The following is a 230,686-nucleotide window of genomic DNA, read 5'->3' as shown; positions in this document are numbered from 1 at the left end:
GAAGCCTCATAATCTTACAGATGATAGATTTGGCTGTTTTCTTGATAATTTTCATGAAGCTGGTCCAAGAAAAATTTTTTCTGAAATAAGTATGACTGCTTTCGCTACGTATGGATTGAGTATAAAGAATATTAATTACGATACTACCTCAAAGGTAATGTGGGGCCAGTATGAAACAGAAGAAGGTAAAATAGATGAAATATCAATTGATTATGGATATAGTAAAGATAAAAGAAATGATAAGAAACAAATAAAAATTGGAATTGGAACAGCTAACGGTATAGTTGTAGACGCAAAAGTTCTTTCGGGTAATACAGATGATAAAACTTATAATAATGACGCTATAGATGATGTTGATGAAATTTTAAAAAAATCCAAAACTAGTAAAGATTCATTCTACTATGTTGCAGATAGTGCATTTTTTACAGAAGAAAATATTAATAAAGCAAATGGTAGAGATATAAAATTTATAACAAGAGCTCCTGAAACAACAAATATGTCTAAAATCTATATTGGTAAATTTTTTAGTGAAAGACAGTTAACAAAAGATGTTATTTTTGAAAATGCCCAAGGTAAAAAAGTTAAATATCAAGTATTAGATTATAAATCAGAATATAAGGGGATTCCAGTTAAACTGGCAGTCTGTTATTCCTTCACTCTTGAAGAAACCAAAAGGAAAACTATTTCTAGGCATGCAGAAAAAGAATATGCCGAATTAGAGAAAAAAATCAAAGTATTTTCCAAGCGTAGCTTCGCGTGCGAAGCAGATTCACAAAAAGAAATAGAAGAGTTTTTAAAGACTAAAGGGAAAAAATTAAAATACCATTCTGTTAATTTGAATATTGAAATGAATGAAAAACGTAAGCGTAAAAAAGCTGATAATAAGGATTCACAAAAGGAATATGAATATACTATTAATTTAGAAATTAACCGTGAAGATTCAAAAATTGAAGCAGCAATTGAAAGAGAGTGTACTTTCATCTTAGCAAGTAATGATTCTGATATTTCATGTGAAGAAATGCTGAAAGAATACAAAACTCAAAGCAGCGTAGAGAAAAAGTTTCAGCAGCTAAAAGCACCAGAGTTTATAGATGACCTTTTTGTAAAAACTCCCAAAAGAGTTGAAGCCTTAACATACATGATACTTATTGGTTTAATGATTTTATCAGTAATGGAACATGTAGTCAGACGTGAGATGAAGAAAGATAATACGATTATACTTGGACCTGGAAAAATAAAAATGTCCAAGCCGAGTTTAAAAGCTATAATGGGTATCTTTGAGTATGTGCCTATACAAGTAATTAAAGTTAATAACAATTGTATAAGAAAGTTTCAAAAACCACTAAAAGATAATCAACGGCAGATATTGAATTATTTAGGTTTGGATGAAAGTATTTTTGTTGGACATGCTATTTAACAAGTATATATTTCAAAAAATTTAATAATGATTCCATTAGGGATAGTTTAGAAATTTACTATGGAATAATTCACATATAGATATATATTATTCCAAACTTTAAATAAAGAAAAGATATTTCACTGAAATGCATAGCATTCAGCGAAATATGAGTTATAATACATACAAATATATTAATCATATTTTATAATGATGTATCGGCAAGTCAGATTAATATTGTGTTCAATGGAACAGCATTTATCTTCTTGCCTGACACAAAAATTCACTATATATTTTGTTAGCTCAAATTTTGAGAGTTTTCGTACTCATTTCTAAGCTGTTCCATAGGTGCCTCTTCAGCTGAATACCAACCCTTGTCTACAGCTATATCAGATAATTCAAAATGCTCAGCTACAGCTTTATCTAATTGCCCTCTTAACATTTCTCTTAATTCTGGATTTACTGCTTCAGTAGCAGCAGCAGCTAAAGAAGTCACAGCAAATTTAGAATCCTTAAGCATGTCTTGAGCAATATCTCTAGCTGCTAGAGTTGAATCATCAGTTCCTAGTAACTTATCTAAAAAAGACATATTAACTACCTCCTATTTTTATTGCATATTTAATTTATTTTCAATAAAATCTTGCATTGAATTTATATTTTCTTTTTTACTATCTAGGCATTTTTCCATGAAAGATTTTAATTCATCATCATCTACCATAGCCATGCTGGCTTGTATTTTCTTAGCACCTATAATATTAGTATCCATTAATTCTCTTAGTTCAATCATTTCGTGTGGAGCTAATCCGCTATTATTATTATTATTATTATTATTATTATTATTATTATTATTATTTGACATAATTTCACCTCCAAGCTAAATTAAAATCTTGAATATAATTAAGTAATATTATTGAGTTATTGAACCTATAGATGATAATTCTTTTTGAAGTTGTTGTTGAGGATCTTGATTAGCATTATACCAACCTTTATTTACTGCTATGTCTGATAATCTATAGTGGGAATTAACACAAGCAGTTAATTGACCTTTAAGTGTATCTCGTAGCTCTGAATTTGTTGTTTCTGTTAATACTTTTGCTAAAGTTGTTATTGTTGCTTTTGAACTTGTTATTAAGTCAAGAGCAATGTCTTTTTCTGATAATGAGTTATTCTTATTTTGATCCATTTAAATTTCTCTCCTTTCTATATGTAATAAACTTGCTTATGATAATACAGATTGTATATTTTTTAGAGCAGTTTTTTTAGCGGCTAAGGAATCCTTCATAAAGTTTTTTAGTTCATTATCATCTACCATATTCATGCTAGCGTTAATTTTCTTTATTCCTAGCATTTCTTGGCTTATGAGTTCTCTAACTTCTATAGCTTCATGTGGCGCTAATTGAGCTTTCATATAATCACCTCCTGACTATAATAGTATTGCACCACTAAATTCATTAATGTGTGGAAAATAAATGTATTAATATTTATATTTTTTATAGGCATCATATGTTTGTACATAATAAATTATTATCTTGTAAATAATAAAAAATGAAAATTACTTGAAGATAAGTAATTCCAATATTTAAACAAAGGAGAGATGCAATTATGAAAAACAAACCAGATAACAGAAAAGATAATGTAGATAGAATTCAATATAACATTGATAGAACTATTTTGAATTGCGAACTTGCAGATGAAATGATAGAAAAAACTGATGATCCTAAAATGCAACAAACATTAAAAGAGAAGAATGATAGAAGAGAAGAAGCACTTCGAGGCATGAGAGAAGAAATTAGAGATGAAGCATTGGATAAAGAAAGAGGATATAAGTAGAAAAAATAAGTATAATTTTAATAGCATTTAACAAAAAAATAAAGTATAAAGTATATTATTAATATATAGTATACTTTATTCCAATATATTAAGTTACTAAGTGTAAATAAAAATCACTTGTGAATTACTAATTAGTCACAAGTGATTTTTTATTTAAAAACTTATTAAATATCCTAATTATACGAAAAAAGTATTTGTTAATTAATATAGTTTCAGGTTATAATAGTAAAGTGATGAAAAGGTTTAAATTATATAGTAATTATTTCTTGTAATAATCCAATATACAGTATATAATATTATCGCCAATATAATTGTATTTTCTACAAAATTTTCATTAATGGCAGTAGCAATTAATATTTTGAATTACTATAAAATTTAATTTTACAGGTCATGTGGGAATATTGAAAATAAAATCTTAAGGGAGGAAAAAGTGTGAACTATAAATTGTTAATAATAAACCCAGGTTCTACGTCAACAAAAATATCTGTATTTGAGGATGAAAAGGAAGTATTTGGAGAAACTATAAGACATTCTTCAGAAGAGATAGGAAAATTTAAACACATCTCTGATCAACAAAACTTTAGAACAGAAGTTATATTGAAGATATTGAAAGATAATAAAATAGATATAAAAGAATTGGATGCAGTAGTAGGTAGGGGAGGACTTTTAAAGCCAATCCTAAGTGGGACATATAAGGTAAATGATAATATGTTAAGAGATTTAAAGGAAAGTGTTAAAGGAGAGCATGCATCTAATTTAGGAGCTATAATAGCAAATGAAATTTCAAAAACAATTGGTAAATCTGCATTCATAGTAGATCCAGTGGTAGTAGATGAAATGGAAGAAATAGCTAGATTATCGGGTGTTCCAGAACTTCCTAGAAAGAGTATTTTTCATGCACTAAATCAAAAGGCAGTAGCTAAAAGATACGCTAGAGAGAACTCTAAAAATTATGAAGATGTAAATGTTATCGTAGCACATATGGGTGGTGGTGTTTCTGTAGGAGCTCATAAAAAAGGAAAAATAGTAGATGTTAATAATGCTCTTGACGGTGAAGGGGCCTTCTCTCCAGAAAGAAGTGGAGGAGTTCCATCAGGTGATTTAGCTAGAATGTGTTTTAGCGGAAAATATACATTGGAAGAAATTTTAAAGAAAATAACAGGAAAAGGTGGCTTTGTAGCTTATCTCGACACAAATGATGCTAGGGTTGTAGAAAGTGCTGCACTAGATGGAGATCCAAAGGCTAAGATTGTACACGATGCTATGGGATATCAAGTTTCAAAGGAGATAGGTGCGGCAGCAACAGTACTTAATGGTAATGTTGACGCTATAATTTTAACTGGGGGAATGGCATATGGAAAGCCAATGGTTAATTTAATAAGAGAACGAGTAGGGTTTATAGCACCTATAGTGATCTATCCTGGTGAAGATGAAATGCTTGCTTTAGCACAAGGCGTAATTAGAGTATTTAACGGAGAAGAAGAAGTTAAAGAATATAAATAGATTATTAAGTAAATTTAATAAGATAATGATAGAGGTGAGGGTTCTTTAAAACGGAATCTTCACCTTATTTTTTATAATATTAAAATTTGAAAGCATAAATGCTATAATGTTATATCGAATAAGAAAATACTCGGTAATATTATAATAGATTAATCATGATGAATATTTAAATATAAATAATTAGATTGTAATTAATAACATTTTATTTTTTAGTTAACTTATGCTATGTTCATACGATAAGTATAATAGAGTAATTGATCGGGAAAGTACGAATGAAATTAGTAGGGGAGAAGATAATATGCCGGGAATTTGGAATATAAATAATGGATATAATATAAATACAAAGAAAATTTCTAGCAAGTTAACTTTTGAAGTAGGGGAACGCTTTACAGGAAGAGTAGTTGCAAAGGGAGATGGAAAAGATATTACAGTCAAGTTATCAGATGGATGGCAGTTTATCGCTGAGCTTGAAGGAAATATTAATTTGGATGATCTTAAGTTAGTTAAGTTCCAAGTAAACGGATTTGAAAATGGAAAGTTAAAATTAAAACTAGTTGAGGATTCTGTAGATGAAAAATCAACTGGCGATGAAAGCTTTCAGGAAATAATTGATAAGGAAGGTCTTTCAAAGGAAGATATTGATATTTTAAAACAGATGGTTAAACGTAATCTTCCTCTAACTAGAGATAATATTAATTTGATTAAAGGATTAATTCAATTTAATGGAAAGATAAGTTCCAATCCAAAGGAAATAGATGCATTTATTCAAACGTATCTTCAAAGTAAGAATATATCTGGTAATAGTGAGGAAGGTCAAGCAGTTAAAGAGATGCTTACCAAGTTCTTGAATGAATTTAAGAATATGACACAAGACGATATACTTACATTTATAGAAAACAACTTGGATTTTTCAGAAGAAAGTATAGATAGTTTTAATAAGTTGTTTAAAGGAAATTCATCAATAGAGCAAATATTAAAGAAAATGAATGAGTCATTAAATTTTATAGAATCACCAAATAATAACTTTGAGACTGTAGTTAAAAATAAAACTATAGACAAAGAACTTGATCTAATGAAGAATAATACAGATACAACTAAAGCAATAGCATCGAAGTTGTATAATGAGAATGATCCTTCGAATAGGAAAATAAATGTTCTAGACGTATTGAAAACATTAGCAGGAAGTGAAGATAGTGAACTAAATATAGCTCAAAAGCTTGCTGATAATGAAAAGAATAATTTAAATACTCAAAAAGTAAATCTTCCATCCTCATTAATTGAGAAATTAAATAATAAAGAAATAGTTGATCTAATAAAGGAAGCAATTGGTAATGGAATGACAACTGATAATGAGCCCAAGACACAAGCACAAAGTCTTATAGAATCATCAAATAAAAATAAATTAGAAATATTATTGAGTAATATTGAAGGTAGAGAAGTCAAACTTACTGATAGTGAATATAAAGAATTCAATAAATTATTGAATAATAGAATTGAAGGAAAAGATCACTATGAGGAAACAGGATCTAATGATAAAGGTGGAAATATACAGCCTAAGGAATTATCGACATCATCTAAGGAAAACTTTGCTGATCTAAAAAATGAGGATTTACTATTAAGAAGTAATTTAGATAGCAAAGAAGCTATAAAAGCAGATATGAAATTTAAAATAGATGGAGTAAGAGATATAGTTAAGAACTTAATAGCGCATGTGGATTTAAAGGATGCTGGATATGAAAAAATAATGGATTTAATAAAAAATAATATAAATGATATTAAGGTATTCAATTCTATAAGCAATGAGTATTATTATTTAAATATTCCTATAAATGCAAATAGTCAAGAATATCCATGTAAGCTTATAATAAAAGATAATAGAAAAGATGGCAAAAAAATAGATAAAACTAATGCTAAAATGGTTGTTAGTGTTAAAACAGCTAATTTGGGAGAGGTTGATGGATATTTGACATTAAGAGATAATAGAATTGATGTGAATTTAAAATGTGAAAGCCATTTTACATCTATTTTAAACAATAATAAATCTAAGTTAGTAGATGGATTATCAACACTTGGGCTATTTGTTAATATAAGTGTATCTATGAAGGAAAAGCCTGTAGACTTAGTAAGTTGTAGAAATTTCTTTAACGATTTAACTATTTCTGCTATCGATATTAAGGTATAATAATTAGTGTATTCATTTAAAATATGCAGTTAATGTGCAATAAAGGAGCCTTAATTATAATTACTTTTAGATTCAGAAGGAATTTTAGCTTTAATTGTACATTTTAGAACTATTGAAAATATCGGTTAGGAGTGTACAGGAATATGAATCAGAGGAAGAAGGCCGCAGCATTAAAATATGAATTTAATAGCGATACACCAGTAGTTACAGCAGCTGGAATGGGGCATATTGCAGATAAAATAATAGAAAAAGCGACACAAAATGAAGTACCAATAGTATACAATAAAGAACTAACTGATTTATTGTGTAATGTAGATGTTGGAGATGAAATTCCTACGGAATTATATGAAGCAGTAGCTCATGTAATTGCTTTTCTTACTGATTTAGATAAGAAGAGACTATAGACAGAAGAAACACGGAAGGTGAGAAAAATGGCACTTTATACTATTTCAGATTTACACTTAGGTTTTAATGTTGAAAAGCCAATGGACATTTTTGGAGACAAGTGGAAAGCGCATTCTGATAAAATAAAAGAAAATTGGCTTAAAAAGATAACTGAAAAAGATATGGTGCTTATAGCTGGAGATATATCCTGGTCTTTGAAAGAGACGGATAGTAAATATGATTTGGATTGGATAAACGAATTACCAGGTAAAAAGATTATAAGCAAAGGAAACCATGATTATTGGTGGGGAAGCATATCGAAATTAAATAAGATGTATGAAAATACCAAGTTTCTCCAAAATAATTTTTATACTTATGAAGATTATGCTATATGTGGGACTAGAGGATGGATGTGCCCAGGCGGAGATAAATATACTAGCAAGGATGAAAAAATATATACCAGAGAACAGATAAGGTTGAAACTTTCGTTAGATGCTGCGAAAAATAGTGGATTTGAAAAGATAATTGTTATGCTTCATTATCCTCCTACAAATGATAAATTTGAGGAATCTGAATTTACACGAATGATTAAAGAATACAAAGTAGAAAAAGTTATATATGGACATTTGCATGGTCCAGTACTACTTGGAAAAGTATTAAATGGATATTTAGATGGAGTAGAATATATACTAACATCAGCAGATTACTTGAATTTTGATCCCAAAAAGATATTATGAGGCAGATAAATATAGAATAAAATTTATTCAACAAATATAAATAGAAGATTTGTTTGAGCCTAAAATTAATCTGAATAATATTAATAATAAGCAATTAGGTAATTGTATTTACATATTATTATAGATATAACTGTGATAAATACGTTATATCTCTTTACATAATTATAATAAGATTTGGAGTGACGTTTTATGATTTATTCCTTAGAAAATGAAAAAATTAAAATTACTGCTAGTGAGAATGGCGCTGAGCTACACTCTATAACAGGCAAGAAGGAAGGCACTGAATATCTTTGGAATGGCAATCCGGAATATTGGAAATACCACGCACCGCATTTATTTCCTATAATAGGAAAGTTAAAGGATTCTAAGTATAGAGTTGCTGGAAAGGAATATGAATTACCATCTCATGGGTTAGCAAGAATTTCTCAATTTACATTGCTAAGTCAAAGCAATGAATCTATTACTTTTGAGTTAAAGTTCTCGGATAAAAGTCTTGAAGTATATCCATATAAGTTTTCTTTGCAAGTTACTTATACTATTAAAGAAAATAGTGTAAAGGTAAGTTATAAAGTTATCAACTTGGATGATAAAAAAATCTATTTTTCAATTGGAGCTCATCCAGCATTTATGTGTCCAATTGAAAAAACAGAGATATTAGAGGATTATTATATTAAGTTTAATGAGATAGAGAATAGTTCAATTATGTGTTTTGATAAGAATACATATTTTACCCATGAAAAAAAAGATTATCTAACTAATAGTGATATTATTGAACTTAAAAAAGATATATTTAAAGATGACGCATTAGTATTTGATGATTTAAAATCAAATAAAATTACAATAAAATCAAAGAATCATAATAAGTCTTTAAGTGTGGAGTTTGATGGATTTCCTTACATGGGAATATGGGCTCCAGTTGATGGCGCTCCATTTGTATGTATAGAACCTTGGTTTGGTCATGCTGATTATGGAGATTTTAATGGAGAATTTAAGGATAAAGAAGGAATAATGTCATTAGAAGAAGGAAAAGAATTTAACTGTAGCTACATCATTTCTATTGAAGAATAAAATTATAGTATAATTGAAATAACAAAAGCTATCTAATTGAAAATATTAGATAGCTTTTGTTATTTATTAATAAATAGATTTTAAAATCTATGATAAATGTTCTATTGAATTACTCATCTTTTTAATAGCATCTTCTTGGTTATTAAGATCTGTAATAATTTCTTTTGATAAAGATTCATGTTCTTTGAAAAGAACGCTTATGTTATCAATAGAATTAATAACAGTATCTTTTGCTTCAGAAGCAGTAGTCAAATTCTCTATGCAAGTGCTAATTTCTTCAGTGGCATCTTCTATAGAAGTTTTAATATCAGAAAAACTAGTTTTAGCTTCTTGTAGTGAGTTATGTTGAGTTGTTAATGCTGAATTACCAGAATTCATTGCATTAGAAGCTTTTAATATGTCCACTTTAATTTCTTCAAGTATACTAGTTATACTTTGAACAGCAAGTTTTGAGTTCTCTGCAAGCTTTCTAACTTCACCTGCGACAACAGAAAATCCTTTACCAGCTTCACCAGCTCTTGCTGCCTCTATAGCCGCGTTTAATGATAGAAGATTAGTTTGGCTTGCGATTTGGCTTATGGAATCAGTTATACTATTTACAGACTCTAGTTTTGATACTAAAGCATTTACTGTTGAAGTTGATATTGTGAAAGCGTCTTCAAGCTCATTTAGAGATGTATCTAAATTTCCTATTGTATTTAATCCTGTATCAGCCAATTTATCAGTATCTAACACTTTAATGTGAACATTAGTAATGTTAATTGCTAAGTCTTCCATATTAGCACGAAAACCTGATAAAATATTCTTTACATTGCTTATTTCTCTATTTTGAGCTTCAGCAGAAGATACTAATTCTGATGCAGTAGATGAAGCGTTCTTTATAGAATTATCAATTAAAGAAGCTTTTTCTCTTAAATCATTGATGTTGGTTAAATTTTTTTGACTAGCGTTAGTATTGTTTTCCCCACTGTTAGAAACATTTGATACAATAGTTTCTGTCATAGTAGTATTTTTATTACTGTTTTTGTTAAAAAATCCCATGTTATATTCCCCCTTGAAATGATAAATAAAAATATATTTTTATGTGTTGGCAGTTTTAATTAAATCTTTTCCAACGCGAGCCATCTCTTTAATTTTATAAGAAGAATTTGTATTAACAATAGTTTTAGAGTACCATTGTAATGCATCTTGATTATTTCCTAATCTTCGGTTTAATTCTCCCAAAAGATACATTAAAGAATCTCTTTGTAAGCCATATATAGGAAAAATCTCAGTCATATAAGCAGTATTGAATCCTTCGAGAGCTTGTTTTAAAAATAAAGTTTCTTGAATACTATTATCCAATAATCTATACATCCAAGCAATTTTTAGAGAAATCATCCCTTTTGTACTGTTTGGTAAATCAATAAGCATGGCATTTAATAAGGCCAATTTATAGCGCTCAATTGCTAATTTTTCATCTAAGATATGTGGATATTCTCTCGGTTTCCATTTTGGTGTTACGTTGCTTAAAACAAGTTCTTTTTTATGCAATTTTAGTTTTTCGAAATCTGATCTCATTGCAGCGTAGCCGCACGAATTACATATTAATACATCATAAAAATACGGATTTACTACAGAGTATCTTATAAAGAAATCTGAATCCTTAGAAATAACTCGTGGTGACTTAGATTTAACTGTTTTAGCTTTAAAATGTGAATTACAAACAGGACAGATTATCTGTTTGTCAAAAAGATGATTTAATATACTCGTATCACTCATTTTCAGTCACCCCATCAAAAATACAATCTAGAATAAAATTCTATATTATACATTGATTATAACATATTAAACGCATTCATATGAATATTTTTTAAATAGTTTATTTATTATTAATTACACTTAATTTAAAGTTTTTGATATAATAGATAAGGATGAAATTGAGAAATGATAGTAATGTATTAAAGGGTGATATAATGGCAATGAATGATTGGAAGGTTTTCTTAATGCCTTATGAGCAAGCAGTAGATGAACTGAAAGTTAAGTTAAAATCAATTAGAAAAGAATATAGAAAAAAAAATGAATATTCACCTATAGAGTTTGTAACAGGAAGAGTAAAAGAAGTATCAAGTATGTTAGAAAAAGCTAACAAATTTGAAATACCAATAGATAGGATTAGATATGAACTTGAGGATATTGCAGGTATAAGAATAATGTGTCAGTTTGTTGATGATATAGACACAGTTGTGCAGATATTAAGAGAACGTAAAGATATGCAAATACTTTATGAGAAGGATTATGTAAGGAATGTCAAAGAAAGTGGTTATAGAAGTTATCATATGATAATAAAATATCCTGTAAATATGGCAGAAGGATTATTTGAAATTTTAGCTGAATTTCAAATAAGGACATTAGCAATGAATTTCTGGGCAACTATAGAACATTCTCTTAATTACAAATATAAGCAACATATACCAGAGCAATTAAAGGAAAAACTTAAAAGATCTGCGGATGCAGCATTTAGATTAGATGAAGAAATGTTAGAAATCAAAGATGAAATTAAAGATGCGCAAAAGTTGTTTGAGGTTAAATCGCATTTAATTTCAAATATAATGAATTTACTATTAACTTTAATTTCACTAGGTAAGGAAACAGAGGCAGCCAGATTCCAAAAAACTTTAAATAAGTTAATAGAAGATGGCGAAGTTTGGGAGCTAAATAGTTTATTGTTTTCTGTTAAAAGAGAAATTGAAAAATATACAGATTAAGAATTTTTGTATATTTAGTTCATAAGGAAAATTATGTTTTATTGTTCAAATAACTTAAAATATAGCTGTAGATTTTCAATATTTAAAAGAAATATCTGCAGCTATATTTTTTTATAGAATATTAAATATTTATTAAGTACCATCGAAGTAGACTGTGTTTATTAATCAAGCATAGTGAATATGTCGGCAATATCAAGTATAATGTTTTATATAGAAATAACATAATATGAAATTAATATATATAATAAGGAGATAAAAATGGATAGAGATCAACTATTATTGAGATTGAAAAACAATCCTGAATATATTCAGGAACTAGACAAAGTTGATGAGGAATTAGAATTATTTATTGTTAAGAATAATGGTAACAATATTAGATATATCAAGAATCCTAGCAGAGATGTACAAAAACAAGCTGTTGCAAATACTCCATTGTCAGTAAAATATATTAAAGACGTTAATGAAGAAATCGCTATAATGTGTGTTAAAAGTTTGTGGAACTCTTTAGAGTTAATAAATAATCCTACTGAAAAGGTGATAAAGGAAGCTATTAAGACTAAAGGATGGGCTATACAATTTGTAGAGAATCCTAGCGAGGAACTTCAATTATTAGCTGTTAGTAGGGACTATGATGCAATTAAATATATAGAGAATCCTTCTGAAGAAATTCAGCTTAAAGCTATAGAAAACTACTATGTAGCAATTAGATTTATAAAAAATCCAAGCCTTAGGGCGAAAATAAAAGCTATAGAACTAAATGGGGAAGCTATAAATTATATTTCTAACTATGATTTAGATGAAATAAAAAAATTTATATATGAAAATATAAATGTAGTTAAGTATATTTATGAAAGCATAGATGTAGAACTAGTAGTTGAGGTGCTTCAAGAAAAAATTAGACAAGATAATATTAGTAAGAAATACATTGAAGATTTTCTAGAGTTAGAGGTTTTGGAGATGGATAAAATTAATTTTGTTAGAGAATATGGAAGCACCAACGCTAAAAAGTTTCTAGTAGATTATAAATTATCTATATAAGAGTGGAGGCGAAAAGATTGAATTATTCAGAGTGTTTAAACACAGTAGATTTAATAGTTGCATCAAATGATGTACCTTTAATTATAGGAGAAAGTGGAGTTGGAAAGACTTCATTAGTTAAGCGCATAGCAAAAGAAAATGGGCATTACCTTGTTACAATAGATGCTAACTTACTAAAAGAAGGGGAAATAGGAGGACTTCCTGTAGTTGAAAATAGAACGACTATATATGCAACACATAGTAAGCTTATTGAAATCAAAAAAGCATTAGATGAAGACACAAACAGAAATGTCATTTTATTTATAGATGAATTGAATAGATGCGATCATGCTGTAGCACAAGAACTTATGAATCTTATATTAAATAGAGAGATTAATGGATATATATTAGATGAAAGAGTTAAAGTAATAGCTGCAATGAATCCTTCTAATAAAAATGATGGATTTAATAGTAGTCAATATGATGTTGTTGATATGGATCCAGCTCAAGAAGATAGATTTGTTTGGGTAAGGCTTGATTCTGACATTAAAGAATGGATTAAGTGGGGAATGAGTAAGGATGGAAATATTGACGAACATATAATAGAATTTTTGTCTACATTTCCAGAATATCTACATACTCCTGATTCAGAAGAAACAATAAAAGCTACTCCAAGAAGCTGGGAGAGAGTATCAAAAGCATATAAAATATTTGTGAAGAATAAGGGGAAATACTCTTTAGATACTTTACTGAATGTTGTAAAAGGAAATGTTGGAATTAGTATTGCAAATGATTTTGGAAATTTTTTAATCAATCTAAAAACACCTTTAGTAAAGGTTGAAGATATATTCAGCAATGATATTTTAAATTTTGAGCTAAAGGAAAAAATAGAAAAGGAAAATCATTCTAGATTATATATATTGTCAAAAAATTCGTTAAGATATTTAGAGAATAGTTCTATAGAAAGAAATTTAAGGCTATTTTCAGAACTTCTAAACTTATATCCAAGAGATTTGAGGCTTGGTATCATGAAGGAAATAAAAAGAGATTATACGGAAAATGGATTATATGAAAAGCTGCTGGCTACTGAAGAGTTTTTAGATGCATTTTTTAATATATTTAAGTGAGAATCCAAATCTATGATTTGGTTTATCGAACTTACTCAGCGAACGAATGTGAGTCGAGTTTCCTTTAAAAAGTAAAGTTACACCTAAAAATTGCTATTACAAATTAAGTTTATTGCAAGTAATCAATAAAAGAGGGGGAGGAGAGTATGGATTTTGAAGAAAAAAGACAGCAACTTTTAAAAGAGGCCTATCAATTGCGTGAAGATGATAAATTTAGTGACAATTATAAAAAAAATTTCTTTGAGTTAATAGAGGATATTATATTATATTTGCTGCAAACTCAAGATGTTTTTTTTGGACAATTCATGCTTAGAGTTCAACGGAAAATAAATACTACATTAACTGCGCCAGTAGCAACTATTCCAAAGCGTGATAGATTTGAGATGCATTTCAATCCATTTTTGTTTTTGGATTGTAATAGAAAAGAAATGGCAGCATTATTTAAACATGAAATATATCATATAATGAATTCTCATTTTGAAAGAGAAAGAAAATTGAAGGCTAGATTTAGTAAAGAGGCAGTAAATGTTGCTTTAGATATTTCAATTAATCAGTATATAAAAGATTTACCACCCTTTAGCAAAAGACTTGATGCAGTTAATATGGAATATAATTTGTCACTTGATGAAAATAGAAGTGTTGAGGAATATGCAGAAGAAATTCATAAATCAATTAAGTCTAGGATAAAGCAAGATAAAGTTGATAAAGATGATGATTCGAAATATGAAGTAGATATGTCAAAAGTCCATGATCTGTGGGAGGGTGCTCAAATAAGTGATGAAGATATTAGTAATTTGACTAAGAAAACGGCTCTAAGCGCTTATAATGAAAATACTCCAAAAGGATTAGAAAATATAATTCTAGCGTATAAAGAAAAAGCGGAAATACCTTGGCAAGTAGTACTTAAGAATATTCTTCCAAGTGTGAAATCAGGATATAAGAGGACAATAACAAGAAGGAATAGAAGGCAGCCGGAAAGATTAGATTTAAGAGGAAGACTACCTAAAAGTCAAACTGAATTAATTGTAGCAATAGATATAAGTGCCAGCATGAAGGATGGTGATATGCATAAGATACTAGTGGAGATACTGTCAATAACTTCAAATATTAAAAATAAAATCACAATTATAGAATGTGATAGTGAAATTAGAAAAGTATATGACTTAAGAAATGAGAATGACATAAGAAAGAGAAGTAAGGATAATGGATCTACGAAATTTACACCTGTATTTAAGTATATAAATGAAAATAATTTAAGAAGTGCTGTATTAATATATTTTACAGATGGTGTTGGAGAAAGAGAGCTTAAGGTAAAGCCAATTAATAAAAAAACTATATGGGTTATATCCGGAAATGAAGAATTATCATTAAAAAATCCCTATGGAGAGATTAAAAGAATAAATACTGAAAAGAAAGAAAGCTCAGGTGGAAATATCGGATTAAAAATGGTAAATGAAGCAATACATGATTGGGCTAGATAGGTAAATTATTAGCTAATTTTAAATAGGCAAACATAAGGGAATATGTTAAAATAAATTACAGTATAGAGGAGTGATATTCTTGACCAAAGGAACAAAAAATACAGATTATGTAAGGCTTTTATCTATACTTCTTGTAGTAAGTATAATATTTAATATATATGTATCATTTAAATTGAGCAATTATAAATACAAGCTAGGTCAGGAATCCTATACTAAGATAGAGGATTTTAAACAAAGAAATGAAAGTAATATGGACATATTGTCTAAAGGAATTGAAGAAAATAGTTTAAAAAATGAAGATTTATTAAAACTTTATAAGAATTATGATGAAATGTCTAATGACATAATAGAATTATGGCAACAGTATAGAGCGTATAATCAAAATGCAATACCGTTTTTTTCTAAGGTGATTAAAACAGATAAGATAATGGAAAATAATATAAATGAAAAAATAAAGGAGTATATGTTATCTACTTTAAGTAGAGAGATGAAGAAAGAATCAAGTAAAGTACAGTTAGAAAGTGAAGATTTACAATCTTTTAAATACATGTATGAAATTTCTTCAAAAACATATGACTATTTTAATGAATTTAATGAAGAAAATTTAAAGGGAGTCACAGGTGAAGATAAGGAAAGTAAAGTTATAAAAAATCATTATTGGATAGATCTTTTAGAAGGTATATATAAAATAAGTGATGATTATGGGGATGTACAGTGGAAAATAGAGTCGGTTGATAGTACAAATAAGTAAATTGATTAACAGTAGGACAAGAATTAAGCTTTTTGCAAGGTTAATCTTAGATGATGTAAGAACTTATAACAACAAAAAAATGTAGAATAAATATTCTACATTTATTCTACATTTTTTTGTATGATTTTAGTGGCATCCTGAGCAAGAACCACCGCATCCGCCTTCAGGCGCTATAACGGGCTTTAAGCTTAAACCATTACCTTCATTTTCATCAGAAGAAAGTATTATAAATCCACCAAATTGTTCTATTAGGGATTTTTCGTATATAAATGAAATATCATTCATTTTCTCAACTTCGTCAGCATCAGTAGCTTCTGAAACAGATATGTTAAAAACTGGGCCGCTACATGCATAACCAGCAAAATTTATTCTAATGTTGAAATCAGTTATTTTATTTTCTTCTAAAAAAGCTTTAAATTCATTATAAGCTTCTTCACTTATATTAACATTTTTCATATATAAACACCTACTTTGTGAAATATTAATGATATTAAATCATTAAAGTAAGTATAGCATATATATATTAAAATAAAAAGTTAATATTAATAGTTATATTATGGCTAAGAATGTGCTATTATATTATGGTTTATTGAATATATAATGTTAATAAATAAATTATACAATATTATACATAAATTGGAAAATGTGCTATAATAAATAGGACTATTAAAGATTTTGCATTAAATATTGTAAGAAGGGGAATTAACTATGAAACCATATAATAAAAGTTTTGTGTTCCAAGAGATAAAGCGATATAGTGACTTAATTAATCAAGGAACTTGTGGCGACTATAAAATAGTTAAAGATACCATAATAAAGCAAGAATTACAAGGTTATATGTATGAAAATGAAGAAGAATATGATATAGATATAATTCAATTATATAAAAATGGCAATGATTTAATGAAACTAACACCAGAGACAGTTGAAAGTTCATATGGAGCAATTTCTTTTGCTCACGGAAAAGTTGGTGTAATTGGACTTGGTATTGGATATGTAGTTCAAGAAATTGCAAAAAAAAATAGTGTAGAAGAAGTAATTGTATATGAAATTAGTGAAGAAATAATAAAATTATATAATAATAATTTTCCTAAAAATGAAAAAATACGAATAATAAAAGGGGATGCCTTTAAAGCAAAAAAGAATAAATTTGATTTCTTCTATGTAGACATATATAAATGTGAGTTAAGTTCCAAAATAGTTGAGGATTATAAAACTCTAAATGAGCTTCACGAAATTGAAGAATATGCATTTAGAGGATTAGAACATTTTTTATTAAGTTGTAAATATGAGGATATAGTGTGGATTTATATACCTGAAAATTGGATTTCAATGAGTAAGAAAGCATATGAAGCCCTTGATGCTTCAGGATATTTAAATAGCTATAAGCCTTTAGAAGAAGAGAATGTTAAAAAAATATTGTTTGAGTTTAAAGAAATATTAAATGCATAAATTCGCTTATATATTGTGATATTATTGGTTAGGCATTTAGAATTTATTAGCTTTAATACATTAAAACAATACATTATGAACTATTTATTAAAGTATATAGCTTGGAGGAAAACTAATGATATTATCAGGAAAAGAAATATTAAGAAATATTGGTAGTAATATAATAATTGAACCTTTTGATGAGAAAAAGATAAATCCTAATAGTTACAATTTGTCTTTACATAATGAATTATTAGTTTATGAAAATGATATTTTAGATATGAAAACTCCAAATCCAACAAAGGTTATAAAAATTCCAGAGGATGGATTATTACTAGAACCAGGCAAATTATATTTAGGAAGGACAAATGAATTTACCAGTACTAGTAAATACGTCCCTATGCTTGAAGGGCGCTCTTCAACAGGTAGGTTAGGATTATTCATTCACGTTACAGCTGGATTCGGAGATATTGGATTTTCAGGCTATTGGACGTTAGAAATCTTTTGCGTTCAACCAATAAAAGTTTATCCTAACGTAGAAATATGCCAAATATATTATCATGATATCCATGGAGAATATGATTTATATAGCAGTGGGAAATATCAGAATAATAAAGGAATACAGCCAAGTTTAATGTATAAAGATTTTGAAAAATAGTTGTATTTATAAGCAATACGTTCTAAAAATTTTAATCTATCAAAATCTGCATTAAGTCATCAGGTAATGCAAGGTAAGTACTCTTACAACGAATGAATTATATGGCTCAAAATTTATACATTATTATTTTAAAACTAAGTTGGTAAATATGCTCAGCTTACTAAGTCTTATTTACAATAATAAAATTAATATTTAGTAAGTTGAAGCAACAAATACGATATGTAAACATTATTTGCAAATTCATGTAATTTACCATATACTGATATTTCAATTTTATTTCCGAAATTGCGTTTAGAAATATCACGTATACGTTGGTTAATATGAAAAAAGGTTCGGATGTTTTCTTAGATACTCCAGAAGAAAATATCCGAATCTTTTTTCTATGAGGATAATTAAAATAAAAAATTTCACATATATCTATTCAAAAGATTCTAATAGGGATGTATCATTATAATATAGATAAAGCTCTTTTAACAAATCATTTTTAAATATAAATTAATATATAAAGGAGAATGAAGAAAATGAAATTAGTGATATTGGAGCCATTAGGTGTAAATAAGGATAAGTTATTGGGAATGGCAAAGGAAAGCTTAGGAAATGAAGTAGACATAATATATTATGATACAAGAGCAGAAGATACCGAAACATTAATAGAAAGAAGTAAAGATGCTGATGCTGTAGTACTATCTAATCTTCCATATAAAAAAGAGGTAATAGAAAACTGTCCAAATTTGAAAATGATTTGTGTTGCGTTTACAGGAGTAGACCATGTTGCAATGGATTACTGTAAGGAAAGAGACATTTTAGTATGCAATTGTGCTGGATACTCAACTGCTGCAGTTGCAGACTTAGTATTTGGTATGGTTATTTCTCTATATAGAAATATTATACCATGTGATAAGGTGACTAGAGAGGGTGGAACAAAGAATGGGCTTGTGGGATTTGAACTCGCAGGAAAGAAGTTTGGAGTAGTAGGGGCAGGAGCTATAGGTATGAGAACTGCTGCAATTGCTAAAGCATTTGGATGTGATGTATACGCTTATAGCAGGACTAAAAAAGATGTTGAAGGAATCAAATTTGTAGATTTAGATACATTAATGGCTACTTGTGATATAGTATCGCTTCATGTTCCACTAAATGAAAGTACTAAAGGATTAATAAATGATCAAAAACTATCATTAATGAAAGAAAGTGCAATCTTAATAAATACAGCACGAGGTCCTGTTTTAGATAGTTCAGCACTTGCAGAAGCTTTAAATAATGGCAAAATTGCTGGTGCGGGAGTAGATGTATTTGAAATCGAGCCACCAATTCCTACAGATCATGTATTGTTTGGAGCAAAGAATTTAATAGTTACTCCTCATGTTGCATTTGCAACGGCTGAAGCTTTCGAAAAGAGAGCGGTTATTGTTTTTGATAATATTGAAAAATGGTTAAAAGGTACTCCGCAAAATGTAATAAAATAAGATGGCTTATAGTTAAAAATTTATAATTAGTAAATTAAGAAGAAAAGCTATAGTGATTTGTTCCATAGTATAAATAGAAATCCCTTTTGAGGGATTTCTATTTTTTTATAAAATTTTTATAATTGCTTTAAAGGATTTTTAAAATTAGATTTTATAATGAATTCATAACAAGCAAGGAAATAAATCTTTGAAAATATTGGGAGGCGTTATAAATGAATAAAATTAAAGTATTATATGATGTATTTAAAACTATGAAGGAAAAAGAAGTGTTTAAAGGAAGCGTAAAATTGGAAGCAACCAAAGGAGATGTGAAAGTATTATCATTTTCAAATGAATTTGAAACTAATACTAAAAGTGGGGAAACAAAAGCTAATATAAATGTTGATTTAGATGCTGAAGGCAGAAAAGTAAAACATGAAAGTAATTCAGAATTCAATATAAAGAATTGCCCGCATCATGGATTTCATAGAGGAATGCATAATCATGGGATGAATATGCACGGAATGCATGGTCACGGTGGAATAAAAGGAGGACTTTCAAAAGTTACTTTTATATTAAATTTATTAAATAATGTGCAAGTAGAGGAAAAAGATGAAAAGGCTATTATTTCTTTAGAATTGAAAGAGGTATTTAAAGAAATCAAGGACATGCATAAAGAATGCCATAAAGGAATGGATGAAGAAAAGATAATGGAGCATATAAGACAAATGAAGGAAAGTGATGATAGAGGTTTTCATAAGCATCATAAATTTATAAAAGAATTATTATGTTCTGAAAACAGCGATGCTATATTAAAAATATATGCAAATAAAGATAATGAAGTTGAGAAAGTAGAAATTTCTTCTAAAGGCGAAAATGCTGTAAATGGATCACTAGATTTAGTTTGGTAAATTAATTAAGTTAGGAGATAGTAGTAAATGCCCAAATATCTTATTTGTACTAACACCAGAAAGTATAATGAATTAGTTGAAGCTCTAAATAATAGAGGAATTCAATTTGAGACAACGCATTGTGATAATAAATGCTTTAAATGTCGCACTAGAGTGATGATTAAAGAAGATGATAAATATATATATGCAACTGATGTGAAAAATCTATTAAGAAAAATGAGTATTTCTTAATGTAAAGAGGGGTTGAAATTCAGAAATCTCTAAATTATTGATGTAAAATTCAATTATTTAGAGATTTTCATTTATAAATAAATAAGGAACTTTGTTCTAAATCAAAATTTAAGTATCTCATAGAATTGATTTTATTAGAATTATTAATAGGCGGTTTTAATTTAATTTATTAAAAGTTAATTTGTAATGTTATAATCATTACAATGGTAGAAATTTATTTTAAGGTGGTGGAAAGCATTAGAAGATTTAGAGGAAGAGTTCATCCTTATTTTCATAATAGAATTGATGAAGAACATCGGGAATTTTTTGAAAAACTCAAAGAGTTAAATGAAATGCGTTATGGGTTAGTTTATGAGTATCAAAAAATACATCATAAACAATTTAATGAATTTAATAGGATACATAGATATCTAAGATGGATGCGTCCAACGGGAATTTTAATAAGCATATTACTTGTTTTTTCTATATTTAAATTTGTAGATGTAAAAGCAATTACTATATTTTTTGCAATAATTTTTATTATTCATCAAAGCTCTCATATATATATCACTATGAGAATGGAAAAAAGAATTATGAAACCTATAGAGAAGTTAAAAGATGGTGTTGAACAGATAGCTAGGGGTAATTATGACGTAAAAATTGATAACGACGTATATAATGAAATAGGAATTTTGATATATGATTTTAATAAGATGGCTGAAACCTTAAAAAAATCTGAAGAGATGAAACTTGAATATGAAGAAAATAGAAAAGCATTGATAGCTAATATTTCCCATGATTTAAAAACTCCAATTACTTCAATTAATGGATATATTGAAGCCTTAGTAGATGGTGTTGTTACTTCACCAGATAAAGTGAACAATTATCTAAATATAATTCATAATAATACTACTTATATAAATAACCTTATTGATGATTTGTTTTTATTTTCAAAATTAGATATGCAAAAGTTAGATTTTAATTTTGAGATAGTCAAATTTAAGGCATTTATGAGTGACCTTATGGAAGAGTTTGATTTTGTTCTTAAAGAAAAGGATATTGAATTTAAATTTGAAGATAGGTTGTCGGAAGAATTAGAAATTAACATAGATGGAAAAAGAATATATCAAGTTATTAGGAATGTTATAGGGAATGCTATAAAATATGGAAGGCAAAAAGATTCAATAATTAAAGTAGAATTAAGTAATAATAATGAATGGATTAAAATAGAAATTAAAGATAATGGTCCTGGGATTCCAGAAGATAAACTTTCAAATATATTTAATAGATTTTACCGTATAGATACAGAACGTACAAAAGACTTTATGAGTACAGGTTTAGGACTTGCAATTGCAAAGGAAATGGTAGAAGCTCATGGAGGAAAAATTTATGCATCAAGTATAATGGGGAAAGGAAGTACATTTACTATAGAGCTACCAATAAAGTGAAACTTTTCAGGTGGAGAGAACTATAGTTGAATTTATACCAACAAGGGGCACAATGCTCAGTAGTGTGCAGCTGTTATCTCGTGATTAAATAAAAGGAGTGATACGGATCATAGATATCTGACGTTGTGTCATTTAAAGGCATAAATAATAAAGAGGAGGAAGCATATGAAACAAATATTAATTATAGAAGATGATATAAATATCGCTGAACTAGAAAAAGAATATCTTCAATTAAATGGTTATAAAGTGGAAATAATTCAGGATGGTATTCAAGGATTAAAAAAAGCTCTTATTGGTACATATGATCTTATAATAGTTGATTTAATGCTGCCAGGTAAAGATGGGTATGAAATAGTAAGAGAAGTTAGAGAAAAATATGAAATACCTATAATAATAGTATCAGCAAGAAGTGAAGATATTGATAAAATAAAGGGCTTAGGATTTGGTGCAGATGATTATTTAACCAAACCTTTTAGTCCGGCAGAATTAGTAGCCAGAATAAAGTCTCATATGCTTAGATATGAGAGGTTATCAGGAAATAGACCCCAATTCAATATTATTAGCCATAAAGCATTGGAGATAAGAACAGATTCACATAAAGTTTTTGTAAATGGAAAAGAGGTTATTCTTACTACAAAAGAGTATGAGCTTATGGTATTTTTAGCTTCTAATCCAAATATAGTTTTCACTAAAGATCAATTATTCGATAGAATATGGGGAGAGGATTATTATGGAGATACAGCAACTGTAGCAGTTCATATACAAAAGTTAAGAAAGAAGATTGAAAAAGATCCAGGAAATCCAGAGTATATTGAAACCCTTTGGGGAACAGGATATAGATTTAATTCATAAACTCCATATTGATTTATTTGGATTTCAATCACATGATTTGGAGTTAGAGCTAACGAGGAAAGTTTTTGATTATTATAATTGAAGTATAATTATAATTTTAATTTAGAATTATATAAGAGCGGTAACACATATATTACAATAGGTAGAAATAATTTAATAAATAATTTGAAAATGTTAAAAGGGATTGGGCTATTGTATGATTATAAAACCAGAAAATAATAAATTGAGTAGAAAAGATAGAGTGTATGGAAGGTTAAAACAGCTTACAGCTGAGACTGCTTTTGATAATGACTTAATAGAGAAAATAGGATTTGAAGCAAGTTATATAGCTGAAGAACTAAAAATATCAAGAAATAATGTTAGTAAAGAATTAAACTGTCTTGTAAATGAAGGGAAGGCAGTTAAGATATTGGGCAAGCCTGTATTATATTTAGATAAAGATTATCTAGAATCTACTTATAAAATAAAGATAAACGAACCAATAATAAAAGAATATAATTTCTTTAGAAAAATTATAAATAAAGAGCTAAATTTAGAGTCACAAAGTAAGAATATCATGGAAGTTTGTAATACTAATGAAATTAATAATAATTTAGGAAATACAAAAAATAAGACTAAGGATATATTTGAAAATATAATAGGAAATAAGGATTCCTTAAAATCACAAATTAAACAGGCAAAAGCAGCAATATTATATCCAACTAGTGGATTACATACATTATTAATTGGGCCTACTGGAGTTGGAAAAACTACTTTTGCAGAAATGATGTATAGATATGCTATAAATGTAGGGACACTCGAAACTAACGCACCATATGTTATTTTCAATTGTGCAGATTATGCAGAAAATTCTCAATTATTATTATCACATCTGTTTGGACATGCAAAGGGTGCATTTACAGGAGCAGATAAAGAAAAAAAAGGGTTAATAGATGAAGCTAATAACGGAATTCTCTTTTTAGATGAAGTTCATCGTTTACCACCAGAAGGGCAAGAAATGTTATTTTCATTAATAGATAGGGGCAGCTATCGTAGATTAGGAGAATCTGAAAATACAAGAAGAGCTAATATATTGTTTATAGCAGCTACTACTGAAGATCCTAAATCTACTATACTAAGTACTTTCTTAAGAAGAATTCCAGTAACTATTAAACTACCAAGTTTAGATGAACGTTCCTTAAAAGAGAGAATGAAACTTATTTATGAATTTTTTAAAAACGAGTGTCTTAAAATTAAGTCTCAATTAAAAGTATCGAAAGAAGTTTTAAAAGTGCTGCTGCTTTACAAATGCCCAGGTAATATAGGCCAACTGAAAAATGATATCCAGCTTATTTGTGCCAATGCATTTGTTGAATATATAACACAAGATCAAAAATACGTACACGTTAAGTTATCACAGCTTTCACAGCGTTTTAAAGAAGGATTATTTACAATAGAGGATAAAAGGCAAGAACTTTTTAAATATTTTGATTTAAATGACTTTGAGTCCATAACATTTAATAGTTCCAATGAGGAATTTGATGATAGCTTAAATGGCTTAATGCTTTATGATAAATATGATACTGAAGAAGATTTCTATGATGTTATGTTAGAAAGAGCACAAAAGTTTTATGAAGATGGCTTGTCTGTAAACCAAATTAGGGAGAATATAAATAATCAAATTCGAGATCGTTTTAATAACTCACCACTATCAGAAAAGTCTCAAAATTTAACTATAAATAAAGAAGTCTTATCAAAAATTGTAACGCCTGAAATCGTTAATATTATAGAAGAATCATTTTTTGAAAATGAAGATTATTTTGCTAATAGTACAGATACAAAGTTAATTTATAGCCTGGCGTTGCATATTGAAACCCTTATAGAACGTTTAAAGTCAGGAAATGTAACAATTTATCCAAACTTAGAAAGTTCTTATAAGGAGCATATAAATGAATACAATATAGCTGAAAGAATAAAATTGAAAATTGAAAAACAGTTTTCAATTAAAGTACCTAACGATGAAGTAGCATTTATAACTATGTTTTTATATTCAGTAAATACAAAAAGAGCGTGTGGAAATATTCAAGTTTTAGTTATTGCTCACGGGAATGGGACTGCGACTAATATGGTAGAAGTTGCAAAGGCACTTTTAGGCTGCAACTGTATTCATGCATTGGATATGCCGTTGGAAGAAAAGGTGGAGATAGCCCTAAGCAAGGCTATAGATATGGTTAAAGAAATCGATTGTGAAGGAGGAGTTCTTTTATTAGTAGACATGGGATCACTAACCACATTTTCAGATATAATTGCAGAAAAAACTGGTATAAAAACACAAATGCTGAAAATGGTTAGCACTCCAATGGTTATTGAGGCTGCTAGAAAGGCAATGATGCCTGATATAACTATGGATATATTAGTTGAAAGTGTAAAAAACGTAAGCTCATTAATTGGAGACGGTATAAAAATAAGTAATCCACCAATGGAAGTTGAATCAGAAAATATAAATTGTAGAGATTATGCTGTGAGCATGCTAGAAGAAATATTAACTTTTTTAAGTGCTAAAAAAGCGTCTAAAACGTTAGATGAAGTTTTGAAAAATATAGCGTCTATTTATAACAAAGACATTGATGATGCCATGTATATTAAGTTTTTATTTCATTGTTCATGTATGATTGAAAGAGTTATAAGAAATGAGACATTGCCGTATAAAAAATTTCATCAAATTAAAGCTGCAAAAGAGCAACTTTTTGAGGTTGTAAAAAATAATTTTATTATAGTTGAAGAAGTATTTGGAATACACATTCCTAATGGTGAACTAGCATATATAGTTGAAATGGTGGATATTAATTTTGATTTAAACAATATTAAAATTGAAGAAGATGTTTAACAGTAAGTTAAAGTTACTGTAATTTATCCGATAGCTAGCATCCGTAACACTCCTGGACGAGGTGCCCCTTGAGCTTAATAAAAATATAATAGTAATACTAAAAAGTCTAAATGTGTATTTGCATTTAGACTTTTTTAAATACACATTAAATACACATTAAATACACATTAAATACACATTGAATACACATGCTGATTTTTAAATATTAAATTATCAAATAAATAAATTTTTTTATGATGAGAAATATTGTATTAACTAAAAAATGTGCAAGAGCATAGTGTCCAGAATGGTTCAAATACTATGCTATATATAGTGAGACGCTTTAAGTTAATTATTGGCACGATAGTTGCTTGTATATAAGGTATAAAGAAAAACAAGAGGAGGTGAATCTTATGATAGGAATTTTACTCGTCACTCACGGAAAATTTTCAGAAGAAATATTAAAAAGTGCTGAGCTTATTGTAGGAAAACAAGATAAGATATTAACTTTAGGACTTGAACATGGAGATAGTATTGAAGTATTAGGAGACAAGGTTAGAGAATCTATTAAATTGTTAGACAACGGGGAAGGTGTTTTAGTACTGGCAGATCTGTTAGGTGGAAGTCCTTATAATGTTGTTGCTTTAAATTCAAATAAAATAAGTAATATTAAATTTAAATGTATAACAGGTGTTAATTTACCTATGTTACTTGAAGCAATTACTATGAGAGAATCTTATGAGTTAGATGAATTGACGGCGCATTGCATGGAAGCAGGGGTTATGGGAGTAAAAGAATTATTTAATGAATTAAATACATTATTAAAATAAATGGAAAAAGGGAGAGATTATATATGTTAAATATTGTTCTTACAAGAATTGATGATAGGCTAATACATGGTCAAGTTGCAACTGCATGGTCCAAAATTACAAAGGCAACTAAAATTATAGTAGTAGATGATGCAGTAGCACAAGATTCATTTATGCAAATGGTTCTAAAATCTGCAGCACCTAGTTCACTTAAAGTGGAGATATATGGAGTAGATGATGCAGTTAAAATTTTAAATAAAGATGACGATGGTGAGAGAATATTGATTTTAGTTAAAGCTCCTATGACTGTCCTTGGTCTTGTAAAAGCAGGAATTGGAATTAAGGAGTTAAATCTTGGAGGAATGGGAGCACGACAAGGAAGAAAACAACTATATAAAAATATTTCAGTTTCTGATGAAGAAAGAGAATCGTTTAGGGAACTTATGAGATGTGGTGTAAAGGTTTTTATGCAAATTGTCCCTGATGCAAAACAAATAACATTAGATAAATTATTATAGAAGTGATTAGTAATTAAATTATAATTTAGGAGGAATTTATATGCATGTTACGATTCTACAAGCGGTATTAATAGGGTTATTTTACTATATTTCATGGAGTCCATGGTTTACTTATGTTGGATTTTTTACATTTAATAGGCCTTTAGTAGCAGGACTAATAACAGGAATAATATTAGGACAACCTCTGGAGGGAGCATTAATAGGTGCAGGTATAAATGTTATATATCTAGGATTTATATCAGCGGGTGGAGCTCAAATGGGTGATCCATCATTTGCAGGATATGTAGGTACTGCATTGGCTATAACTTCCGGCTTAGATGTATCAACTGCTATGGCAATTGCAGTTCCACTTGGAACTATAGCTACAGTATTATGGATAGGAAAAATGACAATTAACTCATTTTTTGTTCATTGGGCTGATAGAGAGGTAGAAAAGGGGAATATAGATTCACTCAGTCTCATAAATACAATACCGCCGCAAATAGTATTATTTTTACTTAGCTTCATTCCAGCTGCATTAGTAGTATATTTCGGTCCCGATGCAGTGTCTGGAATGTTAAGTGTTATGAATGATAGTGTATTGCATGTATTTAATGTAATAGGAGCAATGTTACCAGCATTAGGTATTGCAATGAACTTAAAACTAATAGGAAACTCATTTACAATGCCGTTTTTTGTACTAGGGATTATAATGTCAGTATATTTTAAACTTGATATAGTTATCATTTCTATAATAGGACTAGTAATTGCATTAACAGTAACTGCAATAAAAGGCAATAATTCATCACCTAATAATGCATAGAAGAAAATTTACAAGGGGGGAATATACATGTCAAATATAAAGATTATACCTGAAAATAAATCAATTGATGATAATAAAACTAAAGTTTTAGATAAAAGAGATGTAATAAAGTCATGGATTAGATGGTTTTTTTTCGCACAATCAAATTATAATTACGAAAGATTACAAGCTACGGCTTTTGCACATTCCATGTTACCTGTAATAAAAAAATTGTATAAGAGTAATGAAGATAAAAAGGCAGCAGTACAAAGGCATTTAGCTTTTTTTAATACAGAACCTATTTGTGGATCAGTTATACATGGTATTACTATAGCCATGGAAGAGGAGAAGGCTGGTGGTAATCCAATTAATGATGAAGGTTTTAATGCGATAAAAACAGGATTAATGGGGCCCCTTGCAGGTGTTGGTGATACATTGACACAGGGAATTATTACACCTATTTTGCTTGCAATATGTATAGGAATTACAAATACTAAGAATATTTTTGGTCCAATTATATTTTTAATAGCACAATATGCAATAATGACTAGTATTTCATTAAGTTTATGGATGAGCGGATACAATCTTGGTAAGAAAGCAGTAGAACAAATATTACAAGGTGGGAAAATTAATAAAGTAATTGAGACTGCATCAGTACTTGGAACTCTCGTAATGGGAGGACTAGTTGGAAGATTTATTACTTTACAAACTAATTTGAGTTTTAATATGGGAGAAGTTAAATTTAGTTTGCAAACAGATTTATTAGATAAATTAATGCCGGGGTTAATACCATTTGCATTAACGTTGATTGTATTAAAAATGGTAAGAAGAGGGACATCTCCAATTAAATTAATGGTTGTGCTTATACTTGCAGGAGCAATTTTAGGAGCCTTAGGTATATTTTAATTAATAAAAATAAATATGTATGCTGCAATTTTGTACTTCTTTAGAAGTATATTTAGTTACTTATGAATCAAGAGTTTCAGACATATACAAAGTATTGCAACATACTCATTGTTAATTAAGCAAAAATATTAATTAGGAAGTGATATGCATGGAGTTAAATATAAACAATGTTAGTGATTTAAAAATAGATGATTTTCTAAAAAGTGGATTAAAATGCACATGTGGCAGAGCACATAATATAGGTTTAGAACGTGTATTAATAGAAAAAAATGCAATTAAAAAAGTGCCTGATATATTGAGAGATTTAGGATTTAAAAATGCATTAGTTGTAGCGGATAAAAATACTTATAAAGCAGCTGGAAATCTAGTTGAAGCTGCATTGAAAGAAGGAAAATTTGAGTATAAAAAATTTATATTTGAACCAGAGGATGATCTTGTTCCGGATGAAAGTGCTGTAGGTAAACTATTTATGCAGTTTGATAAAGATATAGATGTTATTTTAACAATAGGCTCAGGTACATTAAATGATTTAGGCAAATTTGTTAGTCGTAAACTAGAAATTTCATCAGTTATTGTGGCTACTGCACCATCTATGGATGGATTTGCATCAAATGGTTCTGCATTAATAGTTGAAAATCTTAAAACTACTTATCAAGTTGATGTGCCTAAAGCAATTATTGGAGATGTTAATATATTGAAAGATGCACCTATGGAAATGATTCTAGCTGGATTTGGAGATATTGTTGGAAAGTATTCTGCATTAAATGATTGGAAACTTAGCAAGATTATAAATAAAGAATATTATTGCGATGTAACAGTTAAAATGGTAGAGGATTCTATACAAAAATGTATGGATAATTCAGAGAAAATGATAAATAGGGATGAAACGGCAATAAAAAATCTAATGGAAGCATTAGTTCTAACTGGAATTGCTATGAGCTTTGTTGGCAATTCAAGACCAGCTTCAGGTTCTGAACATCATTTAGCTCATTATCTAGAAATGATGTTTTTATTTGAAGGTAAAAAAGCTGTGCTTCATGGAACAAAGGTGGGAATATCTACAATCATAACTACGAAATTACGTGAAATATTATCTGAATATGAAATTAATTTTGATCAAGCTATTAATAAAGCTAAGCTATTTGATCAAGACCAATGGGAAAAAAATATTAAACAATTTTATGGAAAAGCAGCACCTGAAATTATCAAAACAGCTGCAAAAGAAAAAAGGAATTCTATAGAAAGTAGATTAGAAAGAATTAGCAGCATTAGAGAAAACATTAATGAAATAAAAGATGTTATTAAAGATATCCCGACAGCAGGGGAAATAAAAGCTATTCTTAAAAAAGTTGGTGCAGCAGCTGAACCAGAGGATGTTGGAATTGAGATTAAAACGATGTTAGATGCAACAGTAATGGCTAAAGAGGTTAGGCCGAGATATACAATTTTAAGTTTTTTAGGTGATTTGGATTTACTAGATGAATTTTCATATAAGATTAAAAATTATTTAGCTGAGAGGGCATAGCATGTTAAATAAATATTTAGATATAAAAGAGGATGAGAGAACATTATTAAAAAAGATAAAATGTTTTATTCTTGATTTAGATGGAACAGTATACCTAGGTAACACATTATTAGACGGATCTATAGAATTCCTAAGAATATTAGATGAAAATAATATAAAGTTTAAATTCTTTACAAACAATTCTTCAAAAAATGCTGAATTTTATATAAATAAAATAACTAATATGGGCTATGACGTAAAGGATGACATGATGATGATATCTAATGAAGTAATAATTGATTATATAAAAAGAGAATTTCAAAATAAAAGAGTATTTGTTTTAGGTAACGAATATTTAAAAAAAGATTTTGTAAATTCCAATATTAATATAGTAGGAGAAAATGCAGAGGTGGTAGTAGCAGGATTTGATACTTCATTAGCTTATAAAAATGTTTCAAAAGCATGTGACTTTATTAGAAATGGAGCTACTTTTTTGGCGGTAAATCCAGATTTCAATTGTCCTATAGAAAATGGTTTTATGCCAGATTGTGGATCTATATGTTCAATGATTACTGCATCTACAGGAGTGAAACCTACATTTTTTGGTAAGCCGTCTTCTTATACTTTGAATTATATACTTAAGAATATGAAACTTAAAGAAGAAGAAGTTGCCTTTGTAGGAGATAGGTTATATACAGATATTGCTATAGGAAAAGGCAATAAGGCAGTTACAATTCTAGTCTTGACAGGGGAAACTCAAATGAAAAATCTAAAGGAATCTGAAATACAGCCGACTTTAATATTTAATTCACTTAAGGATATTGGAGGAATATTTAATAGTATAAATTTTGATAGTTAAGCAAGGGGATAAGTAGGAATAAGGAAAAGTCATAAATAAAAAAGTGGCCAAGTGGCCACTTTTTTATTTTACAACTATATTAACAAGTCTTCCTTTAATTACAATAACTTTAACTATAGTTTTACCTTCAGTATTTTCTTTAATAGTCTCATTTTCTAATGAAGCAGATTTTATACCTTCTTCATCTAAATTAGAAGCTACCATGATTTTAGTCTTTATTTTACCATTTATTTGGATTGCAATTTCGACTTCATCTTTAACTAAAGCAGCAGGATTAAATTCTGGCCATTTTTCATTAAAGATTGTTGAATTATTTCCAAGTAAGCTCCATTGCTCTTCAGCAAAGTGAGGAGCAAATGGTGCAAGTAGTTTTATGAAATCAACTATAGTTTCTTTTAAGAAGTTTGCGTTTTTAATATTTTCTTGAGTGTACTTATTAAGAGCATTTGTAAGCTCCATAAGTCTTGCTATTGCAGTGTTAAATTGCATTTTATCTCCGTCTTCAGTAACACCTTTAATAGTATTATGTTTCCAGAAGTTTAATTCTTTTTCAGCTGAATCAATAGAATCTTTAGTGCTCTCATTTGAATTTATTATATTTCTGCAATTTTCAAGGATTCTTTCAATTCTATCCACGAATTTGCCAACAGATTTTATTCCATCGTCGCTCCAAGCTCCACCTTCAGTATAACCAAATCCAAACATTAAATACATTCTAAATACGTCAGCGCCATATTCTTTAATATAATCATCAGGAGAAATAGTATTTCCTTTTGATTTACTCATTTTAAGTCCATCTGGTCCTAATATCAATCCTTGGTGAGTTAAGCTTAAGAATGGTTCATCAAAGTTTAAATATCCCATATCTCTTAGAGCTTTTGTTATGAATCTAGCATATAATAAATGCATGCAAGCATGTTCTGGTCCACCAACATATTTGTCTACAGGAAGCATTTTGTTGACTTTTTCAGAATCAAAAGGTGCATCATCGTTTTTATTGTCTACATATCTTAAATAGTAAAAAGATGAACATACAAAAGTATCTAAAGTATCAGCTTCTCTCTTTGCAGGCTTCCCACAATGAGGACAAGTTGTATTTACAAAATCCTCACATTTACCTAATGGTGATTTACCATCTGGCGTAAATTCAACATTGTAAGGAAGTTTCACTGGAAGATCCTTTTCAGGTACTGGAACTATTCCACAATCATCACAGTATATAACAGGAATTGGAGCACCCCAATATCTTTGTCTTGAAACTAGCCAGTCTCTTAATCTGAAGTTTTTCTTCATTGCTCCTAATTCATCTTTTTCTAATTCTTCAACGATTTTCTTTTTAGCCTCATCAGTTGTTAATCCATCGAATTTTCCTGAATTAACAAGTACTCCATATTCGCAATATGGAAGGTCTGGATTAGTATTTTCTTTATCAGTTATAACTCTTTCGATTGGTAAATTGAATTTTGTTGCAAAAGCAAAATCTCTTTCATCATGAGCAGGAACTGCCATAACACATCCTGTACCATAAGTAGCCAATACATAATCAGAAATCCAAATAGGAACTATTTTTCCGTTAATAGGGTTAATGGCATAAGATCCTGTGAATGCTCCTGTCTTTTCTTTTGAAACTGATTGTCTTTCAATTTCAGATTGCTTTGCAGCAGCTTCCTTATATTCTTCAACAGCAGCCTTATACTCTGGAAGAGTTAACTCATCAACTAGTTTGTTTTCAGGAGCTAAAACTACATAAGTAACACCGTTTAAAGTATCAACTCTTGTAGTAAATACATCGAATTTCAAATCTGAATCCTTGACTTTGAAAGTAACCTCTGCACCATAAGATCTTCCAATCCAGTGCTTTTGCATAGACTTTGTTTTTTCAGGCCAATCTAAACCATCTAATTTATCAAGTAATTCATCGCCGTACTCAGTTATTTTAAAGAACCATTGAGTAAGATCTTTCTTTGTAACTTCAGTACTACATCTTTCACAAACACCATCAACAACTTGTTCATTAGCTAATACTGTATTGCATGATGGACACCAATTTACAGGTGCTTTTTTTCTGTAAGCTAGACCTTTCTCGTAAAGTTTCAAGAATAGCCATTGAGTCCATTTATAATAATCAGGAAGACAAGTAACAACTTCGTTTTCCCAGTTAAACATAGCACCCATAGATTTCAATTGTTTTTCCATTGTCTCAATATTTTTTAAAGTAGAATCTTGAGGATGAATTCCTGTTTTTATAGCATAATTTTCAGCAGGTAATCCAAAGGCATCAAATCCCATTGGTTGGAATACATTATATCCTTGCATTCTCTTAAGTCTTGCCCATGAATCTGTTGGACCATAGTTAAACCAGTGACCAGCATGCAATTGAGCACCTGATGGATAAGAAAACATTTCTAATGTATAGAGTTTTTTATCTAAATTTTCAGGATTAAATTTATAAACCTCATTCTCCTCCCAAAATTTTTGCCACTTTTCATCAATTTTTGTTCCGTAATTTGCCATGATATAGCCTCCTATAATTTTAATGTAAAATGCACAATATAATGCATATAAAAGAAAAACACTTATAATAATTGAAAAATATGTTATTAAAACAAAGTTTTAATTAAAATATTAAAATTATACATTAATAATGGATAAATTAAAAAAGCTCTCATCTCTAAAACAAAGAGACGAAAGCATAATTTCCGTGGTACCACTCTTAATTAGAAGAGATAAAAAACAAATTTATCCTTCTCACTTATTATTTTAACGGGTTTACCGTACTTGCTTTTAACAAGTAAGCTCCTAGGCAAGTTCATAATAATATAACGCTATTTTACACCAAACAACAGCTCTCTTTAAGATATAATTATTACTAGTACTCCTATTCATCGCACAATATAAAATTTTAATAATATTATATATTAAGAAATCAAAAAAAGTCAAGAAGTTGACTTATATATATGTGTTTAATAGTAAAAACTTATTACTACTTATTGTTTATGCAATATTTGAAATAATATTAGTAGTAGTTTTCTTATTAAAAATGAAATTAATTTTTAGTTATGAGTAATATTACATCTAAAAAAGCAAATAATATTTTTTTTAGAATAAGTTATTATGATACAATATTAGAATAGGGAAGAGTTTAATATAGGGATGTGAATCAATGAACATACTTTTAGGCTTAACAGTTATAACTTTAGTTTTGAATATACTTTTTTCTTTATCATTAGTGTTTATAGAAAGAAAAGATCCAACAACAACATGGGCATGGATCTTAATATTAATGATTTTACCTGGCCTTGGATTTGTGATTTACATCATGTTTGGTCAAAATCTAAGCAGACAAAAGATTTTTAAGGAAAAAATAAAATTTGATGAAAAGAAGAGAAAAAACTTAAAAGATACATATAAATCCAATAAACACAGTCATGATGGAGGAGAAAAATTTGCTGATTTAAGGAGGCTAAATTTTAATAATTCTGGCGTAAAATACACTACTAATAATAAAATTGATGTATATGTAAATGGAAAAGAAAAATTTAGTCAGTTAATTGAAGACATAAAAAATGCTAAAAAGTTTATTCATGTTGAATATTATATATTTAGAGGAGACACTATTGGAAAACAGATACTTGATGAACTAACTAAGAAAGTTAAAAGCGGATTAGAAGTTAGATTATTATTAGATAGTATGGGATCACGCAAGTTGAGTAAAAAAGTTCTTAGGGAATACTTGAATGCAGGTGGGAAGTTTTCACTGTTTTTTCCAGGAATTTTACCACATATAAATACTCGTATAAATTATAGAAATCACAGAAAAATAGTTGTTATTGATGGTCAGTACGGCTATGTTGGAGGGTTTAATGTTGGAAAAGAATATATAAATGAAGATCCTGAAGTTGGCTTTTGGAGAGATACTCATGTAAGAATAGAGGGAGAGGCAGTTAATGCATTAAATGAAAGATTTTTATTGGATTGGTGTCATGCATCTGGTGAAAAAATAATTGATTATAATAAATATGCAAAAGAATTCAAGAAAGACTTAGGAGATGTGGGAATACAGATTGTAACTAGTGGCCCGGATCACAAGGAAGAATATATTAGAAATGCTTATTTAAAATTAATTAATAATGCTAAGAATAATTTGTATTTGGAAACTCCGTATCTAGTTCTTGATTCACCAATATTGGAATCATTAAAAATATCTGCATTATCAGGGGTAGATGTACGGATTATAATACCGGGAAAACCAGATCATTTCTTCATGCAATGGGCAGCAAGTTCTTATGTGGGAGAATTATTAGAAGCAGGTGTTAAAATATATAGTTATCAAAATGGTTTTATTCATGCAAAAACAATAGTAGCTGATGGGTTAGTAATGAGCATAGGAACAGCTAATTTAGACATTAGAAGCTTTAAGCTTAACTTTGAAGTTAATGCATTTATTTATGACGATAGAATTGCAAAGGATGGAGAAAAGCAGTTTATGAAGGACATGGAGTGCTCAGAAGAGATAACTAGGGAAATATACGATAGTAGGAGTTTGTCTCTCAAAATTAAAGAGTCCTTAATTAGATTGGTATCTCCTATATTATAGAATAGGAAATTTAAAATTATGATAAAACCACTCTTTTACTTAAAGAAATAGAAGAGTGGTTTTATATGCCTAAGTATTTTACTTAATATCTATTAAATAAACGAGTGTTAAAAATACTTTTTATGGAACTTAAATAATTATTTTTACAAAATTGCTAATGTTATGGAAACTTTTTCTTAACTGAGTATAATTTAATATATAAATTTAATAATAGAAGTGAATAGGAGAAATATTTAATTCATTAGGATTGGAGCATTATATGAAAAGCAAAGAAAAGTTTTATTATTCCTTGACTACTTATATAAATTATGGAGTAACGAGTATAGTGACTACTTTTTATGTACCATATTTGAATCAAGTAGTTGGATTATCATTAAGTCAAGTTGGAACTGTAGTATCTATAGGAGCATTATTTGCAATTCTTTCACAGCAATTTTTAGTAAGTAAATTTTCGATGAGAAAAAACAAAAAAAGATTTATTATCATACATTTATGCGCACTTATTGGAATGATAGTATTTTTAATGTCTGTTAACAAGACTATTATATATTTTTATGCAGTTCTTTATGGAATTATAGTACAAACAATTGGAAATGTATATGAAGTATATGTTGAAGAAATAGCAGTTAGAAAAAATGTAGAGTATTCAGAAATAAGAAAATGGGGATCCATAGGATTTGGGTGCGTAGTTTTATTAAGTGGAACTATAATTTTAAAATATGGATTTAAAACTATGCATATAATAGGAATCATAATGTCATGTATAGTTATATTATTAATAGCTATGAAGTTTAAGAATATTGAAGCAGATGGAAATCCCAATAGAGGGAAATTAATTGCTGTATTTAAAAATAAAAATTCAGTAATTCTCGGAGTAATTAATATTCTAATCATAGGAACTTACACCGCAATAGAATTTGCATATTCAACATATTTAATTGAAATAACGGGAAATGCTGATTTGGCTAATTCTATATATAGCAAATCTATATTTTCAAGAGTATGTGTTGAATTTATATCATTCATGCTTGTAGGAAAGTACCTAAAGGATAAAAAACCTAAGAAATATTTAATAATAGCATTTCTTATAGGAGCTACTAGAATACTTTTATTTTCAACAGGTTCTATGCCTTTAGTTGTCTTAGGGGATCAATTACATGGCCTAATGTATGGTTGTTATTTAACATTTTTATTTAAATATATAAGAGAAGTAGTTGATGACGAACTAGTTGCTGGTACATATTCATTTGTTAGCGTGCTGGGATCAGCAGGAGCTAACTTTGTATACCCACATATGTTTAGTACAATCCAAAGAAATTTTGGATATACTGCAATGTATCTGGTTGGTTTCTCAATTATGGTAATTTCTTTGCTAGTTTCTATTAAGATTCTTCCTAAGAGCAAACAATCAATTAAGCAATTATAGTTAGCGTTTAACTAAAAAAGCACCTAGTATTTAGGTGTTTTTTTATAAGAATTTAACCAATTAATATATTTATATAGGAGTTTTATAACTAGATTTTTAGAATAAATACTATAAAGCTGAAATGATAAAGTGAAAAAAATATATATTAATTATTGATTTAATATTAATAGAAATACAATATATTTAATTATTTGATTGCAAAATGCAATATTTGTTTGAAAAGCGTTAATTTGTATTGACAATTAGATATAGTTTGTTATAATGATAAAAAGATTAAATTTAAATGTAAATATTGTAATTAATATTCGTGAAAATAATTATTAAATTTAGAAATGGAGAAAATCATGGAAAAGGATATTGTAAAATCAGTTATGCAAAAATTTTATAGCTTTTTTTATTTTACATTCTGGGGCTTTTATTTTAGCGCTGGCTATTTATTTTGCAAAAAACTGAAAAATACCTTTTTAATGAGTTTTTTATATTTTATATAAGTTTGTAATATATATCAGTATTGATATTTTATGGAACTCATTATACATGAGTTCCATTTTTTTTTCGCAATAATCAAATACATGCAAGGGGGCAATATACAATGGTAGTAATATTAAAGCAAAAAGCAAAGCAGGAAGAAATAGAAAGATTGACAAAACAACTAGAAGCAAAGGGAGTTTCAGTGAGCCTAGTTGTTGGATCAGATGTTAGTATCTTGGGATTAGTTGGGGATACAAGTGCAATAGATCCTTCGGTTGTTGCAGCTAATGGAATAGTTGAAAGAGTTATGAAAGTTCAAGAACCTTTCAAAAAAGCAAATAGAATGTTTCATCCAGAAGATACAATAGTAGATATTAATGGAGTTAAAATTGGTGGAAAGAAAATAGCAATGATTGCAGGTCCATGTTCTGTTGAAAGCGAAGAACAAATCATTGAAATAGCAAAAGAAGTTAAGGAAATTGGGGCAAATTTCTTAAGAGGCGGAGCATTTAAGCCAAGAACTTCACCATATGCGTTCCAGGGAATGAAATATGAAGGGTTAGAACTTTTAAAGAAAGCAAGAGCAAATACAGGATTGCCAATAGTTACAGAGCTTATGTCTCCTTATGATATAGAAACGTTTGTTGAAAATGTAGATGTAATTCAAGTTGGCGCTAGAAATATGCAAAACTTTGATTTACTAAAGGAACTTGGCAAAACTAACAAGCCGATATTATTAAAAAGAGGTTTATCAGCAACTATAGAGGAATGGTTAATGTCAGCTGAATATATTATGGCTGGTGGTAATGAAAATGTAATTCTGTGCGAAAGAGGAATAAGAACATTTGAAAACTACACAAGAAATACTTTAGACTTAAGTGCAGTACCTGCTGTTAAAAAATTAAGTCACTTACCTATAGTAATTGATCCAAGTCACTCTGCAGGAAAGTACTGGATGGTTGAACCTCTAGCAAAAGCAGCGGTTGCAGTTGGAGCAGATGGACTTATTATTGAAGTTCATAATGATCCAGAAAATGCATTATGTGATGGTCCACAATCAATAAAGCCAAGTAAGTTTGCAAAACTCATGGAAGAGTTAAAAGTTATTGCAGCGGCTGTTGGAAGAGAAATATAAATTTATTAAATTAGAGAACAGTTGGTATTAACAATTACTCATTACAAGTATCTAAAAAATAGAAAAGAGTCATAACGTAATCTTAGTCATGATGCTAACTGTTTAATTACAAGAGGAGTGTTTATAAATGGAAGATTTAGTTGTTGAACTTGGTGAAAGAAGTTATCCAATCATAATTAAAAAAGGATTAATTGATGAAGTGAATCTGGAAATCCAAAAAGTTTCTAAAGGTAAAAAGATATTTATACTAACTGATAAAAATGTAGGTTCTCATTATGGAGATAGGATAAAATCATGTTTAATTAACTCAGGATATGATGTTAAGCTAATGGAACTAGAACCAGGTGAGGAAACTAAAGCGTTTAGTACCCTTCCTTTGATATATAATGAACTATTAGATTTTAAAATTACAAGAAGTGACTTGATTATAACTTTAGGCGGAGGAGTAATTGGAGATCTTGGAGGATTTGCTGCATCAACTTTCTTAAGAGGTGTAGATTTTGTTCAAATACCAACTTCACTTCTTGCTCAAGTTGATAGTAGCGTAGGTGGAAAGGTTGCTGTAGATTTAGAAAGAGGTAAAAATTTAGTGGGAAGTTTTTATCATCCTAAATTAGTTTTAATAGATCCAAATGTACTTGAAACTTTAAGTGAAAGATTTTTTAGAGACGGAATGGCAGAGGTTATTAAATATGGATGTATAAAAGATAAGGAATTCTTTTACTTTTTGAAAAGCTTAAAAAATAAAGAAGAGGTTATGAACAATATAGAAAAAATTATCCACAAATGTTGCTTTATAAAAAAATGCGTTGTGGAAAATGACGAAAAAGATACTGGAGAGAGAATGTTGCTAAACTTTGGACATACACTAGGTCATGCCATAGAGACATATTATAACTTTAAGAAGTTTACACATGGGGAAGCAGTAGCTATAGGAATGTATGAAATAAGTAAGATTGCAGAAAATAAAGGGTTAACTGATCAAGGTGTTAGTGAAAAGATAAGAGAGATACTAGTGCAATACAATCTTCCTTATAAAGTTGAAATAGATGATAGCTCGGAAGTTTTAGATACAATAGCATTAGATAAGAAAAATATTGATAATGTATTAAAAGTAGTATTATTAAGAAATATTGGAGAATCATATTTAGAAAAAACAAATGTAGAATTTTTTAGTTAATGATGTATATGAAAAAATAGGCTAGCAAGCAGATATGTTATTTTTGAGTATGTCTTAAGCAATGAATAAAAAAGCGAGGTAAAATCATGGGGAACTTAAAAATTTATCCTGGAAAATTAAGTGGGGAAGTTAAGATACCACCATCTAAAAGTATGGCACATAGAGCAGTAATTTGCGCAGCTCTTGGAGATGGTGTTAGTAAGGTTACAAATATAGATTATTCGGATGACATTATTGCTACAATTGAAGCAATGAGAGCATTAGGGGCTAAAATAACCAAAAAAGAAGATTATCTTGAGGTTTATGGAGTTAACAGCCCGGAAAATATTGAAGCTAATTCAGTTAAGGAACAAAGAACTATAGATTGCAACGAGTCAGGATCAACTCTTAGATTTTTAGTACCTATAGCAGCTTTATTTGATGGAGTTAATAGATTTGTTGGAAGAGGTAATTTAGGAAAGAGACCATTAGACACTTATTACAAAATTTTTAATGAACAAGGAATTAAATATTCTTATAAAGATGGTATTCTTGATTTAAAGACTGAAGGAAAATTAAAAGCTGGAGAGTTTAAAATGGAGGGGAATATTAGCTCACAGTTTATAACAGGATTATTATTTACGCTTCCTCTTTTAGATGGAGACTCTAAGATTGTAATTACAACAGAAATGGAATCCAAAGGATATATTGATTTAACTTTAAGAGCCATTAAAGACTTTGGTGTAGAAATTATAAATAATAATTATGAAGAATTTATTATAAAGGGAAATCAAATTTATAAGAGTATAGATTATAGAGTTGAAGGTGACTACTCACAAGCAGCATTCTTCTTCTGTGCTGATGCACTTTCAAGTAATGTTGTGCTTAATGACTTGAAACTAGATTCTCTTCAAGGGGATAAAGAAGTAATTGACATATTACAAAGAATGGGATTGAAATTAAATAATAAAGATAATGGTTTAATTGGAAGCACAAGTCTTGGACTTAAGTCTACTATAATTGATGGTTCTCAGTGTCCAGATATAATCCCAGTAGTATCATTGGTTGCTGCATTAAGTGAAGGAACAACAGAAATTATAAATGCAGGAAGACTTAGAATTAAGGAATGTGATAGATTAGCAGCTGTAACTTCAGAACTTAATAAATTAGGTGCTAAAATTATTGAAAAAGAAGAAGGATTGATAATTGAAGGTGTAAAGGAGCTTAAAGGAAACGTGGAAGTTTGGAGTCATAAAGATCATAGAATAGCAATGACTATGGCTATAGCATCAACTATGTGTAAAGAACCTATTATACTTAAAGATTATGAATGTGTTTCAAAGTCATACCCTCAATTCTGGGATGATTTTAAGAATTTAGGAGGTGTGTTCGATGAGTGGAATGTGGGGGAATAAATTAAAGGTTTCTATATTTGGTGAATCTCACGGAGTTGGGATTGGAATTACAATTGATGGGCTTCCTTCAGGCGTTGAGATTAATCTTGAAGAGATTATGAAAGAAATGGCAAGACGTGCGCCAGGAAAAAGTAATTTATCTACAGCTAGAAAAGAAGCAGATGCACCAGAAATTTTGAGTGGGTTCTTTGAAGGAAAAACTACAGGTACCCCTCTTTGCGCAGTAATTAGAAATTCAGATATGCGTTCTAAGGATTATGGAAAACTTAAAGATTTGATGAGACCAGGTCATGCGGACTATCCAGGTTTCATTAGGTATAATGGATTTAACGACTACAGAGGCGGTGGATCTTTCTCGGGAAGAATTACTGCACCATTAGTATTTGCTGGGGCTGTATGTAAGCAGGTATTAGAAAGTAAAGGAATTAATATAGGAGCCCATGTTAAGAGTATTGGAGATATCCACGATAAGAGTTTTTATGATGTGGAATTAAGCAGAGAACTCTTGGGGGAATTAAAAACAAAGGAATTGCCTTTATTAATCCAAGAAAAAGAAGAAGAAATGAGAGATACAATTCTGAAAGCAAAAAAAGAACAAGATTCTGTAGGTGGAACTATTGAATGTACTGTTCTTGGAATAAATCCGGGAATCGGTAATCCGTTTTTTGATTCAGTTGAATCAACTTTAGCTCATTTAATGTTTTCTGTCCCAGCAGTTAAGGGAATAGAATTTGGAAAAGGCTTTGAAATGAGCAAATTAAGAGGATCTGATTGTAATGATGAATACTATTATGACGGTGATAAAGTAAAAACTTATACTAATAATAATGGTGGAATTACAGGTGGAATAACAAATGGAATGCCAATATTATTTAAGGTTGGAATAAAGCCAACACCATCAATATCAAAAATTCAAAGAACGATAGATATTGCAGAAAAAAAGGAAGCTGAGCTTGTTATTGAAGGTCGTCATGATTCTTGTATCGTGCAAAGAGCTGTTCCAGTAATAGAAGCTGTAACCGCAATTGGAATACTCGATTTAGTGCTTTAGTAATAAAAATTTATAATTCTAAGTTAATGAATATATAGTTTTTTTATCGCAAATAGTGTATTAAGAAGGCAAAGTGTTAATTTGAATGAGTTAAGGTGCATTAAGAAATTAAATATTTTTTAATTGTTCCTAAGTAAGGAGAAATGAAATGGCGGCTATAGATGATTATAGAAATAAGATTGATGAAATAGATAAAGAGATAACAAGACTTTTTGAAGAAAGAATGGATATAGTAATAAAGGTAGGAGAATATAAAAAACAGAATAATTTACCTGTTTTCAATAAAGCTAGAGAAGATGAAGTTATTGAGAAGAATATAGGATACCTTAATAATAAAGATTATGCCGAAGGATTGAAACAATTTTTCATTAATATTATGAATATTTCTAAGGATCTAGAAGATAAAGAAGTAAAGGAAGATATAAGAGCTACGACTATAGATAAGTTTAAAGAAAAAAATGCGAAAAGTGACGTTAAAGTTGGCTTTTATGGTGTTGCAGGATCATTTTCAGAAGAAGCAATGATTAAGCATTTTGGCAAGAAAGATGATGCTAAGGCGTATGATGAGTTTGAGGACGTATTTGTAGCAGTAAAAAATGGAGAAATTGACTATGGGGTTTTACCAATTGAAAATTCTTCAACTGGTGCTATTTCACAGGTTTATGATCTCTTATATAAGTACGGATTCTATATAGTTGGAGAAGAGTGTATTAAAATAGATCAAAATTTAATTGGGATTAAAGGAACAAAATTAGATAATGTTAAAGAAGTATATTCACATCCACAGGGGTTTGAGCAAAGTACTGATTTTTTAAAAGAATATAGTAATTGGAAGAAGATACCTTTCCATAGTACTGCGGATAGTGTTAAACTTGTTAGTGATTTACAAGATATGTCAAAGGTTGCTATTGCAAGTAAAAGGGCAGCTGATATATACAATTTAAGCATAATAAAAGAAAATATAAATAATAGAAGAGAAAATTCTACAAGATTCATAGTTATATCAAAAGAGTTAGAATTAAATAACAGTTGTGATAAAGTAAGTGTTGTATTTTCTCTTGAGCATAAAGCAGGTACTCTATATAAATTATTAAGACACTTTGCAGAAAATAATATAAATATGATGAAGATCGAATCAAGACCTATGGAAAAGGGAGCGTGGAAATATTTCTTATATGTAGATTTTGAGGGGAATCTTGAAAATGAACAAGTTAAAAAGGCATTGAATTTAATTGAACAAAGCAGTGCGTATTTTAAACTCATTGGTGGATACAGGAAATACTACTAAAAATGAAGAGTTATAACTATTAACCTATAACTAAAAAAAAAGGGGGCATTAATTTGGAATTTTACGGATTAATAGGAGAAAAGTTATCTCATAGTCTTTCGCCTAAAATTCATAATACACTTTTTAAAGATTTAAAAATAGAAGGGGCATATAAGCTTTTTGAAGTTGAAAAAGAGAATTTAGGTAAACTTATAGAATCAATAAAGCTTCTTAAAATAAAAGGAGTTAATGTAACTATTCCTTATAAGCAAGATGTAATGGAATATTTAGATTTTATATCGGATGAAGCTAAAAAAATAGGGGCAGTAAATACTATTTATTTAAAAGATAATAAGTTATATGGGTATAATACAGATTATTATGGGTTTGGAACTATATTAAATAATAATAAGATTTTTATAAGAGATAGTATTGCTATGGTTCTAGGAAATGGTGGGGCGGCTAAGGCTGTTATTACTTATCTTTTAGATCATGGCATTAAAAAGATTTACTTAGTTTCAAGAAAAATCAAAGAAAATTCTGCAGATAAAGATGAAAGAATAGAATTTAAAACTTATGAAGAAATATCAGAGATAAAAGGTGATATTTTAATTAATACGACTCCGCTTGGCATGTACCCTAAAGTTGATGATACTCCTGTTAATGAGGAGATAATAAATAACTTTAATTCATTAGTAGATATAATTTATAACCCTAAGGAGACAAAATTCCTAAAAATAGGAAAAAGTTTAAATAAAAAAGTATGTGGTGGTATTGAAATGTTAGTAGGGCAAGCTATAAAGGCGGAAGAAATATGGCAGGGATGCCAATTAGATAATGAACTAACTCAAGGTTTATATTCAATATTTGAAAATGAATTTAAGTAGGTGGCACATATGAAAAATAAAGTAGTATTCATTGGAATGCCTGGATGCGGAAAGAGTACAATTGGCAGATTGGTAAGCGAAGAATTAAAAATTAACTTTATTGATATGGATAATTATATTGAAAATATGACATCTAAAACGATACCTGAACTTTTTGAACAAGGAGAAAATTATTTTAGAGATTTTGAATCTTTAGCTTGTAGAGAATTAGCTAAAGAGGGAAAGGTTATAATTTCTTCAGGTGGTGGAGTAATAAAAAGAACAGAGAATATAGACGTATTAAAAGAAGAATCATTTATTATTTTTATTGATAGGTCATTGGAAGAGCTTTTAGGAGATGTAGATATATCAAAAAGACCTTTACTTAAAGAAGGTAGAGAAAGAATAATTAAGTTGTATGAAGAGCGCTATGAATTATATAGATTATGTGCAGATAAAATAATTAGAAATGATAGAGAAATTGGAGATATAGTTAATGAAATAAAAGAAGTTATTCTAGATAACTTAGAAATGAATTAAGTATAAGATTCAATAATAAACTTATTTTTAAAATTCTAGTAAGCCAAGTGCTAAACTAGAAGAAAATGTAGAAACTCAATTGCAATATACATATATATGTTAAGTTGAAAATCTTACATTGTAATCTTATAGAGTTAATATAATTTACTATCATAACTCATGTGAAGAAGGCTCGCTAACTAAATAATTTATTGTAATATACGCTATAGTTTAGAAAAATATAAATGCTGAAGGGAGGGATATTAATGAAGATAATGGTAATAAATGGACCAAATTTAAATATGGTTGGAGTTAGAGAAAAAGGAATTTATGGCACTAAATCTTTTGAAGATATATGTGAATATATTAAAGAAGAAGGCAAAAAAAGAGGACATGAAATAACCTTATTTCAGAGTAATTGTGAAGGTGAAATAATTGATGAACTTCAAAAAGCATACTTTGAAAATTATGATGGGATAATAATAAATCCAGGAGCTTATACTCATTATAGTTATGCAATTCATGATGCAATAAAAGGAGTAAATATTGATACAGTAGAAGTGCATTTATCCAATGTGCATGCGAGAGAAGATTTTAGAAAGAAATCTGTAACAGCACCTGCATGTATAGGACAGATGTGTGGATTTGGAGAAGATGGATATATATTAGCTATTAAGGCGCTAGAATTGAAAAAGGTGTCTAAATAGTTTATATTATATATAGGAAGCTCGTCTTGCTCTATTCGCTGATGAGAAAGTTCTCAACTAATTTTTAAGTTGAGCTACCTATTTGTAGTACAGAAGTATAGTAGAAAAAAGAAAAGTAAAAATTAAAAAGTAGTACAGGAGGAAATTAGAATGATAATTATTATGAACCCAAAAGCAAGTGAAGAAGATGTAAGGAAGGTAAAGGCGGTAATTGAATCAAAAGGATTAGAAGCCCATCTTTCTAAAGGAGACACATATTTTATAGTAGGAGCTGTTGGTGATACTTCAATATTAGATCCTAAAAAATTACAAGTATTAAAAGGTGTAGATAGGGTTATGAAAGTTCAAGAACCTTTTAAGAAAGCAAACAGGATATTTAAGCCTGAAGATACAGTAGTTAATATTGAGGGATCAATAGTTGGTGGTGGAAGACTTGGGATAATGGCTGGACCATGTTCTGTAGAAAGTGAAGAACAAATTGTTGAAATCGCAAAAAGAGTAAAAGCGGCAGGAGCTAACTTTTTAAGAGGTGGGGCGTTTAAACCAAGAACTTCACCTTATAGCTTTCAAGGTTTAGAGCTTGAAGGATTAAAACTTTTAAAAACAGCAAAACAGGAAACAGGACTTCCTATAGTAACAGAACTTATGTCTACTGATTACTTAGATACTTTTGTTGAAGAAGTGGATATGATTCAAATTGGTGCTAGAAATATGCAAAATTTCGATCTATTAAAGCAAATAGGTAAAACAAATAAACCAATACTATTAAAGAGAGGTTTATCTGCAACTATAGAAGAATGGCTTATGTCAGCAGAATATATTATGGCAGGTGGAAATGAAAATGTAATTCTTTGTGAAAGAGGAGTAAGAACATTCGAAACTATTACAAGAAATACATTAGATTTGCAAGCAGTTCCAGTAATTAAGAAATTATCACATTTACCTATAATTGTTGATCCAAGTCATGCAGGTGGATATGCTTACTTGGTAGAACCAATGGCAAAAGCAGCAATTATAGCTGGGGCTGATGGACTTATGATAGAAGTTCATAACGATCCTGAAAATGCACTAAGTGATGGACAACAATCACTTACTCCAGATCAATTTGATGTGCTAATGAATAAAGTTAAAGCTGTAGCAAAAATTGAAGATAAGCAAATCTAATTCTATATAAGGGAGCTATAGATATGAAAATAGTAGTTGTAGGTCTTGGAGTAATTGGGGGATCATTTACTATGGCTTTAAAAGAAGCTGGGTATAATGATGTTTATGGAATAGATATTAATGAAGAATCTTTAGAAAAAGCTAAAAAACTTGGATTAATAAGAGAAGGATTCAAAAACGGAGAAGAAGTAATTAAGAGTGCAGATTTTATAATTATTTCATTATATCCTAGGTTAGTTAAGCAATTTATTATAGATAATAAAAACAATTTTAAAGATGGTGCAGTAATAACAGATGCTACTGGGATAAAAAAAATGTTTATAGAAGATATTGTAAATATATTACCGAAAAATATAGATTTTGTTTTTGGCCATCCAATGGCAGGACGAGAGAAAAAAGGAATAGATTTTGCAAGTAGCCAAGTTTTTAAAGGTGCAAATTATATTTTAACACCGGTTTCTAGAAATAAAGAAGAAAATTTAAACATGGTAGAAGATTTGGTTTATAAAATTGGATTTAAAAGAGTTAAAAGAATAACTCCAGAATATCATGATGAAATGATTGGCTACACAAGTCAGCTTCCGCACTCATTAGCTGTAGCACTTGTAAATAGTGATGTTGAAGGAAGAGAAACAGGAAGTTTCATTGGAGATAGTTATAGAGACTTAACAAGAATTGCTAATATAAATGAAGATCTTTGGAGCGAACTTTTCCTTGGAAATAAAGAGAATTTATTAAAAAGCATTGAAAATTTTGAAGTGGAATTAGATAAAATAAAAGATGCAATACAAAATGATGATAAAGAAGCACTAAAAGAAATATTTATTAAATCTACTAAAAGACGAGAAAGACTTTAATTAAATAGGTAATAATAAGGATCTCAGAGTGATTGAAAAATCATTCTGAGATATTTTTATAATAAGTATCTTTAAAATATTCTATAAAGTCACTTGGTAAGCAATTTGTATATTTTTTAAATACATTAATAAAATATCTGTAGTCTTTAAATCCCACATCAGTAGCAATAGTATATATTTTTCCTTTACCTGTCTTCATAATATTTATAGCCTGATTTACTCTATATCTATTTAAATAATCGTTAAATGTATATGAGGTTTCTTTCTTAAATTGATTATTAAGATAAGTAGAACTAACACCTAATATATCTACCAGGTTCTGGATAGTGATTTTTTTGGGGTATTCTTTGTGGATATAATTGAGCATCTGTGTCACATATTTAGAAGAATATGAAATATCCTTTAAAAGTTTATTCTGAAGTGTAATTAATTCTTTTGAATTATAAATTTTATTCTGCACAATTGCATGTTCTCTTAATAAAGTAACCTGTTCTTTTGCTTTTTCCAATGCGTTATATAGCTGATCATTATCTAAAGGTTTTAATAGATATTCAGTTACACCTAGATGTATTGCTTCTTTAGCTAATGAAAATTCATCATATCCAGATATAATAATTGCACTATATTTATATTCTTTTATACTATTTTGTAGCATAGTAATTCCATTCATAATGGGCATATTTACATCAACTAAGATTATATCTGGCTTTAAAGATTGAATTTTTTCTAATCCTTCTTTGCCGTTTGAAGCTTCATCAATAACAACAACACCTGATTTTTCCCAATCAAAAGTGTAGCGTACTCCTTTTCTAATCATTTCTTCATCTTCTACAATTAAAAGTTTAAACATCTGAATTCCCCTTTTCGTAAGGTATTGTCAATTTTATACTTGTCCCAATTCCAACGGTACTTTTTATTTTAAATGATTGATTATCACCATATAGTAATACCAGACGCCTATATGCATTGTATAACCCTATATGATTTGAAGTATTATTAGGATTATTTAATACAGACATAATATTATTAAGCTGTTCCTGGGTAATTCCGGATCCATTATCAGTTAACTCTAAGATAAGTTTTTTATTTAAAATATCTCCTGTTATGTTAATTACTATATATTCCTTATCTTTGTATCCGTATTTAATAGAATTTTCAACAAAAGTTTGTAATAACAATTTAGGTATAAGTGCTGTTTTAGCTTTAGCAGAAATGTTTATATTATATTCTAATTTTTCTTTAAACCTGAATTTATTTAATTCTAAATAGTCTTTTATATAGCATAAATCATTAGCTAGGATAACCTTTTGACTGCTTGAATCTATACTATATCTCAATAATCTAGAAAGTCCCATAATGATATTCTCTGATTCTTTGGGATCAATAAATATGGAATATCTTAAAGTTGATAGGATATTAAATATAAAATGAGGATTAAATTGAGACTGCAGCAGATTAACTTCGCTTGCATAATTAAGAGAAAGCAATTCCTCGTTTTTTTTCATTAAATCATGAAGAGTATCTAACATAATATTAAATTCATTAGCTAATATTTCAAATTCATCTCTTGAATTTATATTAACATATGAATTCATATTCCCATGTTTTAACTCGTTTACAGAATATATAAGCTTATCAATTGATTCAGTATTGCTTGCTGACATTTTATTTGCTAGATAATTTATTAAAATTAAGAGCACTATGCTTACTAATATTATAAAAGAAAAATATATAATAAATATATCGTTTTTAATTGTAAATCCATTTAGAGTATATATATATATTGGAGCATCATAAATTTTATCTTTCACTATGTAATATTTATTACCTGATATGTTTACATAGTTTTCATTGTCCTCAATGTATTGAGGAATAAATTTATTCATTAAGCCTTTTAGAGAAGTATTATTTGTTGATATAATTCTATTATGTCGATCTGTAATAACTGCTAATTGGTTATTATTTTCAAATAATAATTTAGAAAAATCTTCTTCATAAAGTTGGTATACCAAATAACCTATTACCTTTTCATTACTTTTTACTGCTTTAGCAAAAGTATAAGTAGTGTTTTTATTATATTGGTAAGCTAGTATATTAATTTCACTCAATACATCATTAGGATTTCTGTTTAACTTAGGAATAATATTATTTATAATAGAACGACTTATATTAGCATCACAATCGGTAGTAGAAAGTACAAATACATCATTTGTATCAATAATACTTAAAATGCCTTTAACTTTTTGATTATTATTAAATTTATAATAATCATCATATATCAAATTAGTATTTGAATGCGTATTTATATAATTAATTACGTTTTCAGAAGATGCCATCATATTAATTTGTTCATAATAGTTTTTATAAACTTCGCTTATCTTCTGGCTAATATTATCTCCAGCTTGTTTTGTATTAATTATTATATTTATTTTGGTTATTGCCACTATAAATATAGTGAAGAGTAAAAAAAGTATGAGTATAGGAATAAATGTATATTTTAAAAAAAGAAGTTTTATTGTTTTTCTAAAAGACTTAATGCATTTAACCACACTAAATTCCCCCCCATAAGTAGTATATATAATAATTTTATCATAAATAATTACTATAATGTAACTCATCTAAAATAGTTTGGTATTTTACACTATATTTATATATTTTGACATTTATTTTTTTGTAAATACGTTTACAATTATGAATATAGAAAAGAAAAATAGGGGGAATTCAAAATGAAAAAAATTATTGCTATCGTAACTGCAGCGATGTTAGGAGTAACAAGTTTAGTTGGCTGTGGAGACGCAGGTTCTACTGATTCTAAAAAAGTTGATGGATCAAATAAACTTGTAGTCTATTCTCCAAATACTGAAGATATTATAAACACAATTATACCAATGTTTGAAGATGAAACAGGAATTGATGTTGAGATGGTAAGTGCAGGCACAGGCGAATTATTTAAGCGTGTACAGTCAGAAAAAAATAATCCATATGCAGACGTTATATTTGGTGGATCAAGAGCACAATTTGCAGAAAATGAAGATTTATTTGAAAAGTATGTATCAAAAAATGATGGAGACATGATGGAGGGTCATAGAAATACAACTGGATATATGACATCTTATGTAGCAGATGGCAGTGTTATTCTTGTAAATAAGAATCTTATTGGTGATATTAAAATTGAAGGTTATAAAGATTTATTAAATCCAAAATTAAAAGGAAAGATAGCAGCAGCTGATCCAACTAGTTCCAGTTCAGCGTTTGCTCATTTAACTGATATGTTACGTGCTATAGGCGGAGACTATACTTCTGATGCTGGATGGGATTATGTAAAGAGTCTTGTTCAAAATTTAGATGGTAAAATAGCCAGTGGATCTGGTGCAGTTCATAAAAGTGTAGCAGATGGTGAGTACACAGTTGGCTTAACATATGAAGATCCTGCTGCAAGTTATGTAAAGAGTGGTGCAGATGTAGAAATAGTTTATCCTAAGGAAGGTACTGTTTTCTTAGATGCAACTAGTGGAATTGTTAAAAATGCTCCTGATATGGAAAATGCTAAGAAGTTTATTGATTTTATAACTTCACAAAAAGCTCAAGATGCATTTGGAAGTCAATTAACTAACAGACCACTTAGAAAAGATGCAAAATTAGGGGATTACATGACACCAATGTCAAAAATAAATATAATTCAAGAGGATTGTGATTATGTTGCTTCTCATAAGAGTGAGATTGTACAAAAATATACAGAAGTAGCTACAAGTGCAAAATAGATAAAATATAACATTGAGAAGGTGAAATAAATGAGCATAGCTATAGATTGTGAAAATATTGTAAAGAAATATGGGAAAAATGTAATAATTCCGGGGCTGAATCTAAATATAAAAAATGGGGAATTTTTTACCCTGCTTGGGCCTTCAGGTTGTGGGAAAACTACTTTATTAAGAATGATTATAGGTTTTAATAGCATAGAAGGTGGGGAAATTCAGTTTAATGGTAAGGTGGTAAATGGTATTCATCCATCTAAAAGAAATATTGGAATGGTATTTCAGAATTATGCGATATTTCCTCACTTGACAGTAAGGCAAAATATAGAATTTGGACTTAAAAATCGTAAAGTTCCCAAAGATGAAATAGATAAAAAAGTAGAAGAAATTATGAAGATTGTTAAGATAGATGAGTATAAGGACAGATTACCAGAAAACTTATCTGGAGGGCAGCAGCAACGTGTAGCTTTAGCTCGTGCAATTGTAATTCACCCAGATGTGTTATTAATGGATGAACCTTTATGCAATTTAGATGCAAAGCTGCGTGTTGAAATGCGTAATGCGATTAAGGAAATTCAAAATCAAATTGGAATAACAACTGTTTACGTTACTCATGATCAGGAAGAAGCTATGGCTATATCTGATAGAATCGCAATAATGAAAGCTGGAGTGATTCAGCATGTCGGAACTCCACAGGAAATATATCAAAGACCGGCTAATACATTTGTGGCATCTTTTATAGGAGGAACCAATATATTGGATCGTCGATTAGTTTTAATAAATGGTAAATGTTTTATTTATTTTACTGAAGATTATTATGAAGAAATGAATTTGAATTTAGATAAAGAAAAAGAAACTAAAAGTAAAGATATAAAAGTTAAAGTTTCTGTACGTCCAGAAGAATTTATAATATCAAAAGATATGCATGGAATAGGAGCAACTGTAATCTCAAGTATGTTTTTAGGATTAAATACACACTATTTTGTTAAACTAGAAACAGGAGAAAAAGTAGAAATTATTCAAGAGTCAACCATAGAAAAAATTATTAAGCCTGGAACAAAAATTGGTTTAACGGTAAAAAAGAAGAAGATTAATGTATTTAATGAGGATGGGAATATCAATTATACAAATATTAGTGTAGGTGATTCAAATGAATAGTAAGAACAGAAAATTTGATATATGGACTTTAATTACAACAATTGTATTTTTGATGTATATATTAGTATTAGTATTTCCTTTATTTTCGCTATTAATAAAAAGTTTTGCAAATGGACAAGCTGGTGGATTTTCTCTGGGGTATTTTACTAAATTTTTTGGAAAAGAATATTATTATGGATCATTATTTAATAGTTTGAAGGTGACAGTAAGTGTTACATTATTATGTGCTTTAATAGCAACACCATTAGCATATATTATGGCAACAGTAAAAATTAAAGGAAGAACGTTTATTCAAATTTTAATACTTATTTCCTCAATGCAGGCACCGTTTATAGGAGCATATTCATGGATATTATTATTAGGAAGAAATGGAGCAGTAACTAATATACTAAAAAAATCATTAGGCATAAAAGTACCAGAGATTTATGGATTTACTGGAATATTATTAGTACTAACGCTTCAACTTGTACCTTTAATTTATATGTATGTATCAGGTGCATTAAAGAGTGTAGACAATTCGCTATTAGAAGCTGCAGAAAGTATGGGATGTACAGGAATAAAAAAAATGTTTAAAGTAATTGTACCTCTTATATTACCTACATTGCTAGCTGGAGCATTACTTGTGTTTATGAGAGCTTTAGCTGATTTTGGTACTCCAATGCTTATCGGAGAAGGGTATCAGACAGTACCAGTACTAATATACAATGAGTTTGTTGGTGAAGTTGGCGGCGATGATGGATTTGCAGCAGCTATAAGTGTTGTAGTAATTATATTTGCAACAGCAATATTCTTGCTTCAAAAATATATATCAAATAAGAAATCATTTACTATGAGTGCACTTCATCCTATGGAAGCAAAAAAAGTTAGTGGAATAAAAAATATATTAGCTCATGCATATATATACATTTTCACATTTATTGCTTTACTCCCTCAATTATGCGTAATATATACATCATTTTTAAATACATCAGGAATGATGTTCACAAAAGGGTATTCACTTAACAGCTATAGAGCAGTTTTCTCAAAAATTGGAGGATCAATAAAGAACACATTTTTATTTGCTGCAATTGCTATAGTAATAGTTGTTATCTTGGCGATATTAATTGCATATGTAACAGTAAGAAGACGTAATTCAATGACTAACTTTTTGGATGTGCTTACAATGTTTCCTTATATAGTACCAGGATCAATATTAGGTATAGCGCTGCTAATAAGCTTTAATAAAAAACCAATATTATTAAGTGGAACAGCAGTAATTTTAATAATAGCTTTTACAATCAGGAGATTACCGTATACAATAAGATCTAGTGCAGCTATTATGCATCAGATAAGTATTAGCACAGAAGAAGCTGCTATAAGCCTTGGAGCATCAAACTTAAAAACTTTTGCGAAAATAACATTGCCAATCATGTTGCCAGGGGTCATATCAGGTGCAATATTAAGCTGGATTACAATTATAAGTGAACTTAGTACATCAATTATTTTGTATACTGCAAAAACAAAAACTATGACAATTGCAATATATACAGAAGTACTTCGAGGTAATTATGGTGCAGCAGCTTGCTTAGCAACAATATTGACATTGGTTACAATTATATCGTTGCTAATATTCTTTAAGGTGTCAGGTAAAAAAGAAATCACTTTGTAGTGAATTGAAAATAAATGCTCATAATTTTTTTATAAATAATATATAATAAATAAATTACAAAGAACTTACTTAGTTTACCAACTAAGTAAGTTCTTTGTGAATATTATTTACTATAATTTATAAAAGAATTTTATTATGCTATTAGTTCAATTACACTACTCTACAGTAATTTAGTTTATTTCGCCTTTTGGACTTTGAAGTTTATAACATAAAAACTTCTCAGTGATAAATAGAAAGATATAGAATATTGGGATGTCTATTTGTATATTAAGATGCAAAATTAAAGTTTGCATTAATTGTTAATTGTAATATATTGCATTTAAAATGATATTATTTTATTATAATAAAAGACATAACATATATTGAAAAGTAACATATACTATTGTATAATTAAATTAAACAATGAGAATACTTTAAAATGTTTAAAATTAGAATTGGTAATTTTAGTATTTTGAGTAAAAGGAGATGTTAAATATGTCTCATTTAATAGGAATAGATATTGGGGGGACAAATTTAAGGGCAGCGGTTATTTCCAAGGATGGAGAAATAATAGAGATATTTAAAATTGAAAACGAAGTACAAAGGGGTCCAGCTTATAATTTGGATAAATTAATTAAACAAATAGAAGTTAAATGGAATCGTTATGAACTCGAAAAAGTTGGAGTAGGAGTACCAGGGCCATTAGATTTAAAAGAAGGAAAGCTGTTAAATCCAGTTAATTTAAAGGGATGGGAAAATTTTAAAATAAAAGAATATCTAAGTAAAAGGTTGAATTTACCAGTAAGCGTTAATAATGATGCAAATGTAGCAGGTCTTGCAGAAAGTCTGGTTGGAAGTGCAAAAGATTGTGATTCGGTATTTTATATAACCGTTTCTACAGGTGTAGGTGGTGCATTAATTCTTAATAAGAAAATTATAAATGGAGCGCATAGTCAGACAGGCGAAATTTATAACATGATAATAAATGAAGATAAATACCGTCAAGTGGGTTTAAATAATGGCAGCTTAGAAGGTCAATGCAGCGGAGTGAATATAGCTAGAATAGCATCACAAATATATGGACAAGAATTAACTACAAAAGAAGTATTTAATTTATATGAAAAAAAAGATGAGAAGGCTGTCCAGGTAATAGAAAAATGGATTAACAATATTTCAATTGGTATAGCTAATGTGATAGCTGTAGTAGATCCAGAAACTGTAGTTATTGGTGGAGCAGTATTAATATATAATACTTACTTGCTACCTAAAATTATTGAGTGCACTAAGACTAAGGTTTCAGATCCATCTATTGTTGATATAAGAATAGCGCAAATTGGTGATAATGCAGGTCTTATTGGTGCAGCAATGTTATAGAAGAAAATATTATTTCATTTTATAAATATTTAACGTATGAAGGAAATAACATAATTTAAATAAAGAAATCTAGGAGGCATAAGATGAGTATACAATTCAAGTTCCCAGAAAATTTTTGGTGGGGATCAGCAACATCAGGTCCACAAAGTGAAGGACGATTTAATAAAAAGCATGATAGTGTATTTGATCATTGGTTTGATATAGAACCAGAAGCATTTTTTAATGGAGTAGGTCCTAATGTAGCATCAAACTTTTATAACAGCTATAAAGAAGATTTAAAATTGATTAAAGAAATAGGTTTAAATAGTATTAGAACATCAATTCAATGGACAAGATTGATAAAAGATTTTGAAACTGGAGAAGTAGATGAAGATGGTTTAAAATTCTATAATGCTGTAATAGACGAATGTATTGCAAATGATATCCTTCCAGTTATGAATCTACACCATTTTGATTTACCAGTTGAATTATATGATAAATATGGCGGATGGGAATCAAAACATGTAGTAGATTTATTTGCATTGTTTGCAAAGAAGTGCTTTGAGTTATTTGGAGATAGAGTTAAACATTGGGCAACATTTAATGAACCTATGGTTGTAGTTGAAGGTGAATATTTATATCAATTCCATTATCCAAAGATAGTTGATGGGAAAAAAGCAGTGCAAGTTTTATATAATCTAAATTTGGCATCAGCAAAGGCTATAAAAGAGTTTAAAGAATCAAATTGTAGTAAGAATGGTGGGAAGATTGGTATTATTCTTAATTTAACGCCTTCATATCCAAGATCACAAAATGAAGAAGATGTAAAAGCTGCTAAATTTGCAGAAGATTTCTTTAACAATTCATTTTTGGATCCAGCTATAAAAGGTGAGTTTACAACGGATTTAGTTGAAGTTTTAACCAAAGATAATGTAATATGGGAATCAACAGAAGAAGAATTAGAAATAATAAAGAACAACACAATTGACTTCTTAGGTGTTAACTATTACCAACCAAGAAGAGCAAAAGCTAAGGAAGAAAAATTCGACGAGTCAAAAGGTTGGATGCCTAATAAGTATTTTGACGATTATGAAATGCCTGGAAGAAGAATGAATCCATATAGAGGATGGGAGATATACCCACAATGTATGTATGATATAGCAATTAATATAAGAGATAATTATAACAACATTCCATGGTATATATCTGAAAATGGTATGGGAGTTGAAGGGGAAGAAAAATATATAAATGCAGATGGAGTTATAGAAGATGATTATAGAATAGAGTTCTATGAGGAACATTTATCATATCTTTATAAAGGGATAAGTGAAGGATCTAATTGTTTTGGTTATCATACATGGACTCCGATAGACTGTTGGTCATGGGCTAATGCATATAAAAATAGATATGGATTTATTTCTGTAGACTTAGATACTCAAAAAAAGACAATTAAAAAATCAGGAAGATGGATTAAAGAAGTTGCAAAAAATAACGGATTTTAGATAGAAAATTATATTTAACAATCAAATGGCTGTCTCAAAACAATAATCTTGAGACGGCTATTTGAATTATACTATAACTAGATTTTAAATATAGAGGTGATTTTTCAATGAGAAAATTTATGGTTTTTGATATAGGTGGGAGCTCAGTAAAATGGTCTGTAATTAACGAAAATGGAGAATTTATTGAAAATGGGAAGTTTAATGTTCCAAGTGATAAAGAAGAATTTTTTTCTAAGTTATCAAGAACAACCAATGAAATGAAGGAAAAATTTGATGTTAAAGGAATTGCAATAAGTGCTCCAGGAGCAGTTGATAGTGAAAGTGGATTAATAGGAGGAACAAGTGCTATTCCGTATATACATGGGCCTAACTTTAAAGAGATTTTAAATGAAAAGACAAATTTAAACGTTGAACTTGAAAACGATGCTAATTGCGCAGCCCTTGGGGAATGTTGGCTTGGAGCTGGGAAGGACAATAAAGATTTAGCATTTGTTGTATGTGGATCAGGTATAGGTGGAGCAATAGTTAAGGATAAGAAGATTCACGGTGGCGTTCATAAGCATGGAGGAGAATTTGGCTACTGTTCAATAATCTGTGAATTAGAGGGAGAACTTAAATTTGCTAGCTGGAGCAAGGTTGGATCTACCACAGCATTAGTAAGAAAAGTTGAGAAATTAAAGGGATTGGATGAAGGAAGCCTTGATGGTGTTAAAGTTTTTGACTTGTGTAATAATGGAGATAAGATAGCAATTAATGAAGTTAATAAATATTATTTTATCATGGCAGCAGGAATATATAACATTCAATATACTTATGATCCAGAAGTTATTATTTTAGGTGGAGCAATAAGTGAAAGAACAGAATATGTTGAGGAAATAAATAAGAGAATGGACATACTTATGAGCAGTTATTTGGAAGGGAAAATAAAACCAGTTTTAAAAACATGCGTATTTGGAAATGATGCTAATAAACTAGGTGCATTATGTAATTATCTTCAGAGAGAAAAAATTCTATAAATTACAGTATTAAATTATTTATAATGACTGAGCTATTTCAAAGGAAAGTGATTCTTAGGTGCACCATTTAAAAATTGGTGATTAATCACTTTATTATTAATTTTGAAATAACTCAGTCTTCTCTTTGCTTATAATAATAGATTATCCTAAATGTTCATTGGATTGGTTATATATCTGCTTATATAGTTTTATGCCATGGTTTTTTAAAAATGGAAATACAGCTAAAAACTATAATAGTTATTCTGAGTATACTTCCTTACCCAAAACTAATACCTTTTTTATATTTATATCATCATCAAAGAATATCAAATCTGCATCATAGCCTTCCTTAATTTGGCCTTTTCGATCCTCAACTTTACAATGTTTAGCACCATTATAAGATGCCATTTTTATTACTTCATAAAGTGGTAGATTAGAGTTTTTGTATACATTTTTTACTGCTTTATCAAGGGTAAGAACAGAACCAGCTAAAGCACCATTTTTTAAGCGTGCCTCACCATCATTAACAATAACATCTTGACCTCCTAAGGAGTAATTACCATTAGGCATGCAGCAAGCCATCATAGCATCAGAGATTAATAAAACATTATCAGTACCTTTTTGTTTGTAAGCAATTCTTAAAGCTGGGTATGAAATATGAATTCCATCTGAAATAGTTTCAGTTGTTATATCACTGTCAAATACAGCTCCTACTACTCCTGGATTTCTGTGAGTTAAAGGAGTCATAGCATTAAAAAGATGAGTTGCATGGCAAGCACCACATTCAATAGCTTCCATAGCCTCTTCATACGTAGCGCTGCTATGACCTAATGAGCATACTATTCCAATTGAGGATAAATACTTAATAAGTTCTTTAGCACCTTCAACTTCTGGGGCTAATGTTATAGATATAATAATATCCTCGTAATCCTTAACTATATCATTGTAAGCTGAAATAGATGGCATCAAAATATAGTTGGGATTTTGAGCACCAATTGCTTTCGGACTTACAAACGGACCTTCTAAATGCACTCCAAGAATGTGAGCACCGTCTGAACCTTTTTCTTTTATACTTTTAATTGCGTCTAAAGATTTTCTTATATCGTCCACAGCAACAGTCATAGTTGTAGGAGTAAAAGAAGTTGTTCCGTGTTTAATTATAGTATTAGAAATGGTATTGATTGATTCACTGGTACCGTCCATTGTATCTGAGCCTCCTGCGCCGTGTATATGAACATCAATAAAACCAGGTGAAACATATAGACCATTCGCATCTAAAATGCTATTTGTATCTATATTGGAAGGATTTATCTCTTTAATTTTCCCATCTTCAACTAGAATTGAGCCTTGTTCTATCTTGTCTAGGTAAATTATATTACAATTTCTTATTAACATATTTCTTCTCCTTTTAAGTCAAATTTCATATATTATAGTAAGTGGACATTATCAGTTTATATATTCAGTATATAGCATGTATAAAGAATTTTTCAAGTGTATGTTGACAGAATTAAAAGAATAAATTATAATTCTTGTAGTGGTAATTACCACTTGAAAAGTATTAATTATTTAAGGAATTATAGAATTGAAAGTACTTAAAAGAAGCGTTTATAGGAAATTTAAAATTATTTGATTTATATTTTCTTTTGTGTACAAGAATAGTATAATTGTTGGGAAAACTACTAGAACTAAAAGAGGTGCACTTATGAGTACGATAAATAAAAATTCTAATATTCCTTTGTATGTTCAACTAATGAATATTCTCATTGAAAAAATAGAAAGCAGCATGGAAGAAAATGAAAAATTGGACTCCGAAAGAGAAATATGCAAAAAATATGCTGTTAGCAGAACTACAGTAAGAGAAGCATTAGATGAGTTGGAAAAAAATAATTATATTTATAAAGTTCAAGGAAAAGGAAATTTCATTTCGCCAAGAGTTGTAGAACAAGATTTAATAAAGGTATCATCTTTTACTGAGGAAATGAAAAAACGTGGAAAAAATCCGACTTCTAAATTATTAAATTTTGAAATAATGGAAGCCAACAGCAAAGTGTCTAAAAAATTAAATATAGAAAAGAACGAGCTTGTATATAAAATCTCGAGAATAAGGATTGCGGATAACATTCCCATGATATATGAAATGACTTATTTGCCGTATGAAAGATTTAAGCAGCTTACTAAGGATATGATAGAAAAAAATCCATTATATGAGATATTAAGAAATACTTTTAATATTAACATTACATCTGCTGAAGAAGTAATAGAAAGTGTTTTGATAAATAAATTAGAAAGTGTTTATTTAGAAATACCTCAAGGGCAGGCAGGATTAAAGTTTGAAAGAATAGCATATGAGCAAAATGAGATCGTTGAATATACCATAACAATAGCTAGAGGAGATAAATATAGATACAGGGTTTGTTTAAAAAATTAACATCAAAGGAGCGTAATAATAATGAAGTTACTAGTAGTTAAAGATTATGAAGAAATGAGTGAAGTTGCAGCTAAAATATTTAAGGAGGTAATTTCTGAGAAAACAAATGCTGTCCTAGGACTAGCTACAGGAAGTACTCCTGAAGGTTTATATAAAAAGCTTATAGAAATGAACAGAAATAAAGAAATAGATTTTTCTAATATAAAAACAGTAAACTTAGATGAATATGTTGGACTTGGAGGAGAAGATCCTCAAAGCTACAGATATTTTATGAATGAAAAGTTATTTAATCATGTTAATATAAATAAAGCAAATACATTTGTTCCAAATGGCTTAGCAGAAAATCTTGATGAAGAAGCTAAGAATTATGATAAAAAAGTGGATGAATTAGGTGGCATTGATATACAAATCCTTGGAATAGGTGCTAATGGCCATATTGCATTCAATGAACCAGATGATTTTTTAATAGCAGAAACTCATGTAACAGGTTTAACTAAAACTACAATAGAGGCAAATTCTAGATTTTTCAAATCTATAGATGAAGTACCTACAAAGGCGTTATCTATGGGTCTTGGTCAAATAATGAAAGCTAGAAAAATAGTATTGTTAGTAAAAGGTCAAGATAAAGCAGAAGCAATAAAAGGATTATTTAAAGGAAATATTACAACTCATAATCCAGCAACTATGTTACACATGCATAAAGATGTAACAGTAATAATAGATGAAGAAATGGCAAATGCAATTAAGTAATTGTAAAATAGGTGAAATTAAGATTTTAAACTATATTAAAATAACGGTGAGTTTTTTAATATAGTTTTTATTATTTTGAAGGAAATCAAGAATGATTTCTTTTTTTGTACAATTTATATCATATTTTAATATGAATTGTGTGTTAGAGTTATGATGTTCAGGGATTTTTTTACTAGATGTGCTTAACACAACTAGTAAAGTCATTATAAACAGTAGATTTTAATTGAATAAAGATACTAATAATTTATATATGTAAATATTATTTTATTGAACATATATAATTGCCTTATAATTTGTATAATTAAACTTAATTTAAGTGTTTAATAATGTATAGAAATGATATAATTAATATATAAATGATATGATAAACATGTATATAAGTTATACTGTAAGGAGAAAGGTGAATATAATGGCAAAATATGAGGAAATTGCTGAAGACATAAGAAATAGAATATTGAATGGTGAATATAATCCTAATGAACAGTTGCCTTTAGAAAAAGAAATGTGTGAATATTATGGGGTTAGTAGAATAACAATAAAAAAAGCTGTTGATGAGCTAGTAATTCAAGGGTTAGTAATAAAGCGGAGAGGTTCTGGAACATTTGTAAAAGCTCTTGATGAAGAGGGGGTTCAGGAATTAAGTCTAGCAAAACAATTTGAAGGATTTTCAGAAGCTCATAAGGATAGAAAAGTAACATCTAAAATTGTAAAATTCGAAGTAATTCACCCAACGGAAGAAATTGCAACTAAGCTAAAGATTACTACTGATGATTTTGTTTATTATGTAATAAGAACTAGATACGCGGATGATAGTCCATATGTAATTGAGTATACATATATGCCAATAGGCCTTATACCTGGCATAAAAAACGATATTTTAACGAGTTCAGTTTATGGTTACATTGAAAAAAATCTTAAACTTAAAATAAAAAGTGCTCATAGGATTATTCGAGCTATTTTACCAAATGAGTTGGAACAGGAATATCTAGAAATAGAAAATAACTTTCCAATATTGGAAGTGGAGCAGGTGGGGTTTTTAGACAATGGCCAGCCTTTTGAATTTTCAACAGCACACCATAGAAGTGATAGGATTGAATTTAGGACTGTAAGTATTAAATAAGATATAATTACTTTTATTACAATTATAACTATGGAGTTAAAATAGAATTTCAAAAATTAAATAGAAAAAAATAAGCTTAATTAAACGTGAATTACACTTTTAATTAAGCTTATTTTTTTCAACACTTTGCTCAAACACTTCAATTAATTTTTTTGTAACTGTTGATTTTATTTACTAATGTATATATAAATGACTAATTTGGTATGTTTTTGAATACAAACTGTTTTTTGGCACGATTATTGCTAATAATAATTACATAGAATGGAGGTGAATCTTAATGATACAAATTATTTTAGCTAGTCATGGTGATCTGGCAAAGGGAATGAAAGATACTTTGGGTATGATAATTGGAGATGTATCTATGGTTGAAGCTTTTTCATCTTATAGAAACGAAGAAGTAAACGTTAGGGAAATAGTAGAAAAAATAGTAAGAGAAAAATACATTGAAGCAGATATATTTATTTTCACAGATATTCTTGGTGGAAGCGTTAATACAGAAATGATGTCTTTAATAAAAGAATATCCTAAAATACATGTTATTTCAGGAATGAATTTACCTATAATTATTTCAGTTGCTACTCAAGCAAATGAAATTTCTGAAAGTCTATTGCAGCAGATTATTGAAGAAAGTCAGCAGGGAATAGTTGACTGCAATAAATTGCTTAATGAATGTAAAAATATAAAGGAGGAAGATTTATGATTAAATTGGTAAGAATCGATCACCGTTTATTACATGGACAAGTAGTTTTTTCATGGACAAAAAGTTTAGGGATTTCAAGAATTATTGTTGTAGATGATGAAACTGCAAATGATGAAATGAAAAAAGTTTCGCTAAACTTATCAAAACCAGTTGGAGTAACTTTAAATATATTTTCGGTAAACGACATATTAGCGAGAATGTCTAAAGTTGAACAATTAAAAGATAATATTATGATTGTTTTTAGAGGTACTAAAGAAGCATTAGAGTTCTGTAAAAGCTGCTCTAGTATTAAAGAAATTAATTATGGGGGAATTGCAAATAAAGAAAATTCAAAGCAATATAGTAATGCTATTTTCCTAAATCCAGAAGAATTAGAAGATACCAAAAAGCTGAAAGCAATGGGGATCAACCTATATATGCAACAAGTTCCTACTTCAAAGAGGGAAGATTTAACTTCTAAAATATAAAAAGGAGGATCAAGAATGTTAATTAAGTCAATATTATTAGGTTTCATTGGTGTTATTTGTATTTTAGACTCTAGACTTTTAGGCAGAATGAATTTAGAAAGGCCGTTAATAGTTAGTACGCTTGTAGGGCTCGTTTTAGGCGATATTCAAAAAGGATTAATGGTTGGAGCTGCTCTTGAATTAATTTCTTTAGGATTAGTAAACATAGGAGCGGCAGCACCACCAGATATGAATATGGCATCCATTATTGCTACATCGTTTGCTATTTTATCAAATGCGGATTCAGAGGCAGCACTAACTATTGCGATTCCAATTGCGGTGCTTGGACAAATGCTTGGAGTTTTAATGAGAACTATTCTTGCAAACTTAACTCATAAAGCTGACTCGTTAATTGAAAATGGGGAATATAAAAAAGCCTGTAATATTCATATTGTTTGGGGAACATTTTTGTATTCACTAATGTATTTTGTACCAATATTTTTAGCAATTTATTTTGGAACAGATTTAGTAAAAAATATTGTAGAAGTTATTCCGTCATGGATTACAAACGGTCTAAATTTATCAAGTAAAATTCTAACAGCTTATGGATTTGCTTTATTGCTTAGCACTATGCTGTCAACAAAAATGCTTCCATTTTTATTAGGAGGATTTTTTATTACAGCATATTCTAATTTAAGTGTGACTGGTGTTGCTATTTCGGCTTGTATTGTAGCATTTGTTTTGGCTGAATTTAAATTTAAAAATGAGAAGATAGTTGATGAATTAGATATTTTAGATTGATGGGAGGTATAAAAATGCAAAATATACAAAAACAAAATGATCCAAATAAATGGAAGTATATGAAATTTCTATGGCGTTCTTGGGCAATTCAAGCTTCATGGAACTATGAAAGACAAATGAATATGGGCTTTTTATATGGAATTGCTCCTATTTTAGACAACATATATAAAGATCCTAAGGATGATGAATTAAAAAAAGAAGCTTATAAACGCCATATGAATTTTTATAATTGTACACCTCAAACAAATGCTTTTGTTTTAGGATTAAGTGCTTCAATGGAAGAACAATACTATGAAGACAAAGAAAATTTTAATCCTGAATCGATTAATGCTATGAAAACTTCATTAATGGGACCATTATCTGGAGTAGGAGACTCTTTCTTTCAAGGAACTGTACGTATATTGGCTTTTGGATTAGGTATTAATTTAGCGCAACAAGGTAGTATTTTAGGACCAATATTAGCAATAATTATTTCATTTATTCCATCATTTCTTGTTACGTATTATGGTGGGAAAATTGGTTATTCAATGGGAAATAAATATTTAACAAAGCTCTATAATGAAGGGCTCATGGATAAAGTAATGTACATTTGTTCTATTGTTGGACTTATGGTTATTGGATCTATGATGGCCAGTATGATTGGAATTACAACTCCAGTGCAGTTTGGTGAAAAATTTGTTTTACAAGATGTATTAAATGGGATAATACCACAGAGTATACCACTTGGCGTAACATTCTTTATGTATTGGTTATTAAGAAAGAAAGTATCAACAGGATGGATGCTTGCGATTTGTATTCTAGGTGGAATATTATTGAGTATTTTAGGTATTTTTAAATAAATTGAAAACATTCCTTAAAAGGATGTAAATATATATAAAATAAAAATATAGGAGGGATTTATTATGAATCCAAAACAAATTATAAAAGAAATAAAAGAAAAACAAGAAGAAATTAGAAGTGTTATATTTGTAGGATGTGGAGCTTCAAAAGCAGAATTATATCCAGCAAAATATTTTTTAGAAAATAATTCGAAAAATCTACGTGTTAGTCACTATACTGCTAACGAATTCAATTATGGTACAATAGCTTCATTAGATAAAACTGCAATTGTTATATCCGCTTCACTTGGCGGTAGTACTCCTGAAACAGTACAAGCTAATGCTAAGGCTAAAGAATATGGTGCACATGTAATCTCATTAACTCGTGCAGAGAATTCGGCTCTTACAAAAGATGCTGATTATGTTATCTGTCATAGATTTGCTGAAAGCTATGGTGCAAAATTAGAAAAGATGGGTTATGCGCTTGAACTTGCAGTGGAAATATTAGAGCAATATGAAGGATATAAAGATTATGAAGATGCACAGGTTGCTTTCAGCAAGATATATGATTTAGCAGATTCAGCGGCAAAATCAGCGATAGCAGATGCAAAGAGATTTGCTGAAGCTTATAAAAATGATTCAATGATTTACTTAATGAGTAGTGGTGCAACAGCTGAAGTTGCTTATTCAACATCAATTTGTTTAATGATGGAAATGCAATGGATTAATTCAGGAAGTTTCCATTCGGGAGAGTTTTTCCATGGACCATTTGAAATAGTAGATAAAGATGTACCATTTATTTTGTTAATGAATGAGGGAAGCACTCGTCCAATCGATGCCCGTGCATTAACATTCTTAAAGCGTTTTGAAGCGAAAACAACAGTTGTTGATGCTTTGGATTATGGATTATCTTCAGTTATCCCAAAAACAGTTATTGATTATTTTAATCCAATGTTAATTACAGCAGTATTCCGTGTATATGCTGAAGAACTTTCTTATGCACGTCAGCATCCACTAACTAAAAGAAGATATATGTGGAAATTAGAATATTAAAATAAAGTTTACGTTAAACGTATGTTATCAGGTTCTACTTATAATCCTAAATACAAAAAAATGACTCGGGTAAGGAAATCGAATATTTTTCGATTTCTTTGCTTTAGGCAAATTTAAAAATAATAAATATATTTTATTCCATTTTTAGCTATCCTGTGTAGGGAATCATCTTAAGAGGCCTACTACTATAGGGAGTAGTACATTTTTATTAAAAGTATGCATAATATTTTGGAATTATTATTTTTTCATATGCCTTATTCTAAATGTATGTTATAAAATAATAAGGTTAACTTTTATTAACTAAGGGGGCATTCAGAATGGCAATAGATATATCTAATTATTTAAAAGAGGCTACCAAGGAATTTTCTAAAGATAATATAAAAGAATTTTCAGCCAATTCAATTGCTGAAAAAGTAGAGCTTAGTAGGAGTACAGTAAGTAGTTATCTTAACAAAGAAGCAAAACAAGGCAGGATTATAAAAATTAAAGAATATCCAGTAATCTTTTTATATAAAGAAACTTTCTCGAAATTATATTTTACCCCAGCACAGGATGAATATAATACTTTAGATGAATTATGGAAAGAAAATTCAAACGTTAAAAAAACAGATATATGGAGTAGTGTAATTGGGGCAAAAGGAAGCTTAAAAGAACAGATTGAACAAATAAAGACAGCAGTGCTTTATCCTGAAAATGGTCTTCCTATAATGCTTTTAGGTTCAAGTGGTTCGGGAAAAACATATCTGGCAAAATGTATTTATGATTATTGCTTGGAAGAAAAATTAATAAATCCCAAGTCTTCATTTATTTCTTTAAATTGTGCTCAATATTATCATAATCCAGAATTGTTATCAAGTTTATTATTTGGTTATACAAAAGGGGCATTTACAGGAGCAGATAAAGATAAAAAGGGACTTCTTGAAAGTGCTGATGGTGGGGTTTTATTTCTTGATGAAGTGCATAGACTAACAGAAGAAGGTCAAGAAAAGCTTTTTACATTTATGGATTCAAATGAGTATTCTCCTATTGGTGATAATAGCATAAAAAAGGAAGCAAAGGTACGGTTAATTTTTGCAACTACAGAATCTATCCAATCTACTTTCTTACCTACTTTTATTAGAAGACTTCCCGTTATTGTTAATATTCCAAGTTTTGCAGAAAGACCTCAACAAGAAAAAATTCACCTAATAGATAGTTTCTTTTTAAAAGAAAGTGAAATCTTGAAACGCACTATTAAGGTTACAAAGCAGGTAATTTCCTTTTTGCTTTTTAGTAATTATGAAGGAAATGTAGGGAAAATTAAAAATATTGTAAAATACAGTTGTGGAAGCAGCTATGCTAAGAGGAAAGATCAAGAGATTATTAAAGTTCGCATTGGAGATTTACCGATTGGAAATGAAAATCAATTAAAGGAGAGTTTATATCATCAAATATCAAGTAGATATCAGGATAGGATTTATGATTATCTGCACCCAGAACTATTGAATATTAATAGTGATGAACAGAAAAACATTAAAAAAACATATTTTGAATTTGTTGAAGGATTTAAACAGGTTGAGTCCGGAGAAATTATGTTTGATCATTATACTAAAGAGATGGTCAAAAATGTGAATTTATTACTTGATGAATTAACATTTAATACAGAAGTTACTAACAATCAATCTTTTTTTTCTGTATTAACGTTTAATATAAAATCTACTTTTAAATATATGGAAGAAAATTATGGCTTTGAACAGGATGGAAATAAAATTCTTTCAATAGCATATTTGCTTTATTTTAAGGAAGAACAAGAAATTTTAATTAATCACCCTGATTGGAATAGTATCCGCCCCAAAATTATAAACTTTATTGAAAGTTATATGAAGAATATTTTATGGCTTTCCAGGCGTATGCTTACACATTTGAGTGAACGCTTAGACTTTCAGGTTCTTGACGAAGATTTAATTTTTATTTCATTCTATCTAAAAAGCATGAATATACAGAGCTTGAAAAATGAAATTAAAAGTATTGTCTTAGCTCATGGCTACTCTACAGCAAGTAGTATGGCGAATGTAGCTAATAGGATGTTAAGGAAAAACTTTTTCCAAGCTATTGATATGCCTATTGATACTACAATTGATCATATAGAAGAGAAAATATTGGATTTTATTGATAATAACAGTACCGAAAATGGGCTTATTTTGCTAGTTGATATGGGATCACTTTTTGATCTTAGAAATCGTTTGGAAAAGAAGATTAAAGGTCCGTTATTATTAATCGATTTTGTCTCAACACCATTGGTATTAGAAATTGGAAGTATGCTTTTACAAGATAAAAATATTATCGAAATTAATGAACAGATTTTAAAGAATGTACAAATTAATAAACAATTAGTTTATCCAGTTGAAAAAAAGAAAAAAGCTATTTTAACCTGCTGTTATACAGGTATGGGAAGTGCGATTCAAATCCAAGATATATTACAAAAGAGCCTAAAGCATGAGGATCCTTCTTTTGTAATTATGTCATATGATTATCATAAGCTGTATCAAAATAAACAAAAGGAATTGCCGTTTCAAATGTATGATGTACTAGCTATCGTAGGAACTGTAGATCCAAAAGTTGAAGGAATTCCATATATAGGACTGGATCATTTGATTGGTGGGGAAGATATTGATTCATTCATTAATATATTGAGGTGCAATTATAATATAGATGAAGAGCAGTTGAAAAAAGATTTAGTATTTAATTTTTCTATAAAGAAAATAATTGAGAAGCTGACAATTTTAGATGTAAATAAAGTACTTAATTTTGTACAAGATGCAGTTGATAAAATGGAAGAAAAACTAGGGCTTAAGATGTCTAATAATAAAAGGTTCTTACTTTATCTTCATGCATCCTGTATGGTAGAGAGAATTTTAAGAAAAGAAGATGTTGACATGCAGGAAGACATTAAGGAATTTGTACAAAGAGAAAAAAGAAAGATAGATATTATAAGGTATGCATTCAGTGAAATTGAAAAGGAATATACAATAAAGATATCAGATTTAGAAATTAGATTAATTTTTGATATTGTATTGAGCGATTGATTTGGGAGGAAAGAAATTGAAACAAGCAGTAATTTTTGATATGGATGGAGTTTTAGTGAATACTGAAAGTTTTTATTTTAAAAGAAGGATGAAATTCTTTGATGAATTAAAAATAGAACCAGATACAAGAAGAATTGAAGATTTCATTGGATCAACAAACGGGATGATATGGGGAATGTTAGTGCCTGATGATGATGAAAAACGTAATATTTTAAAAGAAGAATATTCAAAGTATTGTAAGAAACATGAAGTTTGCTTTCAAGAAATATTGAATCCTTCAGTTAAAGAAGTGATTAGGGAATTAAAAGATAGAAGTATAAAAATAGCTATTGCATCATCTTCAGAAAGAAAAGAAATTTTAAGGATGGTAGAAGAATGCGGAATTGCAAGTTGTATTGATTTTGTAATTAGTGGTGAAGAGTGCACGCAAAGTAAACCAGATCCAGAGATCTACATTAGAGCTATAGAAGCATTAGAAGTATTGGAAACAGAAGTTCTAGTAGTAGAAGATTCAGCATTAGGAATTAGAGCAGCAAAAGCAGCAGGGCTAACAGTTGTAGCTTTAGAGCCAAAAGATTACTACATAGATCAGTCAGAAGCCGATTATAAAGTAAATGATTTGATTGAAATAATTTCTAAAATTTAAATAGAAAGATTTTCGCAGATTACCATTACAAATTATATAAGTGATAATTATTTTGAAATGGAGTATTACTATAAATGCTTTTGTGGAAAGATGGGAAAGATATATAGTGCTTTAATGAAAAGAGGGCATTTAAACAGCATTTATATGAATTGAAGATATATCTGAAATAAGTAATAAAGGTTTTGTAAATGTATAATGAGAATAGTTATGAAAGAGATAGCAGAGTAAAAACTGATATCTCTTTTGTTTATAAATGTTAAGATTACAAATTATCTTACCTCGTTTATTAATCCTTTTCTATAGGCTTTAAGCAATAATTTCAAATCTTTAATTTGATTTTTAAGCGCCTTTCCTATGTCTGTATCACCAACTTTTTTTCTGTCTAGTTTTTCTACTATTTGTGTTGAAGATAATATATCCGTTTCTTTACTAAATGCATCTTCAATTGATTTGAAAGGTTGGTGAGATATTAGCTGAAGTCCATAGGAATTATAAGTTAATGTGTATCCTGCGAGACCAGTTTGACTTCTGTAGGCTTTAGCAAAACCACCATCTATAACTATCAATTTTCCATTACACTTTATTGGGTTTTCACCAAATTTGTTTTTGACTGGAACATGTCCATTTATTATTCGTGATTCAGCTGGATCTAGCCCAAATTCTTCAAAAATCATATTACACATTTCTTCAGAATCTCTAAAATTGTAGTAGGGATTTTTCTTTTCTTTATGTGTACTTTTATCTTTGATAAAGTATCTTTCAAAAGTCGTCATATCTTCTTTTCCAAAAAGAGAAGAGCAGGCTCCCGTCCATAAATACCACATTATATCGATGCCATATAATTTTTCAGCACTGCCTCTAGTACTAAAATAACCTTCTCTAGCTAAAGAATCAAATTTATCTAGAAGTCTTTTTCCTTTATACTCTTCACCGTGAATAGTCATACTTTTAAAAGTTTTATCTTTATTTAAAGGAATGCAGCCGTGAAATAAAATATTAGAATTATAAGTTAAATATATTCTTCCTTTATTAAATAAAAATAAAACGTGCTTTTGCAATTTATCGCTATTTATAAATGAACTTTGAAGTTTATAAACTAATTTTTTTTCATCACTCGTAAGTTCAAAAGGATTATTAATATTGATTGTAGGAAAACTTTTGTCGCAAAGCTCATAAGTTATATTGTTTAAAGTTATGGTGCCATCGCTATAATTTATCTTATCTAAAAGCAATCTATGATCCATCTTAAATTCAGGTCTTCTTTTTATAATTTCATATTCAAGTTTAAATTGAATAATTGTTATGGCTTTATGCATTTTTGAAATAAGCTCAATTTCAGAAGCTCCATATAATGTTTCGTCGGTGTTTTTAGGAACGAAAGCTGTACAATTATCATTTTTATAATGCTTAAGTGCAAAAGTTGCAAGAGGTAATAAATTTATACCGTAAATGTCTTCGATAACGTCTAGATTAGAATATCTAGCTGCTATTCTTAAAACATTTGCTATACATGTAGTATTACCTGAGGCCGCACCCATCCACAATATATCATGGTTTCCCCATTGTATATCAACAGAATGATAATCTATAAGGGTATCGAGGATTATATCTGGTCTAGGACCTCTATCAAATATATCTCCGATTATGTGTAATCTATCTATTACTAGTCGTTGTATTAATTTAGATAGAGCTACTATGAACTCTTGGGCTCGTTCAATTTCGATAATAGTATTTATTATCCCATCATAATAACCCTGTTTATCATTATTATCAGATTCTTCATGTAATAATTCTTCTATAATGTAGCTAAAATCTGGAGGTAGCGCTTTTCTTACTTTAGATCTTGTATATTTAGAAGATACATGTCTGCATAATTGAATCAATCTATACAGGTTAATTTTATACCAATCATTTATATCTTTTTCTTCTCTTAGAACAATCTCTAATTTTTGTTCAGGATAGTATACAAGTGTGGCTAAACTTCTTTTTTCACAGTCCATTAAAGAATTTTCAAATACCTCTTGAATTTTTCTCTTTATAGCTCCTGAACCATTTTTTAATACATGAACAAAAGGCTCATATTCACCATGAAGGTCAGCTAAAAAATGTTCTGTACCTTTAGGTAAATTTAAAATGGCTTCTAAATTAATTATTTCAGTTGATGCAGCTGCAATAGTAGGATATTGCTTAGCAAGCAGACTTAAATATTTTATGTCATCATATTTTTCCATGACATCCTCCTTTTATAAGAAAAAAAGTTTAGTTTAAAAGTAAACTAAACAAATTTCATTTTAAAAGTATACCTATCTCTATGTATATTTTACATTATATAAACTTATAATTCTATAGTAAATTTACAGTTAATGGAATAAAAACTTAATTATATTCCTTTAGAGACATTATTAAGCAATCCTCTTTCAGATAATATATCGTATATTGTTTGAGAGGTTGTATCTTCTAATGTATATCCAAGTAACTTCACTACTGTTTCCAATTTTTCTTCTGATGTAGTTTCAATTTCTAAATATGGGAAGGGACAAAAACTCTTGTCATTAATATCAATTTCAATTAAGCAATCAAGTAATTTATAGCTTTCTCTATATTTTTTATTAGATTCTTTCAGAACTAATCCAAGAGATTTAAATATACCTTCTCCCATAGTTTTGTTATCAATTATAACTTCATTTTCTTCCATGACTTTAAATCTGCCCTGGGATAGCATTTTTTTGGTAGTCATAAAATATACGATTTTATTATTAATCATATCATTTATAGTTCTTATTCTAGCATATCCTTTCTTACCTAAAAGACGTCCATCTTCAAAATCATATATATCATTTACTTGATCTTCCATTTTAACTTTTTCAGCACCATTTGATAATAAAATTTTCCTTATATTTTCAACATCAATATCAACGATCCTAGTTTCTAACTCTTGCATAGAATAGCCTCCTTAGTTAAAGTTAATAAATAATACTTAAAAAAGAGTAGATATTTATTTTTATATAATAATATAATATAGCAATTTTAAAAGTTGTGCTAGTAAAATTGATTTATATGGCATATTTATAGTAGAGACAGAATTATCTAAGCAATTATAATAATATGAGGAATTTGGTTGCAAGAAATAAAAATATTATTATATAATGAATTCAAAACTGGTAGTATCCAGTTATATTTTCATAAAGATTTATGTAGAAGAATTCAAAGGAAAATTTCAAATGTATCGTAGAAAGCGAAAAATATAGGACAATATATATAGGGGCATTTATATAATAGGTTAAAAGTTATAAGTATAAATTCTATGTTTTTAATGTGGACTACTTATGGGTGGGGGATAATATTAAATGAAAGGGTTACCTAGAAAGGAAGAAGTAATAAAGAGTCTAATTGAGCTTGAAAAGAGCAAAGGAAGAGGAATAACAGCAGATGAACTGGGATTTTATATAGGAATAGACCGAACAAATATAAGTAGGTATTTAAACCAATTATATAAGGAAAAAAGGATAAATAAAAAAGAAGGACGACCAGTTATATATAGTAGTATCAAAAGTTACAAGAATGAAATGAATTCAATTAAAAATAAATCGGACACAATCATGAAAAATAGAGATAGCCTTGAAATGCTCATAGGTTCAAATCAGTCACTTAAATTACCTGTACAGCAAGCGAAAGCTGCAATATTATATCCTCCTAGAGGCTTACATACTCTTATTTTGGGTGAAACTGGTGTAGGAAAATCGCTATTTGCAGAAGCAATGTACAATTTTGCTAAAGACTCTAAAATAATAGCTACTGAAGCTCCTTTCATTAGATTTAATTGTGCCGATTACTCAGATAATCCTCAGTTGGTTGTGGCACAAATATTTGGAGTAAGAAGAGGTGCATTTACAGGAGCAGATACTGATAGAGAAGGTTTGTTAAAAAAAGCTGATGGAGGAATATTCTTTTTGGATGAAGTGCACAGGTTATCACCGCAGGGGCAAGAAATGTTATTTACTTTTATAGATAAGGGATATTTTAGGCAGCTTGGAGATACTGAGAAAAAGGTGAAATCTGAAGTGCAGATTATAGCAGCTACTACGGAGAATCCACAGTCATATCTTCTGAAAACATTTACTAGAAGAATTCCAATGGTGATAGTATTACCGACATTAAGAGAAAGAAAATTAGAGGAAAGATATCTTCTTTTAAACGAGTTCATAACAGAAGAATCTATAAGAATCGGAAAGAGCATATATATTAGTAAAAATGCGATTATTTCATTTTTACTATATGATTGCCCTAATAATATAGGGCAATTAAAAAGTGATATACAATTAGCTTGTGCTAAAGCATTTTTAAATTATAAGATTAAGAAAAATAATTATATTTTGGTAGATAAAAGTGATCTGCAACCTAGAATTCAAAAAGGAATAATGAGAATTAGAGAATGTAGAAAAGAAATAGATAATTTATCTCAAGATATGGCTGATATTTTAAGATTTTCAAGTGAAGATAGTATACTAAAAAATATTGAATTTCATGAAAATCAAATAGAAGGCTCGGAAAATAAAAGTTTTTATTCGATAATAGAAAATAAGATGGAAAACTTAAAGGTGCGAGGAATTAATGAGACAGAAATAAATGATATTCTAAATATTGATTTGGAAAAATATTTTAGAAGATATATTAGTAATATCACAACAAATGTTAAAAAAAATGAGATCGCCAAAATTGTAAACATTAAAGTAGCTACAGTTGCAGAAAAAATGTTGAGTATAGCATCTGAAAAGTTAAATAGAGATTTTGATCAGAAAGTTTATTTTGGGTTAGCACTTCATTTACAGGGAAGCATCGAAAGGATTAATTCAGGAAAAAAGATATATCATCCTAAGCTTAATATTATAAGGGTAGAAAATAGAGAAGAATTTGCTGTGGCCATGGATATTATAAAAATTGCGGAAAAAGAATTTCATATAGACATCCCATTAGATGAAATAGGCTATATAACTATGTTTTTGGCTGCATGTAATGATGAAAATAGTGAACAATTAGAGAAGAAGGTGCGAGTTCTAGTAATGATGCATGGAACAAGTACAGCTAGCAGCATGGCTGAGGTGGCAAATTCTTTAATAGGAGAAGAATATGTGCAAGCTCTAGATATGCCACTAACTATGAAGGCTGAGGATATGCTAGAGAAAGCTAAGAAAAAAGTTAAAGAAATATATAATGAAAAAGGGATGTTGTTACTTGTTGATATGGGATCATTGGTTAATTTTGGAGATATAATTAGTAATGAATTAGAAATAAAAATTAAAACCATAGATATGGTTACAACATTAACCGTTATAGAGGCAGGAAGCAAAGCTTTTAATGGGAGAAGCTTGGATTCAATATATAATTTATGTAGAGATATTGGAAAGCCCTCTATGCAAGTTTCTAAGGAAGACTATAAATACAATAAAGAACTAGTTATAATAACTACATGCTTTACAGGTGAAGGAGCAGCAGAAAGAATAAAAATAAGAATAAGTAATAATTTGAAGAATATAGAAAAAGTAAAAATTATACCACTTAATATTTCTGATAGGGAAGAGTTTATTAAAAAAGTAAATAGGCTAAAAGAGAAGTTTGTAGTATTAGCAGTTGTAGGAACTATAAACATAGTTATTAAAGATGTTCCATTTATACCAGCACAAGATGTTTTCTTGAATGAGGGAATAAATTATTTAGAAAATCTAGTGGACATTGAATATGACTTTTTAAAAGTTAGAAAAGCATTAAGTAGTGAATTAAATGAATTAAACTCAATGAAGATATTTTTGCATATTAGAAATGTAATAAGAAAAATAGAAGAAAATTTAAAGGTGAGAATTCAGCATGATGCACAGATAGGAATTTTAATTCATATCACTTTTCTTATAGATAAATTAAAACATGGTGGTCAAGAATTAAAATTTGAAGGTTTAGAAAATTATCGTCATATGTATAATAGTGAATTTTCATTAATTAAGGAAATTTTAAAAGACTTGGAGCGTGTATATAATATAAATATAGGAGATAATGAGATAGCTTATATAGTGAGAATTGTTAAGGAAAATATAATTACTGTGTAATAGCCAAAGCAGTGTGTAAGTTGAATTACACACTATTTTTTTTTAGTTGCACACTTTGATTCATGAATTGTGTGGTAATGAGATGATTTATATTTATTTGTGTATAAATATAATATTGGTATAAAACTTGCTTTATATAATAGTGTAATAGAGGAGTGCTAGTAAATAAAAGTATCTAAGGAGAGGTTAGGAATGAAAAATATATTATTAGTTTGTTCAGCCGGAATGTCCACAAGTTTATTAGTTTCAAAAATGGAAAAGGCAGCTGAAGAAAAAGGGATTAAATGTAATATAAAAGCTGTAGGAGAGGCAGATGTTAAAGAATATGTAGGTAAGACAGATGTTTTATTACTAGGTCCACAGGTTAGATTTTTATTATCAAAATTTAGGGCCAGCTTATCGGATAAGAATATACCTGTAGAAATAATTAATACAGTTGATTATGGAACAATGAATGGAGAAAAAGTTTTAGAAAGAGCTCTAGATCTTATAGAAAATAAATAATTGAAAAGGAGAGAAACATTGTGGAAGAAACAATAATGAATCTTATAGTGCATAGCGGAGAAGTTAGAAGTTATTCAATGGAAGCTATTCAATGCGCTAAAAGTGGGAATATAGATGGAGCAAAAAAATTAATTGAACAAGCAGAAGCAGAATTATTAAAAGCACATAATATTCAAACATATTTAATACAAAAGGAAGCACGAGGAGAAAAAACAGAAGTTTCTTTACTTATGATTCATGCTCAGGATCACTTTATGACTAGTATGACATTAAAGTCTATGGCAGTTGAAATTATAGAAATACATGAAAAATTTAATAACAATATATGTTAGTCTAATTATTTATTTACTTAAAGTTAAGGAAAAGGTAGTGATAATATGAAATACATCATAGGTGTCGATGGCGGAGGAACAAAAACGGAAGCAGTAGCTTATGACTTTCAAGGAAATATTATAGTTACTTCTGTAAAAGGATTCGCAAATTTACTAAATAATAGAGAAAAAGCACTAAACAATATAGTAGATTCAATAAGAGAAATAATAGATGTTCTTAAAGAAGACGAACTTGTAGATTTATATCTTGGCATTGCAGGATCGGAAGTAGGAGATAATGCAAAAATTATAAAAGATACAATAAAAAATGAACTTAAGACTGACTGTGTACTTATGAACGATGCTGAAATAGCCCTAAAAGCTATGTTAAGGGGGAATGATGGAATATTGACAATAGCAGGGACTGGATCGATAGCATTTGGAGTTAAAAATAATTCAAGTGTAAGGTGTGGGGGATGGGGTAACTTATTAGGAGATGAAGGGAGTGGATATAAAATAGCAATTGATGCTATAAAAAGAATGATATTTGAAGAAGAAAATTCTTTATCCAAATCGGAATTAACTAGGAGAATTATGAAAAGGCTAGGTGCTAAATCAATAGGCGAAGTAGTAACTTTTGTATATTCATCTACTAAGGATGAGATAGCATCTTTGGCAGAAATAGTTTCAATATTGGGCGAAGAAGGAAATAAGATAGCTGAAGAAATATTGGTTAATGAAGGTGTAGATTTGGCTAAGACTGTTATAAATGTGTATAGAAAATTGAAATTTGAAAGCTGCTCTATTGCATTAGTTGGTGGAGTTATAAGAAAAGCAAAGATATTAAGAAAATCTTTTGAAAAGTACCTAAGAGAAAATATAGTTATTGAGGATATAGTAGATGATGAAATTTCGCCTACAATGGGTGCTTATTATATTAATAAAGCGAAGCGAGAAAGGAATGTTTAGATAGATATTATTATATTCAGATTTATGCACTAGATATGCAGGTGAGCTTCAAATTGTACTAAAAGATATGAAGAACAATGGAAAGACTAATGTAATAGGATGCATAGCAGAGGAAGAGATTTTTTTACTAGACTATATAGAGCCATGGATGAGTTTTGACTTTATTTCAAATAAATCTTAGATATGGGGGAGGAAATAATTATGAATAAATTTTTTGAATGGATGGAGGAGCACTTTGTTCCAATTGCATTTAAGATTGGTTCACAAAGGCATTTAGTAGCTATACGTGACGGATTTGCTACAATAACACCGATTATAATGGCTGGTGCATTTGCAGTATTGTTCAATAATATAGGATTTAAATGGTATCAAAATTTTATGGATTGGCTATTACCAGCAGGTTGGAAAAGCTAGGGAGGATCTATATGGAATGGTTCTTATGCAATTATGTCAATATTAGTTGTATTTACAATATCATATCATTTAGCAAGATCGTATGATAAGGATGGCTTAGGAGCTGGAATAGTATCAGTTGCGGCATCGATGATTCTATATGCAACAACACCAGATGGAGGAGCATTTCCATTAACTTTTTTAGGGGCACAAGGTTTATTTATTTCATTGATAGTATCATTAGTATCTACAGAGATTTTCGTAAAGTTAATCGGTAATCCTAAATTAGTAATAAAAATGCCTAGTGGAGTACCACCAGCAGTTTCAAGATCATTTGCAGCATTGTTACCAACAATAATAATTTTAGCATTAGCAGCGGGAATTAAGGAATTATTTATAGTTATGAGTGTACCAGATATACATCAGGCATTATTCTTTACTCTACAGAAACCATTACAATTAATTGCAGGAAGCTTTTTAGGAGTATTTGTAATAGTATTATTGGTACATGTATTATGGTTTTTTGGTTTACACGGTTCAAATATACTAGCGCCAGTAATAAATGCATTATTACTTCCATTACTTTTAGCTAATACAGAAGCAATAACAAATGGATTACAACCAGAAAATATATTAAATAGTCAATTTTTAGATTCATATGTAAATATGGGAGGAGCAGGAACTTCAATAGCTTTATTGATTGCAATATATGTATTAGGTAAAAAAGCAGGTGCACAACAAAGAGCCATTGCAAATTTAGGTATAGCACCAGGAATATTTAATATAAATGAACCAGTAATATATGGTGCACCAATAGTTTTAAATCCAATCTATTTTATTCCGTTTATATTATCTCCTATAGCTTCGTTAACAATAGCATATATATTAACAGTAATTGGTTTTGTGCCAAAGGTAGCAATAATGGCAACATGGACAACACCGCCAATTTTGGGTGCAATTATATCTACAAACTCAATTATGGGTGGAGTTACAGCTCTTATTTGCTTAATTGTAAGTATATTAATATATCTTCCATTTGTATATGTTGCTGGAAGGCAAGAATTAAGAAAAGAAAATGTAAAATAGAAATTTTAATAAAGGATTTTAGGATAGTTATTTATAATACTTCTTAGTAGAATATTCTTAATACTCTATATTAAATATTGAGTAATAAATGGAATTTTAATTAATATATTTATATTAGTCCATTTATTATATTTGTGAGTTATGAAATGTAGCAGATTCTTAGGAATCTGCTTTCTATTTATATCTTAAGATTTCTTAAATCTGTGCTTTACAATAAATAATATATTAAGCTATTATTAATATATTAGATTTATATGGTTTAAAATAATCATAATAGATACTAACGGCTAAAGATAAGTGAAGTATTTAAATAATAATGTTAATGATAGAATCGTTTTATAAGATTAATAAGGTCATTTATATTTTCTAAATAATGTATTAATTTAGATGATAAGTGATTTGCTAAAGATTAGAAAGTTCTATAAATAATAAAAAGGGTGGTCATATGAGTAAAATTATTGATCCAGCAACTATAATAAAATCTTATAACAACAATATAGTTTCCGTAAACATGAATGGAAAGGAAAGAATACTTTTTGCAAAGGGAATTGGATTCGGTAGAAAGTCTGGAGATACCATTGAAAAGGGTACTGAGGTTGAAAAGATATTTGTTATTGAAGATGAGGATAACTTAAGAAACTTTAAACAAGTAATTGAAAACGTTGATGAAGAATTTTTTGTGCTATGCGAAAAGATGATATCATATGTTGCAAATGAATTGAAAGAAAATTTGGATGAGAGAATACATGTCGCATTAGTAGATCATTTGAATTTTGCAGTGAAAAGGCTTTCGGACAAAGAAGAAATAGAAAATCCATTTCTTATGGAAATTAAAGCATTATATCCACAAGAATATTCGTTAGCAGAAAAAGTTGCGGAAGTTTTACAAAATGAAAAAAAAGTAAAAATTCCAGAAGGAGAGATTGGATTCATAGCATTACATATCCATTCTGCTAGAAATTCAGGTAAACTATCCAATACTATAAAGAATACACATTTGATAAACTCAATAATTGAATACGTAGAAGAAAAAACTGAAATAAAAATAGACAAAACATCGTTAGACTATGCCAGATTTCTCACACATTTGAGATTTGCAATTAAGAGAATTTTAGATGACATATCTATTGAAAATGACTTTATAAAAGAAATAAAATCAAAATATAAATTATCATATAAAGTATCCAAGGGTGTAGCAAAAATATTAGTTTTAAAGCTAGAAAAGAAAGTTTCAGATGATGAAATAGCATATCTAGCAATGCATATAGAGAGGTTTAGAAAAGCTACAATAAAATTTTAATTAAAATGGCTAACATATTAATAAAAACATGTTAGCCATTTTTTTTATGAACTAAAAGTAATTACTTCATCTTCTCCAGCAACAACATCTTTATTGACATGTGAATTTAAGTCTTTGACTATATCCATGTTTGTAACAAGAACTGGAGTTATTAAAGAATAACCTTTCCCTAAAATAAAATCTCTATCTATTTTTATAATTGGAGTTCCAGCTTTAACTTTAGTCCCCGCTTCAGCTAATTGCTCAAAACCTTCGCCATTTAAGGAAACAGTATCGATACCTATATGAACCAATAACTCAGCCCCGTTATCAAGAGTAATTGCAAATGCATGTTTTGTATTAAATACTAATGTTAAGGTTCCGTCAGCAGGTGCAACTACTATATCTCCAGTAGTATCTATTGCAAGCCCGTCTCCAGCCATTTTTTCTGCAAAAACCTTATCTGGTACTTTTGATAAATCTATTGTTTTACCAGTTATAGGTGCAACTAATTTTGCTTCTTTGTTTGAGTCTTTTGAATTCTTCTTAAAAAAATTAAACATACTTAATATTCCCGATTAAACAGGAACAGTCACTTCCTTTCATTCTGTTATTTATTGGTAATAAAAAAGCATAAGTTTCCGAATTACGCAAACTTATGCCTGATTAAACAGTAACACATTTATGTACTAATTATATTATTTCATATAATTAGTGTCAACAATAAAAAAATAAAAAAGGGTATTGACTAGAGAATAAAAATAGAATAATATGAGTGTATAAGAATACGATCTTTGGCGTGTAACCGATTAAATCAGGGCATTAGCTGAAAGGGATAATATAATTTATCCTTTTCAGCTTTTTTATTTGCTGAAAAGGATACATGTCCATAAGAATTATAATGCATTTAGGGATATAGCAATCCTTAAAATAAATTTTATTAATTATTATGGAAGGGGAATTATATTATTATGATGAAGTATTTACAAAAATTAGGAAAATCTTTAATGCTTCCAGTAGCTTGTTTACCCGTTGCAAGTATTTTAATGGGTCTTGGTTATTGGCTTGACCCTACAGGCTGGGGAGCAAATAACATTGCTTCAGCTTTTATGCTAAAAGCAGGTAGTGCTTTAATTGACAATATGGGAATTTTGTTTGCAATTGGTGTAGGTGTAGGAATGTCAGATGATAATGACGGTACAGCAGGACTTGCAGGGCTTGTTTCATGGCTTATGATTACAACATTATTATCTACAGGAGCTGTAGCAATGTTTAAGGGAATTGATGTTAAAGAGGTAGCGCCAGCATTCGCCAAAACTCAAACACAATTTATTGGTATTTTATCAGGTTTAATCGGTGCAGCTTGTTATAACAGATTTAAAAGTGTTAAATTACCAGATGCATTGGGATTCTTTAGTGGAAAAAGATGTGTCGCAATTGTAACTGCAGCATATTCAATAGTTGCATCTATAGTATTATTCTTTGCATGGCCTCTTATTTATGGTGCATTAGTAGCATTTGGTGAAGCTATTGTATCAACAGGTGCAGTTGGATCTGGTATTTATGCATTCTTCAATAGATTATTAATACCATTTGGTCTTCACCATGCACTAAACTCAGTATTCTGGTTTGATGTAGCTGGAATTAATGACCTTGGTAACTTCTGGTCAGGTAAAGGAACACAAGGAGTAACTGGTATGTATATGACTGGATTCTTCCCAGTAATGATGTTTGGATTACCAGCAGGAGCATTAGCTATGTACCATACAGCTAAAGATAAGAAGAAGAAAGCGGTATATGGTTTATTATTAGCAGCAGCAATATCTTCATTCTTCACAGGTGTTACAGAACCATTAGAATTTGCATTTATGTTCTTAGCTCCAGGTTTATATGTTCTTCATGCTGGATTAACAGGAATTTCAGCATTTGTATGTACATTATTACCAGTAAGAGCTGGATTTAACTTTAGTGCTGGATTTGTAGATTGGTTCTTAAGTTTCAAAGCGCCTATGGCAGAAAATCCAATAATGTTAATCCCAATAGGTTTAGTATTTGCAGTAATCTATTATGTAACATTCCGTTTTGCAATTACAAAATTTAATTTAAAGACACCTGGTAGGGAAGATGATGACGCTGAAGAACTAAATGTAAAACTTGCGAATAATGATTATACTCAAGTGGCAGCTATAATATTAAAGGGTGTTGGAGGAAAAGAAAACGTAGTATCTATAGATAATTGTGTAACTAGATTACGTTTAGAAATTAAAGATCAAGCTGCTGTAGATGAAAAAGTTATTAAATCAGCAGGTGTATCTGGAATAATAAGACCAGGAAAAACAAGTGTACAGGTTGTTGTAGGAACACAAGTACAATTTGTAGCAGATGAATTTAAAAAATTATGTAAGTAAATTTGAAGATCAATAATTAGATTAGGAAAATTATCTGATTAATAAATTAAGAATATTTAAAAATGTGGAAAAGAGATTGATGATATAAGAAATTAAGTTTTATATCAGACTCTTTTCCATTTTTTTTGTATACTTTAAGGCTTTTTTTTAATTTACTTAAAGTTTATAATATCTAATGTATAAATTTATTTGGTGGTGAAAGTATGGAATACATAAATGAGATTAATGTAAATGAAGCAGTTATTCATATATTAGATAGTAATGGTGAAGAACCTATTTTAAACGAATATAGTTTGGAATTAGACGAAGATATATATTTTTTCTTACATAAGCATCTAGAAAAATGCTTTAAGGATGATGAACTTAAATATGGAAAGTTTAATCCAGAAAGAAACATAGTTAAAGAAGTAGCGCAGGATTATCTGACTGGAGTAGACAATAACTTAGTTAATCTATCTAAAGAATTAGCTAGGCAGTTATTCATAATAATGAAAGGAAATGTGAATATCCCGTCAGGAGATTTAATAATAGTGTCTTTAACTACGGATCAAGGTCCAATGGTAGGAATACTTAAGATGGATTACGTTAAAAATTTTACTCATGAAGTTCAATTTATAGATCAAAAAATAGGTATAGGGATAGTACCTCAAGCAGCAGGGCTTCCAGGAAGTGGGCAAAGAATTCAAAAAGCTGCATTTATTAAACCAATTATAGAAGAGGATAAATATAACCTAATGATTTTAGATAAGCAAAAAGGTAGTAAAGAAGATGAGTATGGGGCAAATTATTTTATAAACACATTCTTAGGTGCAAGCATTGTTACAAATGAAAGAGATATGACCAAAACTTTTGTAAAGGCAGCAGAGAACTGGACTAGAGAAAATGTTACAAATGATGCAGGAAGAGCTGAAGAGATTAGAACTGCAATAAAAACTAAATTAAAAGAAGAAGATTCTATTAATATAGATGAGTTTTCGGCTGAATTATTTAATGAGCACCCTCAAGCGAAAGAAGAGTTTTCAACTTATATAAAACAACAAGGACTTCAGGAAGAAGTAGCTGTGGATAAAACTTGGGTTGAGAAGAAATTAAAAAGAGTTAGACTTAATATTGATAAACAAATTGATTTGTATATCAATGAAGAGACATATCACGACCCTAGTAAGTTTGAGATACAAAGAAACGGCGATGGAACTATTAATTTAATAGTAAAAAATGTGATTAATTATATAGAAAAGTAGATAGCTAGGTTCTATGGTTTGTTGTTATTTGCTTTATATTTGAGAAAGTAAAGGCTCTAAACAGTTTATTTTGTACTGGCTGATTCACAGCAGGTTTTTAAGAATCTAATATATTTATATGTGGGTTGCACAATATAAATATATTAGATTTTTATTTTATATGAATTTATTACCGGTATTTTTTTCTGTAATCAGAAGGTGATATGCCTAAGTTCTTGGCAAAGACCCTACTAAGATAAAATCCGTTATCATATCCGCATTTTGAAGCAATACAATCTAATGTATCTTCGGTTCTGAGCAATAATACTTGAGCTCTTCTTAGCCTTAAAGAAGTTATATATTCAATAGGAGTCGTTCCTATACACTTGTGAAATCGTCTAGTAAACTGAACGGAACTAAGTCCTAGCGAAGCTGAAAAATCTTTGATTTTAATGGATTCATAAGCATATTTATTTAAGTACTTTAATGAATAGTTTATAATTTCATCCTGAACAAAGTTTTTTGGGGAGCTGCTATATTGAGTTTCTATATAATGTAATTTCATAATATCGCTTATCAACGAGCTTTTCCATTGGTTTAATTCAATATTATTATTATGGCTATATAATTTTAAATAGTAGTACATATTATTAAGTCTTTTTAAATCTGATACAGATATTTTACCAACTGGAAAAGATGAAGTATCATCTCCAGAATTTATTGAAAAGTTTATGAAGTGAAATGTAAGAGTGGTAATGACCTCTCTTTTAAAAATTATTCCAGGTGGACAAATTACAATATCACCAAATTTACATTTTCCTTTATGAGATTCAACTTCGTAACTGCATTCACCATCTTCAATAGCGTAAAGTACCCAGTTTGAATCTATGTCTTCATCCAATAAAAAATGTTCTTTTTTATCCCAAAAAATATGTTGATTAATATTTACATTAAAATTATTTAAATCAAACATCAATAAGCCTCCTTTAAGAGCTAAGAAGATTATGCCATAGAAGAATTATAAGAAAATAGAAGTGAAATGTAAACATTTAAAAAGTAATTAAAGTAATTATATCTGTATTTATATATAGATAAACAATATATAACTTATACTTATGCAATAATCCAACGAAAGTAGAAACATTGTTATTTCACAGGACTATGAAAATTTCGCTGAAAGTTCTAAATTGCAGGTTGCACAACTAATGCTTGCTCCCAATTTCATTGTGACAAGCATTAGTTGAACAACCTACAATTAAAAGCTTTTAACAGCTCATTTTCAATGCCTGCTGCATAAAAATGTTTCTACTTTCTGGTATGGTATTTATTGCCAAGTATAAATCAAATTCCTAAGTTGTTTATCTATAGAGATTTTGATTGCAGAATATGTGAATGCTGGATATTTCTTTTTTAAGATATTTATATTTTGTATAGATAATAATTGTTATATCTAATATATGAAATAAAGTATATGTAGATGATACGTTAGTGAATTCAAAAAATTAATGTCCTAATATATTATAAAGATATAATCAGTGTGGGATATGATAGTGATAGGCTCAATTTAAAGCTGATTATAAAAAAATGGTACAATGCATTGTAAATATTAAAACACTAAATAGATGTAGACATTAGGATTAATATATCTATAAAGGGAGCGAATTATGAATTACAAAAATGTAAAAAAGGATATAACCGTAATAGGTGGTGGTTTAGCAGGTGTGTGTGCAGCTATTTCTGCTGCTAGAAATGGTAAAAGTGTTTCTTTAGTGCAAAATCGCGGAATTTTAGGTGGAAATTCTAGTAGTGAAATTCGTGTATGGGTATGTGGAGCAACAAAACATGGAGTAAACAGATATGCCAGAGAAACTGGAATCATGGGAGAATTGTTTTTAGAAAATCAGTATCGCAATCCAGATGGAAATCCCTACTTTTGGGACATGCTATTATTAGAAAAGGTAAAAGATGAAAAAAATATTTCTTTATTTTTAAATACAGAAGTGTCAGAAATCGATGTAATTGAAGGAGAAAAAGAAAATAAAATAAAATCTGTGACAGGGTGGACAATTGGAGCAGAAACTAAGACAAAATTTGAAAGTGAGGTATATCTAGATTGTTCTGGAGATGGATTTATTGGAGCATTAGCTGGTGCTAAATATAATTTAGGAAGAGAATCCAGATATAAATATAATGAATTATTGGCGCCAGAAAAGGAAGATAAAATTTTATTAGGAAGTACTATATTATTTTATACTAAAGATGCTGGACATCCAGTTAAATTTATTCCACCTAATTTTGCAAAAGATATAAGTAAAACTAGTATTCCAAAGAATAGAGTTATAAAATCTAATGACTCAGGTTGCTGCTATTGGTGGATAGAACTAGGTGGAGAAGTTGATATAGTAAAAGACAATGAAATAATAAGAGATGAGTTATGGACACTAGTATATGGAATATGGGATTATATAAAAAATTCAGGAAATTATGATGCAGACAATCTAACATTAGAGTGGGTTGGGTCAATTCCAGGTAAAAGAGAATATAGGAGATTTATAGGAGATTACGTTTTAAATCAAAATGATATTATTGAACAGACTGAATTTGATGATAGAATAGCTTTTGGTGGTTGGTCAATAGATCTTCATCCTGAGAAAGGAATATATGAGGAAAGCTGTGGCTCTAGAAATATACAAGCTGATGGAATATTTCATATACCGTTTCGTTCCACATATTCTGTAAACGTATTGAACTTGATGTTTGCTGGAAGGAATATTAGCGCATCACATATAGCTTTTGGAGCAACTAGAGTTATGGCAACTTGTGCTACTATAGGAGAAGCTGTTGGATTAGCGGCAGCAATGTGTGTAGAATATAAAATTATTCCTAGGGATTTATATATGAAGCATATTAAGAAATTACAGCAGATTTTATTAAAGCAAGATGGATCTATTATAGGAATAAAAAATGAGGACATGAAAGATAAGGCTAGATCAGCATCTATTATGGCATCTACATCATTAAGGAAAATTGAAGTCGTAAATTCTAACGATGAATATAGGTTGACCACAGATATAGGAATTTTATTTCCAATAGAAAACAGAGTTGAAGATATAGAAATACTAATTTCTAGTTTAGAACAAACTACTTTGGAAGTAGAACTTTGGGATACAGGCAGAGCAGAAAACTATATTCCTAAAAGTCTTTTGAAGAAGAAAAAAATACAAGTGGAAAAAGGAAGAAATCAATGGGTTAAGAGTGACTTTGCATTAGAATCAGAAGTAGCAAGAAATCTATTTTTGGTTGTAAAGGCTAATGATAAAGTTACAATACATTTATCTTCTGAACAATTAACAGGTGTACTTTCATTTACTAAAAAGACTATAGAAAATACAAATCTTGATGATTATATTGGTATAAATCCAATTGTTGAGTGGTCTATGAAAGAAATGGCTAGAAAAGAATTTTGCTTTAGAATTCATGGTGAAACAAATGCATATTCTCCTAGTAAAATTACAGATGGTTACTCAAGACCTTATGGAGGTCCTCATATGTGGATATCAGAAGATATTAAAGATACAGATGAGTGGATACAACTTGAATGGGAAAATGATATTGAAATTAAGGAAATTCACATTACATTTAACGATGATGTAAACGAAGATCTTATAAATCTTCATCATCATTACACTGATTTTTCTGTATTGCCTGAATTAGTTAAAGATTATAGGGTTTCCATATGGAAGGATAACAAATGGAAGATTATTGCATCTAAGAAAAATAATCGTAAGCGAAAAGAAATATTTAAAGATATAGGTAAGATTTTAGCAAGTAAAATTAGAGTTACCATTGAATCAACAAATGGATGCAGGAAAGCTGAGATCATTGAGGTAAGAGTATACTAAGATATGCTTTAAGAAGGCGAAATTAGAAAATAGCAAGCCAATCTTGCAACCTTATTTTCCGCTATACTGTCTCAGAAAATTATCATAAGGACAGAGGTAAGTGCAAGCTACTATGTATTATGATTAAAAATAATCGTAATATTTTGAAACTGCTATTTTCTTCAATTCGTCTAAATAGAGAATAATTTATTTAAAGATAGGAAGGAATAAAGAGTATGAATATAAATAATAATTATAAGACTAATTTGACTGAAGAGAAGCCAACTAGAGTAAGATATTTAGTATTAGCTCTAATATTTATAAATATAGTAATAAATTACATGGATCGTTCAAACATATCTGTAGCGGCATCTCATATGTCTAAAGACTTGAAATTATCAACTGTTCAAATGGGATTGATATTTTCAGCGTTTGGATGGGTATATGCTGCATTGCAAATACCTAGTGGATATTTAGTTGATAAATTTAAACCTCGTGCTGTATATGCATGTAGTTTATTCATATGGTCATTAGCTACATTGTTACAAAGTATTGTAGGTGGATTTGGATCACTTTTAGGTTTACGTTTATCTATAGGATGTTTTGAAGCACCAGTTATGCCCGCAAGTAATAAAGTGGCATCAAGTTGGTTTCCAACAAATGAAAGAGCATCTGCTATTGCAATATACTCTTCAGCTCAATTTGTTGGATTAGCATTTGTGAGCCCATTACTATTTATATTAGAAGATAAGTTTGGTTGGAAATTCTTATTTATACTTACAGGACTTGTAGGAATTGCATGGGCAATTGTTTGGTATGCACTATACAGAGATCCAAGCAAAAGTAAACGTATAAATACAGCTGAACTAAATTATATCAGAGAAGGTGGAGCTATAATAGAAGATGAGGATGCAAATAATTCGACAGCTAAGGAAAAATCTCAGTTTAAATTTAGCGATTTAAAGATGATGTTTTCTAACCGTAAGCTCATAGGAATATATATTGGTCAATTCACTATATCATCAACATTTTGGTTTTTCTTAACTTGGTTTCCAACATACCTTGTGGAATATAGACATCTAAGTTTTATAAAGTCAGGTTTTGTTTCATCAGTACCATATTTGGCTGCATTTTGTGGTGTTTTAGTTTCAGGTTTTGTATCAGATAAGCTCATAAAAAAAGGAGTTTCTATGGGAGTAGCAAGAAAAACCCCAATAATTATTGGATTATTATTAACAACAACTATAATTGGAGCAAATTTTGTTGATAGCACTCCATTAATAGTAATGTTCATGGCTATAGCATTTTTCGGTAATGGATTAGCAACTATTACTTGGATATTTGTATCATTATTGGCACCTAAAAATTTAGTTGGATTAGCTGGTGGTGTATTTAACTGCACTGGAGCTTTATCATCAATAGTAATTCCAATCGTAATAGGTATTATTGTATCAGGTGGTAATTTTACTCCAGCAATAGCTTTGATAGGTATTTTAGCTTTAATAGGAGCATTATCATATATATTTATAGTAGGAAAAATAGAAGAAAATAATTAGAATTAAATAATTAAGTTTTACATTTAATCTTGGATGAGATAAAAGTTAGTGCTAGTTACCAGCATTAACTTTTATCTTTTATTTTTAGATGGATTTGATTTACATATTTAAAGCTTATTTCAAATAAAATAATAGATATAAAATTTTATATTTAGATAAAGTACATGTTATATGAATTTTGAGGAATAATATTCTAGAAGTTATTTAGTACATCGTTAAGAAATTTGCAAATACTTTTATTTGCTTTTCTTAGATGTTTTAGTACGGAGGAGAATATTTATGAAGAAAAAAAACAAAGGATTATCTGCTTGGCAGCTCACAATGATGGCTTTGGGAAGCATAATAGGAGGATCGTTTTTTCTTGGCTCAGCGGTGGCTATTAATGCTGCAGGACCATCTGTTTTGATATCCTATATATTGGGAGGAATTTTAGTATACTTTATACTTTATGCTTTATCTGAAATGACTGTTGCAAATCCACATTCTGGATCCTTTAGGACTTTTGCATCAGAAGCTTTTGGACCTGGAACAGGATTTGTTGTTGGCTGGGTTTACTGGATTGGTATGGTACTTTCAATGTCTAGTGAGGCTACTGCTGTATCAATTTTATTGAATGAATGGATTCCGAATATATCAATAGCTATAGGAGGAACTATAATTATTGTTGGTGTAACTTTGCTTAATCTTTTAGGGGCTGATAAATTAAGTAAGCTCACTAGTGGTCTTTCAGCTATAAAGCTTTTTGCAATAATTTCATTTATAATTATATCTTTTCTACTTGTTACTGGAATAATTCCGGGAAGAACAGCGGTAGGAGCAGGAGAGCTTATGAGAGAACCTTTTATGTCAAGTGGCATAGGAGGTATTGCAGGAGGAATGCTTATAGTAGTATTTGCTTATGCTGGTTTTGAAATAATAGGGTTAGCAGCCTCAGAAGCTGATAATCCAAGAAAAACAATACCAAAAGCAATTAATTATACAGTTGTAAGTCTTATATCACTCTACATAATTTCTCTTATAGCATTACTTCCTTTAATTCCTACAGCAGATTTAAGCGAAAATATAAGTCCAATGGTTGCGGCTCTTGATAGATTGGGAATTACATGGGCTGGAAATGTAATTAATTTAGTACTTATTACAGCTATACTTTCTGCATCTCTCGCTTCTATGTTTGGGATTGCAAGGATGCTAAGATCACTTGCAGATGAAGGTGATGCACCTAAGTTTTTGAAGGATAAAAGTGATATTCCTTACAAGGCTATAGTATTTTCAGGGATTTCAATGCTTTTGGGATTAGGATTTGGATTGCTATTTCCTAGAATATATCTCTTTCTAGTAACGGCAAGTGGATTTTCTCTACTTTTTACTTACGCAGTAATTATGGCAACGCACATAAGATTTCGTAAAAGAAATGGATGTCCTCCAGATGGGAAATGTCAAATGCCTGGATTTCCGTATACATCTTGGATTGGACTAATAAGTATGATTGTAGTTATTTTTAGCATGCCTCTTATTTCAGATCAGGCACCAGGACTTATAGCAGGACTGATAATGATAGCTTTATTTTCATCAATTTATATGATAATGAAATATTTTAGGAGTACTGAAAAGAATAAAAATAGCTATGTAAGGGTTAGCAATAAAATGAACCGTTCAAAGTTAATGACAGAATTTTCGGAAGAAGTTGCAGATGACAACGAATCAAAGCGAAATAATAATCAAAAAAGCCAATGTAAAAAATGCAGTAAGAAATAGATCAGAATAAAAAAATATATATAAGTTCTAAATAAGATAATCAATTCTTTACAAAATTATTTGAGATAGTATCTAATAGCCTTAAATAAATATTAATGAATTAAATTTTATGGAACATATATATTATATAACTAAAATAATGATATCCTTTAAATGCTTAACTTTGGGATTAAGTATTTGAAGGATATTTTTATTCTAAATTTTTTAATAATACGGATTTATATAATATTAGTTTTATCGTCTACAATAATATTGAAACTTACTTTCTCTGGATTTGCTTATAGAATATTCATATACTCTATTATTAGTTAAATAACCTACATTTTCAATCTGCATTACAACATACTTATTGGGTAAATCTAATAAATCGCTCTCATATTTATTTAATTTGACAGAACTGACAGTCCTAATACCGTGACTAATTTTATAATCGTATTGAGACTCAATATATGAAAGTAAACTGGATTCACAATCTTCTGTTTTAAGGTTTGGAAATAAGGAATATGGCATGTAAATCTCTTCTGTATGAATAGGATGGGAATCTATATAACGAACTCTTTTTATAAGCCAAACATGAGAATTTACTTCTACCTGCAATAATTTGCCAAGTTCATCAGATGAACTAATAAGTTTAAATTCATTAACATTTGATCTTATATTATCTGAATTGTAATAATCAGAAAGAGATGATAAAAAAAGAATGCTGTTATTATCAAAGTTCAACTGTAAAAGATGATCCGGAAGATGAGGAGAGTATAATCAAAGGAATGACACCCAACCCACTATTAAAGAAAAATGAATGGGGATGGGCTATTGACCCTATAGGCTTTAGAATAGCTTTAAAAGAGATATATGCAAGATATAAAATGCCTATCTTTGTAACTGAAAATGTGGAATTGGCGTTAGAGAAGAATTGAATGAAAATAAAACAGTAGAGGATGATTATAGAATAGATTATTTGAGAGCACATATAGAGCAAATGAAATTAGCCATGGAAGAAGGAGTAGATGTTATAGGATACCTAACTTGGGGATGTACTGACATTTTAAGTTCACAAGGTGAGATGAAAAAAAGATATGGATTTATATTTGTAAATCGTGATGAATCAGATTTGAGAGATTTAAAAAGGTATAAGAAAAAGAGCTTTGAGTGGTTTAAAAATGTAATTTCTACCAATGGAAAACAATTATAAGATAATGATTAAAGCGGAAACTAGAGATATAATATACTAAGAGATTATATGTTGAAATAGTAAGTTTACATTTAAAACTTTAATAAGCCAAGCGATAAGTTAAAACTAGAATATAGAAGTTTAATTGTAATATATATTTAATTAATTGATAAGTGTAAGAGGGATTTAATAAAAGTTAAGAAAATATAATTTTTATTAAATCCTTTTTCTAAAATAGAGTTATCTAATAAAATTAGTTGCAACTCTAGGTTCACTTTCAGGTAATGAAATACCTGCTTTTTTACCAGCCTCTATGGATTTTAAAAGCCATGCCATATTTTTGCCAAGCATTCTCATTGTCTGCATTCCTTCTAAATCTTGTTTAACTTCTTCAGGAGTATTGCCATGAACCATATTCCAATACTGAGAAGAAACAACTGGCATATTTGAAATAGTAAAATATTTATTTAATTGATCAAAAGCTGAAGCAGCCCCACCTCTACGGCAACTTACAACTGCAGCACCAGGTTTATGTGCAAAGCAATTTCCAGCATAAAAGAATCTGTCTAAAAAAGATGTAATTGAACCTGAAGGAGCAGCGTAATGGACAGGTGAACCGAATATAAATCCATCAGCTTCTTTTGCCTTCTCTAAAGCGATATTTACGATATCATCACTAAATACGCATTTACCTTCACCACTTTTATAGCAGCCACCACAACCAATACAGCCACTAATAGGTTTATTTCCTATTTGAAAGATTTCTGTTTCAATATTTTCTTTTTCTAATTCACTGGCTACTTCACATAAAGCGGTATAGGTACATCCTTTAGCTTTTGGACTACCATTAATAAGTAATACTTTCATTTTCACACCTCACTATTTAATCGAACAAATTTATATAAATTTTTAATAATTCACTATTGGATTGAAGTTTATGTTATGTTTGAATTATTATTTTATTGTGTTTATTTGAATAGTTTGTTTTAAGTCTTTTTCTTTTGTTAGAGGTTCAGTTGGATAACCTAATGCTAATGCAGCTGCTGGTACGAAACCTTCTGGCAAGCTTAATTCTTTTAGAAGATCATTATCACTAGAAAGAGCAAATAGAAAACCTAATAAATAGACACTACCGATTCCTAAATCAGTAGCAGCAAGAGACATGTTTTCAACTATACATGCAGCGTTAGCGACTTCGATAGCTGGAGCTTTTTCATTTGGTTTTCCGGAAACAATTACTAATGTAGGAGCGCCATAAAATGGTTTCATATTTGGATTTCCAAATACTTTTGCAGTAACTGCTGTAATTTTATCTAATAAGTCGGAATTTTGAATAACAGTTAGATGAACTGAGTTATATGCACCCATCCCTACTGGTGCTGCACAGCCAGCATTAATAATAGTATTTAAAGATTCATCACTGATTTGCTCAGATTTATAGCTTCTAGTAGATTTACGCATTGCGATTGCTTTCATTAATTCCATAGTTAAAATCTCCTTTTATAAATTATATACTTAGTTAAATGAACTTAGTATAATAATTATACCTACTTGTACAATTACGAACAAGTAGGCACAATTTTATTAGTAGGTATCATTTTTTATACTAGGTAACAGCTTATTAAGGATATTATATATGTTCATATCATTATTTGGAACGCTTAACCATTCTTCTGGAATCATAATATGTTTGCAGCTATTAGAGTTACTTTTTAAATATGTGTAAATTATTTGGGATTCATCGATTTCTTCTTTTCCAATTTCGATTGGAACATCTTTATTGTTAAAGTAAAATAAAATATTATTTTTAAGAATACTTTTCAATGTTTCTAAATCAAAGTTTTTTAAAGTATATTTATCACTAAAGAGTACCTTATTTCCTCTAATAAGAAAAAATTTAACTATGTCGTTATCTAAATATTCAAGCAAAGCAATATTTCTATTTCTTTTAGTAAATTTGACAATTTTAATTTTCTCTAGCAAATAATTTACTGAATTTATGTAATCTCTATATTTAGCGGCAGTTTCAAAATCAAATTTTTCAGAAGCACTATTCATTATATGTTCCATTTCCTGGAGAATACTTTTATCATTACCATTAAGAAGATTTACTATTTTATTTAATATATTGGTATACTCTTCTCTTGGTGTACTATCTAAACACATTCCAATACATAATCCTATAGAGTAATTAAAACAGGATGAAGTTTTTCGCTGATTATTACTGCATTGTATTTTGCAGTATTCTTTAATACCATAAAGCCCTTTTTCAACAATGTTTTTTCTTGAATATGGACCAAAATAAATGTTTCCATCCATTTCATTCGATTCATGAGATATTTCAATATTTGGATATTTTTCGTTAAGAACTATTTTTATGTAAGAATATGACTTAGGATTTTTCATTAGCCTATTATAAGCAGGCTTAATTTTCTTTATTAATTCGCATTCAAGCAAAAAAGCCTCAAATTCAGTATCAGTAATTTTATACTCAAAATCCTTGAGATTTTGAACTAACTTAAGAATTTTAGGAGAATGAGATTTAGAATTTATAAAATATGATCCAACTCTACTTTTTAAGTTCTTTGACTTACCAACATAAATAACGTTATTCAGTGAATCCTTCATAAGATATACACCAGGTGAAGAAGGGAGTTTTTTTACTTTTTCTTTTAAATCAATATCCATATTATCTCCTCTAAAAATATATGTTGAGTAAATTATCATTAGTTAAATTAAAAATAAATTATACATATAATTATATTTTATCATCACGACTACAAAATTAATAATAATTTATAAAATAAATATTTAAGTTATATATGAATATAAAAAAATGATATACTTGTTTGCGCAGAATGCATCAGAAAAAAAATTATTGAGTTTCATTATTTCAAGGTGAAAATTTGTTACTAGTTGAGTGCATGTAACTTTAACAATTTTTTACCTTGAAATGATAGAAATTCTTTGCAATTTTTTTAGCAATCGAAGTAAACAAGTATATCATTTTTTAGTTAACTAGCGTTTTACTATTTCATTAATTTAACAAGGACAGCTTTTTGGGCATGTAATCTATTTTCAGATTCATCAAAAATTGAATCAGCATGTTCTTCCAAAATTTCAGCTGAAATTTCTTCTCCTCTATGAGCAGGAAGACAATGAAGCACCATAGCATTTTTATCAGCAATAGTCATTAATTCTTTATTAACTTGGAATCCTTCAAAGGCTTTAAGTCTCTCATTAGCCTCTTCTTCTCTGCCCATACTAGCCCACACATCAGTAATTATAACATCAGCATCTTTAGCAGCTTCAAGTGGAGATGTAGTAATTGTAAAAGTAACGCCTTCTTTTTCTGCGATCTCTTTAGCTCTATTCAGGTATTCCTTAGATGCTGTATAATTCTCAGGAGATGCAACTGCAAAATTCATGCCGACTTTTAGGCAGCCAATCATTAGAGAATTGGCCATGTTGTTACCATCACCAATAAAAGCAACTTTTAGACCTTCTAATATATTTTTATTTTCCCTTATCGTCATCAAATCAGCTAGTACTTGACAAGGATGTTCTTCATCTGTTAATCCATTTATAACCGGAATTGATGCATATTTAGCTAATTTTTCAACTTCATCTTGTGAGAAAGTTCTAATCATTATGCCTTGTATAAATCTAGAAAGGACTCTAGCAGTGTCTTCAATTGGCTCACCACGACCAATTTGCATGTCTCTATCAGTCAAAAAAAGTGAATTTCCACCTAATTGATACATGCCAGTTTCAAAGGAAACTCTGGTCCTAGTAGATGATTTTTCAAAAATCATACCTAAACTTTTACCTTTAAGGTGATGATGTTCTATGCCATGTTTTTGTTCGTATTTTAACTGATCTGCTAAATTTAAAATATCCAGAATTTCTTCTTTAGAAAGATCATCCATTTTTAATAAATCTTTTTTCATAAATATATGCCTCCAAACAATAAGAAAGTGAAAAATGAGCAGTTAAGGGGAAGATTCAAAAGATGCGATAAAGATCATATTCATGCCAAATTAAAATTTAATTAAGGCTAGATAAAATTTCAAGAATAATGTCTATACCAGCTTTTAATTCTTTCTCAGTTATAGTAAGGGGTGGGAGAAGCCTAACAACATCTTTACCGGCTGTAAGCACTAACAATCCCTTTTTTATAGCTTCTTTTTGGACTAGAGCAGGATCACATTTCACCTTTATTCCGATCATTAATCCCATACCGCGTACATCTACAATTTGAGGATTTTTAGCTTCATCTATTAGCTCTCTTACAAATAATCCTCTTTTATATATTTTCTCAAAGTATTGTTCATTACAAATCTCTTCAAGAACAACTAAAGCACCAGAACATACAACAGGATTTGCTCCGAAAGTTGAGCCATGATCACCAGGTTTGAATACATCTGCAACTTTAGAGGAACAAAGTATTCCGCCTATAGGAAGTCCTGCACCAAGACCTTTTGCTACAGAGACTATATCAGCCTCTACATTGAAATTATTATACCCAAACATTTTACCTGTTCTACCTATACCACATTGAACTTCGTCGAATATTACAAGAACATCTTTCTCGTTACACGCTTTTACTACTTCTTGAACGAATTTTGTATCAAGAGGGATAACACCACCTTCACCTTGTATTGCTTCGAGCATTATGGCACAAACATCATCTGTAAGCTTAGCTTTAAAGTCTTCTATATCATTTGCTTTTACATAATCAAAACCTTCTGTAAAAGGGTAGAAGTACTTATGAAATTTCTCTTGGCCAGTTGCTTTTAGGGTTGTTATTGTTCTACCGTGAAATGATTGAATTAGAGTAAGAATTTTACTTCTTCCAGCACCATATTTGTCGTAACTGTATTTTCTAGCTAGTTTAATAGATCCTTCATTAGCTTCAGCGCCAGAATTAGCAAAAAAGACTTTACTCATGTTGGCCTTTTCAGTTAATTCTTTAGCAAGTTTTAAACTTGGTTCAGTATGAAATATGTTCGATGTATGAGCAAGTGTTTTTAATTGATTACTAGTAGCTTTAACCCATTTTTCATGTCCATATCCTAAGCTGCTGACACCAATTCCACTTGTAAAATCTAAATATTTATTTTCATCTTGGTCATAAAGATAAACACCTTCGCCGTGAGTGAGTATAAGATCTAAACGACCATAGCTATTAACAACGTGTTCTTTTGCTTCGTTAAAATCATATGACATAAAATTGCCCCCTTTAAATTATTCAATAGTTAATAATATCTAGTATAAACTTTAGATCATTAACTATTATTAGAGAAATTTATTTGAAGTTTCTAAAATATTTTAATATTTTGATTAATAAATCATTGTTCCGATACCCTCATTAGAGAATAACTCTAAAAGAATGGAATGAGGTACACGTCCATCAAGGATAGTTGCTTTTTCAACACCCATTCTAATTGCTTCAACGCAACAATCAATTTTAGGAATCATTCCACCTTTTATTATCCCTTCAAGGCATAATTTAGGAATTTGATGTAATCTTAATGTGCTAATTAGAGTAGATATATCTTTTGGATCTTTCATAACTCCTGGAACGTCAGTAAGCAGTATTAATCTTTCAGCTTTTAATGCTGATGCAATTTTTGCTGCGCAAGTATCAGCATTTATATTGTATGCCTTATTATCATCTTCTCCTAAAGCTACGCTACCAACAACAGGTATATATCCTGAACTTATGGTAGTTTTTAATATTTCTGTATTAACCTTAGTTATCTCACCTACATACCCTAAGTCGTTATCAGATTCTATTTTTTTAGCTTTTAAAAGAGAGCCATCCATTCCACATAAGCCAATGGCCTTTCCTCCAAATTTCTCTATTAAAGAAACTAGATTTTTATTTACTTTTCCGCCTAAAACCATTTGAACTACTTCAATGGTAATATCATCAGTATATCTTAAGCCGTTAATAAATTCACTTTTGTGATTTAATCTATTTAATAAATCTGAAATATCAGGACCGCCACCATGTACTACAATTGGTTCGATTCCAACACATTTCATTAATATAATATCATTTATTACTGTTTCTCTAAGTTCATCACTTATCATTGCATTTCCACCGTATTTTACCACTATTATTTTTCCACGGTAACGCTGTATATAAGGTAGTGCATGAACTAAGACTTCTGCTCTTTCAGTATGATTCAACAAGTTAATACCCCCAGTCAATTTAGAATGTACAGTTCATAATTAACATATTAAGAACTGTACATCGGAATAAGTTTAAAGTATATTTATTTATAATTTAAGATTAACTTCTGTAATCACCATTTATCTTTACATATTCGTAACTTAGGTCACAGCCCCAAACATAAGCACTATAATTACCTAAGGATAAGTTAACTTTAATAACTATTTCATTTTCGCTAAGAACCTTTTTTGCAATATCTTCATCGAAGGGTAAAGAACTGCCAGATTCACAAACTTTTATTGAGCCAGCCTTACTTTCAAAGGCAACATCAACTTTTTCGGGATCGAAATCAATATTTGCATATCCAAGTGCACAAAGAATTCTTCCCCAGTTCGCATCGCTACCAAACATTGCAGTCTTTACTAAACTAGAGTTTATTACACTCTTGCCTAAAACAACTGCATCTTTTTCATTCTTTGCACCTATTATTTGACATTCTAATAACTTTGTAGCACCTTCACCGTCTTTAGCTATATTTTTAGCCATAATTGTATTTAACTCAGTAAGGGCATTTAAGAAAGTATTGTAACTTTCATCTTTTTCAGTTATAGTAGGATTTTCAGCTAAGCCATTAGCTAAAATTAATATCATATCATTAGTACTTGTATCTCCATCAACGCTGACTCTGTTATAAGTTACTCCAACACTCGATTGTAGAGCTTCATGTAGTAATTCTGGAGCAATAGAAAGATCAGTTGTAATGAAGGAAAGCATTGTTCCCATGTTTGGTTCAATCATACCTGAACCTTTTGCCATCGACCCCATAGTAATTTTCTTATCACCTATATAAAATTCTACAGCTAGTTGCTTTTGAAAAGTATCTGTTGTCATTATAGCTAAAGATGCATCATTAGCACCTTCCTTTGATAACTTTTCAGTAAGCATTGGAATACCGTCTTTAATAGCATCTATATTTAAAGGAACCCCAATTACTCCTGTAGATGCAACTAAAACATCTTCTGTTTTTAAGTTTAGTTTACTAGCTTGCAATGAAGTCATTTTCTTTGCCTTAATTAAACCATCATCACCATTACAAGTATTTGCATTACCGCTATTTATTATTATTGCTTGTGCTTTCTTGTTTGATAAATGCTCTTTTGTAACATAAATAGGAGCACCTTTAACTTTATTTTTAGTATACATTCCTGCAGCGGCAGCAGGAACTTCCGAATAAATCAAAGCTAAATCCTTTTTTAAGCTTCCTGGCTTTAATCCACAGTGTACCCCAGAAGCTAAGAAACCATTAGGAGCTGTAACTCCGCCATCTATATATTTTATATCCAAATTTATAACCCCCTTAGTCAATGCACAGTGCTCGATGCACAATGCATAATTAATAATGAAATCAGTTAAAGTTTTTATTACTTAAAAATGATATGAATTAAAAAGCTGGTGCAATTAGATTTAAACCTTCCGATTCATCAAAACCTAAAATTATATTCATGTTTTGAATTGCTTGTCCGGCAGCACCTTTAATCATGTTATCTATAGTACTAACAATAATAATTTGATCTTCTCTATGATTTAAGTGTAAAGATATATGACAATCGTTTGTTAATCGTACGTTTTTTATTGAAGCTGTATCACCAAGCGGAAGTACATTTACGAAAGGTTCATCTTTATAAAATTCTGTATATAGTTTATGAATTTCTTCAAGATTTACTTTATCTCTTGGGATACAGTAAATTGTTGAAACTATTCCTCTATTAATTGGAAGTAGGTGAGGAGTGAATGTTACATTTACTTTATCTTCTGCCATAGCAGATAATGTTTCCTCGATTTCAGGTGTATGTCTATGAGCACCTACTTTATATGGAGCAAAAGTTTCATTTTCTTCTGGAAAGTGAGTATTTAAAGTTAATCCTCTTCCAGCGCCTGTAGTTCCAGATTTAGAATCACAAATAATATTATCTAATTTTATTAATGAATTTTTAAGTAACGGCATTAGCCCTAATTCTATAGTTGTTGGATAACAACCAGGGTTAGCAACTAAAGAACATTCTTTGATCTTATCTCTATTTAATTCTGGAAGTCCATAAACACTATCTGTATGTATTTCAGGTTGTGTGAATTTTTTTCCGTACCACTTTTCATATTCTTCTTCGCTAGATAATCTAAAATCAGCACCCATATCAATGCAGATCTTCTTGTTGTCTAGAGCTTTTTTAGCAATATCTTCACTTAATCCATGAGGTAGGGCGGTGAAGATTACATCACACTTTTCAACAACATCATGTGCAGACTCACAAATTAGATTTGTTTTGCTTAAAAAATTTTTATATATATTGCTAATCTCTTGCCCCTCAAAAGAAACTGAACTTAAAGCTGCAACTTCAACCTTTGGGTGAGATAATAATAATCTTAAAAGTTCAGCGCCTACATATCCTGTGGCACCAATTATTCCGATTTTAACCAATTTTAAATAGCCCCCTTGTTTATTTGATTATTGCAAAATAATATTATTGATTTTTGTATGTTAATTCTTAACTATAGTATTTCAATTGTCTATAAAATTTCGTGTTAGAAATTTCATAGACAATTGAAAGTTTTTATGAAGTAGAACTTGATTCAGATGGGGATTTCCATCTGAATCTTAGTTAAACCTATACCTCAAGGGATATTAATATACACTTAAGGAGTATTTAGTCTAAGACTTAGCAGCCGTTATCTGAGAATGTTACGGCTGCTATTATTACAAGGAAAAAAATATTAAATTTTTTCTTTATAATTACTAGTCTTATTAAACTTCTTTATTTTCTGCTATAAAATTTTTTAATGCTTCAATTTGAATTTTCACTGATTCTGTAGAAGGACCGCCTATAACTTTACGCTCTTCTACGCAAGTAAGTAAATCTATAGCGTGGTAAATATCTTCCTCAAATGTAGGAGAGAAGTTCTTAAATTCTTCCATAGTTAATTCTTCAATCATCTTGTTATCTTTAATACATTGAAGGACTATTTCTCCGACTACTTCATGAGCATTTCTAAATGGCATACCTTTTTTTACTAAGTAGTCAGCTACATCAGTAGCGTTAGTAAATCCAAGACCAGCACCTTTTCTCATATTTTCTTTCTTAACTTTCATTGTTTTAATCATTCCACAGAAAGTTTTAAGTGAAAGAACAACTGTATCTAATCCATCAAATAGAGCTTCTTTATCTTCCTGCATATCTTTATTATAAGCGAGAGGAATTCCTTTCATAACAGTAAGTAAAGTCATAAGGTCTCCATAAACTCTACCAGTCTTACCTCTAACTAGTTCTGCAACATCAGGATTCTTCTTTTGAGGCATAATACTGCTTCCAGTGCTATAACCATCATCAAGTTCGATAAAGCTAAATTCATTAGTACACCAAAGAATTATTTCCTCTGAAAATCTTGATAAATGCATCATTATCATTGAAAGACAAGAAAGTGTTTCAATAGCATAATCTCTATCAGAAACAGAATCTAAACTATTTAGTGTAACCTTTGAAAAACCAAGATCGCGAGCAACAGATTCTCTATCAATAGGGTATGTGGATGTTGCTAGTGCTCCAGATCCAAGTGGCATCTCATCAACACGTTTATAGCAATCAGAAAGTCTTCCTAGATCTCTTTTAAACATTTCAGCATAAGCTAAAAGGTGATGAGCGAATGTAATCGGCTGAGCCTTTTGCATATGAGTATACCCAGGCATTATTGTACCTATGTTTTCATTAGCTTTTTCCAAAAGAACTTCTTCTAAAGCTATGATATCTTGTTGTAATGACTTTATAGCTTTCTTTAAATATAATCTTAAATCTAAAGTTACTTGGTCATTTCTGCTTCTTCCAGTATGAAGCATTTTTCCATATTCACCAATGTAATATGTCAAAGTACCTTCAACAAAACTATGAATGTCTTCAGAAGTTTCATCAATTTCTATAACTCCATTATCCATTCTTTTTAATATTTCTAGAAGACCAGAAGTAATCCTATCACTAGCTTCCTTAGAAATTATATTTTGATTTCCAAGCATGGAAGCATGAGCTAGACTGCCTTCAATATCTTCTCTATACATTCTGCTATCAACATTTATAGAAGAATTAAAATCATTAACTAATTTGTCAGTGCCTTTTTTGAATCGTCCGCCCCAAAGCTTCATTACATTTCCTCTTTCTTAATTTTTTCTTGCATTTTAGCTTTTACAACTGTTGGAAGACCGTATAGATTAATGAATCCAGCAGAGTCCTTTTGATCGTATACTCCATCTTCTCCGAAAGTTGCATATTCTTCACTATATAGTGAGTATGGGCTAGTCATGCCGGCATTGACAATATTTCCTTTGTATAATTTTAATTTTATTTCTCCTGTAACTGTTTCTTGAGTTTTATTAATAAATTCAGTTAATGCTTCTCTAAGAGGAGTAAACCATTGACCGTTATATACTAAATCAGCAAACTTTAAAGCAATTTGCTCTTTATAGTGAGCTGTTTCCTTGTCTAAGCAAAGTTCTTCTAGATCTTTATGTGCTTTATAAAGAATAGTTCCACCTGGAGTTTCATAAACACCTCTTGATTTCATACCAACAAGTCTGTTTTCTACCATGTCAGTTATACCAATAGCATTTTCTCCACCAATTTTGTTTAATTCATCTAGTAATTCAACGCTGTTCATTTTTTTACCATTTAAAGCAACGGCAATTCCGTTTTTAAACGATAATGTTATATAAGTTGCCTCATTTGGAGCTGCCTCTAAAGTTTTGCAAAGTTCTAAAATTTTATCATATTGTGGTTCATTTTCAGGAAATTCTAAATCTAAACCTTCATGGCTTAAATGCCAAATGTTTTTATCTTTGCTGTAATTTGTTTCACGGTTGATTTTTAATGGAACATTTTTAGCCTCTGCATAATCTATTTCATCTTCTCTTGATTTAATATCCCAAATTCTCCATGGAGCAATTATTGGCATTTCTGGAGCAAATGCTTTAACTGCCATTTCAAATCTTACTTGGTCATTTCCTTTACCTGTGCATCCGTGACAAATTGCATCTGCTCCTTCTGCTTTAGCAATTTCAACTAACCTTTTTCCGATTATTGGTCTAGCAAATGAGGTTCCAAGAAGATATTTACCTTCATATATAGCACCAGCTTGAATAGTAGGGAAGATATAATCATCAACGAACTCTTGAGTTAAATCTTCAATATATAATTTTGATGCTCCTGTTTTTATTGCTTTTTCTTCTAATCCATCAAGCTCGTCCTTTTGCCCTACATTTCCGCATACAGCAATTACTTCGCACCCGTAATTTTCTTTAAGCCATGGGATAATAATTGATGTATCTAGTCCTCCTGAATAAGCTAAAACTACTTTGTTATATTTTATCATTTTAAAAGCCCTCCTAAATAATCATATAAAATGCATAAACATACATGCAATGCTATTTTCTCGAATATAATCAATAAATTAATCTAATTTATAATGCCTAACTGATGTTTATAATTATACAGTTTTATAAAAGAATAATCAAGTGTAAAATGAAAAAATATTCATAAAAATATTAAAAATATGCATTAAAAAATAAAGTTTATGCAGAAAAACAATAATTTATGCAAATAACACTAGGTTTTATGCATAAATTATTGTGGTGCATAATTCTGCAAATAAAATGAATGCTTATATATGCGGAATTTATGTATGATACAATAAAAGTTCGCATGTCAAAGTTCTATTAGAAAATATTCTCGAAACTTGGAGCTTGTAACTTCTTTAGATGATCAGTATTATGCTTTACTAAATGCAGGGATGTATGCGCTTCAGTTGAATCTTTATGAACAAGATATGTAGATAACTTTAAAGCCTCATTTAGCAAATTATCAAATTCTTGATGACTAAGATAAAGAGATGTTAAAACATTATTATCTTGAATAGTATTTAATAATTCAAGAGATTGATAATAGGCATCCTCCATTTTGTCACTCGCAATATTAAGTTCGATATCTTCAGTTTGCATTTCAATTTTATCGCATAAGCTAATGACAGACTTATTTAAAAAATATACGCAGGACATAGTTAGGAGAAACAAAAGTATTGATATTATAGCATTTCTCATTTCGTATCCTCCTTTTCGTATTTATCAAAAAGTTGATATTTAAATTTACCTTCTGTATCATATAAAGCAATAAGAACATGCTTTATTGATTTAATATTGTGCTTTTTAAGTAGATTAGATATCCATTCTTCATCTTTATTCATGGAAGTTAGTGAGTTTTTATTTACTTCACCATCAGAAATTAATACTTTTGGTAATTTTGCTTCAGTGTTTTGAGCAGTATTTCCTGAATTTGATGCATTAGAAGAATTATAATCTGTTGGTAATATAGATATTTGACCATCATTCTCTAAAATTGCATATTGAATTTCATCAAGATTAAAATAATTGGCAAGTCGTAACTCTTCTAGTAACTCATCTATATTTAATTGTTGCTTTTTTAGCGTTGAGTAATTAATTTTCCCTTTATGGACTAATATGCAAGGCTCTCCATCTACGAGCTTTCGGGTATATTGAAATTTCAATCCTATTTGTGTTAAAAGTGTTTTTAAAAATAGCAATGTTATAATTGGTATAATACCTAATAATAATGGCAGCCTTGTGTCTTGCATTGGCAATGATGCTAAGTCTGAAATCATAATAGTTATTACAAATTCATAAGGCTGAAGTTCTCCTATTTGCCTTTTTCCCATTAACCTCATGGTTAATACAACCAACAAATATAAAATAGCAGTTCTGATTGATACTACAAACATTAAAAAATCACCTCGAAAATAATATTTGCAAAAATAAAATTAATATACACACCATAGAAAAAAGCAGCTATGCTGCAATTAAGATCATTTCACCATAGAAAAAAGCAGCTATGCTGCAATTAAGATCATTTCACCATATAAAAAAGTAGTTATGTTAAATAAGTACATTTCATGGTAAGTTTGGAATGTCTATTTTATTTTATAGACTTAATAAAAAAGTTTATCTTTTTTGGAAATAGTGTATATAATATATTTGAAATGATTATTATGGTACCCAAATATTTGAATACAATTAGAATAAGAGACTTTGCAGAGACGGGAAGCTTAATTTTCAAATTGTGGAATTAAAATCTAAAGGGATAATCAAATTATAGAAAGAAAGGTTTGAATAGTATGGAGTGTAGAGGGATTGAATTTAAAGATAAGAAAATTAAAGCTAAAAAAGGACTGACTTTTTATGAATTAATTATGGGTAATTACAAAGATAGGGTTAAAGATATAGCTATATGCAAATTAAATGGAAGGTATTGTGAATTAACTGAAGTAATAGAGGATGATGGGGAAGTAGAATTAATAGGCTTTGATACAGAACTTGGAATGAAAATATTCACAAGAACTTTACAGTTTATATTTATAAAGGTAGCATTGGATTTATTTCCAGAATCAAAGATAACAATAGACCATGCTATAAGTAAGGCAGTATATGGAGAAGTTCATAAGGAAAATCCATTAAGTAAAGGTGAAATTGATAAGATAAAGGTTAAGATGCAAGAAATAATAGATAGAAATGTACCAATTAAGAGTATGAGAACGTCAAAAGAAGAAGCTATTAAGATTTTTGAAGGATATAAGATGGACGATAAAGTTAAGCTTTTAAAGTATTGTGATATAAAGCATGTTCATCTTTATGAGCTTGAAGGAAGGTACGATTATTTTTATGGTCCTATGGGATATTCAACAGGCATCATAAATAAATTTGATGTATTTAAGTATGAATCAGGATTCATTTTACAGAGGCCAGAAGAGACTAATCTAAGTGAATTAGCTGAATTTAGAGAAGAGAAGAGCTTAACAAAAATTTTCATAGAGACTCAAAGATGGCTAAACATTTTAGGAATCGAAGATGTCGGGACTCTAAATGAAAAAGTGCTTAACAATGAATTAAGAAATATAATTATGGTTTCAGAGGGGCTTCATGAAAAGAAAATAGCTAATATAGCTGATGATGTTTTAGATAGAAAAGATGTAAAAATCATACTTATCGCTGGCCCATCATCCTCAGGAAAAACTACTTTTGCGAATAGGTTAAGTATACAATTGAGAGTGAATGGATTAATACCTATACCATTGTCTTTGGATAACTATTTTGTAAATAGAGAAGAAACGCCGAAAGATGAGAATGGAGATTATAACTATGAATCAATTGATGCATTGGACTTGAGTTTGTTGAATGATAATTTGGAAAGGTTAATGAGTGGAGAGGAAGTGGATCTTCCTACTTATAATTTTAAAACTGGGAAAAAAGAATGGAATGACTATAAAGTTAAATTACCTAAAAATGGAGTTTTGATACTTGAGGGGATACATGGTTTAAATCCAAATTTAATTTCAAGCAATTTAAATAGGAATGTATTTAAAATATATATATCAGCATTGACACAGCTAAATATAGATAATCATAATAGAATTTCTACAACAGATGTACGAAAGGTGAGAAGAATAGTTAGAGATTCATTATCAAGAGGATATAAGGCGGAAGAAACTTTAAAAATGTGGAAATCTATAAAGAAAGGAGAAAAAAATAATATATTTGTTTATCAAGAAGGTGCGGATGTAGCATTTAATTCTACATTGGTTTATGAACTCGGCGTTTTAAAGCCATATGCATTAAAAGAGCTAGATGAAATAACGGAAGAAAGTTCAGTTTATTCAGAAGCTATAAGATTAAAATCGTTTTTGAACTTTTTCAAAGAGATTAATGTTGATGAAGTGCCAAAGAATTCTCTGTTAAGAGAATTTATCGGAGGATCAGCTTTTTATGAATATTAAATTAAGTATGTTATTTCACTAATATTATTATATAGAACTATAGATAAATTTGAACATTTATCTATAGTTCTTGTGTTCTTAAGATAAATTTATAATAGATAAAATATTAACAATGTTTGATTGTAAAAATAAGGATTAAAAGAAGAAAATAAGAAACAATAATTAGGTATGAAATAAGATGCATTGGCAGTCAAGTAATTAAGAATGAATGAGCAAATAATATGTATTGATTTTAATTGTTATATTATTAACTAAGCTTGACACTATAAAGTAAATATGTGATACTAAATCTAACAAGAAAACAATTACATTGCAGTTCTGAAAAAATTTTAGAAATGTAGGCTATAGAGAAATAGAGAATAAAGCCACATAAAACTAAGTTTACTTAAGAAATCTTATGATTACCAAGTAAATTTAAAACTTATGTTTTAAACAGTTAGAAATATATGATTGTTTAAAATGTAAGGAGTTTTATGTGGCTATACTTATGGCCAAAATTACTGGATGTACATTGATTTAAAACTTTTAAATTAAATTAGTCATACTAAAATAAATTATGAATATTATGTAATGTGTTGTTTTCTGGTAATATTAACCGTTCTAAAATGTTAAAAAATAAACAAGTATTGTGAAGTAGAAGGGAGATAATGTTATGACAATTTTTTTCGCAGAATTAGTAGGTACTTTATTACTTATTCTATTAGGTGATGGTGTTGTAGCCAATGTCGTATTAAAAAAATCAGGTGGATCAGGAGCAGGATTAATAGTAATTGCAATAGGATGGGCTTTTGCGGTAGGAATTCCAGCATTGATTTTTGGAAGTTATAGTGGGGCTCATTTTAATCCAGCATTAACAATTGCGTTAGCAGTAATAGGTAAAGTAGCATGGGCTCAAGTTCCGATTTATTTAGCTGGACAATGTATTGGTGCATTTTTAGGAGCAGTTTTGGTATTTATTGTTTATAATGATCAATTTAAAGCTACTGAAGATAAAGGAAGCAAACTTGGTGTATTTTGTACAGGCCCTCAAGTAAAGAATACTTCAATTAATTTTATAACTGAGCTTGTAGGAACATTTGTACTAGTTTATGCAATTTTAGGAATGGGAGATCAAAATCTATCAAATGGAATGGGAACATTGTTTGTAGCATTTTTAATTTTGGCTATTGGTGTAAGTTTAGGAGGCCCAACAGGATATGCAATTAATCCAGCAAGAGATTTAATGCCAAGAATCGCACATGCAGTATTACCTATACCTGATAAGGGAGATTCTAATTGGGGATATGCATGGATTCCTGTTGTTGCCCCAATTGTAGGAGGAACTTTAGCTGCATTATTTTATGTAATGTTACATGGAATATTATAAAAGTTAATTAATAGTTAGAATTGACAGAGACAAACAACTATGTAATACTAAGAATAAAAAAGAAAACAATTACATGGGAGGGCCAATGAATATAAAAGAGTTATTAGAAGAAAATCCAATTATAGCAGCAGTAAAAAATGAAGAACAATTAAATCAGGCGTTAGATTCAGAAGCTCAAGTTATATTTGTTTTATTTGGAGATGTAATGAATATTAAAGAGATAAGTGAAATTATAACATCTAGAAATAAAATAGGAATAATCCATATAGATTTGGTTGAAGGATTTACGAATAAGGAAATTGTTGTAAAGTATATTAAAGAAGAAACTAAATTTAGTGGAATAATAAGTACAAAGCCACAAGTTGTAAAACTAGCAAAAAAGTATAATTTATTAGGAGTTCAAAGGGTTTTTATATTTGATACACTTTCTTTAAACAATGTAAAAAGCCATATGATTTCTGAATGCGATGCAATAGAGGTACTTCCAGGAATAATTCCAAAGGTAATTGAAATCATTTCAAAGTATTCTAGCAAACCAGTTGTTGCTGGGGGGCTAATTGAAACTAAGGAAGAGGTAATGCAGGCATTAAATTCAGGAGCAACATGCGTATCTACAACTAAAAAAGAAATTTGGAATATGTAGGCTGAAGAGAATTAGAGAATAAAGCCACATAAAACTGAATTTACTTGGGAAACACTTAATGGACTGAGTAAATTTAAAATTTGTACGAGGCAGTAAAAATAAATATTATTGCTTCTGTATAAATGGATGTTTTATGTGGCTTTAATTGCCGCTAAAATTACGTCTAGAACACTAACTCAATTTTTTTAGGTCAACTATTTGTTAAATTCATTTCCTAAAATATAAATAATAAATTTAACCTTTTCTAGGTAAATATTAGAATATATAAATATTAGAAAGCAGGGTGTTTTGTATGAAAAAATATATAATAGCATTAGACCAAGGAACTACAAGTTCAAGAGCGATAATCTTTGATAAAGAACAAAATATATTAGGAGTAAGTCAAAAAGAATTTACTCAAATTTATCCAAACCAAGGATGGGTTGAACATAATCCTCTAGAAATATGGGCAAGCCAATATGGAGTGTTACAAGAAGTTATTGCAAAAACTAATATAACTCAAGAAGAAGTAGCTGCCATAGGAATTACTAACCAAAGAGAAACAACAATAGTTTGGGATAAAAATACTGGAGAACCAGTATACAATGCAATAGTATGGCAATGTAGAAGAACAGCAGGTATAATAGAAGAACTCAAACTAGACAAAGAATTTAGTGAATATGTAAAAGAAAATACAGGATTACTTTTGGATGCATATTTTTCAGCAACTAAAATAAAATGGATATTAGACAATGTGGAAGGTGCTAGAGAGAGAGCAGAAAAAGGTGAATTATTATTTGGTACAGTAGATACTTGGTTAGTGTGGAAACTTACAAATGGTAAGGTTCATGTAACAGATTATACTAATGCTTCTAGAACAATGCTTTATAATATAAAGGAATTAAGATGGGATGAAAAAATCCTAGAAAAGCTTAACATTCCAAAATCAATGTTACCAGAAGTTAAAAATTCATCAGAAGTTTATGGATACACAAATCTTGGAGGAACAGGAGGCGTTAGAGTTCCAATAGCAGGTATGGCAGGCGATCAACAATGCGCTCTATTTGGACAAACTTGTTTTGAAGAAGGTAGTGTTAAAAATACTTATGGAACAGGATGCTTCTTACTTATGAATACAGGAGAAAAAATGATTCATAGTAAAAATGGATTAGTAAGTACTATTGCAGTTGGTATAGATGGAAAAGTACAATATGCATTAGAAGGTTCAGTATTTGTTGGTGGTGCCGTTATTCAATGGATTAGAGATGAACTTAAGTTAGTTACTGATGCAGCAGATACAGAGTACTTTGCACAGAAAGTAGAAGACAATGGTGGAGTATATGTTGTTCCAGCATTCACAGGACTTGGTGCTCCATATTGGGATATGTATGCAAGAGGTGCCATTTTCGGACTTACAAGAGGTGCTAATAGAAATCATATAATAAGAGCTGCTCTTGAATCTATTGCATATCAATCTAAGGATCTTATAGATGCAATGCAAGAAGATGCAGGATGTACATTAACAAGACTTAAAGTTGATGGTGGAGCAAGTAGAAATAATTTATTAATGCAATTCCAAGCTGATATAACAGGGGCAGAGGTTGTAAGACCTATTATAACTGAAACAACAGCTCTTGGTGCAGCATATTTAGCAGGACTTGCTGTAGGTTTCTGGCAATCAAAAGAAGAAATCGCTGAAAAGTGGGCTGTAAGTCAGTCTTATTCTCCAAACTTAGCAGAAGAGAAGAAGGAAAAATTATATAAAGGATGGAAAAAAGCAGTTAAGAGAGCAGAAGGATGGGAAGAGGAATAGAATTATATTTCAATAAGTGTTTATTATTCCAAATTAGTCTAAGTTAATCACAAGATTTGAGCATTATAATGTACCCTAAATGTTGATGACATCTAGGGTACATAGTTTAAAATGGTATTTTAAAATAAAGTAAAATTGAAAATTCAGAGTAAATAGTAGACAAGTATACATTTACATGATATAATGTATATATAATTTAAAATAAATGCTGAGAGAATATAGAGTCAAGCATGAAAACGTTGGTGGATTACACCTTGTTTTTAGCTTGACTTTTTTTATGCGCTATTAATAAGGAGGATGTAATATGTATGATGTAGCAATAATTGGATCAGGGGTTATTGGAAATTCTATTTTTAGGGAACTAACTAAGTATAATTTAAAAGTAGTTGTTTTAGAAAAAGAAAAAGATGTATCGATGGGAACAAGCAAAGCAAATTCAGCAATAGTTCATGCTGGATATGATCCTAAAGAAGGTACTTTAATGGCAAAATATAATGTAGCTGGAAATGAGATGTTTGAAGATCTTTGCAAAGAGTTAAGTGTACCTTTTAAGAGAAACGGATCTCTGATAATAGCTTTTAACGATGAAGATATGAAAACAGTACAAGCTCTTTATGAAAATGGAACAAAAATAGGCGTAAAAGATTTACAAATTTTAAGTAAAGAACAGGTTCTAGAAAAGGAACCAAACCTTAATCAAGAAATTTTTGGAGCTTTATATGCACCAACTGGTGGTATAGTAGGTCCGTTTGAATATACAATTGCACTAGCAGAAAATGCAGTAGCTAATGGAGGAGAAATTAAGCTAGAAAAAGAAGTTGTTGCAATAGAAAAAAATGATACATTCAAAATTACAACTAAAGATGGAGAAATAATAGAATCAAAATTTGTAATAAATGCAGCTGGACTTTATGCAGATAAAATTCATAATTTAGTTTGTAAGGAAAGCTTTAAGATAGTACCAAGAAGCGGAGAATACTTTGTAATGGATAAAACTCAGGGAAATGTAGTTAGCCATACAATATTCCAATGTCCATCAAAACTTGGAAAAGGGGTTTTAGTTACTCCAACTGTTCATGGAAATTTATTAGTTGGACCTGATGCCAGAGATATAGAAGATAAAGGCGATGTTGGAACACTAGCAGAAGGATTAAATGAAGTAAGAGACGCTTCAATGCGTACAACTAATAAAGTTAATTTTAGAGAAATAATAAGGAGCTTTGCAGGTCTTCGTGCTAATCCAGATACAGGTGATTTTATAGTAGAAGAAAATGATGAAGTCAAAGGTTTCATAGATGTTGCAGGAATGAAATCACCTGGCCTTTCTTCAGCACCAGCTATAGCTCTTGATGTTGTAGAAATATTGAAAGAAGCAGGATGTAAGTTAGATAAAAAATCAGACTTTAAGGCAAAAAGAGAACAAATTCATTTTATGGAATTATCAGCTAAAGAAAAAGCTGAATTAATAAAGAAAAATCCGCAATATGGAAGAATGGTTTGCAGATGTGAAAGCATAACAGAAGGTGAGATTGTAGATGCAATAAAGAGAAGTATAGGAATACCATCCTTAGATAGTATTAAAAGAAGATGTAGACCAGGAATGGGAAGATGTCAAGGTGGATTCTGCGGACCAAGAGTTCAGGAAATAATAGCAAGAGAATGTAATGTCCCACTTGAAGATGTAGTTCAAGAAAAATCAGGTTCATATATATTATTAGGTAAGACAAAATAGAAGGATGAGGTGTTATTATGAGTTATGAATTAATAGTAGTAGGTGGAGGACCAGCTGGTCTTGCAGCAGCATATGAAGCATATAATAGTGGAATTAAAAAAATATTAATTTTAGAAAGAGATAAAGAATTAGGTGGTATATTAAATCAATGTATTCATAATGGTTTTGGACTTCATACTTTTAAGGAAGAGCTTACAGGACCAGAATATGCAGGAAGATTCATTGAAATGATTCAAGATACTAATGTTGAAGTTAAACTAGACACTATGGTATTAGAAATCGGAAAAGATAAAACTGTTTATGCAATAAATACAGAAGAAGGATATATGGAACTTAAGGCTAAAGCTATAATTCTTGCAATGGGTTGTAGGGAAAGAACTAGAGGTGCTATAAATATTCCTGGTGATAGACCAGCGGGTGTATTTAATGCAGGTGCAGCGCAAAGATATATAAATGTAGAAGGATATATGCCTGGTAAAGAAGTCCTTATTTTAGGATCAGGAGATATTGGACTTATAATGGCTAGAAGAATGACTCTTGAAGGAGCTAAAGTTAAAGCTGTAGTCGAATTATGTCCATATTCAAATGGATTAAATAGAAATATAGTGCAATGTTTAAATGATTATGATATTCCTCTATATTTATCACACACAGTTGTAGATATTGTAGGAGATAAGAGACTTGAAAAAGTAGTAATAGCAGAAGTAGATGAAAATAAGAGACCTATTAAAGGAACTGAGAAAGAATTTGATGTAGATACACTACTACTATCAGTTGGATTAATTCCAGAAAATGAAATATCATTTAATGCCGGACTTGAACCTGATAGAAGAACTAATGGTTTAATTGTTAATGAGAGTATGGAAACTTCAGTAGAAGGAATATTTGCATGTGGTAATGTAGTTCATGTCCATGACTTAGTTGATTTTGTAACTCAAGAGTCAAAACATGCAGGTTTCTCTGCTGCTAAATACATTAAGGGTGAACTTAAGAAAGACAAATATGTAAACATAATAAATGGTGCAAATATAAATTATACAGTACCACAAAAAGTTAATGCAGAAGCTGTTGATGATAAACTAACTGTATTTATGAGAGTAAATAACATATATCATAATAAGGCATTAGTTGTAAGATGCAATGATGAAGTTATAGCTAAATTTAAAAGAGCTCACTTAGCACCATCAGAAATGGAAAAGGTAGTTTTAAGTAAGGTGCTATTAGAGAAAGTTAAAGGTGATATAACAATATCATTAGAGGATGGTGAATAAAATGGAAAAAGAATTAATTTGTATATGTTGCCCTAAGGGATGTCATTTAAAAGTAGATGCTGAAAATAAAAGTGTACAAGGTAATGGCTGTAATAGAGGTATTGAGTATGGAATAAATGAAGTTACAAACCCAGTAAGAGTAATAACTTCAACTGTTAAAGTAGACAATGGAGAATTACCAGTAGTACCTGTTAAAACAAATAATCCAATTCCTAAAGGACTTAATTTCAAATGCATGGAAGAAATAAATAAAGTAACAATAAAGGCTCCTGTTAAAATAGGAGATGTTGTAATAAAAGATGTTCTTGGAACTGGTGTAGATATAGTTGCGACAAGAAATATACATCAAAAGTAGAAACTAATGAAAGTTTGGTTAAAGCATCATCAATATTTAATATTGATGATGCTTTTATTATGGATTATATTTTAGAAATCACATATTCTAACAATAACTAGATTTAAAATTCCAGCAGGTTAAGTGCTAAATCACTATTAATATGTAGAAACTAAATTGAAACATATATATGTAATCAAATTTATGATATTATTTAGATAGAAAAAGCTAGGGTACAAATATATTAATAAAGAAAAACTAATGATATATATAATAAATAAAAGGGAGGATATTTCTCACAATGAAAGGGATAGGAGTTTTCGATATTTTGGGTCCTATTATGATAGGACCCTCAAGTTCACATACAGCAGGTGCAGCGAGGCTTGGGAAGATAGCAAGAAGTATAGCAGGTGGAGATGTATCAGAGGTGACATTTTTACTACATGGTTCATTCGCTAAAACATATAAAGGGCATGGAACAGATAGGGCTTTAGTTGCTGGTATCTTAGGAATGGAACCAAGCGATGAAAAACTTAGATATTCTATGGATATAGCAAAAGAAAAAGGTGTTAAATTTTCATTTAAGGAAGCAGAATTAGGGGATGTTCATCCTAACACAGTAAAATTCATTATAAAAACAGTTGATGGGAAGTACTGCGAAGTTATGGGATCATCAATTGGTGGTGGAAATATTCAGGTTATAGAAGTTAATAATAATAAGGTTGATTTTACTGGAATGTATGAAACTTTAATAATAGCTCATAAAGATGCGCCAGGGGTAATTAATAGTGTTACAAGTATATTATACAGCGAAAATATAAATGTAGCTTTTATGAGAGTTTTTAGGCAACAAAAAGGGCATGAAGCTATAATGATTTTTGAGATGGACAATAAAGTGAATAATATTTTAATAGAGAAAATTAAGAAAATAGAATTAGTACATAATGTAATTTCAATAAGCCCAGCAAAGGAAGGTGAATAATAATGTTTGCAAAAACAGGTATGGAATTGTTAGAAATATGTGAAAAACATAATATTTCATTAAGTGAATATGCAATAAGATATGAAGTAGAAGAAAAAGGATTGTCAAGAGACGAAGTAATAGAGAAAATGAGGAAAAATTTGAGTGTTATGATCTCGGCTGCTAATGAGGCAATGGAGAAAGAAGTTTATTCTGTTAGCGGATTAATCGGTGGAGATGCTTTTAAGATACATAATTATGCTAGTAGAGGAAAAACCTTAACAGGTGATGTAACTAATATAGCTATGGCTATGGCACTTTCTTCATCCGAGGTTAATGCGTCTATGGGTAAGATAGTTGCATGTCCAACAGCTGGTTCTTGTGGAATATTGCCAGCAGTAATTTTAAGTGCTGGAGAAAAACTTGGATTAGATGAAGAAGGACTTATAAATGGATTATTTGCCGCAGCTGCTGTAGGAATGATTATTGGATTAAATGCAACACTAGCAGGAGCAGAAGGTGGATGTCAGGCGGAATGTGGGTCAGCTTCTGCAATGGGAGCAGCTGCTGTTGTTGAGATGATGGGAGGAACTCCTGAGATGAGTTTAGATGCAGCAGCCATAGTAATTAAAAATGTACTTGGCCTTGTTTGTGATCCAGTTGCGGGCCTTGTTGAAATACCATGTGCCAAGAGAAATGCACAAGGAGCAATAACTGCTTTATGCATGGCAGATATGGTAATGGCAGGTGTAGCTTCAAAAATACCATTTGACGATACGGTAAGTGCTATGTATAAGGTAGGAAAAAGCTTGCCAGAATCACTTAGAGAAACAGCTTTAGGTGGAATAGCTGTAACTAAAACAGGACTAAAACTTAAAGAACAGGTATTTGGAAAGAAATAATGCACATATTAAAGTATTGTACAGAACTTAAAGTAAATTGATAAACAATCGAAATAGAATACATGTATTCTGCTTCTTTATTTATCCATAACTTCAACTACTTAACATATGCCTTTGGTTATTTCGAATATAGATACCGAACATAAAGTAAAATATATATTTTTAATTATAGTTTACACTAGAAAGGAAGGTCATTCTTTTGTAGAAGTGTTGCATTGAGTTTTTAGCTGTAGATATTTCATTAGTAGAAGTTGTTTCATTTATTGCTTGTCACGAGCTTGCCTCGGGAGCATGCAGAAATGGTGCAACTTCTTCTAATGGAAATTCACAGCTAAATACTCCAGCAACCTGGAACAAATGAATGATCTTTCTTTCGGTATTTACATATATAACTTTAAGTTTACTTAAGGTATCTAGTGACTAATAATACCTTAAGAAGATGTCGTTGGGATTTTTATATTTCTTTGTATAAATTTACTTCTCCATTGCCTACACGAAGCTCACCTAGTAAAGGAACTATTCTTGTAAAATGCTCACTGTTGTTATGCAAATTAATTGCTTTTTCGTCTTTCCATTCTTCTATAAATGTGAATATAGAACTATCATTAATATCTTGAAACAATCCATATGAGATACAGCCTTCTTCTTCTCTACTTTTATCAACTAACTCTTTCGCAAGGCTTAGATATTTTTCTGTTTGTTCATTTTTAATAACACTTTTGGCCACTATTTTTATCATATTAATCCTTCTTTCTATAATATTTATTAAAATTAGTATATCACTTAATTAAGAAATATTTTAACTTTATTAGTAATAGATGATATAGAAGAATTTAGTACATATATAAACTTACTATAACATGTTGCAATAATAAAATTTCATTTAAAGCTCTAGTAATCTAAGGAATTGATTAAGGCCAGAATGCAGAAATTTAACTAGAATAATATATGCAAATTTCTTAATTTATTGTTCCAGTATATGAATTTGTATATAATTAACTATAAAATTACTAAACTAACTATAGTATAATATGTTGAAATAAACTATCTATAAAGATTTATAAATAATTTTGATTACAATTTATTGACTTAAAGCACGTTTGAAGTTGAGAAAAGCTATTTTATTAATAGAGGAGATGAATTTAATGAACTTAGGAGTAAGAAATCAGATTACTATTCTTATAGTTGATGATGAAAAAAGTATAGTGGACTTTATTAAAATGGGGTTGGAAGCTGAAGGTTATTTAGTATATGAGGCGTATGATGGGAATGAAGCGATCGAGCTAGCAAGTAAAATAAATCCTAATATAGTGATATTGGATATTATGTTGCCAGGAATGGATGGATATGAGGTATGTTCAATTATTAAGAAGTCTATAAAAACATCAGTGATTATGCTAACAGCATTAGATGAAGTTGATGATAAGGTAAAAGGGTTGGATATTGGAGCTGATGATTATATGGCAAAACCTTTTAGCTTCAAGGAGCTTTTAGCACGCATTAATGCTAGGATAAGAAATAGTTTTCCGGAGTTAAGCGATATTATTAATATAGGAAATTTTAAAGTGGATGATAAAGCTCATGAAATAACTTATCTTGAAAAAGTATTAGAGCTACCTCCAACGCAATACAACTTGTTGAGTTTTTTACTTATGAATAATGGAATAGCATTGAGCAAATCGCTTATACTTGAAAAAGTATGGGGATATGATTTTAATGGAGAAGATAATATTGTTGAAGTATATATAAGGTACTTAAGAGATAAAATTGGAGACAAAGATCATAATATCATTAAAACTGTCCGCGGTGTTGGATATAAGATGGTGGCACAATGAAAAAATTAAGAAATAAATTGAAAATAAAGAGTTTGAAATGGCAGTTGTTATTTAGGTTTCTTGTGATATTAATCTTATTATTGGCAATCATGGGACTTTTTCAGTATATAAGTATGAAAAATTATTTATACAAAACAAAGGTGCAAGTACTTCATGAGAGGTTTCATAATCTAGACTTTAAGAAAATGTCAAAAGAAAATATGGAGGACATAACTGAAAGTGATACTAAAGAAATTTTAAAGAATTTATGGGATAAAAATATGAGTGTAGCTCTAATAAATAAAAATGGAGAGCTGTTAGGTCAAAGAAGCAATATAGATACACCTAGAGATGATGATGACGGTGACGATGATTCAAAGGAGCTAGATGAACGAAAGAGGAAAGAGATACCAGTACCAGTGCTTTCTAGAGAGAAATATATAGAGATTTGCAATGAACAAGGGAATTTAGAACATACATATGAAGTAGTAAGAGATGAAAACAATAATTATCAAATGGTTGCATGGATAAAAGTTGGGGATTTAGATACACCATCAGGGTTAATACAGTTGAGTACACCAATAGACGATATTACAAGTATCTTAGATAGGCAAGAGTATGTGCATATTGGTCTTTCAATTATGATTCTCATAGTGGGAACAATACTTGGAATCACTATTTTTAATCGAACATTGAAGCCGTTATATAAGATAACTGATACTGTGGAAGGAATAAGTGTAACTGATCTGCATACAAGACTAACGGAAGAAAGTGGTCAATTAGAAATTAATAGATTATCAAAATCCTTTAATATTATGCTTGAAAGAATAGAGACGTCATTTGAAAAGGAACAGCTTATCAAAGAAAAAATGAGACGATTTGTATCTGATGCATCACATGAATTACGTACACCACTAACTTCAATTCATGGTTTTGTTGAAGTATTATTAAGAGGGGCAGCAAAAAATCAGGAAAAATTAGATTTGGCTTTAAACAGCATATTGATGGAAAGTGAAAGGCTTGCAAAACTGGTAAATGATCTTTTAATATTAACTAGGTTAGATCAGCAGCCAGTTGTTGAAATAAAAAAGGAGAATTTGAATGATGTTATAAATGAAATAATTCCTCAACTGCAGATACTTTCTAAGGATAGAACTTTAAATATAGAGTTGAAGGATTATATAGATGTATATATAAATAAAAATCAAATTAAGCAGGTCATATTCAATATGGCTCAAAATGCTGTAATTCATACTGATAAAGAAAAAGGCGTTATAACAATTTCTATAGGTATAGAAGATTACAAAAATAAAACCTTTGCGGTTTTGAAGATATCTGATAATGGAACTGGAATACCTAAAGAGCATTTAGATAAAATATACGATAGATTTTTCAGAAGTGATTCTCACAGAGCTAGGGAACGAGGGGGATATGGATTGGGTCTTTCTATAGTAAAATCAATAATTGAGAGCAATCGTGGAAAAATAAGAGTAGAAAGTGAGCTTGGAGTTGGGACATCATTCTCAATATATTTAAAATTAGAAAATAAGGCAGATGGATTTGATGTTTCTTGATTGTGCCTAAATAAGAAAAGATGTTACAAGATAGATTGATCATATTATTTTGTAACATCTTTTTTAGTATAATTCTTTATTCTATTGATTAAAATATCAACGCATCTTTAGTTTAAGACATCGCTAAGAAAATCTAGGTGAGTAATCTTAAATAGTTCTCAGCAAATTCTAAGCTTTAACTAAGGATACATTAAGACTTTTTTGTTATAATTCCAACAATGAGGAAATTTATATATTTTAGGCGGTGAATATTATAAGTAGGGTAATAATTTTTATATTAATGGTTGTGATAATAACAGTTGTTTTATTTTTTGTACTTGTGACTGGTAAAATTGAAAAACATGAAGTTGCTAAGAGTAGTTATGCTCTTGGAACTTTGATCAACTTAATAGCAAATGGAAATAAAGCTAAAGTAGCAATAGATAAAGCGCTAGAAAGGTTAAACCAAATTGATGCTAGAATGTCAGCTTTTAAAGAAAGTAGTGATATATCAAAAATAAATTTTAATGCAGGAAATAAGGGAGAGAAAGTAAATAATGATACTTATTTTGTAGTTAAAAAAGCCATAGAATACAGTAGAATTTTAGAAGGTACTTTTGATCCAACAATAAGACCATTAGTAAAGTTATGGAGCATAGGTACAAAAGAAGAACGAATTCCGGAAAAATCTAAAATAGAGAAGGTATTAAAACTTATAAATTATAATGATGTTATTTTTGATGACAAAAATAATTTAATAATGCTAAAACATGATAAACAGGCTTTAGATGTCGGAGGTATTGCAAAAGGATTTGCGGCTGATGAAGTAAGAGATATTTTTTATCAGCATAATATTAAAAGTGCATTAATTGATTTAGGTGGAAACATTTTTGCTCTTGGAAGTAAGGAAGACGGTTCAGCTTGGAAAGTTGGAATTCAAAATCCATTTAAGCCTAGGGGAGAATTTATAGGAATATTAAGCGTAAAAAATAAATCAATAGTAACCTCAGGTAATTATGAAAGATATTTTATAAAGGATGGAAAAAAATTTCATCATATAATTGACCCTAAAACAGGATACCCATCTGAAAGTAAAATTATAAGTGCAACTATTATATCAGACAATTCAATCGACGGAGATGGCTTGTCAACTGGTGCTTATATAATTGGTATTGATAAGGCTATGAAGATTATAGAGACTATAGAGGGGATTGACGCTATATTTATTACAGAAGATAAGAAAATATATAAAACATCAGGTATTGATGAAAGTATTTTTACATTAACAGATAGTGAATTTTTTTAGATAATGTGTCCGGAGCTAAATATAGAAGTAAGGGCATAATTTAGGCAATAGGAAAGCTTTAAATCAAGCAAAATGATAAGAAGAGATAATACAGATTGAAACAAACCTCGTTAAGTTGGAATATAAGATATTAACAGGGATAAATTCAATCTGTACTATCTTTTTTTATTTAGATTTTTCTAACCATTTATTTTTTTCCTTAATTCTAAGATGTTTTAATTGACATTTCTCAGCGAATTCTCAGTTTAGATTAAGGGAGCATTAAGGTTCTATTGATATAATTCACTTAATCAAAGAAATTGCAATAGCAGATAATGAAGTGAAAATAATATTTCTATTAGAAATTAATTGGAAAAATGTGATTAATGATAATTAACATAAAAGTTTATTATTGCTAAATATAGAGAGTTAGAAAAGGGGAAAGAAATATGGCAAGTAAAATAAAGAAATCGCAGATTATAAGGCATATTATACAATTGATTGCATTTATTCTGTTACCAGGCCTTTATTCAATGACATTCAGTGAAGTAAAAACTGTATATCAAATGATTATCAATGGTAATTTTAACTTTTTGGAAGCATTACCAAGCTTAATAGAATTTATAGCTATTATGCTTTTGACTATAGTATTAGGAAGATGGTTCTGCGGTTGGATATGTGCATTTGGTGCATATAATGACTTAATATATTTTATATCAAAAAAAGTATTCAAAATAAAATTTAGAGTAGATGAAAAAGTTGATTCTATACTTAAGTATTTCAAATATGTAGTATTACTTTTTATAATAGCTATTTCATGGACTATGGGAAGCAGTATACTGGAAAGCACAAGCCCTTGGGATGTATTTGGTCAAATAACTGATGTATCTACTATTTTTTCGAGTTTACTTGTTGGATTGATATTTTTAATATTAATCACAATAGGAGCAGCGTTTATTGAGAGGTTTTTCTGCAGATATCTATGTCCTTTAGGGGCAATATTCTCTATTATTTCTAAGATTGGAATAGTTAAGCTTAATAAGCCAAAAGCTGATTGTGGTAAATGTAGAGCTTGCACAATGAATTGCTCAATGGGATTACCGCTCTATAAGGTAGATTGTGTCAAAGGTGGAGATTGTATAAATTGCTTAAAATGTACTGAAGTATGTTACAGAAATAATGCTAATGTAAATGTACTTGGAAGAGATTTAGATGCTAAGTTAACAGGATCAGTAGCTATGGCTACATTTTTAGGTATATATGGACTTACTAACTTCGCCGGCAATGCAGTAACTAAATCTGGAATCGTAACTAAGAGTAATGAAGTTTCAAGCAATATAAATTCACAAACTGAAGCTGCACCAGAAAGTTCAAAATTAAATCAAGAAACTACAAGTTCAAATACAGTTCAAAATAATGCAAGTGAATATAAAGATGGGACATACACAGGAAGTGGAACAGGCTATAGAGGAGGAACAACTAAGGTCTCTGTAACTGTGTCGAATGGGAAAATATCAAGTATACAAGCTATATCTAATCAAGATACTCCAAAGTTTTATCAAAGAGCAGAGGGAACTATAATTAAGAGCATAATTTCAAAACAATCAACATCAGTAGATACTGTATCTGGTGCAACTTATAGTTCGAAGGGTATCATGAGTGCGGTAACAAATGCTTTGAATAAAGCAAAATAATAAAATATACTTGACGTTTGAAACTTAATGGTATAACCTTTAAATTGTGAAAGAAAATTTTATAATTGAATAACTAGGGGAGCTAATATTTTGGCTGAGATTGGAAAGATTGATTTCCTAGACTCTTATAACCTGATTTGGATAATACCAGCGTAGGGAAGTATATTAATATTATTTGTGTAAGTATTGATATGATTTGTGCATAATTTATTGATGTATCCCTTGTGGATACATTTTTTTTATGCAAAATAATTAACTTCTTTTAAGGTTAATCAATTTAAACGTCATTGTAAAGGTGATTTAGCAAATTTATTTCACATTAAAAAGTAAGTTTATTGATTTTATTATTAAAGGAGTGATTTTTAATGAAAGAAAAGAGTAAAGCACAGAAGATGGCACTAAGTGGTGTATTAATCGGTATTTCTGTTATTTTTGGAACATTTTCAATACCGATTGGAGCTGCTAAAATATCTCCAATACAACATTTCGTAAATGTAGTTGGAGCAATAACACTTGGGCCATTATATGCTCTTATGAATGCATTTGTGACATCTCTAATAAGAAATTTCATGGGAACAGGAAGTTTATTGGCTTTTCCAGGAAGCATGGTAGGAGCATTGCTTGCAGGAATTCTTTATAAAAAATTTAGAAAGCCGGGTATTGCAGTAATTGGAGAAATAATTGGAACTGGAATATTAGGAGCATTATTAGCTTATCCTATAGCTACAATGGTGTTAGGAAAACAAGTTGCGGTTTTTGTATATGTTGTTCCGTTTATATCAAGTTGTAGTGTTGGAGCGATTATAGCTTACTTTTTTATAAAAGTTCCTGTCATTAAAAAAATACTAGTAGATAATGAGTTTCAAGTAAAAAGAGAGGAAACTAATAACATAGATAAGATTTAAATGAAATATTACAGGTGAAAGGATGAGTTTATGTTTAGAGCATTAACTATTGCAGGATCAGATACTTGTGGAGGAGCAGGAATTCAAGCGGATTTAAAAGCTTTCTCAGCAAATGGAGTATATGGGATGAGTGTTATCACAGCGGTAACGGCTCAAAATACTATGGGGGTTTTTGGAATTCAAGATATAAATCCTGAAATGATTGAATCTCAGATAGATGTTATTTTTGAAGATATAAGAGTAGATGCTATAAAAATAGGAATGGTTTCTAAAATTGAATCTATAAAAGCTATATCAAAATCTTTGAGAAAAGTTGGTAAGCTACCAGTGATAGTTCTAGATCCAGTTATGATTTCTAAAAGTGGATTTAATCTGTTATCGAAGGATTCAAAAGATACTTTAGTTAAGGAATTATTTCCATTAGCAACATTAATAACTCCTAATTTACCAGAGGCAGAAGAAATTTTAGGGATGAAAATAGAAAACTTAGATGAAATGAAGGAAGCGGCCTTGAAACTTAAAGAATTTGGTCCGAAGGCAGTTTTAGTTAAAGGAGGGCATTTAGAAGGGGAAGCAACAGACTTGTTATATGATGGAAATAACTTTCTTGTTCTAAAGCAAGAAAGAATAAATACTACTCACACTCATGGAACAGGATGTACTTTATCTTCAACTATAGCAGCAAATTTAGCTAAGAATATGACAATAGAGGAAGCGGTTAGAAGTGGTAAAGAATATATAACATGTGCAATCGAACATGGTTTTGAGCTTGGTAAAGGTGTAGGACCTACTAACCATTTTTACGAGCTATATAAGAAAGCAGGAATGATTGAATAATACTATAGAACTCAAGTTAAATTTTATAACTAATAAATTAAATAATAATGGTATGAGGAGAGGGAAAGAAATGAATTATAAAACACAAATGGAAGCAGCTAAAAAAGGTATAGTCACAAAGGAAATTAAAATAGTAGCGGAAAAAGAAAGAATTTCAGAAGAAAAATTAATGAAACTTGTTGCAGAAGGTAAAGTGGCTATACCGGCCAATATCAACCATAAATCACTTAGCCCTGAGGGGATTGGTGATGGATTAAGAACAAAGATAAATGTAAACTTAGGGATATCAGGAGATTCGGTTGATTATTGCAGAGAGATGGAAAAAGTAAAAATGGCAATTGATTTTGGTGCGGAAGCAATAATGGATTTAAGTAATTACGGGAAGACTCAAGAGTTCAGGGAAAAGCTTATAGAATATTCTCCAGCTATGATAGGAACAGTTCCTATGTATGATGCAATTGGATACCTTGAAAAAGATCTTTTAGATATAAAAGCTAAAGATTTTCTTGACGTGGTGTTAGCTCATGCTAAAGCTGGGGTAGATTTTGTTACTATTCATGCAGGAATAAATAAAAGAACAGTTTCGCTATTTAAAGAAGATAAGAGAAGATTAAATATAGTATCAAGAGGTGGGTCATTACTATTTGCGTGGATGGAGATGACAGGAAATGAGAATCCATTTTATGAATACTATGATGAATTACTTGATATACTAAGAGAATATGATGTAACAATAAGTCTTGGAGATGCTATGAGACCTGGCTGTATTGATGATTCAACAGATGCTGGACAAATTACAGAACTTATAGAGTTAGGATTATTAACAAAAAGAGCTTGGGAAAAAGATGTACAAGTTATGATAGAAGGACCAGGTCATATGGCAATGAATGAGATTGCAGCTAATATGCAAATTGAAAAAAGATTATGCCATGGGGCACCTTTCTATGTACTAGGCCCTCTTGTTACAGATATTGCACCGGGGTATGATCATATAACTTCAGCTATTGGTGGAGCTATTGCAGCAACACATGGAGCTAATTTCCTTTGCTATGTAACACCAGCTGAGCATTTAAGACTTCCTGATTTATCTGATGTTAGAGAAGGAATTATCGCATCTAAAATTGCAGCTCATGCAGCAGACATTGCTAATGGACTTCCAGGGGCTAGAGATAGAGATAATGCAATGGCAGATGCTCGTCAAAAACTTGATTGGGAAGAGATGTTCAAGATTGCTATTGATGGGAAAAAGGCTAGAGAATATTTTGAAAGTGTACCACCAGAAGATATGCATAGCTGTTCTATGTGCGGAAAAATGTGTGCAGTAAGAACAACTAACAGAATTTTAAATGGTGATAAAGTGGAGCTTCTCGACCAGAAATAAGATTTACGTGAATTATAATTATCTGTGTTGCAATTAAATTTCTATAGTATTATTTTAATTGAGAACTTGTCTTACTAGAATTTTAGATGCGAGTTTATTATTGCAACATGTATATTAAGGAAAAGAAATTAAAAAAAGTTTTTACTTTTGAGAGGAGGTATTTTAGTGAGGATTATTAAAAGAATGAATTCTCACTAAAAGATATTTATGAGTAATGGAATATCAATTAAAATAGGAAGTTTATTAAATGAAGTTAGGAATAAGAAACCACTTGTGCATAATATAACAAATTATGTTACAGTTAATGATTGTGCGAATATTTTACTTGCAATAGGTGCATCACCAATTATGGCTGATGATATAAAAGAAGCAGCAGATATTACTAAGATTTCATCTGCCCTTGTAATAAATATTGGAACATTAAATGAGCGAACTATTGAATCTATGATTGCATCGGGTAAGAAAGCAAATGAATTAAATATTCCAGTCGTTTTTGACCCAGTTGGAGCAGGAGCATCAGATTTCAGAAATTCAACAACAAAGAGATTATTAGAAGAAGTGAAAATAAGTGTTTTACGTGGAAATATGTCTGAGATTAAATTTATAAGCGGATTGGGCTCTACAACTAAAGGGGTTGATGCCTCAGAAAATGATGCAAGAACAGGAAATGATGAAGGAGTAGACGTAGCTAAAAGTTTAGCCAAAAAGCTTCAGTGTACTGTAGCCATTACAGGGGCAACAGATATTATATCTGATGGAGAAAGAGTAGTTATACTTGAAAATGGAACTAAGATGTTATCTAATGTCACAGGAACAGGCTGCATGACAACTGCATTAATTGGAGCGTTTTGTGGGGCAGGTTCAGATTATTTTATAGGAGCAGTTTCTGGTATTATTTCCATGGGAATATCGGGTGAAATTGCTTTGGATAAAGCAGGGAAGATTGGAACAGGAAGTTTTCATATTGCAATTATAGATGCCATAAGCAATTTGACTTCTGATATTATTGAAAAGATGAATAAGATAAAGGAAATATAATAAACAATGTTTGCGTGTATATCATAAAAATGAAATACACGCATTAATATATGAACTTATCTAAAATATAATGTGAAGGAGAGAGAAGTTTCATGAAACCTAAAATAGATTATAGTATCTATCTTGTAACAGATAGAGATTTAATGAGTACAGAAACTTTAGAAGAAGCTGTAGAAAAAGCTATAGTTGGAGGATGTACATTAATTCAATTAAGAGAAAAAGATTGTTCATCACTCGACTTCTATAATACAGCTGTGAAAGTTAAAGAGATTACAGATAAACACAATATTCCATTAATAATAAATGATAGAGTGGATATTGCACTAGCAGTAGATGCGGCTGGAGTACATGTTGGACAAAGTGATATTCCTGCAGCAATTGTAAGAAAAGTCATAGGAGATGATAAAATCCTTGGAGTTTCAACAGGGTCTGTAAATGAAGCTCTTGAAGCAGAAAAAAATGGAGCTGATTATTTAGGAGTTGGTGCGATGTATTCAACTGGTACTAAAAAAGACGCAGATTCAACTAGTATGGATGAATTAAGAAAAATTAGAGAAAATGTATCTATACCTATAGTTGTAATAGGTGGAATAAATAAGGATAGAGTTAAGGATTTCGAAGGAATAGGAATTGATGGACTTGCAATAGTTTCTGCTATTATAGCTAAGAAAGATATTACTGCAGCCGCTAGAGAATTAAAAAATGAATTTATTAAAATCTAACTATTAAATATATAGTATTTTAAAGGCACTGTTTACTGGAATTTCTGGTATGGTGCTTTTATTTTATTCTTATTTAGATTAAGTATAGAATATATTTTGCAGAATATTGTCACATAGTATGTTTTGACAAATTATAGTAAAAAAATTAAACTTAAGATAGCATAAAGATTATAGTAGAATAGCAAGTTTAATGGAGTTTAATGGCGATTAAAGTAATACTTCATATAATCTCCATATAGAGCTTGAAAGTAAGGATGTGCTTTGCTACGAAATTTGGGAAATATATCAATAGAAGGTTAGGACTATCAATTTTGATAACGTCAGTAGTATTTATATTGGGATTAGTATATATAGAAAATCACAAAAACATAAGATCTAATGATATTGTCAGAAAAGAAAAAGAAAAATACGTGGAAAGAGAACGAGTATCGAAGAGCATAACTACAGTAGAAACAAATGATGATAGAATTTTGACACAAATAGCTAGAAAAAAATTAATAGTAAATAGCTATTATAATATTGATGCTGCTTCAAATAGTAAAGAGGGTGATCTTAGAGGCGTTGTAAAAGAAAAGTGGAGGCATATTAAGCCTAAGAAAGAATATACAATAGGCGTTTTGCTACCTCATTTTGAAGATCAATATTGGGTCTCAGCGAATTATGGAATAATAAATTATGCAAAGGAATTAGGAGTGAAGGTAAAGTTATACGCAGTTGGGGGATATATAGAGTTTGGAAATCAAAAAGAGGAGCTAATGGATTTAGCAGAGGATGATAAAATTGATGGAATAGTGTTTGCTGCATTAGATAATAAAAAATTTAATTCAGATGTAGAGAGCATTGTTCATAATAATAAGCCTATTGTTGCACTAGTAAATGATATTAATACTCCTGATATTAGCGCAAAAGCAATAGTTTCCTATTATGATATGGGATATAAAGCAGGAGAGTATTTAGTTGAAGATTCAGCGGGGAAAGATATAAAAATTGCATTTTTTCCTGGGCCAAAAGAATCAGGATGGGCAGCAGATACATTGAATGGTTTTAAAGATGCAGTTTCAAGGTTAAAGAAAAATGATCAAAAGATAGATATTAGCAATCCTTTTTATGGAGACACTAGACCTGATGTGCAGCGATTACATATAACAAGTGTTTTAGAAAATAATGATGATTATGATTATTTAGTTGGTTGTGCTCCAGCAGTGATTGAAGCTGAAAAATTTATTGCCAAACATAAGGAAAAATTTAAAAATATGAGAATTGTATCAACATACATGACAAGTGATGTTTTCAATTTAATAGAAAAGGGAGCTGTCTTAGCTTCTCCATCAGATCAAACTATTCAACAATGCAGAATAGCACTAGATATGATTGTAAGAATTTTAAATGGAGAAAAGGCAGGAATAGATTTTCCATTCCAAAGTGGTCCGTGTGTGCCTATAATTTCAAAGGATAATATTTCACGATTTAAGTATGAAGATCTATTTGGAAGTAAAGAGTATATTCCAGTATTAAATCATATGGATAAATAAGGGTTAAGTTATGAGCATAAAAAAGAAATTTAGGAATATGAAGATTAAGCGTAGATTTACAATTTCAACATTAACAGTAGTTATAATTACTATGTTAATATTTGAAATAATAAGAATAATAATACTAGTTGTAGGAATAAATAGGGATTTATTGCAGAAAGTCGAAACAATAACTAGGTTAGCCGCACTAAGCTATCAAGATCCAATTTGGAATTTGAATATTGTAGGAATTAAAGAAATTAGTGATGCATTATTTGAGGATGAGGAAATTGGTTATATTCAAGTTAAAGCTAAAGGTAATGGAGAAATATATAATAAGTATAAAGAGGATGATATATATTCTGAGCAAAATTTGATTATAAGGAAAGTTAATGTTTTGAAAGATGAAATACCAATAGGCGAGATCACTATAGGTATTACAAGATATTATAAATCAAGAGTTATTGAAAATTACATAATTGCAACAATCATAAGAATTCTGGTAATGGTTTTACTTATTTGGTTAGCGATTAGTATTGTTTCTCGTATTGTTACCAAGTCGATATATGAGTTAAGTATAGGAACTGATGAGATATCAAATGGGAACTTAACTCACAGATTGTTCATTAATTCGAGAGATGAAATAGGGGAATTGGCTATTAAATTTAATAATATGGCTCAAAATTTATATAATATGATTCAGCAGAGGAATGAAGCAATAAATGAACTCAAATCTTCAGAAGAGAAATTCAATAAAGCATTTAATTATAGCGCTGATGTAATTGCCATTGTAAGGCTTAGCGATAAACTATACATTGAAGTAAATCAAGCGTTTTTACGCACTTTTGGATATAAACGTGAAGATATAATTGGTCATTATTCTGATGAGTTTAACTTGTGGGAAAATGAAGAACATCATTTGAAGGTGATTCAAATATTAGATAGTGGAGGCATGTTGCGTAATGAAGAGATAACTTGGAATACTAAATATGGAGAAGTTAGAGTTGGATTATTTTCAACGGAAATAATTGAAATTGACTGTATAGAATGCATAATATTCGTTTGGAATGATATCACAGAACGTAAAAAAATTAGCGAAGAGTTGAAACGCGTTAATGATGAACTCGAAGATAAAGTTAATGAAAGAACAAAACAACTTATGCAGACTCTTGCTGAATTAGAAGAACAACATAATAAGCTCAAATCAGCTCAAGCAAAATTGATTCAGTCAGAAAAGATGGCTAGTCTTGGCACTTTAGTAGCAGGGGTAGCACATGAAATTAATAATCCCATTAATTATATATATTTAAGTTCAAAAGTTCTGGATATGGATTTATACAATTTTAAAGAGGAACTTATGGAATTATTGGATAATGCGGATGATGATGTGTTAAATTTTTTTGAACAATATTTCAATAAATTTTTTAAATCAATAATTAATATTCTAGATGGATCTAATCAAGTAACAACTATAGTTAACGATTTAAGATTATTCTCTAGGCTTGATGAGGCAATTAAAAAGGAGATAGATGTTTCAGAAGCTTTGGAAACAACAATAAGGTTAGTTAAAACTCAATATACTAAACAAATTAAATTTATTAAGAACTTTCAAACTAATAAGAAGATAGTGTGCTATCCTTCACAATTAAATCAGGTATTTTTAAATATAATTGTAAATGCGTGTCATGCTATAGTTGAGAAGCAAAATGACTTAGTATATGAGAATAATGGATTAATAGTAATAAGCGTTTTTGACAATAACAAAGAAATTATAATCGAATTTTGTGATAATGGGTGTGGTATGACTAAAGATACAATATCAAGAATATTTGAACCATTTTTTACAACTAAACCAATGGGACAAGGAACAGGGTTAGGTATGTCTATATCATATGGCATTATTGAAAAACACAATGGAAGTATTGATGTGGAATCTAAGGTGGGGGAAGGTTCAACTATAACTATTCATATTCCTTACTAAAGATATTAATAATAAAATCAATAAGGCACCATAATCTAAGATCATATTTTAATTTCAGTAAGGAGAAGATAAATGAAATTTGTTATAAATAAGGACAAGCTTAGAGAACTTAATAAAACAGATGGTAATAAAGATAAAAAATATACAATACTATTAATTGATGATGAACTAGCAAATCTTGAGGCTTTAACAAGACTCTTAGAAGAAGAGTATGATGTAATTAAAGCAGAAAATGGGTTTGAAGCGTTAAATATACTTAAAGATGAATCATGTTCTAAAAAAATCGATTTGATTATCTCAGATCAGCGCATGCCAGGAATGACAGGGGTTGAATTATTAAAGCAAACAATATCTATTGTTCCAAATGCAATTCGTATTATTTTAACTGGATTCATGGATGTGAAAGATATTATTGATTCAATTAATGAAGGGCATATTTATAAATTTCTTTTAAAACCATTAGAGGCAGATGAGTTGTTGATTTCTGTAAAAAGGGCCTTGGAGACATATGAATTGAAAATGAAAAATATTAAGCTTATAGACGAGTTAAAGCGAACAAATAAAAAATTAAAGAAGAGTGAAGTTTACTTAAGCACTATTTTTAATTCGGTAAGTGATGCAATATTGATTCATGATTTTAATGGGATTATAGTTAACGTTAATGATACTGCTAATAGGCTATATGGATATCTATCTGATGAACTAATTGGTATGAGCATAAAAGATATTATTTCAAAAAATTCACCGTACATATATGATGATATACTCAAATTGATTAATGATAGAAAGAAAAATAAAATCAATACTCCAGTAACACTTGAAGCTATTTCAATAGATAAAAATCATAAAGAGTTTTGGGTTGAGAGTAATAGTCGTGCAATAATATTTAATGAGCAGAAGGTTATTATTGCAACTGTAAGAGACATAACTGAAAGAAAAAATACTGAATTAAAATCAAAAGAAGAGGCTTTAGAATTAGAGAAATTAAGAACTGAATTTTTTGCTAATATTTCTCACGAATTGAGAACACCACTTAATATAATACTAGGTGTGATACAAATTCTAAAAAGAGATCTTTTAGATAAAGAAAAACCGATTGACAAAGGAAAAATAATTAATAATATAGATATTGAAAGACAAAATTGTTTCAGGCTACTTCGTTTAATAAATAATTTAATTGATTCAACTAAATTAGATGCAGGACATTTTCAGATTGATATGATTAATTGTAACATTGTCAGTGTCATAGAAGAAATTACTCTGTCAGTAGCTAGTTATATAAGTAATAACAATATAAACCTTATATTTGATACGGATGTTGAAGAAAAAATTATTGCTTGTGATCCTGATAAGATTGAAAGAATTATGTTAAACTTACTCTCTAATTGCATAAAGTTTACAGACGATAATGGAAGTATATTTGTAAACATATTTGATGGAGAAGAATATATAACCTTGTCTGTAGAAGATACAGGCATAGGAATCCCAGAAGAAAAAGTTGATATTATTTTTGATAGATTTAGGCAGGTGGATAAATCTTTTACAAGAAATTATGAAGGCAGTGGAATTGGATTGTCCCTTGTAAAGTCTCTTGTAGAGATGCATGATGGCACGATATCGGTGGAAAGTAAATATGGGGTAGGAACCAAATTTACGATTAAGCTTCCGGTAAAGGTATTAAATAAAAGCAAAGAAAAAGTTGATATAAGTAATAATATAATCAATACTCGTGTAGAAAAAATAAATATTGAATTTTCAGATATATATAAACAACATTTGTAGAGGAATAAGTAAAATAGTATGTGAGTATGCTTGGAATTTATAAATGTATACTGAATTAACGAAACAAGCAATATCTTATATGTTTTTATGAAAATATGTAAGAATTTATATATAATATATATGGCAAAATACATTAGTATAAAGATGTTAAAGGTACTATTAATTGTTTGTTATACAAAAAAGGTGTATAATGTTCTAATTTGGACGAAATATATCTAGGGAGGGATTTTTACATGGAGATATTAGAATTGAAAAAAAATTTATACTGGACAGGAGTATTAGATGCTAATTTAAGGGTATTTGATATTATCATGGAAACAGAATTTGGAACTTCTTATAATTCTTATTTACTTAAAACAAGTGAAAAAACAGTATTATTTGAAACTGCAAAGGCTAAGTTCTTAGATGGATATTTAAAGGCGCTAAATAAGTTAGTTGATATTAAGGATATTGACTATATTGTAGTAAACCATACTGAGCCAGATCATGCAGGAAGTATAGAAAAACTTATTGAAATGAATCCTAATATTAAGATTATTGGAAGCCAAGTTGCTATAGGATTCTTGAAGAATATTGTTAACAGAGAATTTAATGGAATAATAGTTAAAGAAAATGAAACTTTAAGCTTGGGTGACAAAACTTTACGTTTTATGTCAGTACCAAATTTACATTGGCCTGATACAATGTATACTTATATTGAAGAAGATAAGACATTAGTTACTTGTGATTCATTTGGTTCTCATTATAGTTTTGATGGAATTCTACTAAGTAAGCTTACAGATAATGAAGGATATTTAAGAGCTCTTAAGTATTATTTTGATTGCATCATTGGGCCTTTTAAGAATCCATTCATGATTAAAGCATTAGATAGGATTAAAGATTTAGAAATTGATATGATTTGTACAGGGCATGGTCCAGTTCTTGATTGTAGAATAGACGAGATTATGGAATATTATAAGAAATGGTCTAATGTTTCAAATCCAAACCCTAGAAAGACAGTAATCATACCATATGTAAGCGCTTATGGATATACAAGAGAATTGGCGCATAAAATAGCTGAGGGAATTGAAGCTAGTGGTGATATTGATGTTAGAACTTATGATATGGAAACAGCAGATCAAGCAAAGGTACTTGAAGAACTTGAATTTGCAGATGGGATTCTTTTCGGATCTCCAACAATAGTAGGTGAGGCTCTAAAGCCAATATGGGATTTAACTACTTCAATCTTTGCAAGAACTCATGGTAATAAGCTAGCAAGTGCTTTTGGAAGTTATGGATGGAGTGGGGAAGCTGTTCCTCATATTATAGAAAGACTAAAGCAACTTAGAATGAAGGTTGTTGATGAAGGATTCCGTGTTAAATTTAAACCAAGTGAGAGTGAGTTAAGTGATGCTTATGATTATGGTTATAATTTTGGATTCCTGCTTTTAAATAAGGAAAATCTAAATAAAAATTAATATGTAATTGTTATTTTATTAGGACTTATTGTAATAAGTCCTAATTTTAGTTATCATATTTTAAAATGACAAGTTAGAGAATGGGGTTAGACTTTGTTTAGAAAATACTACTAAGGCAAAGGTATGAGTAACTATGATTCTTAGAAAAGGAGATTAAATAATGAGTATAGGATATGCGTGCTTAACAATAGGAGTTCCAGATACTAATTTAAAAAGCTGCACAGCGAAGAGTTTAACTGAAGAAAAGTTATTGGAAATAATATCGTATAATTTGAAATCTCTTAAAAATATAATTGAATATAATATAAAGAATAATATAAAGCTTTTTAGGATTAGTTCAGACTTAATACCATTCGGATCCAGTCATTTGAACCAATTATCATGGTGGAATATATTTTCGCAAGAATTTGCGGAAATAGGTAGAAAGATTATGGATAATGATATAAGGGTATCTATGCATCCAGGGCAATATACAGTACTTAATTCTCCTAATGATGATGTTGTAAAGAGAGCTATTGAAGATTTGAATTATCATGTTAAAGTTTTAGATAACTTGGGAGTTGGAGCAAATCATAAAATTATATTGCATATCGGTGGAGTTTATAATGATAAAGAGCAGGCGATAAACAGATTCGCAGATAATTATAAACGATTAAATGATCAAGTAAAAGAAAGACTGGTTATTGAAAATGATGATAAATCGTACAATATAAATGATGTTCTTAAAATAGGAAATGAACTAAATATTCCAGTTGTTTTTGATAATCTTCATAATGATATAAATTGTTATGATAGAGAAAAAAGCGATTCATATTGGATAAGTGAGTGTAATAAAACATGGAAAGAGAAAGATGGAAGGCAGAAAATACATTATTCTCAGCAAGACCCTTTGAAAAAGGCAGGTTCTCATTCAAATACGATAAAAATTAGTAAGTTTATAGAGTTCTATGAAAGTTTAAAAGGGCAAGATATAGATATAATGCTTGAAGTTAAGGATAAAAATCTTTCAGCTGTAAAGTGTATAAATTCTATAGATGAAAATAGCAAAATAAAAAAACTTGAGGAAGAATGGGGAAGATATAAATACAAGGTTTTAGAGAATTCTCCTTCAAATTACTTAGAAATAAGGAAGTTACTTAAAGATAAAACTCAGTATCCATCAGTTGAGTTTTATAATTACATTGAAGATGCTATGGAAGAGGAAATAACAATTGGGAATTCAATAAATACTGCATTACATGTATGGGGATATTTTAAGAATTTAGCAGATGATAAAGAGAAAATGAACTTTTTAAAAAGCATTGAAGATTATAAAAATGGCAAAGTTTCAATAAAATTAATAAAAAATAAATTGTTTAAGATGGCTGTAAAATATAATGAATCATACCTTTTAAACTCTTATTATTTCCTATAAAAAAGATTTATTAATTGTGAATTATAATAATTTTCTAGTATTTGATACAGTTTTACTATAAAAAAAGGTATAATATTTTCATATAGATGAAAGTTATAGGGAGGAATTTTATATGGAAATATTAGAATTAAAAAAGAATTTTTATTGGACAGGAGTTTTAGATCCTAATCTAAAAGTATTCGATATAGTTATGGAGACAGAGTTTGGAACATCTTATAATTCCTACTTACTTAAAACAGGTGAAAAAACTGTATTATTTGAAACTGCCAAAGCTAAATTTTGGGATGGGTATTTAAGTGCATTAAATAAATTAGTTGATATTAATGATATTGATTATATTGTAGTAAATCATACAGAACCTGATCACGCGGGGAGTATAGAAAAACTTATTGAAATAAATCCTAATATTAAAATAGTTGGGACACAAGTTGCTATAGGATTTCTAAAGAATATTGTAAATCGTGATTTTTATAGCATAACAGTAAAGGAAAATGATACTTTAGAATTGGGAAATAAAACATTACGTTTCATGTTTTTGCCTAATTTACATTGGCCAGATACAATGTATACATATATTGAAGAGGATAAAACCCTGATAACTTGTGACTCGTTTGGGTCTCACTATAGTTTTGATGAAATACTATTGAGTAAGGTTAAAGATAATGAGGGCTACCTAAGAGCTACTAAATATTACTTTGATTGTATTATTGGGCCTTTTAAGACGCCATATATGGTTAAAGCATTGGATAGAATTAAAGATTTAGATATTGATATGATATGTACGGGGCATGGTCCAGTTATAGATTGTAGAATTGACGAAATCATGGAACTTTATAAAGAATGGTGTACTGTAGTTAATCCTAACCCAAGAAAAACTGTAATTATACCTTATGTTAGTGCGTATGGATATACTAAGGAGCTAGCTGGTAAAATATCAGAAGGTATTAAAGATAGCGGAGATATAGATGTAAGATCATACGATTTAGTAGAAGATGATAAGGAAAAAGTAATTGAGGAATTAGGATTTGCTGATGGTATTTTATTTGGAACACCTACTATAGTTGGTGAGGCTTTAGAGCCAATTTGGGATTTAACTATAAAGATGTTTGCTAGAACACACGGAGGAAAACTTGCTAGTGCTTTTGGAAGTTATGGATGGAGTGGTGAAGGAGTTCCACACATTATAGAAAGATTGAAACAACTTAGGATGAAGGTTGTAGATGATGGGTTCAGAATTAAATTTAAGCCTAGTGATAGTGAATTAAGTGAGGCTTATGACTACGGGTATAATTTTGGATGTATACTTCAAAATAAAGAGAATCCAAAGAAAAAGTCAGCCAAAAGGACATTAGTAAAATGTTTAGTATGTGGAGAAATATTTGATTCAAGTCTTGAAATATGTCCAGTTTGTGGTGTAGGAAAGGAAAACTTCGTACCGGTTGAAATAGATGATAGCAATTATAAAAATAATACAAATGATATTTATCTAATTCTTGGAAATGGAGCGGCAGGTATAAGCGCTGCAACGGCCATAAGAGAAAGAAATGAAACTTGTTCTATAGTATTAGTTTCTAATGAAAATGTGCTAGGTTATAATCGTCCAATGCTTACAAAGTCAATGATAGCTAGATTTAATTCAAAACAAATTGCAGTTCATGATGAAGCTTGGTATAAAGAAAATAATATTACAAATGTTCTTGATAGAGAATTAATTGAAATAAATACTAAAGATAAAGAGGCAGTGTTTAAAGATGGAATTAAATTAAAGTATGATAAATGTATATATGCTTTAGGAGCTGAATGCTTTGTTCCACCAATTTCAGGAAAAGATAAGAAGGAAGTTATAGCAATTCGTAGAATTTCCGATACAGATAAAATTACAGAATTGTTGCCAAAGGTAAAAAATGCAGTTGTAATAGGTGGAGGAGTTCTAGGACTTGAGGCTGCATGGGAATTAACAAAAGCAAAATGCAAAGTTACAGTATTAGAGCTTGCTGATAAATTAATGGGACGTCAATTAGATTATGAAGGCGGAAAATTCCTTGAAGAAATAATTAAAGGTAAAGGAATTGATGTGAGATTAGGTGTAAAAATTGATGAAATAGAGGGTGAAGATTCAGTTACTGGAGTTAGAATTAATGGAGGAGAAGTTATTGCAGCTGATTTAGTTGTTATATCTTGTGGTATTGTGCCTAATTCTAAAATAGCTCAGGAAGCAGGAATTGATGTTAATAGAGCAATAATAGTAAATGAAAAAATGGAGACTAATGTTTCTGATATTTATGCATGTGGAGATTGTGCAGAATATAATGGAATAAATTATGGAATATGGCCACAAGCTCTAGAAATGGGAAGAGTAGCAGGTGCTAATGCAGCGGGAGACTCATTAACTTATGAGACAGTAGATGCGGCATTAACATTTAATGGAGCTAATACTTCACTGTATGCAATTGGTGACAATGGTAAGAACCCAGAAATTCAATATAAAACAGTTGAATTTAAAGATCCAGTCAAAAAGACATATACAAAATATTATTTTGCAAACAATCGTTTATGTGGAGCCATTTTAATTGGAGATACTAGTAACTTGGCTAAAGTAACTCAAGATGTAAAAGAAAGTAGATTATTTAAAGATATGTTTAAATAGAAATTTAAGATAATTTAAATTTGGAGATAACGGAATTAATTTGAATTTGGTTATTCTATTCTAAGGCTGCTGGCAAAATGTCGGCAGCTTTTAATTTTTGAATTATTGTTATAATGCACAATAGATTAAATAAATTGAAGAAGTAAAACAGTTAGAATAGTTACGATTATACTTTTAAAAGGCAGACTTTCATAGTTTAATAATATTAAATTTATGAAGAAAGACTAGCTACAGTGGCATTTTTATTGAACAAAGTATAGATTGTTAAAAGTTGTGTGTAGTATCAAAATTCAACTAGTAAAGTAGCATATAAGATTTGAATTATGAAGTTTATTGTTCAAATACACAAAAAAAAAAGTCAAGTAAACAATATCAAGGGCGTACTAAATATATTATTATGTATATGTTAGTAAACGTTAACTCGCTTACACGGTATAATAAAGGATAAATTTGTATAATTATTAAATTTGAGGAGGAAATATAATGGCAGTTATTCATTGGAGTGGAGCGATTATTGGATTAGTAATCGCTATAATACTAATTTTAAAGAAAGTGAATCCTGTATATGCACTTTTTGGAGGAGCTGTTATAGGCGGATTAATTGGTGGAGCAAGCTTAGCTAATACAGCACAAGCTATCATTGAAGGCACGAATAGCGTAATGGGAGCAGTTGTTCGTGTAATTGCAGCAGGAGTGCTTGCAGGTGTACTAATTGAATCTGGAGCAGCAGAGAAAATTGCTGAGACTATAGTAGAAAAATTTGGAGAGAAAAAGGTTCTCTTAGCAATTGCACTATCAAGCATGATAATCACAGCGGTTGGAGTTTTCATACCGGTTACAGTTATTATAGTTGCACCTATAGCACTTCCTGTAGCTAAAAAAGTTGGAATCACTAAGTCGTCTATACTTTTAGCTATGATAGGAGGAGGTAAAGCTGGAAATATAATTTCTCCAAATCCTAATACAATTGCGGTAGCTAAAGGATTTAATGTTGAATTAGCACAAGTTATGATAGGAGCATTTATACCAGCAGTAATTGGACTTATAGTTACATATTTTGTTGCGACATTAATTAGTAAAAAAGGGGAAATGATTAAAGAGTCAGAAATACCAGTTAGAGTGGATAATAAGGTAAAGCCAAGCTTTGGAAAGGCGATGGTAGCGCCAATAGTTGCCGTAATATTATTAGCACTTAATCCTATAGCGAATATGTTGCATCTGAAATTCTTAGCAACTATTCAAATAGATGCAATGTATATATTGCCTATAGCAGGATTAATTGGATTGTTTGCAATGGGACAACGTAGTAAGATTCTTGAGTATACAACATCAGGATTAAATAGAATGACACCAACTGTAATGATATTAATTGGTGCTGGAGCAATAGCGGGCATCATTTCTAAATCAAATTTAAGTGACGCAGTAGTATATTGCATTCAACAAACAGGTATTTCAGGAGTATTTTTAGCACCTATATCAGGTATATTGATGGCAGCAGCTACGGCTTCAACATCTACAGGTGCAATTGTGGCAACAGGAACTTTTGCGAAAGCAATACTAGCTGTTGGTGTCGCACCTTTAAGTGCAGCAATTATGATCAATACAGGAGCTGTAGTTATCGATCATCTACCTCATGGTAACTTCTTCCATGCATCAGCAGATGCAGTAAAAATGAATATAAAGGAACGTATGAAATTAATGCCATATGAATCTATAGTTGGAGGATCTATGGTTATCGTATCAATAATAATATACGGTTTTATAAAATAATAAGATAAGTATAAGTAAAGTTAATTCAATTTATTAATCTCACAAAATATAAAAATTTAGTTAGGAGCGTTGAAAATGAAAAAAGATTTAGTTATTGTATTAGCACCTGATTCTTTTAAAGAGAGCATGACAGCAAAAGAAGCCTGCGAGGCAATGGAGAGAGGAATAAAAAAAGCAAACGGTAATATAAAATGCTTACATGTGCCTATGGCTGATGGTGGAGAAGGAACTATGCAGTCATTAGTAGATGCTACTAATGGAGAAATATATTCATTAAAGGTAATGGGGCCTCTTGGTAATGAAGTAGAAGCACAGTATGGTATTTTGGGAGATAAAGAAATAGGAATATTGGAAATGGCCAGTGCAAGTGGAATACATTTAGTACCACCAGATCAGAGGAATCCTTTACTAACTACAACTTATGGTACTGGACAACTTATAAAAGCATGTTTAGATAGAGGTGTAAAAAAACTGTTAATAGGTATTGGCGGAAGTGCTACTAATGATGGTGGAGCAGGAGTTATACAGGCACTTGGAGGAAGACTATTAGATGATAAAGGCAATGAATTAGCTCTTGGTGGTGGAGAATTAGGAAAACTAAATAGTTTAGATTTAGATAATTTTGACCCAAGATTAAAAGATGTTGTAATTGAGGTAGCCTGTGATGTTAATAATCCTCTTTGTGGTGAAAAAGGAGCTTCAAATGTATTTGGACCACAAAAGGGAGCAACACAGGAAATGATAGAACTATTGGATAATAATTTAAGACATTATGCAGACGTAATAAAAAAAGAATTGGGAAAAGATGTTTTAAATGAACCGGGAGCTGGAGCAGCTGGAGGACTTGGAGCTGGACTTATGGCATTTCTAAATGGAACTCTAAAAAAAGGTATTGAAATGGTGATAGAATATGCTTCATTAGAAGAAAAAGTTAAAGAAGCAGACATGGTATGGACTGGAGAAGGAAGCATAGATTTTCAAACTCAATACGGTAAGACACCTTTAGGTGTTGCTACAATTGCTAAAAAACATAATAAGCCTGTAATTGCATTAGCAGGAAGAGTTGGTGAAGATATAGAAGTTCTATATGAAAGTGGAATAGATTCAATATTTGGAATAACTAAGGGGGCAACTTCATTAGAAGAAGCTCTGGTAAAAGGTCAGGAGAATATTGAAAAGACTGCTGAAAATATAGTTAGGCTTATGAATCTACTGTAATTAATCTAATATAAGTATAATATTAAAAGTGCGTTTTATTTTAAGACGCACTTTTAATTTATATATGATGATAATGTAGATATTACTTTGGCTTTATGATCTAATTATTATATAGTTAGCTTTGTTTTAGTGTTAAAAAGTATAATAATAGGTATTGTATATAGATAACACAATCATAAACTATGCTTAAACCATGAGTATCTTCCAACTAGGAATGAGTAATATATTTTTGTGGAATGTTTCATTGGTAATTTTGATGGATGTGATTCTTTGGCTATAAGTTGTTCCAAATGTGCTAGTTCAAAAAGTGAGAATAGAAAAGTGATGCTCCAAATTTTACATTTGGTAAGCAGAACTTTCCCTGTGGGCATTTTATATTTCGTTCTTCGAACTTTCTCTGTGAGCGCTTGTTCTTTGAGGCTAGCACTTTGGGTGCAACTTTATAGCCTTAGAATCACCCATCAGAATTACCTAGAAACTGGAACATAAGTATATTATTCATTTCGGTGATCTATACGCATAAGTGTAGATTATAGTTGGGTTATCTTTGTAGATAAAAAAAATTAAGAATTAGATTTATATTTTGCAATAGATACTATACTAATTATAGCTTTGAATTCTTATAATATAATTATAGATTAGAAAGGGATGGTTGATATGACGTTATCTAAAACCATAGCACAAAAAATTGTTTTAGAAATGATGAATGTAATTCCTTATAACATAAATGTTATGGATGAAAGTGGAATGATCATAGGCAGTGGAGATATTAAGAGGATTGGGAATTTGCATGAAGGTGCTCGGAAAGCTATAGATAATCAACAAATAAATGAAGTGTATGAAGAATATGACAGGATGAAACCTGGAGTTAATGAACCGATTATTATCAATGATAAAGTAATAGGTGTGATCGGGATAACTGGGCATCCTGATGAGGTAAGAAGATTTAGTAAACTTGTTCGCGTAACAGCAGTTTTGTTAATAGAACAATCTAAAGCAGACGAGGAAATTCAGAACAAAAGATTGAGTATGCAGAAATTTTATAATGAGCTAGCTCATAGAAAGACAAAATATGATGAAAGTTTCCATCAAAGAGCTAAAAGTTATGGAATAGACCTTACGAAAAAATTCAGAGTTATTCTTGTAGATGGAAATATAAACTCTAGAAGTTTTAAAATATTATATCAGAAGTATTCAAATTATAGCGAGGTTGATAATAGAATAGCATTTTTTGTTACATCTAAAGACTTATATAATGGATTACTAGAGAACTTGAAGACCAATAAAGACGTAAAGAGAATAGGCATTGGAGCAATGGAAGATGTTGCAGCTATTTCATTAGAAAGTGCAGAATTGGCAATGGAATTTGGTGTAAAGATAAAGCCGTCAAGTTTACTTTATAGCTATGACGAACTGAGATTTTTTATAAAGTTATCGCATGATAATAAGCTACCTTTGGTATCAATGATGTCAAATCTTGATAAGGCAGGGAATAAGTTAGAACTTATTCAAACTGTGCAGGCATATATTGAAGAAAATGGTGATATTGGTAATGTAGCTAATAGGCTAAATATACATAGAAATACTTTAAATTATAGACTAGAAAAAATAAAAAAATTAACAGGAAAAAATCCAAAGAATTTATTAGAATTATTTGAGTTATTATGTGGGTTAATTTGGAGATAATCATTTTATGTTTAAGATTTTAATTATGTGGTATATACTAGTATTAAGGTATAATCAAAAAAATAACAAATTCATTTTCCAAGTCTGTTTTCAGACATGGGGAGCTCGACTTGCACACACTTGCTGAGTAAGAGATTTACACCAAGTCACATATTTGAGTTCTCTTCTCATCAGCATATTAGTTTAATATGCTTACTACGAGTCAAATCTAGTTCCTTGCTTGATGAAACGTAGTCATGGTATTTTAGAGTTGTTATTTTATTTCATATGCTAAAAAAGAAATTTATAAGTAGAATTTATTATATATAAGAGAAAGGGAAGCAAAGATGGATACTAAACAAAAGATATTTTATGCTTTAAAAAAATACTACGGATTTGACACTCTAAGAAGAGGTCAATTCGAGATTATAAATAGTATTTTAAGTGGTGTAGATACTTTTTGTCTTATGCCTACAGGGGCAGGAAAATCTATTTGTTACCAGATTCCAGCTATAATTATGCAAGGTGTAACTATAGTTATATCCCCTTTAATATCGCTTATGAAGGACCAAGTGGACAATCTAGTTGGGGCTGGGATTAAAGCAGCATATATAAATAGTACTCAGAATATGGACACTATAAGAAATATATTAATTGAAGCATCAATGGGGGAATACAAGATAATATATATATCACCAGAAAGGCTAGAATCCAAAATATTTAGAGAATTGATTAAAGATCTTCATATATGTCAAATTGCTATAGATGAAGCTCATTGCGTATCTCAGTGGGGGCATGATTTTAGACAGAGTTATTTAGGAATATCAGATTTTTACAAAAGCCTTAAAACTAAACCTATAATATCGGCGTTTACTGCAACAGCAACGAGTGAAGTTAGGGAAGACTCAATTAAATTATTGGGATTAGAGAAACCTTATATATATAAAGGCGATATTAATAGGGAAAATCTTAGCCTTAATATACTTAAGGAAGTAGATAAGATTGAAACTGTTAAGGATATAATTAGAAAAAATGAAGGTGAATCTGGTATTGTATACTGCGCGTCAAGAAACGAAGTAGATAATTTATATTATTATTTAAAGGACCTAGGATTTAATGTTGGTAAATACCATGGTGGACTCAAAGATGAAGAGAAAGAAAGATTTCAAGAAGAGTTTTTATATGAGAATTTGGATGTAATTATTGCAACAAATGCATTTGGAATGGGAATAGATAAGTCAAATATTAGATTCATAGTACATTTTACTTTTCCTCAAAACTTAGAATCGTATTATCAAGAGATAGGAAGAGGAGGAAGAGATGGAGAGAACTGCGAGTGTTACTTATTTTATTGTGAAGAAGATATAAGTAGAGTGGAATATATTATAAACAAAAGTTCTTCCATGAATAGAAGAGAAATTCAGCTTAGAAAGTTCCAATTTATGATTGATTACTGTAATTTAAAGGAATGCTACAGAAAATATATATTGAATTATTTTGGAAATGACCGGAAGCTGAATTACTGTAATAAATGCAGCAACTGTTTAAATGATGACGAGTTAAAAGATTTTACGAAGGAGAGTCAGATGATTTTGTCAACAGTTTTTAGAACAAAAGAACAGTATGGAATATCAGTTCTTGTGGATATTTTGAAAGGTTTTAAGGGACCTAAAATAATACAAAATAATCTAGATAAAGTTACAACATACGGAATAATGAAGGAGTATGGAAGTACATTTATAAAAGAGTTGATAAAAAGATTACTAGATGATGGATACGTTGATTTGAAAGAAGGCACATATTCAATGTTAAAACTTAATTCCAGATCAATTAGGGTTTTGAAGAGTAAGGAATCAGTTGTATTTAAGATATTAGATAGTAGAGAGCCTATAATAAATAAAGAGCTATTTGAAGCTTTAAAATCTTGGAGAAAAGATAGGGCATATAAGGATAAAATAAAGCCTTATATAATATTCTCAGATACAAGCTTGATTGCAATATCTAATAGCAGACCTAGAACATTAGATGAATTGTTGGAGATCAGAGGAGTTGGAACAAAAAAAATTGAAGCTTATGGGGGAGAGTTATTAAATATAATAAGAATGTTTGCGCAAAAAGAAGCTAATTAACAAAAGTATCTAAAAATTGATACTGTTCTAGTAAAATGGGTTATAATTAATAATATAAACTAGTAGCTAAGTCGATATTATAAGTTAACTTAATATTGACTATGTTTTATGTTAAAATATACTGAAAGATTTTAGAATCATATTTGAAGGAGATACATGTTAATAAGAGGAGTTTAATTAATGAAATATTTTAATAAAGATATAGAATCAGTTTTAAAAGAACTAGATGTCGATTTAGAGATTGGTCTAAATGATTCATCCATAAGAGAGAGAACTGAGAAGTATGGAAAAAATGAATTTACTCATAAAAAAGAAGGAAATATATTTGAAGAAATAAAAAATGCGCTATTGGAGCCAATGATGCTTATTCTTTTGATAGCAGCTTTAGTTAGTGCGATCATCGGAGAATATTATGATTCAGTTGGAATAGTATGTGCTGTTGCAATTGGAATAACTATTGGAATAATTACAGAAGGAAAATCAAAAAAAGCAGCAGAAGCTCTGGCTAAAATGACAGAAGATATTGTTGTAAAGGTGTTGAGAAACGGTAAAGTAACTCAAGTAGGAAAAAATGATTTAGTTCCAGGAGATATCATATACCTTGAAACAGGAGACATGATACCAGCAGACGGAAGGTTCATTGAGACAATAGATTTAAAGGTTAGGGAAGATATGTTGACTGGTGAATCAGAAGATGTTACAAAAAATGCTCAAGCAATTGTTAATATGGAGGAAATACAAGTAAAAGAAAAGAAAGAAATACAGGATCCAATTCCAGCAAAGCAAATTAATATGGGATTTGGCGGAACTTTAATTGCTTACGGTAGGGCGACGATGGTTGTAACTTCAACTGGTAATAATACTGAAATGGGTAAAATAGCTCAAACTCTTCAAAGAGATGAAGAAGAAACACCTCTCCAAAGAAAATTGGGAGATTTGGGTAAGACAATTACTAAAATATCAAGCGTTATAGCAGGTTTACTGTTTATATTTATGGTCACCAAAATGATTCTATCTGGTAATTTAAATATAAATACATCAGGAGTAATATCGTTTTTAAATTCTATAGATCCTGTTAAAACTGCTTTTGTTGTATGTATTGCTTTAATAGTTGCAGCGGTGCCAGAAGGGTTGCCAACTATGATTAATATGACATTAGCAATAACAATGCAAAAGATGGCTAAGATTAATGCGTTAGTAACAAAAAAGGAAGCTTGTGAAACTATAGGATCTGTTAGTGTTATTTGTTCAGATAAAACAGGTACTCTAACTGAGAATAGGATGACTGTAGAGAATCTCTATTTAAATGGAAAGTTCTTTGATGATAAAAGCGATATAGATGATTATTTTGTAAAAAATTGCCTTGTAAACTCAACAGCTGATATAAGTTTTGAGGGAGATAAGTTAAATTACTTAGGTAATTCAACAGAATGTGCACTACTTTCGTATCTAGAGGAATATGATTATAAGCAGGAAAGAAAAGAAAGTGAAGTAATTCATCAAATACCATTTAACTCTGAAAATAAATTCATGGCTACTGTTATGAAGATTAAAGGGATGAATGTAGTACTCGTAAAGGGAGCTCCTGAAATACTGTTATCAAATGCTACTAGCGAAGTCATAAATAATAAATTTATAGATCTTACAAAAGAGAGAAAAAATGAAATAATAAAAGAAATACAGAAACTACAGGCTAAATCTATGAGAATTCTAGGATTTGGATTTAGAATTATTGAAGATGTAGAAGCAGAGGCTGCGATTACAAGTGAGATAAGTATTTTAAAACCTAAACTCTTAGATGGAAACAACGGACTAATATTTAGTGGCTTTGTGGCAATAAGAGATCCCCTAAGAGAAGATGTAGCTAAGGCTATAGAAACAGCTAAAAAAGCTGGAATTGAAACTAAGATGTTGACTGGGGATAATATAAATACAGCCATAGCAATAGGAAATGAACTTGGAATGCTTAAAGGTGGAAAAAAAGCAGTAGAAGCTACATATATTGATACTTTAAATGATAAAGAATTAAGAAGCGAGATTAGAAATATAGCTATTGTAGCTAGAAGTAAGCCAGAGACAAAAATGAGAATTGTTGAAGCACTTCAAAGCAATGGAGAAGTAGTTGGAGTAACTGGGGATGGTATAAATGATGCACCAGCATTAACAAAGGCAGACGTTGGGATAGCTATGGGGATTTCTGGATCAGAAGTTTCTAAAAGTGCTGCAGACATAATATTAACAGATGATAATTTTACTACTATCATTGATGGAATAAAGTGGGGAAGAGGCGTGTATGAAAATTTTCAAAGATTCATACAATTTCAGATTACTGTAAACATAATAGCATTTTTAGTTGCAATAATTTCACAAATATTAAATTTTGAAATGCCATTTACTACGATTCAATTATTATGGATTAACATAATAATGGATGGGCCTCCGGCTCTGGTTTTAGGTTTAGAACCAATTAGAAGGAATGTTTTTAATAGAAAACCTGTAAATAGAAATTCAAGTATAATTACAAAAGGTATGATCACCTCAATAATACTAAATGCAATATATGTTACATCAATTTTACTTATACAGATGAAGTACAATATTTTAGGAGCATCGACAGAAAAAAGCGGATTTGCAAGTGAGATGGAAACTGTTTTATTTGGATTATTTGCATTTAGTGCACTATTTAATGCATTTAACTGCAGAGAATTTGGGGCAGAAAGCATATTTCCTAACTTTTTTAAGAATAAGATAGCCATTCAAGTAATATTTATAACTGGATTAGCTCAAATAATATTTACTCAAGTATTTACTACTTTCTTTAGTTCAGTTGCTTTATCGGTAATAATGTGGAGTAAAGTTTTAGGGTTAGCATTTATGGTTATAGTAGTAAATGAAGTTATAAAATTTATCATAAGAATGTTTAGAAAATAATTAAATATTGTTATTTAAAAGCTAAGGGAAGTTAATTTAACTCCCCTTATTTTTATGCAATTTTGTTATTAAAAAATAGCAGTGATAAAAGTAAGAATTTAATAGGATATGTAGTGATAATATTCATATTTAGCATAAAATTATGATAAAAGTTAAATGTTGATTAATAAGTAAAATAGGATATAATATAATTGATAATAGTTTTCAATGAGAGATGATTTAAATAAATTAAGTATAATTTAGAAGTTTAAATTAATAAAAGGACGTTTTAATTTGATTTAAGGAGGTATGATTATGAGTATGTTATTTAGTAGTGAAGTTTACCACGATATAATAGAAAGTATGGTTGCAGCGCTAGATGCAAAAGATATTTATACTGCTGGACATTCTACTAGAGTTGGAAATATGGCTAATAAGCTTGGTATGTATTTAGGGATAAAGAATGAGGAGCTAGAGATTTTGCACATTGCAGGACATTTGCATGATATAGGTAAGATTGGGGTTCCTGACAGTGTTTTAAATAAGAGAGGTAAACTTGACATACAAGAGTGGGAGCTTATGAAGAAGCATCCAGAGATAGGGTATAAAATATTAAGCAAAGTAAAAAGCTTAGATATTATTTCAAAAATAGTACTACATCATCATGAAAGATGGGATGGAAGAGGATATCCAAATGGATTATGTAAGGAAGAGATACCATTAGGATCTAGAATAATAGCAGTTTGTGATTCTATTGATGCTATGAAAAGTAATAGACCTTATAGAAAATTAATAAGCGATGAAGAATGTAAGAATGAAATAATTAAAAATAAGGGTATAATGTATGATCCTGAAATAGTAAATTGCATCATTGAAAATTGGGGCGAAATTACAGAAGAATATGATCCTAATAATGAATGCTATATTGTAATTTAATCGTCAAGTTTTTATAAATATTTTAAAAGTATTTTTAATTATCTTAATTGAATTAAATAATTATATTCAAACACAGTAGATTTTATGATATTATATTTAGTAAGACTAGCAAAATTAGTAAGGTGGTGAGAAATATTGGAACAATATAATGATGATATGTATCATGGTGTTGTAAGAAGTATGGTTGCAACCTTGGAAGCAAAAGACTTCTATACATATGGTCATTCGACTAGAGTAGCAGATATGGCTTATAAATTAGGAAAAGTTTTGGGAATGACAACGGAAGAACTCGAATTAATACATATAGCAGGAGATCTGCATGATATTGGTAAAATTGGAGTACCTGATAATATTCTAAATAAACCAGATAGTCTGGGAGTAGATGAATGGGAATTAATGAAGAATCATCCGTATATTGGATATAATATACTAAGTAAAACGAGTACGTTTGAATATATTTCTAGGATAGTCTTATATCATCACGAGAGATGGGATGGAAAAGGATATCCTAAAGGATTAAAGGAAGAAGAAATACCGTTTGCATCAAGAATATTAGCAGTTTGTGATTCCATAGATGCAATGAAAAGTGATAGGCCGTATAGAAAATCCATAAGTGATGAGTTATGCAAAGATGAAATAAAGAAGAATAAAGGAATAATGTATGATTCTAAAATAGCTGAATGCATGCTTAACAATTGGAATAAAATAGTTAATGAACTTTATAATTAGGATTGTGACTATGTATAGATTTTTTCTATAGTATAGTTACAATTTTTTTGTTTAGAATTTTATTTAAAGCTGGAAGTTTTTTGTATATAATAGATTTAAATTAATATGATATAGATAAAGCAGAAATATAAATTGTAAATTATATGAGGGGTGATTAAATGTTAGACTTTAAAAAAGAGATAATGAGTGGATCTTTTAACAGGATTAGTAAAGCTAATAAAGAAACAGGAAGTATTAATGTAAATATTAAGTCAAAAGATAGAAGTGTTGATATTAATGTTTCGGGAAAAGGGCTGCTTTTGGCTGGAGTTATAGCAGTGGCTCCAACTGCAATATGTGTTTTGGGAACTACTGTAACAGCATGCTTAGTAGCTAACCAAATATATAAAAGAAGAAAAAAGCTAGAAGAAATATAGTTTATGGAGTAAGAAATTAGATATATGTAGTTCATTGATAATCCAATTAAACATATATCTAATTTTTAATTTTGAATAATTGTAGTAAAGTATTTATAAATAGGGTAGTTTACCTCTGACCAAAAAATTATATATCTCAAATTCATTTAAATAAACGTCACCAATTATCCCGTGAACTCTATAAAATTCTTTGCAACTATGAAAATCTGAACCAGCTGTATAAAACAAATCTCTATCATTGGCTACTTTTAAGAAGTATTCAGTATCATTTTCTGTATTACTGAAGTATTTAGCTTCAAGTCCATCAAAGTCCATTTCTATGATTTTTTCAAAATCAGATCTTCTCAAAAGTACAGGATGTGCTAAAACTACTGTAGCTCCAAAAAACTTTAGAATTTTTATGCCGGCTTCTACGGAAAGTTTATCTTTAGTATTACAAAAGTCTAGTTTCTTTCCTAATAATTTTTTTATATTGGAAACCTTATGACTTTTTACATTTTTTAATATTTCAATTAAAAGTTCGTTTTTATAGCTATCATCTTTAAAATAACCTAAAACATGAACTCTAGAAGAATTGTATTTAGTTGAAAGTTCAACGCCAGGAATAACTCTTACACCAAGATCTTCACCAGCTATGATAGCTTCATCTAAACCAGATGTGCTATTATGATCTGTTATAGAAATAATATCCACTTCTCTTTTTTTAGAAAGAATGACAATTTCCCTTGGGGTACACTTTCCATCTGAGAAAGTTGAGTGGATATGGAAATCACCTTTTTTATACATTATAACTCCCCTAAAATATTATCTATTTTCAATATATGAGTTTATTAATCAGGTGTTAAAATGATTAATTGTTATATTTACATGAAAGTTAACTTAATTAAAAAAATGTGTTAACGTAATTTTCTTATTATATATAATGCAACAATAAATTTGCATTTGAATTTTTAAAGACATAAATACTCAAATAAAATATATATATGAATATAACTATTTTATAATAAATTAACAATAAATCAGAAGGAAAAAAGACAATTATATAGTCTGTTTAGCTATTATAAAATATTTTAGAATAAAATGGGTTGAAAAATGTCGAATTTATGGTAGAATAATTATATGGAAAAACTTTTATATGTGGTTCTGAAAACGATTTTATAAGGAGTTATACTAACGATATGTAAGATAACAGAATAACAAAAGAAAAGAGGAAAACTAATGAAGAAAACTTTTTTTACAAAAATGACAAGTGCAGTTATTGTGGCTGCAACAATTGCTACACTATCACCGTTAAAAGCATCTGCGGAATGGACTCAGAATGATGATAGAACATGGAGCTATAAAGAAGGAAACAAGGTAGCTAAAGGATGGAAGAATATTTCAAATGAATGGTATTATTTTAATGAAAGCGGAAGAATGAAAACAGATTGGACTTATGACAAAGGAAACTGGTATTACTTAAATAATTCAGGAGTAATGCAAGAAGGTTGGAATAATATCAATGGAATCTGGTATTATTTTAACAATAGTGGAGTGATGCAAATAGGTTGGATTCAAGATAATAATAAGTGGTATTATATGAATAGTAATGGAGCAATGCAAACAGGTATTCAAAATATTGCGGGGAAGATTTATTACTTTGATGAATCAGGCAAATTAATAGAATCATCAAATAGCTCAAGCCAACTTTTTAGTAATTCAGGATATAGTGGACAAGCTAGTGCCTATAATTCAGCAGATAATGATACCGTTGATATAAATGGACTTCCTCAATTACCAAAAAGCTATTCTATAAGTATACAAGCAATGGCAGAAAATAAAATTTTTGAGTTAATGAATGAAAAAAGAACTGAGGCAGGTTTAAACCCATTAGTCATAGATAATGAATTGGTTCAAATAGCTAGATATAAAAGCAATCATATGATACAATACAATTATTTTGACCATACTACTCCAGAGGGCAATAATTGGACAAGCTGGCTGAAAGCAATTAATTATGAATATACTACAACGGGAGAAAACATAGCATACAATAATTATGAACCAGTTGAATTATTCAATCAGTGGTGGAATTCGCCGGGGCATAAGGCAAATATGATGAATCCTTCTTACACTAAGGTTGGTATAGGTGTAATTAGTGGTAATGATAAATATATGGGAACTCAGACTTTTTCAAATTAATATTTTGAATAGTATATTGTTAATATAAATATACATAGTACATAAGTTGAGTAGGAACTGCTGATTATACAAAATAATTAGCAGTTCTATATAAGTTGAGTTAAAGATTTATCTATATTATTAACGGCTAAGCGTATATAATTAGTATTAATATAAGATTATTATTCAACTTATATACTATTTGAATTATTATTTTGTGCGCTTTAAACAAGTTGTTTAAACCTTTACAAAGGGTGCCTTATATTATATAATAAATCATGCCAACGAATTATAAGAATAGTTAAATTATCCCGCGAGGTGGAGGAATCAATAGATATAAAGTTTAAATACTAATAAGTAAAAAATGTAATATATAAATAAATTATTAAGAAGAGAAAAGTGAATTTATGTGATAATGATATTCATTAAAGGGAATTATCAAGTATTAAACCCAATATTTCGAGTGAAAATGAAAAAGGAAATATTGGGTTTAATATTTGATATAACAGTTTTTATTGTTTTTAGAAATTTTATAGATTAGGATTAACGTTTTACGAATTAGAAGAAGATATTAGTAAAAATACTTATTTAAAATAAAGCGAGGAATTACAGAGATGCAAACAAAGTATGAAATGGTTGTTAATATTTTAGAAAAAGAAATGTTGGAAGATAAATATAGTTTGAGTAAAAAACTTCCTACAGAAGAGGAACTGATAAAAAAATTTAATGTTAGTAAAAATACTATAAGAAAAGCTATAGAAATATTAGTGAGTAAAGGTTATGTTTATAGAGTACAAGGCAGTGGGATATTTTTAAGGGAGTTTGCAAAAAATGGCTGCGCTCAAATAAGAGATATAAATGGTTTATCAAAACAATATTCTAAGGAAAAGTTTGAAAGTAAGGTTGCTGAATTTTCGTTAATTAATGCAGATGAAAAATTATCAGATAGAATGAAATGTGATATTGGCACAAAGATATATTATGTTAAAAGAGTAAGATATTTAAATGGAGATCCAATTGAAATAGAGGAATCTTACTATAATAAAGATATTATTCCTTATTTGAATGAAGAAATATGTAGTAAGTCTATATTTGATTACATTACAAATGATTTAAAATTAAAAATAGGATTTGCGGATAGGATAATAACTTCTGAAAAATTAACTGAAGAAGAAGCAAGTTTTTTGAACTTGGAAAAAGATGACCCAGCTTTAGTTTTAAATAATACTATATTTTTAAGTAGTGGAATAGTATTTGATATTTCTGTAGAGAAATTTAACTATAAAAATATGAAATTGATAAGCTTGACCAGTATTAACTAAATAATTTAATGTTATATGTTTTACTAGTAAATTTATATAGATGTTGCAAATAAGTGTCTATATTATTATCTTAATTGAATACTTGGCTTGATGGGGCTTTAAAAGTAGATTTATTATATAAAACATATATTTAAAATTGTAATAAATCAAGTATTTAAATAAGCTTAAATTAATATAGATATCATATTTCTTTGTATGAATTAGCAATTTATATAGTTAATAATTTCAATTATTTTGTGTGAATAAAAAAGCTTGCACTTTGTATTATATAAAGGGTAGGCTTTTTTGTTATAAGTTTGATAAATAGAAAAGATGCCAAATAAAAGTTAGGAATCAATAAAACCTATTTTTAAGTAGATATTGATAAAAGTGAAATCATGTTGCTTATTTTTACAATTGAATAAACTTTGTTATAATATTAAGGTATGAGAAATTTAATAAAATAGCGAGGAGATGATCCCAAATGATAAAACTTATTGCATCAGATATGGATGGGACACTGTTGAATACAAAACATAAAATAGATAAAGAGACCGTATCTGCTATTAAGAGCGCTGAGAAGGCAGGAATTATATTTGCAATTTCAACAGGAAGGGAATATGATACTGTTAAACCTCTTTTGATGGAAAATAATATAAGATGTCAATGTGTACTTATGAATGGAGCAGAGTATAGAGATGAGGATGGAAATATTCTAGAAGAGATAAATATAGAACTAGAAACTGCAACTAAAATTATAAATATACTTCAAAGAGAAAAAGTATCTGCAAGAATATTTACAAACAAAGGAATATATACTACAGATACCAAAGAGGAAGCTTTAAAGGAAATGGCATATAGAACGTTATCCTTTAATCCCGAGCTCACTCCAGAAGAAGCCTTTGAACTTGCCAAAGTTCAACCATATTTTGTTCAACTTAATTACATTTCTGATTTGGATAAATTTTTAAGCAGTGGTATAGAAATTAGAAAGTTTGTAGCTTTCCATAAAGATATAGAGCTTATAAATAAAATGAAAAAAGTTATTGGAGAATTGAAAGGAATTGCCGTTTCATCTTCATTCAGGGATAATATAGAGATTACAGATATAACTGCTCAAAAGGGCATTATACTTGCAAAAGTAGCTGAAAAAATGGGATTTGAAAGAGATGAAGTTTTGGTACTAGGAGATAGTTTTAACGATTATTCTATGTTTACAGAATTCAAAGAATCAGTTGCTATGGGAAATGCTATTCCTGAAATAAAAGAAATAGCAAAATATATAACTGATACAAATGACAATTTAGGGGTAGCAAAAGCAATCTATAGAGTTTTAGAAGAACAGAAATAAAAAGAAATTATATGATTGCGCTTTAACGTTTAAATAAAGCAGTTTTATCATGGCGTTATGACAATGACGGAGATATAATATAGCTTTTTATATTGAAGTCAAAGAATTTTTACATTCTAATTCTTTGACTTCAAATAAATATTGAGATTTAAAAGATCAAAAGTTGTTATTTATTTTTTAGTGTATATTTTAATATTTCAGTTTTTATTATTTGAGATTGAGAAGCTAGTTCTTCTGTAGATGCTGCTAGTTCTTCTGCTGTTGCAGAATTAGTTTGGACTACTTGAGAAATTTGATCAACCTTACTAGTCATTTCAGTTATAGCTTTAGTTTGGTCTTCAGAGGCTACAGCTATTTCTTTCACTAAATTAGTTGTATCATCAACATTTTTTACTATTATATCTAGTGCAGCGGCAGTCTCTGTAGCCAGCTTTTCTCCATTAGCTACTACATGTAATGAATTCTTTATAATCTTAGAAGTATTGTTTACTGCTTCAGCAGATTGCTCTGCAAGATTTCTGACTTCGTCTGCGACTACAGCAAAACCTTTTCCAGCTTCACCGGCTCTAGCTGCCTCGATAGCAGCGTTTAATGCTAAAAGATTAGTTTGTGAAGCAATTTCTTCAATTGCTTTTATAATTTCAGCAATTTGTTTTGAGCAGACAGTTATTTCTTTCATAGATTCCATCAATATTTGCATCTTTTCGTTTCCTTCTTCTACAATATGTTTTACATTAATGGAAAAACTTTTAGCTTTATCTGCATTGTTAGTAGTATTATTAACCTTTTGCAGTATTTTCTTAAAACTAGTAAAGAGTTCTTCAACAGCGCCAGCCTGGTTAATAGAACCTTCAGAGAGTATTTGGGTAGTTGACGATAATTGCTCAGAACCATTAGAAATTGATGAGATTGATTGATCCATATTCTGAAATATAATATTTAAAGAATCAATAATATTTTTTATTGACTTTTGTATAGGATTAAAATCGCCTATATATTCTATTGAATTATCTAAATGTATATTTAAGTCTCCATCTGCTAATCTTTCCAAAGTGCTTGTTATGTCATTAATATAAGAAAGTAACATCCCGATGGAATTAGATAAATCGCGAGACATTTCACCCATTTCATCTTTTGCATTATATTCAGTATTTATTTTAAGATTTCCACGAGCTAAGTTTTTGGCAATATCCTTAATATGATTAATACCTTCAAGTAATACATCGTTCAATACTCTAATTAATAATAATGATATTACAATTAATATTATCATAATAAACGTAATAGAAATTAGAGATATATTTCTATAAGTATTTGAATTAGTAACAAAAGAATTAGCATCTTCTTGGGACGACTTAAAAAGCTTAAGTATACATTCTTCAGACTCTTTAATTTGTGAAGAGTAAGCATCTTGGCTGACTTTCATTACAGCCTGATTGGTTTTTGATTTTAGTAAGTCACTTAATTTTTCTCTCTTATCATCTAAATACTTTACATTTGATAAAAATTCATTTAATAATGATGGATCTCCCTTATGTATTTCTTTTAAAATTTCTATATTTTTTGCAAGAGCTATGGATTCTGTATCAGCTTGCTCTAGATAAAAGTTCTTTATTCCTGGATCTGTTTCTGTGATTGATCTAAACATGTCCATTTTTATTGTTTGCAAGTTTACTCTAATATTAGAAATAGTTTCAGAAACTTTGTACGGTCCATTATATAGTGAATTTGTTTGTGATGAAATAAACAATATTATGCATATCACAACTGCCATAAGAAAAGAAGTAAGTCCTAAAATTGCTGAAAAAGTTATTTTAAATTTTGTATTAATAGGATAGTTACTAATAACTTTTTTTAATTTATTATACATATAAATTCTCCTTTAACAAAAATGACATTAAAAATATAAGCGTAAGGTATTTAATAAGTCTAAGTATAAAGTTATAATAAGCATTAATTTTAAAATATGTATAAATATTGAAATGTATTTGCATAGATTACAAAAAACATTCTAAAAGTTGTATTTTAAAATAAATTTAGTAATGCATAAATTCAAGCAACTTTATCGTATTGAGTATACTCAGCGTGATGAATATCTTTTGAGGTTAATATACTTTAATAAGAAATTTTAATTTTAGGACTGAGCATGTTTTTTTATACTATCAACTTTATAAATAGATAGCGTCGCCATTGTAGACAGGGATTTTCCTTAATTTATTTCAATGATTGTATGGTAACGTATTTCATTTAGAATAGTATTTATTAGGCGACTTAGGTCAGAAAGCAATATTTAAGACAAAGTTGGATTAGCATACAATCATGGAAAATAAAGTGTTTATTTTTTAGTGCTCTTTATATTATTTGTATAATCCATAGTGGTTATATTTTAGGTGAATTTTTATTTAATAATTAAATATAAAACATAATTACCCACTATGGATGTTTGTTGGCTAAGCCCTTTTTTACTAGTAAATTATATATGTTACAATTTAATTTCTAGATTATTATTTTAATTGATAACTTAGCTTATTAGAATTTTAAATGTAAGTTTATTATTGAAACATATATAGATTTTAAGAATTCGACTTATTAGATTAATGTATTTAAAAAGTTGCTAAAACTTTAAGTTCATATCTTCACTAGAAATCATAAATATATTTGTAACCACAAGGGTCATAATATGAAGAAAACATTTGAAAATGAGCTGTTAAAGTGTCTTAGCTTGTAGGTTGTTCTAATTTAGCTTGTCAAACTGAAAGTTGGAGCATGCTAAATTGGATACAACCTGCTGCTTAGAACTTTCAGCGATATTTTCATAGCTTTTCGGAACAAAATATTTATGATTTCGGTAAGTTACTACATAAATCTAGTTTTAAATTTGGATATCTATATAGATAAGCCAATTATAAGTTAGATTTATACTATGAAATATATCCCAACTAGAAACTGGAACAAAAGTATATTATTCATTTCGGCGAGTTATATGCATAAGTTCAGGTCTTAGTTGGGTTATCTATATATCAATAATAAGAAATTTAAAATTTATAATGTAGAGAATTTATAAATGGTTTTATCTTTATATACTTCTCCAGCTCTAAGTATTGGAGATTTAAATTTACTACAGTTTATAGAGTTAGGAAAATATTGAGTTTCTAAACAAAATCCATTTCTACGATTATAAACAGATTTATTTTTACCTACATCTGAACCATCAAGGAAGTTCCCACTGTAAAATTGAATTCCGGGAGTGGTTGTATAAACATCCAATACTATTCCGGAATTTTCATCAACAGCTTGAGCAGCTTTTGAGCTATCACATCCATCGGTATTTAGTACCCAGTTATGATCGTATCCTTTTCCAAAATCAATTTGTTCATAATCGCTATTTATATTTTTGCCGATAGAAGTTAATGTTCTAAAATCCATAGGAGTTCCAGCTACTTCTTTTATTTCGCCTGTAGGAATTGAATATTTATCGTTTATTGTAAACTTATCTGCGTTTATCATCAGTTTTTGATTAAGAACGTCACCAGATGAATGACCAGATAAATTAAAATAAGCATGATTTGTAAGATTTACGACTGTATCTTTATCAGAAGTTGCACTATAATTTATCTCTAGAGCATTATCTTCAGTAAGGACATAAGTAACTTTAACATTAAGGTTACCAGGATATCCTTCTTCACCATCTGGGCTAAAATAAGAAAGTTCTAATGTATTAGGAGAATCTTCAACTATTTTTGAATCCCATACTACTTTATCAAAGCCTTTTAAGCCGCCGTGTAAATGATTTTCTCCATCATTCTGAGCTAAAGTATATTCTTGATCATTAAGGATGAACTTCCCGTATTGAATTCTATTTCCAAAACGTCCTATTAAGGCACCTAAGAATTTATCTCCTTTTAAATAATCATCTAAATTATCGTATCCTAGCATTACATCAATTAATTTACCATCCTTATTCGGAACCAAAGATGAAACTATTGTACCACCGTAAGTACAAATCTCAACTTTCATTTCATTAGAGTTTGTTAAAGTATAAATATAAACATCTTTTCCATCAGGCATTGTTCCGAAAACATTTTTTTCTATTGCCATGATAACACCTCCGTATTTAATAAGTTACTACATATTTTTTAGTATACATTTACATAATTAAAGATATCGGTTTCATGTATGTACAAGTATATTATATTACATTAAAATTGTACATACAATTATTTCTAGAAATTATTTTGGAAATATATTAAAATAATATAAATATATGCTTAATAATTACATTAATGGAGTATTAAAACAATAAAAATTATTATAGTAACAAAATAAAAGATATATATTGCAATTAAGTTTTCGTATTTTAATATTAATTCAGCCCTAGATCTTTAGAATATTAAATATAAATTTGTTATTGCAATATATCATAAGTGGAGGAGTTATGTGGAAACTAGTTATCGCTGATGACGAGCCTAAAATTAGAAGAGGTATTGAGAATATTTTAAATTGGAGTGAGTTCGGTATTGAGATAGTAGGGCAAGCGGAAGATGGGGAAATTGCATTAGAAATTATTAAAGAAAACAGACCAGATATTATATTATTGGATATAAATATGCCATTCTTAAATGGTTTAGACCTATTACAAAAGCTAAAAGAGATTGGTAATAGTGGGATTGTTATTATAATAAGTGGATATGATGATTTTTCATACGCTCAAAAAGCATTACAGTACAATGTTTTCGATTACATTCTAAAGCCTGTGAGTAAAAAGAACATAGAGGAGATAATAATTAAAGCAACCAATAAACTTATTGAAAAGGGAAAAGAAAACAATTACTTAGAGTGGGTAAAAAGACAATTAGCTGAAAATAAGGAAGTATTACAAAAAACTTTTTTTAGTGAATGGTTTAACAATAAATTAAGTGATGAACAAGTTTTAAAGGAGATGAGTTTTTTTGATATCGAGTTTGGAAGAAACATTGGAATTATGGTTATAAAGATTGTAGAAAAACTTAATGTTGAAGTAAGTGTTAGGAATTGGAGTGTTGAATTATTAGAGTTTGCAATAGCTAATATTTTAAATGATGGATTTAAAGATTTAGAGTTAAAGTATATTTTTAATGATGATAAGAAAAATATAATATTAGTAAGCAAGATAAATGATATGGGATGGTGGATTTCTATTGCAAAAGAAATGCAGAAGGAGATATATAAATATTTAAAGTGTAATGTGTTGATTGAGCAAGCTAGTGTTTTCAATGATGTATTTAAGATAAAAGATGAATATATGAAAATAATGAATAACGTTAATGAAAAAAAGAAGTGCAGTTCTATGGTTTTACTGGCAATAAAGTATATAGAAGATAACTATTATTCAAATGAGCTGAGTATAAATTATATATCAAATAAATTAGAAGTAACATCCTCATATTTAAGTAAATTATTAAAAAAAGAGACGGGATTATCCTTTATTGATTACCTTACTAAAATAAGAATAAAAAAAGCAATGTATATCATGGAGGATCCAGCAGTTAAAATTTATGATGTGGCAGAGTTAGTCGGTTATAGTAATCAACATTATTTTTGTAGAGCTTTTAAAAAAGTAGTTGGAGTTTCACCAACGGAATATAAGAGGGGAAAATAGAGTGAATAATAAAAGAAAAATTATTTATTTATCTATAATTATAGTTTGTATATGCGGACTGATAATTTTTGCAATCTATTTATATAGGACAAACTCTCAAAAAAAGGATACATTTATAATTGGTATGTCTCAGGCAAACCTATATGAACCATGGAGAATAAGTATGAATAAAGAAATACAGGAAGAAGCCAAGAAACATAGTAATATAAAAATAATTTTTAAGGATGCAGGTGGAGATGTTGAAAAGCAGAAAAAGGATATAGAAGATTTGATGAACTTTGGCGCAGATTTACTAATTGTTTCAATTAATAACTCCAAAGAACTAACACCAACTGTAAGAAAAGCGTATGAATCTTTACCGGTTATATTATTGGATAGAGCTGTTGAGGGATATGATTATACTTTGTATATAGGGGCTGATACAAGATCTATAGGAGTGCAGGCAGGAGAGTTAATTGCTAATTTAGCTGGTAACAACAAGGCTAATGTTATAGAGGTTCAAGGAATATTAGATTCAAGCACAGATAAAGAAATAACTAATGGATTTAAAGAAGCAATTAGTAATTCTAAAAATATTGCTATAGATAGGACCATTGTAGGAAATTGGCAGAAAAATGAAACAGAAGATAAATTAGAGGAAATATTGAAAGATGATAAGGACGTCAATATAATTTTTGCTCACAGTGATTATATGGCACTAGGAGCATATTACGCTACGGTAAGTACTAATTCAAAAAATATTAAAATAATTGGTGTTGATGGATTAGAAGGACCTCAAGGAGGTATAGATCTTGTTAGAAATGGTATATTGCAAGGAACATTTACATGCAAGACTGGAGGAAAAGAAGCTGTAGATTATGCAATAAAAATACTAAACAAGAAAGATGATATTCCTAAAAAAGTATTACTAAAATGCAATAAAATAACTAAAGATGCTTTAAGTGATTAAATATATAGACTTCCATATTACGTAAAAGTATACAAAAGTGCTGATTAATGCAAATACAATTTATAAGTATAAATATATAATTAATTTATGAAAACGAAATCATGAATATAGGGGGAATTAATTATGAAGTTAAAAAAGATGATGGCATTAATGGCGAGTGCTGTATTATGTATTGGCATGCTTTCAGGCTGTGGTGGATCTGGAGCTGGTGGAGGTGATGCGGCAAAGACATCAGCGGCGAATTCATCTAGTAAAAAAATAATTGGATTTGCACAGGTTGGTGCAGAAAGTGGTTGGAGAACAGCAGAAACTGACTCTATAAAATCAATTCCAACATTAGATTCTAACTTTGACTTGAAATTTTCTGATGGACAACAAAAACAAGAAAATCAAATAAAAGCGATAAGATCATTTATTGCACAAAAGGTAGATTTAATTGCTTTAGATCCAGTTGTTGAAACTGGCTGGGATACAGTTCTTAAAGAAGCCAAGGATGCAAAAATTCCAGTAGTAATTGTTGATAGAAAAGTTACAGTTTCAGATGATTCACTTTATAAATGTTTCTTAGGTTCAGACATGGTTGCAGAGGGGAAAAAGGCTGCACAAATATTAATAGATCAATTCGGTAAAGACGCAACACTTAATATAGCAGAGCTTCAAGGAACAGTGGGGTCTACTGCAATGGTTGGAAGACAACAAGGGTTTAATGATGCAATAAAAGATTGTCCTAATTATAAGATAATAAAATCACAAACTGGAGATTTTACTCGTGCTAAAGGTAAAGAAGTTATGGAAGCATTTCTAAAATCAGATGGTGATAAAATAAATGTACTATGGTCTCATAATGATGATATGGCAATGGGAGCTATTCAAGCTATAGAGGAATATGGAAAGAAACCAGGAAAAGATATATTTATAGTTTCAGTTGATGGTATTAAAGATATATTCCAAGCAATGGTTGATGGTAAAGCTAATGCAACTGTTGAATGTAATCCGCTACTTGGACCTCAATTACTTGAAGTTGCTAAAAACATATTAGATGGTAAAGAAGTTGAAAGAACTATAAACTCAAAAGAAAGTCAATTCTTACAAAAAGATGCTGGAGCAGAATTACCAAACAGAAAATATTAATGATAATATGCATAAGAGCTGGAATTCAATCCATGCTCTTATGTTAAAAAAGATGTAGTACGTACATGTTTGTAATTGTGTTAAAACAAGAGGAGTGATATAAGTGAGTGATTCTAATATAGTTTTAGAGATGAAAAATATTAGTAAGTTCTTTCCGGGTGTTAGAGCACTTTCAAATGTTGATTTTACACTAAGAAAAGGTGAAATCCATACGCTAATGGGAGAAAATGGTGCTGGGAAATCGACATTGATAAAGGTTCTTACAGGTGTTTATAAGATAGATGAAGGAACAATTATATTGAGGGGAAAGGAAATAAAAATATCATCTACTCAGGAAGCTCAGAGTCATGGAATTAGTACTGTTTATCAAGAAGTAAATCTATGTCCAAATCTATCAGTTGCAGAAAATATATATATTGGACGTGAACCTAAGAAAAATGGAAGTATAGATTGGAAGAAAATGAATAGAAGTGCAGAGAAACTATTAGAAGAAAGACTTAATTTAAAGGTAGATGTAAAGAAAGCCTTAAATAATTATTCGGTTGCAGTACAGCAAATGGTAGCAATTGCACGTGCTGTAGATATATCTCAAGGTATATTAATCCTAGATGAACCAACATCAAGTTTAGATGATAAGGAAGTAAAGCAATTATTTAAAATTATGAAAAAATTTAAAGAAGAAGGTATGTCAATAATATTTGTTACTCACTTTTTAGATCAAGTATATGAGGTTTCGGATAAACTTACAGTGCTTAGAAATGGTGAGTTGGTTGGGACATATGATGCAGACAAACTTTCTAGGATAGAATTAGTTTCTAAAATGATTGGTAAAGACTATAGCGAGATAGAAAAAAGTACAAGAACAAAGAAAGTAGTTAATGATGAACAGAGAGATAATTTAATATCAACAAATAATTTTGGAAGGTCTGGAACTATAAATCCATTTAATATAGAAATCAAGAAGGGGGAAATTCTTGGATTCGCAGGACTTCTTGGGTCTGGTAGAAGCGAATGTGCGCGAACAATATTTGGGATAGATAAATCTACTAGTGGAAATATAACTATAAATGGAAAAAACTATTCGTATATTTATCCTCAAAAAGCAATTGAGGAAGGTTTGGGCTTTTGCCCAGAGGACAGAAAAGTTGAAGGAATAGTTGGTGATCTAACAATAAGAGAAAATATAATATTAGCATTGCAAGCTAATAGAGGAATATTTAAATATTTGCCGATGAAAAAACAACAAGAAATTTCACAAAAGTATATAGATTTACTTAGAATCAAAACTCCAAGTATGGAGCAAAAAATAAGTAATTTAAGTGGTGGTAACCAACAAAAGGTAATATTAGCAAGATGGCTCGCAACAGAACCGCAATTATTAATTTTAGATGAACCAACAAGGGGAATTGATATAGGAGCAAAAGGTGAAATAACAGAATTAATATTAGCATTAGCTAAGCAGGGAATGACAATTTTGTTTATTTCGTCAGAGCTACCAGAAGTAGTTAAATGTTGTGACAGAGTAATTGTCCTTAGAGATAGAAATATTATCGGAGAACTAGTTGGAAATGAAATAGAGGAATCTAATATCATGAAAACTATAGCAGGAGGTGCTAGATAATATGGAAAATAATAAGAAACAAACTTTTTTCCTTAAAATTTATAATGCTAAAATATTTTGGCCATTAACAAGTTTGATTATATTACTTTTGTTTAATTTTATAATGACACCAAGTTTCTTAAGCATAAGCATGAAAGACGGGCATTTATTTGGAAATACCATAGATATACTAAACCGTGCAGCCCCATTAATATTGATATCTTTAGGAATGACTCTCGTAATTGCAACTCAAGGAATTGATATTTCCGTAGGATCAATAATTGCAATAAGTGCAGCTCTTTCTGCAACTGTAATAGTTGATGGAGGTTCAGTTCCATTAGCAGTAGCAATAGGAATAATTAGTGGACTTGTATGTGGAATATGGAATGGGTTTTTAGTTTCGTATATAGGAGTACAACCAATGGTTGGAACATTGATTTTATATATTGTTGGTAGAGGAGTTGCTCAACTTATAACAGGAGGACAAATATTAACTTTTACTAATAAGGATTTCATATTTATAGGGACAGGCTACATATTGCTTCCTATAGCAATATTTATAGCTATTGCGGTAGCGTTAATTATGTATTTTTTAATAAGGAGAACTGCTCTGGGATTATTTATTGAGTCTATAGGAGTTAACAATAATTCATGTAAATTCGCAGGAATTCAATCTAGGAAAGTTGTATTTTCACTTTATGTTATATGTGGAATGTTAGCAGGAATAGCAGGAATAATTTTATGCGCTAATATAAAAAGTGCTGATGCTAATAATGTTGGTTTGTGGTTAGAATTGGATGCAATCCTTGCAACAGTTATAGGTGGGACGTCTATGGCGGGAGGACGGTTTTATCTTTCAGGGACAGTTGTAGGGGCATTGTTCATACAAACATTAACTACAACAATTTATAGCTTAGGTGTTGCACCTGAAATTACACTAGTTGTTAAAGCTATAGTAGTTATAGTTGTATGTATAATTCAATCTCCTGAATTTAGAAAAATTCTTAAGATAAAGAAAAATACAAAAATCAATCTAAAAGAAAAAGAGGTGATTAAAGCATGAATAAGCTAATAGGAAAGAGGAACGCATTCAAAATAAACAAAGATTATATTGCAATTTATGCTACAATCGCATTATTTATAGGATTGTTTCTAATAGGATCAGTATTATATAAAAGTTTTTTGTCAGCACAAGTATTTACTAACTTGTTCATTGATAATGCATATTTAATAGTGGTGGCAATTGGGGAAGCAGTTGCAATATTAACTGGTGGAATAGATCTTTCAGTTGGATCCATGATAGCTTTTGTAAGTATGATTACAGCAAGTTTATTGCAAAAAGGAGTAAATCCTTTTTTAGTAATGCTAATAGTTCTTATTGTTGGAATTATTTTTGGAACAGTTCAGGGTATCTTGATTCAAAAGTTTAAACTACATCCTTGGATAGTTACACTTGCAGGAATGTTCTTTGCAAGAGGAGCAAGTTATATTATAAGCATTGATACAATTATAATTGATAATCCAGTTTTTACAGAAATCTCATCATATAGAATATCAATATTACCAGATGCCTTTATATCAATTAATGTTATCGTTAGCCTGATAGTTGTAGCGGCTGCATTTTATATGATGAAGTTTACGAGGTTCGGAAGAACCGTGTATGCAATTGGTGGAAATGAAAATTCTGCTAAGTTAATGGGATTACCAGTGGAAAGAACAAAAATACTTGTATATACATTTTCGGGTTTCTGTTCATCTTTAGGTGGTTTATTATTTACAATATATACTCTTTCAGGTTATGGTCTTCATTGTAATGGAATGGAAATGGATGCTATAGCAGCATGTGTAATCGGAGGTATATTATTAACAGGTGGATATGGAAATATAATTGGACCATTATTTGGTGTACTAACTACAGGAATTATTCAAAGTCTTATAATGTTTGATGGAACACTAAATTCATGGTGGACTAAGATAGCGGTTGGAATGTTATTGTTCATATTTATTGTATTGCAGAGAATTATTGTAATTAGAGATGAAAAGCGAAAAAATGCTTCATCTTCTTAATAAAACTAAATAATATAATATGGAATTAATATAATAAAATGAGCATTTGTATAATCTTTTAAGATAAGAAAACACAAATGCTCATTTTATTTTTGCACGAATATATCACATCTAAATAAATAGGTATGCCAAGTATTGGTAGTTTAAGCTATAATTTAATATATAGGCTTGTTAATTATAAGTATAGTTAATAATAAAATCGGAAATATAGATGTGCTGATTTGTGGATGATAGATATGATTTATACAAATGTTTTGGAGGTATAGGGTGAATAGTTTAAAAACATATTTTATGAATAAGAGCATAGGGGATAAACTTATATTTTATTTTTTTGGAGTGATCCTCATTGTTACTATTACTATTACTACTTTGGGAAATTTACTATATAAAGATTCAATTAACTTTTCACAAAATGAAAACACTAATCAAATAATAAAACAAATAAATAGCAATATTGAATCTTATGTTAATAATACTGAAAACATTATAAATTATATGTCAATCGATCCTAGAATAATAAAATTCCTTAATGATAATAAATCTGAAGATACTGATATTGAAGACGAAGCGTATAAATCTATTTATAACTTTGTTAAATTCAATCCGGAAATAGCTGGAATAATGGTGGTAAACACTAATGGTGGCTATATAAGTGATGTAATGAACAGGGTATCAAGAGATCCTTTATATAATGAAGAATGGTATACAAAGGCTTATAATAAGCCTGAAACTATACACCTATTTACTAAACCAATAGGTAGGAACATTGATAATATTTTTCGCTATTCTGCTGATGAAGTCTTCTCCATGTCGAAGGCTGTTGTGGATTCATCTACTAACCAAATAAAAGGTATAATACTTATTGATATAAAATTAGATGCCATCAAGAACATTATTGAGAATTCAAGACCAGGAACCGCGGGCTTTATTTATATTATGGATATGAACAAAGAGATTGTTTATACTCCTGTTAATGATATAGTATATAGAATTAAAAATGAATGGATAGAGAATATTAACAACGATATAATAATAAAAAATATTAACGGAGAAAATTATCAATTGACAAAGATTGATTCAAAATATACGGGATGGGAAACAATTGGGGTATTTCCTGAAAGTGAGAGCTTACGAGTTATTAAATATACAAGATATTATTCTTTTGTAGTAGCTATTTTGGCATTAATAATAGCTGAAATTTTAGTTATAATTTTTACAAGATCTATTGTAAATCCAATTCAAAAATTAAAAAGGTTAATGAGAAAGGCTCAAGAAGGAGAACTAACAGTGTCATTCAATGCTAAGTATAATGATGAAATAGGGGAACTTGGCGGTTCTTTTAATACCATGGTAAAAGAAATAAATAATCTTATAAAATTAGTACAAATTGAAGAAAAAAATAAAAGGCTGGCTGAAATGAATGTTTTACAGGCTCAAATCAAGCCACATTTCATGTACAACACTTTAGATACCATAAGGTGGATGGCAGAAGAACATAATGAAGAAGATATAGTGGAGATAATAGAAGCCTTTACTAACTTGCTTAGAATAAGCTTAAGTAAAGGAAAAGAAATAATAAGTGTCAAAGAAGAATTAAGCCATGTACAGAGCTATTTAATTATTCAGAAAATAAGATATGAAGACAAGCTTGACTACGAAATTCAATTTGATAAAGAAATACTTGATTATAAGTTAATAAAATTAATATTACAGCCCCTTGTTGAAAATGCAATTTACCATGGAATAAAAGAAAAGCGCGGCAATGGAAAGATTTTAATTACAGGAAAAATTGAAGATAATTTATTATGTTTTACTGTAGCTGATAATGGAAGAGGCATGGATGAAGAAACATTAAATAAAATAAATAATATGCTTAATAATAACGATGGAAATAAGAATCAGATTGGTTATGGAATTTTTAATGTAAATGAAAGAATAAAGCTTATACATGGAAGTGAGTATGGGTTAGTCTACAGAAGTATTCTTGGAGAGGGGACAATTGTTGAGCTTAGGCATCCAATAATTGAGACGGAATAATATTAGATCAAAATGAAAATAGGTAAAATCCGAATATCGGATTTTACCTATTTATATTTTATCAAATAAGGGGAGTGGTAAATATTAGGATTGTAGAGAGTCTATTATTTCTTTCTGGAAGGTTAACGAAATATATTCTAAAATCATCAATCAATATTTACCACTTTTATATAAATAAGATTTATAGCACTATTAATTAGAATTTCCAAGCGGCACTAGAAAACTTTAGTTCGTTTTTGAATGTTGAAAGTTTAGTATCATTATTAATTACTACACATTCAACTCCAACCATATCAGCCCAATCTAATAATTGTTCTTCGTCAACATAGAATGAGAAGCTAGTATGGTGAGCACCACCAGCCATAATCCATGCTTTAGCACCTTCTTTTAATGATGGTTGTGGTTTCCAAAGAACGCTTGCTACTGGTAAGTTAGGCATATCTTCAGTTACTTCAACACAATCAACACTATTAACAATTAAACGGAATCTGTTACCCATATCAATTAATGAAGCAGCAACAGCTGGACCAGAAGCACCTTTAAATACTAAACGAGCTGGATCTTCTTTGTCTCCAATTCCAAGTGGGTGCACTTCAATAACTGGCTTAGTTGCAGCAAGTGTTGGACATATTTCAAGCATATGTGCACCAAGAATCAATCCATTTTCTGAATCCATGTTATAAGTGTAATCTTCCATCAATCCTGTACCTTTTCCACCAGCCATGATTTTCATAGCTCTAAGAAGTGCAGCAGTCTTCCAATCTCCTTCAGCACCAAAGCCATAACCTTCAGCCATTAGATGTTGAACAGCAAGACCTGGAAGTTGTTTCATTCCATGAAGTGCTTGGAAGTTAGTTGTGAAAGCTGTATATCCTCTTGCATCTAAGAAAGTTCTTAAACCAATTTCAATTTTAGCTTGTTCACGAATAGAGTCTATAGAAGCTTTAGGATCTATATCATATAATTTAGAGTACTCAGCCATAAGCTCATCGATTTGATCTTCTGTAACTTTATCCATTGATTTAACTAGGTCACCAACTCCATAGTAATCAACTGTCCAACCAAATTTAATTTGAGCTTCAATTCTATCGCCATCAGTAACGGCAACATCTCTCATGTTGTCTCCGAAACGAGCAACCTTAATACTGCGTCCTTCAGTAAATGCAACAGCAGGGGCCATCCATTTAGCTATATCAGCAGAAACAGAAGCATCTGTCCAATGACCAACTACTATTTTACGAGCTATGTCAAGTCTAGCTCCAATATATCCAAATTCTCTATCTCCATGAGCTGCTTGGTTTAAGTTCATGAAGTCCATATCAATTGTTCCCCAAGGAATTTCTTTATTAAATTGAGTATGGAGATGAAGTAATGGTTTTCTTAGTTCAGTTAAACCATGAATCCACATTTTAGCTGGTGAGAATGTATGCATCCAAGTAATTATACCAGCACAGTTTTCATCGTTATTAGCATCATTACATACTTTTCTAATTGAAGGAGAATCAGTAGCAACTGTCTTAAAAACTATTTTATAAGGTAAATCTTTTTTATTTAATCCCTCTACTATTATCTTTGAATTATCAGATACTTGATCTATTACTTCAGGACCATATAGAGGTTGACTTCCTGTAACAAACCAAAATTCATAATTTTTTACTTTTAACATTTAACATTCCTCCTAATATATAAATTAAAACTTTTCGAGTGGAGTTTTAGCTCCACCTTTAATTTAGTTGAATTTATACCCTCAAGGGGCACCTAGTCCAGGAGCTTGCGACCGTTATCTCTCACTTAAGAAGATGGAGGACTACGGATGCTAGCTATTGGATAAATAAAAATGCTTATCTAAATTTAGTATACCTTTTCATGAGTACAAACAAGTTTTTGATGTATGTACAAGCTTATTATAATACAATAATGTTGTACATACAAGATGTAAAAATAAAAAAATAAAAAATATTAATTTTCCAGATAGGTATCATTATGGTTTAAATTAGGTAAAGACAGCTTTGCAGCAAAATTTATATTTGCGATTATAATAAAAATTATTAAAGAAGATGATGTATGGTTAACCTTGGTGTTTAAATAAATTTTAGAAAAAACTATTGATATATATAGGGAATAGAGATATAATCAAATCATCAAGTGCGTACAACTTTTTAGAATATAATTTTAAAGAAATCGATTTATATTTTAAGAAGTTATTGCATAGTTATTTGATGAAAGTAGTTGAAAAAGATGAAAGAAGCTGAAACAAAGCACGAATTAATAGAAAATTACTATATCAGCCTAATAGAAGAAAACAAGGTTTCAGCAGGAGACCAATTACCTTCTGAAAATGAAATAGCCAACTTATTCAATGTAAGTAGGCATACAGTAAGACAAGCTCTTACTTATTTAGTACAAGAAGGCTGGATATATAAAGAAAGAGGAAAAGGAAGCTTTTACTCTAACAAAAAGACTAATGAAGTTAAAAAAAATGTTGCTGTTCTTACAACTTATATATCAGATTATATTTTTCCTAAAATTATATCAGGTATAGAGGAAGAATTAAGACGCAAGGGATATAATTTATTATTATTTAATAGTAACAACGACATTGAGAATGAAAGAAGATGTTTTGAGGATATCATAAACCAAGATATATCAGGACTAATAGTTGAACCAGCACAAAGTACAATAAATAACCTGCATCATGATAGCATTAAAAAGTTAGAAAAGAACAATATAAAATATATTGCAATAAATGCTAATTGTGATGAAGAAAATTCTGCATATATTGTAGTAGATGATGAACAGGGAGGGTACAAGCTTACTAATTATTTATTAGAACTTGGTCATAGAAATATAGCTGCATTATTTAAAGCAGATGATTTACAAGGTGAAAAAAGAAGAAGGGGTTACATAAAGGCCCTAAACGAATATGACTTGAGTTTTAACAAAAGTATAGTAGGAGAATATATAACTGATAATCAAGAGATGTATATAGACCAGTTTATAAAGAAGATTTTAAATCTTGAAGAAAAACCAACCGCAATTGTTTGCTATAATGATAAGGTTGCTTTGAAGGTAATAGATAATTGTAGAAAAGAAAATATAGAAATACCAAAAGATTTATCAATAGTAAGTTTTGATGACTCTAGTTTAGCAGTTTCATCAGGTGTTAAACTTACAACAATAAAGCATCCGAAAGAAGAAATGGGAATAAGAGCAGCCAAATGCATTATAGATATGATTGAGGGGAGAATAGACAAGCCTCAATACACATACAATGCTGAACTTATTGTTAGAGATTCTTGTTCTAGAGTTTAAAATTTATCTTTGCTTTAGATGACTTGATTTTGAGTTACTGGAGCAAAGATAAACTTTAATGATATATATATTAGATATTATTTTTTATGTACGCTTGTACGTACATACATACAACAAGCAGATAGGGGTGTTTAAATGTTAGAGAAATTAAAGGAAAAAGTTTATGAAGCTAATATGGAACTTCAAAGAAAAGGTCTTGTAATCTACACTTGGGGAAATGTTAGTGAAATCGATAGAGAAACTGGATTAGTAGTTATAAAACCAAGTGGTGTTGATTATGATACTATGAAAGCAGAAGATATGGTAGTTGTAGACTTAGAAGGAAATGTTGTAGAAGGAAAGTATAAACCTTCAACAGATACTCCAACTCACTTAGTTATGTATAAAACTTATCCGAGTGTTGGAGGCGTTGTTCATACTCATTCAGATTGGGCAACAACTTTTGCTCAGGCAGGAATGAGTATACCAGCTTTTGGGACAACACATGCAGATTATTTTTATGGGGATATTCCTTGTACTCGCGATCTAACAGATGAAGAAATTAGTGGAGAATATGAAAAGGAAACAGGAAATGTAATAGTTGAAACTATTGGAGATAAAAATCCATTAGAAGTTCCAGCTATTGTAGTTAAAAACCATGGTCCTTTCGCTTGGGGAAAAGATGCTAATTCAGCAGTTTACAATGCAGTAGTATTAGATAAAGTTGCTGAAATGGCATATAAGACAATGACTTTAAACAAAGATGTAAAGGGTGTCAAACAGCACCTTTTAGATAAACATTATCTTAGAAAACATGGTGCGAATGCATATTATGGACAATAAGATATCATAGTATAAACCAACATATTTTTAAGGAGAATTTTTAATCAGAAATTGGAACTCCCTTGTAAATTCTCCTTAATAAGTATGAGTTAAAAAGTAACGTATATAGTTGAAAAAGAAAATGTCTAAATTTAATATTTTGAAACATGAATATTAAATGGATGGAAGGTAAATATGCAAATAATAGTTTGTTGCTAAATAACAAACAAAATATATAAAGAGGAGATGTTAGGGAAATGAGATTTTTTTTAGACACAGCAAATGTAGAACACATTAAAGAAGCAAATGAAATGGGAGTAATATGTGGTGTAACAACAAATCCATCACTAATAGCAAAAGAAGGAAGAGACTTTAATGAAGTTATTAAAGAAATAACAGAAATAGTTGATGGACCAATAAGTGGAGAAGTTGTAAGTGAAGATGCTGAAGGAATGATAAAAGAAGGAAGAGAAATTGCAGCGATTCATAAGAATATGATAGTAAAGATTCCAATGACAGCTGAAGGCTTAAAGGCAACTAAAGTATTAGCAAGTGAAGGAATTAAAACAAATGTAACATTAATATTCTCAGCAACACAAGCGTTACTTGCAGCAAATGCAGGAGCAACATATGTAAGCCCATTCCTTGGAAGAGTAGATGACATCTCAATGATAGGTATGGATTTAGTTAGAGATATAGCAGAAATATTTGCAGTTCATGGAATAGAAACAGAAATAATTGCAGCAAGCGTAAGAAACCCAATTCATGTAATAGAAGCAGCAAAAGCAGGAGCAGATATATCAACAGTGCCTTATAGTTTAGTAATGCAAATGCTAAAACACCCATTAACAGATCAAGGATTAGAAAGATTCAAAGCAGATTGGGCAGCAGCATTTGGGAAATAGTCCTTCGAAATAAGAAACATATTTTGATTCCGGTTGCTAAGAAATTTTGTTGAGTGCTTCTAAGATTATAAGTTGTACCCAAAATGCTTGCTTCAAAGACAAGCTCTGAACAAGCACATTTGGAACAACTTATAATCAAGAAGCACTACCAACACAATTTCTAATGAACACTCCACAAAATATGTTACTTATTTCTAGTGCAGATATATTTCGAAAATGGAAGAGTAATTTAGAGATATAATGGCTAGATTCTGAAATTAGGAAAGAGTAAATGTTTATGGATAAATATTTTGATATAATGCTTTCGCAAAAGTATGACTACCATTTATGATTTATTCATGTTCCAAATGACAGAGATAAAAATATATATTCTTAAGAATATAAGAATATAAGAATATAAGAATATAAGAATTTATAAATGAAAATATAAAAGAACTTAAAAAGTAATGAAAAAAAGGTAACAATATAAAAAGGTGTAGTAAAATAGGCACCTTTTGAAAAGTGAATTAAGGATAGCTAAGATCATTTCAGGTTTGAAATGAATTCGAAGCGTAGCATGGGACTTAATTAGCACAACTAAGAACTTATAAAAAATATGTCTATGAAATGAGGATAAAGATGAGTAGAGAATTAGATAAATTATCTATTAATGCAATAAGAGTATTATCAGCAGATGCTATTGAAAAATCAAAATCAGGACATCCAGGTTTACCGCTTGGATCGGCTACAATGGCTTATACATTATGGGCAAAGATGAATCATAATGGAAAGAACCCTGAATGGGATAACAGAGATAGATTTGTATTATCAGCAGGACATGGTTCAATGCTTGAATATTCGTTGCTACATTTATTTGGATACGGACTTACAGTTGAAGATATTAAAAACTTTAGACAATTCGGAAGTTTAACACCAGGACATCCAGAGTATGGCCATACAAAAGGTGTTGAAATAACAACAGGACCACTTGGACAAGGTATTTGTAATGCAGTAGGTTTTGCTATAGCAGAAGCACATCTTACAGAAAAATTCAATAAACCAGATTATAGCGTAGTTGATCACTATACATATGCTATAGTTGGAGACGGATGCCTTATGGAAGGTATCTCAGGAGAAGCGTCATCTCTTGCTGGAACTTTAGGTCTTGGAAAATTAGTTGTATTATATGATTCAAATAATATTTCAATTGAAGGGAATACAGACATAGCATTTAGAGAAGATGTAGCTAAAAGATATGAAGCTTATGGATGGCAAGTACTAAATGTAGCAGATGGAAATGATATAGATGCAATAGAAAAAGCAATAGAAGCAGCTAAAGTAGAAACAACAAAACCATCTATTATAATAGTTAAAAATCAAATTGGTTTTGGATGTCCAGCAAAACAAGGAAAAGCTTCAGCACATGGTGAACCTTTAGGAGCAGATAATGTAAAAGCTATGAAGGAAAACTTAGGATGGAAGACTGAACCTGCATTCTACGTACCAGACGAAGTGTATACAAATATGAATGAACACATAGCAAAAGGTGAAAAGACTGAAGAAGCTTGGAATGAGTTATTCAAAGCATATGCAAAAGCTTATCCAGAACTTGCAGCAGAATATACTAAATGGATGAGTGGCGAACTTGATAAAGAAGCTTTATTAAACAACGAAGAACTTTGGAGCTTTGATAAAGAAATGGCTACAAGAGAATCTTCAGGAATAATGATAAATAGATTGGCTAAACTAATTCCAAACTTTATTGGAGGATCAGCAGATTTAGCTCCATCTAACAAAACTCATATGAACGATAGAGGAGATTTCTCAGCAGAAGATAGAAGTGGATCAAACCTTCACTTTGGAGTTAGAGAACATGCTATGGCAGCTATCGCTAACGGAATGTATGCTCATGGTGGACTTAAAGTATTCTGTGCAACATTCTTTGTATTCAGTGATTACATGAAAGGTGCTATGAGATTATCAGCTCTTATGAATCTTCCAGTAGCTTATGTATTAACACATGATAGTATTGGAGTAGGGGAAGATGGACCAACTCATGAACCAATAGAACAATTAGCAGCTCTTAGAAGTATGCCAAACATGACAGTATTTAGACCAGCAGATTCAAAAGAAACTGCAGCAGCATGGTACTACGCTGTAACTAATGGAACTACTCCAACATCACTAGTATTAACAAGACAAAAGTTACCACTATATGATGGATGTCCTAAGAGAGCATTAAAGGGTGGATATATCTTAAAAGATTCTAAGAAAGAAACTCCAGATGTACTTTTAATGGCATCAGGTTCAGAAGTAGAATTAATCTACAAAGCAGCAGCTGAATTAGAAGCTAAAGGAATAGATGCAAGAGTTATAAGTATGCCATCATTTGAATTATTTAATGCTCAAGATGAAGCCTATAAAGAATCAGTTATGCCAAATAAAGTTCGTGCTAGAGTTGCAGTAGAAGCATTAACAAGCTTTGGATGGCATAAATATGTAGGTCTTGATGGAGATGTTATTTCATTAGATACTTTTGGAGCATCAGGTAAAGCAGAAATCCTATTCGAGAAATTTGGATTCACTGTAGAAAATGTTGTTGAAAAGGCTATTAATGTAGCAAAGAAATAGATGTTACAGTAATTAAATCTACGATTATAGTAGAGAAAATTTAGCGATTATAGTAAAACTTTAGAAAAATAGATTTAACCTTAAAATATTAATAAATATAGCGAAATAGATATAAAAAGATTTGGATTAAAAGTGTGTAAATTAATTAATCTATAAATATATTAAAACCAATTTATTCATTATTATAAAAGTTAAGATTATTAAAAGATATGTATAAAGATGTGTGAAAAGATTAGTGTGAAATTATGTAATTACAATAATAAATCATTGGTTAGAAATATATTTATAGATTTTTAATAAATGTATATTTAATATGATAATGAAGCAGTTTTAGAATTTATTAAAATCATTTATCTAATGTCTAGTCATTATTGCATTACAATCTTACATTAAGTTTGATAGGTATGAGGGCTGGACATTAGGTAATTATAAGAATTATTTTGTATTAGGTCTAGTAATATTACAATGGATTAATATTCAGAAGAAATTAGAAATTATTTTGAAATTAAGATTTATTTAATTTAACTATATTAAGAATATAAATTTATCACATAATAAGTAAACGATTTAAAAAAATTACATGTAGTGGAGGTTTTTATGGGATTAGAGATGAATAATATAAAAAATGCCATTATTAATGGTAAGACCGTGCTTGGTATTGAACTAGGTTCAACTAGAATTAAAGCAGTTTTAATAGATGAAAATAATACTCCAATAGCTTCAGGGAGCCATGATTGGGAAAATAAATATGTTAATAATATTTGGACTTATGGTTTAGATGATATCTGGACTGGCGTTCAAGATAGTTATAAGAAGATGGCTGAGGATGTCAAAGAAAAATATGGAGTTACTATTCAAACAATGGGCGCAATTGGATTCAGTGCTATGATGCATGGATATATGGTCTTCAATAAAGAGGGAGAGCTTTTAGTACCATTCCGTACATGGCGTAATACTATTACTGAAAAAGCTTCAGAAGAATTAACAAAATTGTTTAACTACCATATCCCTCAAAGATGGAGTATTGCTCATCTTTACCAAGCAATATTAAACGGTGAAGAGCATGTAGTTGATATAGATTTCCAAACAACTTTAGAAGGATATATTCATTGGAAATTAACAGGTGAAAAAGTTATAGGTGTTGGAGAGGCATCTGGAATGTTCCCTATTGATATAGATACAAAGAATTATAATGCACGTATGATCGATCAATTTGATGAGTTAGTAGCTCCTAAGAATTTTTCGTGGAAACTTGGAAATATTTTACCAAAGGTATTGTTAGCTGGAGAAAATGCAGGTGTACTTACTGAAGAAGGTGCAAAGCTTTTAGATGTTACAGGACAATTAAAGGCAGGTATTCCATTCTGCCCTCCAGAAGGCGACGCAGGAACAGGAATGGTTGCGACTAACAGTATTGCAAAGCGTACAGGTAATGTATCAGCAGGAACATCTGTTTTTGCAATGATCGTACTTGAAAAAGAATTATCAAAAGCATATGAAGAAATAGACTTAGTTACAACTCCTACTGGTAATTTAGTAGCTATGGTTCATTGTAATAACTGTACTTCGGATCTTAATGCTTGGGTTGGATTATTTAAAGAATTTGCAGAGGCATTCGGTGTAGAAGTTGACATGAATAAGTTATTTGCAACTTTATATAATAAGGCACTTGAAGGGGATTCGGATTGTGGCGGATTATTAGCTTATAATTATTTCTCAGGTGAGCATATAACTGGTTTTGAAGAAGGGCGCCCACTATTTGTACGTTCAGCAGAGAGTAAATTCAATCTAGCTAACTTTATGCGTGTACATTTATTTACATCATTAGGTGCACTAAAAACTGGCTTAGACCTTCTTCTTAAAGAGGAAGGTGTTAAGGTCGATGAAATGTTAGGACATGGAGGTTTATTTAAGACTAAAGGTGTAGGACAAAAGATCATGGCGGCAGCTATAGATGCACCAGTTTCTGTCATGGAAACTGCTGCTGAAGGCGGAGCATGGGGAATTGCAGTACTTGCATCTTATATGATAAATAAAGATGCAAATGAGACATTAGACGATTATCTTACAAATAAAGTGTTTGCAGGACAAATAGGTACAAAGATAGATCCAGATTCTAAGGATGTTGAAGGATTTAATGAATTTATCAAACGTTACACTAGTGGGCTTGCTATTGAAAGAACAGCGATAGATAGCCTTAAATAGAAAGTCTGATTAATAAGGTTGAATACTTTTTAGGGTATTCAACCTTATTATCTGTTTTCTATAAATAATAAATGTATGGACAAATAATATAGAGTTTATGTTTATATTATAACTCACCTAAATCATAAATATTTTAATTCGGAAAAACCATGAAAATAGAATTGAAGCTCTTAAGAAGCAGATTGTATACACTTTAGCGTGCTCAAATTTTTAGTCTAATAAGCTGAAATATGGCATTATACTGTAATAAATCGTAGATGTATGCACATTGATAAAGAAATATAATAAAATTGTACATACAATATAAAAAAAACTATTGCTATAGTGATGAAAACGATATATAATAAATACATGAAGTACGTACAACATATTAACAAGTGCTATCTTCTAAAATTATAACACATTAAGAGTTAGAGTACATGTATCAGATAGAAGTGATAAGATAAGCTATTCTTAATTTGTCCAAGCAGGATACATATATAAATAGATGTTAATGTGAATTTTTATTACGATAATAAAGAAGAATATTGCTGTACTTACAAGATATATATCATAGAGCATATATAGGAAAATGTATTTTCCATGATATATATTCAAATTATATGAATAATATCAATTACACATTAAACAATAATATTTACTAGGAGGTAGTGTAAAAAATATATGAAAAATCAATCCAACTACCATTTAATGTTAAATTATGTTTGCTAGTTGCCCTTGACACACCTAAAGATAAATGGTCTTAGGCAGTTAAGGACGGGTGAATGATAATTTTGAACATGACTAATAGACCCGCCTATTGAGATATTTTACCATTTATCTTTGTGGGCGTGTCAAGGGTGCGTTTCACCAACTGCTTTAGATCATTAGGCAGTTATTGTACAGTTATTTAGAACAAAGTCTTGAGATAGTTCAATAAATTTGCACCATCTAGTAGGCATGTTGGACATTGACTCTAACTCTTCAAGGATTACAGGAGTTTTGCCTTCAAGGGCAGAATGTGGTCTTAGAAAGTTAAAGTATGCCACAAACATAGTTACAAATGCAACCGACCCGTTAGGACTTCCGAAGCCAGTAGTAGCTCTATAATTGCCTTTAAAGGTTCGGTTAAGACGTTCAATAATTTGCTTCAATGGCCTATATTCTTTTGAAACTTCATCTTTATTGGTTAAGCCTATAACTTGAGTAACATCGAATTTTATACTATGGCTTGCAAAGAAGTGCTGTGCAAGAAGATATATAGGGTTACCATCAGTTATAAGATTAAGATCTTCAGGTATTTCTTTTAACTTACTTAGAACATCATCGATGGCTTTTACAGCCGTTTCGGTATCTCTATGTGGTGATACTCTGTAAGATAGAATAATCTTTTTAACAGCATCAAAAAAGAAGAAAATATAGTTCCACTTACCGTTAACTTTTATGTAGGTTTCATCGCCGCAGAAAGAGTCAGAAAGTTTATAATCGTAGTTATCTATAAATGGCTTAACTACAATTGAAACGGCATTAACATAGTTTAAAATTGCTTGATGAGATATTTTAATATCATGAATATCTTTAAGCAATGCAGCTGTCTTTCTGGAAGATAAACCGTAGTTAACGTAGTAAGTTAGAATGAGTCCTAAGGTGTAAGAAGAAATCATAATGTTTGGAAGAGAAACCTTTGATTTTACCGGACTTTCTTTAGAAAGTGGCTTAAAGTCAAAAGTGAAATCTCTAAATATGTATCTAACTTTGAACTTACCAGGATTCTTCTTAAAATCTTGTTTTTCAGATTTTGTCATTGATTTAAGATTATTTTGGTAAAAAGAGCAATTATCATTCTTACACTTATAAACGTAGAAATCCTTACGCGCCTTGATTCTTTCAAGTGTTTTACTGCAGTGAGGACATCTTAACACTATGGATTTCTGATAGTAATTTTTAGGATTGAATGTGGTATCACAGACTTTGCAAAGATATTGTCCTCGGCCTCCGTTATTATCGTAAAGATAGGTATGTGGAGCACCACACTTAGGACAGATAACATCCTTAGGAGCTAACGCTTTGTTTTTGCGAGGTTTCACAGGAGCAAATTCTTTGCCGTGCTTAAACTCATATTCAGCTATTAGAAGCTTATAGTTAAGTTTTTCGGGAACATCAAAGATTGGTTGATCATCTACTTGAAGCTTTCGGTATTCTTTCTTAACAGGTTCGTCCGAAATGCTTTTAAGCAAGTTTTTGCCAACCAGCAAAGTCATGAGATACTTTATAATTTCAATAAGATAAATTACAGTTTCAAGAAGAAACTTATTAATCATGGTAATAGCTTGCCTCCTTTTTTAGTTCAGTGTTTTTGTTTTGCAAGTATAAAATATCTTAACTTTTTGGGGGTGGCAAGTTATTTATATAAAAAATAAGAAAAATTAAAGGGTTGCTGCCTTAGTTAGATAAAAAACTTTGACAGTACCTACTAGGATAGGGGAGGAATTTTATGAATGAAAAGCACATTACTTTATGTAACAAATTATTATACTATCTAGTAGCTCCTGGCTTATTACTATATTTTATTTCTATTGATTCAGGAATAATTACTTCTTCTTTTGGTGTACTAGCTATATTTGGATTAGCCATTTTACTTGGAGTAGGAATACCAATGATTTATAAGAGAAAGAATCCAGAGTATAAATTCAATATTAGTAGTAAATATGCTAATGCTATGGCTATATTAGTTATTCTTGAGTTAACTTACAATATGTCAAAATAAATAAGAATATGACTAGATTTGATGAAAACGTATTGATAAGGTTGAATTTTTGTTTATAAGCATATTAAAAAATTATATTGTTTTTAATAATTTAGAATATTAACTTTTAGTCCACTTTAATTTATCAGAAATGATAACGATTAAGCAGATTAAAAGAAAATATAAATTTATAATTTATTATATGGGAAGTTGAAGGGAGAAAATATTATGAAGAAAAAATTAATGGCTATGTTATTATCAATGGCATTACTAGGTTCTATCGGTGGATGTAGTGTAACAACTAGTGCTCCAAACTCAGATGCAGATAATTCTAAAACAGAGTCACAAACAAAAACTGACGGGGGATCAGGAAGCGGAAAAACAATAGGTATCTTAATGCCAACTAAATCTTCTGAACGTTGGATAAATGATGGAAATGATATGGTAAAACAGTTAAAAGATCTTGGCTATAATACAGATCTTCAATATGCTGAAGATGTTGTAGAAACTCAAGTATCACAAGCAGAAAACTTAATTACAAAAGGTGTTAGTGGTTTAGTAATTGCAAATATCGATGGTGAATCTTTAACTGATGTTTGTCAAAAAGCTAAAGATGCAGGAATTCCTGTTATAGCTTATGACCGTTTAATTAAAAATACTGCAAATGTAGACTATTACATTTCTTTTGATAATAAACTTGTAGGAAACCAAATGGGTCAATATATAGAAAAGAAATTAGATTTAAAAAATGCACAAAAATCATTTAACATAGAATTATTTGCTGGATCTCCAGATGATAATAATGCTCATATGTTCTTTGAAGGTGCAATGGAAGTGCTTCAACCATATATAGATTCTAAGAAATTAACTGTAGTTTCAGGTCAAACTAAATTTGACGAAATCTGTACATTGAGATGGGATGGAGCTTTAGCACAATCAAGAATGGAAAATATATTAACTGCTAACTACTCAGGTGGTAAAAAAGTTGATGCTGTATTAGCTCCTTATGATGGTATAAGCCGTGGTGTTGTAGAAGCGTTAAGAAGTGTTGGATATGGTTCAGGAGATCTTCCATGGCCAGTAATTACAGGTCAAGATGCAGAAACAGCTTCAATTAAATCTATAATTGCAGGAGAGCAAACATCAACAATATTCAAAGATACAAGAAAATTATCAGCTCAAGCTGTTAAAACAATCGATGCAGCTATTAAAGGTCAAAAAGCTGAAGTTAATGATGAGAAGACTTACAACAATGGAGTAAAAGTTGTACCATCTTACTTATGTCAACCTGTATCTGTAGATAAGACAAATTACAAAGAAGTACTAATTGATTCAGGATATTTAAAAGAAGCAGATCTTTCTAAATAAGATTAACAGCAGTAATGATAGTGTGGACAATTTTGTTCCACTATCATTCAAATAAGGAGGGGCGTGACGTATGTTAAAAGACAATGATATTATTCTTGAAATGATAAATATAACTAAGACATTTCCTGGTGTAAAAGCACTAGATAATGTTAATTTAAGAGTGCAATCAGGAGAAATTCATTCTCTTTGTGGAGAAAATGGAGCAGGTAAATCAACTTTAATGAAAGTATTAAGTGGAATATATCCTCACGGATCATACGAAGGTGCAATTCTATATAATGGAAAGGCATGTAAATATAAAGGCATAAAAGACAGTGAGGCAGATGGGATAGTTATTATACATCAAGAATTAGCTTTGAGTCCACATCTTAGTATAGGAGAAAATATATTTATAGGAAACGAAATTGCAAGTCATGGAGTTATAGACTGGCAAGAGGTAAGAATTAGAACTAAAGAATTACTTAAAAAGGTCGGATTAGATGAAGACCCAGATACAATAGTTAACACACTTGGTGTTGGTAAACAACAATTAATTGAAATTGCAAAGGCATTATCCAAAAACGTAAAATTATTAATTCTAGATGAACCGACTGCATCATTAAATGAGGATGACAGTGAAAATTTATTAAAATTAATGTTAGAGTTAAAATCACAAGGAATTACATGTATTTTAATTTCACATAAGTTAAATGAGGTTTCAAGAGTATGTGACTCTATAACAGTACTACGTGATGGAGCTAGTATTGAAACATTAGATGCCTCTGGAGGGCAAATATCAGAGGATAGAATTGTTAAAGGGATGGTTGGTCGTGAACTTACAGATCGTTATCCAAAAAGAACTCCTAAAATTGGAGATGTAATGTTTGAAATAAAGGATTGGAATGTATATCATCCAGATTATCCAGATAGGAAAATGGTTGATAATGTAAATATAAAAGTTAGAAAAGGCGAAGTACTTGGAATTGCTGGGCTTATGGGTGCAGGAAGAACTGAACTTGCAATGAGCATTTTTGGTAGAACATATGGACAAAAGATTTCTGGTAGCATTTTAAAAGAAGGTAAAGAAATTCATATTAAAACAGTTAAAGATGCAATTAATGCAGGTATTGCTTACGTAACTGAAGATAGAAAAGAAGCAGGTTTAAACCTAATTGATGATATTCGTCATAATATTTCAATAGCATCATTAGGCAAAATTTCGAATAATGGTGTTATAAATGAACAAGTTGAGATTTTAGCCGCAGAAGAATTTAGAAAATCAATGAAAATCAAAACTCCAAGTATATTACAAATTACAGGAAACTTAAGTGGTGGAAATCAACAAAAAGTAGTACTTTCAAGATGGGTTTATGCGGAGCCAGACTTACTAATTCTTGATGAACCTACTAGGGGAATTGACGTTGGAGCAAAATACGAAATATATACAATTATAAATGATTTGGTAGCTCAAGGAAAAGCAGTTATTGTAATTTCATCCGAATTGCCTGAAGTCCTTGGATTAAGTGATAGAATCTATATCATGAATGAAGGAAAGATTATTGGAGAATTAGATAAGAAAGATGCTACTCAAGAAGTTATCATGAGTAAAATTGTTGCATCAAAATAGGGAGGTAGTAAAATGAGTGAAGCAAGAGTTGAAGAAAAAAAAGTTGCAAAAAATACATTTAATAAATTTATGAAAGACAATGGTATGCTTGTTGCATTATTAGTGGTAGTAGTTATATTCTCGATTTTAACTAAGGGAGTTATGTTAAAATCACTTAACATAACAAATTTAATTCAGCAAAATGGTTACGTACTTATTCTTGCAGTAGGAATGCTTTTAGTAGTTATTGTAGGTACTGTCGATCTTGCGGTTGGTTCCGTTTGCGCCTTTGTTGGAGCAATAGCCGGTGTTCTTATGGTTAATAAAGGAATGAATCCTGTAGTATCTGTTGTTGTATCACTTTTAATAGGTGCAGCTGTTGGAGCTGTGCAAGGGTATTGGATTTCGTATAAAGCAATTCCAGGATTTGTTGTAACATTAGCGGGACAATTAATCTTTAGAGGATTCTCAATGATAATATTAAATGGTAAGACAATCGCTCCATTCCCAAATGAATTTGCGAACTTAGGGTCTGGATTCATACCTCCACTATTCTACTTTAAAATGGGCGATATTTATTTAGTTGGATCAGCAATGATCGTAGGTGTTATATTATCGGTAATCATGGTATTTAATAATATAAAAGGAAGAAAGAAACTTCAAAAATATAATTTCAATGTTGATCATAATTCAATGTTTCTTGCTAAAAACATAATATCAGTTGTAGTAATTATGGGTGGAAGCTTTGTATTAGCATCTTATAAAGGTATACCAAATATATTAATAATAGCAGGAGTATTAATAGCAATTTACTCATTCATTACTACTAAAACAGTATTTGGTAGACAAGTATATGCAGTTGGTGGTAATAAAAAAGCAGCAGCTTTATCAGGTGTAAACGTTGATAAAATTACATTCTTAGTATTTGTAAATATGGGATTGATGGCAGCATTAGCAGGACTCGCTTATGCAGCACGTGTTAACTCAGCACAACCTAAAGCTGGTGTTAACTTCGAATTAGATGCTTTAGCAGCTTGCTATATAGGTGGTGCATCTACAGCAGGTGGTACTGGAAGAATTTTGGGAGCAGTTGTTGGTGGACTTGTAATGGGAGTACTTAATAATGGTATGTCTTTACTAGGAGTTGATAATAACTGGCAACAAGCTATCAAAGGATTTGTATTATTATTCGCTGTAGTATTTGACTTATATTCAAAGAAAAAGAAATAAATATAACAGCAATATAAGAAATTGTTTCTTCAAACTTTAAAACATAGTGTGTTAATAGAATGTGTTAAATAAATTAAGAAAAAGAAAATGTATGAGGTTAAGGCAAGTTTTTCACTAAATATTTTATATAGTGCAGAACTTGCCTTTTACTATTATGTATATTTTGAAAGAGACATCTTTAAGAGCAAATATTAAATTGTACTACTTATGATAATTCACTTTAGAGGTATATATGCTGCAATTCATAATGCACATTTCACAATTACGGCTAAAATTATTATAATATTTTTAGAATTATGATGAAGGATTATTTTTGAAATATATTAAGAAAAAGAACTACTAATAATAGTAAAACTAATATATAATTTAGTGGACAATTATATATTAATTTAGACAAACAATATTAATTAAATAAGTTGATAGATAAAGTATTAGAACTACAAATGAAAAAGATGGAGGAATAAAATGAATACTAGAATAATAGTAGACAGTTGTGTTGATTTTAATAATGAAGTTTTTGGAAATGAAGAGTATATGGAAAGAATTCCATTTAAAATTATTATTGATGATGATGAAATCGTTGATAAGAATGTAAATATAGACGATTTACTTGAAAAAATGAAAAGTAGCAAAAACAAAATTAAAACAGCATGCCCATCGCCACATGATTTTCTAGAAGCTTTAAAAAAGTGTAAAAATAATTTTGTTGTAACCATTTCTGGTAAATTAAGTGGATCACATAATAGTGCTATATTGGCAAAGGAAATGTTTCAAGAAGAGTTTCCAGAAAGTTTCGTTCATGTATTCGATTGTAAGACAGCAGTATCTGGAGCTGATCTAGTTGTTTTAAAAATAAAAAAGTTAATTGAAGAAAAGGCACATAATTCTCAGATTGTAGAGCAAGTTACTGAGTACATAGAAAACATGAAGACGTTATTTGTTTTAGATAAATTGGACAACCTAGTTAAGAATGGTAGGATAAGTAGCGCAAAAGCTTTAATGGGATCGCTTTTGCAAGTTATTCCAATCATGACTGCTAACGATGGAGAGATTGTGCTAAAAGAGCAAGTAAGAGGTAAGAAAAAAGCATTTAATAGGTTAATAGATCTAATAGGTGAAGATGGCAGCGATTTTAAAAATAAAGTTCTAGGAATAGGACATATAAATGCAAGAGAAAAAGCGGAAAAACTTAAGGAAGAAATAAAAAACAAATATAACTTTGATGATATAATAATTTTTGAAGGGAGCGGATTAAGTACTGTTTATGCTGATGATGGCGGGATTGTAATTTGCTACTAACTTAGAGTAAGCATATTTTTATAAGATATATAATATCCTTGTGTTTTTAAGTCACAAGGATTTATTATTTTATTCTTTAATAATGTAAAATAAAATCCATGTATAATGTATGAAAAAAGGCTATTTAATCTAAATGTATTTAAATTTAACTACAGTAATGACAATATATGACTTTATTATTTGGATATTGTAAATTATTCTAGTAAATATTCGATAAATAAATGTATAAATTTAAATTATAAATATATTTAGGAAGTGGATTTATGATATCAAATATAAATAACAAGACAACAGTTAATAGAATATATTCGAGTAATATGAGTACATATAAAAAAAATGACAATAGACTTTCTTTTTCAGATCAACTGAAAAATTTAACTTATAGTAATTCAAAGCTGCAGAATAAAACAAATTCAATTCAAGCAAATCAGGAACTTGAAAAATTAAAGAATGAAATGCACGAGAAATATGATAAATTAGATGGTGAAAATGGTTTTACTTCTACAGCAGTTATGGAGAAAGTCATAGATCTAGATATAGCTAATAGTAAAGATAAATATTTAAAAGCAGATGGTGAAGCAGATATTAACAAAGTTGCAGATGCTCTTGGAATATCTTTGCCAAATTGTAGTATAAAAGAAATAAATAGCATAACAACACAATTGCATAATGAAGGATTTCTTAGTGATAAAACTGCAGGAAAACTAAACTTGGGATTATTAATACAAGGAGCCATTTTATCAGCAAAGGCTCGTGAGACTGGTGAGTCAGTGGCAGACATGAAATTTGATTTAATGGGATTTCTACTAAGCAGTAAGGATTTTTATGAAAAAAATGGAGATAGCAAAACATCGGATACTATGGATTATTTGATTAATTTTTTAAATTAGATAATCGTAGCTTATCTAGGCTTGATATAAACAATATTTGTGTTAAAATATAAATGTAGTCTGACTTTAAGGGGGAGATCCCAAGAAGAAAGACTGTTAATGCATGATCGTTCTGAAACACATGAGGGTTCGTCCCAAATGACAAGGCGGTATTATAGATAGAGATATGTACACTATCCCTGCGCCTTTTTGTGGCACTGGGATTTTTTATTGCAATTGAAAATAGGTAATTGCTAATTAATACGGTGAATTTAAAAATATTTTCTTCTTGAAAGGAATAAAGAATATGGATACAAGAATCGCATTGATAGGAATTATAGTGGAAGATATGAATTCAACAGATAAGCTCAACAATATTTTGCATGAATATTCGCAATATATGGTTGGGAGAATGGGTATACCTTACAGAGAGAAGAATGTAGGTATAATAAGTGTAGTGATAGATGCTACCAATGATATAATAAGTTCATTATCAGGTAAACTTGGTATGATCGAAGGAATAAATGTAAAAACAATGTATTCTAAAACTGCTAAATAAATATTAAATATAGTAATAAGTAGATTAGCTTTAATTAATATTTTAGCCTTTGCCAAAATTGGATGAAGAAAGCATTAATCAGAACGAATTAAATTCAAAATTTAAAAATCCAATTATAGAAAGAAGAGTAGAGTAATGTATAATGTTAAATCAAAAATAGCAACAGAATTTATTGATAACGAAGAGATATTAGAAACTCTTGAGTTTGCTAAGAAAAATAAGAACAATAGAGAATTAATTAATGAAATTCTAGAAAAGGCTAAAGAGTGTAAGGGAATTTCACATAGAGAAGCAGCGGTTTTACTTGAATGCGAATTAGAAGATGAAAATGAAAAAATGTATAAACTTGCAAAAGAAATCAAGCAAAGATTTTATGGTAACAGAATAGTAATGTTTGCACCACTATATCTTTCTAATTATTGTGTAAATGGATGCACATATTGTCCATACCATCACAAAAATAAACATATAACAAGAAAGAAGCTTACTCAAGAAGAAATTAAAAACGAAGTAATTGCATTGCAAGATATGGGACATAAAAGACTTGCATTAGAAACAGGAGAAGACCCAGTAAACAATCCTCTTGAATATGTTCTTGAAAGTATAGAAACAATTTATAGTATAAAACACAAAAATGGAGCAATTAGAAGAGTTAATGTAAATATCGCAGCGACAACTGTTGAAAATTATAGAAAGTTAAAAGAAGCAGGAATTGGAACATATATATTATTCCAGGAAACATACCACAAGAAGACATATGAAGAACTTCATCCAACAGGACCAAAGCATGACTATGCTTATCATACAGAAGCTATGGATAGAGCTATGGAAGCTGGAATTGATGATGTTGGTTTAGGTGTATTATATGGATTAAATATGTATAGATATGATTTTGTAGGCTTATTAATGCATGCAGAACATTTAGAAGCAGCAATGGGCGTTGGTCCACATACTATAAGCGTGCCTAGAATAAGGCCGGCTGATGATATAAATCCAGATGAATTTACAAATGCTATTTCAGATGAGATATTTGCTAAAATAGTTGCAGTACTTAGAATTACAGTTCCATATACAGGTCTTATTGTTTCTACAAGAGAATCTCAAAAAACAAGAGAAAAAGTGCTTGAACTTGGAGTTTCTCAAATAAGTGGAGGATCATCTACAAGTGTTGGTGGTTATGTTGAAAAGGAAAATGAGGAAGAAAACTCAGCACAATTTGATGTAAGTGATACTAGAACTCTAGATGAGATAGTAAACTGGTTGCTTGAAAGAGGTCATATTCCAAGTTTCTGCACAGCTTGCTACAGGGAAGGAAGAACAGGAGATAGATTTATGAGCCTTGTTAAATCAGGACAAATAGCTAACTGCTGCCAACCTAATGCATTGATGACATTGAAGGAGTATTTAGAGGATTATGCTTCTGAAGATACACGAAGAAAAGGTGAGGAAGTAATTAAAAATGAAATTCCAAATATTCCAAATGAAAAAGTTAAAAAGATAGTATTGGAAAATCTTGAAAACTTACATGAAGGAAAACGTGATTTTAGATTTTAGATAGATTAAATTAAGTAATAAAGCTATATGCATAGTTAAAGTAGACTTGCGTATAGCTTTATTATTGTTTCTACAATTAAGTTTATAGTTAAAATAATTAGAAAATACTCAACATTTCGATATAAGAGTAGATTTTTTAGTTGATTATATAAATTAAAAATATTATTATAATAATTAGCAATATATGTTAATTTAAACATTCTAGTAAAACGTTTTCTATTGCAAAAAGGGTAATAAAGGGTCGAGATTATAAATTTAGAGAGGGGAAAAGTTATGTTTTTGAGAAGAAGCCTGCCTATAAAATTTAAATTAACCTTATCATTTTTGATGGTAGCAATTTTAATTGGCATAGTAGGAATAATAGGAGCACTGTCTTTGAAAAATGTAAATAATAAAGCATCAGGAATGTACAATAGAAATTTTAATCATGTCAATGAGATCCTATCTATAAAATCAAATATGACAGAAATTAAAAGTAACATATTAATCATGATGTATGAAAAAGATAAATATAAGGTAGAGGAAGCACAAAAAAATGTTATTACTGCACTCAATGAGAATGATAAATATATAAATGATTATGAAAAATCACAAATGACAAGTAGTGAAACAAAATCTTGGAAGGAATTTAATGATAATGCGAAGGAATATAATCAGGTTAGAGACAAGGTAGTGAATGCTGTAAAATCAGACGATTTAGAAGAAGCAAAAAAGAGGTATTTAGAAATGGTTCCGCTACAGACAAAAATGATGTATAGCCTGGACAAAGTTATAGATATAAATATATCTGATGCAAAATCAGCTAATGAGGATATATCATCTACTTATATTAATTCTAATAAAATTATGATTACACTTACTATCTTTGGGTTAGCAGTAGCAATCGTATTTGGTGCACTAATATCAAAGGTTATAAATACACCGTTAAAAAAAATTAAAGGATTTGCAGAGAGATTAGCGTTATATGATTTTTCAACTCCAATTTCAATTAAGAGAAAAGATGAACTTGGACAAACAGGAAGCGCATTAAATAAAGCACAAGAAAATGTGAATAAATTAATTAGAGAGATTATTCAAAATTCTCAAGATATAAGTACATCTAGTGAAGAGCTTTCTGCAACAGCTGAGGAGCTTTCATCAAAAGCTGCGAGTATAGATGAAGCTGTAAGTACTATTTCACTAGGGATGGAGGAATCTTGTGCTGAGGCAGGAATTATAAGTACTACAGTTGATGAAGTAAACTCAAATATAAATGAGTTATCTAAAAAAGCTATGGAAGGAAGCCAGAATGCTAATAGATCTAAAGAAAGAGCTATAGAAGTCAAAAACAATAGTAAAAAGTCTATAGATGAAATGGAGAAATTATCAAAAGAAAAGCAAAGAAACATGTTAATTGTTATTGAAAATGGCAAGATAGTAGATAATATTAAAATCATGGCTGATACAATTGGAAGCATAGCTGAACAAACAAATTTATTAGCACTAAATGCAGCAATAGAAGCAGCAAGGGCAGGGGAACAAGGTAAAGGATTTGCAGTTGTAGCAGATGAAGTAAGAAAGCTTGCAGAACAATCATCAGAGGCTGTAACAGCTATCAAAGATACTATAATTAAAGTTCAGGATGCATTTAATTATAGTATTAACACAGGAAATGATATATTGAAATTTATAAATACAGAGGTTCATGAACAATTTAATGCCTATGGAAGTACAGGAAATATATATTATAATGATTCTGACTTTGTAAGTAAAATGTCGGAGAAGATTGCAAACATGTCAGAAGAAATTACAATCACTGTAGGAAGAGTTAATAAGTTAGTACAAGAGATGGCATCAACAGCACAGGAATCAAATGAACAAGTAGCAACAATAAAAGAAAGTGTGGATGAAACTTCAAAAGCCATAGAGCAAGTTGCTTTAACAGCACAAAATCAAGCTGGACTTGCACAAAAACTCAATGAAATGGTACAGAAATTTAAAATCTAAAGAAGATATTTAATGAAAAATAAAAGACTTATTTTAGTTATTTAACAGCTAAAGTAAGTCTTGTTATAGTATATCAAGTAAAGTTTATACCATTTCACTTTTTCCTTCTAGTTTTGCATACATCTTTTCTTGTTGTTTTGTAGTAAATTGAAAATATATCTCTGTATTAGTAACAGATTTATGTCCAAGCCACCATTGAAGTTCTTTTATATCCATATCACATTCAGCAAGGTGAACTGCTGTAGTATGTTTAATGGTATGAAAATGGTGCTTCGACTTATCTTGAATGTTGGCCATGGAAAAATACTGCTTTGTTAGGTGATCTAGGGTCTGCCTTGAAATTGGCTTATTCTTTTGGCTTGTAAAAATAGTTTGAGATTCAGATGTAATTTCACTTTCAGTAATGTATTTGTCTAAAACGCTTTTAGTTTTCTCATCTAGCCGCAGAGTATTATTCTTACTACCCTTTAATCTTTTACAATATATTTCTCCTTTATTAATATTATAATTTTCCAATTTTAACATTGATATTTCGGAAGCTCTAAGACCGCATCTATAAGCTAATCTAAATATTGCTAAATCACGTGTTGAATGCAGCTTTCCAGAATTTTCAATTGCATTAAATAGTGATAATACTTCTTTTTGCGTTAAATATTTAATTTCAGTTTCATTAGATGCCCTCATATGCACTCTCCTCTAGAAGTAATGATACATAATAAATATTTTGTCCAATTTTATTATATTATAAGTTGTAGTATATGTAAATATTGTATAAAAAAGCTTAAAAAATGTACAAATATAGGTTAAATTGTATTATCATGACACGTGTATATGAAATATTTGTATATTTGCAGAGCTATAAATACATTATTACGTAAAATAATAAGACAAAATATTTATTATGTTCAAATAAATGATATATTTAATTTTTTAAAAAGTCAAAGTTTAAAAGTTTGTAGAATAATTACGCAAAAATTATCATTGAAGAAGTCATATTTTATTATTAAACAATAGGAGCGAGGTGGAGAGGTTTTACACGTGTTGAGTTGTACTAATTTAAAAAAGGAAGTTATTATGAATAAGATTAAAATTAATATGCCCAAAAAAGAACTTAAACTTAAGATGAAAATGGTAAAGTCCATAAAAAGAAAATTAAATAAGGATATACATAAGAGAAAAAATAGTAAATTTAATGAGGAATTTTCCAAATACGATATTCTTACAGGGCTGCCTAATAGTAGTTATTTTTTTGAGAAGCTTAAAATTAGTTTAGACATGTCAAAAGTTAATTGTAGAAAAGGTGCGATTATTTATATTGATGTTGATGACTACAAAATCATAAATTATAATTGGGGCTATTCTTTTGGTGATTTTATATTGAAATGTTTTTCTGAAAGGGTAAGTAGATGTATTAAAGGAAAAGGGAAACTATTTAGATTAAATGGTGATGAATTTGCAATTTTAATCTATGAATTTAAATTTATAAGTGAAATAGAGGAGATTTGCAAGAAAATTTATAAAAACTTATCAGTACCTTTTAAGATAGCAGATGATGAATTGGAGATTTCTGTAAGCATAAGTATGGGAATATCTACTTTTCCGGATGATAGCACAAATTCTGATGAGTTGCTAGAGTTTTGTAATTTAGCTATGTACAAGTCTAAGAGAACTGGAAAAAATAATTATACATTCTTTACTAACGAAATATTTGAGAAATGTTATAGGGAGGCATTGATTAGAAGCGAATTAAAGAATGCTATTAATAAGCATGAATTAAATATTAATTATCAGCCACAAATTGATTTGTCCACCAATGAGATTGTTGGAATTGAAGCATTACTAAGATGGAGTAATGATAAGCTTGGAAATGTTTCACCAGCAGAATTTATCCCTATTGCTGAAGAAAACGGAGATATAGTTCAAATTGGCGATTGGGTAATGGAGAAATCCATAGAGCAAGCTAGTTTGTGGAAGTGCATGGGTTACAAGTTTAATAATATTGCAGTTAATATATCACCAATTCAAATCAAGGAAAAAGATTTTAAGGATAAGTTGCTAAAATACTGTAATAAGTATAATATTTCCCCAAACTTTTTGGAGATAGAAATAACAGAGAGTACTTTACTAGATATATCAGAAGAAAATGTAGAAGTATTAAATGAACTTAAAGGGATGGGAATAAATGTTGCAATAGATGACTTTGGGACTGGATACTCTTCTTTAAGCTATTTAATTAATATTTCAGTAAGTACATTAAAGATTGATAAAACATTTGTAGATCATGTAGAAAATTATAAGAACATGGTATTAATAAAGAACATAGTTAACTTATCAAAGGACTTGAAATACAAGGTAATAGTTGAGGGAGTCGAAACAAGAGAGCAGATAGAAGTACTTACTGATTTAGGATGTAAGATAATTCAAGGTTACTATTTTAGCAAGCCGCTTACAAAAGATGGCATGAAAACTTTATTGGATGGCAATGGAAAAAATAATATTCAATAGTATTTTAACAATGGGAGGAAATTTCAATATGAATTTATTAAATCAAGTAAGAGCTAAGTTAATTTCATCATTTTTATTAGTGGCTATATTAATTGCAATTGTAGGTACAGTTGGTGGAATAGAAGTAAAGAGAGTAAATAAAAATGCAGAAACAATGTATAGCATAAACTTACAGAGTGTTAATGAAATTTTGTCAATAAAATCAAACATGTCGAAAATAAAGAGTGAAGTTTCAGTTATAATGTATGATCAAAATAAAAAAGAAACTGATCAAGCAAAAAAAAACATTACTGATATGGTAACGGAAGATAACGAATATATAGCTAAATATGAGAAATTAATTATGACAGCAGAGGAAAAAGAAAATTGGACAAAGTTTACCGATAATGTGACAAAATATAGAGATGCAAGAAACAGGATAATAGATGCGGCAGATTTAAACGATTCAAGTGAAGTGGCGAAACAGTATATGATTTTTTTACCTATAGAAGATGAAATGATGTCAAGCCTTGATAAGGTTATAGAAATAAATTTAGCGGCAGCAAAACTAGCAAGTGATAATATTAATTTAGCATCTGCAAGGACAAACGTAATTATGACATTGATGAGTATTGCAGGGTTCATAATTGCTATTTTACTTGGAGTATTTATGTCAAGTCATATAAATAAGCCTCTAAGGAAGATAAGAGATTATGCAGAGAGATTAGCGATGTATGATTTTTCAACTCCAATTACTATTACTAGAAAAGATGAATTTGGACAAACGGGTATTGCTTTAAACAAGGCGCAAAAGAATGTAAATATATTGGTTAAAGAGATTATGGAAAATTCTCAAGATATAAGTGCATCGAGTGAGGAACTCTCTGCTACAGCTGAAGAATTATCTTTGAGAGCTAGAAGTATTGATGATGCTATAGCAAATATTTCTGATGGTATGCAAGAATCTAGTGCGGCGGCCGAGGAAATAAGTGCATCAGTAGAAGAAGTAGATTCAAGTGTTAATGAACTTTCAGGAAAGGCCATGGAGGGAAGCAGTAGTTCAAGTAAATCTAAAGAAAAAGCAACAGAAGTAAAAAATAATGGTAAAAAAGCTATAGAAGAAACAAGAAATCTATATGCGGAAAAAGAGAACAAAATGCTAGAAGTTATTGAAGATGGAAAAGTAGTAGATAATATAAAAGTTATGGCAGACACAATAGGAAGTATAGCTGAACAAACCAATCTATTAGCTTTAAATGCAGCTATAGAGGCTGCAAGAGCAGGAGAACAAGGTAAAGGTTTTGCAGTTGTTGCCGAAGAAGTAAGAACACTTGCGGAACAGTCATCACAAGCTGTAACATCTATACAGGAAACAATAACTAGAGTCCGTGATGCTTTTAAAAATAGTATTGATACTGGCAATGACATACTTTCATTTATTAATACTGAAGTACATAGACAATTTAATGCTTATATGGAAACCGGTGATCAATATTATAATGATTCAAATTTCGTCAGCATGATGTCAGAGGAAATTGCAGCTATGTCAGAAGAGATAACAGCTACTGTAGGCCAGGTTAGTGAAGTTGTACAAGATATGGCACAAACTACTCAAAAGTCTAGTGAAGAAGTAGCTACAATCAAAGAAAGTATGGATGAGACAACTAAAGCCATAGAGCAAGTTGCGCTAACAGCACATAGTCAGGCAGAGCTCGCCCAAAGACTTAATGAAATGGTACAAAAGTTTAAAATTTAAACGTGAAGATGTAAGAAAGAAATAATGATTTTATTTTTATACAAATTTCATTGATAGAAATATAATAATACATATAATTTATGGAGGATATAAGTTTTGAATTTATATCCTCTTTTTATATTTTTATGAGAATAAAATTAACTTGTATTTTTAATTCCTATATTTCATATATTGATTGAACATGTGTCATAATAGATTTTTAGATGAAGAAAAGGAGGCGTGCTAATTCTTTAAATAGCACTAATATTATAAATCTTTAATTATAGATAAACCGATTATAAGTTAGAGTTATGCTATGAAATATATCAAAACTAGAAATGGGTAATATACTTTTGTGGAATGTTTCATTGGTAATTTTGATGGATGTGATTCTTTGGCTATAAGTTGTTCCAAATGTGCTAGTTCAAAAAGTGAGAATCGAAAAGTGATGCTCCAAATTTTACATTTGGTAAGCAGAACTTTCTCTGTGAGCGCTTGTTGTTTGAGGCCAGCACTTTGGGTGCAACTTTATAGCCTTAGAATCACCCATCATAATTACCTAGAAACTGGAACAAAAGCATATTATTCATTTCAGTGTGGTATACGCATAAGTATAGATTATAGTTAGTTTATCTATAACATCTAAGAAATTCGATAAAAAAGTGAAGAATTTCGTATGGAGACTAAATGATAAAATCCCTATAATTAGTAATGTAAACGAAGAACAAATTTGAGTCTTTGTTTTAGGATTTAGATAAGAATATGGAGGGGTAAAAATGAAAAGGTTTAAGAGTCTATTAACAATTGTAATGTCAGCAGCTATGGTTGCAACAATGGCAGGATGTGGAGCAAATAAGAGTGCAAGTTCTGGAGGGGATGCACAAACAAGTACTAAATCTTCAAATACTTTAATTGGTTCTGCAATATATAAATTTGATGATACTTTCATGACAGGAGTTCGTACTGCTATGGAAGGTGAAGCTAAGGAAAAAGGATCAACTATTGAACTAGTGGATTCACAAAATAAACAACCTACTCAAAATGAGCAAGTTGATACATTTATTACAAAGGGTGTAAACGCTTTAGCAATAAACCCAGTTGATAGAACTGCAGCAGGTCCTATCATTGAAAAAGCAAAAGCTAAGAAACTTCCAATCGTATTTTTAAACCGTGAACCAGAAAAAGCAGATATGGATAGTTATGATAAGGTTTGGTATGTAGGTGCACATGCAGAACAATCAGGAACTTTATCAGGTCAAATTATAGCTGATTACTTCAAAGCACATCCAGAAGCAGATAAAAATCATGATGGAGTTGTACAATACGTAATGCTTCAAGGAGAACCAGGACATCAAGACGCTACTCTTCGTACAGAATATTCTATAAAAGCTATTGAAGCTGCAGGATTAAAAACTCAAAAACTTGCTGCTGATACAGCAATGTGGGACAAGGCAAAAGCTACTGACCTTATGAAAGCATTTATGACAGGTCAAGGTGTTGATAAGATAGAAGCAGTTCTTTGTAACAATGATGATATGGCTCTTGGTGCAGTAGAAGCATTAAAAGCTGAAGGATATAACAAAGGTGATGCATCTAAATATATTCCAGTAGTTGGAGTTGATGCAACAGCACCAGCATTACAAGCTATGAAAGAAGGATCACTTCTTGGAACAGTTCTAAATGATGCAGAAAACCAAGGTAAAGCTACAGTTAATATAGCTATAGCAGCTGCTCAAGGTAAAGAAATCAATAAGGAAAATATTGGATTTGATGTAACTGATGGAAAATATGTATGGATTGACTATGTAAAAGTTACTCAAGATAACTACAAGGATTATTTAAAATAAGATATATCTGACATAGAAATTGTCAGGGATGCGAGATTATAAAAAATCCCCATCCCTGAATTATTATTTAAAAAAGGAGGATGCTTGTATGGGTGAATATGTACTGGAGATGAATAACATAACAAAGGTATTTCCAGGAGTAAAAGCATTAGATGGTGTAACATTGAAGGTTCGCAAGGGAAGTGTCCATGCATTAATGGGAGAAAATGGTGCTGGAAAATCAACCCTAATGAAATGTCTATTTGGTATTTATCATGAAGATGGTGGAGAGATCATATTAGATGGAAAGAAAATGGAGATAAATACTTCAAAACAAGCATTGGATTTAGGTGTATCAATGATACATCAAGAATTGCACCCAATTCGTTTCCGTCCAGTTATGGAAAACATTTGGCTTGGCAGATTTCCAATGAAAGGAATTGCTGTTGATAAGAAAACTATGATTAAAAAAACAAAGGAATTATTTGAAGAAATTGAGTTAGATATAAATCCTGAAGCATTAGCGGGAACACTTTCACCATCTAATCTTCAATTAGTTGAAATAGCAAAGGCTGTTAGCTATAATTCTAAAATTATTATTATGGATGAACCGACTTCATCATTAACAGAAAATGAAACTAAGCATTTATTTAAGATAATAAAACAACTTCAAAATAAGGGCTGTGCAATTATATACATATCCCATAAAATGGAGGAAATTCTTAAGATATCAGATGAAGTAACAATTATGAGAGATGGTCAGTATGTAGGAACTTGGGATGCTAAAGACCTTACAACAGACTTAATTATAAATCGTATGGTTGGTCGTGATATGACTAATAGATTTCCACCAAGAGAATATACACCAAGTAAAGATGTTGTATTAAGGGTAGAAAATCTTTGTTCTCCAATTAAAAAATCATTCCAAAATGTAAGCTTTGATTTGCATAAGGGTGAAATACTGGGAATAGGTGGTCTTGTTGGGGCACAACGTACAGAATTAGTCGAAGCTTTATTTGGACTTCGTGAAGTAGCCTCTGGTACTGTAGAAAAGGATGGGAAGATTATAAAAATAAAAATCCCTAAAGATGCAAAAGAGTATGGTTTTGCACTGTTAACAGAAGAAAGACGTGCTACTGGAATATTTGGTATTCTTTCAGTACTAGATAATACTGTAATTGCAAGTCAGAAAGAATATGCTAAAGCAGGAGTCTTGCAAGAAGCAAGAAGATATAAAGCTGCAAAGCAGTCAAATCAAGAACTTAGAACTAAAACACCAAGTATGGAACAATTGATTCAAAATCTCTCAGGGGGAAATCAACAAAAAGTTTTAATTGCACGTTGGCTTCTTACAAATCCAGATATTCTTATATTGGATGAGCCTACAAGAGGTATTGATGTTGGAGCTAAGTATGAAATCTATACGATCATGCATGAATTGGTTAAGAAAGGTAAGTCAATTATTATGATTTCTTCTGAAATGCCGGAATTGCTTGGTATGTCAGATAGAGTTATGGTTATGTGTGAAGGTAAGGTTACTGGAATTTTAGATCAAAGTGAAGCAGATTCAGTAAAAGTTATGAATCTTGCTACAAAATTTATGCAATAAGAAATATCTCCTTTGTCGAGTGAGACTTGATTCAGGTAGGGTTAATCCATAGATGAATTTTAGTTGAACTTATGTCCTCAAGTGGGCACAATGTCCATGAGTGTGCAGTCGTTATTTTATCTTACTTATAAAGAGGTAAAAATGTACGGATGCTAGGTATTGGGTAAATGAATTTTTATAACAAATGATTTTGGTAGGAGAGAAAGAAAGTGAGGTATGTAATATGAGTGGAGAGAAGATAGTTTCACGAAAAGGCTTTGGAAAAATATTTTTAGGTATTGGTGCTTTTTTGGTGGCTTTAGGAATTGTTTTTAATTTTATTTTAGATCCAAGTGTATTTTATGATTTACCAATTTATGTAGGTGGAGTTGGTATAGCATTACTTATTTATGGCGCAAAACAGTTTTTTGATAAGAAGAATGCAGATATGGATGTTATTTTTTCATCAAAGACTGTAAAACATTTCTTTACAGATAATGCGATTATTATAGCATTATTATTACTAGTAGTTGTAATTATGATAATTCAACCACGTTTTATGCAATATGCTGTATTCTTAGATATTTTAACACAGTCATCAACAAAAATGATTGTTGCTTTAGGAATATGTTTTACATTATTAATTGCAGGTACAGATTTATCAGCAGGACGTATGGTAGGTCTTGCAGCTGTAATATCAACTTCAATGTTGCAAAACCCTGATTATGCAAATAGGTTCTTCCCTAATATGCCGCAATTGGCAGTTATTATTCCAATACTATTAGCAATAGTTGGATGTGCTATATTTGGAGTTCTTAATGGTTTCTTAGTTGCAAAATATGATATGCATCCATTTATTGCAACATTGGCATCTCAAGTTATAGTATATGGTGTAACATCTCTATACTTTGATTTACCTCCAAACAAATCACAACCTATTGGTGGTATTCGTCAAGACTTTATAGATCTTGGACAAACAAAATTATTTCAAATTGGAAGTTTCCCAGGAATATCAATTCTAGTTCCAATTGCTGTAGTATTTATAATTCTAGTTTGGTTTATTTTAAATAAAACTGTATTCGGTAAGAATGTATATGCTATTGGTGGTAACCGTGAAGCAGCAGTAGTTTCTGGAGTAAATGTATTTGCAACTATTATGGGTATATTCATATTTGCATCACTTTTATATGGTGTTGGTGGTGTACTTGAAGCAGCTAGAACAGCTGGTGCAACAAATAACTATGGTAATGGTTATGAGCTTGATGCAATCGCAGCGTGCGTTGTAGGTGGTGTTTCATTAAATGGTGGTGTTGGTAAAGTTGGTGGAATAGTAAGTGGTGTTCTAATCTTTACCGTTATCCAATATGGATTACAATTTATAGCTGTAAGTCCTATGTGGCAACAAGTTATAAAAGGTATCATAATAGCAGTTGCAGTTGCAATAGATATGGCAAAATACAGAAGAAAATAATTATTGAATAAATAAAATGCAGGTAAATCATTAGTTTTTTAGCTAGAGATTTGCCTGTATTTTATTTATTTTCTAAATAATAAATGATTTGGGCGTATTTGGTACTCGTGCTAGTAATAATTTAATACATAATGTATAATAGTATTTAGGCATAATCAAAAAATAACAAATCTATCTGTCAGTATTTTTTAATCATATTTTATTGCCAAAGTGCCCTAATAGACCTGATATGAGAGTAATTTGTCTCCTTGGCTAATAAAAAATATTCATGGCAGTTCTAATTGTTATTTATTTTCATGTGTCTTATTAAATAATCCATCTATCGGAGGTAGTTAAATGAATTTATATAGAATTATGATTGTGGATGATGAAGAAGAGATACGTCTTGGAATTATAAAAAAGATTGATTGGGAATACAATGGATTTATAGTTGTTGGTGATGCTGAGAATGGACAAGATGCCTTAGAAAAAGCAGAAAAACTACAACCAGATGTTATAATGACGGATATTAAAATGCCATTTATGGATGGGTTGGAACTAGGAAAGAAGTTGGTAGAATTAATGCCATCTACAAAAATTATTGTATTTTCAGGATGTGATGATTTTGAGTATGCTCATAAAGCAATAAAGATAAATGTAGTTGAATATGTTTTGAAACCGATTAACTCCGCAGAACTTATAGAAGTTTTAGTGAGGTTAAAAGAACAGCTTGATCGTGAATATAATGAAAAAAGAAATTTAGAAACACTTTATAAGCATTATATTAAAAGTCTGCCAGTAATTAGAGAACAATTTTTAGTTGGTGCAATTGAAGGCAGGATAAATGAAGAACAATGGCATGAACAAATGGAGGAGCTGGGAATAGACTTCAAGTATAAGTATTTAACAGTAGGGATTATTCAGGCAGATGGCACACTATCCTTTGAAGAAAACTTAAATAGTTTTTCAGGGCAAAAGGAATCAGCACTTACACCAATTTCTATTAAGAAAATTGTAGATGAAAATATGGGTAAGTATTGTAAATTTATTAGCTTTATTTATTCTGGCATGGTAATAGTTATGGGTAACTTTGAAAAAAAGGAAGATATATTATTATTTATAAAAGGCATAAATGAGGTTTGTAAGGTTTATAAGAGAATTATGGGGTTAACAATATCTGCCGGAATAGGGTATGTTTATAGTAATCCTTCGCAAATACGTTTTTCATATAGAACTGCACAAAATGCATTAGATTATAGATTTATATTAGGAGCTGGAAAGGCTATTTATATTGATGATGTAGAGCCAGATAATTCAATCCAGCTACAACTTGATGAGAAAGAAGAACGATCAATGTTAAATGCAATAAAAATTTCTTCAGAGGATGAAATTTCAGAGGCAATTGATAGTTTGTTTAAGAAAACAGAAGATTTATTATTGCCTTTTAATCAATATAGAATTTATCTTATGGAAATTATGACATCACTTTTAAAACTGGTTCAAACATATGCATTTGATATAGAAGAAATTTTTGGTGAAAATTTTAATGCATACAGTTATTTAGAATCCTTTAATTCTATTCATGAAGTCAAAAAATGGATTATAGAAAAAGCTATTAGGATAAATAGTTATATTAAAAGAGAGCGAATCAATTCATCTATGATGCTTATTGAAAAAGCAAAACAATATATAAAAGAAAATTATAGTGATTATGATGTTTCAGTAGAAAAATTATGTTCTAAATTGCATGTTAGTCCAACATATTTTTCTACAATGTTTAAGAAGGAAACAGGAACAAGCTTCGTAAATTATCTCACAGCAACACGTTTAGAAGAAGCTGTTAAACTTTTGAATACAACAGATGATAAGACATACATGATAGCGGAAAAAGTTGGATATCCAGAAGCTAATTATTTTAGTTATGTTTTTAAGAAACAGTTTGGAGTATCTCCATCAAAGTATAGAAAGAATTGAGTTGATTTACTATGCTTAATTTGTTTAAGAGAAAAATACAGAAGACAATAAATTACGTTAACAGCGGAAGTATACAACATATAATATCAATTTCTTTTACCGTAATAGCAGTTATAGGAATGGTTACTGTTGGAGGGGCTTTATATTTTCGTTTTATAACTTCCACTGAAGAAATGGTATCTGAGCATAATAAATCTATGTTAGATCAAGTAAATTTGAATTTAGATTCTTATCTGAGGAATATGATGAAAGTGTCTGATACCACTTATTACAATGTAATTAAGAAGAAAGATTTGGCTACAGATACCATAGATAAAGAAATGGACTTATTGTATGAAACAAATAAAGATTCACTTATAAGCATATGTGCCTTTTCGCAAGATGGGGAAGTTATAGCGGCATCTCCTGTAAAACAATTAAAAAGCTCTATTGATCCACGAGTGAGTGATTGGTTTACTAAAGCGATAGATAAGAAAGAAAATTTACATTTTTCAACACCTCATGTTCAAAATTTATTTGTAGATCCAGATTATAAATATCGTTGGGTCGTATCATTAAGTAGGGCTATTGAACTTACTAATAATAAGAAAACAACATCTGGAGTATTGTTAGTTGATATAAATTTTAGTGGAATAGAGCAGATATGTAAAAATGCAAATATAGGAAAGTCAGGATATGTTTATTTAGTTGATAGAGAAGGCGAAATTATTTATCATCCTAGGCAGCAATTGATTTATTCAGATTTAATAGATGAAAATAATAAAATTGAAGCAGCTTATGATGATGGAAATCATATAGAAACTTTCAGAGGAGAAAAAAGATTAGTTACAGTTAAAACTGTTGGATACACTGGGTGGAAAATTGTTGGAATTACACCAATGTTAGATATTACTTCGGATTATTACCAAATGAGTATATTTGCTGTGTTCATTATGTCTTTCGCCATCTTTATACTTGTATTTCTTAATATGTTTGTTTCTTCGAGAATAGCTAACCCAATACGATTGTTAGAAAAGTGTGTGAAGAAATTGGAAAATGGAGTAAAAGATGTAGATATTTCGATAAGCGGATCATATGAAGTTCAGCATTTAGGGAAAGCAATTCGTTCTATGGTTAACCAAATGCATACACTTATGGACAACATAATGATTGAACAAGAATCAAAAAGAAAAAGTGAGCTTAATGCTCTTCAGGCACAAATTAATCCCCATTTTTTATATAACACATTGGACTCAATCATATGGATGATAGAAAATGAAAATTATGATGGCGCAATAATTATGGTAACTGCGTTAGCAAAACTTTTTAGAATAAGCTTAAGTAAAGGCAAAAATATAATAACAGTGAGAGATGAAATTGAGCATGCACGAAATTATTTGACCATACAAAATATACGGTATAAAAATAAATTCACATATAATATTGAAGTTGATGAGAAAGTTCTTAATTATGGAAGTATTAAATTAATTATTCAACCGCTAATTGAAAATGCAATTTATCATGGTATGGAATTTATGGGGGGAGATGGTGAGATTTTAGTAAAGGCATATGCAAAAGATAATGAGTTATATATTGATGTTGTAGATAACGGACTTGGAATGCTTCAAGATGTTGCAAATAGCCTTTTAACAGGTGAAAGCAAGATTGAAAAGAAGAGCTCTGGTATAGGATTGAAGAATGTTAATGAAAGAATACAACTATATTTTGGAAAGAGATATGGACTCGAAATTTATAGCGAGCCAGATGAAGGGACAACAGTTCGTATTCATATGCCATGTGTGGACTTTTATGAAATTAGAAAGAGGGAGGAAGATAAATAGTGAAGAGAAAAAGGAAGCAAATTTTTATTACTTTATTTTTGCTATTAATATTATCTTTCTTACTTTTCTTAAATAATACATTGTGGCATGAAAAAGATATAAGGATATACAACATATCAATTATAACTAGAGGAAGAAACAGTGAAAGCTTAATGATAATGAGACAGGGGATAGAGCAGGCAGCTTCAGAAATGAATGTTAATGTAAGTTTTGTTACTTTGTCGGAAGATAATAATATTGACGAGCAGAAAGAACTTATAGAACGAGAGATAAAAAATAAGGCAGATGCAATAATTATATCGCCTGCAGATTACGAGAAAATGGCAGAACCAATAGAAAATGCTAGAAAAAAGATACCAATTATATTATTTGATTCTACTATAAAATCAGAACATGCTCAGCCTAGTATTTCTTGTGATAACTATAAGCTTGGATCTAGCTTGGGGGAAGAATTAATAAAGAACGGAGATATGAACAAGAATATTTTAATAATCAAAAACAACTTAGAGTGCAGCAGTGTAAAGGAACGATATAATGGATTCATGAGTGTTATGAATCGAACAGATAACAAATGTACATTTTGGGATTTTTCAGAAGATAAGCAGACTACTTATTATAATCAAGCTAAAAGTTTGTTAGAGAACAATAATATTGATGTTGTGGTTACATTTGATGCAGGATTATTAGAGAATGTTTCTCAAGCTAAAAAGGATGTAATGGGTATTAACAAAGAAAAAGCATCAATAGAGATATATGGGACAGGAAGTACAAGCAAAATTCTTTCTTTTTTAGAAGATAAGGTTATTAGTGCAACAGCTATTCAAAATGAATTTAATGTAGGATATCTAAGTATAAAATCAGCAGTATATAAGATTAATAAAAAAGATATGCCCAATAACATTATCTCTTCAACAGTTATAAATACAAAAAATATGTATTCGGAAGAAAATCAAAGATTATTATTCCCATTTGTTAGATAAGCACCATAAATGAAAGGATGAACTTTTGTATAAATGTATTGTGGTGCTTGATGGAATCATATGGTGGAGGGATTGTAGTGAGATTAATTAAGAAATTATCAGGGCTTTTAACAGTAGTTTCAATTTTTAATGTGTTATCATCTTGTAGTGCAAATGTAAAAACAGGAAATTATAGTAATGATATTAAAGAAATAAAAATAGGTGTGACCTTATATAAACAAGATGATGCGTTTATATCAGAAATTGCGAATAATATTGAAGATATAGCGAAAGAGAAAGAAACTCAAGGTAAATATAAAATAATTGTTAATGTTGCAGATGCAAAAGGAAATTTGATTAACCAGAGTAATCAAGTAGATAAATTTGTTGCGCAGAATTACGATGTTATATGTGTAAATATGGTTGATCGTACAGCGGCATCTATGATTATTGATAAAGCAAAATCAGCTAATATTCCAATTGTTTTCTTTAATCGTGAACCAGTAGAGGAAGATATGGAAAGATGGAATAAGCTCTATTACGTTGGAGCAGATGCGCAACAATCAGGTGAGATGCAAGCAAATATAATTATAAATGCCTATAAAAAAGACAATAGAATGGTAGATAAAAATGGAGATGGCAAAATCCAATATGTAATGCTTGAAGGAGAGCAGGGACACCAAGATTCTTTAATTAGAACGGAATATTGCATTAAAACTATAACTCAAAATGGAATTGAATTAGAGAAATTAGCTGATGATACGGCAAATTGGCAAAGTGCTCAGGCAACAACAAAGATGTCTCAATGGATTAAAAGTTTTGGAGATAAAATAGAAGTTGTATTTAGTAATAATGATGAAATGGCACTTGGAGCAATAAATGCAATAAATGATGCTAATATAGGCGGTAAAAAACCACTAGTTGTAGGGATTGATGGGCTTCCTAAAGCGTTAGAGGCAGTGAAAAATGGATCTATGATAGGAACTATTTTAAACGATTCGAAAAAACAGGCAAATGCGATCTTCGATCTTGCATATACATTAGCTTCTCATGGAAATGTAAATTCCATAGAGGGACTTGAGAAAGGAAAGTATATTAGGACTCCACACGCAGAGGTTACCAGTGATAATGTTGATTTATATATAGAAAATAAATAAAATTATATATTATGTATGAATAATGTAGAAGTATATTTATTACAAAAAAAGAAGTAAGTCTTTTTCGATTTACTTCCTTTTTTGTATAAGCATACTTCTATTTTTATAAATTTTTATAATCAGAATCTATATTTATAGTTAGATTATATTCAATATGCCTTATACCAGTATAAAGTTATTTATTACACACATAATAAAATAAATGATTTAAGAAATAAATATTAAATTTAATGTGTTTTTTATATATAGAAAATGACTATGAAGGCAAAGTCTTTGCAAAGTATTATGAAAATAATTTTATTTTCGTAGGAAACTTAAGTATCGAGATGCCAGGAAGAGCAGGAAGCTATTTGATAAATCAGCGGAGGATAAAAATGAGAAATTCTAAAAAGATATTAGTATTAGGTACTACTATAATTATGATAACAAATTTGCTACTAAATTTTAATAAAGTAGCTGCTGATTCTAAATTAACAATTGCTGAAGGAAGGCCAGTAAGAGCAAGCGTATTATTACATACTTTAGATGACCCATACACAGTTTTACTTAAGCAAAGTTTTGAAGAAATTCAGAAAAATAATCCGGGTAATATTGAATTTACTTTTTATGACTGCAAGAATGATCAATCACTACAAAACAGAAATGTTAATTCAATACTTAATGCAGGAAATGCAGATATTATATTACTGAATCTAGTAGATCCAACAGGAGTAGGGACAATTGTAGATAGAGTTAAAGAAAAAAATGTACCGTTAGGTTTATTCAATATAGAACCACTAAATATGGAACCCGTAAAATCCTATGGCAAAGCTTATTTTGTTGGAACAAATCCAGCAGAAGCAGGAATACTGCAAGGAGAGATTCTCGCCAACTTATGGAATAAAGATAAAAAAATTATTGATAAAAATGGAGATAATATAATGCAATATGTTATGCTAATGGGACCACGCGACAACTTAGAGGCAATTGGAAGAACAAAATATTCTGTTTTATCAATCAATGATGCAGGAATTAAGACGGAAGAAATTGCTTTGAGAGTTTGTAATTGGGAAGAAAATTTAGCTAAAGATGCTATTGAGGCATTATTCTTATCGAATGCAAATAAAATTGAAGTTATAATTTCTAATAATGATGCTATGGCAATAGGTGCAATTGAGGCATTGCAAAAGTATGGATATAATAGTGGAGATAAAAATAGGACAATACCAATTGTTGGTGTAGATGGGATACCGAAAGCGATACAGCTCATTAATCAAGGAATTATGACTGGATCTGTTCCTCAAGATGCAGCTAGCATGGCAGAAGCGACTTATCTTATAGGAATGAATTTGGTTAATGGTAGACCTCCACTTGATGGAACTTCGTATAAGTTTGATGATACAGGAGTTTCAGTACGTATTCCTTACAAAGGATATATAAGTAATGATAATATCTAATTAAGCTGATTAAATAACTTATAATAAAAAATATGGAGGATTAACATAAGATGACTAAAAAAATAACTACCATAATTATTATCATGATTGCAGCAGCTGTGCTAATAAGTATTAATCAAAGTAATATTATGGCGAGTTCAAGAATTGCTGAAGGAAAGCCTATTAAAGCAGCTGTACTATTATATAGATTTGATGACGCTTATATTTCTTTAGTTCGTGAAAATCTAGAAAAAATACAAAAAGAGAACCAAGGAAATATTGAATTTATTTTTTATGATGGGAAGAATGATCAATCTATACAGGATAAAGATATTGATAATTTAATTGAAAAGCAAGATGTTGATCTTTTGTTGATAAATCTAGTCAAGACAACGAGTACGCAGTCGGTTATTAATAAAGTAAAAGGAATTAATATTCCAGTAATTCTATTTAATAGGGAACCAGTTGCGATAGATTCTGTAAGATCTTATAATAAAGCTTGCTATATAGGAACAGAGGCTGAGGAAGCCGGATTATTACAAGGAAAAGTTATTATAAATGCATGGAATAAAAATAAAACCGCAATGGATAAAAATAAAGATGATATACTTCAATATGTCATGTTAATGGGGGAACAAAATAATTTAGAGGCAATTAAAAGAACAAAATACTCTATATTAAAAATTAATAATTCAGGGATAAAGACTCAAGAAGTTGCATTAAGGGTTTGTGATTGGAATGAGGAAGAAGCTAGGAATGTTACTAAAACATTGCTTTTGCAGTATGGAAATAAAATTGAGGCTATAATTGCGAATAATGATTCTATGGCTATAGGTGCAATTAAAGCATTGCAAGAATATGGCTATAATAAGGGCGGTAAGACTCCTAATATAGCGGTGGTAGGCGTTGATGCAATACCAGAAGCACAGGAATTAATTAAACAAGGAATAATGACAGGGTCTGTTCTACAGGATCCTTATGAATTAGCTAAAGCCCTCTACAGTGTTGGAATTAATTTGGTTTCTAATAAAAACCCGCTTTATGACACAGAATATAAATTTGATCAGACAGGAGTTTCAATTCGCTTGCCTTATCATGAATACATGGGTAAGTAAGAATTAAAAGATATATAAAATAACTTTACAATCAAACCAAGTTAACTTAATATTAAGTTAATAAAAAAAACGTATTATATTATTAGATTTACGAGGAGTGGGGCTAAAATGAGTAAATTAGAAGAAATAATAAAGTATAATGAAAGTTTTGTGGGGAACAAAGATTATCAGGAATATGTAACAACTAAGATACCTAAGAAAAAGATGGCGATATTATCATGTATGGATACAAGATTAACAGAATTGTTGCCTAAAGCTATGAATATCAAAAATGGGGATGCAAAAATAATAAAAGATGCAGGAGCAACAGTTATGCACCCATTTGGTGGCGTAATGAGAAGTATATTAGTTGCAGTATATGAATTTGGAGCAGAAGATGTTTTTGTAATAGGACATCATGGTTGTGGGATGAGTAATTTAAACACAAAAAAACTTGTTGATAAAATGTTAGATAGAGGAATTAAGGAAGAAACGCTCTCTACTTTAAATAACGCAGGAGTTAACGTTGAGAGATGGCTTCATGGTTTTGAATCTGTTGAGGAATCAATAAAAGAAAGTGTTAAAATGATAAAAGATCATCCTCTTTTACCTAACGACGTAAGGGTACATGGTCTCATTATGAGTCCTGAAACTGGAGAATTAGAAATTATAGTAAATGGAGATATTAAAGACGCAAACTAAAGGTATGGCGAAACGCTAGATATCTAGAGTGAACTTAAAGTTATATATGTAAATACCGAAAGGAAGGTCATGCATTTATTCCAGGTTGCTAGAGTATTTAATTGCGAATTTCCAATAGAAGAAGTTGCATCATTTCTGCATGATCCCGAGGCAAGCTCGTGACAAGCAATAAATGAAACAACTTCTGCTAAGGAAATATCTACAGTTAAATACTCAATGCAACACTTCCACAAAAGCATGACCTTCCTTTCTAGTGTGTATTGTAATTGAAAATATAAGCTTTAATTTAGGTTCTTTCTATATCTAGGCGCGAATACTTAGAAATCAATATGGTGGATTGCGATTTAGTAACTTATTTGTATGAGTTATCAAATCTATAGTGTTAATAAATACTCGATAATTTTAGAATTAAACATTGAACGATATGTAGGAGTAAAAATTACCTATCCTATATGCGGTGGGCAGAATTCCTTGCCTGGCATGGGATAATTAGGGTGTTTTGAGTGTGTTCTTTCATATGATTAATTTGCTAACAATAGAAATATAAAAATATTTGCTTGAGTATAGATTTACTTTAATTTACTACTAAATTAGAAATGGAATATATGTTTTTGCACAGTGTTCATAAGAAGATTTTGCTGGCTGTAATTCTAGATTATAAGTTGTTCCAAATGTGCTTGTTCAAAGCGTCGTCTTTGAAGCAAGCACTTTGGATGCAACTTATAATTGTAGAATTACCCAGTAAAATCTTCAGGGAACCGGAGCAAACACATATATTCCATTTCGTCTTTTGGGCAGTAAAATTAAATTGTCCTCAATACTTGCAAGTATTTTTATATTTCACCCGATTAGCAATACTTACCTTATGCAGAATGTAAATTATATTTTGGTTTCTAGTATGTGCTTCCAATATCTTTTAGGCATCATTCTACATTGAAGTTTAAGATTTTTTCGCTCTTCTATAGTAGTAGCTTTAAAATACGTTTTCCAAAGGTCTGTATATTCATCGTTGTGAAATTTTAGTTTTTCATAAGTTTCCATATCCATATCTATTATTTCATAAAAATTTGTATTATATATTAAAGCCTTTTGTCTAGAAATATCGTTTATAATAAAATATTCCCTAGGAAATCTATTTTTAAAATGATCTCCAATAATCTCTAAAATGTCATTATCTGGTTCAATAGAAGAGTATAAAAGTTTCTCTTCTATTTGATTAAATCTAATAAATCCTTCAAATCTATGACATTCATTTAAAACTTTTTTTGTAATGTTATCTACAAGTCTTATTACATCTACATTTAAAAAATCGTGAACATCTGGTCCGAGTTTAAAGGCTACCTTTAAATAATTAAATATTATTATTCCTTTGTCCTCATAATTACTTAAAAATGCAAAGTATATTTTTTTTAATGAGAGGAAGTTAATTTTATTTATAATGGCATTTTTTACTTTTTTGAACTTATTAATATCAGTAGAAATTTCAACTATATTCCCTAGTAAAAGGGGAGTATTTGTCTGGCTTTTTCCATATATAGATGTTGGAGGTGATCCGTTTGAGTAAAAAGCATCATATATGGAAGTTAATAGGCCTTCAAAGGTATCATCATATAAATATATTTTCATAATCAAAACTCTCCAGTTAAAGAAGTAATTTTATCACCTAATGTTAATATATTTGATTTAGGAATTATATTATTTAAAGAGTTTTCATTTTTTATAGGTGATATATGTGATAAAGAAATATTATCTTTTGGTAATATAATTCCAGAAGGAAGTTTTACATCATTAAATGAAATATTATCAAAAAACGATATTTGATTAGGATTTATACTATTGCTTTTAGAAATATCTTGTTCTAGAAGTTTATTCTTTATTTTAATAGTATCAAAAAGAACATCTCCATGATATTTTCCGTTACAGGTAATAAAATATTTAGCTCTTTTAAGAACAACTCTTAAATTTCTCAAATCATCAAAGGTTAAATTATGAACTCTTCTTATTTTTAAAATCTTTTTAGCAGAAGTAACACCTATACCGGGCACTCGTAATAGCTTTTCATAAGAAACTTTGTTAATTTCAACAGGAAATTCATTTAAATTGGATAATGCCCAATATGTTTTTGGGTCAAAATTTAAATCAAAGTTATCATCATCATTCTTCAAGAGCTCATTAGCTTTAAATCCATAATATCTAAGAAGCCAATCGGCTTGATAAAGTCTATGTTCTCTAAGCATTGGTGGATGCGTAATGTCAGGAAGCAGGTTATTGTCCTTAATTACAGGGACATAAGCAGAGTAGTACACTCTCTTTAGACTATATTTATTGTAAAGAGCTTCAGAGAGTTTAAGGATTTTTCCATCACTTTCAGGAGTTGCGCCAACAATTAATTGAGTACTTTGACCACCTGGTACAAACAATGGTGTACTTTTTATGCTTTTTTTCATTTCGCTATAATTAATTATTGAATTTTTTATAGTTTTCATAGGTTGTAAAATTTTTTCTTTACTTTTTTGAGGTGCTAAAAGTTTAAGACTATTGCTAGAAGGAAGTTCTATATTAACGCTCATTCTATCTACATACTTTCCAGCTTCCTCAATTAAAGCATTATCAGCTCCAGGTATAGCTTTTAGATGAATATAGCCATTAAATTTATTTTCCATTCGAAGTTTTTTCACAGTTTTGAGTAGAAGTTCCATAGTATAATTAGGATTATAAATAACAGCAGAACTTAAGAAGAGACCCTCTATATAATTACGCCTGTAAAAATTAATAGCAAGACTGCATATTTCATCAGGAGTAAAGGTTACTCTTAAAAAATCTCCAGATGATCCATTAATGCAATATTTACAATCAAAAATACAATCATTTGAAAATAATATTTTAAGAAGAGAAATGCAACGTCCATCAGGAGTAAAGCTGTGACAAATACCAGCTTCTGAAGCATTTCCTATTCCATTTTTAGCATTCTGTCTCTTTGAGCCAGAAGATGAACAAGAGACATCATATTTTGCGGCATTAGATAATATTTTTAATTTTTCCATTAAATCCATTTTGATTACACTTCCTTATAAAATGAAACTTTAAAATTAAAATATATGCTCTGACAAAACTTGAATGGTATATTGGAATTTAGTTTTTGTATTTTTGCATTAACTAAGCACGTAGGGAATAGAATTTTAAAGTTAAATTAATTATCATAAAATGTACACGCTCTAAAAAATTAATTCATCGAAGTTTATTTTAAAATATAAGATAATAAAAAAATAGATAATTTTATAATTATTGAATCATATTATTTAAAACATATACAAATAGAAAAAGAACATATATTCGTTAAAAATATTATATACGAATATATGTTCTGTGGCAATGGATTCATTTTAAAGTTTTGATAAAAAAACTAAAATAAAAAGTTGAATTCCGTATGTAAGAGTAAATTCTATGTAAATAGAATTGAATTAAAAACTTATTTATGATTAAATTAAAAAAATAATGCTTTGGTATATGTTACATTAAAAATAATCAGTAACTATAACAAATGCATTATTTATTTTAATAAATATATTAAATAGAGGTTACAGTATCGCGCTCAATTAAAGTATTCATAAGAATAATTCTCTTGCTGCAAGAATTATCACATTCTATTTTTTCTAATAGCAGTGTTGCTGCATTTGAGCCAAGAAGAAACATGTTTTGATCTATAGTAGTTAACTTAGGTTCTACAAATTTACTCAAATCTATATTATCGAATCCCATAATAGATAATTTATCTGGTACATCTATATTTAGTTTTTTGCAAGCGTTAAGTACACCAACAGCCATAAGGTCATTGCAGGCAAGAACTGCAGTTGCAGTAGATGCTTTAAGGACATTTAGAAATATATTAACAGTGTTATCAACAGTCTCACTACTATTTCCATTTCCTATGTTGATAATATTTTGTGGATTAAAATTATTTAAATCATCCATTATTTCTGTATAAACTTTTTCCTTTACGTCATAAGAATAACTATCTTTTCCTCTAACAAATAGTATATCTTTGTGATTTTTTTCTAATAAATAATTTAAAGCCATACTTGCACCCATAGCTTCATCATTTACAACAGATGAAATATTTGTGGACACGGAATGTCCATTAACAAAAACAATGGGAGTTTGTTTCGAAATATTATGAAAAAATTTAGATTTAATATTTTCTGTATTTGGGTCAATAACTATTATGCCAGATACATTCCTAGATAATAAATTGTTAACGCATAATTTTTCTTCTTCACTATCATTATTACTACATGCTAGCACTAAAGACAAATTATTTGCTTTTAAGCTGCTTTCAATCCCGTTTATAACTTCTGGGAAAAACATATTATTGATACTAGGAACAACAACACCTATAGTAGCTGACTTCTGCTTAGTAAGCTCACGTGCTTGCATATTAGGAATATATTTAAGTTCTTCTATTACTTCAAGTACTCTTTTTCTTGTTTCTTCTTTCACTGGATAATTACCATTCATTACCCTTGAAACAGTCGCAACAGATACATTAGCTTTTTTAGCTACATCTACTATGGTTAATTTCATAATTATTCCACCTTATAATATATTTATAAATTTATCAAAGGCAGCAAATCCTTTTTCATTTCTTTTAAATACTCCAGAGTGACATAATACTTCTAAGAATTTAAATCCAACTTCTTCTTTTAGAATAGAATCAACGTTTTCTTGAGATATATTAGAGTATTTTTCTAGAAGATATTTATACCAATCAGAATGTTTTGCCACCATTTCATCATCTAAAATGTTGTCTTTTCTATTAATTAAGTATTCCTTTAAGACATTTAATTCTTCTTTTAATCTTGCAGGAAGAACTGCAAGTCCCATGACTTCTATAAGTCCTATATTTTCTTTTTTAATATGATGAACTTCACTATGAGGATGGAAAATACCAAGAGGGTGCTCAGTACTTGTTCTATTATTCCTTAAGACTAAATCTATTTCATATTTATTATTCCTTTTTCTTGCAATAGGAGTAATAGTATTATGCGGTTCATCCATTGTATGACTTAATATGTTTACAGATTCATCTGAGTAGCTTCTCCATGAGGTTAAAATATGGTCAGCTAAATCTAATAATTTATCTTTATCATTACTTGAAAGCCTAACAACAGACATAGGCCATTTGACTCTACCTATTTCAACATCTTCATAATTTTTAACAGAATAGTTTTTTTCTATTGGAGCTTTTTCCATAGCAAATGTGTAGTGACCACCTTGATAATGATCATGAGATAGTATTGATCCTCCAACTATAGGTAAATCAGCGTTAGATCCAGCAAAGTAATGAGGTAGTATATCAGTAAAAATCAATAAATTCCTAAAAGTATCCTTATTAATTTTCATAGGTATATGTTCGCTATTTAGAATTATACAATGCTCATTATAATAAGTATAAGGGGAATACTGCAAGAAATATTTTTGTTTATCAAAATCCAAAGGTATAATTCTATGAGTCTGTCTGGCAGGATGATTTATATGACCATAAAATCCTTCATTTTCTTTACATAATAAACATTTAGGATATGAACTAGATTTAATTAATTTAGCTTTTGCTATATCCCTAGGATCTTTTTCTGGTTTTGATAAATTAATTGTTATATCTAAGTCTCCATATTCCGTTGGTGCTTTCCAGATTATGTTCTTATCAATTCTATCTTTTCGAATATAGTTAGAAGAAATGCTTAAATCATAATAGTACTCAGTAGCTTTAGTTGGAGATATATTATATAAATTATTAAAATTATTTATAACCTCAGAAGGTCTTGGCATTACGCAGTTCATAATTAAAGTATCAAATAAGTCTCTTTCAGTTACTGTATTTTCTATTAAATTATTTTCACATGCGTAGTCTAAGATATTTTCTAAGATAGGAGTTGGAGTTTCTAAAGTTTCATCAACTTCACAAACTTCAAATTCATTTAAGTTTAATACTCCAAGAATCATATTGGTTGAGTAAATTATATCATCATTATTTATAAGATTTTTTTTCAATGCAAAGTTTATAAGTCTACTTATTTCATGATTTATATTTATCATGCTAAAACCTCCTCAATTTTAACAAAAGGTATTAATCTAAGACATATCTAAAAAATAAGTCCATGTTAGTTTATTTCATAGACTTATCTTTTTCTATGTCTAGGTGGCGGAAACTTGAACCATATAAGTTTTTAGGTTGGCTCTAGTTTCCCAAGATAAATTTTAAAATTCTATATGATTTTACTATTTGTCATCATATCCGTTAGGATTATTCTTGTGCCATGTCCAAGCTGTTTTGATTATAGCTTTTACATCAGTATATTTAGGAGTCCAGCCTAGAATCTTTTGAGCTTTTTCATTAGAAGCTATTAATCTTGCAGGATCACCAGCACGCCTTTCGCCCACAACAACTTTAATTTCTTCACTAGTTGCTTCTTTAGCTGAATCAATCATTTCTTTAACGCTAAAGCCAATTCCATTACCTAGATTGAAGATGTTACTTTCATTTCCGCTTTGTAGATACTCAACAGCTTTTATATGTGCGTCTGCTAAGTCTAGTACATGAATATAATCTCTTATACAAGTACCATCAGGAGTATCATAATCTTCTCCAAAAACAGTTATAGCTTCTCTTTTTCCAAGTGGAACTTGAAGTATTAGAGGTATTAAGTGACTTTCAGGAGAGTGATCCTCACCGATGCTTCCATCTTCTAGTGCACCAGCTGCATTAAAGTATCTTAAAGAAACGTAATTTATTCCGTTAGCTTTGCTAACCCATTTCATCATTTTTTCCATAGTCAGCTTTGTTTCACCATAGGTATTAGTTGGATTTGTTTCATCATCTTCAGAGATAGGAATTTTCTTTGGTTCTCCATATACTGCTGCAGTTGAAGAAAAAACTATATTCTTAATATCATGTTTTACCATGCTTTCAAGTAATATTTGCATACCATATACATTATTATTGAAATATAGTAGAGGTTTTACCATACTTTCGCCAACTAAAGAATTAGCAGCAAAATGTATAATAGCATCAATTTTATTTTCAGAAAAAACTTTATCTAAAAATTCAGAATCTCTTATATCACCTTTATAAAATTTTGCTTTTGGATTCACAGCTTTCATATGACCTGATTGTAAATTATCAACTATTATTACGTCTTTATTTTGTTTTATAAGTTCATGAACTGTATGAGAGCCGATATATCCAGCACCACCACAAACTAATATTGACATATTAACATCTCCCTTATTTTTATTGATTTGGTTTAAAGACTTACACTTTAAATTTAAACTAAATCTCTCTTATAATCAACTTAATAAAATCTTAAGTAGTAAATATTTTATCCAATTTTTCTTGTTCCATCTGAAATGCTAACTACATAGAAGCTGGGTTCATAGCCGATTTTGCTTGTATATTCAGCTTTAACTTTTTCTACAAATGAATCTATGCAGTCTTCTTTAACAATATTAACTGTGCAGCCTCCAAAACCAGCGCCTGTCATACGAGCTCCAATTACACCTTCACTCTCCCAAGCAAGAGAAACTAAAGTATCTAGCTCTATTCCAGTAACTTCATAATCATCTCTTAGAGAAATGTGAGAATCATTCATGAGTTTTCCGAATAGAGTTAAATCATTTTCTTCTAGAGCTTTTACAGCTTTTAATGTTCTTCTATTTTCATATACTGCATGTTTTGCTCTTTTGGCTTTAATAGGATCTGAAATACAAGATTTAACTTCTTCAAATTCTTCTTCTGTAAGTTCACCTAAAGCATTTATATTCTTAACTTTCTGTATTTCAGCTAAGGCAGTTTCACATTCACTTCGTCTTTCATTGTACTTAGAGTCAGCTAGACCACGTTTTTTATTAGTATTAGCAATTACTATCTTATAGCCATCCATAGCAATAGTGCTGTATGAATATTTTAAGGTATTACAATCTAAAAGAATTGCGCAATTTTCTTTTCCCATACCAATAGCGAATTGATCCATTATTCCACAGTTTACACCGATAAATTTATTTTCAGCTTCTTGACACATTTTTACTATATCAACCATGTCGATATTTAAATTGAACAAATCATTTAATATAGTTCCCATCAAAACTTCTATTGAAGCAGAAGAGGACAATCCAGAACCATTTGGAATATTTCCATAGAAAAGTATTTCAAATCCGTTAGGAATATTATAACCATGATCTTCAAAAGTTTTAATTACACCTTTAGGATAATTGGCCCAATCATGTTGTTTTTCATATATCATATTCTCTAAACTAAATTCTAAAATTCCTAATTCTTTAAAGTTTAAAGAGTTAACTAATACATTTTTATCTTCTCTTTGTCTAACTAAAGCATAAGTTCCAATAGTAAGAGCGCAAGGAAAGACATTACCTCCATTGTAATCAGTATGTTCTCCAATTAAATTAACTCTTCCAGGTGAAAAGAAAACACTTTCAGCATCTTTTGCAAATAATCTTGTGAAATCACTTTTTAATACATTAATATTCTCCATATTTAATACCTCCCTTTTAATTTAATAGTAAGCGATTACTATTAAAAAGTAAAGAGGTAATTAAGAAAATTTAGAATTTTTTAGATATATACAAAATCTGTGGATATACTCCATGGATGAAGGCTTAATGGGACAAGATGGAGAAGCTTAATCTTTCGTGAAAAAGATTACAAATAATAATTATTTCTGAAGTGATTATTTGAAAATATATAAATCTAGAATATTTTTATAGAAAAGGCTTACTGTTATAAAATTTAATAGGTAGCCTAAATTTTAAGCTACCTATTAGAATGTCCACTATTTTTTTGAATGGGAATGCCTATTTGAATTGTTGTTCATATTGTTCATCATGTTATTCATATTATTCATATTATTCATAGGCATATTGCCCTGATTTCCCATTAGCATACTTAATAAGGAATTAATATCGTTCATATTTCCCATATTATTCATATTTGGACCATTGCTATTCATATTATTTGCATTATTCATGTTAGAGTTGTTATTTGGATTATTAAATGGAGAACCGTTAGATCCGCCCATATTTCCCATCAACATGTTCATTAATGGATTTCCATTCATAGGGTTCATGCCGCCACCCATGCCACCCATAAGCATGTTCAATAAAGGATTACCACCCATTTGATTTGGATTACTGCCACCATTTTGGTTAGGCATCATGGGATTTCTAAATCCGCCACCCATTCCATTAAAAAGGGAACTGAGTATCATACTTAATAAAGGATTCATTTTACCACCTTTTTGTTAATTGCTTTATTATAGTTTATTACAGAGGCATATAAAAGGATACTAAAATTTAATCTATAATAAAATATATATATGTTGCAATTCACAATGCGCAACGCACATTGCACAATTCACAATTGCAACTAAAATTATTGCAATATTTTTAGAATTATCATGAAGAATCATTTTTGAAATATATATATTAATGAAAGAAAATATTTTATGTTTAGAATACAGAATAAAAGAGGAAAAAATGAATAAAATAAACACAAGAACGAGGGCTGAGAACTGTAATCTTAGTTCTTTTTTATGTTTGTTTATGAAATATAAAGACAGCTAGAGAATATAAGCTAAGGAACTTAGGAGAATTTTATGAGAATCGGAGAACTGGAGATAGCAATAATAGATATAATTACATTTACGGGAATATTAATAACTCTTTTAACAGGAGTGCTTAATTTATTTCAAAACAAGAAAACTCTTTACATAAATAATATTACAAGATTTAGAGTCATATGGATAACTACATTAAGAACGCATATTGCAAGCTTGAAAGAGCTAAGCAATATAACTAACTTATATATTAGAACTAAAGATGGAAGTAATAAGATTGAATATAGAAGAGAGTTAGATAAAATAGTATCGTTGATTAAAATGCATTTGAATTTTACAGGAAAACTAGATATTGAGCTAATATTAAAAGTAGAAGAATTAAAAGCTACACTTAATAGTTATTTATTAATATATTATTGTAAAAATGCAATAAAATCTGCAGAAAGAAATGAAGATATAACAACGAAATTTTATGAAGCTATAGATGTGATAAGTGAAAAAAAAATATTAAAGGAATTTTTGGTTATGGCAAATAGTTATAAGAATGTTGAAAATAAAAATAATATAAATTTATTAAATTTACTAGAACTTAAAAATGAAGTTAAATCTGCATACAGCGATGAGTTACAATTAATAAATAATATAGTTGAAAAAAGCGATTATATAGTAAGTAATTATGAAAATGAAATTGAAAGCCTAAATAGAGATATAGATGAGCTTGTGCAAATATGTTTAAAAGCTGAGTGGATTAGATGTAAGGTAGAAACTAGAATATGGCCGTATAATAAATATGATGAAGAAAGAGTAATTACTAAGCTAAAGGATGAATATAAAAACATTAGACATAAAATGCAGACTTATAAATAGTAAGTCTGCATTTATAAAGCTGGATAGTAAATTTACATTTAAAAATGCTAGTAAGAAGGATCTTGCATTGGGATTAGAATTTAGAAATTTAAGTATAATATATATAATTTTATAACTTAAATCCTAATAATATTGATTATAAATTTTCATAGTGATATTATTTTTATTAACATGGATATAATTTCATATATAGAAATAAATGTTAATAAAAATAATTTTATATACATATGTTAAGGGGGCTATATAATATGGAAGAAAAAATTAATAGACAAAAGGCATGGGACGCACTTTGTAAGTATAATAAAAGTGATGCACTCAGAAAACATGGACTAGCAGTAGAGGGGGCAATGAGACATTTTGCTAAACTCTATAATGAAGATGAGGATGTATGGGGCATAATTGGATTACTTCATGATATAGATTATGAAATGTATCCAGATAAGCATTGTGCTAAATCTCAAGAAATAATGAGAGAAGAAGGATTTCCGGAGAGTTATATAAGAGCAGTTGCATCTCATGGATATGGAATAGTAAATGAAATAAAACCTGAAAGCAATGCTGAGAAGGTACTTTATACAATAGATGAACTTACAGGTCTTATAGGGGCAGCTGCATTAATGAGACCATCTAAAAGCGTAATGGATCTAGAAGTTAAATCTGTTAAGAAAAAATTTAAGACTAAAGGATTTGCGGCAGGAGTAGACAGAAATGTAATATTAAATGGTTGCAAGATGATAGATATGGAATTAGACAAGGTTATAGAAAATACAATTTTAGGAATGAGAAATGTAGCAGGAGAAATTGGACTATAGCATGCTCCAACTTTCAGTTTGACAAGCTAAAATGGAACAACCTACAGCTAAGAACATTTAACAGCTAATTTTCAAATATTTTCTTCATAGTTATGACCCTTGTGGTTACAAATATATTTATGATTTCTAGTGAAGATATGAACTTGAATTTTTAGAAACCTTGTGGATATATTCATTTAATAAGTACGACTCTTGAATTGGATATCTATAGTTAATAAGATACATTATTAAAATTAGGAGAATTTTTATGATTAAAAATATAATATTTGATCTTGGAAATGTTATTTTAGATTTTCAACCAAAGATATATGTAAGATCAAAAATTGATGAAGAAAAAGTAGAAGAAATATATAAATGTATATTTCAGAGTGATGAATGGCCAATGCTTGATAGAGGAACAATTTGTGAAGAAGATGCTAAAAGAAATATAATTAGTAGAAATACTGAAAGTGAAGAGTTAATTAATAAAGTCTTTGAAAACTGGTACGATATATTGACTCCAATAGAAAGTAGCGTTGATATATTAAAAAAATTAAAGCAAAAAGGTTATAAAATTTATTATCTATCTAATTTTCATCTAGCAGCTTTTGAACATATAAATAATAAATACGACTTATTTAAATTATTTGAAGGAGGAGTAGTTTCTTATAAAGAGAAATTACTTAAACCTGAAAAAGAAATTTATGAGAAGATACTATATAGATATAATTTAGAACCAGGTGAAACGCTATTTATAGATGATATGGAGCAAAATATCGAAGCTGCTATTAAGCTTGGGCTAAAAGGAATAGTATTAAAAGAGCCAAGGAAACTGGAAGATGAATTACAAAAATTTGATATCAATATTTAAATATTAAATAATAGAATGCATTAAAGTATTTTTATTGGACAATATAACACTAAAGGTTTTTAGAATAGGCATATAAAAGAAAATATAATAAAAATACTGACTTGCTATATTTTAATTATTCAGCAAGTGTATTTTAAAAAATTAAAAAACAGGGTTTAGAAATATATCCATATGCTTATCTAGAAAATAGGAGGTGTTTGTATGGAGGATAAATATAATGTATCTTCAATGGGATTAACATATGACTTTATTCATAATGCTGCTGTAGCAAATACTGACATAAAGTTAAGTGATAACGAAGATTCACAGTCAAATGTGGAAAAAAGCTCTATAAAGGCTATAATAAAGCATTCGGGTGAGATAACAGGATATGAACTTTCAAATGGAGAGAGAATAACCAAAGAAAGAGGCGTGGAGTTAGCTAAAGATGGAGCTATATCTGGAGTATCTGTATCAACATCAAGAAAAGGTGAGGAATATTTAAGGAGCTTAAGAGATGATGATGAGTCAAACAATTTAAGCGCCTTACCAGTAGTAGAAGAATAAAATACTTTTTTTAATAAAATTTGCTTAAAAACTCTATGAAATATGTTACTATTAAAATAAAGAAAGAATATTTTTAACTAGAAAACTCATATCATTGCATTCAAATGATATGAGTTTTTTCTTAAAAGTGTTAAAATAGTAAAAGAAGCATAATAATGAATAGATATGTGCTTAGAGGAAAAAAATAATAATTATAAGTTGATTAATGTAAGGAGATGTATTCATGAGTGATTTAAGTGACTTAAAGGAAATGACAAAAGCTAAGGCAGCAAAAGAAATGCAAGAATTGAAAGATAAGATATTAGAAAGATTGAGCTCGATTAAAAGAGATGGGATAGATGAATTAATAAAATATCTTTTAGAAAGAACCGATTATTTTACAGCCCCAGCATCTACTAAGTTTCATTCAAACTTTGATGGAGGATTAGCACTTCACTCTGATAATGTTGTTGAATTATTAATTCAAAAAAACAAGCAATATAAGCTAGGTTTGAGTCATGATACAATGTATTTAACAGGATATCTGCATGATTTGTGTAAGTGTAATTTTTATGAGAAAACTATGAGATTAAAAAAAGATGAGATGACAGGAAAGTGGATAGGATATGCAGCCTATGAATTTGACGATAAAATTCCTTTAGGACATGGAGAGAAAAGTGTAATTTTACTTCAACAATTTGTAAAGTTATCATTAGAAGAATGTCTAATGATAAGATGGCATATGGGTGCTTATGTTCCAAAGGATGAATATAGAGACTACAATAAGGCAATAGAAATGCATAAGTCAGTTTTGGCATTTAGTAATGCAGATGCAGAGGCTTCACATTTCTTGGAAGAAGTAAGAGAACCGGAAGTTTATTCAATAGAAGAATATAATCAATATGTAAAAGAAAGAGCTTTAAGAAAAAATAGTTAATTATTACTTTATTTATATACATGAGAAATAAGAAGGATTTTAAACCAAAATAAAGCATAAGGGACTTTAAATAAATTTATCAAGTATATTAAAGAAATATTGTCATAAATAGTAGCAATTTTAAAGATAATATAGTAAAATGTCAATGTTGTATAATAAAGATGTTTCAAGGTAAACTAGAAGTTGAGTATTTGAAGGTTATAAACATTAGAATATGTATGATTTTAGTGAATAAGTTTTTGAAACAAATTCTAATGCAACTATAATTTAATTTGGGTCAGAAAGGTTGTGATGTTAGGGTTGGAAAACAAGCTGAAGTTATACGGCTTTAACAACCTCACCAAAACACTTAGCTTTAACATCTATGATGTATGCTATGCAAAAAGTGAGCGCGAGCAAAAGGACTATATTGCTTACATAGATGAGCAATACAATTCAGAAAGACTTACAAGAATTCTGTGTGATGTAACGGAAAGTATTGGAGCACATGTACTTAATATTTCAAAACAAGATTATGATCCTCAGGGAGCAAGTGTAACTATTCTAGTATCGGAACAGACCCTAGCAGTCAAAGAGATAGATGCATCTTGTAATAAAGGTGAAATTGACATTTTGAAAACTAGAGACACTGTTGTAGGACATTTAGATAAAAGTCATGTTACTGTGCATACTTATCCAGAATATCATCCAGATAATTCAATTGCTACTTTTCGTGTTGATATTGATGTAGCCACGTGTGGAGAAGTTTCTCCTCTAAATGCACTAAACTATCTTATAGGAAGTTTTGATTCAGACATCATAACGATAGATTATCGTGTCAGAGGTTTTACCCGAGATGTTGATGGCAAAAAATTATTTATAGATCATAAAATAACATCAATACAAGATTATATTGATGAAAATACCTTGAAAAAGTATGATGCAATGGATATAAATGTATATCAATCAAATATATTTCACACTAAAATGCTAATTAAAGAAATTGAACTTCAAAATTACCTTTTTAATAGAGATGTTTATGAAATCAAGCCAAAGCAAAGACTTGAAATTGAAAACAACTTAAGAAGAGAGATGATTGAGATTTTTAGTGGAACTAATATATATTAACGGGAGGGATGTATACGATGAAAAACAAAGAATCCCACTCAAGAGCACCAATCTATGAAGCATTAATAGAATATAAGAAAGCTAGAGTGGTTCCGTTTGATGTACCAGGTCATAAGCAGGGCCGAGGAAATGATATGCTTAGGGAATTCTTGGGAGAGCAATGTCTTTCAGTAGATGTAAATTCAATGAAACCACTCGATAATCTTATTCACCCGGTATCGGTTATAAGAGAAGCTGAGGAGCTTGCGGCTGATGCATTTGGTTCTAAGCACGCATTTTTAATGGTTAATGGAACAAGTTCTGCAGTTCAGGCTATGGTTATGAGTGTATGTAAAAAAGGTGAAAAGATTATAATGCCTCGTAATGTGCATAGAAGTGCTATAAATGCTTTAATAATTAGCGGAGCAATTCCGGTTTATATAAATCCAGGAACAAATAAACAACTTGGAATACCACTTGGGATGTCAGTTGAAGATGTAAAAAAAGCAATTAGAGAAAACCCAGACGCAAAAGCGATATTTGTAAATAATCCTACTTATTATGGGATTTGTTCAAATTTAAAAGAAATTACGAAACTTGCCCATGAAAATGGAATGTACGTATTAGTAGATGAAGCTCATGGAACACATTTTTATTTTGGTGACAATATGCCTTTATCAGCAGTTGATGCTGGGGCAGATATGGCAGCAGTCAGTATGCATAAGACTGGAGGATCTTTAACTCAAAGTTCTTTTCTACTCTTAAATTGTGATTTAGCAATAGGATATGTTCGTCAAATAATTAATTTGACTCAGACTACAAGTGGTTCATATCTTTTAATGTCATCACTTGATTTGGCAAGAAGAGATCTTGTATTACATGGAAAAGAAATTTTTGATAAAGTAAAGCAAATCTCTGAATATGCTAGAGGTGAAATAAATAAAATAGGCGGTTATTATGCCTTTTCAAAAGAGTTAATTGATGGAGATGCAGTTTATGATTTTGATATAACAAAGTTATCTGTATTCACTAGAGAAATAGGTCTTGCTGGAATAGAAGTATATGATCTATTAAGAGATGAATATGGTATACAAATTGAATTGGGAGACATTGCAAATATTTTAGCTATTATTTCTGTTGGAGATCGTAGTCTTGCAATTGAAAGATTAATATCTTCATTATCTGAAATTAAGAGATTGCATTCAAAAGATAAAATTGGTATGTTTGATCATGAGTATATAGATCCTGAAGTTGTATTAACTCCTCAGGAAGCATTTTATTCTCAAAAAACTTCAGTGCCGCTAAATGAAAGCAGTGAGAAAATATGTGCTGAATTTGTAATGTGTTATCCACCAGGAATACCAATTCTTGCTCCAGGAGAAAAAATAACAAAAGAAATATTGGACTACATAAATTATGCAAAAGAAAAAGGTTGTTTTTTAACTGGAACAGAAGATACTAAAATTGAAAATATTAATGTTGTGGAGGACAAGTAAATGGAGTTATGGTATACAGAACAACACACAGAAAATGTAAGATTTTCAATTAAAGTTGAAAAAGAAATACATACTGAAAAAACTGAATTCCAAAGAATAGATGTACTTGAAGCTAAGGAATTCGGAAGGTTTTTTACATTAGATGGATTAATGATGGTAACTGAAAAAGATGAATTTATTTACCATGATATGATAGTTCATGTACCAATGGCAACTAATCCAAATATTAAGAATGTTTTAGTTATAGGTGCTGGTGACGGTGGAACAATAAGAGAACTTACAAGATACAGCACAGTTGAAAAGATAGATATGGTTGAAATTGATAAAAGAGTTGTTGATATTTGTAGAGAGTATTTTCCGCTAACATCATGTAAGCTTGATGATAAAAGAGTTAATGTATTCTATGAAGATGGTTTGAAATTTATACGTGATAAAGAAGATGAATATGACTTAATAATAGTTGATTCAACAGATCCTTTTGGACCAGGAGAAGGATTATTTACTAAGGAGTTTTATGGAAATTGCTATAAAGCACTAAGAGAAGATGGAATTTTAGTTAATCAACATGAAAGTCCATACTATGATAATGATGCGGCTGCAATGAAAGAAGCTCATGAAAAAATAACGAAATTTTTTCCAATCATTAGGGTCTATCAAGCACATATTCCAACATATCCATCAGGACATTGGTTATTTGGATTTGCTTCAAAAAAGTATCACCCTATAAAGGATTTTGATGCAGAAGCTTGGAATAAGTTAGGAATAAAAACAAAATATTATAATACAGATCTTCATGTAGGGTGCTTTGCACTTCCAACTTACGTTAGAGATATGTTAAATGGACTTACTGATTAGAAAAATTATCAGATAATACAATTAAATTTTTTGTTCATGACTTGAAGATAATCAAAAAATAATAAGTCAATATTCTAAATTCAGCTGGAGCATAAAGCTCCGTCTGAAAAGTTTCATTTTATAAAGAAATTGGAGGAATTGGAATGGGAAAAGCTTTAATTATTGGCGCTGGTGGTGTTGCTAGCGTTGCTATTCATAAATGTTGTCAAAATTCAGAGGTGTTCGAGGAAATTTGTATCGCTAGTAGAACTTTATCAAAGTGTGATGCAATAAAAGCTTCATTAGAAGGAAAAACTAAGACAAAAATACAAACAGCAAAGGTGGATGCTGATAATGTCCCAGAATTAGTGGCGCTTATTAATAAATTCAAACCAGAAGTTGTTATAAATCTTGCGCTTCCTTATCAAGACTTAACAATTATGGATGCTTGTTTAGAAACAAAAGTTCATTATGTAGATACAGCTAACTATGAACCACTTGATACAGCAAAATTTGAATATAAGTGGCAATGGGCATATAAAGAAAAATTTGAAAAGGCAGGTTTAACTGCATTACTTGGAAGTGGATTTGATCCAGGGGTTACTGGTGTATTTAGTGCTTATGCTCAAAAGCATTATTTTGATGAAATAAATTATATTGATATATTAGATGCTAATGCTGGTGATCATGGTTATCCATTTGCAACTAACTTTAACCCAGAAATCAATATTCGTGAAATTACAGCTCCAGGAAGCTATTGGGAAGAAGGGAAATGGATAGAAACAGAACCTCTTGAAATAAAGAGAGTTTATGATTTCCCAGAAATCGGACCAAAAGATATGTATTTATTACATCATGAAGAATTAGAATCTTTAGGTATAAATATTAAAGGAATTAAGAGAATAAGATTCTGGATGACGTTCTCACAAAAGTATATAACACATTTAAATGTACTTGAGAATGTTGGTATGACATCAATTGAACCAATTGAATTTGAAGGAAAGCAAATAGTACCATTACAATTCCTTAAAGCAGTATTACCAGATCCTGCATCATTAGGTCCAAGAACAAAAGGAAAGACTAATATAGGATGTATATTCCAAGGTAAAAAAGATGGAAAAGATAAAACATATTATGTTTACAATGTTTGTGATCATGAAGAATGTTATAAAGAAGTTGGATCTCAAGCAATTTCTTACACAACTGGAGTTCCAGCTATGATAGGTGCAAGCTTAGTAATGAAAGGTTTATGGAAGAAACCAGGAGTATATAATGTAGAAGAATTCGATCCAGATCCATTTATGGAAGAGTTAAATAAATGGGGATTACCATGGAAAGAAAGCTTTGATCCAACTTTAGTTGAATAAGAAATATATGAACTATCCCGTGTGGTGACCTAACGAAATAAAATACATTTGTGTTCCACAGGACTAATGAAAATTTTGCTGTAAGTTTCTAAATGCCAGGTTGTACCCATTCCTGCATGTTCCCAATATTCATTGTGACAAGCAGATAATGGAACAACCTGGCATTAAGTACCTTAAGCAGCTCATTTTCAAATGCCTGTTCCACAAAAATGTATTCTATTTCTAATATATATACATATAAGTTTAGAAAATTCATGTGAATTCCACTTGATGAAAAAGTAATACTAAGTGAAAAGTTTCTAGAGATAAAATTATAAAATAATGGATATATATTAGTAAAATTTTTAAGAGATTATTGTCACGACTTATGGTTTGTCATTTATATAGATAACCTACTATGAAATATATTTATAATTTTAAATATATCTTAACTAGAAATGAGTGACATACTTTTATGGAATGTTTCATAAGGAATTCTTATGGTTGTGATTCTTAGATTAGAAGTTGTTCCAAATATGCTAGTTCAGAGCTTGTCTTTGAAGCTAGCATTTTGGGCACAACTTTTGGTCTTAGAATCACCTATCAAATTCCTTAGAAACTGGAATAAAAGTATGTTACTTATTTCGGTAAGTTATAAGTTAAAGTGTGGTTATTATGTTGGTTATCTATAAAACATAATTAAAAAGGTTTGGTGATTTAATGAAAGATATAGATTTAAGCAAATTGCCATCACCATGTTATTTGGTTGATGAGAGACTTCTTAAGAAGAATTTGGAGACTTTAGATTATGTTCAAAAGGAAACAGGTGCCAATATTATTCTGGCAACTAAAGCATTCTCTATGTACTCAACTTTCCCATTAATTGGAAGATATCTAAAAGGAGTTACTTCAAGTTCTCTTCATGAAGCTAGACTTGGATATGAAGAGATGGGGAAAGAAGTACATATTTATTCTCCTGCATATAGAGAAGATGAATTTGATGAGATAATGAAATATAGCGATCATATAGTATTTAATTCATTTAGTCAATGGAGAAAATATAAGGATAAAGTAAAAAACTTTAAAGGAAAGAAAATCGAATGTGCTATTCGTATTAACCCTGAGTATTCAGAGATAGAAACAGATATATATAATCCATGTTTTGAAAATTCAAGAATGGGAGTTACTTTGGCTAACTTTGAAGAAGAAGATCTTGAAGGTATAGATGGATTGCATTTTCATACAATGTGTGAACAGAATTCAGATACCCTTGAACGTACAATAAAAGTAGTGGATGAAAAATTCGGAAAGTACATCAAGAAAATGAAGTGGATTAACTTTGGTGGTGGTCATCATATTACTAGAGAAGATTATGATATAGAAACACTAATAAGATCTATTAAGTTTATAAAAGATAAATATGGAGTACAGGTATATCTTGAGCCAGGTGAAGCTATTGCTTTAAATACAGGATTCCTTGTATCAACAGTATTAGATACTATGAAAAATGGAATGGATATAGCTATACTAGATACTTCAGCGGAATGTCATATGCCAGACGTACTTGCAATGCCATATAGACCTAATATAATAGGTGCTGGAAAGCCAAATGAATTCGAATTTACTTATAGATTTGGTGGTCCTACTTGCCTTGCAGGTGATATTATAGGAGATTATTCATTTAAAGAACCTTTAAAGCCAGGCGATAAACTTGTATTTTGTGATATGGCTATTTACTCAATGGTTAAAAATAATACATTTAATGGAGTTAATCTTCCTGCAATTGTAAAATATAGTGAAGAAAAAGGTGTTGAAGTAATAAAAGAATTTGGATATGAAGATTTTAAAGCTAGATTATAGCAGAAAAAAATAAGCGATTCAGAATAGAGGTGAAATCCTATTCTGAATCGCTTAAGTTTGTTAAGGCTTTTTATGATATTTCTAATTATTTCATAACCATTTTGGAAATGCTTTCAGTATAATTAGTAGTATCTGATGGCAACCATATATTTCCGACTTTGGTGAAGCTGAATGTATTTTCAGCTGTTGTTGAGCTTATTTGGCCCTTATTAATTGAATCTATTAGGTTTGCAACGTAAGCTTCTGTAAGTTTTTGTTTATCTCTA

General features: G+C 29.7%; 187 protein-coding genes, 2 pseudogenes, 1 riboswitch and 1 other annotated feature (2 of these 191 running past the window's edge). Of the genes and pseudogenes, 146 read left to right on the top strand and 43 right to left on the bottom strand.

Annotated features, from left to right (window positions below; translation table 11 throughout):
• Positions 1-1,417, top strand: the 3' portion of a protein-coding gene (locus PZA12_RS22380) for an IS1634 family transposase (protein ID WP_181006061.1). It extends 269 nt beyond the left edge of the window; 1,417 of the gene's 1,686 nt are visible here — the last part of the coding sequence; the start codon falls outside the window, past its left edge; it ends in the stop codon at positions 1,415-1,417.
• A 277-nt stretch (positions 1,418-1,694) separates the two neighbouring features.
• On the opposite strand, the gene PZA12_RS22375 is transcribed toward PZA12_RS22380, so the two are convergent.
• The 4 genes from PZA12_RS22375 to PZA12_RS22360 are packed head-to-tail and all read right to left on the bottom strand — an operon-like array spanning position 1,695 to position 2,804.
• Positions 1,695-1,985, bottom strand: coding sequence for a spore coat protein (locus tag PZA12_RS22375; RefSeq protein ID WP_078114394.1), 291 nt, complete (start codon positions 1,983-1,985; stop codon positions 1,695-1,697).
• An 18-nt stretch (positions 1,986-2,003) separates the two neighbouring features.
• Positions 2,004-2,255 carry a hypothetical protein gene (locus PZA12_RS22370; RefSeq protein ID WP_103698832.1) on the bottom strand — a complete coding sequence of 84 codons (252 nt, stop codon included), beginning with the start codon at positions 2,253-2,255 and terminating at the stop codon, positions 2,004-2,006.
• 48 nt (positions 2,256-2,303) lie between these two features.
• Complete coding sequence (locus PZA12_RS22365; protein WP_077855258.1) at positions 2,304-2,579, bottom strand: spore coat protein; 276 nt, start codon at positions 2,577-2,579, stop codon at positions 2,304-2,306.
• 36 nt (positions 2,580-2,615) lie between these two features.
• Positions 2,616-2,804 (bottom strand): hypothetical protein, encoded by a 189-nt coding sequence (locus PZA12_RS22360; protein WP_012060766.1) that lies wholly within the window; start codon positions 2,802-2,804, stop codon positions 2,616-2,618.
• 194 nt (positions 2,805-2,998) lie between these two features.
• Here PZA12_RS22360 and tlp point away from each other — a divergent pair, with 194 nt between their 5' ends.
• The 6 genes from tlp to PZA12_RS22330 all read left to right on the top strand — a co-directional run bounded on the left by tlp (position 2,999) and on the right by PZA12_RS22330 (position 9,100).
• On the top strand, positions 2,999-3,226 hold the full coding sequence (tlp, locus tag PZA12_RS22355) for a small acid-soluble spore protein Tlp (RefSeq protein ID WP_077837180.1): 228 nt from the start codon (positions 2,999-3,001) through the stop codon (positions 3,224-3,226).
• Between the two features lie 432 nt (positions 3,227-3,658).
• Positions 3,659-4,729, top strand: a complete 1,071-nt coding sequence (gene buk / locus PZA12_RS22350) for a butyrate kinase (RefSeq protein ID WP_103698833.1) — start codon at positions 3,659-3,661, stop codon at positions 4,727-4,729.
• A 298-nt stretch (positions 4,730-5,027) separates the two neighbouring features.
• The gene (locus tag PZA12_RS22345) at positions 5,028-6,911 is read left to right on the top strand and encodes a flagellar hook-length control protein FliK (RefSeq protein WP_103698834.1); all 1,884 of its coding nucleotides are present in this window, start codon (positions 5,028-5,030) and stop codon (positions 6,909-6,911) included.
• A 143-nt stretch (positions 6,912-7,054) separates the two neighbouring features.
• On the top strand, positions 7,055-7,315 hold the full coding sequence (locus PZA12_RS22340) for an EscU/YscU/HrcU family type III secretion system export apparatus switch protein (RefSeq protein WP_103698835.1): 261 nt from the start codon (positions 7,055-7,057) through the stop codon (positions 7,313-7,315).
• A 27-nt stretch (positions 7,316-7,342) separates the two neighbouring features.
• Entirely contained in the window at positions 7,343-8,032 is a 690-nt protein-coding gene (locus PZA12_RS22335) for a metallophosphoesterase (RefSeq protein WP_077843877.1), read from the top strand.
• A 189-nt stretch (positions 8,033-8,221) separates the two neighbouring features.
• Positions 8,222-9,100: an aldose 1-epimerase family protein gene (locus PZA12_RS22330; protein WP_103698836.1), complete on the top strand. Its 879-nt coding sequence runs from the start codon at positions 8,222-8,224 to the stop codon at positions 9,098-9,100.
• 87 nt (positions 9,101-9,187) lie between these two features.
• On the opposite strand, the gene PZA12_RS22325 is transcribed toward PZA12_RS22330, so the two are convergent.
• Together PZA12_RS22325 and PZA12_RS22320 are read right to left on the bottom strand one after the other, a co-directional pair.
• Positions 9,188-10,141, bottom strand: coding sequence for a methyl-accepting chemotaxis protein (locus PZA12_RS22325; protein ID WP_103698837.1), 954 nt, complete (start codon positions 10,139-10,141; stop codon positions 9,188-9,190).
• 39 nt (positions 10,142-10,180) lie between these two features.
• Positions 10,181-10,861, bottom strand: a complete 681-nt coding sequence (locus tag PZA12_RS22320) for a DUF2225 domain-containing protein (RefSeq protein WP_077837186.1) — start codon at positions 10,859-10,861, stop codon at positions 10,181-10,183.
• 194 nt (positions 10,862-11,055) lie between these two features.
• Here PZA12_RS22320 and PZA12_RS22315 point away from each other — a divergent pair, with 194 nt between their 5' ends.
• From PZA12_RS22315 to PZA12_RS22295, 5 genes are all read left to right on the top strand, one after another.
• Positions 11,056-11,847, top strand: a complete 792-nt coding sequence (locus PZA12_RS22315) for a GTP pyrophosphokinase (RefSeq protein ID WP_103698856.1) — start codon at positions 11,056-11,058, stop codon at positions 11,845-11,847.
• Between the two features lie 258 nt (positions 11,848-12,105).
• Positions 12,106-12,885 (top strand): hypothetical protein, encoded by a 780-nt coding sequence (locus tag PZA12_RS22310; RefSeq protein ID WP_103698838.1) that lies wholly within the window; start codon positions 12,106-12,108, stop codon positions 12,883-12,885.
• A gap of 17 nt (positions 12,886-12,902) precedes the next feature.
• The gene (locus tag PZA12_RS22305) at positions 12,903-13,991 is read left to right on the top strand and encodes an ATP-binding protein (protein ID WP_077837188.1); all 1,089 of its coding nucleotides are present in this window, start codon (positions 12,903-12,905) and stop codon (positions 13,989-13,991) included.
• 146 nt (positions 13,992-14,137) lie between these two features.
• Positions 14,138-15,472 carry a VWA-like domain-containing protein gene (locus PZA12_RS22300; protein ID WP_103698839.1) on the top strand — a complete coding sequence of 445 codons (1,335 nt, stop codon included), beginning with the start codon at positions 14,138-14,140 and terminating at the stop codon, positions 15,470-15,472.
• A gap of 79 nt (positions 15,473-15,551) precedes the next feature.
• A complete protein-coding gene (locus PZA12_RS22295) occupies positions 15,552-16,223 on the top strand; it encodes a hypothetical protein (protein WP_077837190.1) in 672 nt (223 codons plus the stop codon).
• A 126-nt stretch (positions 16,224-16,349) separates the two neighbouring features.
• On the opposite strand, the gene PZA12_RS22290 is transcribed toward PZA12_RS22295, so the two are convergent.
• Positions 16,350-16,679: a HesB-like protein gene (locus PZA12_RS22290; RefSeq protein WP_077837191.1), complete on the bottom strand. Its 330-nt coding sequence runs from the start codon at positions 16,677-16,679 to the stop codon at positions 16,350-16,352.
• 252 nt (positions 16,680-16,931) lie between these two features.
• Here PZA12_RS22290 and PZA12_RS22285 point away from each other — a divergent pair, with 252 nt between their 5' ends.
• From PZA12_RS22285 to PZA12_RS22220, 14 genes are all read left to right on the top strand, one after another.
• Positions 16,932-17,675, top strand: coding sequence for a hypothetical protein (locus PZA12_RS22285; protein WP_103698840.1), 744 nt, complete (start codon positions 16,932-16,934; stop codon positions 17,673-17,675).
• Between the two features lie 115 nt (positions 17,676-17,790).
• Positions 17,791-18,312 (top strand): dCTP deaminase, encoded by a 522-nt coding sequence (gene dcd / locus PZA12_RS22280; protein WP_103698841.1) that lies wholly within the window; start codon positions 17,791-17,793, stop codon positions 18,310-18,312.
• A 521-nt stretch (positions 18,313-18,833) separates the two neighbouring features.
• Positions 18,834-19,778 carry a 2-hydroxyacid dehydrogenase gene (locus PZA12_RS22275; protein ID WP_103698842.1) on the top strand — a complete coding sequence of 315 codons (945 nt, stop codon included), beginning with the start codon at positions 18,834-18,836 and terminating at the stop codon, positions 19,776-19,778.
• A gap of 212 nt (positions 19,779-19,990) precedes the next feature.
• The gene (locus PZA12_RS22270) at positions 19,991-20,668 is read left to right on the top strand and encodes a hypothetical protein (protein ID WP_103698843.1); all 678 of its coding nucleotides are present in this window, start codon (positions 19,991-19,993) and stop codon (positions 20,666-20,668) included.
• Between the two features lie 27 nt (positions 20,669-20,695).
• Positions 20,696-20,899 carry a hypothetical protein gene (locus PZA12_RS22265; RefSeq protein WP_017211237.1) on the top strand — a complete coding sequence of 68 codons (204 nt, stop codon included), beginning with the start codon at positions 20,696-20,698 and terminating at the stop codon, positions 20,897-20,899.
• A gap of 203 nt (positions 20,900-21,102) precedes the next feature.
• On the top strand, positions 21,103-22,326 hold the full coding sequence (locus PZA12_RS22260) for a sensor histidine kinase (protein ID WP_077843866.1): 1,224 nt from the start codon (positions 21,103-21,105) through the stop codon (positions 22,324-22,326).
• Between the two features lie 165 nt (positions 22,327-22,491).
• Complete coding sequence (locus PZA12_RS22255) at positions 22,492-23,178, top strand: response regulator transcription factor (protein WP_077843865.1); 687 nt, start codon at positions 22,492-22,494, stop codon at positions 23,176-23,178.
• Positions 23,179-23,374: 196 nt separating this feature from the next.
• Positions 23,375-26,044 carry a sigma-54-dependent transcriptional regulator gene (locus tag PZA12_RS22250; protein WP_103698844.1) on the top strand — a complete coding sequence of 890 codons (2,670 nt, stop codon included), beginning with the start codon at positions 23,375-23,377 and terminating at the stop codon, positions 26,042-26,044.
• Positions 26,045-26,436: 392 nt separating this feature from the next.
• A complete protein-coding gene (locus PZA12_RS22245; protein ID WP_103698845.1) occupies positions 26,437-26,853 on the top strand; it encodes a PTS sugar transporter subunit IIA in 417 nt (138 codons plus the stop codon).
• A gap of 23 nt (positions 26,854-26,876) precedes the next feature.
• The gene (locus PZA12_RS22240) at positions 26,877-27,350 is read left to right on the top strand and encodes a PTS system mannose/fructose/N-acetylgalactosamine-transporter subunit IIB (RefSeq protein WP_103698846.1); all 474 of its coding nucleotides are present in this window, start codon (positions 26,877-26,879) and stop codon (positions 27,348-27,350) included.
• A gap of 40 nt (positions 27,351-27,390) precedes the next feature.
• Positions 27,391-28,152: a PTS mannose/fructose/sorbose/N-acetylgalactosamine transporter subunit IIC gene (locus PZA12_RS22235; RefSeq protein WP_103698847.1), complete on the top strand. Its 762-nt coding sequence runs from the start codon at positions 27,391-27,393 to the stop codon at positions 28,150-28,152.
• 27 nt (positions 28,153-28,179) lie between these two features.
• Positions 28,180-29,037 carry a PTS system mannose/fructose/sorbose family transporter subunit IID gene (locus PZA12_RS22230; RefSeq protein WP_103698848.1) on the top strand — a complete coding sequence of 286 codons (858 nt, stop codon included), beginning with the start codon at positions 28,180-28,182 and terminating at the stop codon, positions 29,035-29,037.
• A 148-nt stretch (positions 29,038-29,185) separates the two neighbouring features.
• Entirely contained in the window at positions 29,186-30,562 is a 1,377-nt protein-coding gene (locus tag PZA12_RS22225) for a sn-glycerol-1-phosphate dehydrogenase (RefSeq protein ID WP_103698849.1), read from the top strand.
• Position 30,563: 1 nt separating this feature from the next.
• On the top strand, positions 30,564-31,400 hold the full coding sequence (locus PZA12_RS22220) for an HAD-IIA family hydrolase (protein ID WP_103698850.1): 837 nt from the start codon (positions 30,564-30,566) through the stop codon (positions 31,398-31,400).
• Positions 31,401-31,463: 63 nt separating this feature from the next.
• On the opposite strand, the gene leuS is transcribed toward PZA12_RS22220, so the two are convergent.
• Positions 31,464-33,914, bottom strand: a complete 2,451-nt coding sequence (gene leuS, locus PZA12_RS22215) for a leucine--tRNA ligase (protein WP_103698851.1) — start codon at positions 33,912-33,914, stop codon at positions 31,464-31,466.
• Between the two features lie 163 nt (positions 33,915-34,077).
• Positions 34,078-34,295, bottom strand: a binding site (T-box leader).
• A 268-nt stretch (positions 34,296-34,563) separates the two neighbouring features.
• On the opposite strand from leuS, the gene cls reads away from it, so the two are divergent.
• The 12 genes from cls (at position 34,564) to PZA12_RS22155 (ending at position 48,034) form a co-directional block, all read left to right on the top strand.
• On the top strand, positions 34,564-35,997 hold the full coding sequence (gene cls, locus PZA12_RS22210) for a cardiolipin synthase (RefSeq protein WP_078114411.1): 1,434 nt from the start codon (positions 34,564-34,566) through the stop codon (positions 35,995-35,997).
• A gap of 259 nt (positions 35,998-36,256) precedes the next feature.
• Positions 36,257-37,423: an MFS transporter gene (locus PZA12_RS22205; protein WP_103698852.1), complete on the top strand. Its 1,167-nt coding sequence runs from the start codon at positions 36,257-36,259 to the stop codon at positions 37,421-37,423.
• Positions 37,424-38,015: 592 nt separating this feature from the next.
• Positions 38,016-39,029: a 3-deoxy-7-phosphoheptulonate synthase gene (gene aroF, locus PZA12_RS22200; RefSeq protein WP_023973931.1), complete on the top strand. Its 1,014-nt coding sequence runs from the start codon at positions 38,016-38,018 to the stop codon at positions 39,027-39,029.
• A gap of 127 nt (positions 39,030-39,156) precedes the next feature.
• On the top strand, positions 39,157-40,209 hold the full coding sequence (aroB, locus tag PZA12_RS22195; protein WP_103698853.1) for a 3-dehydroquinate synthase: 1,053 nt from the start codon (positions 39,157-39,159) through the stop codon (positions 40,207-40,209).
• 86 nt (positions 40,210-40,295) lie between these two features.
• Positions 40,296-41,603, top strand: a complete 1,308-nt coding sequence (gene aroA / locus PZA12_RS22190) for a 3-phosphoshikimate 1-carboxyvinyltransferase (protein ID WP_103698854.1) — start codon at positions 40,296-40,298, stop codon at positions 41,601-41,603.
• Entirely contained in the window at positions 41,581-42,654 is a 1,074-nt protein-coding gene (gene aroC / locus PZA12_RS22185; protein ID WP_103698855.1) for a chorismate synthase, read from the top strand. The genes aroA and aroC overlap by 23 nt, the downstream gene beginning before the upstream one ends.
• Before the next feature lie 148 nt (positions 42,655-42,802).
• Positions 42,803-43,942 carry a prephenate dehydratase gene (gene pheA, locus PZA12_RS22180; RefSeq protein ID WP_077843859.1) on the top strand — a complete coding sequence of 380 codons (1,140 nt, stop codon included), beginning with the start codon at positions 42,803-42,805 and terminating at the stop codon, positions 43,940-43,942.
• Between the two features lie 53 nt (positions 43,943-43,995).
• The gene (aroE, locus tag PZA12_RS22175) at positions 43,996-44,808 is read left to right on the top strand and encodes a shikimate dehydrogenase (protein ID WP_078114416.1); all 813 of its coding nucleotides are present in this window, start codon (positions 43,996-43,998) and stop codon (positions 44,806-44,808) included.
• A 9-nt stretch (positions 44,809-44,817) separates the two neighbouring features.
• On the top strand, positions 44,818-45,327 hold the full coding sequence (locus PZA12_RS22170) for a shikimate kinase (RefSeq protein ID WP_078114417.1): 510 nt from the start codon (positions 44,818-44,820) through the stop codon (positions 45,325-45,327).
• Positions 45,328-45,572: 245 nt separating this feature from the next.
• Positions 45,573-46,013, top strand: a complete 441-nt coding sequence (gene aroQ, locus PZA12_RS22165) for a type II 3-dehydroquinate dehydratase (RefSeq protein ID WP_077837209.1) — start codon at positions 45,573-45,575, stop codon at positions 46,011-46,013.
• 150 nt (positions 46,014-46,163) lie between these two features.
• Entirely contained in the window at positions 46,164-47,177 is a 1,014-nt protein-coding gene (aroF, locus tag PZA12_RS22160) for a 3-deoxy-7-phosphoheptulonate synthase (RefSeq protein WP_077837210.1), read from the top strand.
• Between the two features lie 23 nt (positions 47,178-47,200).
• Positions 47,201-48,034, top strand: coding sequence for a prephenate dehydrogenase (locus PZA12_RS22155; RefSeq protein ID WP_078114418.1), 834 nt, complete (start codon positions 47,201-47,203; stop codon positions 48,032-48,034).
• 40 nt (positions 48,035-48,074) lie between these two features.
• Here the strand turns inward: PZA12_RS22155 and PZA12_RS22150 are convergent, their stop codons facing one another.
• Positions 48,075-48,884 carry a response regulator transcription factor gene (locus tag PZA12_RS22150; RefSeq protein ID WP_078114419.1) on the bottom strand — a complete coding sequence of 270 codons (810 nt, stop codon included), beginning with the start codon at positions 48,882-48,884 and terminating at the stop codon, positions 48,075-48,077.
• Positions 48,877-50,583 (bottom strand): sensor histidine kinase, encoded by a 1,707-nt coding sequence (locus tag PZA12_RS22145; protein ID WP_161223042.1) that lies wholly within the window; start codon positions 50,581-50,583, stop codon positions 48,877-48,879. The genes PZA12_RS22150 and PZA12_RS22145 overlap by 8 nt, the downstream gene beginning before the upstream one ends.
• 177 nt (positions 50,584-50,760) lie before the next feature.
• Here PZA12_RS22145 and PZA12_RS22140 point away from each other — a divergent pair, with 177 nt between their 5' ends.
• The 6 genes from PZA12_RS22140 (at position 50,761) to PZA12_RS22115 (ending at position 58,445) form a co-directional block, all read left to right on the top strand.
• Positions 50,761-51,795: an ABC transporter substrate-binding protein gene (locus tag PZA12_RS22140; protein ID WP_078114421.1), complete on the top strand. Its 1,035-nt coding sequence runs from the start codon at positions 50,761-50,763 to the stop codon at positions 51,793-51,795.
• A gap of 30 nt (positions 51,796-51,825) precedes the next feature.
• Positions 51,826-52,947, top strand: a complete 1,122-nt coding sequence (locus PZA12_RS22135) for an ABC transporter ATP-binding protein (protein ID WP_078114422.1) — start codon at positions 51,826-51,828, stop codon at positions 52,945-52,947.
• Positions 52,940-54,595, top strand: a complete 1,656-nt coding sequence (locus PZA12_RS22130) for an ABC transporter permease (RefSeq protein ID WP_078114423.1) — start codon at positions 52,940-52,942, stop codon at positions 54,593-54,595. The genes PZA12_RS22135 and PZA12_RS22130 overlap by 8 nt, the downstream gene beginning before the upstream one ends.
• 474 nt (positions 54,596-55,069) lie before the next feature.
• Positions 55,070-55,948 (top strand): ROK family protein, encoded by an 879-nt coding sequence (locus PZA12_RS22125; RefSeq protein WP_078114424.1) that lies wholly within the window; start codon positions 55,070-55,072, stop codon positions 55,946-55,948.
• 83 nt (positions 55,949-56,031) lie between these two features.
• Positions 56,032-57,429 (top strand): glycoside hydrolase family 1 protein, encoded by a 1,398-nt coding sequence (locus tag PZA12_RS22120; protein WP_103697911.1) that lies wholly within the window; start codon positions 56,032-56,034, stop codon positions 57,427-57,429.
• Between the two features lie 107 nt (positions 57,430-57,536).
• A complete protein-coding gene (locus tag PZA12_RS22115) occupies positions 57,537-58,445 on the top strand; it encodes an ROK family protein (protein WP_078114426.1) in 909 nt (302 codons plus the stop codon).
• A 237-nt stretch (positions 58,446-58,682) separates the two neighbouring features.
• Here the strand turns inward: PZA12_RS22115 and nagA are convergent, their stop codons facing one another.
• A complete protein-coding gene (gene nagA, locus PZA12_RS22110) occupies positions 58,683-59,819 on the bottom strand; it encodes an N-acetylglucosamine-6-phosphate deacetylase (protein WP_078114427.1) in 1,137 nt (378 codons plus the stop codon).
• 307 nt (positions 59,820-60,126) lie between these two features.
• Here nagA and PZA12_RS22105 point away from each other — a divergent pair, with 307 nt between their 5' ends.
• From PZA12_RS22105 to PZA12_RS22060, 10 genes are all read left to right on the top strand, one after another.
• Positions 60,127-60,852, top strand: coding sequence for a GntR family transcriptional regulator (locus tag PZA12_RS22105; RefSeq protein ID WP_078114428.1), 726 nt, complete (start codon positions 60,127-60,129; stop codon positions 60,850-60,852).
• Between the two features lie 21 nt (positions 60,853-60,873).
• On the top strand, positions 60,874-61,602 hold the full coding sequence (nagB, locus tag PZA12_RS22100) for a glucosamine-6-phosphate deaminase (protein ID WP_078114429.1): 729 nt from the start codon (positions 60,874-60,876) through the stop codon (positions 61,600-61,602).
• A 409-nt stretch (positions 61,603-62,011) separates the two neighbouring features.
• A complete protein-coding gene (locus PZA12_RS22095) occupies positions 62,012-62,722 on the top strand; it encodes a GntR family transcriptional regulator (protein WP_077843848.1) in 711 nt (236 codons plus the stop codon).
• 277 nt (positions 62,723-62,999) lie between these two features.
• Positions 63,000-63,422, top strand: coding sequence for a PTS sugar transporter subunit IIA (locus PZA12_RS22090; protein ID WP_065417562.1), 423 nt, complete (start codon positions 63,000-63,002; stop codon positions 63,420-63,422).
• Positions 63,419-63,889, top strand: a complete 471-nt coding sequence (locus tag PZA12_RS22085) for a PTS sugar transporter subunit IIB (protein WP_012060715.1) — start codon at positions 63,419-63,421, stop codon at positions 63,887-63,889. Before PZA12_RS22090 ends, PZA12_RS22085 begins: the two co-directional genes overlap by 4 nt.
• A 15-nt stretch (positions 63,890-63,904) precedes the next feature.
• The gene (locus tag PZA12_RS22080) at positions 63,905-64,669 is read left to right on the top strand and encodes a PTS mannose/fructose/sorbose/N-acetylgalactosamine transporter subunit IIC (RefSeq protein ID WP_012060714.1); all 765 of its coding nucleotides are present in this window, start codon (positions 63,905-63,907) and stop codon (positions 64,667-64,669) included.
• Positions 64,670-64,683: 14 nt separating this feature from the next.
• Positions 64,684-65,508, top strand: a complete 825-nt coding sequence (locus PZA12_RS22075; protein WP_035790017.1) for a PTS system mannose/fructose/sorbose family transporter subunit IID — start codon at positions 64,684-64,686, stop codon at positions 65,506-65,508.
• Between the two features lie 63 nt (positions 65,509-65,571).
• Complete coding sequence (locus PZA12_RS22070) at positions 65,572-66,540, top strand: SIS domain-containing protein (protein WP_078114430.1); 969 nt, start codon at positions 65,572-65,574, stop codon at positions 66,538-66,540.
• Between the two features lie 317 nt (positions 66,541-66,857).
• Positions 66,858-69,605, top strand: a complete 2,748-nt coding sequence (locus tag PZA12_RS22065) for a sigma 54-interacting transcriptional regulator (RefSeq protein ID WP_078114431.1) — start codon at positions 66,858-66,860, stop codon at positions 69,603-69,605.
• 16 nt (positions 69,606-69,621) lie between these two features.
• Positions 69,622-70,251, top strand: coding sequence for an HAD family hydrolase (locus PZA12_RS22060; RefSeq protein ID WP_078114432.1), 630 nt, complete (start codon positions 69,622-69,624; stop codon positions 70,249-70,251).
• A gap of 269 nt (positions 70,252-70,520) precedes the next feature.
• Here the strand turns inward: PZA12_RS22060 and PZA12_RS22055 are convergent, their stop codons facing one another.
• Together PZA12_RS22055 and PZA12_RS22050 are read right to left on the bottom strand one after the other, a co-directional pair.
• Positions 70,521-72,482, bottom strand: a complete 1,962-nt coding sequence (locus tag PZA12_RS22055; RefSeq protein WP_078114433.1) for a fructose-1,6-bisphosphatase — start codon at positions 72,480-72,482, stop codon at positions 70,521-70,523.
• A 149-nt stretch (positions 72,483-72,631) separates the two neighbouring features.
• Positions 72,632-73,192 (bottom strand): class IV adenylate cyclase, encoded by a 561-nt coding sequence (locus PZA12_RS22050; RefSeq protein WP_078114434.1) that lies wholly within the window; start codon positions 73,190-73,192, stop codon positions 72,632-72,634.
• A gap of 406 nt (positions 73,193-73,598) precedes the next feature.
• Here PZA12_RS22050 and PZA12_RS22045 point away from each other — a divergent pair, with 406 nt between their 5' ends.
• The 7 genes and pseudogenes from PZA12_RS22045 to glcT all read left to right on the top strand — a co-directional run bounded on the left by PZA12_RS22045 (position 73,599) and on the right by glcT (position 80,912).
• On the top strand, positions 73,599-76,349 hold the full coding sequence (locus PZA12_RS22045) for a sigma 54-interacting transcriptional regulator (protein WP_103697912.1): 2,751 nt from the start codon (positions 73,599-73,601) through the stop codon (positions 76,347-76,349).
• Positions 76,350-76,541: 192 nt separating this feature from the next.
• Positions 76,542-76,853 (top strand): PTS sugar transporter subunit IIB, encoded by a 312-nt coding sequence (locus PZA12_RS22040; RefSeq protein ID WP_103697913.1) that lies wholly within the window; start codon positions 76,542-76,544, stop codon positions 76,851-76,853.
• A 20-nt stretch (positions 76,854-76,873) separates the two neighbouring features.
• A complete protein-coding gene (locus tag PZA12_RS22035; protein WP_103697914.1) occupies positions 76,874-77,185 on the top strand; it encodes a PTS lactose/cellobiose transporter subunit IIA in 312 nt (103 codons plus the stop codon).
• 45 nt (positions 77,186-77,230) lie between these two features.
• On the top strand, positions 77,231-78,133 hold the full coding sequence (locus PZA12_RS22030) for an N-acetylglucosamine kinase (protein ID WP_078114436.1): 903 nt from the start codon (positions 77,231-77,233) through the stop codon (positions 78,131-78,133).
• Positions 78,134-78,137: 4 nt separating this feature from the next.
• Positions 78,138-78,314 (top strand): annotated as a pseudogene (locus PZA12_RS22025) (phospho-sugar glycosidase domain-containing protein); the annotation flags it as partial.
• A gap of 20 nt (positions 78,315-78,334) precedes the next feature.
• Positions 78,335-79,612: pseudogene (locus PZA12_RS22020) on the top strand (PTS sugar transporter subunit IIC).
• A 445-nt stretch (positions 79,613-80,057) separates the two neighbouring features.
• Positions 80,058-80,912, top strand: a complete 855-nt coding sequence (gene glcT, locus PZA12_RS22015) for a glucose PTS transporter transcription antiterminator GlcT (RefSeq protein ID WP_077843828.1) — start codon at positions 80,058-80,060, stop codon at positions 80,910-80,912.
• 44 nt (positions 80,913-80,956) lie between these two features.
• Here the strand turns inward: glcT and PZA12_RS22010 are convergent, their stop codons facing one another.
• Complete coding sequence (locus PZA12_RS22010) at positions 80,957-81,454, bottom strand: PTS sugar transporter subunit IIA (protein ID WP_077843827.1); 498 nt, start codon at positions 81,452-81,454, stop codon at positions 80,957-80,959.
• A gap of 408 nt (positions 81,455-81,862) precedes the next feature.
• On the opposite strand from PZA12_RS22010, the gene nagE reads away from it, so the two are divergent.
• A complete protein-coding gene (gene nagE, locus PZA12_RS22005) occupies positions 81,863-83,299 on the top strand; it encodes an N-acetylglucosamine-specific PTS transporter subunit IIBC (protein ID WP_077843826.1) in 1,437 nt (478 codons plus the stop codon).
• A gap of 203 nt (positions 83,300-83,502) precedes the next feature.
• Positions 83,503-84,540: a nucleoid-associated protein gene (locus PZA12_RS22000; protein WP_078114439.1), complete on the top strand. Its 1,038-nt coding sequence runs from the start codon at positions 83,503-83,505 to the stop codon at positions 84,538-84,540.
• Between the two features lie 169 nt (positions 84,541-84,709).
• Here PZA12_RS22000 and PZA12_RS21995 read toward each other — a convergent pair whose 3' ends face one another.
• Positions 84,710-85,492, bottom strand: a complete 783-nt coding sequence (locus PZA12_RS21995) for a helix-turn-helix domain-containing protein (RefSeq protein ID WP_078114440.1) — start codon at positions 85,490-85,492, stop codon at positions 84,710-84,712.
• Between the two features lie 691 nt (positions 85,493-86,183).
• Here PZA12_RS21995 and PZA12_RS21990 point away from each other — a divergent pair.
• The 3 genes from PZA12_RS21990 (at position 86,184) to PZA12_RS21980 (ending at position 91,711) form a co-directional block, all read left to right on the top strand.
• Positions 86,184-88,421: an FAD-dependent oxidoreductase gene (locus PZA12_RS21990; protein WP_078114441.1), complete on the top strand. Its 2,238-nt coding sequence runs from the start codon at positions 86,184-86,186 to the stop codon at positions 88,419-88,421.
• A 215-nt stretch (positions 88,422-88,636) separates the two neighbouring features.
• On the top strand, positions 88,637-89,956 hold the full coding sequence (locus PZA12_RS21985; RefSeq protein ID WP_078114442.1) for an MFS transporter: 1,320 nt from the start codon (positions 88,637-88,639) through the stop codon (positions 89,954-89,956).
• A 279-nt stretch (positions 89,957-90,235) separates the two neighbouring features.
• Positions 90,236-91,711: an amino acid permease gene (locus tag PZA12_RS21980; RefSeq protein ID WP_078114443.1), complete on the top strand. Its 1,476-nt coding sequence runs from the start codon at positions 90,236-90,238 to the stop codon at positions 91,709-91,711.
• A 234-nt stretch (positions 91,712-91,945) separates the two neighbouring features.
• On the opposite strand, the gene PZA12_RS21975 is transcribed toward PZA12_RS21980, so the two are convergent.
• Positions 91,946-92,434: a UTRA domain-containing protein gene (locus PZA12_RS21975; RefSeq protein WP_181005982.1), complete on the bottom strand. Its 489-nt coding sequence runs from the start codon at positions 92,432-92,434 to the stop codon at positions 91,946-91,948.
• Positions 92,435-92,478: 44 nt separating this feature from the next.
• Here PZA12_RS21975 and PZA12_RS21970 point away from each other — a divergent pair, with 44 nt between their 5' ends.
• On the top strand, positions 92,479-92,628 hold the full coding sequence (locus tag PZA12_RS21970; RefSeq protein WP_278286266.1) for a family 1 glycosylhydrolase: 150 nt from the start codon (positions 92,479-92,481) through the stop codon (positions 92,626-92,628).
• Complete coding sequence (locus PZA12_RS21965) at positions 92,625-92,903, top strand: family 1 glycosylhydrolase (RefSeq protein WP_278286267.1); 279 nt, start codon at positions 92,625-92,627, stop codon at positions 92,901-92,903. Before PZA12_RS21970 ends, PZA12_RS21965 begins: the two co-directional genes overlap by 4 nt.
• 219 nt (positions 92,904-93,122) lie before the next feature.
• Here PZA12_RS21965 and PZA12_RS21960 read toward each other — a convergent pair whose 3' ends face one another.
• The 12 genes from PZA12_RS21960 to PZA12_RS21905 all read right to left on the bottom strand — a co-directional run bounded on the left by PZA12_RS21960 (position 93,123) and on the right by PZA12_RS21905 (position 105,891).
• Positions 93,123-93,749, bottom strand: coding sequence for a flavodoxin family protein (locus PZA12_RS21960; protein ID WP_103697917.1), 627 nt, complete (start codon positions 93,747-93,749; stop codon positions 93,123-93,125).
• A gap of 87 nt (positions 93,750-93,836) precedes the next feature.
• Positions 93,837-94,367 (bottom strand): nitroreductase family protein, encoded by a 531-nt coding sequence (locus PZA12_RS21955; protein ID WP_103697918.1) that lies wholly within the window; start codon positions 94,365-94,367, stop codon positions 93,837-93,839.
• A gap of 99 nt (positions 94,368-94,466) precedes the next feature.
• The gene (locus tag PZA12_RS21950; RefSeq protein WP_103697956.1) at positions 94,467-95,564 is read right to left on the bottom strand and encodes a GIY-YIG nuclease family protein; all 1,098 of its coding nucleotides are present in this window, start codon (positions 95,562-95,564) and stop codon (positions 94,467-94,469) included.
• 347 nt (positions 95,565-95,911) lie between these two features.
• The gene (gene argF, locus PZA12_RS21945) at positions 95,912-96,832 is read right to left on the bottom strand and encodes an ornithine carbamoyltransferase (RefSeq protein WP_077843323.1); all 921 of its coding nucleotides are present in this window, start codon (positions 96,830-96,832) and stop codon (positions 95,912-95,914) included.
• Positions 96,833-96,929: 97 nt separating this feature from the next.
• A complete protein-coding gene (locus PZA12_RS21940; protein ID WP_077843322.1) occupies positions 96,930-98,111 on the bottom strand; it encodes an aspartate aminotransferase family protein in 1,182 nt (393 codons plus the stop codon).
• A gap of 114 nt (positions 98,112-98,225) precedes the next feature.
• The gene (argB, locus tag PZA12_RS21935) at positions 98,226-99,083 is read right to left on the bottom strand and encodes an acetylglutamate kinase (RefSeq protein ID WP_017211161.1); all 858 of its coding nucleotides are present in this window, start codon (positions 99,081-99,083) and stop codon (positions 98,226-98,228) included.
• Between the two features lie 100 nt (positions 99,084-99,183).
• Positions 99,184-100,407 carry a bifunctional ornithine acetyltransferase/N-acetylglutamate synthase gene (argJ, locus tag PZA12_RS21930; RefSeq protein WP_103697919.1) on the bottom strand — a complete coding sequence of 408 codons (1,224 nt, stop codon included), beginning with the start codon at positions 100,405-100,407 and terminating at the stop codon, positions 99,184-99,186.
• Positions 100,408-100,504: 97 nt separating this feature from the next.
• A complete protein-coding gene (argC, locus tag PZA12_RS21925; RefSeq protein WP_103697920.1) occupies positions 100,505-101,539 on the bottom strand; it encodes an N-acetyl-gamma-glutamyl-phosphate reductase in 1,035 nt (344 codons plus the stop codon).
• A 324-nt stretch (positions 101,540-101,863) separates the two neighbouring features.
• The gene (argH, locus tag PZA12_RS21920; RefSeq protein WP_077843319.1) at positions 101,864-103,249 is read right to left on the bottom strand and encodes an argininosuccinate lyase; all 1,386 of its coding nucleotides are present in this window, start codon (positions 103,247-103,249) and stop codon (positions 101,864-101,866) included.
• A complete protein-coding gene (locus PZA12_RS21915; protein ID WP_077838346.1) occupies positions 103,249-104,472 on the bottom strand; it encodes an argininosuccinate synthase in 1,224 nt (407 codons plus the stop codon). Before PZA12_RS21915 ends, argH begins: the two co-directional genes overlap by 1 nt.
• A 343-nt stretch (positions 104,473-104,815) precedes the next feature.
• Entirely contained in the window at positions 104,816-105,196 is a 381-nt protein-coding gene (locus PZA12_RS21910) for a DUF4363 family protein (protein WP_077843318.1), read from the bottom strand.
• Positions 105,193-105,891, bottom strand: a complete 699-nt coding sequence (locus PZA12_RS21905) for a DUF421 domain-containing protein (RefSeq protein WP_077843317.1) — start codon at positions 105,889-105,891, stop codon at positions 105,193-105,195. The genes PZA12_RS21910 and PZA12_RS21905 overlap by 4 nt, the downstream gene beginning before the upstream one ends.
• Positions 105,892-106,284: 393 nt before the next feature.
• Here PZA12_RS21905 and PZA12_RS21900 point away from each other — a divergent pair, with 393 nt between their 5' ends.
• From PZA12_RS21900 to sdaAA, 9 genes are all read left to right on the top strand, one after another.
• Complete coding sequence (locus PZA12_RS21900) at positions 106,285-107,940, top strand: nucleoside kinase (protein ID WP_103697921.1); 1,656 nt, start codon at positions 106,285-106,287, stop codon at positions 107,938-107,940.
• Between the two features lie 652 nt (positions 107,941-108,592).
• The gene (locus PZA12_RS21895; RefSeq protein ID WP_017211153.1) at positions 108,593-109,306 is read left to right on the top strand and encodes an MIP/aquaporin family protein; all 714 of its coding nucleotides are present in this window, start codon (positions 108,593-108,595) and stop codon (positions 109,304-109,306) included.
• A gap of 85 nt (positions 109,307-109,391) precedes the next feature.
• The gene (locus PZA12_RS21890; RefSeq protein WP_017211152.1) at positions 109,392-109,949 is read left to right on the top strand and encodes a glycerol-3-phosphate responsive antiterminator; all 558 of its coding nucleotides are present in this window, start codon (positions 109,392-109,394) and stop codon (positions 109,947-109,949) included.
• A gap of 292 nt (positions 109,950-110,241) precedes the next feature.
• Positions 110,242-111,741 (top strand): glycerol kinase GlpK, encoded by a 1,500-nt coding sequence (glpK, locus tag PZA12_RS21885; protein ID WP_077843314.1) that lies wholly within the window; start codon positions 110,242-110,244, stop codon positions 111,739-111,741.
• A 304-nt stretch (positions 111,742-112,045) separates the two neighbouring features.
• Positions 112,046-113,473, top strand: a complete 1,428-nt coding sequence (locus PZA12_RS21880; RefSeq protein ID WP_077309416.1) for an NAD(P)/FAD-dependent oxidoreductase — start codon at positions 112,046-112,048, stop codon at positions 113,471-113,473.
• 17 nt (positions 113,474-113,490) lie between these two features.
• Positions 113,491-114,744 carry an NAD(P)/FAD-dependent oxidoreductase gene (locus PZA12_RS21875; protein WP_012060663.1) on the top strand — a complete coding sequence of 418 codons (1,254 nt, stop codon included), beginning with the start codon at positions 113,491-113,493 and terminating at the stop codon, positions 114,742-114,744.
• A 1-nt stretch (position 114,745) separates the two neighbouring features.
• Positions 114,746-115,099: a DUF1667 domain-containing protein gene (locus PZA12_RS21870; RefSeq protein WP_103697922.1), complete on the top strand. Its 354-nt coding sequence runs from the start codon at positions 114,746-114,748 to the stop codon at positions 115,097-115,099.
• A gap of 280 nt (positions 115,100-115,379) precedes the next feature.
• Positions 115,380-116,060, top strand: a complete 681-nt coding sequence (gene sdaAB, locus PZA12_RS21865) for an L-serine ammonia-lyase, iron-sulfur-dependent subunit beta (protein WP_103697923.1) — start codon at positions 115,380-115,382, stop codon at positions 116,058-116,060.
• Positions 116,061-116,062: 2 nt separating this feature from the next.
• Complete coding sequence (gene sdaAA / locus PZA12_RS21860) at positions 116,063-116,941, top strand: L-serine ammonia-lyase, iron-sulfur-dependent, subunit alpha (protein ID WP_103697924.1); 879 nt, start codon at positions 116,063-116,065, stop codon at positions 116,939-116,941.
• Positions 116,942-117,395: 454 nt separating this feature from the next.
• Here sdaAA and PZA12_RS21855 read toward each other — a convergent pair whose 3' ends face one another.
• On the bottom strand, positions 117,396-117,680 hold the full coding sequence (locus PZA12_RS21855; protein WP_103697925.1) for a putative quinol monooxygenase: 285 nt from the start codon (positions 117,678-117,680) through the stop codon (positions 117,396-117,398).
• A 406-nt stretch (positions 117,681-118,086) separates the two neighbouring features.
• Between PZA12_RS21855 and PZA12_RS21850 the strand changes: the two genes are divergently transcribed.
• The 23 genes from PZA12_RS21850 to PZA12_RS21740 all read left to right on the top strand — a co-directional run bounded on the left by PZA12_RS21850 (position 118,087) and on the right by PZA12_RS21740 (position 150,735).
• The gene (locus PZA12_RS21850; protein WP_103697926.1) at positions 118,087-118,776 is read left to right on the top strand and encodes a response regulator transcription factor; all 690 of its coding nucleotides are present in this window, start codon (positions 118,087-118,089) and stop codon (positions 118,774-118,776) included.
• On the top strand, positions 118,773-120,329 hold the full coding sequence (locus tag PZA12_RS21845; protein ID WP_103697927.1) for a sensor histidine kinase: 1,557 nt from the start codon (positions 118,773-118,775) through the stop codon (positions 120,327-120,329). Before PZA12_RS21850 ends, PZA12_RS21845 begins: the two co-directional genes overlap by 4 nt.
• Positions 120,330-120,609: 280 nt before the next feature.
• Positions 120,610-121,614, top strand: coding sequence for an FAD:protein FMN transferase (locus PZA12_RS21840; protein ID WP_077843301.1), 1,005 nt, complete (start codon positions 120,610-120,612; stop codon positions 121,612-121,614).
• A gap of 428 nt (positions 121,615-122,042) precedes the next feature.
• Entirely contained in the window at positions 122,043-123,287 is a 1,245-nt protein-coding gene (locus tag PZA12_RS21835) for a 4Fe-4S binding protein (RefSeq protein ID WP_103697928.1), read from the top strand.
• Positions 123,288-123,352: 65 nt separating this feature from the next.
• Positions 123,353-123,463, top strand: a riboswitch (TPP riboswitch).
• 189 nt (positions 123,464-123,652) lie between these two features.
• Positions 123,653-124,192 (top strand): energy coupling factor transporter S component ThiW, encoded by a 540-nt coding sequence (thiW, locus tag PZA12_RS21830; RefSeq protein WP_103697929.1) that lies wholly within the window; start codon positions 123,653-123,655, stop codon positions 124,190-124,192.
• Between the two features lie 30 nt (positions 124,193-124,222).
• Positions 124,223-125,029: a bifunctional hydroxymethylpyrimidine kinase/phosphomethylpyrimidine kinase gene (gene thiD / locus PZA12_RS21825; RefSeq protein ID WP_103697930.1), complete on the top strand. Its 807-nt coding sequence runs from the start codon at positions 124,223-124,225 to the stop codon at positions 125,027-125,029.
• A gap of 70 nt (positions 125,030-125,099) precedes the next feature.
• Positions 125,100-126,410, top strand: a complete 1,311-nt coding sequence (gene thiC / locus PZA12_RS21820) for a phosphomethylpyrimidine synthase ThiC (RefSeq protein WP_103697957.1) — start codon at positions 125,100-125,102, stop codon at positions 126,408-126,410.
• A 207-nt stretch (positions 126,411-126,617) separates the two neighbouring features.
• The gene (gene thiM / locus PZA12_RS21815) at positions 126,618-127,448 is read left to right on the top strand and encodes a hydroxyethylthiazole kinase (RefSeq protein ID WP_103697931.1); all 831 of its coding nucleotides are present in this window, start codon (positions 126,618-126,620) and stop codon (positions 127,446-127,448) included.
• 92 nt (positions 127,449-127,540) lie between these two features.
• A complete protein-coding gene (thiE, locus tag PZA12_RS21810) occupies positions 127,541-128,170 on the top strand; it encodes a thiamine phosphate synthase (RefSeq protein WP_103697932.1) in 630 nt (209 codons plus the stop codon).
• 311 nt (positions 128,171-128,481) lie between these two features.
• Positions 128,482-129,702, top strand: coding sequence for a TMAO reductase system periplasmic protein TorT (gene torT / locus PZA12_RS21805; protein WP_245160033.1), 1,221 nt, complete (start codon positions 128,482-128,484; stop codon positions 129,700-129,702).
• 10 nt (positions 129,703-129,712) lie between these two features.
• Entirely contained in the window at positions 129,713-131,662 is a 1,950-nt protein-coding gene (locus tag PZA12_RS21800; protein ID WP_103697934.1) for an ATP-binding protein, read from the top strand.
• A 72-nt stretch (positions 131,663-131,734) separates the two neighbouring features.
• Positions 131,735-133,444: an ATP-binding protein gene (locus PZA12_RS21795; RefSeq protein ID WP_103697935.1), complete on the top strand. Its 1,710-nt coding sequence runs from the start codon at positions 131,735-131,737 to the stop codon at positions 133,442-133,444.
• A 233-nt stretch (positions 133,445-133,677) separates the two neighbouring features.
• Positions 133,678-134,901 (top strand): FprA family A-type flavoprotein, encoded by a 1,224-nt coding sequence (locus PZA12_RS21790; protein ID WP_103697936.1) that lies wholly within the window; start codon positions 133,678-133,680, stop codon positions 134,899-134,901.
• Between the two features lie 160 nt (positions 134,902-135,061).
• Positions 135,062-136,315, top strand: a complete 1,254-nt coding sequence (gene uvsE / locus PZA12_RS21785) for a UV DNA damage repair endonuclease UvsE (protein ID WP_103697937.1) — start codon at positions 135,062-135,064, stop codon at positions 136,313-136,315.
• A 112-nt stretch (positions 136,316-136,427) separates the two neighbouring features.
• Entirely contained in the window at positions 136,428-138,962 is a 2,535-nt protein-coding gene (locus tag PZA12_RS21780; protein WP_103697938.1) for an FAD-dependent oxidoreductase, read from the top strand.
• A gap of 483 nt (positions 138,963-139,445) precedes the next feature.
• Entirely contained in the window at positions 139,446-140,732 is a 1,287-nt protein-coding gene (locus tag PZA12_RS21775) for a GntP family permease (protein WP_103697939.1), read from the top strand.
• 75 nt (positions 140,733-140,807) lie between these two features.
• Positions 140,808-141,950 (top strand): glycerate kinase, encoded by a 1,143-nt coding sequence (locus tag PZA12_RS21770; RefSeq protein WP_103697940.1) that lies wholly within the window; start codon positions 140,808-140,810, stop codon positions 141,948-141,950.
• A gap of 657 nt (positions 141,951-142,607) precedes the next feature.
• Entirely contained in the window at positions 142,608-143,636 is a 1,029-nt protein-coding gene (locus PZA12_RS21765; RefSeq protein ID WP_103697941.1) for a CdaR family transcriptional regulator, read from the top strand.
• Between the two features lie 326 nt (positions 143,637-143,962).
• On the top strand, positions 143,963-145,744 hold the full coding sequence (recQ, locus tag PZA12_RS21760; RefSeq protein ID WP_077837763.1) for a DNA helicase RecQ: 1,782 nt from the start codon (positions 143,963-143,965) through the stop codon (positions 145,742-145,744).
• A 180-nt stretch (positions 145,745-145,924) separates the two neighbouring features.
• Positions 145,925-148,675, top strand: a complete 2,751-nt coding sequence (locus PZA12_RS21755) for a calcium-translocating P-type ATPase, PMCA-type (RefSeq protein ID WP_103697942.1) — start codon at positions 145,925-145,927, stop codon at positions 148,673-148,675.
• Between the two features lie 294 nt (positions 148,676-148,969).
• Entirely contained in the window at positions 148,970-149,590 is a 621-nt protein-coding gene (locus tag PZA12_RS21750; protein ID WP_103697943.1) for an HD-GYP domain-containing protein, read from the top strand.
• Positions 149,591-149,722: 132 nt separating this feature from the next.
• Positions 149,723-150,319 carry an HD-GYP domain-containing protein gene (locus PZA12_RS21745; protein WP_103697944.1) on the top strand — a complete coding sequence of 199 codons (597 nt, stop codon included), beginning with the start codon at positions 149,723-149,725 and terminating at the stop codon, positions 150,317-150,319.
• Positions 150,320-150,477: 158 nt separating this feature from the next.
• Positions 150,478-150,735 carry a hypothetical protein gene (locus PZA12_RS21740; protein WP_103697945.1) on the top strand — a complete coding sequence of 86 codons (258 nt, stop codon included), beginning with the start codon at positions 150,478-150,480 and terminating at the stop codon, positions 150,733-150,735.
• A 93-nt stretch (positions 150,736-150,828) separates the two neighbouring features.
• On the opposite strand, the gene PZA12_RS21735 is transcribed toward PZA12_RS21740, so the two are convergent.
• A complete protein-coding gene (locus PZA12_RS21735; protein ID WP_077841475.1) occupies positions 150,829-151,521 on the bottom strand; it encodes a PHP domain-containing protein in 693 nt (230 codons plus the stop codon).
• A 432-nt stretch (positions 151,522-151,953) separates the two neighbouring features.
• Here PZA12_RS21735 and PZA12_RS21730 point away from each other — a divergent pair, with 432 nt between their 5' ends.
• The 3 genes from PZA12_RS21730 to PZA12_RS21720 all read left to right on the top strand — a co-directional run bounded on the left by PZA12_RS21730 (position 151,954) and on the right by PZA12_RS21720 (position 155,547).
• A complete protein-coding gene (locus PZA12_RS21730; RefSeq protein WP_103697946.1) occupies positions 151,954-152,916 on the top strand; it encodes a CAP domain-containing protein in 963 nt (320 codons plus the stop codon).
• A gap of 593 nt (positions 152,917-153,509) precedes the next feature.
• Positions 153,510-154,217: a GntR family transcriptional regulator gene (locus PZA12_RS21725; protein ID WP_103697947.1), complete on the top strand. Its 708-nt coding sequence runs from the start codon at positions 153,510-153,512 to the stop codon at positions 154,215-154,217.
• Between the two features lie 463 nt (positions 154,218-154,680).
• Positions 154,681-155,547 (top strand): Cof-type HAD-IIB family hydrolase, encoded by an 867-nt coding sequence (locus PZA12_RS21720; RefSeq protein ID WP_103697948.1) that lies wholly within the window; start codon positions 154,681-154,683, stop codon positions 155,545-155,547.
• Positions 155,548-155,713: 166 nt separating this feature from the next.
• Here the strand turns inward: PZA12_RS21720 and PZA12_RS21715 are convergent, their stop codons facing one another.
• Together PZA12_RS21715 and PZA12_RS21710 are read right to left on the bottom strand one after the other, a co-directional pair.
• The gene (locus PZA12_RS21715; RefSeq protein ID WP_103697949.1) at positions 155,714-157,417 is read right to left on the bottom strand and encodes a methyl-accepting chemotaxis protein; all 1,704 of its coding nucleotides are present in this window, start codon (positions 157,415-157,417) and stop codon (positions 155,714-155,716) included.
• 1,172 nt (positions 157,418-158,589) lie between these two features.
• Positions 158,590-159,645: an aldose epimerase family protein gene (locus PZA12_RS21710; protein WP_103697950.1), complete on the bottom strand. Its 1,056-nt coding sequence runs from the start codon at positions 159,643-159,645 to the stop codon at positions 158,590-158,592.
• A 337-nt stretch (positions 159,646-159,982) separates the two neighbouring features.
• Here PZA12_RS21710 and PZA12_RS21705 point away from each other — a divergent pair, with 337 nt between their 5' ends.
• From PZA12_RS21705 to PZA12_RS21675, 7 genes are all read left to right on the top strand, one after another.
• Positions 159,983-161,185: a response regulator transcription factor gene (locus PZA12_RS21705; RefSeq protein ID WP_103697951.1), complete on the top strand. Its 1,203-nt coding sequence runs from the start codon at positions 159,983-159,985 to the stop codon at positions 161,183-161,185.
• Position 161,186: 1 nt separating this feature from the next.
• Positions 161,187-162,134: a substrate-binding domain-containing protein gene (locus PZA12_RS21700; RefSeq protein WP_103697952.1), complete on the top strand. Its 948-nt coding sequence runs from the start codon at positions 161,187-161,189 to the stop codon at positions 162,132-162,134.
• Between the two features lie 123 nt (positions 162,135-162,257).
• Positions 162,258-163,265 carry an ABC transporter substrate-binding protein gene (locus PZA12_RS21695; protein ID WP_077841494.1) on the top strand — a complete coding sequence of 336 codons (1,008 nt, stop codon included), beginning with the start codon at positions 162,258-162,260 and terminating at the stop codon, positions 163,263-163,265.
• Positions 163,266-163,368: 103 nt separating this feature from the next.
• On the top strand, positions 163,369-164,886 hold the full coding sequence (locus PZA12_RS21690; protein WP_103697953.1) for a sugar ABC transporter ATP-binding protein: 1,518 nt from the start codon (positions 163,369-163,371) through the stop codon (positions 164,884-164,886).
• A gap of 1 nt (position 164,887) precedes the next feature.
• Positions 164,888-165,928: an ABC transporter permease gene (locus PZA12_RS21685; protein WP_017211108.1), complete on the top strand. Its 1,041-nt coding sequence runs from the start codon at positions 164,888-164,890 to the stop codon at positions 165,926-165,928.
• On the top strand, positions 165,925-166,932 hold the full coding sequence (gene yjfF / locus PZA12_RS21680; protein WP_103697954.1) for a galactofuranose ABC transporter, permease protein YjfF: 1,008 nt from the start codon (positions 165,925-165,927) through the stop codon (positions 166,930-166,932). The genes PZA12_RS21685 and yjfF overlap by 4 nt, the downstream gene beginning before the upstream one ends.
• Before the next feature lie 267 nt (positions 166,933-167,199).
• Entirely contained in the window at positions 167,200-168,969 is a 1,770-nt protein-coding gene (locus PZA12_RS21675) for a sensor histidine kinase (protein WP_103697955.1), read from the top strand.
• A 196-nt stretch (positions 168,970-169,165) separates the two neighbouring features.
• Here the strand turns inward: PZA12_RS21675 and araA are convergent, their stop codons facing one another.
• Positions 169,166-170,635, bottom strand: a complete 1,470-nt coding sequence (gene araA, locus PZA12_RS21670; protein ID WP_077841498.1) for an L-arabinose isomerase — start codon at positions 170,633-170,635, stop codon at positions 169,166-169,168.
• 572 nt (positions 170,636-171,207) lie between these two features.
• On the opposite strand from araA, the gene PZA12_RS21665 reads away from it, so the two are divergent.
• From PZA12_RS21665 to PZA12_RS21645, 5 genes are all read left to right on the top strand, one after another.
• Positions 171,208-172,281 (top strand): GntR family transcriptional regulator, encoded by a 1,074-nt coding sequence (locus tag PZA12_RS21665; RefSeq protein WP_026885953.1) that lies wholly within the window; start codon positions 171,208-171,210, stop codon positions 172,279-172,281.
• A gap of 135 nt (positions 172,282-172,416) precedes the next feature.
• Positions 172,417-173,103: an L-ribulose-5-phosphate 4-epimerase gene (locus PZA12_RS21660; RefSeq protein WP_012060611.1), complete on the top strand. Its 687-nt coding sequence runs from the start codon at positions 172,417-172,419 to the stop codon at positions 173,101-173,103.
• Positions 173,104-173,339: 236 nt separating this feature from the next.
• Positions 173,340-173,987 (top strand): fructose-6-phosphate aldolase, encoded by a 648-nt coding sequence (gene fsa, locus PZA12_RS21655; protein WP_012058602.1) that lies wholly within the window; start codon positions 173,340-173,342, stop codon positions 173,985-173,987.
• A gap of 618 nt (positions 173,988-174,605) precedes the next feature.
• A complete protein-coding gene (gene tkt, locus PZA12_RS21650; RefSeq protein ID WP_338481372.1) occupies positions 174,606-176,597 on the top strand; it encodes a transketolase in 1,992 nt (663 codons plus the stop codon).
• Between the two features lie 597 nt (positions 176,598-177,194).
• A complete protein-coding gene (locus PZA12_RS21645; RefSeq protein WP_103699406.1) occupies positions 177,195-178,802 on the top strand; it encodes a xylulokinase in 1,608 nt (535 codons plus the stop codon).
• An 866-nt stretch (positions 178,803-179,668) separates the two neighbouring features.
• Here PZA12_RS21645 and PZA12_RS21640 read toward each other — a convergent pair.
• Positions 179,669-181,102 carry a DDE-type integrase/transposase/recombinase gene (locus PZA12_RS21640; protein WP_168983577.1) on the bottom strand — a complete coding sequence of 478 codons (1,434 nt, stop codon included), beginning with the start codon at positions 181,100-181,102 and terminating at the stop codon, positions 179,669-179,671.
• Positions 181,103-181,275: 173 nt separating this feature from the next.
• Between PZA12_RS21640 and PZA12_RS21635 the strand changes: the two genes are divergently transcribed.
• From PZA12_RS21635 to PZA12_RS21595, 9 genes are all read left to right on the top strand, one after another.
• Entirely contained in the window at positions 181,276-181,548 is a 273-nt protein-coding gene (locus PZA12_RS21635) for a hypothetical protein (protein ID WP_012060607.1), read from the top strand.
• A 207-nt stretch (positions 181,549-181,755) separates the two neighbouring features.
• Complete coding sequence (gene chvE, locus PZA12_RS21630; protein WP_077844076.1) at positions 181,756-182,895, top strand: multiple monosaccharide ABC transporter substrate-binding protein; 1,140 nt, start codon at positions 181,756-181,758, stop codon at positions 182,893-182,895.
• A gap of 70 nt (positions 182,896-182,965) precedes the next feature.
• The gene (gene mmsA, locus PZA12_RS21625) at positions 182,966-184,501 is read left to right on the top strand and encodes a multiple monosaccharide ABC transporter ATP-binding protein (protein ID WP_103697630.1); all 1,536 of its coding nucleotides are present in this window, start codon (positions 182,966-182,968) and stop codon (positions 184,499-184,501) included.
• Between the two features lie 12 nt (positions 184,502-184,513).
• A complete protein-coding gene (gene mmsB / locus PZA12_RS21620; protein WP_077844075.1) occupies positions 184,514-185,710 on the top strand; it encodes a multiple monosaccharide ABC transporter permease in 1,197 nt (398 codons plus the stop codon).
• Between the two features lie 465 nt (positions 185,711-186,175).
• On the top strand, positions 186,176-187,009 hold the full coding sequence (locus PZA12_RS21615; RefSeq protein WP_103697629.1) for a DegV family protein: 834 nt from the start codon (positions 186,176-186,178) through the stop codon (positions 187,007-187,009).
• Positions 187,010-187,272: 263 nt separating this feature from the next.
• A complete protein-coding gene (locus PZA12_RS21610; RefSeq protein WP_103697628.1) occupies positions 187,273-187,899 on the top strand; it encodes a hypothetical protein in 627 nt (208 codons plus the stop codon).
• Between the two features lie 286 nt (positions 187,900-188,185).
• Positions 188,186-188,437, top strand: a complete 252-nt coding sequence (locus tag PZA12_RS21605; RefSeq protein WP_012060596.1) for a TM1266 family iron-only hydrogenase system putative regulator — start codon at positions 188,186-188,188, stop codon at positions 188,435-188,437.
• Between the two features lie 135 nt (positions 188,438-188,572).
• Positions 188,573-189,991: a [FeFe] hydrogenase H-cluster radical SAM maturase HydG gene (hydG, locus tag PZA12_RS21600; protein WP_077839624.1), complete on the top strand. Its 1,419-nt coding sequence runs from the start codon at positions 188,573-188,575 to the stop codon at positions 189,989-189,991.
• A 273-nt stretch (positions 189,992-190,264) separates the two neighbouring features.
• Positions 190,265-191,977: a methyl-accepting chemotaxis protein gene (locus tag PZA12_RS21595; protein WP_103697627.1), complete on the top strand. Its 1,713-nt coding sequence runs from the start codon at positions 190,265-190,267 to the stop codon at positions 191,975-191,977.
• 84 nt (positions 191,978-192,061) lie between these two features.
• Here the strand turns inward: PZA12_RS21595 and PZA12_RS21590 are convergent, their stop codons facing one another.
• A complete protein-coding gene (locus PZA12_RS21590) occupies positions 192,062-192,661 on the bottom strand; it encodes a tyrosine-type recombinase/integrase (protein WP_103697626.1) in 600 nt (199 codons plus the stop codon).
• Positions 192,662-193,051: 390 nt separating this feature from the next.
• On the opposite strand from PZA12_RS21590, the gene PZA12_RS21585 reads away from it, so the two are divergent.
• From PZA12_RS21585 to PZA12_RS21530, 12 genes are all read left to right on the top strand, one after another.
• Complete coding sequence (locus tag PZA12_RS21585; RefSeq protein ID WP_103697632.1) at positions 193,052-194,482, top strand: putative bifunctional diguanylate cyclase/phosphodiesterase; 1,431 nt, start codon at positions 193,052-193,054, stop codon at positions 194,480-194,482.
• A gap of 28 nt (positions 194,483-194,510) precedes the next feature.
• Positions 194,511-196,217 (top strand): methyl-accepting chemotaxis protein, encoded by a 1,707-nt coding sequence (locus PZA12_RS21580; protein ID WP_103697631.1) that lies wholly within the window; start codon positions 194,511-194,513, stop codon positions 196,215-196,217.
• 755 nt (positions 196,218-196,972) lie between these two features.
• Entirely contained in the window at positions 196,973-198,043 is a 1,071-nt protein-coding gene (locus PZA12_RS21575) for a galactose ABC transporter substrate-binding protein (protein ID WP_103697625.1), read from the top strand.
• A gap of 88 nt (positions 198,044-198,131) precedes the next feature.
• Positions 198,132-199,631, top strand: a complete 1,500-nt coding sequence (locus PZA12_RS21570; protein WP_103697624.1) for a sugar ABC transporter ATP-binding protein — start codon at positions 198,132-198,134, stop codon at positions 199,629-199,631.
• Between the two features lie 223 nt (positions 199,632-199,854).
• On the top strand, positions 199,855-201,081 hold the full coding sequence (mglC, locus tag PZA12_RS21565; protein ID WP_103697623.1) for a galactose/methyl galactoside ABC transporter permease MglC: 1,227 nt from the start codon (positions 199,855-199,857) through the stop codon (positions 201,079-201,081).
• Between the two features lie 336 nt (positions 201,082-201,417).
• Positions 201,418-203,034, top strand: a complete 1,617-nt coding sequence (locus PZA12_RS21560) for a response regulator (RefSeq protein ID WP_103697622.1) — start codon at positions 201,418-201,420, stop codon at positions 203,032-203,034.
• Between the two features lie 11 nt (positions 203,035-203,045).
• Entirely contained in the window at positions 203,046-204,854 is a 1,809-nt protein-coding gene (locus PZA12_RS21555) for a sensor histidine kinase (protein WP_077830883.1), read from the top strand.
• Positions 204,854-205,834 (top strand): substrate-binding domain-containing protein, encoded by a 981-nt coding sequence (locus PZA12_RS21550; RefSeq protein ID WP_103697621.1) that lies wholly within the window; start codon positions 204,854-204,856, stop codon positions 205,832-205,834. The genes PZA12_RS21555 and PZA12_RS21550 overlap by 1 nt, the downstream gene beginning before the upstream one ends.
• Positions 205,835-205,911: 77 nt before the next feature.
• Positions 205,912-206,970, top strand: coding sequence for a galactose ABC transporter substrate-binding protein (locus PZA12_RS21545; protein ID WP_103697620.1), 1,059 nt, complete (start codon positions 205,912-205,914; stop codon positions 206,968-206,970).
• A gap of 374 nt (positions 206,971-207,344) precedes the next feature.
• Entirely contained in the window at positions 207,345-208,406 is a 1,062-nt protein-coding gene (locus tag PZA12_RS21540; protein ID WP_103697619.1) for a galactose ABC transporter substrate-binding protein, read from the top strand.
• 50 nt (positions 208,407-208,456) lie between these two features.
• Positions 208,457-209,500: a galactose ABC transporter substrate-binding protein gene (locus PZA12_RS21535; protein ID WP_103697618.1), complete on the top strand. Its 1,044-nt coding sequence runs from the start codon at positions 208,457-208,459 to the stop codon at positions 209,498-209,500.
• 108 nt (positions 209,501-209,608) lie between these two features.
• Complete coding sequence (locus tag PZA12_RS21530; RefSeq protein ID WP_017212599.1) at positions 209,609-210,181, top strand: beta-class carbonic anhydrase; 573 nt, start codon at positions 209,609-209,611, stop codon at positions 210,179-210,181.
• A gap of 879 nt (positions 210,182-211,060) precedes the next feature.
• Here PZA12_RS21530 and PZA12_RS21525 read toward each other — a convergent pair.
• The 7 genes from PZA12_RS21525 to PZA12_RS21495 form a co-directional block, all read right to left on the bottom strand.
• Complete coding sequence (locus PZA12_RS21525; protein ID WP_103697617.1) at positions 211,061-211,807, bottom strand: TIGR03915 family putative DNA repair protein; 747 nt, start codon at positions 211,805-211,807, stop codon at positions 211,061-211,063.
• A gap of 2 nt (positions 211,808-211,809) precedes the next feature.
• Entirely contained in the window at positions 211,810-213,234 is a 1,425-nt protein-coding gene (locus PZA12_RS21520; RefSeq protein ID WP_103697616.1) for a putative DNA modification/repair radical SAM protein, read from the bottom strand.
• Between the two features lie 514 nt (positions 213,235-213,748).
• On the bottom strand, positions 213,749-214,762 hold the full coding sequence (locus tag PZA12_RS21515; RefSeq protein WP_103697615.1) for a LacI family DNA-binding transcriptional regulator: 1,014 nt from the start codon (positions 214,760-214,762) through the stop codon (positions 213,749-213,751).
• 12 nt (positions 214,763-214,774) lie between these two features.
• Positions 214,775-216,274 (bottom strand): UDP-glucose--hexose-1-phosphate uridylyltransferase, encoded by a 1,500-nt coding sequence (gene galT, locus PZA12_RS21510; RefSeq protein ID WP_077840566.1) that lies wholly within the window; start codon positions 216,272-216,274, stop codon positions 214,775-214,777.
• A 183-nt stretch (positions 216,275-216,457) separates the two neighbouring features.
• The gene (gene galE, locus PZA12_RS21505; RefSeq protein WP_103697614.1) at positions 216,458-217,450 is read right to left on the bottom strand and encodes a UDP-glucose 4-epimerase GalE; all 993 of its coding nucleotides are present in this window, start codon (positions 217,448-217,450) and stop codon (positions 216,458-216,460) included.
• Positions 217,451-217,557: 107 nt separating this feature from the next.
• Positions 217,558-218,727, bottom strand: a complete 1,170-nt coding sequence (locus PZA12_RS21500) for a galactokinase (protein ID WP_103697613.1) — start codon at positions 218,725-218,727, stop codon at positions 217,558-217,560.
• Positions 218,728-219,024: 297 nt separating this feature from the next.
• Positions 219,025-219,477, bottom strand: a complete 453-nt coding sequence (locus PZA12_RS21495) for an RNA-binding protein (RefSeq protein ID WP_103697612.1) — start codon at positions 219,475-219,477, stop codon at positions 219,025-219,027.
• Positions 219,478-219,846: 369 nt separating this feature from the next.
• Here PZA12_RS21495 and PZA12_RS21490 point away from each other — a divergent pair, with 369 nt between their 5' ends.
• From PZA12_RS21490 to nspC, 10 genes are all read left to right on the top strand, one after another.
• The gene (locus PZA12_RS21490) at positions 219,847-220,674 is read left to right on the top strand and encodes a hypothetical protein (protein ID WP_023973596.1); all 828 of its coding nucleotides are present in this window, start codon (positions 219,847-219,849) and stop codon (positions 220,672-220,674) included.
• Between the two features lie 248 nt (positions 220,675-220,922).
• Complete coding sequence (locus PZA12_RS21485; protein WP_103697611.1) at positions 220,923-221,486, top strand: HDIG domain-containing metalloprotein; 564 nt, start codon at positions 220,923-220,925, stop codon at positions 221,484-221,486.
• A 247-nt stretch (positions 221,487-221,733) separates the two neighbouring features.
• Positions 221,734-222,336: an HAD family hydrolase gene (locus PZA12_RS21480; protein WP_103697610.1), complete on the top strand. Its 603-nt coding sequence runs from the start codon at positions 221,734-221,736 to the stop codon at positions 222,334-222,336.
• Positions 222,337-222,537: 201 nt separating this feature from the next.
• Positions 222,538-222,882, top strand: a complete 345-nt coding sequence (locus PZA12_RS21475; RefSeq protein ID WP_017212590.1) for a DUF3892 domain-containing protein — start codon at positions 222,538-222,540, stop codon at positions 222,880-222,882.
• A 223-nt stretch (positions 222,883-223,105) separates the two neighbouring features.
• On the top strand, positions 223,106-223,798 hold the full coding sequence (locus tag PZA12_RS21470; RefSeq protein WP_065419008.1) for a hypothetical protein: 693 nt from the start codon (positions 223,106-223,108) through the stop codon (positions 223,796-223,798).
• A gap of 288 nt (positions 223,799-224,086) precedes the next feature.
• The gene (gene speD, locus PZA12_RS21465) at positions 224,087-224,905 is read left to right on the top strand and encodes an adenosylmethionine decarboxylase (RefSeq protein ID WP_170816507.1); all 819 of its coding nucleotides are present in this window, start codon (positions 224,087-224,089) and stop codon (positions 224,903-224,905) included.
• 17 nt (positions 224,906-224,922) lie between these two features.
• The gene (locus PZA12_RS21460; protein ID WP_012060567.1) at positions 224,923-226,380 is read left to right on the top strand and encodes an aminotransferase class I/II-fold pyridoxal phosphate-dependent enzyme; all 1,458 of its coding nucleotides are present in this window, start codon (positions 224,923-224,925) and stop codon (positions 226,378-226,380) included.
• Positions 226,381-227,235 carry a polyamine aminopropyltransferase gene (speE, locus tag PZA12_RS21455; RefSeq protein WP_012060566.1) on the top strand — a complete coding sequence of 285 codons (855 nt, stop codon included), beginning with the start codon at positions 226,381-226,383 and terminating at the stop codon, positions 227,233-227,235. It abuts the gene before it with no gap.
• Between the two features lie 143 nt (positions 227,236-227,378).
• Positions 227,379-228,581, top strand: coding sequence for a saccharopine dehydrogenase family protein (locus PZA12_RS21450; protein WP_012060565.1), 1,203 nt, complete (start codon positions 227,379-227,381; stop codon positions 228,579-228,581).
• A gap of 699 nt (positions 228,582-229,280) precedes the next feature.
• On the top strand, positions 229,281-230,420 hold the full coding sequence (gene nspC, locus PZA12_RS21445) for a carboxynorspermidine decarboxylase (RefSeq protein WP_103697609.1): 1,140 nt from the start codon (positions 229,281-229,283) through the stop codon (positions 230,418-230,420).
• Positions 230,421-230,505: 85 nt separating this feature from the next.
• On the opposite strand, the gene PZA12_RS21440 is transcribed toward nspC, so the two are convergent.
• Positions 230,506-230,686: the 3' portion of a DUF5105 domain-containing protein gene (locus PZA12_RS21440; RefSeq protein ID WP_103697608.1), read on the bottom strand. 1,031 nt of this gene lie beyond the right edge of the window; only the last 181 of its 1,212 coding nucleotides appear in the window; its start codon lies beyond the right edge, outside the window; its stop codon occupies positions 230,506-230,508.

It is taken from the genome of Clostridium beijerinckii (assembly GCF_036699995.1).
In the GTDB taxonomy this organism is placed as follows: Bacteria; Bacillota; Clostridia; order Clostridiales; family Clostridiaceae; genus Clostridium; species Clostridium helianthi.
The sequence above is the reverse complement of the archived record's forward strand: the minus strand, read 5'-3'. Positions and strand labels throughout refer to the sequence as shown.

What these genes read in the sequence shown, in the direction of transcription:
- PZA12_RS22325 (WP_103698837.1), bottom strand. Translation starts at nt 10,141, where the DNA reads ATGGGATTTTTTAACAAAAACAGTAATAAAAATACTACTATGACAGAA.
- chvE (WP_077844076.1), top strand. Translation starts at nt 181,756, where the DNA reads ATGAAGAAAAAATTAATGGCTATGTTATTATCAATGGCATTACTAGGT.
- PZA12_RS22125 (WP_078114424.1), top strand. Translation starts at nt 55,070, where the DNA reads ATGTCTCATTTAATAGGAATAGATATTGGGGGGACAAATTTAAGGGCA.
- PZA12_RS22360 (WP_012060766.1), bottom strand. Translation starts at nt 2,804, where the DNA reads ATGAAAGCTCAATTAGCGCCACATGAAGCTATAGAAGTTAGAGAACTC.
- PZA12_RS22080 (WP_012060714.1), top strand. Translation starts at nt 63,905, where the DNA reads ATGTTAATTAAGTCAATATTATTAGGTTTCATTGGTGTTATTTGTATT.
- PZA12_RS21590 (WP_103697626.1), bottom strand. Translation starts at nt 192,661, where the DNA reads ATGAGGGCATCTAATGAAACTGAAATTAAATATTTAACGCAAAAAGAA.
- PZA12_RS22120 (WP_103697911.1), top strand. Translation starts at nt 56,032, where the DNA reads ATGAGTATACAATTCAAGTTCCCAGAAAATTTTTGGTGGGGATCAGCA.
- PZA12_RS21475 (WP_017212590.1), top strand. Translation starts at nt 222,538, where the DNA reads ATGGAGGATAAATATAATGTATCTTCAATGGGATTAACATATGACTTT.
- PZA12_RS21795 (WP_103697935.1), top strand. Translation starts at nt 131,735, where the DNA reads ATGAAATTTGTTATAAATAAGGACAAGCTTAGAGAACTTAATAAAACA.
- PZA12_RS21635 (WP_012060607.1), top strand. Translation starts at nt 181,276, where the DNA reads ATGAATGAAAAGCACATTACTTTATGTAACAAATTATTATACTATCTA.
- PZA12_RS21880 (WP_077309416.1), top strand. Translation starts at nt 112,046, where the DNA reads ATGTATGATGTAGCAATAATTGGATCAGGGGTTATTGGAAATTCTATT.
- PZA12_RS21530 (WP_017212599.1), top strand. Translation starts at nt 209,609, where the DNA reads ATGAGTAAATTAGAAGAAATAATAAAGTATAATGAAAGTTTTGTGGGG.
- PZA12_RS22335 (WP_077843877.1), top strand. Translation starts at nt 7,343, where the DNA reads ATGGCACTTTATACTATTTCAGATTTACACTTAGGTTTTAATGTTGAA.
- PZA12_RS21715 (WP_103697949.1), bottom strand. Translation starts at nt 157,417, where the DNA reads ATGTATAATAAATTAAAAAAAGTTATTAGTAACTATCCTATTAATACA.
- PZA12_RS22340 (WP_103698835.1), top strand. Translation starts at nt 7,055, where the DNA reads ATGAATCAGAGGAAGAAGGCCGCAGCATTAAAATATGAATTTAATAGC.
- argH (WP_077843319.1), bottom strand. Translation starts at nt 103,249, where the DNA reads ATGAAGCTTTGGGGCGGACGATTCAAAAAAGGCACTGACAAATTAGTT.
- PZA12_RS21875 (WP_012060663.1), top strand. Translation starts at nt 113,491, where the DNA reads ATGAGTTATGAATTAATAGTAGTAGGTGGAGGACCAGCTGGTCTTGCA.
- PZA12_RS21905 (WP_077843317.1), bottom strand. Translation starts at nt 105,891, where the DNA reads ATGTTTGTAGTATCAATCAGAACTGCTATTTTATATTTGTTGGTTGTA.
- PZA12_RS21765 (WP_103697941.1), top strand. Translation starts at nt 142,608, where the DNA reads ATGACGTTATCTAAAACCATAGCACAAAAAATTGTTTTAGAAATGATG.
- yjfF (WP_103697954.1), top strand. Translation starts at nt 165,925, where the DNA reads ATGAATAAGCTAATAGGAAAGAGGAACGCATTCAAAATAAACAAAGAT.
- PZA12_RS21970 (WP_278286266.1), top strand. Translation starts at nt 92,479, where the DNA reads ATGACACCCAACCCACTATTAAAGAAAAATGAATGGGGATGGGCTATT.
- PZA12_RS22260 (WP_077843866.1), top strand. Translation starts at nt 21,103, where the DNA reads ATGGTAGAAATTTATTTTAAGGTGGTGGAAAGCATTAGAAGATTTAGA.
- PZA12_RS21855 (WP_103697925.1), bottom strand. Translation starts at nt 117,680, where the DNA reads ATGATAAAAATAGTGGCCAAAAGTGTTATTAAAAATGAACAAACAGAA.
- PZA12_RS21985 (WP_078114442.1), top strand. Translation starts at nt 88,637, where the DNA reads ATGAATATAAATAATAATTATAAGACTAATTTGACTGAAGAGAAGCCA.
- PZA12_RS21460 (WP_012060567.1), top strand. Translation starts at nt 224,923, where the DNA reads ATGAAAAACAAAGAATCCCACTCAAGAGCACCAATCTATGAAGCATTA.
- PZA12_RS22230 (WP_103698848.1), top strand. Translation starts at nt 28,180, where the DNA reads ATGTCAAATATAAAGATTATACCTGAAAATAAATCAATTGATGATAAT.
- PZA12_RS21490 (WP_023973596.1), top strand. Translation starts at nt 219,847, where the DNA reads ATGAGAATCGGAGAACTGGAGATAGCAATAATAGATATAATTACATTT.
- mmsA (WP_103697630.1), top strand. Translation starts at nt 182,966, where the DNA reads ATGTTAAAAGACAATGATATTATTCTTGAAATGATAAATATAACTAAG.
- PZA12_RS22250 (WP_103698844.1), top strand. Translation starts at nt 23,375, where the DNA reads ATGATTATAAAACCAGAAAATAATAAATTGAGTAGAAAAGATAGAGTG.
- PZA12_RS22065 (WP_078114431.1), top strand. Translation starts at nt 66,858, where the DNA reads ATGGCAATAGATATATCTAATTATTTAAAAGAGGCTACCAAGGAATTT.
- PZA12_RS21840 (WP_077843301.1), top strand. Translation starts at nt 120,610, where the DNA reads ATGGTTGTGATAATAACAGTTGTTTTATTTTTTGTACTTGTGACTGGT.
- PZA12_RS21540 (WP_103697619.1), top strand. Translation starts at nt 207,345, where the DNA reads ATGAGAAATTCTAAAAAGATATTAGTATTAGGTACTACTATAATTATG.
- PZA12_RS22245 (WP_103698845.1), top strand. Translation starts at nt 26,437, where the DNA reads ATGATAGGAATTTTACTCGTCACTCACGGAAAATTTTCAGAAGAAATA.
- glcT (WP_077843828.1), top strand. Translation starts at nt 80,058, where the DNA reads ATGAGTAAAATTATTGATCCAGCAACTATAATAAAATCTTATAACAAC.
- PZA12_RS22070 (WP_078114430.1), top strand. Translation starts at nt 65,572, where the DNA reads ATGAATCCAAAACAAATTATAAAAGAAATAAAAGAAAAACAAGAAGAA.
- PZA12_RS21770 (WP_103697940.1), top strand. Translation starts at nt 140,808, where the DNA reads ATGAAAAAAGATTTAGTTATTGTATTAGCACCTGATTCTTTTAAAGAG.
- PZA12_RS21990 (WP_078114441.1), top strand. Translation starts at nt 86,184, where the DNA reads ATGAATTACAAAAATGTAAAAAAGGATATAACCGTAATAGGTGGTGGT.
- PZA12_RS21705 (WP_103697951.1), top strand. Translation starts at nt 159,983, where the DNA reads ATGTGGAAACTAGTTATCGCTGATGACGAGCCTAAAATTAGAAGAGGT.
- araA (WP_077841498.1), bottom strand. Translation starts at nt 170,635, where the DNA reads ATGTTAAAAGTAAAAAATTATGAATTTTGGTTTGTTACAGGAAGTCAA.
- PZA12_RS21910 (WP_077843318.1), bottom strand. Translation starts at nt 105,196, where the DNA reads ATGAGAAATGCTATAATATCAATACTTTTGTTTCTCCTAACTATGTCC.
- PZA12_RS21645 (WP_103699406.1), top strand. Translation starts at nt 177,195, where the DNA reads ATGGGATTAGAGATGAATAATATAAAAAATGCCATTATTAATGGTAAG.
- aroF (WP_023973931.1), top strand. Translation starts at nt 38,016, where the DNA reads ATGGTAGTAATATTAAAGCAAAAAGCAAAGCAGGAAGAAATAGAAAGA.
- aroQ (WP_077837209.1), top strand. Translation starts at nt 45,573, where the DNA reads ATGAAGATAATGGTAATAAATGGACCAAATTTAAATATGGTTGGAGTT.
- PZA12_RS22375 (WP_078114394.1), bottom strand. Translation starts at nt 1,985, where the DNA reads ATGTCTTTTTTAGATAAGTTACTAGGAACTGATGATTCAACTCTAGCA.
- nagB (WP_078114429.1), top strand. Translation starts at nt 60,874, where the DNA reads ATGAAGTTACTAGTAGTTAAAGATTATGAAGAAATGAGTGAAGTTGCA.
- PZA12_RS21515 (WP_103697615.1), bottom strand. Translation starts at nt 214,762, where the DNA reads ATGAAATTAACCATAGTAGATGTAGCTAAAAAAGCTAATGTATCTGTT.
- PZA12_RS21580 (WP_103697631.1), top strand. Translation starts at nt 194,511, where the DNA reads ATGAATTTATTAAATCAAGTAAGAGCTAAGTTAATTTCATCATTTTTA.
- PZA12_RS21470 (WP_065419008.1), top strand. Translation starts at nt 223,106, where the DNA reads ATGAGTGATTTAAGTGACTTAAAGGAAATGACAAAAGCTAAGGCAGCA.
- PZA12_RS22220 (WP_103698850.1), top strand. Translation starts at nt 30,564, where the DNA reads ATGTTAAATAAATATTTAGATATAAAAGAGGATGAGAGAACATTATTA.
- PZA12_RS21555 (WP_077830883.1), top strand. Translation starts at nt 203,046, where the DNA reads ATGCTTAATTTGTTTAAGAGAAAAATACAGAAGACAATAAATTACGTT.
- PZA12_RS22150 (WP_078114419.1), bottom strand. Translation starts at nt 48,884, where the DNA reads ATGTTTAAACTTTTAATTGTAGAAGATGAAGAAATGATTAGAAAAGGA.
- PZA12_RS21585 (WP_103697632.1), top strand. Translation starts at nt 193,052, where the DNA reads ATGAATAAGATTAAAATTAATATGCCCAAAAAAGAACTTAAACTTAAG.
- argF (WP_077843323.1), bottom strand. Translation starts at nt 96,832, where the DNA reads ATGAAAAAAGATTTATTAAAAATGGATGATCTTTCTAAAGAAGAAATT.
- sdaAA (WP_103697924.1), top strand. Translation starts at nt 116,063, where the DNA reads ATGTTTGCAAAAACAGGTATGGAATTGTTAGAAATATGTGAAAAACAT.
- aroB (WP_103698853.1), top strand. Translation starts at nt 39,157, where the DNA reads ATGGAAGATTTAGTTGTTGAACTTGGTGAAAGAAGTTATCCAATCATA.
- PZA12_RS21755 (WP_103697942.1), top strand. Translation starts at nt 145,925, where the DNA reads ATGAAATATTTTAATAAAGATATAGAATCAGTTTTAAAAGAACTAGAT.
- PZA12_RS21995 (WP_078114440.1), bottom strand. Translation starts at nt 85,492, where the DNA reads ATGTTTGATTTAAATAATTTTAATGTAAATATTAATCAACATATTTTT.
- leuS (WP_103698851.1), bottom strand. Translation starts at nt 33,914, where the DNA reads ATGGCAAATTACGGAACAAAAATTGATGAAAAGTGGCAAAAATTTTGG.
- PZA12_RS22240 (WP_103698846.1), top strand. Translation starts at nt 26,877, where the DNA reads ATGTTAAATATTGTTCTTACAAGAATTGATGATAGGCTAATACATGGT.
- PZA12_RS21500 (WP_103697613.1), bottom strand. Translation starts at nt 218,727, where the DNA reads ATGGAGAATATTAATGTATTAAAAAGTGATTTCACAAGATTATTTGCA.
- PZA12_RS22050 (WP_078114434.1), bottom strand. Translation starts at nt 73,192, where the DNA reads ATGCAAGAGTTAGAAACTAGGATCGTTGATATTGATGTTGAAAATATA.
- PZA12_RS22075 (WP_035790017.1), top strand. Translation starts at nt 64,684, where the DNA reads ATGCAAAATATACAAAAACAAAATGATCCAAATAAATGGAAGTATATG.
- mmsB (WP_077844075.1), top strand. Translation starts at nt 184,514, where the DNA reads ATGAGTGAAGCAAGAGTTGAAGAAAAAAAAGTTGCAAAAAATACATTT.
- nagA (WP_078114427.1), bottom strand. Translation starts at nt 59,819, where the DNA reads ATGTTAATAAGAAATTGTAATATAATTTACCTAGACAAGATAGAACAA.
- galT (WP_077840566.1), bottom strand. Translation starts at nt 216,274, where the DNA reads ATGATAAATATAAATCATGAAATAAGTAGACTTATAAACTTTGCATTG.
- thiE (WP_103697932.1), top strand. Translation starts at nt 127,541, where the DNA reads ATGAAACCTAAAATAGATTATAGTATCTATCTTGTAACAGATAGAGAT.
- tkt (WP_338481372.1), top strand. Translation starts at nt 174,606, where the DNA reads ATGAGTAGAGAATTAGATAAATTATCTATTAATGCAATAAGAGTATTA.
- PZA12_RS22055 (WP_078114433.1), bottom strand. Translation starts at nt 72,482, where the DNA reads ATGGAAAAATATGATGACATAAAATATTTAAGTCTGCTTGCTAAGCAA.
- PZA12_RS21570 (WP_103697624.1), top strand. Translation starts at nt 198,132, where the DNA reads ATGGGTGAATATGTACTGGAGATGAATAACATAACAAAGGTATTTCCA.
- PZA12_RS21940 (WP_077843322.1), bottom strand. Translation starts at nt 98,111, where the DNA reads ATGTCATATGATTTTAACGAAGCAAAAGAACACGTTGTTAATAGCTAT.
- PZA12_RS21485 (WP_103697611.1), top strand. Translation starts at nt 220,923, where the DNA reads ATGGAAGAAAAAATTAATAGACAAAAGGCATGGGACGCACTTTGTAAG.
- PZA12_RS22090 (WP_065417562.1), top strand. Translation starts at nt 63,000, where the DNA reads ATGATACAAATTATTTTAGCTAGTCATGGTGATCTGGCAAAGGGAATG.
- aroA (WP_103698854.1), top strand. Translation starts at nt 40,296, where the DNA reads ATGGGGAACTTAAAAATTTATCCTGGAAAATTAAGTGGGGAAGTTAAG.
- PZA12_RS21960 (WP_103697917.1), bottom strand. Translation starts at nt 93,749, where the DNA reads ATGAAAGTATTACTTATTAATGGTAGTCCAAAAGCTAAAGGATGTACC.
- PZA12_RS22370 (WP_103698832.1), bottom strand. Translation starts at nt 2,255, where the DNA reads ATGTCAAATAATAATAATAATAATAATAATAATAATAATAATAATAAT.
- PZA12_RS21895 (WP_017211153.1), top strand. Translation starts at nt 108,593, where the DNA reads ATGACAATTTTTTTCGCAGAATTAGTAGGTACTTTATTACTTATTCTA.
- PZA12_RS21750 (WP_103697943.1), top strand. Translation starts at nt 148,970, where the DNA reads ATGAGTATGTTATTTAGTAGTGAAGTTTACCACGATATAATAGAAAGT.
- PZA12_RS22315 (WP_103698856.1), top strand. Translation starts at nt 11,056, where the DNA reads ATGGCAATGAATGATTGGAAGGTTTTCTTAATGCCTTATGAGCAAGCA.
- PZA12_RS21780 (WP_103697938.1), top strand. Translation starts at nt 136,428, where the DNA reads ATGGAAATATTAGAATTAAAAAAGAATTTTTATTGGACAGGAGTTTTA.
- PZA12_RS21605 (WP_012060596.1), top strand. Translation starts at nt 188,186, where the DNA reads ATGGATACAAGAATCGCATTGATAGGAATTATAGTGGAAGATATGAAT.
- PZA12_RS21915 (WP_077838346.1), bottom strand. Translation starts at nt 104,472, where the DNA reads ATGATAAAATATAACAAAGTAGTTTTAGCTTATTCAGGAGGACTAGAT.
- PZA12_RS22030 (WP_078114436.1), top strand. Translation starts at nt 77,231, where the DNA reads ATGAAATACATCATAGGTGTCGATGGCGGAGGAACAAAAACGGAAGCA.
- cls (WP_078114411.1), top strand. Translation starts at nt 34,564, where the DNA reads ATGAACATACTTTTAGGCTTAACAGTTATAACTTTAGTTTTGAATATA.
- PZA12_RS22285 (WP_103698840.1), top strand. Translation starts at nt 16,932, where the DNA reads ATGAAACCATATAATAAAAGTTTTGTGTTCCAAGAGATAAAGCGATAT.
- PZA12_RS21615 (WP_103697629.1), top strand. Translation starts at nt 186,176, where the DNA reads ATGAATACTAGAATAATAGTAGACAGTTGTGTTGATTTTAATAATGAA.
- PZA12_RS22225 (WP_103698849.1), top strand. Translation starts at nt 29,186, where the DNA reads ATGGAGTTAAATATAAACAATGTTAGTGATTTAAAAATAGATGATTTT.
- mglC (WP_103697623.1), top strand. Translation starts at nt 199,855, where the DNA reads ATGAGTGGAGAGAAGATAGTTTCACGAAAAGGCTTTGGAAAAATATTT.
- PZA12_RS21685 (WP_017211108.1), top strand. Translation starts at nt 164,888, where the DNA reads ATGGAAAATAATAAGAAACAAACTTTTTTCCTTAAAATTTATAATGCT.
- PZA12_RS21720 (WP_103697948.1), top strand. Translation starts at nt 154,681, where the DNA reads ATGATAAAACTTATTGCATCAGATATGGATGGGACACTGTTGAATACA.
- recQ (WP_077837763.1), top strand. Translation starts at nt 143,963, where the DNA reads ATGGATACTAAACAAAAGATATTTTATGCTTTAAAAAAATACTACGGA.
- PZA12_RS21835 (WP_103697928.1), top strand. Translation starts at nt 122,043, where the DNA reads ATGGCAAGTAAAATAAAGAAATCGCAGATTATAAGGCATATTATACAA.
- PZA12_RS21640 (WP_168983577.1), bottom strand. Translation starts at nt 181,102, where the DNA reads ATGATTAATAAGTTTCTTCTTGAAACTGTAATTTATCTTATTGAAATT.
- PZA12_RS22010 (WP_077843827.1), bottom strand. Translation starts at nt 81,454, where the DNA reads ATGTTTAATTTTTTTAAGAAGAATTCAAAAGACTCAAACAAAGAAGCA.
- PZA12_RS22300 (WP_103698839.1), top strand. Translation starts at nt 14,138, where the DNA reads ATGGATTTTGAAGAAAAAAGACAGCAACTTTTAAAAGAGGCCTATCAA.
- PZA12_RS21730 (WP_103697946.1), top strand. Translation starts at nt 151,954, where the DNA reads ATGAAGAAAACTTTTTTTACAAAAATGACAAGTGCAGTTATTGTGGCT.
- PZA12_RS21850 (WP_103697926.1), top strand. Translation starts at nt 118,087, where the DNA reads ATGAACTTAGGAGTAAGAAATCAGATTACTATTCTTATAGTTGATGAT.
- PZA12_RS21900 (WP_103697921.1), top strand. Translation starts at nt 106,285, where the DNA reads ATGGAGTGTAGAGGGATTGAATTTAAAGATAAGAAAATTAAAGCTAAA.
- PZA12_RS21800 (WP_103697934.1), top strand. Translation starts at nt 129,713, where the DNA reads ATGAGCATAAAAAAGAAATTTAGGAATATGAAGATTAAGCGTAGATTT.
- PZA12_RS22085 (WP_012060715.1), top strand. Translation starts at nt 63,419, where the DNA reads ATGATTAAATTGGTAAGAATCGATCACCGTTTATTACATGGACAAGTA.
- PZA12_RS21775 (WP_103697939.1), top strand. Translation starts at nt 139,446, where the DNA reads ATGGCAGTTATTCATTGGAGTGGAGCGATTATTGGATTAGTAATCGCT.
- glpK (WP_077843314.1), top strand. Translation starts at nt 110,242, where the DNA reads ATGAAAAAATATATAATAGCATTAGACCAAGGAACTACAAGTTCAAGA.
- PZA12_RS21735 (WP_077841475.1), bottom strand. Translation starts at nt 151,521, where the DNA reads ATGTATAAAAAAGGTGATTTCCATATCCACTCAACTTTCTCAGATGGA.
- PZA12_RS22155 (WP_078114418.1), top strand. Translation starts at nt 47,201, where the DNA reads ATGAAAATAGTAGTTGTAGGTCTTGGAGTAATTGGGGGATCATTTACT.
- tlp (WP_077837180.1), top strand. Translation starts at nt 2,999, where the DNA reads ATGAAAAACAAACCAGATAACAGAAAAGATAATGTAGATAGAATTCAA.
- PZA12_RS22130 (WP_078114423.1), top strand. Translation starts at nt 52,940, where the DNA reads ATGAATAGTAAGAACAGAAAATTTGATATATGGACTTTAATTACAACA.
- PZA12_RS22320 (WP_077837186.1), bottom strand. Translation starts at nt 10,861, where the DNA reads ATGAGTGATACGAGTATATTAAATCATCTTTTTGACAAACAGATAATC.
- PZA12_RS22045 (WP_103697912.1), top strand. Translation starts at nt 73,599, where the DNA reads ATGAAAGGGTTACCTAGAAAGGAAGAAGTAATAAAGAGTCTAATTGAG.
- sdaAB (WP_103697923.1), top strand. Translation starts at nt 115,380, where the DNA reads ATGAAAGGGATAGGAGTTTTCGATATTTTGGGTCCTATTATGATAGGA.
- PZA12_RS22365 (WP_077855258.1), bottom strand. Translation starts at nt 2,579, where the DNA reads ATGGATCAAAATAAGAATAACTCATTATCAGAAAAAGACATTGCTCTT.
- PZA12_RS21495 (WP_103697612.1), bottom strand. Translation starts at nt 219,477, where the DNA reads ATGAATCCTTTATTAAGTATGATACTCAGTTCCCTTTTTAATGGAATG.
- PZA12_RS21575 (WP_103697625.1), top strand. Translation starts at nt 196,973, where the DNA reads ATGAAAAGGTTTAAGAGTCTATTAACAATTGTAATGTCAGCAGCTATG.
- PZA12_RS22265 (WP_017211237.1), top strand. Translation starts at nt 20,696, where the DNA reads ATGCCCAAATATCTTATTTGTACTAACACCAGAAAGTATAATGAATTA.
- PZA12_RS22115 (WP_078114426.1), top strand. Translation starts at nt 57,537, where the DNA reads ATGAGAAAATTTATGGTTTTTGATATAGGTGGGAGCTCAGTAAAATGG.
- PZA12_RS22270 (WP_103698843.1), top strand. Translation starts at nt 19,991, where the DNA reads ATGAATAAAATTAAAGTATTATATGATGTATTTAAAACTATGAAGGAA.
- PZA12_RS22140 (WP_078114421.1), top strand. Translation starts at nt 50,761, where the DNA reads ATGAAAAAAATTATTGCTATCGTAACTGCAGCGATGTTAGGAGTAACA.
- galE (WP_103697614.1), bottom strand. Translation starts at nt 217,450, where the DNA reads ATGTCAATATTAGTTTGTGGTGGTGCTGGATATATCGGCTCTCATACA.
- PZA12_RS21890 (WP_017211152.1), top strand. Translation starts at nt 109,392, where the DNA reads ATGAATATAAAAGAGTTATTAGAAGAAAATCCAATTATAGCAGCAGTA.
- PZA12_RS21525 (WP_103697617.1), bottom strand. Translation starts at nt 211,807, where the DNA reads ATGAAAATATATTTATATGATGATACCTTTGAAGGCCTATTAACTTCC.
- PZA12_RS22105 (WP_078114428.1), top strand. Translation starts at nt 60,127, where the DNA reads ATGAGTACGATAAATAAAAATTCTAATATTCCTTTGTATGTTCAACTA.
- PZA12_RS22290 (WP_077837191.1), bottom strand. Translation starts at nt 16,679, where the DNA reads ATGAAAAATGTTAATATAAGTGAAGAAGCTTATAATGAATTTAAAGCT.
- PZA12_RS22135 (WP_078114422.1), top strand. Translation starts at nt 51,826, where the DNA reads ATGAGCATAGCTATAGATTGTGAAAATATTGTAAAGAAATATGGGAAA.
- aroC (WP_103698855.1), top strand. Translation starts at nt 41,581, where the DNA reads ATGAGTGGAATGTGGGGGAATAAATTAAAGGTTTCTATATTTGGTGAA.
- fsa (WP_012058602.1), top strand. Translation starts at nt 173,340, where the DNA reads ATGAGATTTTTTTTAGACACAGCAAATGTAGAACACATTAAAGAAGCA.
- dcd (WP_103698841.1), top strand. Translation starts at nt 17,791, where the DNA reads ATGATATTATCAGGAAAAGAAATATTAAGAAATATTGGTAGTAATATA.
- PZA12_RS21845 (WP_103697927.1), top strand. Translation starts at nt 118,773, where the DNA reads ATGAAAAAATTAAGAAATAAATTGAAAATAAAGAGTTTGAAATGGCAG.
- PZA12_RS21520 (WP_103697616.1), bottom strand. Translation starts at nt 213,234, where the DNA reads ATGGATTTAATGGAAAAATTAAAAATATTATCTAATGCCGCAAAATAT.
- thiM (WP_103697931.1), top strand. Translation starts at nt 126,618, where the DNA reads ATGAGTAATGGAATATCAATTAAAATAGGAAGTTTATTAAATGAAGTT.
- PZA12_RS22275 (WP_103698842.1), top strand. Translation starts at nt 18,834, where the DNA reads ATGAAATTAGTGATATTGGAGCCATTAGGTGTAAATAAGGATAAGTTA.
- PZA12_RS21955 (WP_103697918.1), bottom strand. Translation starts at nt 94,367, where the DNA reads ATGGAATTAATGAAAGCAATCGCAATGCGTAAATCTACTAGAAGCTAT.
- PZA12_RS21790 (WP_103697936.1), top strand. Translation starts at nt 133,678, where the DNA reads ATGGAGATATTAGAATTGAAAAAAAATTTATACTGGACAGGAGTATTA.
- PZA12_RS21660 (WP_012060611.1), top strand. Translation starts at nt 172,417, where the DNA reads ATGTTAGAGAAATTAAAGGAAAAAGTTTATGAAGCTAATATGGAACTT.
- hydG (WP_077839624.1), top strand. Translation starts at nt 188,573, where the DNA reads ATGTATAATGTTAAATCAAAAATAGCAACAGAATTTATTGATAACGAA.
- aroF (WP_077837210.1), top strand. Translation starts at nt 46,164, where the DNA reads ATGATAATTATTATGAACCCAAAAGCAAGTGAAGAAGATGTAAGGAAG.
- speE (WP_012060566.1), top strand. Translation starts at nt 226,381, where the DNA reads ATGGAGTTATGGTATACAGAACAACACACAGAAAATGTAAGATTTTCA.
- PZA12_RS21980 (WP_078114443.1), top strand. Translation starts at nt 90,236, where the DNA reads ATGAAGAAAAAAAACAAAGGATTATCTGCTTGGCAGCTCACAATGATG.
- PZA12_RS22345 (WP_103698834.1), top strand. Translation starts at nt 5,028, where the DNA reads ATGCCGGGAATTTGGAATATAAATAATGGATATAATATAAATACAAAG.
- PZA12_RS21710 (WP_103697950.1), bottom strand. Translation starts at nt 159,645, where the DNA reads ATGGCAATAGAAAAAAATGTTTTCGGAACAATGCCTGATGGAAAAGAT.
- PZA12_RS21450 (WP_012060565.1), top strand. Translation starts at nt 227,379, where the DNA reads ATGGGAAAAGCTTTAATTATTGGCGCTGGTGGTGTTGCTAGCGTTGCT.
- PZA12_RS22040 (WP_103697913.1), top strand. Translation starts at nt 76,542, where the DNA reads ATGAAAAATATATTATTAGTTTGTTCAGCCGGAATGTCCACAAGTTTA.
- PZA12_RS22330 (WP_103698836.1), top strand. Translation starts at nt 8,222, where the DNA reads ATGATTTATTCCTTAGAAAATGAAAAAATTAAAATTACTGCTAGTGAG.
- nagE (WP_077843826.1), top strand. Translation starts at nt 81,863, where the DNA reads ATGATGAAGTATTTACAAAAATTAGGAAAATCTTTAATGCTTCCAGTA.
- PZA12_RS22205 (WP_103698852.1), top strand. Translation starts at nt 36,257, where the DNA reads ATGAAAAGCAAAGAAAAGTTTTATTATTCCTTGACTACTTATATAAAT.
- PZA12_RS21870 (WP_103697922.1), top strand. Translation starts at nt 114,746, where the DNA reads ATGGAAAAAGAATTAATTTGTATATGTTGCCCTAAGGGATGTCATTTA.
- PZA12_RS21725 (WP_103697947.1), top strand. Translation starts at nt 153,510, where the DNA reads ATGCAAACAAAGTATGAAATGGTTGTTAATATTTTAGAAAAAGAAATG.
- pheA (WP_077843859.1), top strand. Translation starts at nt 42,803, where the DNA reads ATGGCGGCTATAGATGATTATAGAAATAAGATTGATGAAATAGATAAA.
- PZA12_RS21740 (WP_103697945.1), top strand. Translation starts at nt 150,478, where the DNA reads ATGTTAGACTTTAAAAAAGAGATAATGAGTGGATCTTTTAACAGGATT.
- PZA12_RS22095 (WP_077843848.1), top strand. Translation starts at nt 62,012, where the DNA reads ATGGCAAAATATGAGGAAATTGCTGAAGACATAAGAAATAGAATATTG.
- thiD (WP_103697930.1), top strand. Translation starts at nt 124,223, where the DNA reads ATGTTTAGAGCATTAACTATTGCAGGATCAGATACTTGTGGAGGAGCA.
- PZA12_RS21665 (WP_026885953.1), top strand. Translation starts at nt 171,208, where the DNA reads ATGAAAGAAGCTGAAACAAAGCACGAATTAATAGAAAATTACTATATC.
- thiW (WP_103697929.1), top strand. Translation starts at nt 123,653, where the DNA reads ATGAAAGAAAAGAGTAAAGCACAGAAGATGGCACTAAGTGGTGTATTA.
- PZA12_RS22235 (WP_103698847.1), top strand. Translation starts at nt 27,391, where the DNA reads ATGCATGTTACGATTCTACAAGCGGTATTAATAGGGTTATTTTACTAT.
- PZA12_RS22255 (WP_077843865.1), top strand. Translation starts at nt 22,492, where the DNA reads ATGAAACAAATATTAATTATAGAAGATGATATAAATATCGCTGAACTA.
- PZA12_RS22310 (WP_103698838.1), top strand. Translation starts at nt 12,106, where the DNA reads ATGGATAGAGATCAACTATTATTGAGATTGAAAAACAATCCTGAATAT.
- PZA12_RS22170 (WP_078114417.1), top strand. Translation starts at nt 44,818, where the DNA reads ATGAAAAATAAAGTAGTATTCATTGGAATGCCTGGATGCGGAAAGAGT.
- nspC (WP_103697609.1), top strand. Translation starts at nt 229,281, where the DNA reads ATGAAAGATATAGATTTAAGCAAATTGCCATCACCATGTTATTTGGTT.
- PZA12_RS21695 (WP_077841494.1), top strand. Translation starts at nt 162,258, where the DNA reads ATGAAGTTAAAAAAGATGATGGCATTAATGGCGAGTGCTGTATTATGT.
- PZA12_RS21560 (WP_103697622.1), top strand. Translation starts at nt 201,418, where the DNA reads ATGAATTTATATAGAATTATGATTGTGGATGATGAAGAAGAGATACGT.
- PZA12_RS22000 (WP_078114439.1), top strand. Translation starts at nt 83,503, where the DNA reads ATGGAATACATAAATGAGATTAATGTAAATGAAGCAGTTATTCATATA.
- PZA12_RS21480 (WP_103697610.1), top strand. Translation starts at nt 221,734, where the DNA reads ATGATTAAAAATATAATATTTGATCTTGGAAATGTTATTTTAGATTTT.
- PZA12_RS21595 (WP_103697627.1), top strand. Translation starts at nt 190,265, where the DNA reads ATGTTTTTGAGAAGAAGCCTGCCTATAAAATTTAAATTAACCTTATCA.
- PZA12_RS21610 (WP_103697628.1), top strand. Translation starts at nt 187,273, where the DNA reads ATGATATCAAATATAAATAACAAGACAACAGTTAATAGAATATATTCG.
- PZA12_RS21535 (WP_103697618.1), top strand. Translation starts at nt 208,457, where the DNA reads ATGACTAAAAAAATAACTACCATAATTATTATCATGATTGCAGCAGCT.
- thiC (WP_103697957.1), top strand. Translation starts at nt 125,100, where the DNA reads ATGAATTATAAAACACAAATGGAAGCAGCTAAAAAAGGTATAGTCACA.
- uvsE (WP_103697937.1), top strand. Translation starts at nt 135,062, where the DNA reads ATGAGTATAGGATATGCGTGCTTAACAATAGGAGTTCCAGATACTAAT.